This is a genomic window from Pelomonas baiyunensis (assembly GCF_043555935.1).
Lineage (GTDB): Bacteria > Pseudomonadota > Gammaproteobacteria > Burkholderiales > Burkholderiaceae_C > Pelomonas > Pelomonas baiyunensis.
Genome location: NZ_JBIGIB010000001.1, coordinates 1 through 230,686, shown reverse-complemented (window position 1 = coordinate 230,686; position 230,686 = coordinate 1). Strand labels below are relative to the sequence as shown.

The window sequence follows — 230,686 nt, the reverse complement described above, 5'->3', positions numbered from 1 at the left end:
CTCGCAGATGAGCGATGCGCAGCAGCCCGTGGCCCGCGAGCCCGGCGACCTCGCGGCCATCCTGTACACCAGCGGCACCACCGGCCGCAGCAAGGGCGCCATGCTCAGCCACGGCAACCTGCTGAGCAACGCCCGGACGCTGAAGGACTACTGGGACTGGCGGCGCTCTGAGCCCCCAAACCTGGCGCCTCGGGAGCGGCCCAGCGCCGGTTCCGACGACGTGCTGCTGCATGCCCTGCCCATCTTCCACGTGCACGGGCTGTTCATCGCCTCGCACGGCGCGCTGCTCAACGGCAGCAAGATGATCTGGTTCAACAAGTTCGACGCCGCCGCCGTGGCGCGCCGCCTGCCGGAGGCCACGGTGTTCATGGGCGTGCCCACGCTGTACGTGCGGCTGCTGCAGGAAAAGACGCTGGACACCGGCTGCATGCGGCTGTTCATCAGCGGGTCGGCCCCGCTGCTGACCGAGACCTGGCACGCCTGGCAGGCCCGCACCGGCCACGCCATCCTGGAGCGCTACGGCATGAGCGAGACGCTGATGCTCACCTCCAACCCCTGCAAGCCCAGTGACGGCGAACGCCTGCCCGGCACCGTGGGTCCGGCCCTGCCGGGCGTGGGCCTGCGCATCGTGGCGGACGACGGCACGCCCTGCGGGCCCGACGAAATCGGCCACGTGCAGGTGCGCGGCCCCAACGTGTTCAGCGGTTATTGGCAGATGCCCGAAAAAACGGCCGAGGAGTTCACCGCCGATGGCTGGTTCAAAACCGGCGATGTGGGCCGCATCGGCCCCAACGGCTACCTCACGCTCATCGGCCGCAGCAAGGACCTGATCATCAGCGGCGGCTTCAACGTCTACCCCGCCGAGGTGGAAGGCTTTTTGAACGAGCTGCCGGGCGTGGATGAATCCGCCGTCATCGGCGTACCGCACCCGGACTTCGGCGAAGCGGTGGTGGCCGTCGTCACGGCCCGCGCCGGCGCGCAGGTGGACGGCGACGCCTGCATCCAGGCCCTCAAGACCCGCATCGCCGGCTTCAAGGTGCCCAAGCGCGTGCTGACGGTGGCGGCCCTGCCCCGCAACGCCATGGGCAAGGTGCAGAAGAACCTGCTGCGCGCCGAACACGCGGGCTTGTTCACGGCGGGCTGACCGGCACACGCCCCACCGCGGGTAAACCAGAACCCCTCGGCGGGCGGCGCGCACCATCATTCGGCCACCCCTGCCGAGGAGCGCCGCCATCGCCACCGACGACGACCTGCCGCCCCCCGCCGCTGCCCCGGCCGCGCCACGTGCGCGCCCCTGGCGGGTGCGCGCCGTGCTGTGGGCGCCCACGCTGGCCTTCGGCGCGGTGCTGACCATGCTGTGGATGCTGGTGGCGGCCTATGTTCTGCAAGCCCCACACGCACTGCTGCAACGCCAGCGCGACGACCTGGCCACCGGCGTGCGTGCCGTCGCCATGCAGACCGAGCCGGTGCTGCACCAGGCCGAGAGCGCCCTGCGCGGCCTGGACCTGTGGCTGCTGAACCGCCCCACCGAAAACGAACTGCCGCTGGCCGCCCTGCAAACCTTCGCCGGCACGGTGCGCGACGGCTCGCACCAGTTGGTGGACGTGATGCTGCTCAGCGCCACCGGCCAGTTGCGCCGCCTCGGCACTGAGGCGTCCACCGCCACGCCTGCCCCCACCGCCAGCCTCTCAGGCACCCCCGCGTTCGATGAAGCCAGCCAGCGCCGCGAGGGCATCACCCTGGGCCTGCCGGTGCGGGTGCCTGGCGCGGCGGGCGACCTGCGCAGCGCCCTGCCCCTGCTGCTGCGCCTGACCCGCCCGCGCGGCGACGACACCTTCGCCGTCGCGCTGATCGACCTGCAGCGCCTGCACGACGCGCAGAGCCTGCTCGTGCCACCGCCGCCCACCTCGCTGGTGATGCTGCGCAATGACGGCCTGGCACTCACGCGCCGGCCCGACGCGCCGGGCTTCGTCGGCCGCAACCTGTTCGACCAGTTCCCCACCACGCGCCAGGCCCTGGCGGGGGCTGAAGGCTTCTTTGCCAGCACCGGCGCGGCCACCGATGGCCAGCCCCGCATCGGCGCGTTCGTGACGCTGGACGACGTGGGCGTGAAGCTGGTGCTGTCCGCCACCGAAGACGCCGCCCTGGACGCCCACCGCCAGCAGCGCAGCCTGGTGCTGCTGGCGGCTCTGGCTGCCACCGTGCTGCTGCTGGCCGTGGCCCGCGGCTGGCACCGCCAGCAGCGCGCCGACCGCCTGCGCGAAGCCACGCTGCAGGCCACCAGCAACGCCATGCCGCTGGGCCTGTTCCGCACCGACGCCACCGGCCGCATCGTCTACGTGAACGACAGCTACCTGCAGGTGCACGGCCTGCGCCGCGATCAGGTGGAATGGGGCTGGACCACCCTGGTGCAGCCCGAGCAGCGCGACATGCTCATCCAGCGCTGGAAGCACCACATGGCCACCGGCGAGCCCATCGACATGGTGCGCAAGATGAAGCGCGGCGACGACGGGCGCATCCGCTGGATCTCGGTGCGCACCGCCCCGCTGTGGCTGGATGGCCGCGTGGCCGGCCAGGCCGGCACCGTGGAGGACGTGACCGAGCGGGGCGAGCAGCACAAAGCCCACCGCACGCTGGCCGCGGTGTTCGACATGACGCCCGACTTCGTCTGCCAGGCCAACGAGCGCGGCGACGTCACCTACCTGAACCCGGCTGCGCGCGAACACCTGGGCATGGCCCCGGATGCCGCCCTGGCCGGCGCCCACATCGACGACTACTTCACCGCCGAGCAGCTGGACCTGTACCGAAGCCGGGTGCTGCCCCAGGCCATGCAGGCGGGCCACTGGCGCGGCCGCATCACGCTGCAGCGCCAGCAAAGCCCCGCGCCCATGGACTGCCTGGTGATCGTGCACCGCGATGTGCGCGGCCGCATCGAGACGGTGTCGGTCATCTTGCGCGACCTGTCCGAGCAGTTGAAGGCCCAGCGCGAGCGTGAGCGCAGCGAAGCCATGCTGCTGGCCGTGGCCCACACCGCGCGGGCGCAGTTCCTGGTGGGCGACCTGGCCGGGCGCGTGGTGTTCTTCAATGCCGCGTTCGAGCAGCACCACCGCGTGGAGCTGCGCGCCTGGGCCGGCCGGCCCATCGCCGAACTGTTCGACGACGCGGCCTACGCCGCCCGCGCGCCGCTCATTGCCAGCGCCTTGGCCGGCGAAACCCGCCGCGCCCAGGTCAGCGAGGGCAGCCTCCGCGACGCGCGCAGCCTGGATGTGCAGTACGCCCCGCTTCGCGTGCAAAGCGGCAAGATCGACGGCGTGATCGCCATCGAGGTGGACGTGACCGATGCGCGGCGCGAAGAGGCCCGGCTGCGTGCGGCCTCGCAGACCGACCCGCTGACCCAACTGCTCAACCGCACCGGCTTCGAGGAAGGCGCCCGCCAGCTGCTGACCGCCGGCGCCGGCCAGCGCGTGGGCCTGCTCTACCTGGACCTGGACCGCTTCAAGCCCGTGAACGACCAGCACGGCCACCCCACCGGCGACGCCCTGCTCAAGGCCGTGGCGCTGCGCCTGCGCCATGCGCTGCGGCCGGCCGACCTGGTAGCCCGGCTGGGCGGCGACGAGTTCGCTGTGCTGCTGCCCCAACTGCACGGAGCCCAAGACGCCGACACCGTGGCCCACAAGCTGCTGCAGGCGCTGTCCACGCCCTATCACATCGGTGAGCTGGAACTGGAGATCGGTGTGAGCGTGGGCTTCTGCGTGGCCACCACCGGCAGCGTGGCGCTGGAAGCGCTGATCGCCAGCGCCGATGCGCACCTGTACGAGGCCAAACGCGCGGGCCGGGGCTGCGTGCGCGGCGCCGCCCTGTGAGCCGCGGCAACAGGGGCAATGTCAGTGGCAGTGGCAGCCGACGTCAGGCCGCCACGCCGGCCTTCACCTCGGCCAGCGCCAGCTGCAGCACGCGGGCATCGCTGCTGGCGCGGTGGCGGTTCAGGCGCTGACGCTGGCGCACCATGTCCACCACGCCGCGCCAGCGCAGGGCTTCGTCCTCGGTCAGCAGCTTGCGCAGGTCGTCGAGCCGAAACGCCAGCCGCAAACCGGCCACGTCGTAGAGCCGGGACAGCCAGGGGTAATCCTGCCCCCAACCGTCGCAATACACCGTCTCGCCCCGCAGCCGGGCGTTGAGTTGCTCGGCCATCCAGCGCGCGGGCCGGCCGTGGCGGCGCAGCAGGTCGCGGGTGATGCCGTGCAGCGACTCGGCGGCCGGGTCCCAGTGCAGCCAATCGGGCTCCGGCGCGATCAGGCCGCAGAACAGCGACCCGTTGGACGCGCAAAAGCCCACCTCGATCGGGTAACTGCCTCGGCCGAATCCCGAGGCCTCGATGTCCAGAATGGCCGGCGCTTGCATCCGGGGGAGTATGGCGCGGCGGCGCGCCGGCTCACACCGGGTTGTCGATGACCTGCTCGGCCGCAAACAGCGCCAACGCCGCACGGCCCACCTGCCGCGTGTCCCACCAGGCGTAGGCCCCCACGCCCGCCGCGCCGGCCAACGGCACCCAGCGCGAGAGGGCCCGGCTGGCGGCACGCTGGCCCAGCTGAACGCCCACCGCCTGGGCGGCGCGCTGCAGCAGCGCCTGGGCGGCCGGGCGCACCACCACCCGCTCGCCCACCCGCACCGCCACATCCCGCAGCGCCTGGGCCGCGGTGTGGCGGAACAGGCACCACATCATCTGCGTGGGGCCCAGCTCGGCACTGCGGCCGTACAGCGCGGCGATGTCGGCCACCAGCTGGCGCTGGATGTGCCACACCGCCAGCATCTCCGGCGCGATGGTGAGCCACCCCAGCGGGCCGGGAGGCAGCGCCAGCGACCCCGCCGCCAGCGCGGCCTTGGTGGCGGCGTGCTCGATGGCGCGGTCTGCCGCCCGGCGCGGGGCGTCGTCCGTGGGTTGCACCTGAGGCTCGGGGGGCAGCGCCACCAGGGCCAGCACGCGCTCGCTGAGGGTCGGTTCGTCAGACATGGCGGCATTCTGAACCCGCCCCGGATTGAGCGAACATGCCCCCCACCCCTTGCAGGAGCCCAGCGATGCAATCTCTCCCCTGGCGCGGCGTGTTTCCCGCCGTCACCACCAAGTTCCACGCCGACGAAAGCCTCGACTTCGAAGGCACGGCGCGGCACATCGATTTCCAGATCCGCAACGGCATCCACGGCGTGGTGTGCTGCGGCTCGCTGGGCGAGGCCAGCACCCTGCGGCTGGAAGAGAAGCTGGACGTGGCGCGCTGCGCGCTGGAGGTGGCGGCCGGGCGCGTGCCGGTGCTGGCCACGGTGTCGGAAACCAGCACGCGTGAGGCGCTGCGCTTCATCGACGGCGCCAACGCGTTGGGCGTGGCGGGCTACATGGTCATGCCCTCGGTCATCTACGTGGCCGATGCGCGCGAGGCCATGGCCAACGTGCGCGCCTTTGCCCAGGCCGCCCAGCGCCCGCTGATGGTCTACAACAACCCGGTGGCCTACCGGGTGGACCTGAAGCCCGAGCACTTTGCCGAACTCGCGGACGGCCCGCACAGCGAGCACATCGCCGCCATCAAGGAAAGCAGCGGCGACGTGACCCGCATCACCGACCTGCGCAACCTGCTGGGCGATCGCTACCGCCTCTTCATGGGCGTGGACGATCTGGCCTTCGAGGGCCTGGCGCTGGGCTGCGACGGCCTGCTGGCCGGTGTGGGCTGCGCTTTCCCGCGCGAAACCGTGACGATGTTCAACCTGATGCAGGAAGGCCGCTGGGACGAAGCCCGCGCCCTCTACCGCTGGATGACGCCGCTGCTGCACCTGGATGTGTCCACCAAGCTGGTGCAGAACCTCAAGCTCATCGATGCCCTGGTGGGTGTGGGCACCGAGCAAATGCGCCGCCCGCGCCTGCCGCTGGTGGGCGCCGAGCGCGCCCGGGTGGAAGCCCTGGTGGCTCACGCGCTGGCCACCCGGCCGGCGCACTGCCAATCTCAGCCATGACCTCACCCATGACGGTCATCATGCAGCGCATCCAAGTCATCGACTCCCACACCGGCGGCGAGCCCACCCGCGTGGTGGTGGGCGGCTTCCCCGCGCTGGGCACCGGCCCCATGGCCGACCGGCTGCAGCACCTGCGCGACCACCACGACGCCTGGCGTCGCGCCACGCTGCTGGAGCCGCGCGGCAGCGACGTGCTGGTGGGCGCCCTGCTCTGCCCGCCGCAGAACCCGGCGCACACCGCCGGGGTGATCTTCTTCAACAATGCCGGCTACCTGGGCATGTGCGGACACGGCACCATCGGGCTGGTGGCCACGCTGGCGCACCTGGGGCGCATCGGCCCCGGCGCGCACGTGGTTGAAACCCCGGTCGGCCCGGTCACGGCCACGCTGCACGACGACGGCCGCGTCAGCGTGCGCAACGTGCCGGCCCACCGGCTGGCGGCCGAGGTGGCCGTGACCCTGCCCGACGGTCAGGTCGTCACCGGCGACATCGCCTGGGGCGGCAACTGGTTCTTCCTGTGCGCCGACCATGGCCAGCGCATCGCGCCCGACCGCGTGCGCGCCCTCACCGACTACGCCGACACGCTGGCCCAGGCCCTGCACGCACAAGGCCACCGGGGCACGGGCGGCGCGGTGATCGACCACATCGAACTGTTTACTGACGCCGACCCGGCGCTGGCTGACAGCCAGAGCTTCGTGCTGTGCCCGGGGCGCGAATACGACCGCTCGCCCTGCGGCACCGGCACCAGCGCCAAGCTGGCCTGCCTGGTGGCGCGCGGCGAACTGGCGCCCGGCCAAGTGTGGCGCCAGGCGAGCGTGATCGGCAGCGTGTTCGAGGGCTGGGTGGAGCGCGACGGCGAGGCGCTGGTGCCCACCATCCGCGGGCAGGCCTTCATCAGCGCCGAGGCCACGCTGCTCATCGACCCGGCCGACCCCTTCGGCTGGGGCCTGCCGGGCCGCTGAGCCGCGGGGTCAGACCGGCTTCCAGAGGATGTAGTCGGCCTGGTACTTCACGATTTCGCGGCGGCCGGCGGTGCCGGCATCGCAGGCGCTGGCCGGCGCCACACCGCCGCGGGTGGCCACCCGCTGGATGTAGGCCACGCCCACCAGCGCACCGGCGCCGGTGGCGGGGTTGGCCTTCACCAGCTGAAGCGGCAGGTTGCCTGCGGACGCAGGCGCCACGGCCAGCTGCGCACCGGTCACGCGGGAGCCGTCGTCCGCCGCCCAGGTGGCCGGCGGGCCAAAGTAGGTGCCCACCTTGGCGCCGGCGCGGTTTTGCAGGTCGGCCTTGGGGCCGACGAACGCCCATTCGAAACTGCCCGCGGCCTGGGCCTTGGCCCGGCATTCGTAGGTGATCTCGCCCACGCCCACGGTTTCCATCGCCACGCGATGGCCGGCCGGCACCTTGACCGCGTCGGGCAGCGCGTCCTGGCTGAACACAGGCGCGGGCGGCGTGGTGGCACAGGCGGCCAGGGTCAGGGCGGCCACCAGGGGCACGGCGCGGGCGACGAAAGCTTGCATGGAGGGTCTCCGAAGTTGGAACAGGCTGCGGGCACACGCCCACGCCCGACCTACGCCAGCGGCTGCGGACTGGATGCAGACCGATGCAAAAAATCTTTTCGGCCGCCCCCACCGAGGCTCCCCCGCGGGATGACACCCAGAGCCGCGCCCCGCCCCCGCCCGGACAATCCCGCCCCCATGACATCTCTCCAACAACGACTGGCACGCGTCCCCGAGGGGTCGGCCGTGCTGTTCATGATCCAGGTCTTCGCCACACTGGGCTTTGCGGTGTTGCAGTCCACGCTGGTGCTGTACGCCACCCGGCGCCTGGGCTTCAGCAACGACCAGGCCGCGCTGATGATGGGCCTGTTCGGCGCCTTCAACTACGGGTTGCACCTGTTCGGCGGCTACCTGGGCGGGCGCTTCCTGAGCAACCGCAACCTGTTCGTGGGCGGCATGCTGCTGCAGGTGCTGGGCTGCGGCGCGATTGCTGGCGGCTCGCTGGCCGGGCTGTACTGGGGCCTGTCGCTGTTCCTGACCGGCAGCGGCCTGAACGTGACCTGCATCAACATGATGCTGACCCAGCGCTTCGCGCCGGACGACGACCGCCGCGAAAGCGCCTTCCTGTGGAACTACGCCGGCATGAACGTCGGCTTTTTCATCGGCTTCACAGTGGCAGGCCACTACCAGCTGAAAGAAATCTACGACCGCATCTTCTGGTTCGCCACCTTGGGCAACGCCATGGCCATCGTGCTGGCCCTGGTGTTCTGGCGCACGCTGGCGGACCGCGACACCCCGTTGAGCCAGCGCCAGGGCCTGGCCTTCTGGGGCCGCTTCGCCGTGGGCCTGGCGGTGCTGGCCGGCCTGGTGCCGCTGCTGGCCCGGCTGCTGCAAAACCCCACGGACACGGCCTTGGGCCTGAAGGCGCTGTGCGCTGGCGTGGCCGTGGTGCTGGTGGTGCTGACCCTGCGCCACCCCGTGCCTGCCGAGAAGCGGCGCATGCAGGCCTACCTGGTGCTCACGCTCGGGTCGCTGGTGTTTTGGTCGCTGTACCAGATGTCGCCCAACGGCCTGCAGATGTTTGCGGTCAGCAATGTCTGGATGAACGTGTGGGGTGTGCCGGTGGCGCCGCAGTGGGTGCAGAACATCAACACGGTGGTCATCGTCATCGGCGGCCCCTGGCTGGCGGCGTTGTTCGCGCGCTGGCGCGCCCGCGGCTGGCCGGTGGACATCCCGGCGCAGTTCGCAGCGTCGCTGGTGTTGATGGGGTTGGGTTTCCTCGCCCTGCCGCTGGGCATCCACTTCGCCGACCCGGCCACTGGCCGCAGCGATTTCGTCTGGCTGTTCCTCAACTACGTGCTGCAAAGCGTGGGCGAGCTGCTGATCTCGCCGGTGGGCTACGCCATGATCGGCCGCCTGGCGCCCAAGCAGTACCAGGGCGTGATGATGGGCAGCTGGATGCTGGTGACGGGCCTGGCCTCGCTGTTCGCCGGCGACTTCTCGGGCATGGTGGCCCAGCCGGTGGACGGCTCGGCCCTGAGCACCAACGGCGCCTATGCCACGCTGTTCACGCAGCTGGCCGTGGGCAGCCTGGTGATGGGCGCGGCCCTGTTCACGCTGCGGCCGTGGCTGCGCCGGCTGATCGACGGCGAAGCCCCGGCGCAGGCCTGAAGCCCTGAACGGCGCGGGCGCGGCCCCTCACTCGGGGAAGGCCCGGCGCAGCGCCTGCAGTTGCTCGGCCGTGAGGGCCATCATGAAGCCGTGGCGCAGCGTGGCCGGCATCTCGAAGCGGTTCCACTCCTTCACGCCCGAGTTGCCCCACACCTCCACCCACGGCCCTTCCAGCCGTGGTGCCATGGACAGGCCGTAGCTGGTGCCGGCGTACTGCTCGTAGTACAGGTACCAGTCCTGCCCGTTGGGCGCGCGGATCAGCGTGGGCGCCTCGCGGAAGGCGGGGCTCAGCGGCGGGCCGGGCTCCGGGTAGGGGCCCAGCAGCTGGGCCGCGCAGCTCATGCGGATGGTTTTGCCGGTGGTCCAGTTGTAGGACGGGTAGCGCTCGTCCTTCACCACCGCGCAGTAACCGCCGGCCGGGTTCGGCACGAGGAAAGTGTCGATGGTGGCCATGTCCCAATCGAACAGGCGCTTGGGCGCCGCAGGGAAGTGGCGCAGGTCTTTCGACGTGACATACATCGTGCGCTGGCTGGCCCAGTAGCGCTCGGGGTCGTCGGGCGAGCCGGGCACATTGGGCGTGTGCCACATCAGCACGAACTGCTGGCTGGGGGCGTCAAAGAACAGCTTGGGCGCGCCCATTGCTTGCAGCGGGTGCGGCTGGCCCTGGAAGCTGGCGAGGTCGGGTTTGTAGGTGCCGAACTTCGTCCACTTGACCAAGTCGTCCGACACCCAGAAGCGGATCTCCGGGTCTTCGTCGCTCTGGTTGCCCACCAGGTAGTAGCGGCCATCGCCGCCGCGCACGATGGACGGGTGGCCGTGGTACTCCTCGTTCACGGCCTTGCCGCGGTTCAGGCGCGTCCAGTGCAGGCCGTCGGTGCTGACGGCGTAGTGCAGCACGCCGTAACGGGCGTGCGTCATGTGGGCGAACAGGTAGCCGCCAGGGGCTGCGTCGGCGGCACGGGCCAGGCCCGTGACCGCGAGCAGCAACCCGGCGAGCCAGGTGTGCAACTTCATCGTTATCTCCTGTTGAATATCGGGCCGAGCGCCGGGCCGCTCCCAAGCCGGCCCGTCATGGCGATGTGCTCGCGGCTTGATGCCGCGGGCATCGCCGTCCCCTCGGGGGCTGAGGCCGGACACATGGCGCCCGGTGGGCGGCATGTGCCTGCCGAAGGGCTGCGGCACTGCCGCTGTGCGGTCTGCAAGACCCGGCTGGGCGCGCCCGCGTTCAGCGCGGCGGGAGCAGACGAGGGGCTCACGGCGCAGCCATCTGCCAGCGCTGGCAGTCGCCGCCCAGCCATTCCCATTGCGCCACGTTGGCGCCGTTGGCGGTGGAGCAGCCGGCCACATCCAGCACGCGGCCGCTGTGCTTGTTGACGATGCGCACATAGCCCGCACCGACGTTCTCGATGCCCCAGCGCTGGGCGGGCGCGCTGTTGCCCGTCCACTGCCGCACGTTGGCCCCCATCTGCAGCGAGGCGTCCTGCAGGTCCATCTTCAAGCTGCTGTTGACCGAGGTGAACTCGTAGAAGCCGTCGCTCGTCTGCGCCACGGCCCAGCGCTGGCAGTTGGCGCCGCTGTAGGGCCACTGCTGGATGTTGCCGCCCGCTGCGGTGGAGCACGCGTTGACGTCCAGCGCCTGGGCGCTGTGTTTCGCGATGACCTTGTAGGTGCCGTTGGCCACCGCGTTGGGGCTGACACGCTCGAAGCGCCAGCGCTGGCAGTCGCCGCCCAGCCACGTCCACTGCTGCACATTGGCGCCGGCCGCGGTCGAGCAGGCGTTCACGTCCAGCACGAGGTTGCTGTTCTGGTTGATGACGCGGTAGTAGCCGTCGCCCACCGGCTCGATGCGCCACTTCTGGCAGTTCAGGTTGTTGGCGGTGTACTGCTGCACGTTGCCGCCGGCGGCCGTCGAGCAACCGTTCACATCGAGCGCCTGCCCGCTGTGCTGGGCGGTGATGGTGTAGACGCCGTTGGCCACGTTGGCCACCTTCCAGCGCTGGCAGTCGCCGCCCACCCAGCCGTACTGCTGCACGTTGGCGCCCGGCGTCGTCGAGCAGCCGGCCACGTCCAGCACCTGGCCGCTGTGCTTGGCGACGAGGCGGTAGACGCCGTCGGCCACCGGGTGGTTGAGTGGCGCGCTGGCGAACTGCATGCGGCAGCCCATGCCGGCGAGCTGCAGCACGCGCTGGTTGTCGGCCGAGGGCAGCAGCTGGGTGCTGTAGTTGGTGCAGGCGTCGCCGCCAGTGAACACGGGCGTGGCCAGCGGCGTGGCGGCTTCGGTCCAGGCGCCCGCGCCGCCGTTGGTGTTGAACATGTAGACGCGGCCGGTCGCGTCTTCGTTGGTGCTGCCGTTGCTGTTGCGCCGCAGCAGCTGAGCCGTGAGCAACAGACGGCCCTGGGGGCTGCCGTCGTTCATCCACGTGATGGTGGGCGTGTGGCTGAAATGATGGCCGGCCGTGGACTCCACGCGAGTGCCCATGTTGCTGGCCGTGCCCCAGGCACTGCCGTTGCTGGAGGTGCGCAGATAGACGTCGCAGTTGCGGGAGCCACAGATCTCGTAGCTCATCACGTAGCTGCCGTTGGGCAGCCGGCGCACGATGGGCATGCCGGGGCGCAGGTCGCCGCCGTCGCTGATGCCGACGTCGATCACGTCGGAGCCCCAGGTCAGCCCGCCGTCGGTGGAGACCTTGTGGGCGATCAGCTGGTTGAAGCCGCCGGACTTGTACTCCTCGCTGGAATAGAACATCAGCAGGCGGCCCGCGCTGTCCACCGCGAACTCCGGTTCCCAGATGCCGGTGTTGCCGACGGCGGCCACCGCGTGTTGCGTCCAGGTGCGGCCCTGGTTGGTGCTGCGGTAGATGCGGAGGGTGTGGGTCGTGCCGTTGCGGCCGGTGGTGGCCCAGAACAGCGTGCCCGCGGCGGTGCTGCCGAGTTGCTGCGGCACCTCCCACAGGCCGCTGCAGCAGTGCCAGGTCTCGGGCACCGTAATGCTGCCGACCTGGGCCCAGCTGGCGCCTTGGTTGGTGCTCTCGTAGATCAGCGACTGGCTGCCGCCGAGGTCGTGCGAGGCGATCAGCCGCCCGTTGGCCGCGCCGCTGGCGGCGAGGCGGATCATGCGCGGGTAGAAACTGTCCTGCGTGGTGTTCAGCACCACCTCGGCCGCGCGGGCCGGGGTGCCGAACAGCAGCGCGCACAGCGCGAACGTCAAAGCGAGCAACGCTCTCATGCCTGTCTCCTTCGTGGTGGAAGAGGCGGCTCTGACGGCCGCTCCGCGGGGGCCTCCCCCTGGTCGATCAGCGGCCGAACTGGATCAGCGCGCGGTTGGCCTTCTTGACCTGCGCGAAGTCCAGCTTCTGCACCTGGCGGTCGTAGGTGAAGAAGCCGTTGAGCTCTTCCTCCACGTCCGTCGTCTCGGTGTAGACGGCCGCGCTCAGGCCCTGGGTGGCGGCGTACTCGCGCAGGCGGGCGGCCTGCTCCACATACACCTTGGTCACGGCTTCCTTGCTCTCGTAGAGCAGGTAGCAGCACTTGCTGTCGGGCCGGTACATGTGGCCGGGCACGCGCAGGCTGTTGCCGCCGTACTCGCCCAGCACCGCCACGCGGCCCGGCTGCCAGTTCACCCAGGCGGGGCCGGGGTAGTCGTGCAGGTCGATGAGGTCGCCCTTGCCCTGGTCGGCCGGCTCGAAGTTGATGCCGGAGTGGGTGTTGACGAGGCGGCTAGCGTCCAGCGCCTTGAAGGCGTCGGCCATGCGGCGGTGCTCGAAGTCGCCCCAGCTCTCGTTGAAGATGACCCAGGTGACGATGGACGGCACCGAGCGAAGCTGATCGACGATTTCGCGCATCTGGCCTTCGGTGCGGGCGCGCACGGTCAGGTTGGTCTCGGCGTCCCAGGCCTGGGGCATGTCCTGCCACACCAGCAGGCCCAGCTTGTCGGCCCAATAGAACCAGCGCGCCGGCTCCACCTTGATGTGCTTGCGCACCATGTTGAAGCCCAGGTCCTTGGTGGCCTGCAGGTCGAACTTCAGCGCTTCATCCGTCGGCGCGGTGTAGAGGCCGTCGGGCCAGAAGCCTTGGTCCAGTGGGCCGAACTGGAAGACGAACTTGCCATTGAGCAGCGGGCGCGGCACGCCGGCAACAACGCCCACGGCGATGCTGCGCATGCCGAAGTAGCTGTCCACCTGGTCGACGACCTTGTCACCGCGCTTGAGCGTGACCTTGAGGTCGTACAGGAAGGGGTCGTCCGGTGACCACAGGCGGGGCTTGGGCACGGCCAGCGTCAGCTCGGTGCCCGGGCGGCCGGTGACGCGGCCCACGGGCTTGCCGTCGCGCAGGGCCACGGCTTCCACCTCGGCGTCGGCATCGGCGCGCACGATGAGTTGCAGCTGCTGCTTGGCCACGTCGGGCGTCAGGTCCAGCCGGGCCACGTGGGCAGCGCCCACCGGCTCCAGCCACACCGTCTGCCAGATGCCGGAGCTGGGCGTGTAGAAGATGCCGCCGGGTTTGAGCGACTGCTTGCCCACCATGCCGTCGCCGGTGCTGGGGTCGAACACGGCCACCACCAGCTCGTTGGCGCCGGGCTTGAGCTGGTCGGTGATGTCGAAGCTGAAGGCCGTGTAGCCGCCGTCATGGAAGCCCACGCGGGTGCCGTTGACGTAGACCGTGGCCACGCGGTCCACCGCGCCGAAGTTGATGCGCACGCGCTGGCCGGCCCAGTTCGCGGGGATCTCGAAGCTGCGGCGGTACCAGAGGTTCACTTCGCCCAGGCGCTCGATGCCCGAGAGGCGCGACTCCACCGGGTAGGGCACGCGCACCTTCTGCACCACGGCCGGAAAGGCCGGCGGGTTGGCGGGCACGTGCAGCGCATCGGGCGCGCCCTTGCCGCCCCAGTAATCCCAGGGGCCGTTGAGGTTGAGCCACTCCTTTCGGACCAGCTGCGGGCGCGGGTACTCGGGCAGCGGCACGGCGGCCTTCTCGGCGGCGTCGGTCCAGGGTGTGGTCAGCCGCACGCCGGGGACGAAAGGTTTTTCGGGTTCCTGCGCGTGGGCGGCGGTGCCAGCCAGCGCGAGAACGAGGGCGGAAATCAGCAGTCTCATGACAAACCTCGTGGAAAGATTCAGTGCGGCGCGCGGCGGCGCCCGGACAGCAGCACCAGCGCGCGCTGCAGCCCGCAGAACAAGCCCAGCAGCGCGCCGATGACGATGCGCGTCCACCAGGAACTCAAAGTGCCGTCGAACAGGATCAGCGTCTGGATCAGGCCCAGCATCAGCACGCCGGTCAGCGCGCCCAGCAGGTGGCCGGTGCCGCCACTGAGCAGCGCGCCGCCGATGACCACGGCCGCAATCGCATCCAGCTCCAGCCCCTGCGCATGCAGGCCGTAGCCCGACAGCGTGTAGATGCCGAAGAGCACGCCACCCAAAGCCGCGCAGCCGCCGCTGACGGCGTAGACGCCGATGCGCGTGGCGGCCACCGGCAGGCCCATCAGGCGCGCCGACGTCTCCTGCCCACCCAGTGCGTAGACCGCACGGCCGAAGCCGGTGGAGCGAGCCACCCACACAGCCAAGGCCAGCACCAGCAGCGCCGCGACCGCACCGGGCGTGATCTCACCCAACGCGCCCACCGACCAGCGCGCCTGGGACCACGCGGCCAGCGTGGCGTCGGTGATGGGGATGGAGTCCACGCTCAGCAGGTAGCACAGGCCGCGCGCCAGAAAGAGCCCGGCCAGCGTGACGATGAAAGGCGGCACCTCGAAGGCCTGGATGACCCAGCCCATCACCGCCCCGAAGGCCGCGCCGCCCAGCACCAGGCCAGGGATGAGCAGGGCCGGCGGCAGGTGGGCGCGCTCCACGCCCAGGGCCAGCAGCATGGTGGTGAGCGCCACGACCGAGCCCACGGACAGGTCGATGCCGCCGGACAGGATCACGAAGCTCATGCCCACCGCCACCACGAGCAGGAAGGCGTTGTCGATCAACAGGTTCAGCAGCACCTGGCCGGCCAGCAGGCCGGGGTAGGCCCACGCGCCCGCCAGCGTGGCGAGCACCAGCAGCACCACCGAGGCCCAGCTCGGCAGGTCTTGGGTGTTGAATTTCATGCCTTGCGCCCTCCCCGCGTCCACACGGGCGACTGGCTGATGGACACGACGAACACCACCCCGGCCTTGACCACCAGCGTGACCTCCGGCGCGATGCCCAGCGCGTAGATGCTGGTGGTGAGCGTCTGGATGATGAGTGCGCCGAGCAGGCTGCCGCGCAGGCTGAAGCGTCCGCCCAGCAGCGAGGTGCCGCCCAGCGTGACGGCGAGGATGGCGTCCAGCTCCAGCATCAGGCCGGCGTTGTTGGCGTCGGCGCTCTGGATGTTGGCGCTGATCATCAGCCCCGCCACGCCCGCGCACAGGCCGCAGGCCACGTACACCGCCAGCAGCAGCGCCGCCGCATGGATGCCCGCCAGGCGTGCGGCCGCCGGGTTGGCCCCGGCCGCCTGCAGGAACAGGCCCAACGCCGTGCGGTGCTTGAGCACACCCAGCAGCGCCGCCAAGGCCAGCGCCAGCCAGGGCGCGAACGGCAGGCCCAGCAGGAAGCCGTTGCCCATGAAGGCGTAGCCCGGGTGGCTGAGGGTCAGGATCTGCCCGTCGGTGATCAGCTGCGCGATGCCGCGTCCGGCCGTCATCAGGATGAGCGTGGCGATGATGGGCTGGATGCCACCGGCCACGACGAGCAGGCCGTTGAACAGACCGCACAGCGCCGCGGCGCCCAGGCCAGCGGCAAGGGCCAGCAGCAATGAGCCGCCATCGTTCAGCAGCGCCGCCGCCACCGTGGCCGTGATGGCCACGACCGCGCCCACCGAGATGTCGATGCCGCGCACCGCGATCACCAGCGTCATGCCCATGGCCACCACCATCAGCGGCGCGGCGCGGTTGACGATGTCGATCAGCGGGCCGAAGGCGTGGCCGTCCTGCCAGCGCAGGCTGACGAAGCCGGGGTTGAGCCCGGCATTCAGCACCCAGAGCGCCAGCAACACCCAGCCGGCGTGTTTCACGGAACCCTTCATGCGCCCGCCCCCGCCATCACACGCAGCAGTTGCGCTTCGCTCAGGCCGCGGGCGCTCAGTGCGGCGACCTGGCGGCGCTCGCGCAGCACAGCCACGCGGTGGCTCACGCGCAGCACCTCGGGCAGCTCGGAGGAAATGAACACCAGCGCCAGGCCTTCGCGGCACAGCTGCAGCACCTGGTCCATCAGGTCCTGCTTGGCGGCGATGTCGATGCCGCGCGTGGGTTCGTCCAGGATGAGCAGGCGCGGCTCGGTGGCCAGCCACCGGGCCAGGATGGCCTTCTGCTGGTTGCCGCCGGAGAGCAGGCCGATGGGCGTCTCGGCATCGGCTGTCTTGATGCCCAGCTGGCGGATGAAGCGCTCGGCCAGCTGGCGCTGCGCCGCGCGCGGCAGCAGGCGAAGCACGCCGCGCCGGGCCTGCAGCGCGAGCAGGATGTTCTCGCGCACGCTGAGTTCGGCCACGATGCCGTCCACCTTGCGCTCCTCGGGGCAGAAGGCGATGCCGGCGCGAATGGCGTCGCGCGGGCCGCGCAGTGTGAGCGGGCGGCCGTCGATTTGGAGGGTGCCACGGTCGGCCCGGTCCGCGCCGAACAGCAGCCGCGCGGCCTCGGTGCGGCCGGCGCCCAGCAGCCCGGCCAGGCCCAGCACTTCGCCGGGGGCGACGGTGAGGTCCAGCCCTTCCACGGCGTTGCGGCGGCCCAGTGCGGCGGTTTGCAGCAGCGGGGCGGCGTGTGGCGCCACGTCATCGACGGCAGTCGTCGTGGTGGTGGACAGCTCGCGGCCGATCATCAGCTGCACCAGCTGCATGCGCGGCAGGTCTGCCGCGTACTGACCGACGAACTCGCCGTTGCGCATCACGGTGAAACGGTCGGCCACCGCGTAGGCCTGGTCCAGGAAGTGGGTGACCAGCAAGAGGGCCACGCCCTCGCCGCGCAGCTGGCGCAGCAGCGCGAGCAGGCGGGCGGTCTCGGCCTCGTCCAGGCTGGAGGTGGGCTCGTCCAGGATGAGCACGCGGGCGCGCTGGTGCAGTGAGCGGGCAATGGCCACCATCTGCTGCAGCGCCACGGGCAGTTCGCCCAAGGTTTGGCGCACGTCCAGCGTCAGCCCCAGGCGGGCCAGAGCGCCCTCGGCCTCGCGGCGGGCGGCGCGCCAGTCCACGCCCCACCAGCGCCGGGGCAGGCGCCCGGCCAGCAGGTTCTCGGCCACGCTGAGGTTGGGGCAGAGCTGCACCTCCTGGTGCACGACGGCGATGCCGGCGTGTTGCGACTGCAGCGGCGTGCGCGCGTCAAACGCGCGGCCGTCGAGCTGGATGTCGCCCGCGTCGCGGCCCTGCACGCCGGCCAAGATCTTGATCAGCGTGGACTTGCCCGCGCCGTTCTGACCCATCAGCACCTGGACCTCGCCCGCGCGCAGCGTCAGCGCCGCGCTGACGAGCGCCGGCACGCCGCCAAAGGCCTTGGCCACGTTGCGGGCCTGAAGCACCACCTCCCCCATGGCCGATCAGTACTTGCGCTTGGGCAGTTCTTTGGCGGCAACCTCGGCGGGGAACACGCCTTCTTCGGTCACCATGCGGCGCGGCAGGGTCTTGCCGGCCTTGAGGTCTTTCACGGCCTGCATCAGCTGCGGGCCCAGCAGCGGGCTGCACTCCACCGTCACGTTCAGCTTGCCGGCCACCATGGCCTGGAAGGCGCCCTTCACGCCGTCGATGGAAACGATGAGGATGTCCACGCCGGGCTTGAGGCCGGCCTCTTCGATGGCCTGGATGGCGCCGAGCGCCATGTCGTCGTTGTGGGCGTAGAGCGCGTGCACCTTCTTGCCGGCCTCGGCCTTCAGAAAGGCTTCCATCACCTCCTTGCCCTTGGCGCGGCTGAAGTCGCCGGTCTGCGAGCGCGCGATCTTCAGGCGCGGGTCGGCCTTGATGGCCTCCTCGAAGCCCTTCTTGCGGTCTTGCGCGGGCGCAGCACCCACGGTGCCCTGCAGCTCCAGGATGCGCACTTCCTCCTTGCCGCCCTTGGTCTTGTCCAGCAGCCAGCGGCCGGCGCGGCGGCCTTCTTCGACGAAGTCCGAGCCCATGAAGCTGACCCACAGGCTCTCGTCGGCTTCCTTCACCAGGCGGTCGGTGAGGATGACCGGGATGCCCGCGGCCTTGGCCTCGCGCAGCACCGTGCCCCAGCCGGTTTCCACCACGGGCGACAGCGCGATCACGTCCACCTTCTGCGCGATGAAGGCACGCAGGGCCTTGATCTGGTTCTCCTGCTTCTGCTGCGCGTCGGCGAACTTGAGCTCGATGCCGGCATCCTTGGCGGCCTGCTTGATGGACGCGGTGTTGGCGGTGCGCCATTCGCTCTCGGCGCCGATCTGAGAGAAGCCCAGCACCAGCTTCTTGTCGGCGGCCCCGGCAGGCCCGCACAGCGTGGCCCCGGTGGCCAGAACGGCCAAGGCGGCGAGCAGGCGGCGGCGTGGACGGATGTTCATGGCATGACTCCTGAAGGTGAACGGCTTGCGGGCGGGCTCGCTTCGGGCCGGGAACCCGCGCGCAAACAGTCGGGTGGGGAATCGTTCGGAAAAAGGCCGCCCCGACACGCGCTCCAGCGAGCGCGTGCACGAGGTCGGCAAAAGAGCGGCGCCGAACCACGCCGCACGGAGATCGTTGAGGGGCGCCCGGCATTTCGGGCCGAGCGCCGGGCCGCCCCAAGCCGGCCCGCCTGGCGATGTGTGAGCGGCTCAACGCCGCGAACATCGCCATCCCCCTCGGGGGATCGACCAGCCCGCCTGTGTTCAACAGGGCGGGTTGGGCGAGGGGCCAACAGTCACAACTTGAAGTTGAAGCTCAACCCATAGAACTTGTCGTCCGACCGGATGTCGTGTGGGAAGCTCGTGTTCTGGAAGTAGCTGTAGTACTTCGCGCCCGTCAGGTTGTTGGCGTTGAAGCTCACGCTGAGGTTCTCGGTGAACTGGTAGCCGATCGCAAAGTCCAAGCGCCCGTAGGCCTTCACGCGGTTGTAGTACGGCGCGTTGTTGTTGCCGCAGACGCCCGTGGACAAACCGTTCTCCGCCGGCGATGCGACCAGGCAATCGATCTGACCCTCGTTGAATTTGTCGCGCCAGGTGTAGGTCAGGCGGCTGGTGATGCCGTACTTTTCGTACAGCACGCCGGCGTTGTAGCTGTGCTTGGACACGCCCAGCAGGGGCTTGCCAAAGAGCTTGTCACCCACGGTGTCGACCTTGCTGTCGGCCATCGTGTAGTTGCCGAACACGCCCAGGCCGCTGGCCGCGCCGGGCAGCATGTCCAGGAAGTACTGCGCGCTCAGCTCCAGGCCCTGCAGCGTGGCCTTGCCCAGGTTGCGCGGGCGGCTCATGTCGTACGTGACGCCACCGATGACCTCTCGCGCCACCGAACGCACAACGCGGTCCTTCAACACGCGGTGGTACACGGCCGCCTGCAAGTAGCTGCCTTTGCCGAAGTACTTCTCCACCGACAGGTCGTACGCCGTGCTCATCTGGTCTTTGAGCTCGGGGTTGCCGCCGCTGCCGCCAGGAATGACGTTGGCATTCAGCGGTACCGCGTAGTTCAGGGTCGGGTTCAAGTCGCCCAGACCCGGGCGCGACATCGTGACCCCAGCCGTCGCCCGCACCAGCAGGTCCGGCATCACTTCCAGCTTGGCACTGGCGTTCGGCAGGAAGTGGTTAGTGGTGGACGAAGCAGTCTGCGGCGTGACCACGCCGCTGATGCGGCCCGCGCCGGAGATGGTGCGCTCCGAACGGACGAAACGGCCTCCAAAAACGCCGTCCAAGCGCATGCCCGCCACCGTCGTCTCGTAGTGCGGCTGCACATAAAGGGCGTAGGTCTTCTCGGCCGCGTCGTAGTTGTTGACGGGCGCGTAGGCCGGGTCCCCTGGCTGGCTGCCGTACAGCACGCGCAGCACATCGGTGTTGTTGCGCAGGTAGTCGGGGTTGGGCGTCATCCACGGCTGGCAGCCGTTGATCTGCGGGATGCAGTTGGGCGACTGGATCAGGAAGTCGGCCGGCAACTGGGTGGCCGAGCTGACCAGGGTGACGCGGTTGCCGCCCGGGGCGCCAGGGCCGCCGGCTTCGTTGGCACGCCACTGCGAATCGCGGTCCGCCGCGCGGGCACCGAAGTCGATGGAGGTGATGAAGCCGTTGAGGTCGTAGCTGCCCTTCAGCGCCACGGCGTTCTGCGTGCTCTTGGCCCAGTTCAGGTCTTGGAAGAGGCCATTGGCGAAGCGGAAGTCGGTCTTGCTGCCCAACGGGTTGCCAGGCATGTTGGTGGTGCCGTTGCCCCCGTCGTTGACGACGATGTCCACCGCGCTGATCTGCTTGCCGATGTCGACAATGATGTTGCGATTGCGGTTGTCCGACGCCATGTGCGAGACGTCCACATTCATCGACAACGGGCCGCTGTTGTACTTCCAGCCGCCGGCCAGCACGCGCTGGTCGGTGGCGCCAAGCTTGGCCTGCGTGCTGGTCAGGCCCGGCACGTTGTTGAACGTGGCCGAGATGCCGTTGCACAGACTCTGCACCCCGTCGGTGGGCGAGCCCAGGAAGCCGGCGCCGTTGATGTTGGCCTTGAAGCAGTCGGTGCTGGCCTTGGCGTTGGTGATGTTCTGGGCCGCGAAGATGTCCGAGAAGATGAAGTAGGTGCCGAACTTGCCGCGGTAGCCGGCGTAGAGGGCGTCAGCGTAGAACTCGTTTTCCTTGTTGGGGCGCCACTGGATGGAGGCGTTGGCCTGCGGGCGCTGGTAGCCGCCGGTGTCGGTCAGGCCACCCACGCAGGTGGGCAGCACGATGCCGGGCGCGCCGGCCGGGCCGTTGGTGCCCGAGCGCGGGTCGCAGTTGAAGGAGATGGGGCGGTTGAACTTGTGGTCGGCGTAGGACACGTCCACCAACAGGCCGATTTCGCCGGCGTCGGTCTGGGTGCGGTAGGAGCCCAGCACGCCCAGCTTGGTGCTGGGCTTGGTGGCGAAGTCGCCCACGCTGGCGCGGCCGTTGACGACCAGCGTCAGCCCCTTGCGGAACTCCATGGGCTTGCGCAGCTTCAGGTCGATGGCACCGGCCACACCGCCTTCGAGCAGGCTCGCGCCGGCGGACTTGTAGACATCGGCGCGCGAGATGGCTTCGGCCGGCAGGTCCTGGAACGCGAAGCCGCGGCCCACGCCGGTGAACATCTCACGGCCGTCCACCGTGGTGATGATGTCGCCAATGCCGCGGATCAGCGGGTTCACGATTTCGTTGTTGAACCCCACCACGGTTTGCACACCCGGCACGCGCTGCAGGGCCTCGGCCACCGTGTTGTCGGGGAACTTGCCGATGTCGTCGGCCACGATGGACTCGACCACCTGGTCGGCGTCGCGCTTGGACTGCACGGCCGCATTGCGGCTGGCGCGCTGGCCAATGATGACGACCTGATCGAGCTTGTTGGCGTCCGCCGACTTGGCGGCGTCCTGGGCCAGCGCCTCGGGGCCGGTGATGGCCAGCGCGAGCAGCGCGGCGGCGGGAATGGGCGAGAGGGCGAAACGTTTCATTGTTGTCTCCTGAGGCTTGCGTGCAGCGCTGCGAGTGGCACTGACCTGGGCCGGTTATGAACGAAATCCGGGGCGCCTTTCAGCGCCGGAGTCCTCGAAGTCCGGAGCCGCTGCGGTCGGACAGGGCTTCTGACGTCATTACAAACAACTTTTGTCGTGACTTTGGGCGCAGCAACGCGCCGGGTAGGCGCCTGCCACGACCTGTCACCCAGGGTGCGCCTGGGTGACGTTCGTCACACGTAGCTCAAGGTGCCGTGCTTCAGTGCTTGCCAGCGTCCAGGCGCCGGGTCAAGACCGCACGGTCTATTTTGTTGAGTTCACTCATTATTCACCAATAATTTCGTTATAAACCTATGGCAAACCATGAGTGGTGTTCTTGCATCACTGGCCGAGGAAGCGGGCCTCGCGTTCCAGCAGCCGGTTGATGCGCTGCTGGCCCTTGGCCAGCGTGGCCTCCAGCGGCTCGCCAGACACGACGATGGCAGCCACGGTTTCCCCCAGCAGCGCCATCACCCGCGCCTGGCGGGCCACGGTGGGCGGCAGGCCGGTGCCGAACTCGGCCACCGGCCCCAGCGCCGCCCGCATGGGCAAGGCGCGGAAGGCGTCGCTGTCCAGCGCCGCCTGGCGCGCGGGCAGCTGGCCGGTGCGCGCCCAGGCCAGGCTTTCGTCGTTGAGAAACCGCAGGAAGGCATGCGCCGCGTCCCGCTGCTGCGGCGTTTGCCGCGGGTTGCGCAGCATGACCCACACATGGCTGTCGGCCCAGGTGGCCGGCTGGGCGTACAGGCGCGGCTCGGGCACGGCCTCGTAGGCCTGGCTCAACGGGTTGCCAGGGCGCGCGGCGCGGTCGGTCAGCTCGCCCAGCAGCCAGGTGCCGTTGGGCATCACACCGCCGCCGCCGGCCATGAACGCCTGCAGCGCGGCGCTGTAGTCCATGTGGCGGCTGCACAGGCCTTCGGCGTAGATGGTGCGCATCAGGCCCACCGCCGTGCGCACCTCGGACGAACCCAGGTCGATGCGCTGATCCGACTGCGGGAACAAGCGCCCGCCCTGCTGGTTCACCAGCCCCAACACGCTGCGCGCGAAGAAGCTGGGGTCGTTCAGCGTCAGCCACAGGAAGTACGGCTTGCCGGTGGCCTGCTTGAACGCCCGGGCCTGGGCCAGCAGCTCCTGCGGCGACCCCGGCTGGCGGGCGTGGCCCTGGGCGTCCAGCAACCCGGCCTGCTTCATCAGCCCCAGGTTGATGTGCCACAGCACCGCATGGCTGTCGTACGGCAGGGCCAGCACATGGCCGCCCAGCACCACACCGCGCCGGGCATGCGGCGTGAAGCCGGCGGGGTCCAGCACCGCGTCCAGCGGCTGCAGCAGGCCGCGCTTGGCGAAGTCGCCCAGCACCGAGCTGTGCATGATGGCAATGGTGGGCAGGTCACCCCCCACGATGCGGGCGCCCAGCTGCTGGTAGTAGGCCGCGTGCTCCACCACCTGCGTCTGCACATGGATGCGCCCGGCCTGCTGGGCGTTAAAGCGGTTGGTGAGCACGGTCACGATGCCGCACTCGCTGCTGACCTGGCTGGGGTCGGTCTGCTGGCCGTAGGCCGACTCGCAGCTGCCGAAGAACCGGGCCAGTGTGATGTCCACCGGCGCGGCAGCCGCGAGGCCACTGGACAGGGCCACGGCCCAGGCGATGAGCGTGCGCTTCATGCGGGTCGCCCCCCGGCCACGGCGGCCACGATGTGACGTTGGAAGAAGGCGTACAGCACCAGCACCGGCAGCGCGGCGAACACGGCCTGCGCCATCAGGAAGCCCAGCCCCTCGGACTGCGCAAAGTTGGTTTGCGTGGCCGCCAGGCCCAGGGTCAGCGTGTACATCTCGGGGCGGGTGGCCGAGATCAGCGGCCACAGGTAGTCGTTCCAGGCACCCAGGAAGCTGAAGATGCCCAGCGTGGCCTGCGCCGGCAGCGTCAGCGGCAGGATGACCCGCCAGAAGATGCGCCAGCGCGAGGCGTTGTCCATCAGCGCAGCCTCTTCCAGCTCGCGCGGAATGGCCTTGAAGAACTGCGTCATCAAGAACACGCCGAAGGGCGCGGCCAGGCGCGGCAGGATCAGGCCGGCGTAGCTGTTGTGCAGGCCCAGCTCGGCAAAGAAGCGGTGCAGCGGAATCACCACCGCCGGCTCCGGCACGGCCAGGCCGGCCAGCACCGCCGCAAACACCCACCGCTGCCCGCGGAACTGGCAGCGCGCAAAGCCGTAGCCCGCCAGCGACGACAGGAACAACACCAACAGCGTCTGTACGCCCGCCACCACACAGCTGTTCAGCACCCAGCGGAACACGGCGGGGTTGGCCAGGATGTCGGCGTAGTTGGCCACGGTGAACGGCGTGGACAGCAGCGCATCGGTGCGCTCCATCAGCACCGCGTTGGACTTGAGCGACAACACGAACACCCACGCCAGCGGCAACACCCACAGCACCGCCAGCAGCACGGCGCCGGCCAGCAGCAGGCGGTCGAACCAGGAGGTTTTCATGCGCGGGCCTCCTGTGCGGCTTCGCGCCGCTCGGCCCAGCGTTGCACCGACACACCCAGCACCAGCAGCACGAACAGCAGCTGCGCCGCGGCGGCCGAATAGCCCAGGGCCCATTGGTCGAACAGGGCTTCGTAGATGAACATCACCATCGTGCGGGTGCTGTTGTTGGGGCCGCCGGAAGTGAGCAGCTGCGCCTGGCCGAACACCTGCAATTGCCCGAGCAGTTGCACGATGGCCACCAGCACCAGCGTGCGCCGCAGCGCCGGCAGCGTGATGAAGCGGAAGGACCGCCAGCGGCTGGTGTGGTCCAGCGCCGCAGCTTCGTAGAGGTCGCGCGGCACCTGCTGCAACGCGGCCAGGATGAGCGTCATCGGCAAGCCGATGCCCCACCACAGCGTGACCAGTGCGATGCAGGTCAGCGCCAGGCGCTCGTCCGACAGCGGCGCCAGGTCGGGCAGGCCGAGCGCCGCCAGGCCCTGGCTCAACAGGCCACGGTCCGGCAGCAGCACCAGGCGCCAGATCAGCGTCACCACCGTCACCGACAGCACGTTGGACGCGAAGAAGGTGCCGCGCAGCCACGCGCCCAGCCGGCCCGGCCGGTTCAGCACCAGCGCCAGCGCCAGCCCCAGGCCCACGAACAGCGGCGTGCACAGCGCAGCAAACATCACGGTGTTGGCCGCGCAGCGCAGGAAGACTTCGTCACGGAACAGGTCCAGAAAGTTGGCCAGCCCCACGAACTGGCCGCGGCCGGTGAGCAGGTCCACCGCGTGGAACGACAGCCAGAAGCCCTCCAGCACCGGGGCCACCAACAGGCCCCCGTAGCACAGCAGGAAGGGGGCCACGAAAGCCCAGCCCACCCAGGCGGGCGTGGTCATGCCGGAGCGGCCGGGTGCGAGCGCGCTCATGCCGCCAGCACCGCGTCGGCCTGCACCGCCACCGCGTGGTGCGCCAGGCCCGCGGCGTCGAACACGTGCACTTGTGCGGCGTCGGGCTGCAGCCGCACGGCCTCGCCCAAGGCCAGGTCCCGCTGCACCGGCACCTCGGCCACCACCACGGTGCCGTCGGCCAGGCCCACGTGGGCCAGGCTGCGCTCGCCCAGGCGCTCGATCAGCTCCACCCGGCCGACCAGTGGGCCGTCGGCCGACAGGCGCAGCGCCTCGGGCCGCACGCCCACCTGCAACTCGCCCACCAGCGCCGCGGGCACGGGCACCTGGGTGTGCAGCACGCCATCGCCCGGCAGGGCCACCACCAGGCGGCCTTGTGCGTCCGGCAGGCGGCGTGCCGGCAGGAAGTTCATGGCCGGGCTGCCCACGAAGCCCGCCACGAAGCGGGTGCGCGGGCGCTGGTAAATCTCCATCGGCGCGCCCAGCTGCTCGATGCGGCCGCCGTTCATCACCACGATGCGGTCGGCCAGCGTCATGGCCTCCACCTGGTCGTGCGTGACGAACACCATGGTGGCCCCCAGCCGCTTGTGCAGCCGGGCGATCTCGATGCGGGTGCGGTTGCGCAGCTTGGCGTCGAGGTTGGACAGCGGCTCGTCGAACAGGAAGGCTTTGGGCTCCTTCACCACCGCGCGGCCGATGGCCACGCGCTGGCGCTGGCCGCCCGACAGCTGGCCCGGCAGGCGCTGCAGCAGGCCGTCCAGCTCCAGCATGGCGGCGGCCGCCTGCACCCGGCGGTGCACCTCGGCCTCGGGCACGCCGAGGTTGCGCAGGCCAAAGGCCATGTTGTCGAACACGGTCATGTGCGGGTACAGCGCGTACTGCTGGAACACCATGGCCAGGCCGCGGCGGCCGGGGGGCAGCTCGGTCACGTCTTGCCCGCCGAGTGCGATGCGCCCGCCCGACACGCTCTCCAGGCCCGCCAGCATGCGCAGCAGGGTGCTCTTGCCGCAGCCCGAGGGGCCCAGCAGCACGATGAACTCGCCGGCGGCGATGTGCAGGGAAAAGTCCGGAATGATCTCGACCGATCCGTAGCGTTTGGCCACGGTGGCGAATTCGATGCTGGCGGTCACTGGTGTCTCCGTTGTGGGCGCCGTTCGTCGCGGCGCCTCTGTCGATTCTTATCGGGCCGAGCGCCGGGCCGCCCCAAGCCGGCCCGCGCTGGCGCCGTCAGCCCCGCACGCGTTCGGCGCGGGCGCGCTGGGCCTCGGCACTGCCGTGCAAGCGCAGCAGCTCAGCCTCGCGCTGGCGGTAGGGCGTGCCGTCGGTGTGCAGCACGTCGTGGAACCACACCAACGGCGGGTCGATGGTGTAGGGCTTCTTCCAGGAGTCCCAGGGCATCTTGGTCTGGCTCTTGCCGTCCACAAAGCCCCAGTTGATCATGCCCACGTCCTCGCGCACGGCGATGGGCAGCGCGATGTCGAAGGTGGAGCCCAGGCTGCGGGCCATGTACTCGGTGCAGATCAGCGGGCGGCCGTACTGCTGCAGCTGCTGGATGCGCGACTCGAATTTCTCGGGCCAGTTGTAGTCGTGGAAGCTGATGACGTCGGAACACGCCAGCTGGCAGGTCTGCACGGCGTTGAGCTCGCTGGAGCCCGGCGCCCAGTGGTCGCCCAGCCACAGGCCGCTGGTGAGCGGCTGGCTGGGGTTCTGCGCGCGGGCCCAGGCAAAGGCTTGCGGAATCAGCTCGGCCACCAGCGCGATCTTGTCTTTGGCCTCGCGCGGCAGGTAGTAGCCCATGCCGCCGCCCTGGTTGTCGGGCTCGTTCCAGATGTCCCAGTAGGTGACGCGCGGGTCCTGGCCGAAGGTCTTGACGATGTCTTCCACGTACGCGCGCAGCTGCGGCCAGGTGCTGCGGTCGGCCAGCTGCGTGGCCGAGGGGCTTTGCACCCAGCCGGAGTTGTGCACGCCGGGAATGGGCTCACGCTGCGGGCCCAGCTGGGGGTGCGGGTCCCAGCAGCTGTCGAACAGCACGAACATCGTGAAGATGCCGTGGCGCTCGGCAATGTCCAGGTACTGGCAGATGCGCTGCTTGAAGCCGGCCGCGTCTTGCGCCCACAGCAGGTCGTGCAGGAACACGCGCATGGTGTTCATGCCCAGGCCGCGGGCCCAGCCGAGTTCGAGGTCGATGCGCTCGGGGTCGAAGCTGTCGGCTTGCCACATGGCCAGCTGATTGATGGCCGAGGCGGGCAGGAAGTTGGCGCCCAGGGCCCAGGGCTGGGCCTTGAACCAGGCGTGGGCGCGCTCGGGCGTCCAGCGGTCGGGGGTGGAGGTGGTGTTGCTCATGGCGTGAAGGCTCAGGCCGACGGGGCGGCGTTGAAACGGTAGGTCAGGTGGTGGCGGTAGACCTGGCCGGGCCGCAGCACGGCGCCGGGTTGCGGCCACTCGGGGTGGTGGGGGCTGTCGGGCAGGGCCTGGGGTTCCAGGGCCAGGCCTGCATGCGCGGGGTACGGGCGGCCCTGCCGGTCGGGCGTGCGGGGCAGGAACTCGCCGGCATAGAACTGCAAGCCGGGTTGGGCGCTGTCCAGCGTCAGGCACAGGGCGCCGTCGCTGGACACCAGCTGCGCACTGCCGGCCAGCCAGCAGTGGTCATGGCTGCGGGGCTGGGCGTCGGTGGCCTGCAGGGCCTGCAGGGCGTCACCGATGCGGCGCGGCTCGCGGAAGTCGAACGGCGTGCCGGCCACGGCGGCTTGCTCGCCGGTGGGAATCAGGTCTGGCCGCACCGGCAGGTAGTGCGACGCCGGGATGTGCAAGCGGTGGGCGCGGATGTCTTGCGCATCGCCGTCGAGGTTGAAGTAGGCGTGGCTGCTGAGGTTGCACAGCGTGGGCGCGCTGGTGGTGGCCTCCAGCGTGAGGCGCACGGTCAGGCGCGGCAGCAGCTCGTACGCCGCGCGCACCTTCAACTCGCCCGGGAAGCCCTGGTCCCCGTCCGGCGAGGTGTGCGAGAGCACCAGCCGGTCCGGCGCCTCGGACACCACCTGCCACACCTGGCGGTGAAAACCGGCCGGGCCGCCGTGCAACTGGTGCGGGCCTTCATTGGGCAGCAGCGCATGGGTCTGGCCGTCCAGCTCGAAACCCGACTGCGCGATGCGGTTGGCATAACGGCCCACGATGGCGCCGAGGTAGCCGGGTTGGGTGAGGTAGTCCGCCGCGCGGGCGTAGCCCAGCAGCACCTCGCGCGGCTGGCCCTGCACCGGCACCTGGCATGACATCCATGCCGCACCGGCCGTGGTCACCGCGATGCTCAGCCCGTCGGCCGCGCGCAGCTCATGCACGGTGGGTTGCGTCACGCCAGGCTCCCGGCGCCGTGGGACGCGGCACACACATGCACCTCGGCCTCGCGGCCTTGCGGCGAGCGGTAGCCGGCCGCCACCGCCGCGCGGATCTCGTCCACCTGCCCCACCGGGGCCAGTGCGATCACGCAGCCGCCGAAGCCGCCGCCGGTCATGCGGGCGCCGCCCGCGTCGCCGATCACGCCCTGCACCAGTGCGGCCAGCGCGTCGATGGCGGGCACGGTGATCTCGAAGTCGTCGCGCATGGACCAGTGCGACTCGCGCATCAGCCGGCCGATGGCGGGCAGGTCGCCCTGGCGCATCGCGTCGGCCATCAGCTCGCAGCGGCGGCTGTCCGTGATGATGTGGCGCGCCCGGCGGCGCACCACCAGGTCCAGCGTGCCGCCGCGGCGCGACCAGAGGTCGTCGTCCACATCGCGCAAGGCCTTCACGCCCAGCCCGGCGGCGGCGGCTTCGCACTGCTGGCGGCGCAGGTTGTATTCGCTGTCCACCAGGCCGCGCTGGATCTTGGAGTCGATCACCAGCACGGCGGTGTTGGCTGGCAGCGGGATGGGCTGCACGTCCAGGCTGCGGCAGTCCAGCAGCAGCGCGTGGCCGGCCACGCCGAGGGCGGAGCTCATCTGGTCCAGCACGCCGCACTGGCAGCCGGCGTACGCGTTCTCGGCCCGCTGGCCGGCCAGCGCCATCGCACGCGGCGCCAGCTGCCAGCCGTTCAGCGAGGCCAGCGCCTGGCCCACGGCCAGCTCCAGCGAGGCCGACGAACTCAGACCCGCGCCCTGCGGCACGTTGCCGGCAATCGCCAGCTGCGCGCCGCGCACCGGCAGGCCGCGCTCACGCAGCACGGCCACCATGCCTTGCACATAACGCACCCACTGCGGGCTGCCGGCCACGTCGCTGGCGTCGTCGACACGAAAGCGGGCGGAGGCGCCGTCCAGGTCGCAAGCCAGCACCTCCACCACGTCGTCGTCGCGCGGCGCGGCGGCCACCACGGTGTCGCGGTCGATGGCGCAGGGCATGGCGTAGCCCTCGTTGTAGTCGGTGTGCTCGCCGATCAGGTTGACGCGGGCCGGCGCCCGGCTGAGTTGCTGGGGCTGCACGCCAAAGGCGCGCGCGAACCCCTGCACCGCGCGCTCGCGCGGCGGGGTGGTGGTGGTCTGGCTCATGCGGCCCTCGGGGCGTGGCGGTAGTGAACGGTGTCGCTGACGGCGCGCAGGCGCTGCGCCGCGGCCTCGGGGGTCAGATCGCGCTGGGCCTCGCCCAGCATCTCGAAGCCCACCATGAACTTGCGCACCGTGGCCGAGCGCAGCAGCGGCGGGTAGAAGTGCGCGTGCAACTGCCAGTGGCGCAGCTGGGCGTCATCCGCGCGGCCGGCCTCGTGCGGCGCGCCATGCCAACCCATGGAGTACGGGAAGGAGCACTGAAAGAGGTTGTCATACCGGGTGGTGAGGCGGCGCACCGCCTCGGCCAGGTCCGCGGCTTGCGCGGCGCTCAGCGACTCCAGCCGCAGGCTGTGGGCCTTGGGCAGCAACAGGGTTTCGTAGGGCCACGCGGCCCAGTAGGGCACGACGGCCAGCCAGTGCTCGGTCTCCACCACCACGCGTTCGCCGGCAGCCTGCTCGGCGCGGGCGTAGCGCACCAGCATCGGCTCGCCTTCATCGGCAAGGAAGGCGCGTTGGTGCTGGTCTTCCAGCGCGGCCTCGTCGGGCCATTGGTCCAGGCCCCAGACCTGGCCGTGCGGGTGCGGGTTGGAGCAGCCCATGGCGGCACCCTTGTTCTCGAACACCTGCACCCAGCGGTGGCGCTGGCCCAGTTCGGCCGACTGCGCCTGCCAGGCCGCCACCACGGCGCGCAGGGCCTCGGGCGACAGCTCCGGCAGGCTCTTGCCGTGGTCCGGCGAGAAGCACAGCACCCGGCACTCGCCCGCCACGGGGCGGGCCTGCATCAGGCTGTCGCCCTCGGCCTGGAAGCCGGACTGCGGCTGCAACGCCGCGAAATCATTCGTGAAAACAAAGGTGCCGTCGTAGGCCGGGTTGTGCTCGCCGTTGGCGCGCACGTTGCCGGCGCAGAGGTAGCAGCTCGGGTCGTGCGCCGGCAGCGCTTCGGTGTCCACCGCCTCTTGGGCGCCCTGCCAGGGGCGCTGCGTGCGGTGCGGCGAGACGAGCACGTGGCGCCCCGTCAGGGGGTTGCGGCGACGGTGCACCTGCTCGCGGGAGTCGGGAGAAGTCATGGCGACGATTGTCACCATTTTGATTGTTAGTAACGATCAGTCTTTACCCTAGTGGACCGCCGTTTCCCAGGGAAAGCGCCGCTGCGCCCGCCGCGAAGCCCCGCATAAACTCGCAAGTTCTTTGGGCTCAAACGCGAACGAGGGGCAAAACATGGAGGTTCCAGGCAGCCGCATCCTGATGGTGGAGGGCAATGCCGCCCTGGCCGTGGCCAAGGCGCTGGCGTCCGACACGCGGCAGGCCATGCTGGGCATGCTCACGCACCAGGTGCTGAACGTGTCGGAACTGGCCACCGCCATGGACCTGCCGCACTCCACGGTGAGCTTCAACATCAACCAGCTGCAGGCCGTGGGCCTGGTGTCCGTGGAAGTGGAGCCGGGCACGCGCGGCCAGCAAAAGCTCTGCTCCAAGCGCTACGACGAAGTGCGCCTGCGCCTGCCCGGCGCGGCGGTGGAGAGCAAACCCAACGTCATCTCCATCAACATGCCCATCGGCAGCTACCGGCATGTGGAGGCCAAGCCCACCTGCGGCCTGGTCAGCGAGACCAAGATCATCGGCATGCTGGACGACCCGCGCTCCTTCTTCGAGCCCGAGCACGTGTACGCCCAGTTGCTGTGGTTCGGTGGCGATGGCTATGTGGAATACGCCTTCCCGAACAACCTGCCCTACGGCGCGGTGCCCACGCACCTGGAGCTGTCCATGGAGATCTGCTCCGAGGCACCGCAGTTCAACGAAGACTGGCCGTCGGACCTCACGCTGTGGATCAACGAGGTCGAGATCGGCACCTGGACCTGCCCGGGCGACTACGGCGGCAAGCCCTCGTTGCTGATGCCCTCCTGGTGGCAGACCGACCGCACCACGCACGGGCTGCTCAAGCAGTGGAGCGTCGGCCCCAAGGCCTCGATGATCGACGGCGTGGAGCTGAGCGCCGTGGGCATCGAGCAGCTGACCCTGCCGCAGACCAACCACATCAAGGTGCGCCTGGGCGTCAAACCCGATGCCCGCAACCGCGGCGGCATGAACCTCTTCGGCCGCAAGTTCGGCAACTACCCGCAAGACATCGTGATGCGGGTGACGTTCGACTTCCCGCGCGGCACCGGCCCCGGGCTCTGAAGCCCCTCACCCGGCCTTGCCCCGCTGAACGCGGTCAAGTCCAGTTGGTCCCCCGAGGGGACGGCGATGCCCGCGGCGTTGAGCCGCGTGCACATCGCCTGACGGGCCGGCTCGGGAGCGGCCCAGCGCTCGGCCCAACGCAAAACACCCGCCGCGAGCTACTGAGCCTCAGGCTGCGACCTCGTAGCCGTTCGGGTTCTGCGACTGCCAACGCCAGCTGTCTTCGCACATCTGCGCCAGACTCAACTTCGCCTGCCAACCGAGCACCGCCTCGGCCCGTGCCGGGTCGGCCCAGTTCTGCGCCACGTCGCCATCACGGCGCGGCACGAACTCGTGCGGCAGCGGCTGGCCGCAGGCGGCCTCGTAGGCGCGCAGCACTTCCAGCACCGAGTTGCCCCGGCCGGTGCCCAGGTTGAACACATGCCAGCCCGGGCGGTCATGCACATGCCCCAGCGCCGCCAGGTGGCCGGCGGCCAGGTCTTGCACGTGGATGTAGTCGCGCACGCCGGTGCCGTCCCCCGTGGGGTAGTCGCGGCCGAAGATCTGCAGCGCCGGCCGGCGCCCCACCGCCACTTGCGCAATGAAGGGCATCAGGTTGTTGGGTATGCCCTGCGGGTCTTCGCCCAAGCGCCCGCTGGGGTGGGCGCCCACCGGGTTGAAGTAGCGCAGCGCGCACAACGACCAGCTCGGGTCCGCCGCCACCAGGTCTTGCAGGATGTGCTCCACCATCAGCTTGCTGCGGCCGTAGGGGTTGGTGGTGCCGGTGGGCGCGTCTTCGCGCAGCGGCATGGTCTCGGCCACGCCGTACACGGTGGCGGAGCTGCTGAACACCAGCGTGCGCACGCCGGTGTCGCGCAGCGCGGCCAGCAGGCTCAGCGTGCCCTGCACGTTGTTGTCGAAGTACTCCAGCGGCTTGCGCACCGACTCGCCCACGGCCTTCAACCCCGCGAAGTGCAGCACCGCCTCAGTGCCGTGCTCGGCCAGCACGCGGCGCAGCAAGGCGCCGTCGCGGATGTCGCCCTCCACCACCGCCGGCGCCCGCCCGGCCAGCGCCTCGATGCGACCCAGCACCGCCGGCTTGGCGTTGCTGAAGTTGTCCAGCACCAGCACCTCATGGCCAGCTTCCAGCAGTTGCAGCGTGGTGATGCTGCCGATGTAGCCGGCGCCGCCGGTCACGAGTACGCGCATACGGGTCTTTCAGTTGCGTTCACTTCATTATTAACCGATTTACTTGTTATAAACAAGAAAGCCAACTAGCATCGCGCCGCCCCAGGCCCTCGGCCCCGGGGGCGAGGAGACACACCATGCACAACAACGACGACACGCCGGGCCCGGCGCTGCGCCGCCGCGGCCTGCTGGGCTGGGCCGCCGCGGTGGGCCTGGGCGCGCCAGGAGCCGCCATGACCGCGCCCACCACTTTCACCAACCCCGTGCTGCCCGGCGTGGAAGCCGGCGACCCCTTCGTCGTGCAGCACGAGGGCCGCTACTACCTCACCGCCACCTTCGACCCCGAGGGCGGCCTGTGGGTCTACAGCTCCAGCACCTTGAGCGACTGGCGGCAGGCCGAGCGCCGCAAGGTCTGGACCCCCGAGCCCGGCGGGCCGCGCAGCCAGATGATCTGGGCGCCGGAACTGCATCAGCTGGACGGCCGCTGGTACCTCTACTTCACCGCCGCCGACGGCGTGGACGCCAACCACCGCCACTACGTGCTGGAAGCCGAGCACCCCATGGGCCCCTACGTGGACCGCGGCCGGGTGCACGCCGCGCACGAGCGCTACGCCATCGACGGCTCGGTGCTGCGCCTGGCCGATGGCCGGCTGTACTGGATGTACGCCGACAGCGGCCTGTGGATCGCCCCCATGAGCAGCCCCACCCGCGCCAGCGGCCCAGGCGTGCGCATCGTCACCGGCGAACACGACTGGGAGCGCGGCTGGCACCAGGTCAACGGCCGCTGGCAGAAGCAGACCGACGCGTTCTGGATCGAGGCCCCGCAGGCCCTGCAACCGGTGCACCGCGGCAGCAGCCGCACCTTCGTCGTCTACTCCGCCGGCCACACCGCCGCGGTGTACTACCTGGGCCTGCTGGAGTTGACCGGCAGCGACCCGCTGAACCCCAAGAGCTGGACCAAGCACCCCCACCCGGTGTTCAGCCCGACGGAGCGCGTGTTCGCCCCCGGCCACAACAGCTTCACCCGCTCGCCCGACGGCACCGAAGACTGGCTGGTCTACCACGCCAAAGACCAGAACGCGGGGGACGCGAGCGGCCGCACCATGCGCATCCAGCGCTTCGGCTGGACGCCCGACGGCCGGCCGGACTTCGGCCCGGCCATCGCCAGTGGCGTGCCCCAGCGCAAGCCCGCCGGCGAGGCCTGACGCCCGCGCGCCTAGCCCTTCCCCTTCGCCAACCCGACCGCTGACTTCCACACCCGCCGCAGCACCCGCTGCGTGCGGCGGGGCGGGCGCGTGCCTTGGATATGCCGCTGTTCGTCCTTCCGTCCTTCCGTCTTCCCCTCTGACCGGAGCGCAACAATGACCCTGCTCATGAAGATCTGGCAAAAACTCCTGCTCGCCGCCGGCCTGGTGCCGGCGCTGCTGCTCATTGGCGCCTGCGCCAGCTGCGGCGGCGGAGGCGGCACCACGTCCACCACCACGCCCAGCGTGCCCGCCCCGGCGCCCGTGCGCACCGGCACGCTGCTGAGCGAAGCCTCGGTGTTTTACCCGCGCCTGGTGCGGCTGGCCCACCAGTCCGATGCCTCGCTCAACGGCGCTGTGATTGCCAGCGCCATGGGCTTTGAAGGCAGCCAGGGCCAGGGCCGCCTTTTCATCAGCCGCGACGACGGCGCCAGCTACGCGCCGCTGGGCACCGTCAGTGACAGCCGCTGGCCCAAGGGCCTGTGCTGCGGCTCCATCTTCGAGCTGCGCAGCCCCGTGGGTGCCCTGCCCGCCGGCACGCTGCTGTGGTCCGCGTCCATCGGGCAGGACACCCCGGGCACCGCCATGACCCACCCCATCTACCGCAGCGGCGACGGTGGCAAAACCTGGACTGCCCTGGGCGCCACCTGCGGCGTGGGCCGCAAGCCCCGCAACGGCGACGGCACCGGCATCTGGGAGCCCGAGTTCCAGCAGGCCAAAGACGGCACGCTGGTCTGCATGTACTCCGACGAGACCGACGACGGCGCTTCGCAGGTGCTCAAGATCACCACCACCGCCGACGGCGTGAGCTGGACGGCCCCGCGCCTGCTGGTGGCCGCCGTGAAAGCCAGCGACCGCCCCGGCATGGCCGTGACCACCCGGCTGGGCGACGGCAGCTACCTGATGAGCTACGAGTTCTGCAGCACCGCCGGGCTGGACTGCCGCGTGTACCTCAAGCGCTCGGCCGACGGGCTGGACTGGGGTTCGCCCACCGACCGCGGCTTCGAGCCCAAGACGGCCGACGGCCGCTGGTTCCGCCACGCGCCCACCGTGGTGTGGCTGCCAGCCAGCCAGCGCCTGGCCCTGGTGGGCCAGATCCTGAACACCAGCGCCGGCAGCGTGGATGCCACCGGCAACGGCGCCACCGTCTTCCTCAGCAGCACGGCCGATGGCAGCGGCACCTGGACCACGGTGCCCGCGCCGGTCGTTCCGCTGTCGCCCCCGACGCAAACCAACTGGTGCCAGAACTACTCGTCACCCCTGCTGCCCTCGGCCGACGGCAAGCAGTTGCTGATGCTGGGCAGCGACTTCGAGATGCTCAACGGCGCGCAGGTGTGCCGCACGCGCTTCGGCCGCGGCGCCCTGCCGGGCTGACGCCTCGGCCCCGCGGCGCCCGCGCAACGTTGCGGCAAGTCCTGCCCCCGGGGCTGCACCGTGCTGGCTAGCATGGGGCATGGCTTTCGCACCGCTGCCGACCCGCGCCGTGCCACCCTGCGCCGTGCCCACCCGTCGCGGGCGCACCGGGGCTGCGACGGCAGCGCGCATGGCGGCGTGGGCCGGCCTGGCCACGCTGGCCCTGGCGGGCGCCGACGTCGCTCGGGCGCAAGCGCACGCCGGCCCCTGGGGCATCACCTGGGGCGGCTACGGCAGCCTCTCGGCCTACCGGGCCGACCTCACAGGTGCTCGACTGCGGCCGGACACCCAGTTCGCCGGCAGCGCCACCGGCGGTGAATGGCGGGCCGACGCCGACAGCCGCCTGGCCCTGCAAGCCCGCAAGGCGGGCGTGGCCGACACCGACTGGGTGCTGCAACTCTCCACCAGCAACACCGAGAGCCAGCACTACCGCCCCCATGTGGACTGGGCCTACGTGAACCTGCCGCTGGGCGAGCGCAGCACCGTGCGACTGGGCCGGCAGACGCTGCCGTTTTTGCGCCACTCCGAAACCCGCTACGTCGGCTACGCCCAAGCCGCCGTGCGCCCCAACGTCACCGTCTACGGCCTGAGCACCGGCTCGCCGGTGGACGGCGCCAACCTGACCTGGGAAGGCGAAGCCCAGGGCGGCACCGTGCGGGCCGACCTGGGCGTGGGCCGCGCCAGTGCACGCGTGGGCGGCGGCCCGGTGCATGTGCGCCACAGCGTGGTGGCTGGCCTGCAATGGCAGCGCGGCGACTGGACCGGGCGGCTCGCAGCGTCTGACTTCGAGCTCGACCTCAGCCCCCAGAACCTGCTGCCCGCCGCCTGGCAAGCCGACTGCACGAATTGCGCGACGGTGCTGCCGGCGCGCGCGCCCACATCGGCCATTCACGGCCGCATTGCCAGTGCGCAGCTGGTGTGGAGCGGCCACCCCTGGGAAGTGACCGCCGAGGCCCTGTGGCGCAGTGACAGCACCTCGGCGTTCATCCCACGCGCCCGCGGCGCCTATGTGCAGGTCTCGCGCCGGTGGGAGGCCTGGCAAGCCCAAGTGGCCGCCGGCCGCATGCAGTACCGCGAGCCCCCGCTGGGCTTGGCCGCACGCGACGGCGCCCCGGCCACGGTGCGTGCCGGGCTGGACGCGCTGGACCGGTTCCTTCAGTCCCCCAACGACCTGGCCCAGTGGCAGCTGGGCCTGCGCTGGGACTTCGGCGCCCACACCGCACTCAAACTGCAGCAGGAGTTCTGGCGCGCGCTGCGCGACACCACCACCGGCCGCCGCGGCCTAGTGCGGCTGGACAGCCCGCCCCTGGCCGCCACCCCATCCCTGTGGAACGGGCGCGCGCAGCTGACCACGGTGCAGCTGGACTTTTTGTTCTGACCATGCGCCCCCTCCCCTGGCACCACCGCACAGGCACCCTGGGGGCCTTGCACAGGCGGAGCCGGCCCCGCTGGGCGGCATGGCTGATGGGCTCGGCATTCGTCCTAGGCCTGGGCCTGAGCACGGCACGCGTTCATGCGCAAACGTCCGCAGCGCCCCCGTCAAGCGCACGCCCGGCGGCGCTGCGAGTGGCCGTGCCGGTGAGCCTGGGCGCCCCGCTGGCCGAGTGGGATGAGCAACAGCAGCTGCGCGGCGGGCTGGTGGTGCAGCTGGCCCGCCATGTGGCCAGCAGCCGGGGCCTGGCGCTGGAACTGCTGCCTCTGCCGCCGGCCCGGCTGCGCAACGAAGCCGCAGCCGGCAACTTCGACGCCGTGTGCCTGCCCGAAGCGCAACGCGGCCCCGAGCGCGACCTGCTGGACTGGGCGCCGCCGGCGTTCGAGTTGAACGCGTTGCTGCTGGCCCACGTGACCAGCCCGCGGCTGGAGCGCATGGCCGACCTGCCCGCCGACGCCGTGGTGGGGCACGTGCAAGGCACGAACCTGGCAGCACTGGACCCGGGCCTGGCCGACCCGCGCGTGCGCCACGAAGACGCCCTCAGCGAAGACCGGTTGGCGCGCAAGCTGCTGTCGCGCCGCCACCCCTACGCCGTCATGAGCCAGCCCGCGGCCTCGCACTGGCGCGCGCAAAGCCCCGATGTGGCCGCCTGGGCCCTGCCGCTGGAGAAAACTGCGCTGGTGTGCGGCCTGGCCCGGCGCGGCCCGCTCTCAGCCGGGCAGTGGGCCGAAGCGCAAGACCAGGCGCGCCGGCAAGGCCTGCTGCCGCAGTGGATGCACGACGCCCGCATGCCGGGTTTTGCGATGGTGGTGTCACGCCAGCACGAAGCCGCGCCGCTGACCGAGCAGCAGCTGAACGACCTGTTCCTGGCCCGCCGTGGCGGCACCGCCAATGGCGGCCCCTTGCGCTTGCTGATGCTGGGCGGCGCGTGGCGGGCCGACGCCATACGCCAACTGTTGCAACGCGAACCCGGCGAGTACACCGCGCAATGGAGCGGTCAGCAGTTTGGCGGCCGGCGCCGTGCACCGGAGGAGTTCGACGACCCCGTGCAGCTGCGCGCCGCCCTGCGGCAAGACCCCCGTGCGCTGGGCGTGCTGCCCTGGTGGGCCGTGGACGCCAGCGTGCGGGTGCTCAACTTCCGCTGACCCTGGGCTGCAGCAGAAGCCGTCGCTTCTGCCGCTTCAGCTTCAGCTTCAGCGTCAGCTTCTGCTTCTTCAGATTCAGCCTCAGCCGCACTGCCCCACGTAGCCACAGGCGGTGCAGAAGTCGCAGCCGTCCTTGTGGATCATGGTGGCGTTGCCGCATTCCGGGCAGGGCTTGCCCGCCTGCACCTGCAGCGCCCCGGCCGGCGCGCCGAGCTTGGGCGCCGGGGTTTGCAGCAGGCCCATGTCGTTCAGCGGTTGGCCTTCCTCGTCCAGGATGCCCAGCATCGCGTAGCGGTGAATCACCAACCGCGCCACATAGGCCACGGTGGAAGGCCAGATCTGCTGGCGGCGCTCGCCGCTGAGCGACGGCACCGGCGCCATGAAGTGCCCCAGCGGCTCGCCCACGTTCAGCAGCTTGCGCAACTTCATCGCAATCCAGCCGGGGTCCATCACGCGCATGTCCAGGCTCAGCAGGCGGGCCAGCCCGTCCAGCGCCTTGGGGTAGTTGCCCGAGAAGCCCATGGCGCAGGGGCGCGTGACCGTGCCGCCGTCCGGCGTGGGCAGCACCACTTCCTTCAACGTGAGCGTGAACTGCTCGTTGGTGGCGGGGTTGTCCACGTCCACCGCCCAGGCCAGCGTGCCGCTCACGCTGGTGCGCGGCTCGTTGCGGCTGAACATGGCGTCCACCACCGGTGTGGCGCCGCCCTCGGTCAACGCACCGAGTTGTTCGCAACGCCAGCGGATGACGGCAGCCGTGGCCGCCACCACGCCCGGGAACAGCCGCTTCTCGCCGCTGGGCGGCATGGCCATCTCGAAGGCGCGCTCCTCGGCCACCGTGGCCAGCGCGTCGAGCTTCAAGCGCAGCCAGGCCGCGTCATTCGTGCGCAGGTCGGTGGACAGCGTCTTGGCCAGCGCCGACAGGCCGCGCGGCTGCTCGGCCCCGTTCACCCACACCTCGAACGGCAGGTTGCGGCCGAACAGGCCACCGTCCGGCCCGTCCAGCGGCAGCTCGCCGATGAAGAGCGCGAAGTCGCCGTGCGGATGCTGGATGAGGTAGCTCCAGGCCGGGTTGCCACCGGGCATTTCGGGGCGGCTGGGCCAGCGCAGCGAGGCCACCACCGCCTGCGGCAGGCGCTCCACCTTCAGGCGCTGGTTGGTGCCGTCCACATCGGGCTTGAGCGGCTCGGGCTGTTTGACCTCAGGCGTCACGCTCAGCACCGAACCCAGCACGCTGTTGGGCCGGTAGGTGGCCAGGCCCTTGAGCTTGCTTTGCCAGGCCTGCACGTACAGGTTCTGGAAGTCTTCGTACGGGTAGTCGGCCGGCACATTGACCGTCTTGCTGATGGACGTGTCGATGTACGGCGCCACCGCAGCCACCATGCTGGCGTGGTCGGCCGCGCTCAGCTCCAGCGCCGTCACGAAGGCGTCGCTCAACGGCGCATCGGCGCCGAACAGGTGGCGGTACAGGCGCCAGGCGTGGTCCTCCACCTGGTACTCCTTGAAGCCACCGCCCTCGGCCTGCGACAGCCGCTTCTTGCGCGTGTAAGCCCACGAGAACGCGGGCTCGATGCCGTTGCTCGCGTTGTCGGCAAACGCCAGGCTGATGGTGCCCGTGGGCGCGATGGACAGCAGGTGCGAGTTGCGCAGGCCCTGGGCGCGGATCGTGTCTTTCAGCGCCTGCGGCAGGCGTGACGCGAAGCTGCCGCCGGAGAGGTACAGGTCGGCATTGAAAAGCGGGAAGCTGCCCCGCTCCACCGCAAGCTGGCTGGACGCCGCGTAGGCGGCATCGCGCATCAACTCGCTGATGCGGCTGGCCATGTCGCGCGCCGCCTGCGTGTCGTAGCGCAGGTTGAGCATCACCAGCGCATCACCCAGCCCAGTGAAGCCCAGGCCCACGCGGCGCTTGTTGGCCGCCTCCTGCGCCTGCGCCGGCAGCGGCCAGGGCGTCACGTCCAGCACGTTGTCCAGCATGCGCGTGGCCACGGCCACCACCTCGGTGAAGCCGGCTTCATCGAACACCGGCTGGGCACTGAACGGGTCGCGCACGAAGCGGGTCAGGTCGATGGAGCCCAGGCAGCAGCAGCCGTAGGGCGGCAAGGGCTGCTCTGCGCAGTTGTGCACGTACAGGCCGTTCGCGTCGAAGGCATGCACGTGCTCCACGGTCACGTCGTACACCGCCTCGACGCCATCGGGCGTGATGGCATCCACCGTGGCCGTGAAGCGTTCGCGGTTCAGCTCGCGGCGGTAGGCACCGAGCAGTTCATCCAGGCGCTGGCGCTTGGCGCTGTCTTCAAAGCCCACCTGCTCCGCAAACCGGCGCAGGTTGTCACCGCTGATGACCAGCTCGTGCACGGCGCGGCGCTCGTAGTCCCGCTCGCCGCCCCGGCCATCGGGCATGCGCTGCAGGCCGGCGGGGTGGCGGTCTCGGTAGATGGAAGAGGCGATGCCCAGCCGCGCCAGCATGCGCTGCGCGGCTTGCAGCTGGGCCAGGTCCGCCTGGGTCAGCCGCACACTGACGCCCTTGTCCTGCGCGCCCTGCACCGAGCCGTCGGCATCGAACAGGCCACGCAGCAGCCCCCGGTGGAAGTCGGAGGACGCGGCCTCCATCGCCGGCGTGATGCGCTTGTGGCCGGGGCTGGCGCCCAGGGCCATGGCCAGATCGCGCAGCCCGGCCGAGGCCATGCGGAACTCACCCCGGCCCTCGATGGGGCGCTGCCAACCCTGGAAGTCGGCACGCGAAACGACGCTGGAACGCAGGGCCGTCTCGGCGGCGCGCATCACGCTGTCCACGCTGGCAGGCCGGTGGCTCACATCGCTGCCCACGGCCTTCAGTTCGGGCGCCCAGACGGACAGCACGGCCTTGTCCGCCTTGAGCGTGCCATCACCGATCAGCAGGCCCAACAGGTAGCCCTCCGCCTCGGTGCGCGGCCCGTCCCACCCGGCGAGCGCCCGGTGGTCGTGCAGCATGAGTTCGTCGCCCGGCCGAACCTCGGCCGCAGGCACCCATTCGGCTTCCACGAGGTAGCGTGTCTTGCGGGTCACGCGGCGCACTGGGTGGTCGCCGGTCAGGCGCAGGCCGTGGCCTTCGCGCGTGCTCAGGCGCAGCACCGGCTTCACCCCGGTGGCGAAGAAGCCGGCCGATTCGGTGGCGTAGGCCTTGCCGTCGACGATGGCGTGGAAGGGGCGGCCAATCAGGTCTGCCACCTGACGCGGCCCCTCGCTGGTCATGGTCCAGGTGTCGGCCGTCACGCAGGGGTTGGTCGCCGCGATGGTTTCGCAGTAGTGGAGGTTGTTGTCGGTGTTGATGCGGTCCAGGAAGAGCACGCCGGGTTCGGCGTGGTCGTAGGTGGAGCGCATGACCTGGTCCCACAGCGCGCGGGCGCGCACCTTGCGGTAGACCCACTGGCCGTCGCCGCGCTGGTAGGCCCCGGCTTCGATCTGCTCGGCGCTGGGCTGGGCGCGGTGCGCGAGTTCGACCTCGCCGTCGGCTTGCACGGCTTCCATGAAGGCGTCGGTCACGCCGATGGAGATGTTGAAGTTGCGCAGGTCGCCCTGGTCTTTGGCGTGGATGAACTGCTCGATGTCCGGGTGGTCGCAGCGCAGCACGCCCATCTGCGCGCCACGGCGGCTGCCGGCGCTTTCCACCGTTTCACAGCTGCGGTCGAACACGCGCATGTAGCTGATGGGGCCGGAGGCGTGGCTGCGGGTGGAGCCCACCCAAGCCCCCGCCGGGCGGATGCGGCTGAAGTCGTAGCCCACGCCGCCGCCGCGGCGCATGGTTTCAGCGGCTTCGGTCAGTGCGGTGTAGATGCCGGGCACGCCGTCTTCAGCGGTGGCGATGGAGTCGCCCACCGGTTGCACGAAGCAGTTGATGAGCGTGGCCGACAGCTCGGTGCCCGCGGCGGACATGATGCGCCCGGCCGGCACGAAGCCGCGCTGCTGCGCCTCCAGAAAGGCCGCCGCCCAGCGCGCACGCTCGGCCGGCTTCTCGGCCTGGGCCAGCGCCCGGGCCACGCGTTCGCGCAGCTCGTCGGGCGACTGCTCGCCGCCTTTGGCGTACTTTTCGATCAGGACTTCGCTGGAGATGTCCTGCACGGGCAGGTCGGTGGTGCTGCTCACGGGATGGCCTCGACTACTGGATGAAAAAACAGTCTACGCCGCCGGGCGCCGGGCTGTTTTTGATTTTTTCGATGGGTGGCGGACGCCGGGCGCAAGCCTGCCACCGCCGCGCTGACAACACCTTGACGCCCCTCAGAAAGCGGGCGGTTCAGTGCCGGTCAGAATGGATTGATGCTTTTCTCGCGGCGGTAGTGGATGTAGCCCACGCTGGCCCCGGCACGCAGCCCCACCCCCAGCCGGATGGGCGCCAGCGTGATGCCGTTCAAGCGCTGGTAGTTGATGCCCGCCCCGCCGATGTAGTACAGGCTGCCGTCCACGCCAGGAAAGCGTTGGTAGATGGCCGACGTTTTGGGTAGGTGGTAGACCAGCGTGAACACCTTGGAGGCATTGGCGCCCACGTCAAACCCGATGGACGGCCCGGCCCAGTAGACCTTGGCGCTGCCGCCGCCTTTCATCATCAGGTCGCCATTGCCGTAGCGCACACCCACGGTCAGGGCGGCGCCGGCTTCCTCGCCCTTGATGTAGGCGTTGGGCCGGCCCTGCTCCTTGAAGGCTTTTTCAATCACCTTGGCCAGGCCTTCGGTGGTTTGGCCGAAGAAGTCGGTGGCGGCCTTGAGGATGGAGTCCTCGTCGTAGGTGCTGTCCTTGTCGTCGCCGGCCCAGGCGGGCAGCGTGGCGCCGGCGGCCAGCGCGGCAAGGTGGTGCAAATGGCGGCGTCGGTCGTTCATCGCAAAGGGGTCCTTGGGACATTCCTGAATCAACCCAGCATAGCCAACGCGGCGTGAACTTTGGCCGCTCTTTGCGTGTCGACACACCCTAGACTGGTTTGCTATGTCCAACCCAGACCTGCAGCGGCTGTCGGCTGCACTCGAATACGTCGACCTGGCCGCCGGCCTGTACCTTGCCGGTGGGGCCGACCAGGCGGCGCGCCTGCTGGCGGCCGCGGCCGAGCAGCAACTGGGCGACCTGGTGCAGCTGATCGACGCGCCCAGTGCCACGGTGGACACCCGCGAATTGCTGGCCCGCATCGCCCGCGCGCACCGGCCCGCCGTGGTGGCGCCGCGCCAGGCCCCGGATCGCATGGCCGGGGCCGACCCGGTCGAGACCGACGCCACCCGGGAGGAAATCATTGCCTTCCTGCGGGCCTCGTGGTTCATGCTGGAAGCCATGGGCCTGGCCGCGCTGGCGCCCGACCGCCTGCAGCAAGCCGTGGAGCACAGCACCGTGTTCGGCGGCACCGACACGCTGGAACCTTTTGTTTAGGGGCCGCCCCTGCCCGCCCCACCCGCCCGGAGACGCCCATGACCCTCGAACGCCGCCAATTCGCCCGCGTGGCTTTCGCCTCCGGCGCTGAACTCATCACCACCCAAGACCGCCTGCACTGCCAGGTGGTGGACATCTCGCTCAAGGGCGTGCTGCTGCAACTGCCCGCTGGCGTCAGCCCGCAACCCGGCATGCCCTGCCTGGTGAGCCTGCCGCTGGGCCACGCCACCGAGGGCGCGGCCGTCATCGCGATGGCCGGTGAGCTGGCGCATGTGGAGCAGGACCACGCCGGCATCATCTGCCGCAGCATCGACCTGGAATCCATCACCCACCTGCGCCGGCTCATCGAGGTGAACCTGGGCGACCCGAACGCCTCGGAGCGGGAACTCAAGGCGCTGATCGCCGCCGCCAGCCTCGGCTGACCGCAGATAGCCGGGTTCGCGCCGGCCACGGGCCGTTTCGTCGCATGCCGGCCCGGCCTGGCGCCCGCGACTGACAATCGCGCCGATGGAGGACCTGAGCCCGCTGCAAGCCTTTCGGCGCGTCTGCAACCTGCGCATGCTGGCGGGGGTTTTCTACTTCTGCCTGCTGTACGCCATCTCGCGGGCGCTGATCTGGTTCGGCGAGAGCGATGCGCCCGCGTTCGACCTCATCTTCGACCTCGCCCGCTTCACGCGGCAGTGCCTGCTGACCGGCGTGTCGCTGCTGTTCACCGTGGCGCTGGCCGAGGCCGTGCTGGCCCGCCGCCGCTGGCCGCTGGCTGCCGCGCTGGCGCTGCAAGCCGGCGCCGTGGGCTTGGGGGCCGGGCTGGGCACTTTCCTGCGTTACGCCGTGGCGGCGCTGGACGACCCCGCCCTGCGCGTGCGGCCGGCCTGGGTGGTGTCCACCGTCGGGCTGTGGGTGCTGCTGGGGGGCATTGGCTACACCTTGATGCGCGTGAGCCGGGCCCAACGCGAAGGCCGCGACGAACTGGCCCGCCTCTTCCGCGAACGCGAGGCCCTGCGCACGCAGCAGACCGAGGCCCAGCTGTCGGCCCTGAACGCGCAGATCGAGCCGCACTTCCTGTTCAACACGCTGGCCAACGTGAAGCGCCTGTACGAAACGCGCCCCACGCAGGGCCGCGACATGCTGGCCGCACTGATTGCCTACCTGCGCGCGGCGCTGCCGGGCATGCGCCGGCACGAGTCCACGCTGGCCGACGAGCTGGAGCTGGTGCGGCACTACCTGGCCATCCTGCAAATGCGCATGGGCGAGCGGCTGAGCTTTGACATCCAGGCCCCGGCCGACCTGCTGAGCGCGCGGCTGCCCACGCTGGTGCTGCCCACGCTGGTGGAGAACGCGATCAAGCACGGCCTGTCGCCGCTGCCCGAGGGCGGGCGCATCGAGATTCGCGCGGCCCGCACCGCCAGCGACGGCCTGCAGGTCGAAGTGACCGACAACGGCCAGGGCTTTGGCAGCGCCAGCGGCGGCGCGGGCGTGGGCCTGGCTAACACCCGCGCGCGGCTGGCCGCCCGCTTTGGCGACGGTGCCGCGCTGGAACTTGAAGCCGCCCAGCCGCGCGGCGTGGTGGCCCGCGTGCGGCTGCCGGCGGAGGCTTTGGCATGAGGCGCCCCCTCGCCCCGACTTGCACCGCGGCGCTCGGTGCACCCACACAGCAGGCGTGCGCCACATGATCCGGCACGTGTGGCAATCATGGCGCTCGGTGCGGCCGGGCGAGGCGCTGGTGTTCATCGGCGCGGCGTTGCTGTTCAGCGCGATCGACCTCACCTCGCTGCTGGAGTTGCGCGTGGGCGACCAGCTGCCCCAGGTGCTGGCGCGGCACCTGAGCCTGTCGCTCGTCAGCTGCACCCTGCTGATGCTGTGCTGGCTGCCGGCGGCGCGCAGCAGCCCCATCCACCCGCTGCGCAAGCACCGGCTGGTGGCCGCCACGCTGCTGGGCGCGGTGCTGAGCATGGCCGTCATCTACCCGCTGGCCGCGGCGCTGCCGTGGCCCTCGCTGTGCGAGGTGTACGCCCAGACCCACCCCAACACCCGCTGCTCCATGTTCCGCGCCACCGCGATTGCCGGCGACGCGCTGTGGCTCTTCATGCCGGCGCTGATGATCGTGGGCGTGATGGAGTTCCACACCGTGCGGCGCCGCCAGGAGCAGGCCGCGCAAGACCTGCTGCGCGAGCACAGCCAGTTGCGCCGCCACGCGCTGGCCGCCCAACTGGCGGCCCTGCAAGCCCAGGTGGACCCGGCGCTGCTGTTCGATGCGCTGGTGTCGGTGGAGCATGCGTACGAACAGCAATCGCCCGACGCCAGCGCGCGGCTGGAGCGGCTGATCCGCCACCTGCGCGTGGCCCTGCCCCGCCTGCCGCGCCCGGGCACCAGCACGCCCGGGCCGCAAGCGGGGGCCACGCTTGGCGGCGAGGCAGAACTCATCGCCAGCTACCTGGACCTGATGGCCGACCTGGGCCGCACGCCGCCCACGCTGGACTGCGACCTCGGGCCGCATGCCGGCCTGCCGCTGCCGCCCATGCTGCTGCTGCCCCTGGTGCAGCACGTGATGCAGCACGCCGAGCCCAGCCGCTGCTGGCTGCGCGCGGACCCGCACCTGACGCTCGGTTTTGACCGCCCGGGCCTGGCCGGCGACGATGCCGCACTGGCCGCGTTGGCCGCACTGCGCGAACGGCTGGCCGTGCTGGACGTGCGGCTGGCGGCGCACAGCGAGCCGGACCGCACCGAATTCACCTTCACCTTTGCCCCATGAGCTTGATTGCCCCCACCGCCGTCGTTGCCGAGGACGAAGCCGCCCTGCGCGGCGAGTTGGTGGAGCAGCTTGGCAAGCTCTGGCCCGAACTGAGCATCGTGGGCGAGGCGGCTGACGGCCTGGAAGCCCTGCGCCTGCTCGACCAGCACCGCCCGGACATCCTGTTCCTGGACATCGAAATGCCCGGCGCCACCGGCATCGACGTGGCCCGGCAGGTGGGCGGGCGGGCGCATGTGGTGTTCGTGACCGCGTACGACCAATACGCCGTGGCCGCCTTCGACCAGGGCGCGGTGGACTACCTGCTCAAGCCCCTGGCCGGCGCCCGGCTGTTCACCGCCATCAGCCGCCTCAAGGCCCGGCTGGGCCAGGCACCCGCGCCGCTCGGGCCCGTGCTGGATCAGCTCGATTCCCGCAACCCGCACGCCGCTCCCGCTCCGTCCGCCGCCCGCGCGCCGCTGCGCTGGATCAACGCCTCGGTGGGGCAGACGCTGCGCCTCATCACCGTGGACGAGGTGATGTTCTTCCAGAGCGACAACAAGTACACCCGGCTCGGCCTGAAAGACGGCGAGGCGCTGATCCGCAAGCCGCTGAAGGAACTCATCGACGAGCTGGACCCGCAGCAGTTCTGGCAGATCCACCGCTCCACGCTGGTGAACGTCAATGCGATTGCCAGCGTGAGCCGCGACTTCCGCGGCCGCATGCAGATCAAGCTCAAGCACGGCACTGAGACCCTGCTGGTGGCCGAAAGCTGCGCGCATCTGTTCCGGCAGATGTGACCCTCCCGCCCGGTGGGCGCATGATGGGGGCATGAGCCCACTGCAACGGCTGCGCGGCGCGAGCCGACTCGCCATCGACGCCACCACCGGCCTGACCGACCTCGTGGAGGCCATGCACGCCGAGATCGCGCGGCTGCCCTTCACCCCCGCACGCGAGCGCACCGGGGGCCTCACCGGGCAGGTGTACCGCAGCGTGCGCGGCGTGACCCGGCTTGTTGGCGCCGGGCTGGACGGCGCGCTCGCCACGCTGGCGCCGCTGCTGCAGCAAACGCAAGCCGATCAGGCCAACGCCGTGCAAGCAGCCCTCAACGGCGTGCTGGGCGACCACCTGGACGCCACCGGCAACCCGCTTGCCATGCCGATGGGCCTGCACCCGCTGGTGCCCGACGCGAAAGGGCCGGCCGTGGTGCTGCTGCACGGGTTGTGCATGCACGAGGGCCAGTGGCAGCGCGACGGTGCCGACCTGCCCGCCGCGCTGGCCGCCTGGGGCTACCAGCCGCTGGGCCTGCGCTACAACTCCGGCCGCCCCATCTGGCGCAACGGCCAGGAGCTGGCGGCGCTGCTGGACACCGTGCCCGGGCCGCTGACGCTGCTGGGCCACAGCATGGGCGGGTTGGTGGCCCGCAGCGCGATTGCGCAAGCCGATCCGTCAGGCTGGCCCTCGCGGCTGCGCACCCTCATCACCCTGGGCACGCCACACCTGGGCGCACCGCTGGAGCGCGGTGGCCAACAACTGCAGCAGTTGCTGGCGCTGAGCGCGTACGCGCGACCGCTGGCGCTGCTGGCCGGCCGGCGCAGTGCGGGCATTCGCGACCTGCGCCACGCCAGCCTGCTGCCGGGCGACGAAGGCCGGGCCAGCGTGCTGCCGCTGCCGGACGGTGTGGCCTGCTTTGCCGTGGCCGCCACCACGGCGCACGAGACCTCGGGGTCGCCGGCCCGCTGGCTGGGCGATGGCCTGGTGCCCGTGGCCAGCGCGCTGGGTCAGCACCGGATGCAGTCGCGCCGGCTCGCGTTCACCGACACGGCCCTGCTGCCCGACCTGGGCCACCTGGCACTGCAAACCGACGCGCGAGTGCAGCAGCGCCTGCACGCCTGGTTGGCCTTGCGCTGAAGCTGGGCCCGAGCCCGTCGCCTGCGCGACGGAGACGCCCCCGGGTGCGCCGCTAAGCTGGCCGGCTGACCTCAATAACACCCACGGAGACACGCCATGCCCGAAAGCCACTACCGCATCTGCCCGCTGTGCGAAGCCTGCTGCGGGCTGGAGGTCAAGACCGACGGCGCCAAGGTCATCGCCATCCGCGGTGCCGAGCATGATGTGTTCAGCCACGGCTACCTGTGCCCCAAGGGCGTGAGCCTGAAAGACCTGCACGAAGACCCCGACCGCCTGCGCACGCCGCGCATCAAGCGCGATGGCGTGTTCGTGGAAGCCACTTGGGACGAAGCCTTTGCCGAGATCGAGCGCCGCCTGCTGCCGCTGCGCGAACAGCACGGCGCCGATGCCGTGGCGCTGACCATCGGCAACCCGGCCGCGCACAAGGTCAGCCTGCTGGCCTACACCCCGCGCCTGGTGAAGGCCCTGGCCACGCGCAATGTGATGAGCGCGTCGACGCTGGACCAAATGCCCAAGCAGCTGAGCGCCGGGCTGATGTTCGGCCACTGGCTCAGCATCCCGCTGCCGGACATCGAGCGCTGCGACTACCTGCTCATCCTGGGCGGCAACCCCATGGTCAGCAACGGCAGCCTGTGGACCGTGCCCGACTACCGCGGCAAGGCCAAGGCCATGCGCGCACGCGGCGGGCGCATCGTGGTGGTGGACCCGCGCCGCAGCGAAACCGCGGCCGCGGCCGACGAGCACCTGCCCATCCGCCCCGGCGGCGATGCGCTGCTGCTGGCCGGCATCGCCCACACGCTGTTCGCCGAGAACCTGGTGCAGCTGGGCCGCCTGGCCGAACACGTCCACGGTCTGGACGACGCCCGCGCCGCCGTGGCGCCGTTCGCGCCCGAGGTGACCGCGGCCGGCTGCGGCATCCCGGCCGAGACGCAGCGCCGCATCGCCCGTGAGCTGGCCGCCGCACCGCGCGCGGCGGTGTACGGCCGCATCGGCACCTGCGTCACGCGCTTCGGCACGGTGAACTCCTGGCTGGTGGACCTGATCAACGTGCTCACCGGCAACCTGGACCGCGAGGGCGGCGCCATGTTCGCCAAGGCCGCAGCCTTCGCGCCCAACACGCAAGGCAAGCCCGGCAGTGGCAAGGGCGTGACGACCGGCCGGCGCCACAGCCGCGTGTCCGGCGCACCCGAGGTGTACGGCGAGCTGCCCATCACCGTGCTGGCCGAGGAGATGGAAACGCCGGGCGCCGGCCAGGTGAAGGCGCTCATCACCATCGCGAGCAACCCGGTGCTGTCCGCCCCCGGCGGCCCGCGGCTGGCGAAAGCGCTGGAAGGGCTGGACTTCATGCTCAGCCTGGACATCTACATCAACGAAACCACGCGCCATGCCGACGTCATCCTGCCCGGCCTGTCGCCGCTGGAAGACCTGCATTTCGACGTCGCCTTCCCGCAGCTCAGCCACCGCAACCACGCCCGCTTCAGCGGCCCGGTGTTCGACGCCGCACCGGCCACGCCGCAGGAATGGCAAACCATCCTGCGCCTGTGCGCCCTGCTGGAAGGCCGCGGCCTGGGCGTGGACGTGCAGCAGCTGGACGACGAAGCCATCGAGGCCGATGTGAAGCGCTTCGCGGGCGACCAGACCCCCGCCGTGCTGGCGGCGCTGCAGCCCTGGCGCGGCCCGGAGCGGCTGATCGACCTGCAGCTGCGCGTGGGCCCGTATGGCGACCAGTTCGGCCGCAAGCCCGATGGCCTCAACCTCGCCAAGGTCAAGGCCGCCAGCACGGTGGCGGGCGGCGGCGTGGACCTGGGCGCGCTCACCCCGCGCATCCCTGAAGTGCTGCGCACGCCCAGCGGCAAGATCGAACTCGCCCCGCCCAGCGTGCTGGCCGACCTGGCCCAGGTGACGACGGAACCCGCGCCCGAATTCACGCTCATCGGCCGGCGCGACACCCGCTCCGGCAACAGCTGGATGCACAACCTGCCGGTGCTGGCGAAGGGGCCGGACCGCTGCACCCTGCTGGTGAACCCGGCTGATGCCGACCGCCTGGGCCTGGCCGAGTTCGCCCAGGTGAAAAGCGCCGTGGGCGCGCTGATTGCCCGTGTGGAGCGCAGCGCCGACATGAGCCCCGGCGTGGTGAGCCTGCCGCACGGCTGGGGCCACGACCTGGACGGCGTGCAACTGGCCGTGGCGCGCGAGCGGCCGGGCGTGAACCTGAACGCCTTGCTGGACGACGGTGCCCGCGACCCGCTCAGCGGCAACGCCGTGCTGGCCGGCGTGGCGGTGGAGATTGCGGCCGTGTGAGCCGATGTATCCGCCGTGACATCCAGCAAAAACACGGCGGACACACACCCGGCGCAGACTGCGTCTCGCTAGAGTCCACGCCCAGTCGCGCGGCAGAGTTCACGGCCCAACCCCTCAGGGTTTCCCAGAACTCCGCTGCCCGACCTAGACTTCTCCTGTTTCACCAACCCAGAGGGCAAACCCGTCGAAAGGCGGGGACGCAAAGCCACCGGCCTACCGCGTGCTGCACCCGCAGCGCGCCACGGCAGCGGGGCCGCCAAGACCTCCACCGTCTTGTTTGGCGTGGCCCTCTCCACTTCACGAGATCCCGGCCATGCGCAGTTCCGCTCTCACCTGCACCCTCAGCCTCCTCACCGCCGCGGCCCTGACCGCCTGTGGTGGGGGTCAAGGCGACACCCCCCTGGTGCAGACCACCGCGGCGCCCGATGCGGTCTCGCTGCAGGTTGACCTGGACACCCCCAACGCGGCCGCTGCCGGCGTGGTGGCGCAACCCACCTTCCACGCAGCCGCCGTGGAGCTGGACGAGCCGGACAACGGCGAGCAGCCCCACCGCAGCCTGGCCCCGGCCGGCGTGAACACCCAAGGCCTGACCCGCGAACGCCTGGGCGAGGCTCTGCGCGTGCGCGCCGCCGCCAGCGGCACCGGGGAAGCCGCCCCCATGGCCACCTCCACGGCCGTCACCACCTACACGCCCGCGCAGATCCGCGCGGCCTACGGCTGGCCGGCCCTGCCCGCCAGCACCACGGGCCTCACGGCCACCCAAGCCGCCCAGCTGGGTGCCGGCCAGACGATCTACATCGTCAACGCCAAGCACAACCCCAACACCGCCGCCGAGCTGGCCGCGTTCAACGCCAAGTTCGGCCTGCCCACGTGCAGCACCCGCACGCTGGCAGCGAGCACCACCCTGCCCTTGGCCGCGGCCTCCAAGACGGCGTGCGAACTGGTCATCGCGTACAGCACCACCGCGGGCGCGCTCACCGCCACGGCGCCGGCGTACGACAGCGGCTGGGCCACGGAAATTGCGCTCGACGTGCAGTGGGCGCACGCCACCGCCCCGCTGGCGCGCCTGGTGCTGATCGAAGCGCCGGACGCCAGCGTCACGAGCCTGAGCAACGCGGTGTCGCTGGCCAACCGCATGGGCAGCGGCGTCGTGTCCATGAGCTTTGGCGCCAACGAGGGCAGCTGGACGAGCTCGTACGACAGCGTCTTCTCGGGCAGCGGCATGAGCTACCTGGCCGCCACGGGCGACAACGGCGCCGCCGTGTCCTGGCCGTCGGTCTCCACCAAGGTGCTGGCCGTGGGCGGCACCACGCTGACCTACAGCGGCTCCGGCACGCGCAGCGAAGTGACCTGGACCGGCACCGGCGGCGGCACCAGCGCCTACGTGGCGCTGCCCAGCTACCAAAGCGGCACCATCGGCGGCTACGCCCGCCGCGCCGTGGCCGATGTGGCCCTCAATGCCAACCCGAACAGCGGCCAGTACGTGGCCACCATCCCGTCGGGCTCCACCACCGTGGGCTGGATCAGCGCCGGCGGCACCAGCCTGTCCACCCCGCAATGGGCCGGCCTGCTGGCCGTGGCCAACGCGCTGCGCGTGGCCGGCGGCAAGACCGTGCTGGGCCAGCCGCATGCCGTGCTGTACCAGCAGATCGGCGCCGTGCCCACGCAGTACAGCAGCACCTTCAAGGACGTGGCCAGCGGCAGCAACGGCACCTGCACCACCTGCACGGCCAAGGCCGGCTACGACACCCCCACCGGCTGGGGCACGCCCAACGCCAGCGCGCTGCTCACCGCCTTGACCGGCGCCACCGTCAGCACCACCACCGGCACCACCACCGGCACCAGCACGGGCACCGGCACCACCACCAGCGGCCTGTCGCTCACCACCACCAGCCTCAGCGGCACGGCGGGCAAGGCACTGTCCGGCAACATCGCCTACAACGCCGCGGGGGCCAGCTCGCTGTCCATCAGCATCAGCGGCGCACCCACGGGCATGAGCTTCTCGGGCACGTCGGCCGGTGTCAGCGTGAGCTGGGCCAGCCCGGTCACCGGCACCTACAGGCTCGTCATCACCCTGAAGGACAACCTGGGCCGCAGCGCCAGCGGCAACGTGACGGTGACGATCAAGGCGAGCTGAGCACCGGCCTAGCATCGGGGCTCCACACCCTGGAGCCCCGCATGCAACGCTTGCTGATTGCCACCCTGCTGGCGGCTGCCTTCGCAGCCCAGGCCGACACCACCACGGCCGGCCACACCTACTCACCGCCCGAGGCCTTCACGGCCAGCAGCTCGGGCACGCTGACCCGGTTCACCGCCCCCGAAGGCGATGCCAGCGTGACGCTGGTGGACATCGCCCGCGCCAAGGATGCGGCTGACGCCGTGGCCCAAGCCTGGGCCCAGGCGCAACCGGGCTTCAAACGCACGCTGCGCCTGGCCACGCCGCGCCCGGCGCGCAATGGCTGGGTCGACCAGCAGGTCTTCGACTACGAGACCTCCCCCAACGAAAAGCTGGCGCTGCAGGCCATCGCCCGGCGCGCCAGCACCGGCGACGGCACGGCCTGGGTCGTGCTGCTGCTGCAGGCCTCCGAGGCGACGCTGGAAAAGCGCAGCGCCCCCATCGGCAAATTCTTCGGCAGCCTGCGACCGCAGGGCTATGCGCGCGAGAGCTTTGCCGGCAAAACCGCCCAGCCGCTGACGCCGGAACGCGTCGAAGCGCTGAAGGCCTTCGTCGCCCAGGGCATGAAGGCGCTGGACGTGCCCGGCGTGGGCCTGAGCTTCATCGACGGCGGCAAGGTCGTCTGGGCCGGCGGCCTGGGCGTGCGCGAGCTGGGCAAGCCCGAGCCCGTGAATGCCGACACCCTCTTCATGGCCGCCAGCAACACCAAGGCCATGACCACCGCGCTGCTCGCTCGCGCCGTGGACGCCGGCAAGCTGCGCTGGGACCAGCCCGCGGCCGAGGCCTTCCCGGCGTTCAAGCTGGCCGACCCCGACGTGACCCAGAGCGTGCAGATCAAGCACCTGGTGTGCGCCTGCACCGGCATGCCGCGGCAGGACCTGGAATGGCTGTTCGGCAACGGCGCAGCGCCGGCCAAGACGACCTTCGACCAGTTGGGTGCCATGAAGCCCACCAGCAAGTTCGGCGAGGTCTTCCAGTACAGCAACCTCATGGTGGGCGCAGGCGGCTACATCGCCGCGGCTGCGCTCAAGCCCGGCAAGGAGGTGGGCGTGGCCTACGACCAAGCCATGCAAGAGCTGCTGTTCGGCCCGCTGGGCATGAAGAACACCACCTTCGACTACAGCCGGGCGCTGCGCGGCAACCGCGCCTGGCCGCACGGCGACGCGTTGGATGGCAGCACGCAGCGCGCCAGCATGGACTTGAACCGCACCATCATCCCGGCACGCCCCGCCGGCGCGGTGTGGACCTCGCCGAACGACTTCAGCCGCTGGGTGCTGATGGAGCTGAACAAGGGCAAGACGCCCGAGGGCCAGCCGCTCATCGGCGAAGCCAACTGGGCCGAGCGCTACAAGCCGCAGGTGATGGTGGGCGAAGACGTCTACTACGGCATGGGCCTGTTCGTGGACAAGCAATACGGCATCACGGTCGCCTCGCACGGCGGCGACATGCTGGGCTTTCACTCCAACATGATCTGGCTGCCCGAGTACAACGCGGGCGTCACCATCCTGACCAACTCCGACGCCGGCGTGCTGCTGCGCGGACCGCTGCAGCGCAAGCTGCTGGAGGTGCTGTTCGACGGCCGGCCCGAGGCCGACGAGCGGCTGAAGGTGGCGATTGCCAACCGCAAGGCCGAGGCCGACAAGATGCGCCAGCTGCTCACGCTGCCGGTGCCGGCCGACGCGATGAAAGGGCTGGCCGCGAAGTACACCAGCCCCGAGCTGGGCTCACTGCGCGTGGAGCGCAAGGCCGGCAAGCTGCGCTTCCACTTCGCGCACTGGAACAGCGAGGTCGCGCTGCGCAAGAACGAAGACGGCACGCAGAGCTACTGGACCATCGATCCGGGCATCGGCGGCATCGAACTGGTGCGGGACGACAAGGCCCCCCAGCCGACGCTCGTCCTGCGCGACGCGCAGCACGAGTACCGCTTCGTCGCAACCCGCTGAGCGCCCCGCCTGGGCAGCCGCCGCCGGTGGTGACGCCACCCCACCCACGGGTCACACGACGTGGGTGGGACGGCGTTGGGTTGAGCGGCGCGGGTGAAGCGCTGGGGGTGAAACGGTGGGGGCCGTCGGGCGCGGTCAGGCCTCGAAGGCCGCGCAGGCCTCGCGCTCAGTGCAGAGCGGCGCGGTCGGTCTCGAAGGCCACGCGGTCCACCGAGCCGTCGCCGTTGCGGAACAGGCGCACACGACGCGTGCCGTCCGGGCTGACCAGCAGCTCCGAACCTTCCGCACGCCAGGTTTCCAGCGGGCGCTCGTCCAGCGCCACGGCCAGGCGGCGCACGCCCACGTGCACGCGCAGCGTGCGGCCGTCGTCCAGCAGGTATTCGCCTTGCGCACTGCGCAGCATGGCGCGCTCGGCGGCGGGCATGGCGGTGTCCTGGGCGCTCGCGGGCGCGGTCAGCGTCAGGGTGGCGAGCAAAGCGGCCGTCAGGGTGAGGGGTCGCAGGGGGTTCCAGGTCTTCATGGGGGTACTCCTTGGGTTCCCGAGGCCAGTCGCCTCGGCACAACCCTCAGTGCAAACCCCATGCCAGCTTTTCACTGCGCATTTCGTCACGCCCAACGGGGTCGGGCACCGCCCGCTGCCCCAGGGCTGGGCTTGCATGCCCCGCATCGCGTCACGGCGCCTCGCGATGGCGCAGGCGCAGGCCTCACACGCCGGGCGGCGGTGGGAGGTCGTGCAAAGCCGCGTGCAGCAGGTCGTCCAGCACGGCGAGCACGCGGGTCCGCTCCGCTTGAACAGCCGGTTCGGGCCGCGCATCCAGCAGCAACTCGTGCAGCGGCAAGCCCAGCGGCACCCCGGCCATGACACCGCGCTCGCCCTGCGGCAAGCCGGGCGCGGGCGTGCAGGGCCGGTCGGTCAGGTCCATCATCACGCCCACCATGCGCAGCACGCGGCCCTCGGCATTGCGCTCCAACACCCGGCCGCGCGAGCGCAACAGCCGGTAGCCGGAGCCATTGCTGCGCAGGCGGAACTGCGCTTCGTAGGTGGGCAACAGGCCGCGGCTGTGGTCACGCATGGCCACCAGCATCGCGTCCAGGTCCAGCGGGTGCACGCGACACCGCCAGAAGTGCGTGCTGTCCGCGCGGTGCGGCTCCGGGAAGCCCAGCCGCAGCTTCCAGGCGGGTGAGTACTGCACGGTCTCGTGCTCGGGGCGCAAGTCCCACACCCCCACATCCCCCTGCGCCACCGCACGCTGCCAGGCCGGCACGGCGTCTTGCGTTTGCCCATCCATGCACAGCATTGTTATGCAGTCAGGCCCTCGGCGGCCAGGGCTTGATAGACCAGCAGCGACGCATGGGCGTCATTGGCCGCATATTGAAGCTGCTGCGGCGTGAGCGTGGCCTGCGCCCAGTTGGAGGTGGTGGCCTTGCGCGACTTGCTCATGCGCTGACCGAGCACCACGGCCACGGCCATCTTCAGGCCCACGGCGTCTTTGAAGCCCAGGCGCCGCACGGCGTGAGACAGGTCCACCGAGCGCCCGAGCGTCAGGCCCAGGCTGCGCTGCAACTGCGGCCGGTCGGACGCCAGCCCGAAGCCCACCTTCACCACCGCGTCGCCCTCCACCATGGCGCGCAAAAACTCGGCCACGCCAGGCGTGCGCGTTTGCACGATGAAGGCTTCGGTGGCCGTGGCGAACTGGATGACGTGCGGGCCGGTCTGCGGCGCGCCGGCCACGAACACCGGTTTGCTTTCGGTGTCGAAGCCCACCGGCCCGGCGGCCCGCAGCCGGGCTTCGGCGTGGGCGAGATGCTCCGGCGTGCTGAGCACATGGATGCGGGAAGGCGGCAAGCCGGGGTAAGGCGGCAGGGCCGCGATCTGCTCGGGCGTGGGCCGCGCGCGCGGGGGCGGTCTGGACATGGCGGTCAGTATGCCCGCCAGGCCGCGGCCGAGCGCCGGGTCAGCGCCCGCGGCGGGCGACCGGCTCGGCCGGGCGGGTCTCCTGCGCGGCCCACGAGGGCTGGCGGGCCAGTTCGGCAGCGGTGGCGTCATCGGCCGTGACGGCGTATTCGAGCGCACTGCGCTCCACGAAGGTCGCGGCGCGGAAGCGCTGCAACAAGGCGCCCAGGGCCTTGCGGGCGTCAGGGGCGGGGCCGGTAAAGGTGAGGGTCAGCGTGGTCATGAAGGGCTTTGAGCTGGGCACGTGATCGGTGCCCGCCGCCGTTCAACGGCCCGCGCTTGGGGGCGGTTGACGCCTCAGCGCGCGGCCAGCAGCGTGGCCACCTCGGCGGCCGAGCGCACGCCCAGCTTGGCGAACACGCGCGCCCGGTGCACTTCCACCGTGCGCACCGACACGTTCAGCTCGTCGGCAATCACCTTGTTGAGCTTGCCGGCGGCCACGCGGGTCATCACCTCATGCTCCCGCTCGGTCAGGCTGGCCAGACGCGCACTGCGCTCGGCGGCCTGTGCGCCCTCGGCCTGCATGGCGGCGTCCACGGCCAGGGCCTGCTCGATGCGGTCGGCCAGCGCGTTGTCGCTGTAGGGCTTTTCCAGGAAGTCGAACGCGCCTTTCTTCAGGGCCTCCACCACCATCGGGATGTCGCCATGGCCGGTCAGGAAGAGCACCGGGTTGCGCAGCTGACGCGCCAGCAACTCGTCATGCAGGCGCGTGCCGGTCATGGGCTCCATGCGCACGTCCAGCAAAAAGATGCCCTTGGGCGGGGCGCTGGTGTCCAGCAGAGCCAACAGGTCCACGCCGCTGGCGAAGGCGCGCACATCCAGGCCGCGCGAGCGCATCAGGAAGGTCAGCGCGTCGCGCACGCCGGGGTCGTCGTCAACGAGGTGGACGGTGCCCGTGATGGGCTCAGACATGGTGGGCCTCCGGATGCGGCTCGCGGTTCAAGGGCAGGCTGAACGAGAACAGGGCGCCGCCGCTGGCCACGTCGCTGGCGTCCAGCACACCCTGGTGGGCTTCGATGATGGAGCGGCAAATGGCCAAGCCCATGCCCATGCCCTCGGCCTTGGTGGAATAGAACGGCGCGCACAGCTGCTCGATGCGCCGGCCCTGCAGGCCCGGGCCGTTGTCCTGCACGTCCACCCGCACGAACTCACCCGCCACGCGGCTGCTGACGGTGATGCGCCGCCCCCCGGCCGGGGCCGGCAGGGGCTGCAAGGCGTCGGCCGCATTGCGGGCGAGGTTGATGACGACCTGCTCGATCAGCACCGCGTCGGCCAGCACCGCCGGCACGCCGGGCGCGAGCGCCACGTCCAGCGACACACCGCGGCGCTGGCAGTCGCGCTTGAGCAGCTCCACCGCCGCGGTGATCACCTCGTGCAGGTCACAGGTCTCGTGCCGGGGCTCGCGCCGGGTCAAGAACTCGCGGATGCGCGCCACGATGCGGCCCGCATGCGCCGCCTGCTGGCCCAGCCGCTGCAGGGCACCCAGCACCAGCTCGTCCTGCACGCCCAGCTTGGCCAGCGAGTTGGTCACGCCCGCGCCGTAGCTGGCAATCGCGGTGAGCGGCTGGTTCAGCTCGTGCGCCAGCGTGGACGCGACCTCGCCCAGCATGGTCAGCCGGGCGTTGTGGGCCAGGGTCTCGACCTGGCGGCGCTCGCGGTCTTCCAGGCGCTTGCGCTCAGTGATGTCGATGATGCTGCCCATCCAGCCGATCTGCCGGCCACCGGCGTCCACCAGCGGCGACTCGAACACCATCACCTCCAGCATGCGGCCGCTGGCGTGCTGCCAGCGGGCCTCGTAGCCCTCGCGCGGGGCGTGGCCCGCCAGGTTGCGGCGGTTGCGCTCGGTCATTTCCTCATGCGCGTCGGTGGGCCAGTAGGGCATGGGGGGCAGTTGGCCCACCAGGCGCTCGGCCGGCAGGCCCACCATGTCGCAGAAGGTCCGGTTCACGTACAGCAGCCGGCCGTCGAAGTCGCGCGCGCGCAGCGCCACCAGCGCCGAGTCTTCCATCGCCCGCCGCCAGGCGGCCTCGGTGCGCCAGGCCTCCTCGGCGCGCTGCACCTGGCGCATCTGCCGCCGCGTGAGCCAGCTGGCCGCCGCCACCAACGGCAAAAAGCCCGCCACCAGCACCCAGGCCAGCGGCCGCACGGCGTTGATGCCGGGGTCGCGCAGGGTCAGTTCGAGGGCTGCATCGGTCAGCGCCGCCTCGGCCAGCGGGCTGGCGCGCAGCGGGCCGGTCAGGGCCACGCGGTAGCTGGGCCGCGGGCCTTGCGCCGCGCGCAGCGGGGACTCGGTGCTGGAGGCGATCACCTGGTCGGCGCTGTCCACCAATTGCACGTCGTACTTGCGCGCCAGCCACCACGGCACGCCCCGTTTGAGCAGCAGGGCCGGCGGGTAGCGCACCACCAGCGTGCCGTCCGACCCGACGGGGGCCGTCAGGTGCAACGACAACCCATCGTCCAGGCGCGCGCCTTCTCCGCGCCCCGACACCTCGGCCAGCACCCGGTTGCGCGTGTCCAGCCAGGTGACCGACTGCCACAACCGGCGCAGCCCCGCGCCCACCGCGGGTTGGTGCTCCAGTGCGGCTTCGCTGGGCGACTGCCCCACCAACCCTTGCGCCAGTTGCCGCAGATGCCCTTGCTCCTCGGCAATGCGATCCCGCAACTGCGCCTCGGTGCTGAGCGCGTCGGAGATCAAGGTCTGTCGCTGCTGCTCGCGCTCGTCGGCTTCGTTGGCGCGCACCCAAGCCAGCACCCCCATCACAAAAATCAGGGATAACCCGAGGGGCGCCAGCCACAAGCTGCGGGCGAGAAGGGGGCGGGGCGTCATGCCGGCAGTCTAAGAACAGCGGGCGCGCCACGAAATGTGGAACTCCACAACTACCCCGGTCGCAGGCGCGCCGGAAGAATTCACCGCATACCAACCATTCGGAGACTTCCCATGGCCCTGCGCCGTCTCATCCTCGCTTCCGCCGCCGCCCTGGCCACCGTCGCCAGCTTCTCGGTGCAGGCCCAAGCGCCCATCGTCATCAAGTTCAGCCACGTCGTGGCCCCGGACACGCCCAAGGGCAAGGGCGCGCAGCGTTTCAAGGAACTCGCCGAGCAGCGCACCGGCGGCCGCGTGAAGGTGGAGGTCTACCCCAACAGCCAGCTCTACAAGGACAAGGAAGAGCTGGAAGCCCTGCAACTGGGTTCGGTGCAGATGCTGGCCCCGTCGCTGGCCAAGTTCGGCCCGCTGGGCGTGAAGGAATTCGAGGTCTTTGACCTGCCCTTCCTGTTCAAGGACACCGACGCCTTCCGCGCCGTGACCGATGGCGCCCTGGGCGCCGACCTGTTCAAGAAGCTCGAGCCCAAGGGCATCAAGGGCCTGGCCTACTGGGACAACGGTTTCCACATCATGAGCGCCAACAAGCCGCTCAAGAACGTGGCCGACTTCAAGGGCATGAAGATGCGCATCCAGTCCAGCAAGGTGCTGGACGCCCAGATGCGTGCCCTGGGTGCGATCCCGCAAGTCATGGCCTTCTCCGAGCTGTACCAGGCCCTGCAGTCGGGCGTGGTGGACGGCACCGAAGGCGTGCCCAGCAACTTCTACACGCAAAAGATCTTTGAAGTGCAGAAGCACATGACCCTGTCCAACCACGGTCACCTGGCGTACGCCCTCATCGTGAACAAGAAGTTCTGGGACGGCCTGCCGGCCGATATCCGCACGCAGCTGGAAAGCGCCGTGAAGGACTCGGCCGTGTACGCCAACGCCATCGCCAACACCGAGAACGCCACCGCGCTGCAAGCCATCAAGGCCAGCGGCAAGACTGCCGTCTACACCCCCACGCCGGCCGAAACGCTGGAGTGGAAGAAGGCGCTGATGCCGGTGCACAAGGAGATGGAATCGCGCGTGGGCAAGGCCACCGTTGAAGCCGCCTACAAGGCCACCGGCTTCGTCGCACCGAAGTAATCCTGTCGTGCCTCGCGCCCCGGATCGGGGCGCACTGGCCAAGCCGTCCCCGCGGGCGTGACGGTTCAGGCCCCGTCATTCGCGCCGGCCGTTCTGGCCGGCGCAACCACCGTCCCTTCTCGGGGAGCTTCCATGATCAATCGAGTACTCAACCATCTCGAGGAGTGGCTCATCGCCTTCCTCATTGGTGCTGCCACGCTGGTGATTTTTGTCGCCGTGGTGCACCGCTTCCTGTCCGGCATTCCGGTCATCCAGGACTACACCGTGCAGCTGAACCTGTCGTGGGCGCAAGAGCTGTGCATCTTCATGTTCGTGTGGATGGCCAAGTTCGGCGCCGCGTACGGTGTGCGCACCGGCATCCACGTGGGCGTGGACGTCATCCTGCGCAAGCTCAACGGCGGCGCCTACCGCGGCCTGGTGGTGTTCGGCCTGCTGGCGGGTGCCGTGTTCACCGGCACGGTGGCGGCGCTGGGCGGCAACTTCGTCTGGCACATCGCCCAGACCGACCAAACCTCCGCCGACCTGGAAGTGCCGATGTGGTGGGTGTACAGCTGCGTGCCGCTGGGCTCCAGCCTGATGTGCTACCGCTTCCTTCAAGTGGCATGGAGCTTCCTGAAGACCGGTGAGCTGCCTCACCACGACCACGGCCACGTTGACGGCCTCGAAGAAGAAGGGAAGCCGGCATGAACGCCTCCATCATCTTTGTCCTGCTGATCCTGCTCATGCTGACCGGCATGCCGATCAGCATTTCGCTGGGCCTGACCGTGTTGACCTTCCTCTTCACGATGACGCAGGTGCCCATCGAGTCGGTGGCGCTCAAGCTGTTCACCGGCATCGAGAAGTTCGAGATCATGGCGATCCCGTTCTTCATCCTGGCGGGCAACTTCCTGACCCACGGCGGCGTGGCGCGGCGAATGATTCGCTTCGCCTCCAGCATGGTGGGCCACTGGCACGGCGGCCTCGGCCTGGCGGGCGTGATGGCCTGCGCGCTGTTCGCGGCGGTGTCGGGCTCGTCGCCCGCCACGGTGGTGGCCATCGGCTCGGTCATCCTGCCGGCGATGGTGAAGCAAGGCTTCCCGAACAAGTTCGGCGCCGGCATCATCACCACCTCGGGGTCGCTCGGCATCCTGATCCCGCCGTCCATCGCGATGGTGATGTATTCGGTGTCCACCAACGTGTCGGTGGGCGCCATGTTCATCGCCGGCATCGTGCCGGGCCTGGTGCTGGCCTTCCTGCTGGGCCTGACCACCTGGAACATCGCCCGCAAGAACAACTACCCGCGCCTGCCCAAGGCCACGTTCAAGGAACGCCTGGTCGCCTTCAAGGAAAGCGTGTGGGGCCTGCTGCTGATCGTCGTCGTCATGGGCGGCATCTACAGCGGCATGTTCACGCCGACCGAAGCGGCCGCCATGGCTGCGGTGTACGCCTTCATCATTGCGGTGTTCGTCTACAAGGACCTGCCGCTCAAGCGCCTGCCCAAGGTGCTGCTGGACTCCGCCAGCATGAGCGCCATGCTGCTGTACATCATCACCAACGCGGTGCTGTTCAGCTTCCTGATGACCAGCGAGAACATCCCGCAGGCCATGGCCGACTGGATGATTGCCCAAGGCTTCGGCCCGATTGCCTTCCTGCTGGTGGTCAACATCCTGCTGCTGCTGGCCGGCAACGTGATGGAACCCAGCTCGATCATCCTGATCCTGGCGCCCATCCTGTTCCCCGTCGCCATCAAGCTGGGCATCGACCCGATCCACTTCGGCATCCTGATCGTCGTGAACATGGAAGTGGGCATGTGCCACCCGCCGGTGGGCCTGAACCTGTACGTGGCCTCGGGCATCACCAAGATGGGCATCAGCGAACTGACCATGGCCGTCATGCCGTGGCTGCTGACCATGCTGGGCTTCCTGCTGGTGGTGACCTACTGGCCCGGCCTGACGCTGTGGCTGCCGCACCTGCTGATGAAGTAAACCGGCCTGCGCCGACGACAGGGAGCCCGAAGGGGCTCCCTTTTTTTTGCCCCGGGCCCACCCGGCACGGGAGTTGCGTGGCGTGGGGGGAGCATGACCACGCCCCCGTTCCCCCTGCCCGGCCTGCGGGTGCTGCTGGCCGACGCCGGCCAGCGCCGCAGCCCCGTCATCCGCCTGGAGCTGATCCGGCTGCGCTGCCAGCTGGTGGATGTCATCGACCTGATGACCGAACCCGCCGCCCTGCCTGCCGCACTGGACCGCCTGGGCCCGGAGCTGCTGTTGGTGGACTGCGACCAACCCAGCGCCACCCTGCTGGCCCAGCTGGGCGACGCCCTGCAGCGCAGCCCCCGCCCCGTGCTGCTGGTGGCCGAGCAGATGACGCCCGAACAGATGCGTGACGCCCTGGCAGCGGGCGTCAGCGCTCTGCAGCTGGCCGGCCTGCCGCCTCAGCGCCTGGGCGCGCTGCTGCAGCTGGCGCTGGCCCGCTTCGAGCACGACCAGACCCTGCAGCGCGACCTGCGCCAAACCCAAACCCAGCTGGCCGAGCGCAAGCTGGTGGAGCGCGCCCGCGGCATCCTGATGCGCGAACAGGCGCTGGACGAAGAGGCGGCCTTCCAGCGGCTGCGCCAGATCGCCATGGACAGCGGCCAGACCCTGGCAGCCGTGGCCCAGCGCCTGATCGAGGCCGATCAGCTGCTGCGTGCACGCTGAACCCTGAACTGGGGCGGCGCGCACCAAAGCGCATCACCCCGGGGCGCACCAGTCGGGCGCAAGCCGCCCCCGGCAGCCGCCGGCGTGCGCCAAGCGCGTGCAAAACCACCCGCCAGCCGCACCAAGCCGCCCCCAGCGGCCCGCCAACAAGCTGGCACGCAAGCTGCAATGAGGAGTGCGAGGCCTGCAAAGGCGCAGGCCTCTCGGGCCAGTCGGCACTTCACCCGGCTGGCACTTCGGGACAACGGCGTCCGACCTCTCCTATTGCGTCCTCGCTGCAGCAGTGCGGCGCGGGCAGAGCGTGGCTGCGACGCCGTTGCGCCCTGCATGACCCCCAGGAGCCCGTGATGACCGCCAGCCAGAACTCGACCGCCACGCCCCACCTCTCCCGCCGCAGCCTGCTTGCGGCCGCAGCCGCCCTGCCCACCCTCGGCGTGGCCGGCGGTGCCTGGGCCCAGGGCTCGGACAAGCCCGAGAAAGAGGAAGTGCGCATCGGCTTCATCCCGCTGACCGACTGCGCCAGCGTCGTGATGGCCTCGGTGCTGGGCTTCGACAAGAAGTACGGCATCAAGATCATTCCCACCAAGGAAGCCTCCTGGGCCGGTGTGCGCGACAAGCTCGTCAACGGCGAACTGGACATGGCCCACGTGCTGTACGGCCTGATCTACGGCGTGCACCTGGGCGTGTCCGGCCCCAAGAAGGACATGGCCGTGCTGATGACGCTGAACCGCAACGGCCAGGCCATCACGCTGTCCAAGAAACTGGCCGACGCCGGCGCGGTGGACGGCGCGTCGCTGGCCAAGGTGATGGCCAAGGACAAGCGCGACTACACCTTCGCGCAGACCTTCCCCACCGGCACGCACGCCATGTGGCTGAACTACTGGCTGGCCGCACACGGCATCAACCCGCAGAAGGACAGCAAGGTCATCACCGTGCCGCCGCCGCAGATGGTGGCCAACATGCGCGTGGGCAACATGGACGGCTACTGCGTGGGCGAGCCCTGGGGCCACCGCGCCATCATCGACGGCATCGGCATCACCGCCACCACCACGCAAGACATCTGGCCCGACCACCCCGAGAAGGTGCTCGGCACCACCGGCGACTTCGTCAAGAAGTACCCCAACACCGCGCGCGCCGTGATCATGGCCGTGCTGGAAGCCAGCCGCTGGATCGACGCCGGCCTCATCAACAAGAACAAGATGGCCGAGACGATTGCCGACAAGGCCTACGTCAACACCGGCGTGGACGCCATCAACCAGCGCATCCTGGGCCGCTACCAGAACGGCCTGGGCAAGACCTGGGACGACCCTCGCCACATGAAGTTCTTCGACGACGGCGCGGTCAACTTCCCATACCTCTCGGACGGCATGTGGTTCCTGACCCAGCACAAGCGCTGGGGCTTGCTGAAGGACCACCCCGACTACCTCGGCACGGCCAAGGCCATCAACCAGACCAAGCTCTACAGCGAGGCGGCCAGCGCGCTCAAGATCAGCGTGCCCAAGGACGCCATGCGCAGCTCCAAGCTGCTGGACGGGGTGGTGTGGGACGGCAAAGACCCCGCCAAGTACGCCGACAGTTTCAAGGTGAAGGCTTAAATCATGGTGTCCGCAGTGTTCCATTCCCCGCGTGACGCGGCCGCCTCGCCGGCACCGCTGCCCAGCACGGCTGCCACCGCACAGCCAGCCACGCGCCCGGCCGCGCTCGCAGCCACCACCCAGCCCGAGGCGCCAGCGCCCAAGCGCACGCGCCCGCCGTTCGACGGCCGCGGCCTGGCCCTGCGGGTGCTGCCGCCGGTCATCAGCGTCGCGTTGCTGATCGGCCTGTGGGCCCTGGCCACGATGAAAGGCGGCGCCTTCCCCACGCCGGCCGCCACGTTCGATGCCGCCGTGCAGCTGTTCTCGGACCCGTTCTACCGCAAGGGCCCGAACGACCAAGGCATCGGCTGGAACATCCTGAACTCGCTGTCCCGCGTGGGCATGGGCTTCGGCCTGGCGGCGCTGGTGGGCATTCCGCTCGGCTTCATCATCGGCCGCTTCGAGTTCGCCAACCGCATGGTCTCGCCGCTGATCGCGCTGCTCAAGCCGGTGTCGCCGCTGGCCTGGCTGCCCATCGGGCTGCTGGCCTTCAAGAGCGCCAACCCGGCCGCCATCTGGACCATCTTCATCTGCTCCATCTGGCCCATGGTGGTGAACACCGCCGTGGGCGTGCAGCGGGTGCCGACCGACTACCTCAACGTGGCCCGCGTGCTGCGCCTGAGCGAGTGGAAGGTCATCACACGCATCCTGCTGCCCGCCGTGCTGCCCTACGTGCTGACCGGCGTGCGCCTGTCGGTAGGCACGGCCTGGCTGGTGATCGTGGCCGCCGAGATGCTGACCGGCGGCGTGGGCATCGGCTTCTGGGTGTGGGACGAGTGGAACAACCTCAACGTCGCCCACATCCTGATCGCCATCTTCGTCATCGGCACCGTCGGGCTGCTGCTCGAGTGGGCGCTGATCGCCATTGCCAAGCACTTCACCTTTGAAGAGGACTGATGCCATGAAGCCGTTCATCCAAGTGCAAGACGCCGAGATGGTGTTCCACACCCGCAAGGGGCGCTTTCATGCGCTGCAAAACGTCAACCTCGACGTGAACCGCGGCGAGTTCATCACGCTCATCGGCCACTCGGGCTGCGGCAAGTCCACGCTGCTGAACCTGATCGCCGGGCTGCTGGTGCCCAGCTCGGGCGCCCTGATCTGCGACGGCCGCGAGATCGCCGCGCCCGGGCCCGAGCGGGCGGTGGTGTTCCAGAACCACTCGCTGCTGCCCTGGCTCTCGTGCCTGGACAACGTGCTGCTGGCGGTGGAGTCGGTCTTCGGCGGCAAGGAAAGCGCCGCCCAGCTCAAGGTGCGCGCCCGCGCCGCGCTGGAGCTGGTGGGCATGAGCCACGCGCTGCACAAGCGCCCGCATGAAATCTCCGGCGGCATGAAGCAGCGCGTGGGCATCGCCCGGGCGCTGGCCATGGAGCCCAAGGTGCTGCTGATGGACGAGCCTTTCGGCGCGCTGGACGCACTCACCCGGGCCAAGCTGCAGGACGAGCTGCTCAAGATCGTGGCCCGCACGCAAAGCACGGTCATCATGGTCACGCACGACGTGGACGAAGCCGTGCTGCTGAGCGACCGCATCGTGATGATGACCAACGGCCCGGCCGCCACCATCGGCGAGATCCTGGACGTCGGCATCCCGCGCCCGCGCGTGCGGGTGGAGCTGGCGGAGGACGAGCGCTACATCGCCGCCCGCAAGGCCGTGATCGATTTCCTGTACACGCGGCACGCCCACGTCGAACAGGCCGCCTGACGGCCGCCCGGCGCCCCGGGCGGGCTGCCGGGATAGCGGTCGGATTTGGCGCGAAAGCGCCTCCCGTGTGGCTTTTGGCAGGGGGGTGCTGGCCGAGGCGGCAGGCTTCGGCCTAGCATCGGAGCCCTCTGCGCAAGGAGTTCCGCATGGCCGACGCGTCCCCGTTCGAACACCCCACCCTCAGCCGCTGGCAAGCGCTGCAGGGGCTGGCAGAGCGCCTGGAACTGCTGCTGATGGCCCCGCAGGCCACCGGCAACTTCCCCGCCTCGGTGGAGGCGATGACGCGCGAGCTGGACAACCTCATGGTCGACGACGTCGACCTCGGCGTGTTCGAGGTGGTGCGCATCGGGCCGGAGAAGCTGTCGCGCTACGGCTCACTGCACTCGCTGCACACCGCCTGCGTGGTGTGGCTGGTGGCCCACCGCAAGGAATGGACGGCCGCCAAGCGGCTGAGCGCACTGAGCGCCGCGCTGACCATGAACATCGCAGTGACCGACCTGCAAACCACGCTGGCCCTGCAGAGCAGCCCGCTCACCGACGCCCAGCGCCAGCGCATGCGCGAGCACCCGCTGGACAGCGAACGCCTGCTGCGCGGCCTGGGCGTGCTGGACGAAGACTGGCTGTCCGCCGTGGCCCAGCACCATGAACAACCCGACGGCCAGGGCTACCCGCAGGGCCTGACCCGCATGACCGACCTGGCCGACGTGCTGCGCACCTGTGACGTCTTCTGCGCCAAGATGAGCCCGCGCAACGGCCGGCCCGCCATGCTCAGCCCGACGGCGGCGATGTCCATCTTCCACCAGCGCAGCGCCAACAAGTTCGGCGCCTCGGTGGTGACGACCATCGGCGTGTTCCCGCCCGGCGCCTTAGTGGCGCTGAACACCGGCGAGCAAGCCATCGTGACCGCCCGCACCACCGACCCGCTGCGCCCCATGGTGGCCCTGCTGACCGACGAGCGAGGCCAGCCGCTGGACGCCCCCGTGGGCGCGGCCACCGGCAAAGACGCCGGCCGCCCCGTGGCCGGCGCCGCCCGCGACGCCAGCCTGGCCGAGCTGTTCACCCCCACTGACGTGCTGCGCACCCGCGGCAGCAACTGAGCCCCGCCGGCGTTAGAACACCACCTCGGCCCGCAGGCCGCCCTCGGGCCGGTTGCTCAGCGCCAGCACCGCGCCCTGGCGCCGTACCAGCTGCTGCGCGATGTACAGGCCCAGCCCGGTGCCGCCCGTCTCGCGGTTGCGCGAGCCCTCCACGCGCCGGAACGGTTGGCGCACCCGCTCCAGTTCGGCCTCGGGAATGCCGGGGCCGTGGTCGTCCACCACCAGCCGCGTGACGCCAGCGCTCAGGTCCACCCGCACCCGGGCGTGGCCTGCATAGCGCAGCGCATTGCCCACCAGGTTGTCCACCACGCGGCGGAGGGCCACGGGGTCGGCGCTCACCACGGCGGCCGGGCCTTCGAACTGCACATCGGCGCCGGTTTCGGCCAGGTCGTCCACGGCCGATTGCGCCAGCGCCGACACATCCACCCGCTGCAGCGCCACCGCCTCGGCCGGGCGGAACACCTCGATCACGCTTTCCACCAGCCGGTTCATCTCGCGCAGGTCGTCGATGCAGCGCTCGCGCACCTTGGCCTCCACCTCGCCGGTTTCCAGCCGCAGCCGCATGCGGGTCAGCGGCGTGCGCAGGTCGTGCGAGATGGCGGCCATCATCAGCCCGCGCTCCTCGAACTGCCCGCTCAACTCCGCCGCCATGCGGTTGAACACGGCCGCGGCCTCGCGCACCTCGCGCGTGCCTTGGTCCTCGGCCAGCACCGGCGCCGCGCGGCCCTGGGCCAGGGCGGGCGTCAGGGCCTGCGCCGCGCTCACCAGCCGGCGCACCGGGGCCGCCAGCCAGCGCGAACCCCACCACGCCGCCAGCGCAATCACCAGCAGGCGCACGCCGTAGTCCAGCAGGCTGGACGTCCACGGCAGGCTGGGCGGCAGCGAGGGGAAGGTGGGCAGCCGGCCCGGGCCCAACACGGGCACGGGCCCCTGCGGCCCCGGCCCGCCCGCATCCGCACCCGGCGGGGGCCCGAACGGGGGCGGCATCGGCCCGGCATCGGGGCGCTGGTTCGGGCGGTCGCCCCGTGCCCCCGGCCCTCCCCGCTCATGCGGCGGGCGGGGCGGCGGGCCGTTGGCCGCGTCGCCCATCGGCCCTGAGGCCAGCGTCGGCACCGGCCCGGGCTTGGGGCTGAAGGTCTGCACCACCAGGCTCCACGCCACGAAATGGCTCAGCGCCAGCGCCACCCACATCAGCAGGAACAGGCGCAGCCCCAGGCCATCCCAGCGGCGCCAGCGGCTCAGCACGGCGTGACCTCGGCGTCGAACAGGTAGCCCTCGCCACGCACGGTGCGAATCAGCGCGGGCTCGCGCGCCGTGTCGCCCAGCTTGGCCCGCAGGCGCGACACCGCCAGGTCCACGCTGCGGTCGTTCACCTCCACGCCCGGGGCGCGGGTCAGGTCGATGAGCTGCTCGCGGCTCAGCACCCGGCCGGGGCGCTGCACAAACGCCGCCAGCAGCCGGAACTCCGCGGCCGACAACGCAATGCCCACGTCCTCGGCGTTGACGAGCTGGCGCGTCATGCGGTCAAAGCGCCAGCGGCCAAAGCGCAGCAGCCGGGTGTCGTCATCCACCGGCCCGCCCTGCCCCTTGGCCGCACGCCGCACCAGCGCCTGCAGCCGGGCCACCAGCTCGCGCGGCTCAAAGGGCTTGGCCAGGTAGTCGTCCGCACCCAGCTCCAGGCCCACCACGCGGCTCAGCGTGTCGCCACGGGCGGTGAGCATCAGCACCGGCGGCGCGTCTGCCTGGGTTTGCAGCCAGCGCAGCAGCGCCAGGCCGTCTTCGCCGGGCAGCATCAGGTCCAGCACGATCACGTCGGGCCGTTGCAGGGCCAGTGCCTGGCGCATCGCACGGCCGTCGGCCGCCGCGTTCACCCGCCAGCCAAACCCTTGCAGGTAGGTGGTCAGGCTGGTTCGAATCTCGGCGTCGTCGTCGACCACCAGGCACAGTCCATTCATGCGGCGATACCTACTTTCAATCGGGCCACGTAGCCGGCGCTGACCGAGCCGGTGACGGTGGCGAGTTGGGTGCTGTAGCCATCGCTGAAGATGCCATCGGTGGCCAGGCTGATGGCATTGTTGTTCGCCGCGCTGTTGCCGTAGCCGCTGGTGGCGTAGACGGCGGCGTTGGAGTCCGACGGGAAGCACAGCTGCGAGGTGCGCAGCTTGTTGTTCCAGTTGGTGGCGGTGGTGGTGCTGCGGTACACCTCGAAGTGGATGTGCGGCACGCGGCCCGAGTAGCAGCCGGGGTAGATGGTCTGGAACGTGGCCGTGCCGTCGGTGCCGGTGGCCTGCACGCCGCGCAGGTAGTTCTCGCCGGTCACGCCGCTGGAGTACATGGAGTAGCGGCCCAGCGCGTCGCAGTGCCACAGGTAGATGGCGTACCCGGAGAGGTCGGCGCACGAGGCGTTGGTGTTCACGAGTTCGATGATCACCTGCAAGGGCACGCCCGCGGCCACGCCACTGGCGCCGGCGATGCTGCTGCGGATGTCGCTGCGCACCACGCCCGACAGCGCCAGCACGTTGGCCACGCTGCCGTTGGCGGTGTTCGAGCCGTCGCCCGGGTAGGGGCCTTCGGTCTCGCTCGGGATGACGGAGCAGCCGGTGGTGGTGGTTGTGCCCCCCGAGCTGCTGCTGCCGCCGGAGCTGGACGAACCGGAGGAGCTGGATGCGCTGCTGCTGTCACTGCTGCCGCCGCCCCCACAGCCCACCAGCGCCATGGCGCCCGCCCCGGCAATGGCCCCGGCGCCGGCGCCGAACAGCCAGCGCAGGGCGGTGCGGCGTTCCAGAGCTTGTTGCTGCAAGCGGCTCAGGTCATGGGCCAGGCCGAGGTCGTGGTCGTGTTGCATGGAGGTCCTTCAGTCACTTGAGGTGGGGAGTGAAGGCATTGCACCGCCTGGATGTATCGGGAGCTTGGGCAGATTGTGTCGGCGTGGATACGGACAGGGGCCGTTTGGGTTTGGCGATTTCTTGACGTTGCTTTTGCGTGGAGCCTTTTCGGTTCGGTGCACCGTGCCGGGAGTCCCGCCCGGCGGCGAGGTAACTTTCTTCTGCTGCGCCAGAAGAAAGTCACCAAAGAAGAGGCGCTGAACCGCACACGGGCACTGGCCTGCGACGCACATCGCGCGAGAACGTCCTTCCGGCTGCGGGCACGAAGCGAGCCGCTGCGCTCTCGCTGCTGTCCTTATCCCCAACCCGACTCATCCACCGCTCGTGCGCTTAACGTCGGCTGAACGCCGAACTCACGAGCGGAAGGCAAGCGCCGTCGACGGCGCGCCACAGCATGTGGTGCATTCACTGATGAGCCCGGCGTGCAGCCGGCGTTGAACGTGGCGCAGGTTCGATGGATGGCTGCGGTGACAAGTGGGCGGCGAGAGCGAAGCGGGTCGCTTCTACGCACCAGCCGAGCGACAGTTCTCGCGCGCGAGCTTCACCCGAGGCCCGATGGCGTGCGGTTAGTGCCTCTCTTTTGGTGACTTTTCTCTGGCAAGACAGAGAAAAGTTACTCGCCCGCCGGGGCGAACTCCCGGCTCGGTGCACCGAACAGAACAGGCTCCCCACAAAAGCCCCCATTCAGCCGAATAACGATCACCCCAAGATCAACTGCAACGACCCCTGCATTGCCTGAATCAACCCCTCCAACGCCTGCAACAGCCGCTCACTGCCCTGATGCATGCGCTGCACCGCATCCCCCTGCTCCACCCGCAACCCGCGCAACAACAAGCGCCAGGCCTCGTCCACCTCGGCAAAGGCCGGCTGCAAGCCCGGGCCGGCCAAGGGGGCGGCGCGCACCTCGTCGTAGGCGCGGTTGAACTCGTCCAGGCCCTCGGCCAGGCCGCGCACGTCCTGCCCCGGCAGCACCTGGGCCAGCAAGCCCTGCTTGGCCAGCCGCTGGCTGAGCAGCCGCAGCCGCGTCACCCGGGCCAGCAGCGCCACCGGGCGCGGGCCGGCGCGTTGGCTCAGGCGGGCCACCAGCAGCTCGCTCGCGTCCAGCAGGCTTTGCGCGGCGCGGTCGCTGCGGGCGAGGTCGGGCACGCGGGCGTGCAGGGCGGCGTCCAGTTGCTGCCAGGCCGCCGCCACGGCCGACAGCTCGGCCGACAAGTCCTGCCGCAGCAACTCACGCAGGCGCACCAGGTTGGCCGCCACCCGCTCCACCGAGCCGTCAAGCACCGCCTGCGCCTCGCGTCGCTCGGCCAGCGACAGCCCCGGCCACTGGCGCAGCGCCTGCAGCTTCACCAAACGCTGGCTCAACATGCGCTGCGCGCCGGCGCGCTCCAGCGCCTCGGCCAGCTCGCTGGTGTGCACCACGCCGCGCGCCACTTCGGGCAGCTTGGCCTGGGTTTGCATGGCGGTGTTGCGCAGCAGCGCAAACGCGGCCGCCTCGTCAATGCCGCGCGCCTGCATCAGCAAGCCCTTGGCGCGCTCGGTCCACTTGCGTTCGTCCAGCCGGGCCTGGGCGGCCTGCTCTCGCGCGTGCAGTTGTGCGGCCAGGCCGGCAGCCCAGCGCAGGGTCTGGTCCAGCAAGGCGGCGTCCACCTCCGGCGGCAGGCCGTGCAGCACGCCGCGCTGCAACCAGGCCTGGCGCTCGGCCGCCCCAGGTGGGGGCGCCAGCAGCACCAGCGGCAGGCCCGCATCCCGCTCGGGGTGCGCGCCGTGCGCCAACTCGGTGCCTTGGGGCGCATAGATCAAGCCCAAGGCTGGGGCATCGGGCAGGGGCTGAAGCGCCGACACGGTGCGCAGCGTCCAGCCCAGGGCTTGCAGCGCGGCCGCCTGCGGGGGCGCTGCCGGGGTGCACAGCAGCAGCGGCAGGGTGGGGTCGCCCCGGGAGGCGGCAGCATGGGAGGGGTGGAGTTCAAGGTTCACGCCCCAAAACGGCGCAAGAACCAGGCCAGCGCCCCGCGCTGGCGCTGCGACGGGCAGGCATGGTGCTTGCAGAGCCTGGGGCGAAGTGGCTGCAAGGGTGCGGCCACCGTCCACCGCGATGCCCGAGCCGCTGCAGGCCCGCTTCCGGTGGCGTGCCGGGCGCTCGTCGTCGGTTTTGTACGAGCCCCAAGATGTCCGCCCTGCCCTCCTTCCGCCGCGCCGGCCACAGCCCCACGCTGGTGGCTGCCTTCCTGTACTTCGCGTTCTCCTGCTGCATCTGGGTGCTGAACGGCGCCCTGGCGCCCTTCATCAGCGAGGCCTACGGCCTCACGCCCGCGCAGAAGGGGCTGATGCTGTCCATTCCCATCATGGCCGGCGCGCTGATGCGCTTTCCGTTGGGCCTCCTGTCGCAGTACATCGGCCGCAAGAACGCCACGCTGGTGGAGATGGGCATGATCGCCGTGGCCATGCTGTACGGCTTCTTCATGGTGAAGAGCTACAACGACCTGCTGGCCATGGGCGTGCTGCTGGGCATTGCCGGCGCCAGCTTTGGCGTGGCGCTGAGCCTGGGTTCGGGCTGGTACCCGCCGCAATACAAGGGCCTGGCCATGGGCCTGGTGGGCGCGGGCAATGTGGGCACGGCCGTGTCGGTGCTGGTGGCGCCCCCGTTGGCGCAGGCCTACGGCTGGCAAACCGTTTACGCGTTTGCGGCCGCGGCCATCGTGCTGCCCATGGTGGTGATGATCGTGTTCGCCAAAGAGCCGCCCGACGTGGACGCCCACGCCTCGCTGCGCGAGCACGCGGCCTGCCTCTTTGAGAAAGACGGCTGGGCCTTCAGCCTGATCTACGGCGTGACGTTTGGCGGCTTCATCGGCCTCACCACCTTCCTGCCCACCTACTACTACGACCAGTTCGGCGTGTCCAAGGTGCAGGCCGGGCAGCTGACCATGCTGGCCGCCTTCATGGGCGCGGCCGTGCGCGTGGTGGGCGGCGCGCTGTCGGACCGCTGGGGCGGCGTGAACGTGCTGACCGGCGTGCTGGTGGCCGTGGCCGTCACGCTGACCGGCGTGGGCCTGGCCGGCGGGTCGCTGGTGCTGACCACGCTGCTGCTCATCGCCTGCTTCGCGGCGCTGGGCGCGGGCAACGGCGCGCTGTTCCAGCTGGTGCCGCTGCGCTGGCCCGCGGCCACGGCGGTGGCGGGCTCGATGATTGGCGAGGTGGGCGCGCTGGGCGGTGGCCTGGTGCCCAACCTGATGGGCCTGTCCAAGCAACACGCCGGCACCTATGCCTGGGGCTTTGTGGTGTTTGCGGTGCTGGCCGTGCTGATGCTGGGCGTGATGCGCGTGATGCAGATCCGCTGGACGCGCACCTGGGCTGAAAAGGGCGGCCGCGCCCGCCGGGCCCCGGCTGCGGTGGAGGCCGAGCCGGTGCACTTCCAACGCGTTTGAGCGGTGACCTGCCGTAGTTGACCTGCCGCAGATGAGCTGTCGCAACGGACAGGTCGGCGACGGCCTGACCGCACCGGAAGCAGCCCCACAATCGCGCCGCCGCCAGCCCCGCAGTTCTGTTCAACGCTGGCGCGATGAGGGAGCGTCATGAGCAGCATCAACGGTTTCGGCACCCTGTACTACGGCTGGCGCCACGCGCCGGACGGCACCGCCACCGCCACGCAGTGGGCCTGCGCCTTCTGGGTGCCCTTGCTGCCGCTGCGCCGACAGCGCCTGCGCATTGCGTCCAACCTGGCGCAGCCCACGCTGCGCAGCCACCTGGGCGGGCTGGTGGTCAGCCAGACGGACACCTACGAGCTGCTGGACACCACGCCGCTGCAGCTGCCGGAAATTGCCGCCACCCTCACCAAAACCTACCTGGGCCTGCCGGCGCTGCTGATCGGCCCGGTGCTGCTGGCGGGCGTGGCCCTGCTGGCCGCACGGCAGCTGGGGCTGGACACCACGCCCGGCTCGCCCGCGTTCACGGTGTACGTGGGGCTGGGCTTCGTGGGGATCGTCAACTTTCTGTACCAGGCGGTGCGCGCCATCCGCCGCGCCCGGGGCTGGCAGCCACGGGTGCGCACGCCGCACCAGCCCTGACGCCGAGGGGCCAAGGGCCGCGTCAGCCGTCAGAGGTTCAGCCCTCAGCGCTTCAGGGCCTAGCGCGGCAGGAACACCAGCCAGGCCACCAGCAGCAGGTTCAGCAGCACCGACACCGCCAGCGCCACTTGCCAGGGCGACCACGGCTCCGCGCTCGCTTTCGCGGGCCGGGCCGGCACGGCCTGGTCGCGTGCGGCCAAGCGCTCCAGCGCCAGCAGCAACTCCTCCGCCGTCTCGAAGCGCGCGCGCGCATCCCGGGCCACGGCACGCATGACGATGCGGTCCAGCGGCATGGGCACGCTGGGCTGCAGCCGGCTCACGCTGGCGGGCTCGCGCCGGTAGCGGGCCAGCTGGTAGGGCTCGATCTCGCCATAGGGCAGCCGGCCGGTCAGGGCTTGGTACAGCGTCACGCCCAGGGCGAACAGGTCGGAGCCCGCATCGGGCGGCAGCGGCGGGTCTTGCCACTGCTCGGGGTTGATGTAGCTGGGCGTGCCGGCGTGCAGTTCGCGTGCGGCCGCGGGTGAGCGCGGGCTCAGCGCCACGCCCAGGTCCAGCACGCGCCACTGGCCGTCGTCCCCACGGTGCAGGTTGCCGGGCTTGATGTCCCGGTGCACCACACCGGCCGCATGCAGCAGGCTCAGCGACCGGGCCACAGCCGTGGCCAGCGGCAGCACCTGCGCCGCGTCCAGCGGGCCGGCGGCCAGCAATTGCTCCAGCGTCTGGCCGGCGTGCCAGTCGAACACGGCATAGAAGTGCGTCGCCCCGTCCGCCGGCGGGTGCACGCGCACAAAGCCGCTGGAGGAGCCGTCACGCCCGGCCCAGCGGCGCTGGCGCGGGGCTTCGGCCAGGCGCAGGCCCAGCCAGATCTCATGCGCCAGCATGGCCCGCTCCTCCGGGTCGTCCGAACGCCCCGGGTGCAGCATCTTCAGCGCCACCAGCCGGCCGCTGTGCGGCTCGCGCGCCTGCAGCAGGCGGTGCACGCCGTTGTCGGCCACGCGGGCGGTGATGGCATATCCGTCCAGCACCGCGCCCACCGGCAGCGGGCCGGGGCTGGGCAGGCTGCGGCCCAGTGCGGCCAGGTCGTCCAGGCCCGGGTCGGCCAGGTCGTTCACATCCAGCACCAGGGCGGTGGCGTTGTCGTGGCTGCCGGCGGCCAGGGCGGCGGCTGTCAGGGCATCGGCCGCCGCCTGGGCGCCGGGCGTGGCGCGCAGCAGGTCGGCAATCTGCCGGGCCCGCAGGGCGCCGTGCACGCCGTCGCTGGTCAGCAGCAGGCGGTCGCCCACCTTGAGCTCGCCGGCGCTGTGGTCCAGCCGCAGGGCGTCGTCCAGGCCCATGGCGCGGGTGAGCCCGGCAAAGTCGCGCCGCTCGCGCCGGTGGTCTTGCGTCAGTTGCAGGCAGGCGCCGTCGCGCAGCAGCCAGGCGCGGCTGTCGCCCACATGGGCCAGCGCGTAGCGGCGGCCGCGCAGGGCCACGGCGGTCAGCGTGGTCAGGGCCTCGCGTGCATGGCCCTCGGGCCCGGGGCGCTGGTTGTGGGCGGCCAGCCAGGCGTTCTGGTGGCCCAGCAGCCGGTCCAGCGCCACGCTGGTGTCCCAGTCGGCGGGCACGGCGTGGAAGTCGCGCAGCAGGCTCATCACCGAGGTCTGCGCGGCCATCAGGCCCTCGCCGTGCTCGCCACCGCTCACGCCGTCGGCCAGCGCGGCCACCCAGCCGCGGTCGGCCTCGTGCGCCGCCGGGGCCTGCACGCCAGCGAAGTCTTCATTGCGGGGCCGCCGGCCTTGGAGGCTGGACAGGCCCATGTCGAGTTCAAAACGCATGGGGGTCGGGGAACACGGCGCACACGGTGCGCGCTCGTTGCTGGTGCATTTTTGGGGTGAGTGCACCCGCACCGGGCCCAAATGCGCTTCGGTGTGGGGCGCCGCTATGCGCAAAACACGCTGCGGCCGGGAAAAAGGCCAGCCTCATCGCTGGCACATCGCTTGCGATGCAAGGGTCAGGCCAGGAGGGCGCATGAAGAAGTTGAAGCTGGTGATGGTGGGCAACGGCATGGCCGGCGTGAAAACGCTGGAGGAGCTGCTGCGCACCGCGCCCGGCCTCTACGACATCACCGTGTTCGGCGCCGAGCTGCACCCCAACTACAACCGGGTGCTGCTGTCGCCGGTGCTGGCCGGCGAGCAAACCCCGGACGAGATCGTGCTGAACCCGCTGAGCTGGTATGCCGAGCACGGCATCACCCTGCACCTGGGCGACACCGTCACCGCCATCGACCGCGCCGCCCGCGTGGTGCACACGGCCAACGGCCGCAGCGCGCCGTACAACCGCCTGCTGCTGGCCACCGGCTCGCGCCCCTTCGTGCCGCCGGTGCCCGGCCACACCCTGACCGGCGTGATGGCCTACCGCGACCTGGCCGACACGCACGCCATGATCGACGCCGCCGCACGCCACCGGCATGCGGTGGTGATTGGCGGCGGCCTGCTGGGGCTGGAGGCGGCCAACGGCCTGCTGCAACGCGGCATGGCCGTGACCGTGGTGCACCTGGGCACCCACCTGCTGGACCGCCAGCTGGACGACACCGCCGCCACGCTGCTGCGCCAGACGCTGGAAGCCCGCGGCCTGCGCTTTGCGCTGGGCGCCCAAACCGAAGCCCTGCTGCCCGACGCCGCCGGCCGCGTGCGCGCCGTGCTGCTGCGCGACGGCACCGAGCTACCGGCCGAACTGGTGGTGATGGCTGCCGGCATTCGCCCCCGCACCGAACTGGCCGAGCAGGCCGGCCTGCACTGCGAGCGCGGCATTGTGGTGAACGACACCCTGCAAACCGTGACCGACCCGCGCGTGTACGCCGTGGGCGAATGCGCCGCCCACCGCGGCGTGGCCTACGGGTTGGTGGCACCGCTGTACGAACAGGCCCAGGTGTGCGCCACGCACCTGGCGCAGCACGGCGTGGGCCGCTACCAGGGCTCGTCGGTCAGCGCCAAGCTCAAGGTCACGGGCATCGACCTCTTCAGTGCGGGCGACTTCCGCGGCGAGGCGGGCACCGAATCCATCGTGCTGCACGACCCGCAGACCGGCGTCTACAAAAAGCTGGTGCTGCAAGGCGACCGGCTGGTGGGCGCCTGCCTGTATGGCGACACCGAAGACGGCAGCTGGTACTTCCGGCTGCTGCGCGAAGGGCACAGCGTGGGCGCCCTGCGCGACCAGCTCATGTTCGGCCCGCCGGCGACCTGGAACGAACCGTGCATGGCGAAGGAGGCCCCGGCCGCGTGAACCCCATGCGGCACGGTGCACCCGCAGTCCTCACGCCATACCCGGAGCGCCTGAATGCAGTCCTCGCGTCGCCATTTGTTCACCCTTCCCCTGGCCGCAACCGCGGCCGTGTCGCTGGCCACCCTGCCCGCTGCGGGGTGGTGCCAATCCCCTGCGGCGTGCACCACGCCCAGCCTCGGTGCACTGACCCAGCGCATGGGCAAGGCCTGGCTGTGCACCAACGAAGGGGCGCTGGCCCAGAGCGCCCGCCAGGTGCTGGACGCGAGCCAGACCGCCTTCACGCAACAACTGGTGCAGCTGCACCAACAAGCCACCAGCCCCGAACAAGCCGGCGGCCTGCGCGCCCTGGCGCGCCGCTACGAGGACTACCAAGCCCTGCTGGCCGGCACCCCCACGGCCGACGCCCACCGCCAGCTGCTGGGCACCGCCAATGAAATGCTGACCCTGGCGCAACTGGCCACCGGCTCGCGCGCCGGCCTGCCCTGGCAAGCGCGCCTGGCCGCCCGCCAGCGCCTGCTGTCGCAGCGCATCGCCCTGCTGGGCCTGGCCAACCCGGCGGCCGAGCCGATTCGCCGCGAGCGCCAGAGCGCCATCTATGAATTCGAAGCCGGCCAGCAAGCCCTGCACGGCGGCGCCGACACCGCGCTGCGCCAGCGCCTGCAAGCCGCCGACGCGGCCTGGACCCCGCTGCGCGCCGCCGCCGGCGCCGGGCTGGCCGCGCCCCTTTTCCTGTCCAGCGAACGCCTGCTGACCGCGATGGACACCGTCGCGGAGCACTGCGCCCGCATCACCTGAGACCCTGCCATGCCCCGCCCCTGCCCCCTTCCCTCGCATGAACTTGCATGGGCCGTGCACTGCACGGCGGGGGCGCGGTGATGGCCGAGACCCGCTCCACCTGCCCCTACTGCGGCGTGGGCTGCGGCGTGCTGATTGCGCACGAGGGCGGCCAGATCACCGGCGTGCGGGGCGACCCCGACCACCCCGCCAACCACGGCCGGCTGTGCACCAAGGGTAGCAACCTGCACCTCACCGCCACGCCGGTGGTGCTGCAGCACCAGCGCCTGCGCGACCCCCAGCGCCGCGCCACCCGCGGCGCCACGCCCGAGCCGCTGAGCTGGGACACCGCCCAGCGCGAGATTGCCGAGCGCCTGCTGGCCATTCGCGCCGCCCACGGGCCGCAGGCCATCGGCGTGTACGTGTCGGGCCAGCTGCTGACCGAGGACTACCAGGCCTTCAACCAGCTCGCCCGCGCCGTGATCGGCACGCCGCACATCGACTCCAACTCGCGGCTGTGCATGAGTTCGGCCGTGGTGGGCTACAAGCAGACGCTGGGTGTCGACGCCCCGCCCTGCAGCTACGAAGACATCGAGCTCGCCGACTGCGTGCTCATCAGCGGTGCCAACCCCGCCTGGGCCCACCCCATCCTGTTCCGCCGGCTGGAAGCCGCCCGCGCCGCGCGGCCCGGGCACCGGCTCATCGTCATCGACCCGCGCCGCACCGAAACCGCCGAGCTGGCCGACCTGCACCTGCAGCTGCGCCCGGGCACCGACGTGGCGCTGTGCCACGGCTTGCTGCACGCCATGCTGCAGCGCGGCTGGACGAATGCCAGCTTCATGGCCGAGCACACCGAAGGCTTCGAGGCCCTGCGCGCCGAAGTCATGGCCTGGCCGCCGGCCCGCGCCGCCGAGGTGTGCGGCGTGCCCGAGGCCGACCTGTGGCAGGCCGCCGAATGGTTCGCCACCGCGCCGGCCTCGCTCAGCCTGTACTGCCAGGGCCTGAACCAAAGCCGCAACGGCACGGCCAACAACGCCGCGCTCATTCACCTGCACCTGGCCACCGGGCAGATCGGCCGGCCCGGCGCCGGGCCCTTCTCGCTGACCGGCCAACCCAACGCCATGGGCGGCCGCGAAACCGGCACCATGGCCAGCCTGCTGCCCGGCCACCGCGACCCCGCCAACGCCGAGCACCGCGCCGAAATCGCCCAGCTGTGGGGCGTGCCTGAGCTGCCCACCGCGCGCGGCTACACGGCGGTGGAGATGTTCGACGCCGCCGCCCGCGGCGAGATCCGCGCGCTGTGGATCGTGTGCACCAACCCAGCCCAGTCGCTGCCCGACCAGGCCCGCGTGCGCGAGGCCCTGCAGCGCTGCGAGCTGGTCATCGTGCAAGAGGCCTTTGCCCACACCGCCACCGCCCGGTTTGCCGACTACTTGCTGCCCGCCGCCACCTGGGGCGAGAAGGAAGGCACCGTCACCAACAGCGAGCGGCGCATCAGCCGCGTGCGCGCCGCCGTGCCGCCCGCGGGTGAGGCCCGCCCCGACTGGCGCATTGCCTGCGACGTGGCCGCCCTCATCGACGCCGGCCTGGGCCGCGCGCCCCGGCTGGTGGCCGACGGCCCCGAGGCCCTGTGGCGCACCCACCGCGACGCCACCCGTGGCCGCGACCTGGACATCAGCGGCCTGAGCTGGGACGTGCTGGACCGCGACGGCCCGCAGCAATGGCCCTACGTGGAGGCCGCCACGCCGCGCCTGTACACCCAGCACCGCTTTGCCACGCCCAGCGGCCGCGCCCGCTTCCAGCCCGTGCCCGCGCTGCCGCCGGCCGACGCCCTGGGGCCGGACTACCCCGTGGCCCTGACCACCAGCCGCCTGCGCGACCAATGGCACGGCATGAGCCGCAGCGGCACCGTGCCCGGGCTGTTCGCGCACGAAGGCCAGCCCTGGCTGCGCCTGAACCCCGCCGACGCGCCCCGCTACGCGCTGGCTGATGGCGCGCTGGCTGGTGGCACGCTGGCTGGTGGCACGCTGACCGATGGCGCGCTGGTGCGCGTGCAATCGCGCCGCGGCGAGGCCGTGCTGCCCCTGCGGCTGGACGCGCAGGTGCTACCCGGCAGCGCCGACATCGCCATGCACTGGGGCGATGAATTCCTGGGCGCGCAACTGGGCGTGAACGGCCTGACCCAACCCGCCGCCTGCCCCGACTCCCGCCAGCCCGAACTGAAGTTCAGCGCCGTGCGCCTGAGCGCGGCCGACCTGCCCTGGCGGCTGACCGCCTGCGCCTGGCTGCCGCCCGCCGAAGCCGCCGCCCTGCGTGACGCCCTGCGCGCGCTGATGCCCGCCTTCGGCTACGCCCACTGCCTGCCCGCGCCCGCCCCGCACGGCAGCCCCGAGGTGGGCTGGGTGTTCGAGGCCGCCCACGCCACACCGCCCACCGAAGCGCAGCTGGACGCCCTCACCGCACTGCTGGGCCTGAACCACCCCAGCACCCTGCACTACGCCGACCCGCAACGCCACCGGGTGCGCCGCCTGCGCCGCGCCGACGCCGGTTCAGGCGCCAACGCCGACGCCCCGCTGCAAGCCGTGCTGCGCGTGGGCCGGCACGACGAAGGCGCCTGGCTGGCCGACCTGTGGCGTGCCCGCACGCCCACCGCCGCCGCCGGCCGCGCGCTGCTGGCTCCGCAAGCCCCAGCCGCGCAAGCGGCACCCGCCAGCCCGCAGGTGTGCAACTGCTTCGACGTGCGCGAAAACGTCATCCGCTTCACGCTCGCCCGCTGCAGCGGCAGCCCGGCCGAGCGCCTGGCCCAGCTGCAGGCCGAGAAGAAATGCGGCACCCAATGCGGCTCCTGCCTGCCCACGCTGCGGCGGCTGGTGGCCACCACGCCCGAGGAGGTTCCGGCATGAACACCCCATTCGTCTCCCTCGTTGGCGCCGGCCCTGGCGACCCGGACCTGCTGACCGTGCGCGCGCTCAAGCGCATCGAGGCTGCCGACGTCGTGCTGGCCGACGACCTGATCGACCCACGCGTGCTGGCCCTGGTGCGCGGCCGCCTGCTGCGCGTGGGCAAACGCGGCGGCTGCATCAGCACCGACCAGCACTTCATCCACGCGCTGATGATCAAAGAAGCCCGCGCCGGCCACCGCGTGGTGCGCCTCAAGGGCGGCGACCCCTTCGTCTTCGGCCGCGGGGGCGAGGAGGTGGATGCGCTGCGCGAGGCCGGCATCGAGGTCGAGGTGGTGAGCGGCCTGACCAGCGGCATCGCCGGCCCGGCGGCCGTGGGCATCCCGGTCACCGACCGCCGCGCCTCGCCCGGCGTCATCCTGGTCACCGGCCATCCCGGTGAAGGCCGCACCGAACCCGACTGGGCCGCGCTCGCCCGCACCGGGCTGACGCTCGTCATCTACATGGGCGTGGCCCGCGCAGCCCACATCACCGCCCAACTGCTCGCCGCCGGCCTGCGCGCCGACCTGCCCGCCGCCATCGTCAGCGCCGCCCACACGGCGCAGCAGCGCCACGCGGTGACCACGCTGGCCGACCTGCCGGCCTGCATCGCCCGCGAGGGCCTCAAGAGCCCGTCGTTGTTGGTGGTTGGGGAGGTGGCGGCGATGGCGGCGATCGAGGGACTGTCGGTGGGGGTGCAGCAGTCAGCGTAAGGTGCCGGCCCTCGAGCGCCAGGAATCCCCGGGCCTAGAGTAAGTCACTATCCGCGGCACCTACCGCGGCCAATCTCGTATGACCCGCATTGCGCCGGCAGCTAATGATTTACACGAGGCCGAATTGGCCGCACGATGCTGAACGTTCGCATCCGACAAATCGACACATGGAGTCCTACGCCGATCGACTGAATCAAGCGCTTGCAGCCTCGGGGTTGACAAAGTCACAGTTCACAACGGCTATGGGACTTTCCTACCAAGCCATTGCCAAGGCTCTAGAAGGGAAATCCAAGGCATTCAGTGCCAGCAATCACCTGAAGGCAGCGTCGCTACTGGGCGTGAGTGCAACCTGGCTAGCCAACGGTCTAGGAGAAAAGCATGACGCGATCGCCACGTTGGGACGGTTAAACCCAACAGAAGTTCGCCTGGTGGCTTTGCTACGAATGCTTCCGGAAGAAGTTCGCAACGAAGCTATCGCCGCCTTCCAGCGCGTTGCAAGCCTCCGTTTGGAAACTGCCCAAGCAGTTTTAAATGCGAGCAATTCAATCGACTGAACGGACGGCCTATTCCGGACGCCATAGGGGCCAAACAGGCGAACCTCGACTGACCTGAAGCAACGCCGACGTCGTTTGCAAGAGCACCACGGTTAGTGACACCAGCCTCACAGGCATTGCCGCAGACGTGCTTGCAGCGCCGCTCCTGCCTCAACTCAGCTTGAAGCTGCTCACCAACCCCGCCAGCCGCACGGCCTGCTCCTTGAGGGACTGAGCAGCCGCGGCAGACTCTTCCACCAGGGCGGCGTTTTGCTGGGTCATCTGGTCCAGCTCGGACACGGTGCCGTTGACCTGCGCGATGCCCTGGCTTTGCTCCATGGCGGCGGCGCTGATCTCGCCAATGATGTCGGTCACGCGCTGCACCGAGCCAACGATGTCGGTCATGGTGCTGCCGGCGTCGTTCACCAGCGTGGTGCCGGCTTCCACCCGCTCGACGCTGGCGCCGATCAGGGTCTTGATCTCGCGGGCGGCCTCGGCGCTGCGCTGGGCGAGCGAGCGCACCTCGCCAGCCACCACCGCAAAGCCGCGGCCTTGCTCGCCGGCGCGGGCGGCTTCCACCGCGGCGTTCAGCGCCAGGATGTTGGTTTGGAAGGCAATGCCGTCGATGGTGCCGATGATGTCGTTGATCTTGCGGCTGGCGGTGTTGATCTCGCCCATGGTGCTGACCACGCGCGACACCACATCGCCCCCGCGGGCGGCGGTTTCGGCGGCGGCGCCGGCCAGCTGCTTGGCCGTCATGGCGGAGTCGGCGCTCTGGCTCACGGTGCCGGTGAGTTCGGTCATGGAACTGGAGGCCTGTTGCAGGTTGGAGGCGGTTTGCTCGGTGCGCTGGCTCAGGTCCATGTTGCCGCTGGCCACTTCGGTGGACGCGACCTGGATGCTCTCGGCCGACTCGCGCACCTGCCCGACGATCTCGGACAGCGAGCGCTGCATGGCGGCCAGGGCCTGCATCATTTCGGCGGATTCGTCGGTGCCGGTGGCGTCAGGCGCGCGGGAGAGGTCGCCGTCGGCCATGCGTTCGGCAAAGCGCTTGGCGGCCACCAGCGGGCCGATGATGGAACGCGAGATGCCGATGGCCAGCAGCGCGCCCGCCACCATGCACACCGCAAACGCCACGATGAACGCCACGAACACGCCGCTGACGAGGCCGTCGACCTTGTTGAACACCTCATCGCCGCGCTTTTTCAGGTCGCCTTCGATGTTGATGAGCATGGCCAGCGCCGGGTCGTACGCAGCGTCGGCCGCCTTCATGTCTTCAAAGGCGGAGGGCGCGTCGGGGTAGCCGTCGCCGATCACTTTGTCGGCCACCGGCTTCACGGCTTTGCGGTAGTCGGCCATCAGGCCGCGGAACTTGGCCAGCGCCTCGCGGCTTTTGTCTTCGGTGGCAATGGCGGCGAAGTCTTCCATCGCCTTGTCCAGCCCGGCCTGGGCGGCGTCCCACTCCTTCTTGGCGCGGGCGGTGCCTTCCTTGTTAAACAGCGAGGCCACCAGCGTGGAGGTGGCCGTCTTGCTTTGCTGCAGGTGGCTGCGCGCCGCCACCGTGATGTTGGACGACGGGATGAGCTTTTGCGTAATGCCCTGGATGGCCTTCTGCGACACGTTGAGCCCGAAGCCGCCCAGCGCCACCAGCAGGGCCGTCATGCCCAGGATGAGACCGAAGGCCAACCAAAGGCGCGCTTGAATACGCAGGCGTCGCAGCATGGAGTTCTCCTTGCAGAGTCAGGCAGACAGGTTTCCGGCCGATTGAAGCAGAAAGCCACGCAATCGGGCCCCGTGGCGCTGGTAGGCTCGCGCCATCCTTCACGTCTTTGCCCCCGCCACGGCGCCCACCATGAGCTTTTTGGCCATCGACATCGGCAACACCCGCCTCAAGTGGGCCGTCTACGCCCAAGGCGCCGAGCCCGGCACGGCGCCGCTGCAGCACGGCGCGGTGTTCCTGGAGAACATCGACCGCCTGGCTGACGAAGACTGGCAACACCTGCCCCCACCGGCCCGCATCCTGGGCAGCAACGTGGCGGGTGACGCGGTGCGCCGGCGGGTGGAAGAGCAGATGGAGCAGTGGGACCTGACGCCCCGCTGGGTGGTGCCGGACCTGGAAGCGGCCGGCGTGCGCAACGGCTACGACCACCCCACCCGCCTGGGCGCCGACCGCTGGGTGGCCGTGATCGGCGCCCACGCCCACGCGCGGCGCCGCGGCTTCACTGGCCCGGTGCTGACCGTGATGGTGGGCACGGCCGTGACGGTGGATGCACTGTCCAGCGACGGGCAGTTCCTGGGCGGGCTCATCCTGCCCGGCCACGGCATCATGCTGCGCGCCCTGGAAGGCGGCACGGCCGGCCTGCGCGTGCCCACCGGCGAGGTGCGCGACTTCCCCACCAACACCAGCGACGCGCTCACCACCGGCGGCACCTTCGCCATCACCGGCGCCATCGAACGCATGCACCGACTGCTGACGCAGCGCGAAGGCCGCCCGCCCCTGCTGCTGATGACCGGCGGCGCCGGCTGGAAGGTGGCCCCGGCGCTGGACGCGCCGCACGAGCTGATCGAGGGCCTGATCTTTGACGGCCTGCTGGCGCTGAACGCCGCCCGCGGCTGACATCCGCATCCCCGGCCCCCCGCACCCCGGGGGCCCGTCGGCCAAATGGCCGATACCCCGCAGCGCAGGGCGTGGCCACACTGGCGGCCATCAGACGGTGCTCACACCGCACACGCTCAGGGGTCGTCTTTGCTGAACTTACTCACCACCGCCGCCACGGCAGCGCGCGATCACCGGCCGGGCAAGCCCTGCGAGGTGCTAGCCGACCTGCCGCAAGCCTTGCTGGTGCTGGACACGAACCGGCACCTGCTGTTTGCCAACACGGCCGCGCTGCCCGTGGTGCAAGCCAGCGCCCGCCTGCTGGAGGGCTGCCTGCACCGGCTGGGCCAGCTGGACGCCACGCAGCTGGACCGGCTGCTGGCCATGGCCGCGTCGGGCACGGCCAGCCGTTGCAGCCTGTGGTTCAGCCCCAGCCTGAACACCGGGTGGCTGCATGCGGCGCCCCTGTCGCCCGCCATTGCGCAGGCCGAAGGCTGGCCCGCCGGCTGCGTGCTGCTGGCCGTGCACGTGGACCAGCCCGAACTGACGCACGCCGCCCGCATCGAAGCCATGACGCTGCGCTTCGGCCTCAGCCCGGCCGAGCGCCACGTGCTGCTGCTGCTGGCCGATGGCGAGCCGGTGGACGCCGTGTCCCGCCTGCTGGGTTTGCGCGTGAGCACGGTGCGCAGCCATGTGCGGCAGCTGCTGACCAAGTGCCAGGCCCCGTCGCTGATGCAGCTGATGCGCTGGACGGGCAGCGCGCGGGCCCTGCCGCACTGACGAGGCCACACGGACGCAGCCGCCACGGCGGGCCCGCGGGCGGCCGGTTCAGCCGGCAGGCTTCTTGGCAGGCGGCGCAGGGTTCGGCGCGGTGGGCGGGGTGGCCAGGTTGGGCGGGGTGGGCCCATCGCCCTGCACCCGCAGCGCGGCCACCTCGGCCCGCAGGGCGCTCACCTCCAGGTGCAGCTCGCGCAGGATGTCGTGCTCGATGCGCCGCTCGGTGGTTTCCACCCACATGGCCGCAATCGCCGCCGTCACCAGTGACAGCACGGCATAGCCCAGCAGCACCACGAACACCGCAAAGATCTTGGCCGCCGGCGTGCTGGGCACGATGTCGCCATAGCCCACCGTGGCCGCCGTGGTGAAGGCCAGCCACAGGCCGTCGCCCAGCGTCTGCACGCGCGGCTCCAGCGCCCAGAAGCCCACGCCGCAAAAGCACAGCACTGCGCAGGCCAGCATCAAGAGGTAACCCAGCCCGCCGCGGGTGATCCACGGCCGCAGCGTCCACACCATGCGCACCAGGCTGAGCAAGGCCACCGCCAGCCGCACCGCCAGGCTGGCGGGCGACTCCACACTGGCCGGCAGCAGCGCCGCGAGCGCAAAGCCGCCGATGAGCGCCAGGTCCAGCACGTTGCGGCGCAGGTACTGGCGGGGGTGGTCCAGCCGCCGCGCCACGCGCCACAAGGCGCCGCCCAGCACGGCCGCCGCCATCAGGTACAGCGCGGTGGCCAGCGGCGTGGGCAGTTGCTCCAGCAGCTCGATGTAGAACGCCGGAATGGTGGCCAGCAGCGACACCAACACCGGCCAGCGCCACCGGCTGCGCTCGCGCGCCGCGCCGGGGCTGTTGGCCGGCGGTTGGGCCAGGCCCCAGGTTCTCGACGGCGCATGTTTGGACATGGGGCCAGCCTACCCAAAGCCGGCCCTGCACCGCTTGCTTCAGCGCAAGGAATGCGCCGAAGGCCCGCGCGACCAGCTGACCCGCCGTTCGTCTTAGAGGATGAACCGGCTCAGGTCGTCGTTGGCCGCCAGCGCGCCGAGCTTGGCGTCCACCGCGGCCGCATCCAGCGACACGGTCTGGCCGGCGTGGCGCGGGGCGTCGAAGCTGATTTCGTCCAGCAGCCGCTCCATCACCGTGGCAAGGCGGCGGGCGCCGATGTTCTCGGTGCGCTCGTTCACCTCGAACGCGATCTGCGCCAGGCGGCGGATGGCCTCAGGCTGCAGGTCGAGCGTGACGCCTTCGGTGGCCAGCAGCGCCTGGTACTGCTTGACGAGGCTGGCGTGCGTGCTGGTGAGGATGGCTTCAAAGTCCGCCACCGACAACGAGTCCAGCTCCACGCGGATGGGCAGGCGGCCCTGCAGCTCCGGGATCAGGTCGCTGGGCTTGCTGAGGTGAAACGCGCCGCTGGCGATGAAGAGGATGTGGTCGGTTTTGACGAGGCCGTACTTGGTGGATACGGTCGTGCCCTCCACCAGCGGCAGCAGGTCGCGCTGCACGCCCTGGCGCGACACCTCGGCCCCGCCGTGATCGCTGCGCGAGGCCACCTTGTCGATCTCGTCGATGAACACGATGCCCATCTCCTGCGCGTTGGCCAGGGCCGTGGCGCGGATCTCTTCTTCGTTGACGAGCTTGGCCGCTTCTTCGTCCACCAGCAGCTTCAGCGCCTCGGCGATCTTGAGCTTGCGGGTCTTCTTTTGCTGCGCGCCGAACTGGCTGAACATGCCCTTGAGCTGCTCGGCCATGTCTTCCATGCCCGGCTGGTTGCCGAAGGGCGTCAGCACCTCCACGCTGGGCTTGGGGGCAGCGAGGTCGAGCTCAATGTCCTTGTCGTTCAGCTGGCCCTCACGCAGCCGCTTGCGAAAGCCCTGGCGCGTGGCGTTGTCGGCATCGCTGCCGGGCAGCAGCACGTCGAGGATGCGGTCTTCGGCGGCGTCTTCAGCGCGGGCCTGGCAGCGGCGCATGGCGCCCTCGCGCTCCTGCTTCACGGCCACTTCGATCAGGTCGCGGATGATGGAATCCACGTCCTTGCCCACGTAGCCCACCTCGGTGAACTTGGTGGCCTCCACCTTGATGAAGGGTGCACCGGCCAGGCGCGCCAGGCGGCGGGCGATCTCGGTCTTGCCCACACCGGTGGGGCCGATCATCAAAATGTTCTTGGGCGTGATCTCGCCGCGCAGCTTCTCGTCCACCTGCTGGCGGCGCCAGCGGTTGCGCATGGCAATGGCCACCGCGCGCTTGGCGGCGTTTTGGCCGACGATGTGGCGGTCGAGTTCGGAGACGATCTCCGCCGGGGTCATCGAACTCATTCGAGCACCTCCAGCGTGTGGTTCTGGTTGGTGTAGATGCAGATCTCGCCGGCAATCTCCAGCGACTTCTTGACGATGTCGGCCGCGCTCAGCTCGGTGTTGGCCAGCAGCGCCTTGGCCGCGGCCTGCGCGTAGGCGCCGCCCGACCCGATGGCCACGATGCCCTGCTCGGGCTCCAGCACGTCGCCATTGCCGGTGATGATGAGCGAGGCCGATTTGTCGGCCACCGCCAGCATGGCTTCCAGGCGGCGCAGCACGCGGTCGGTGCGCCAGTCGCGCGTCAGCTCGACGGCCGCGCGCACGAGGTGGCCCTGGTGCTTTTCCAGCTTGGCCTCGAAGCGCTCGAACAAGGTGAAGGCATCGGCCGTGGCGCCGGCGAAGCCCGCCAGCACTTGATCCCGATACAGCTTGCGCACCTTGCGCGCACTGGCCTTGACGACGGTGTGGCCCAGCGTGACCTGGCCATCACCCCCGATGGCCACCTGCCAGCCGGTGGGCGTCTGGCGCCGCACCGAGACGATGGTGGTGCCGTGATACACGGCAGCAGAAGAATCAGAAGACATAGATCGCCCAGATGAGGTCGATCCACAGTTTCGCAAGATTCGGGCGCCCCACCCCGCGCCTGTACAGGACGGACCGATGCCAACACGTTGCCCCCCCCGACACGGAGCGGCCCCGCCGCGACCGATCCAGCAACTGCCACGGAACCGGCTCCGCCGGGCCGTCGGCAGTGCCCCCTTGAGGGGGCCGGCGAAGCCGGTAGGGGGTGGGCTAATTCACCCGGATCTTGACCTTCGCGTGCTCGTTGATGCCCATGGCACCAAAGAACAGCGCCACCAGACGGTGGGCATCCGAGAACACGACCGCGCGGTTTTCGCTGCGGCGCTGCAGCACCCAGTTCAGCAGGTCGCCCGCGGCCATGAAGTCCAGGCGGATCAGCTTGGTGCAGTTGATGTTCACCAAGGAGGCATCGGCCACCTCGGCCGACATGCTGCGCAGCTGGTCGGAGATGTCTCCGCTGAGCTGGCCCATCAACTCCACCTGCGCCACGCTCGCCTCGGCCACGCTGGTGTCCATGAAGGTGGACTGCGCCTCGGTCTGCATCGTGGTGGTGGGCATGCTGTGCGTGGACGCACCCTCACCGCCAATGCGCACGCGGCACTTGCAGCGCTCCCACGACGGGGGTGAGACCTCGTAGGTCACGCAGTAGTCGATGGCGGCTTCGTCGAACTGGTCCGGCCGGTTGGCCAGGCGCAGGGCTTCGAGCCGCAGCATCCAGAGCGCGGGGTCGGTGTCACGCTCCCCCACCGGCGCGAGTTCGCGCAGCTGGTTCAGGAAGTGGTCACCGCCCAGCCAGCGCTGGTCGATGGGTTGCTCGGCCCACTGGCGCAGCAACTCACGCAGCTGGATGGCCGCGTCGATCTCGATCTGGTCCAGCGAGCCCCAATCGAACACCCAGGGCATGGGCAGGGTCTCGCTGCGCTTGCGCAGCACGGCCACATCGTCGGCCGTCATGGCGGCGGGCGCCGTCCAGCTGACCGCCGCGCCCTTTCCCATGGGCGAGCGGCTGGCTTGCCGCGAGGTTTCGGCCACCAACTTGGGCATGGAGAACCACTGCGGCGCCGAGAGGCCGAACTGTTGCGCGTACTCAACCGCCAGCGCCTCGAACTTGCCCTGCGAGCCGGTGGCGCGATAGTGATCGAACAACACCAGCCAAGTTTCGCCGTGCAGGTTGCGACTGCCGCCCGGGTGCACCAAGTCGGTCAGCGCACGCTCGCTGGTCTCGTAGTCGGCATTCGCGAACGCGATGACGGCCTCGTCGAGTTCGGGGTCGTGCACGACCTCCTGCACTTCAACGTCGGGGGTGGATTCCGCCAACGTGAACGACAGCGGCATGTCCAGCGGCGGCAAATCCGGCAGCCGGCTGGGCGGCGACTCGGACAGCGGCGGAATGGCGGCCCCCATGGTGACGGAGGCCGGCGGCGTGGGCGCCTGCAGGCGCTCGACCTCACGCGGGGTCGAGAACTCGCTCACGCGCCCGCCCGCGGGCTCCGCCAGCGGCGTGGCCGGCATGGTGGGCGCGAAAGCGCCGGGGCGTGTGGGGGTTTCGAACAGCCCCGGCTGTGCCTTGGGCACGGCCTGCGTGGTGGCAAAGCTCTCGCCCACCATCTGCTGTTCGATCTCGTCGATCTTGGCTTTCACGCCCAGATCGATCTTGGAATTCGGCTCGCTCAGCCGCTCGTCGTCGCCCAAGCGGGACGGCGACGAGGCCAGTGCAGCGAGTTGCTCGGGCGTCAGGCCTTCGCGGCGGATGCGACGCAGCATGTCGAGCTCGCGCTTGCGCACGAAGTCGTTGCGTCGCTTGCGCTCCACCATGGCGCGCAATTCCGCTTTCGCCAGGTCGCCCTCGGGGTCGTCCTGACGGGAGTTGATCTCCGCCCAGTCCGTCGTGGGATTGGCCACGAAGCGCGCAACCTTGCGGAAGAAGCTGTCGCCTTCCTTGGGGTCTGCGGGCTTGGATTCGGACATGGTCAAAGCTTAATCACCAAACATTTTTTGCTTGAGCTCGCGGCGCTGCTGGGCTTCCAGCGACAGCGTCGCCGTCGGACGCGCGATCAAACGGCCCAAACCAATAGGTTCGCCGGTTTCGTCGCAGTAGCCGTAGTCGCCGCTGTCCAGACGTGCGATGGATTGCACGATCTTCTTGAGAAGCTTGCGTTCACGGTCGCGCGTACGCAACTCCAGGGCGTGTTCTTCTTCGATGGTGGCGCGGTCGGCCGGGTCCGGCACGATGGTGGTGTCTTCGCGCAGGTGCTCGGTGGTTTCACCCGCGTTGGACAGCACGCCCTCCTTGAGCTCGTTGAGCTTGGCGCGGAAGAACTCCACCTGCTTGGCGTTCATGTACTCCGAGTCGGGCATGGCCAGCACTTCGGCATCGGTCAGCTCGGCGCCGGACTTGGTCTTCCAGGCATTGGCCAGCTTGGGGTCGGCCTTGGCGGGTGTACGGGGCATATCAGCTTCGACGTGAGAGGCGCCGCGCGCGGGCGGCTTGGGAGGGGCAAATCGATCAGAGAAGCGGTTGGCAGGTGCCGGCGCCTCGAGGGTGGCGACGTCGGTGCCGGCGTCATGCTTGGCGCCTGCCTTGGCACCCTTGGCAGGTGCGGCGGCGGATTTGGGGGCCGGGGTCTTGCTCACAGTCTTCTCCTCACTCGGGGCTGCATGGACACGGCATCAGACCGTAAAGCCACGGCCTTTCAGCCGGCAGCCCGATTTTTGAGCGCGGCGGATTGTAGCCACGCCCAAACACCGGTCTCGCGCCCCTCGTCCCGCGGGTTTCCGAGGGGCGCTGAGCTCATGCGAGACAGCCTTCCAAACCTTGCATCAGCACGTCCTTGGGCAAGTCGATGCCGATGAACACCATCTTGCTCTGCTTTTTCTCGCCCGGCATCCATTTCGGGCCCAAATCGGACCCCATCATCTGGTGAACACCCTGGAAGATCACCTTCTTGTCGGTGCCTTTCATGAACAGCACGCCCTTGTAGCGCAGCATCTTGGGGCCGTAGACCTGCACGATGGCGCCCAGGAAGTCTTCGAGCTTGGCGGGGTTGAACGCTTTTTCAGACCGGAAGACGAAGCTCTTCACGTCGTCGTCGTGCGCATGGTGGTGGTGCGGGTGGTCGCAGTGCTCGCCGTGCGCGTGGTCGTGATCGTGGTGATGGTGGTGGTGATGTCCGTGCTCGTCCCCCTTCAGGAAGTCGGGGTCGATTTCCAGCTTGGCATTCAGGTTGAAGCCCCGCAGATCGAACACCTTGGCAAGCGCCACCTCGCCGAAATGCGCCGTCTGGATGGGGGCGCGCGGGTTCATGTGCTTGATGCGGTGGATCAAGGCCTCCACCGCCGCCGGCTCCACCAGGTCGCTCTTGCTGATGAAGATTTGGTCAGCAAAGCCGACCTGCATGCGCGCTTCCTGGCGGGTGTTGAGCTGCTCGTCGGCGTGCTTGGCGTCCACCAGCGTCAGCACCGAGTCCAGCAGGTAGGCCTCGGCGATTTCGTCATCCATGAAGAAGGTCTGCGCCACCGGGCCAGGGTCGGCGAGGCCGGTGGTTTCAATGACAACGCGCTCGAAATCCAGTTCGCCCTTGCGGCGCTTGGCCGCCAGATCGGCCAGCGTGGAGCGCAGGTCTTCACGGATGGTGCAGCAGACGCAGCCGTTGCTCATCTGGATGATCTGCTCGTTCGTGTCCGACACCAGGATGTCGTTGTCGATGTTCTCTTCGCCGAACTCGTTCTCGATGACGGCGATCTTCTGGCCGTGGGCCTCGGTCAGCACGCGCTTGAGCAGCGTGGTTTTGCCCGAGCCGAGGAAGCCGGTGAGGATGGTCGCGGGGATGAGGGACGGCGCGGAGGACATGGCAGGGCCTGCGAAATTTCTAAAAGCCGCTATTTTGGGTCCGCCGCCGCATTCACAAGCGCCAGCCCGCCGCAAAGCCGGCTGCCCCCAAGGCCATGGCCTGTCACGACCATCCGCTATCCTGTGCGTCCCTTGTTCTCTTCGGGGTTCTGAGCAACCCCGGACCCCATGTCCGACCCTGCGTCGAGTCGGCCCGCACGTGCGGGCGACCCCAAGGAGCCGCGCGGCCTGCTGGAGCGCGTGCTCGAGTTCCTGCACCCCGGCCCTGATTCCAAGACTGAGCTGATCGAAACGCTGGCCGATGCCGAGCAGCGGGAGCTGATCGAGCCGGAATCGCGCCAGATGCTCGAAGGCGTGCTGCGCATGGCGGAGCTGTCGGCCGGCGACGCGATGGTGGCCGCGCCCCGCATGGACCTGCTGGACATCGACGCGCCCTACGACGAATTGCTGGGGCTGGTCATCGACAGCGGCCACTCGCGCTTCCCGGTGTACGAGGGCTCGCGGGACAACATCATCGGCATCCTGCTGGCCAAAGACCTGCTCAAGATGCAGCGCGCACCCGAGTTGAACCTGCGCGCGCTGCTGCGCCCCACGGTGTTCGTGCCGGAAAGCAAAGGGCTCAACGAGTTGCTGCGCGACTTCCGCTCCAACCGCAGCCACCTGGCCATCGTCATCGACGAGTTCGGCAACACGGCCGGCTTGATCACCATTGAAGACGTGCTGGAAGAAATCGTCGGCGAGATCGAAGACGAGTTCGACGAGCAAAGCTCCGATACCGGCATCTACACGCTGGCCGACGGCACGCAGCGTGTGGCGGGCGACGCCACCATCGCGGCCGTGAACGGCAGCTTCGGCCTGAGCCTGCCGGACACGGATTTCGACACCATCGGCGGCCTGGTGGCCCATGAGCACGGGCGTGTGCCGCGCCGGGGCGAAGCGGTGCAGGTGGGCGGGCTGAACTTCGCCGTCATGCTGACGCGCGGCGGCGCGGTGCGCTGGTTCAAGGTGACCCGCGTGCCCGACGACGCGCTCGACGCGTGAGCGCCGAACGCCCGGTGACGGCCGCACGCGCGGTGGGCCTGGCGCTGGCGGCCGGCGTGCTGCACACCGCCGCTTTCGCCCCGACGGACGCCTGGTTCCTGCAACCGCTGGCGCTGGCGCTGCTGTTCGGCGCCGTGCAGCACGAAAAGCCGCGGCGCGCGGCGTTGCTGGGCGGCGCGTTCGGGTTCAGCTGGCTGGCGTCGGGCCTGTGGTGGCTGCACATCAGCATGCACCAGTTCGGTGGCATTCCCTGGCTGGCGGCGGCGGGCGCCGTGGCGCTGCTGGCGGCGTTCCTGAGCGGCTACTACGCCTTGGCCCTGGGGCTCACCGCCCGCGCCATCGCGCCCGGCCCGCACCGGCTGTGGGCGCTGGTGCCGGCCTGGCTGCTGGGGGAGTTGGCCCGGGCCTCGTGGTTCAGCGGCTTCCCGTGGCTGGCGTCCGGCTATGCGCACACCACCGGCCCGCTGGCCGGCTGGGCACCCTGGGTGGGCATTTACGGCATTGCCGCGTTGGGTGCACTGGCCGCGGCCGGCTTGGTGATGTTGCGCGCCCGGGCCTGGGTGGGCGCGGCCGTGGCGCTGGTGGTGCCGCTGGCGGGCGGGGTGCTGCCGCAGCAGTTCACGCGCAGCACGGGCACGATGGCGGTGTCGCTGGTGCAGCCCAGCATCCCGCAAGACCAGAAGTTCGACCCCGCGCGCTTCCAGGCCAACCTGGAAGGGCTGGCCGCGCAGATCGAGTCTGCGCGGGGGCAGGTGGTGATCACCCCGGAATCGGTGGTGCCATTGCCCATGAGCGAGCTGCCCCCCGAAACCCTGGCCCGCCTGGCTCGCCCGCAACAGCCCGCGCTGTTGGGCACCTTCCTGGGGAATGCGGAAGAAGGCTATGTGAACTCGGTGGTGGCGCTGGGCGCAAGCTACCACTACGGCAAGCGCCACCTGCTGCCGTTCGGCGAGTTCATTCCGCCGGGCTTCGGCTGGTTTGTGCGCGCGATGAACATCCCGCTGGACGACCAGGCCCGCGGCCAGCACCAAGACGCCTGGCCCGTGGCCGGACAGCGCCTGCGGCCGCTGATCTGCTACGAAGACTTGTTCGGCGAAGACGTGGTGCGCAGCGCCGTGGGGGCCGACGCGGCCACGGTGTTCGTCAACGTCAGCAACCTGGCCTGGTTCGGCACCGTGATGATCCAGGACCAGCACCTGCAGTTCTCGCGCATGCGGGCGCTCGAATTCCAGCGGCCGGTCGTGCGCTCCACCAACACCGGCGCCACCGCCGTGGTCAGCCACGAAGGCGCGGTGACCGCCCGGCTGCCCGCGCTGGCGCGCGGCGTGCTGGAGGCCACGGTGGAAGGCCGCACCGGCACCACGCCCTACGCCACCTGGCTGGCCGCCGCGGGCCTGGCGCCCCTGTGGCTGGCCGGCGCGCTGGTCTGGCTGGGCCTGCAACGCACAGCCCGCCGCCGGGCTGCGCCCTGACCCGCTCGGCGCGCCTGAAACGGCCCGGGAGCGCCCAATAGAATCGGCCATCCCCTCTCGATCGAGTCTCATGCTGACCTTCCAGCAAATCATCCTGACGCTTCAGGACTATTGGTCCAAACAGGGCTGCGCCCTGCTCCAGCCCTACGACATGGAAGTGGGCGCCGGCACCAGCCACACCGCCACCTTCTTGCGCGCGCTGGGCCCCGAGCCCTGGAAGGCCGCCTACGTGCAGCCCAGCCGCCGCCCCAAGGACGGCCGCTACGGCGACAACCCCAACCGCCTGCAGCACTACTACCAGTACCAGGTCGTGCTCAAGCCCGCACCGGCCAACATCCTGGAGCTGTACCTGGGCTCGCTGGAAGCGCTGGGCTTCGATCTGAAAAAGAACGACGTGCGCTTCGTCGAGGACGACTGGGAGAACCCCACGCTCGGCTGCTGGGGCCTGGGCTGGGAGGTCTGGCTCAACGGCATGGAAGTCACGCAGTTCACCTACTTCCAGCAGGTGGGTGGCATCGACTGCAAGCCCATCACCGGCGAAATCACCTACGGCCTGGAGCGCCTGGCCATGTACCTGCAGGGCAAGGAATCGGTGTACGACCTGGTCTACACCGACGGCCTGACCTACGGCGACGTGTTCCACCAGAACGAGGTGGAGCAGAGCACCTACAACTTCGAGCACAGCGATGTGGACTTCCTGCTGACGGCGTTCGCCGCGCACGAGAAGAAGAGCCAGGAGCTGATGGTCGAGAAGCTGGCTCTGCCCGCGTACGAGCAGCTGCTCAAGGCCGGCCACACCTTCAACCTGCTGGACGCCCGCGGCGCCATCTCGGTGACCGAGCGCGCCGCCTACATCGGCCGCATCCGCAACCTGGCCCGCGCCGTGGCGCAAAGCTACGTGGACAGCCGTGCGCGCCTGGGCTTCCCGATGGCCCCCAAGGCCTGGGCGGATGAAGTGATCGCGCAGATCGAACTGAAGAACAAGAAGGCGGCCGCGTGATGACGAAGAACCTGCTCGTTGAACTGTTTGTTGAAGAGCTGCCCCCGAAGGCGCTGAAGAAGCTGGGCGAGTCGTTCGCCAGCGTGCTGGCGGACAGCCTCAAGGCCCAGGGCCTGGCGGGCGCGGACGCCGCGGCCACCTCCTTCGCGTCGCCGCGCCGCCTGGGTCTGCACCTCACCGGCGTGGCCGACAAGGCCGCCGACAAAGCCGTGCAGCAAAAGCTCATGCCCGTGGCCGTGGCGCTGACCGCCGACGGCCAGGCCACGCCCGCGCTGCTGAAGAAGCTGGCCGCCGTGGGCGCCGGCCCCGAGGTGGTGCCGCAGCTCAAGCGCGCCCCCGACGGCAAGGCCGAGGCCCTGTTCTGGGACAGCATCCAGCCCGGCGCCACGCTGGCGCAAGGTCTTCAAAAGGCGCTGGACGAGGCGCTGGCCAAGCTGCCAATCCCGAAGGTGATGACCTACCAGCTGGCTGACGGCTGGAGCGACGTGAAGTTCGTGCGCCCGGCGCATGGCCTGGTGGCCCTGCACGGCGCCGACGTCGTGCCCGTCCAGGCCCTGGGTCTGACCTCGGGCCGCACCACCCAAGGCCACCGCTTCGAGGCGGCGCAGGCGACCGTGAGTGTGGAGTCGGCCGACAGCTACGCCACCCAGCTGCGTGAGCAAGGCGCCGTCATCGCCGGTTTCGCCGAGCGCCGGGCGGAAATCGCCCGCCAACTGCAGGCCGCCGCCGACGCGCTGAGCCTCAAGCCCATCGACGACGACGCCCTGCTGGACGAAGTGACGGCGCTGGTCGAACGCCCGAACGTGCTGACCTGCGCCTTCGAGCCGGAGTTCCTGACCGTGCCGCAGGAATGCCTCATCCTCACGATGAAGGCCAACCAGAAGTACTTTCCGCTGCTGGACGCTGCGGGCAAGCTGACCCGCCACTTCCTGGTCGTCAGCAACATCGCACCGGCCGACGCCTCGGCCGTGACCGGCGGCAACGAGCGCGTGGTGCGCCCGCGCCTGGCCGACGCGAAGTTCTTCTTCGACCAGGACCGCAAGAAGACGCTGGAATCGCGCCTGCCCGGCCTGGCCAAGGTGGTGTACCACGGCAAGCTGGGCAGCCAGGGCGAACGCACCGAGCGCGTGCGCGCCATCGGCCACGCCATCGTGCAGCAGCTCAGCATGGCCACGCTGCCCTACACGGTGGAGGCTGACGACGAGTTCAAGGTGCTGGACAGCAAGGTCAAGCAAGCGGCCTTGCTGGCCAAGTGCGACCTGCTGACCGACATGGTGGGCGAGTTCCCCGAGCTGCAGGGCATCATGGGCGGCTACTACGCCCGCCACGAGGGCCTGCGCGACGGCGTCGCCATCGCCATCGAAGACCACTACAAGCCCCGCTTCGCCGGCGACGCGCTGCCGCGCAACCACACCGGCACCGTGGTGGCCCTGGCCGACAAGCTCGAAACCCTGGTGGGCCTGTTCGGCATCGGCCAGTTGCCCACCGGCGACAAGGACCCGTTTGCGCTGCGCCGACACGCGCTGGGCATCGTGCGCATCCTGGTCGAGAAGAACCTGCCGCTGGAGTTGCCCGCGCTGATCGACGCCGCCGTGCCGGCCTTCGGCGAGCTCATCACCAACCCGCGCGACGCGCTGCTGTCGTTCTTCGCTGACCGCCTGGCCGTTTCCCTGCGGGACCAAGGCTACAGCGCCCAGGAAGTGGACGCCGTGCTGGCCCTGAACCCCACCCGCCTAGGCGACATCCCCAAGCGCCTGCTGGCCGTACGCGCCTTTGCCGCCCTGCCGGAAGCGGCCTCGCTGGCCGCTGCCAACAAGCGCGTGGGCAACATCCTGAAGAAGGTCGAGGGCGAACTGCCCACGGCCGTCAACGCCGAGCTGCTGAAGGAAGCCGCCGAGCAGGCCCTGGCGACGGCGATTGCCGACGTGCAGCCGCAGGCCGACACCCTCTTCGAGCAGCACGACTACACCGGCTCGCTGCAGCGCCTGGCAGCGCTCAAGGCCCCGGTGGATGCCTTCTTCGACGACGTGATGGTGAATGCCGAAGACCCGGCGCTGCGGGCCAACCGCCTGGCGCTGCTGGGGCGCCTGCACGCGGCGATGAACCGCGTGGCCGACCTTTCACGCCTGGCCTGAGCCCCCGATGCGCGCCGACCACGCCCATGGCATGAAGCTCGTCATCCTCGGGCGTGACGGCACGCTCAACCGCTACCGCGACGACCACGTCAAGGCGCCGGAAGAGCTGGACCCACTGCCCGGCGCCATGGAGGCCGTGGCCCGCCTGAACCACGCGGGCTGGCACACCGTGCTGGCCACCAACCAGGCCGGCATCGGCCGCGGGCTGCTGGACATGGCTTCGCTCAACGGCGTACACCTGCGGCTGAACCAGTTGCTCGCTGAAAAGGGCGGGCGGCTGGACGCAGCCTTCTTCTGCCCGCACACGCCTGAGGAAGGCTGCGACTGCCGCAAGCCGCTGCCCGGCCTGGTGCGCCAGATCGGCGAGCGCTTCGACGTGGAACTCGGCGCGGTGCACATGGTGGGCGCCTCGCTGACCGACCTGCTCACGGCGCAAAACGCCGGCTGCGTGCCGCACCTCGTGCTCACCGGGCCGCTGGGCGCGCTGGGCAGCGAGGCCGTGGCCCACCTGCTGGTGCAGGTGCCCACTGCACGGGTGCACGACGACCTGGCGAGCTTCGCCGAAACCCTCATCCAGGAGGAGCGACGCCGGCTGGCCGAACAGCGCGGCCAGGCCCTCCCCCCTGTCACCCAGGCCGGAGGCCTTGCCTGATGTCCAGTTTGCTGAGCGCCGTGCGCTCGCTGATCTTCGTTCTCGTCCTCATCGTCACCGTGATCCCCTGGGCGCTGGGGGTGCTGCTCCTGTCGGTGTTCCGCCGGGGTGACCCGGTCTACTGGGCCTGCGCCGGCTGGCTGAAGGTGGCCATCTGGAGCGCGCGCTTCATCTGCGGCGTGCGCTGGCGCATCCAGGGCATGGACAACCTGCCCCCCGCGTCCGACCGCAAGGCCGGTGTGGTGCTGCTGTCCAAGCACCAAAGCACCTGGGAAACCTTTGCCTACCCCGCGCTGCTGAGCCACCCGCTGGCCTACGTGTTCAAGCGCGAACTGCTGTACGTGCCGTTCTTCGGCTGGGCCATGGCGCGCATGGACATGATCCACATCGATCGCGGCCGCCGCACCGAAGCCTGGAACAAGGTGCTGAACCAGGGCAAGCGCCTGGGCGCCATGGGCAACTGGGTCATCATGTTCCCCGAGGGCACGCGCATCGCCCGCGGCGAGGTGGGCGAGTACAAGACAGGCGGCACCCGCCTGGCCATCGAAGCCGGCCTGCCGGTGGTGCCCATCGCGGCCACCGCAGCGCGCTGCTGGCCGCGCAAGAGCTTCTTGCTGCGCCCGGGCGTGGTGGACATCTCCATCGGCCGCCCTATCCGCCCGGAAGGCCGGGACCCCGCCGAGATGATGCGCGAGGTGAAAGACTGGATCGAAGGCGAGATGCGCCGGCTGGACCCGGACGCCTACGCCCCCCCTCCCGCGGCCGGCGTCGCCGGCCAGCCCGCTCCGACGCAACGCTAAACCCCATGCCCGGCAAGCGCCCCGCCCCGCTGCTGCAGGACAACCAGTTGTCACTGTTCGACGTGGCGGCGGAGATTGCGCCGGCCGAGCCCGGCGCGCCCCGCACCGTGCGGGAAATGATGCTGGGCCAGCACCGCATTGGCTACGAACTCAAGCGCGCCCGTCGGCGCAGCATCGGCTTCGTCGTGGGCCCGCAAGGCCTGCGGGTCAGCGCGCCGCGCTGGGTGCCGGTGCAGGAAATTGAACGCGCCCTGCACCACAAGGGCGAGTGGATCCTGCGCAAGCTCGTCGAGCAGCGCGAGCGCCAGCAACGCATCCAGGCCGCCCGCATCGACTGGGTGGACGGCGGCACCCTGCCCTACCTGGGCGCACCGCTGACCCTGGTGATCGCACCGCAGGTGCGCGAGGTGCTGTGGGACGACGCGCGCCGGCAACTGCACCTGCCGCTGCCCCACGGCGCCAGCGCCGAGCAGATCCGCGACCTCACGCAGGCCTGGCTGCAAGCCCGCGCGCGGGAAGACTTCCTGCCCCGCTGCCGCCACTTTGCCGACCGACTGGGCGTGACCATGACGTCGCTGCGGCTGTCGTCCGCCCAGACCCGCTGGGGCAGCGCCAGCGCCAACGGCAGCATCCGGCTGAACTGGCGGCTCATCCACTTCGCGCCGGCCATCATCGATTACGTGGTGGCCCACGAACTGGCCCACCTGCGGGAGATGAACCACAGCCCGGCGTTCTGGGACACGGTGCGCTCGGTGCTGCCCGACTTTGAACGCTCGCGCGACGCGCTGCGCGAAGAATCCATCGTCCTGCAGTGAGCCTGGGGCGCCTCAGCCGGGGGCTGACGCGCCTTGAAATGGATTGTTTGTGAATATTCCCGACTCGGGTTCACCTTCCTGCCTTGACGTTCAGGAACACTCCGCCCCGATGCTGTCATCACAGGCGCCCAGAGGAACCGGTTCCATCCGGTCAGAGTGAAGGTGCCGGGCCCCAGGCCGCCGCCGCACGATCTCCGATCGGCGGCGGCGTTTCTTTTTCTGGCGAGGCGCCATCGGCGCCCGGTCGCTGGGCTCGCCCGGGCAACCCCGAGCGCCCAGGCCACCCCGCTCGCTCAGGCGGGCCGGAAGCGGTAAACGCCGTCGTCGCCCTGCTCTCGCACCAAATCGCCCTCCAGCCACAGCGCATTCAGGTGGGCAATGGCCTCGCCCATGGCGAAGGTGGTTTGGTGCAGGTCCAGCTTGCGCTTGAACAGCACGCCCAGCAGGCCGGCGGCGTGCGTGGGCTCGGCGGTGCAGGCCGCCATCACCTCGGACAGGCGCTCGTCGTGGTGTTCGCGCAGTTGGTCGATGCGCTCATGCAGGCCGGTGAACGGCTTGCCGTGCGAGGGCAGCACCAGCGTGTCGCTCGGCAACGCCAGGTAGCGGGCCAGCGAGTTCAGGTACAGCGTCAGCGGGTCGGCCTCGGGCTCCACGTCCACCACCGAGACGTTGGTGGAAATGCGCGGCAGCACCATGTCACCCGAGATCAGCAGCGGCCCGCCCTCGGCATCGGGGCAGCACAGGCTGATGTGCTCCGGCGCGTGCCCGTAGCCGGCGATGCACAGCCAGGTGCGCCCCCCGATCTCGACTTCCATGCCGTCCATCAGGCGGCGGTAGCTGTTCGGCACCACCGGCACCATCTTGGGGTAGTAGTCCGCCCGGGCGCGGATCTTCTCCAGCGAGTCGGGGTCGGTCAGCCCATGGCTGCCGAAGAACGCCGCAGCGGTGGCGCCGCCCATGCCCACCGTGGAACTGCTGGCCAGGCGGGCGAGGTTGAAGTCGGTGGCGCTCATCCACAGCCGGCAGTCCCACTTTTCGGTCAGCCAGTGGGCCAGGCCGAGGTGGTCCGGGTGGAAGTGCGTGGCCATGACGCGCAGCACGGGCAGGCCGTCCAGGCGTTCGGCAAACACGCGTTCCCAGTTGGCGCGGGTGTCGTCGCTGGCAATGCCGCAGTCGACGATGGTCCAGCCTTCGCAGCCATCGATGCGGTCACGCAGCAGCCACAGGTTGATGTGGTCCAGCGCGAAGGGCAGGCCCATGCGCACCCAGCGCACGCCCGGGGCCAGGTCCAGCGCCTCGCCGGGCTGGGGGAGGGTTTCGCCGAGGGGGTAGTGAAGTTCCGATTCGCGTGCGTTGGCCATGACGGACTTAGACTGACGTTTACGTCAATTGAGTGTAGCCATGCCCCCTCGCAAGTCTGTCCCGCCCGCGACCGAAGCCCCGCAACAGACCTTCACCATCACCGAACTGGCTGCCGAGTTCGACATCACGCCACGCGCCATCCGGTTCTACGAGGACATGGGCCTGCTGGAGCCCGGCCGCAAGGGCCGCAACCGCGTCTACACCCCGCGTGACCGCACACGCCTGAAGCTCACCCTGCGCGGCAAGCGCCTGGGTCTGGCGTTGCAGGACATCAAGCAACTCGTGGACATGTACGACAGCCAGGCCAGCGCGGCGCCCCAATTGCGGGCGTTCCTGGCGCTGCTGGCGCAGCACCGGCAGCAGCTGGAGCAGCAGCGTCACGACATCGAAGTGACGCTTGCGGAAATCCAGCAGCACGAGAAGCGCTGCCGGGCCCTGCTGGCGGGCTGAATCACCCGCCCCGGCGGACCGTGACGCTTTTTGCGGGCGTGTCCCCTAATTTGTCGGTCAGGCGGGGCAAACCCCGCTGACGCCATCCTCAACTCTGACTAGAGTCTGACGCTCGACCGGCGCCTGTGCGCGCCCTGGATCGGACCGTTCACGTGGAGTTGTCATGACCGTTGGACCGCGCCCCGCTCTGGCGCTCGCCCTGCCCGCGATTGCGGGCGCCTTGCTCGCGCTGACCCAAGCCGCCAGCGCCCAGGAAGCGCCGCCGGCGCAGAACCTGGAGCGCGCACAGAAAGCCGCCGACGCGGTGTTCCATTGGATCAAGCTGAACGCTGACAAGGGCGCCAACCGACAGCAGCCGGCGCCCGCTCCCGCGCCGGCGCCCGCCCAGGCGGCCAAGAAGCCCGCCGCCGCACCTGTGGCTGCTGCACCCAAGCCCGCAGCACCGGTGACCAACACGGCGGCCAACTCTGCCGCCAACCCGGCTGCAGGCACGGCCAGCCCCACGCCAGCACCCGCGCCCGTGACCACCGCGGCCGCGCCGGCCCCAGAACCCGACCGCGCCCCGGTGGTGGTGGCCGTGGCCGAACCCAGCCCGCCGCCAGCCGCCCCGCTGGCCGTGGCCGCCAAGGCCGCCGAGCCGCCGGCGCCAGCCCAGGAAGAAGCCGAAGAACCCCTGCGCCTGATGGCCAAGGTGGAGCCCGTCATTCCGCGTCAACTGGCGCAAACCGCGTTCCGCAACGGCTTTGCGCAGGTGCAGTTCGTGGTGGCGCCGGATGGCAGCGTGCAGCAGGCCAGCGTCATCAAGGCCAGCCACAACCGCCTGGGCGCCGCCGCCGTCGAGGCGGTCAAGCAATGGAAGTTCGCCCCCATCCGCAAGGCCCGTGAGGCGGCGGTGGAAGTGGCGTTCAACAACGAAGCCGAGTGAGCGCCTGACGGGCTGGCGCCGCCACGGCGCGGCCTGCGTCAGTCCGTCACCGTCGGGCAGGCGGCCATCAGGGCCGCCAGCGCCTCCAGAAACACCCGCGTTCTCAGCGGCATGAGCCGCCGCTCCGGGAACACCGCCCATGCGGTGTCGCCCGGCAGGTGCCACTGCGGCAGCACCCGTTGCAGCCGGCCGGTGGCCAGCGCGTCGGCCACCATGAGCCGGTCCAGCCCCGCAATGCCCACCCCGGCCAGCGCCATCTGCGCCAGCAGGTTGGGGGAATTCGCCACCGTGCGCTGGCTGGGTCGCAGCACGACCGGCGCTTCGTCCGCCTGGCTCAGCCGCCAGGGCACCGGTTCGCCATTGCGCCCGAGCAGCAGCAGCCCGTGCAACGAGGCCAATGCCTCGGGCAGCAGTGGCTCGCCCATGCGGGCGAGGTAGTCCGGCGCGGCGTACAGGCCCCAGTGCGTGGTGGCCAGGCGCCGGGCGGCGAGTTGGCTGTCGGGGTCCAGTTCGCCCATGCGAATGGCGAGGTCGAAGCCGTCGCCCACCACGTCCACCCGGCGGGGCGTGAGGTCCAGTTCCAGCTGCACCTCGGGGTACTGCTGCGCGAAGCGCGACAGCATCGTGGCCGCCACGCTCTGGGCAAAGTCGGCCGGCATGCTCACCCGCAGCCGCCCGCTGGGCCGGCTCTGGCGGTGCAGGGCCAGCGCCAAGGCGCCGTCCACCTCGGCCGCCACCGCCCGCGCGTGTTCCAGCACGCCCGCGCCGAAGTCGGTCAGCGCCAGGCGACGGGTGCTGCGGTGCAACAGCTTCTCGCCCAGGCGGGCCTCCAGCGCGGCAATGCGGCGCGACACGGTGCTCTTGGGCCAGCGCACCCGCTCGGCCGCACGGCTGAAGCTGCCCGCGTCCATCACCCGCGCGAACAGCAGCAAATCATCGGCATCCGATTCCACGACCACCCTTTCGTTCCATGAGCGGAACAATCTTATGCAAAGTGACAACTTCTGTGACTTCGGGAGCAACCATACAGTGAATGCCATCCCATCCACCCTTCGCTCACGGAGCCCTTCATGCACATCCTGCAAATCAATTCCAGCGCCCGTCGCCTGCAAGACGATCAGGGCTCGGTGTCCACCCGCCTGGCCCGCGAACTGACGGCCGGCCTCCAGGCCCGCCACCCGGACGCCCGCGTCACCGTGCGCGACCTGGCGGCCGAGCCGCTGCCGGTGCTGGACGAAGCCACGCTGGGCGCGCTGTTCACCCCGGCGGACGCCCGCACCGCCGACCAAGCCGCCCGCGTGGCGTTGAACGACGGCGTGATCGCCGAGCTGCTGTCGGCCGACGTGGTGGTGATCGGTGCGCCGATGATCAACTTCAACATCAGCGCCCAGCTCAAGAACTGGATCGACGCGGTGGCGCGCGCCGGGGTCACGTTCAAGTACGGCCCGCAGGGCGCCGAAGGCCTGGTCACGGGCAAGAAGGTCTACGTCGTCAGCAGCCGCGGCGGAGTGCACCGCAACCAGCCGACCGACCAGATCACGCCCTACCTGCGCACGGTGCTCGGCTTCCTGGGCATGACGGACGTGTCCTTCGTCTACGCTGAAGGCCTGAACATGGGGCCCGAGGCCGCCGAGCGCGGCGTGACCGAAGCCCGCGCTCAGATCACCGAACTGCTGACGGCCTGAGCGGCCACCCCCGCCCTTTTTTGAACTGAAAGCCCTCCATGAGCCCCGCCCCCACCGCTGCCCTGACCCGCCCCCGCGAGGTCGAACGCCTCGTGGCCGGCCAGCCCACCAGCGACGGGGCCGGCGTGCGCCTGCAACGCGTGTTGACGCAAGACCTGCAACGCCGGCTGGACCCGTTCCTGATGCTGGACCACTTCGGCTCGGAGAACCCGGACGACTACGTCGCCGGCTTCCCCGACCACCCGCACCGCGGCTTCGAGACCGTGACCTACATGCTGCACGGCCGCATCCGCCACCGCGACTCGGCCGGGCATGAAGGCCTGGTGTCGGACGGCGGCGTGCAATGGATGACGGCCGGCCGCGGCGTCATCCACAGCGAACTGCCCGAGCAGCGCGAAGGCCGCATGGCCGGCTTTCAGCTGTGGCTGAACCTGCCCGCCAAGGACAAGCTCTGCCCGCCGGCCTACCAGGACGTGCAGGGGCCGGACGTGCCGACGTTCGAGCACCAGGGCGCCACGGTGCGTGTGATTGCCGGCCAGAGCCACGGCGTGGCCGGCGCAGTGCAGCGGCCCGTCACCGAGCCGTTGTACCTGGACGTGCACCTGCCCGCAGGCGGCGTGTTCGAGCAGCCGCTGCCGGCCACACACAACGCGTTCGTGTACGTGTACGAAGGTGCGCTGGCCTGGAGCAATGGCTGCCGCGTGCCGGCCGGGCGCATGGCCGTGCTGGCCAACACCGCCGGCAGTGACGGCGTGCGCCTGCAGGCCGGCGACGCCCCCACCCGTGCCCTGCTAGTGGCGGGCCAGCCGCTGGGCGAGCCCATCGCGCAGTACGGCCCGTTCGTGATGAACACCGAGGCCGAACTGGTGCAGGCGGTGCGTGACTTCCAGGCCGGCCGGCTGGCCTGAAGCGCGCCCTGCGGCCGGTGCGTGAGCCGGCCGCCAGGCCCGGCGCACCCCGCTCGTGCAGGAATGCCTGCAATCGTTATCAAAACCAGGCGTTCGTGCACCATTGCCGTGACAGTTTCAGGCGCCGACGGCAGACTTCTGCCCCAAGCTGACCCCGCCACGGTGGCGGGGCGCGCTTGTCACACGGAGGCGACATGAACCCCATGCAATGGAAGATCGGCCCGCGGCTCGCAGCGGCGATGGGGTTGATGCTGCTGCTGCTGATCGTGATCTCGGCGGCAGCGCTGGTGCAGATGCAGCGCATGCGTTTCGAAACGAACGAGATCACCACCAACTGGCTGCCCAGCGTGGCCACCGTGAACCAGATCAACAACAACGCGGCCGACTACCGCCTTGCCGAGTACGGCCACGTGCTGGCCACCGATGACGCCGACATGGCCGTCAAAGAAAAGGCCATGGCCGCCGCGCTGGCCGAGTTCCAGAAGAACAACGCCGCCTACAGCAAGCTCATCAGCTCGCCCGAGGAGCAAAAGCTCTACAACGACTTCCTCTCGGAGTGGAAGCTGTTCATGGCGGTGCACGAGAAGATCTACGCCCACTCGCGCAAGAACGAAACCGACCAGGCGCGGGCGCTGCTGGAAGGCGAGTCCCGCAAGCACTTTGCGACGGCATCCGACATCCTGGACCAGCTGGTGGCCTTGAACACCCAAGGCTCCGAGAAGGCGGGCGGCGAAGCCGAAACCGCGTACAAGACCGCGCGCAACGTGGTGATCGGCATCGCCGTGGCGGCCGCCCTGCTGGCCTTGCTGGCCTCTCGGCTGCTGATCAGCTCCATCACCGGGCCGCTGGGCCGGGCGGTGGCAGTGGCCGATGCGGTGGCCGGTGGGGACCTGCGCCAGGAAATCGACGCCCGCGGCACCGATGAGCCTGCGCTGCTGATGGCCGCCCTGGAACGCATGCGCCAGGGCCTCATGCAAACCGTGGGCCGGGTGCGGGCGAACGCCGAGTCGGTGTCCACCGCCAGCAGCCAGATCGCGCAAGGCAACACCGACCTGAGCCAGCGCACCGAAGAACAGGCCTCGGCCCTGCAGCAAACCGCCGCCACCATGGCCGAACTGGCCACCACCGTGCGCAGCAATGCCGACAACGCCCGCCAGGCCGACCAACTCGCCCGCAGCGCCTCCGAAGCCGCGCGCCAGGGCGGCAGCGCGGTGGGCGATGTGGTGAGCACCATGCGGGGCATCAGCGAATCCAGCCGCCGCATCAGCGACATCATCGGCACCATCGACGGCATTGCCTTCCAGACCAACATCCTCGCCCTGAACGCCGCGGTGGAAGCCGCGCGGGCCGGCGAGCAAGGCCGCGGCTTTGCCGTGGTGGCCGGCGAAGTGCGCCTGCTGGCGCAGCGCAGCGCCGAGGCGGCCAAGGAAATCAAGAGCCTCATCACCCACAGCGTGGAGCAGGTGGAGCGCGGCAGCCAGCAGGTGGACACGGCCGGCCAATCCATGCAGTCGCTGGAGCAGGCCATCCAGCGCGTGACCGACATCGTGGGCGAGATCAGCACCGCCAGCGCCGAGCAGGCCGATGGCGTGAACCAGATGGAGCAGGCCGTCTCGCAGATGGACCAGGCCACGCAGCAAAACGCCGCGCTGGTGGAAGAGTCCGCCGCGGCGGCCGAGAGCCTGCGCCAGCAGGCGGTGCAGATGGTGGAAATCGTCGGCGCGTTCCGCACGACCGATGGGGCGAGCCACGCGGTCCGGGCGCCACACGCAGCGCCCACCGCGCACCGCGCGCCCGCCCGTGCGCCCAGCATGCGCCCCGCCGCCGCCCCGCGCGCCCCGGCCAAAGCCCCGGCGCCCGCGCCCGTGGCCACCGCATCCCCGTCGCCCCGCGCGGCCGCTGCAACCCCAGCGGCTCCGGCGGCCGGGGGCGACGACGACTGGACCAGCTTCTGACCCTGCGGGGTGGTAGCGCCCCGGCGCCGTCCTACGTGAGGGCTGGCCGGGCGCCCACCCGCAAGCCCCGCGCGCCCAGCCACAGTGGCGGCATCCCCGCCGCCGGAGCTGACGCGCCATGGACCCCACCGCACTTGCCGAACCACCCCTGCCCTGCGCAGCGCCCGCCCGCGTGCGGGTGTGCGTGATCGGCACCGCCGACGCCCTGCAAGCCTCGGCCAGCGACTTGACCGTGCTGGCCGCCGACGACCGCGTTCGCCGGCTGGACTGGCGGCTGGACGACGGCTTTGGCGAGCCCCCGGTCGAGGCCGACTGGGCCGACGGGCTCATCGTGCTGAACTCCGACGCCTGGGCCGCGCCGCGGGCGTGTGCGCGCCTGCAATCGCTGCTGAAAATGGCCTGGCGCTGCGGCCGCACCGTGGCCCTGTGCGGCGAGGCCTTGCAGTCGCTCGGCACTCTGGGCTTCCCAGCGGATGTGCCGGCGGAAGCCGAAGGCTTGTTCCTGTGCCCGCAACGGCCCTGTGCCGGCACGCTGCGCGAGTTCCTGGACGCCGTGCAGGACCAACCCCACACCCGCCGCTGAAACGACTCGCGCCCGACCCGGCGCGAAGCACACGCGAACGTTCCATCAGGGGCCTGCGAGGCCCCTCGTTTCACGCCCTGCGCGCCGCCCGGCAGCCCGGACGGCGCGCGGGCGCCGGGGTGCGCCTATCGGCGCACCAGCCCCACCACCAGGCTCACGAGGGCCAGGATGACGAAGCCGTAGAACAGCAGCTGGGCAATGCCGGCCGCACTGGCGGCAATGCCGCCGAAGCCGAACAGCGCCGCCACGAGGGCGATGACGAAAAAGATGATGGCGTAGCGCAACATGGAAGGTCTCCTTCAAGGGGGTGTGTGGACCTGCCCAATCTAGGTTTCCGCTCGTGGCCGCGGTGCCGGCACCGGCCGTGCCGGGGAGTAGGAGGGCGCCGACGCCGATGCCGCCGATGCCGCCGATGCCGCAGACGCTGCAGACGCCGCAGAAGACGACACCGCCGCCGTGCTGCCGCAGCGAACGGGTGGCAGGTCTTCGCCGGGGTCCACAAAGGCCAGCAGGGCCGCGGGTGGCGCCAGCGCACCCAGGGCGATGGCGGCAACAGCCTTGCCGCCCAGAGCCCGGCCTTCCAGCGCCACGCGCGGGTCGGCCAGCGTGCCCTGCACGCGCAGCGGCGAGCGCAACGTCAGCAACGAAAAGTCCTTGGGGTGGGCCACGAGGCGCAGGTCCAGCGTCTCGTCCGCCAGGCTGATGCGGCCGTCGATGTCGAAGCGGCTGTCGCGGTTGTCCACCACGGCCGTGCGCGGGCGCAGCACCCCGGCCTGAAACCGCCCCTCCAGCCGCGCGCAGTTCAGCGTGAGCATGCGGTCGCCGCGCAGCCACACGGCCAGGCCCTGGGCGAGGTCCAGGCCCAGCCCTTCAGTCAGCAGGTGCGACAGGCGGCCCTGGTCGATCTGCAGCCGCACCGGCCCGGTCAGGCTGCCCAGCAACTCGGCGGTGCTGCGGCCCCGGCCCTGCACGTCGAGCTCGGCCCGCAGCCGGCCAGTGACTGGGTCCTGGGCCAGCGCGCGGGGCTGAAGCCGCAGCCATTGCTCCAGGGCCATGCCCTGCACGCCCAGGGTCACGTGCCACAGGGGCGGGCTGGGGCGGCTGTCGAGCCGCGCCGAACCCGCCACCTCGCCGCCGCCCATGCCGGCGTTGAGGTAGGACAGGCTCAGCACACCGCCTTCCAGCACCAGACTGGCGTTCACCGGCGCCAGCGGGGCCAGGCGGGCGGTGCCGAGGTCGAGCTGACTCAGGGCAATGGCCACGCGGGCGTCCATCAGGTTCAGCGCGGGCAGGTCCAGCGGCCGGTCGGGCAGCACGCGCCCGGGGCGGCTGGGCCGGGTGTCGGTGCCCACCGCGGGGCCGAGGTCGGCCAGGCGCAACGGCCCGCCACGCAACAGCCCGCTGAGCTGAGGCCGCCCGCCGGCGGCGGCTGGGCGCGTATCGAAGGCGAAGTCCCCCGCCAGCTGGCTCTGGCCCACGCGGGCCTGCGCGCCGTTCAGCTGCCACACCCCCGAAGCGTGCAGCAACCGACCGGCCAGGGTGACGGGCGGCGTGCGCGGCAGCGCGAGGCCGAAGGGTCGGCCGATGTCCGCCAGGGAGTTGCCGCGCACCTGCAGCGCGCCGTCGAGCGCGCGGGCGTCGAGCAACGACGCGGCGGTGCCGGCAAAGGCAAGGCGGCCGTGGCGCTGCGTCAGCTCGGCGCGCAGCTGCACGGGGGGCAGGCCGGCGTCGGCCGGGGCGAACAGCGCCACGCCCGCGTCGGCTTCGGCAGACAAGGCGAGTTGCTGGCCGCGCAGCTCGCCCTGCAGCGCCGCCGTCCACCGGCCGTCAGCCTGGGTGGCGAAGCGGGCATCGCCCCGGAGCTGCAACGGGGCGTCATCCAGGCGGGCCTGCCCCTCGCGGATGACGAGATGGTCGATCTGCGGCAGCGCGGCGGGCTCCTGGCGTTGGCCGCTGGGCTGCACGGGCCAGGCCGTGCGGCCGGCGGCGTCGCGCTGCCAGTTCAAGGTCAACGCGTCGGCCTGCACCAGCCGCAATCGCAGCGGGGCGCCACGCCGCCAAGCCCAGAGGTCGCCCCACTGCCAGTGCAGCAGCAGGCCACGGGCGTCGGCCAGGGGCTCGCCGCCGGAGCCGCTCACGCGCAGCCGCGAGGCTTGCAGACGCGGGCGCAGCAGCAGGTGCACGCGGGCGCCGGCGTCCAGGTCCATTCCTCGCTCGGCACGGGCGGCCAAGCCGGGGGCAAGGCCGGGCCAGCCGGCCCACTCCATGCCGGCTGCAGCGGCGATGACGGCAAGCACCGCGGCGCCGACGGCTTTGAAAGCGAACTTCATGCCCCCATGCTGCCGGCCGGGCGGCGCCGCCGGCGTGGGACGCCAGCGACCTGCCGTGTAGGCGCAGGCGACGGCCGCCGGCCCCGTCCAGCAGGTCTATCTGTCCCGGCGCTGGCGAAGGCGCCCTCGGCCTTGAGCGGCGCGGCGTGCCGTCCGACAACGGCGCGCTGCGCCGCTGACTAGCCTTGCTCACACCACTCCACGCTCGTCCCATGGCCGCAACTCCTTCCGCGCTGCAGCGCTTCATCACCGTGGCCCAGCCCTACTGGCGAGGCGACCGGCGGGCATGGGCCTGGGCCTTTCTGGCCGGCCTGGTGCTGCTGATGCTGGCCGACACCCAACTGGCCGTGCGGTTGAACACGCAGACCGGGGAGCTGACCTCGGCGCTGGCCGCCCGCGACGCCGATCGCTTCTGGGCTGCCGTGCGCCAGATGCTGCAGGTGCTGGGTCTGGCGGTGCCGGTGTTCGCGCTGTACTACTACGCCCGCGACGCCTACGCCAACGACTGGCGGCGCTGGCTGACCCAGCGCTACCTGGACGGCTACCTGCGCGAGCGCCGGTACTTCCACCTCGCCAGCGACGTGATCGACAACCCCGACCAGCGCATCGCCGAAGACGTGAACACCTTCACCGGCCGCTCGCTGCACTTCCTGCTGATCCTGCTGGGCTCGCTGATGCAGCTGGTGGCGTTCAGCGCGGTGCTGTGGGGCCTGTCGCACACGCTGGTGGGTTTTCTGGTGGCGTATGCGGTGGCGGGCACGGTGCTGTCGCTGGGCCTGTTCGGCCGGCCGTTGATCCGGCTCAACCACTGGCAACTCAAGCGCGAAGCCGACCTGCGCTTTCGCCTGATGCGGGTGCGCGAGAACGCCGAGTCCATCGCGTTCTACGGCGGTGAAGCGCAGGAGCGCCACCAACTGCAACAGCGCCTGCGCGCCACGCTGCTGAACACGCAGCGGCTGATCCGCGCGCAGTTCGGGCTGAACCTGTTCCAGCGCGGCTTCAGCCAGCTGAGCCTGCTGGTGCCCAGCGTGGTGCTGGCGCACGACGTGCTGTCGGGCCGGCTGGAGGTGGGCCAGGCGGTGCAAGCGGGCGGCGCGTTCGCGGCAGTGCTGGGCGCGATTTCGCTGATCGTGGACAACTTCGAGAGCCTGTCGCGCTTCGTGGCCGGCATCGACCGCCTGCACGACCTGGCCCAGGTGCTGGAGTCACCGCCCGCAACACCCGGCATCGCTCGCGAGGCCGGGCATGACCTGCACTTGCAGAACCTCACCGTGCAGGCCCCCGACAGCGACCGTGTGTTGGTGGAGAAGCTGAACTTGAGCGTTCCCGAAGGCGGCTCGCTGCTCATCACCGGCGCCAGCGGGTGCGGCAAGAGTTCGCTGCTGCGCGCCATCGCCGGGCTGTGGACGCAGGGCAGCGGCCAGGTGTCGCACCCGCCGCGCGAGCAGGTGTTCTTTCTGCCGCAGCGGCCCTACCTGCAAAGCGGCAGCCTGCGCAGCCAGCTCATCTACCCCAGCACGCAGACGGCACTGGACGATGCAGCCTTGCTGCGCATCCTCGACGAGGTGCAACTGCGCCACCTCGCCGAGGCCGACGGCGGCCTGGATCGCAGCAGGGACTGGGAGAAAGTGCTCAGCGGCGGCGAGCAGCAGCGCCTGGCCTTTGCCCGGCTGCTGGTGCACGCACCGCGTCTGGCCATCCTGGACGAAGCCACCAGCGCGCTGGACGACGCCAACCAGCAACGCCTGTACGAACGCCTTCGCGCCCGCGGCACCACCCTCATCAGCATCGCCCACCGCGCGGCGGTGGCGGGCTTTCACAAGCAGGTGCTGCAACTCACTGGCGGTGGCCGCTGGCGCCTGGCACGCACCACGCCGGCGGCGCACACGCCCCCGCCCGCCCCGAGCCCGACCGCGCCGCCTCGGTGAACTCCCGACCGATCGGTCGAGCAATCGCCGATAGGATGGCTGCCGCCTTCACGACGCGCTGCCATGGACTTCACGATTGCCGCCATCCTCGGGCTCGACGGCCTCACCAACGGGGCCATCTACGCCCTGGTCGCCCTGGCCCTGGTGCTGGTGTTTTCCGTCACCCGCATCATCTTCATTCCCCAGGGCGAGTTCGTCGCCTTCGGGGCCCTCACGCTGGCTTCGCTGCAAATGGGCAAGGTGCCCGGCACGGTGTGGCTGCTGCTGCTGCTGGCCGTGGCCGCCGCGGTGCTGGACGTGGCGCAGGCCCTGCGGGAGCGGCGCCCGGCCGGCACGGTGGCCTGGGGCCTGGTTCAAACGCTGAGCTTTCCGATCGGCATGGCCCTGGCCCTGCCCGAGGTGGCCGCACGCCAGCCGGCGCTGTGGATGCAGGTGCTGATCACGCTGAGCCTCGTCACCGCCATGGGCCCGCTGCTGTACCGGCTGGCCTACCGCGCGCTGTCGGGCGCCAGTGTGCTGACGCTGCTCATCGTGTCGGTGGGCGTGCACTTCGCGCTGACGGGCATCGGCCTCGTGTTCTTCGGCGCCGAGGGCTACCGCACGCCGGCCTTCTGGGAGGCGCGCTTTGACGTCGGCCCGCTGAGCCTGACCGGGCAGACGCTGATCATCTTCGGCGCCTCGGTGGCGCTGCTGGTGGCGATGTACCTGTTCTTCGAGCGCACGCTCACCGGCAAGGCCCTGCGCGCCACCTCGGTCAACCGAACCGGCGCACGGCTGATGGGCATCTCGGGCGACGCCGCTGGCAGCCAGACCTTCACCATGGCCGCCTTCATCGGCGCGCTGTCGGGCCTGCTGATCGCACCGTCCACCACCATCTATTACGACACCGGCTTCCTGATCGGCCTGAAAGGCTTCGTGGCCGCGGTGTTCGGCGGGCTGGCGAGCTTTCCGATGGCCTTGTCTGGCGCGATTGGCGTGGGCCTGATCGAGAGCTTCGGCTCCTTCTGGGCCAGCGCTTTCAAAGAGGTCATCGTGTTCACGGTGATCCTGCCGGTGCTGCTCTGGCGGTCCTTCGTGGACCCACACCATGAGGAGCATTGACATGCAGCGCTCTCACCTTGCGGCCGCGTCCGCCGTCGCCCTGCTCGCCCTGCCCTTCGCGCCGGTGCCGGACTTCTGGATCACGCAGCTCAACTACATCGGCCTGTTTTCGCTGGTCGTGCTGGGCCTGGTGCTGCTCACCGGCGTGGGTGGGCTCACCTCGTTCGGTCAGGCTGCGTTCGCCGGGGTGGGCGCGTACGCCACCGGCTACCTCACCACCGTGATGGGCCTGTCGCCTTGGCTGGGCCTGGTGGCGGGGCTGGCCATCACGCTGGTGCTGGCGCTGGCCATTGGGGCGCTCACGCTGCGCATGTCGGGCCACTACCTGCCGCTGGCCACCATCTGCTGGTGCCTGGCGCTGTACTACCTCATCGGCAACCTGGAGGCCCTGGGCAAGTACGACGGGCTGCTGGGCCTGCCGGCGCTGACGGTGGGCGACTTCAGCTTCCAGAGCGAGCGGCGCATCTACGGGCTGATCTGGGTGGCCGCGCTGCTGGCCGCCGTGGGCGTGACGCGGCTGCTGGACTCGCGGCCGGGCCGCATCATGCGGGCGCTCAACACCAACCGGGGCGGCGGCAGCACCATGCCCGAGGCCATGGGCGCCAGCACCTTCCGCCACAAGCTGACGATGTTCGTGGTGGCCGCGTTGCTGGCCTGTGTGTCGGGTTGGCTGTACGCCCACATGCAGCGCAGCGTGAACCCGTCGCCGTTCGGCATCAAGTTCGGCATCGAGTACCTGTTCATGGCGGTGCTGGGCGGCATCGGCACCGTGGGCGGCGCCTTCACGGGCGCGGCGCTGGTGAAGCTGGCAGAAGACCAACTCAAGGTGGTGCTGCCGCTGGTGTTCGGCGGCTCGGGCAACTACGAGATCATCGTGTTCGGCGTGGTGTTGGTGCTGGTGCTGCGCTTTGCACCCGAGGGCCTGTGGCCGCTGATCTCGCGGCTCATCGCCCGCTGGCTGCCCGCACGCGGCAGCCGGGCGGTGGACGAACACGCGCCCCGCCTCAGCGCCCGCAGCCACCCGCCGCGCGGCGCGGCGCTGCTGGAGGTGCGGCAGATTCGCAAGCAGTTCGGCGGACTCACGGCCGTCAACGACATCAGCTTCAGCATCCAGGCCGGCGACATCGTGGGCCTGATCGGCCCCAACGGCGCGGGCAAGAGCACCACCTTCAACCTGATCTCCGGCGTGCTGCCGCTCACCTCCGGCGAGGTGCGCCTGCTGGGCCAGCGGGTGGACGGCCGCGGCAGCCGGGAGATCGCCCGTGCGGGCCTGTCGCGCACCTTCCAGCACGTGAAGCTGGTGCCCGACATGACAGTGCTGGAGAACGTGGCCCTGGGCTGCTACCTGCGCACCCAAAGCGGCACCGCCGCCGCCATGCTCGGGCTGGACCGGGCCGAAGAAATGCAGGCCCGCGCCGAAGCGCTGCGCCAGCTGCGCCGCATCGGGCTGGAAGCCCAGGCGCACGAGCTGGCCGGCAACCTGGCCCTGGGGCCGCAGCGCCTGGTGGAAATCGCCCGCGCGCTGGCCAGCGACCCCTCGCTGCTGCTGCTGGACGAACCCGCCGCCGGCCTGCGCCACAAGGAAAAGCAAGCCCTGGCCGAGGTGCTGAAGCAGCTCAAGGCCGAGGGCCTGTCGCTGCTGCTGGTGGAGCACGACATGGACTTCGTCATGAAGCTGACCGACCGCATCGTCGTCATGGAATTCGGCCGCTGGCTGATGGAGGGAACGCCCGCCGAAGTGCAGGCCAGCCCCGCCGTACGCGCCGCCTACCTGGGAGCCGATGACTTGCCGGACGAGCGCCGGGCCGCTCCCAAGCCGGCCGGCATCTCCTCGGGGGATCGGTCGATGGACTCATCGAACGAGGGGCAGGCATGAGCGCGCTGCTGCAAGTGCAAGACCTGCACGCCGGCTACGGCCGCGCGGAAGTGCTGCAGGGGCTGAGCTTCTCGGCCGCTGAGAAGAGCGTGGTCACCGTGATTGGCCCCAACGGCGCAGGCAAGAGCACGCTGCTGGGCGCGCTGATGGGCCTGATCCCGTCGCGCAGCACCACGCTGCGCTTTGCCGGTGAAGACATCTCGCGCCTGACGCTGGAAGAGCGTGTGCTCGCCGGCCTGGCCCTGGTGCCCGAGAAGCGCGAGCTGTTCGGCACCATGAGCGTGGAAGACAACCTGCTGCTGGGCGGCTGGCGCCCCAAGGCGCTAGGCGACAAGCGCTGGCGCGACGGGCTGGAGGGCGTGTATGCCCGCTTCCCGCGGCTGAAGGAACGCCGCGCCCAGGCGGCCGGCACCCTGTCGGGCGGCGAGCGGCAAATGCTGGCCCTGGGCCGGGCGCTGATGGGGCAGCCCAAACTGCTGATGCTGGACGAACCCAGCCTGGGCCTGGCGCCGCTGATCGTGCGCGAGATCTTCACCATCGTCGACGCGCTGCGCGCCACCGGCGTGAGCATCCTGCTGGTGGAGCAGAACGCCCGCGCCGCCCTGCGCGTGGCCGACCACGGCCATGTGCTGGAGACCGGCGAGCTGGTGCTGAGCGGCCCGGCCGACCAACTCGCCGCCGACCCGCGGGTGATCGAAACCTACCTGGGCGCCGGGCACAAGGGCTGAGGGCTGAGCGCCCGGGCACCCGGCTGCCCGGCTGGCGTGTCCTTCCCGTGCCGATTCAGTGCTGATTCAGTGCTGATGCACGGCGGCGTCAGCGCCGCTTCTGCGGCAGCACCGCCGTGTTCAGCACCACCGCCGTGCCGGCGGCCGGCACCTGGGCCAGCAGCGGCGCCGCATCCATCAATTGGTCGGCGTGCCACACCCGCACGTTGGCGGGCCCCACGGGCACGCCGGTCAGGGTGACGCGGCCGTCAGCGTCCGTGGCCTGCGCCCAGGGCGTGTCGGCCACGTACAAGAACCCTCGCATGGAGCTGTGCAGGTGGCAGCCCAGCAAATAGCCGCCTGGCTTGGCCAGGACCCGGGTGTCTTGCGCCACGGTCTCGCCCACCTTGCCCGCCAGACGCAGCTGCTGGTTTTGCGCCGTGTCCAGGTAGAAGCCCCCGGGCCCCATCAAGCCAAAGATGACGTGGTGGTCCCAGGCGTCCTGGTTGGTGAACGTGACGCGCGCACCGGGGTGCACCACCGTGAGGGCGGGCTTGAAGCGCAGCTTTTCTTGCTTGATGGTGGCTTCCATCAACGGGGCCGGGTGCGCACCCACACCGGCACTGGTGACCAGCACCACCGCGTCCGGCAGGGGCTGGCCGTTTTTGTCCAGCACGCGCACGGTCAAATCAGCCGCCCGAGCCGCCGGGGCGAGCAGCACCAGGCAGGCGGCCATCCACCCGGCCATGCACCCGGCCAGTCGGACGGCGTTGAAGGGGGAGCGGGCCCCAGCGGCGGGGTTCGTGATGGCGTTCATGTCGGCACTCCAGGCAGTCAAGATGCCCCACCTACGCAGCGCACCGCGCTTTGGATGCACGCCCCGACCCGGGCGCCTTAAATAGACCCGACCGACACCACCGGCCCGGTGGGCGCCCCGGTGGGCGAACCGCCGGTGGGCTCCACGCTGACCGCCAGCGCCTGCGCGCCGCGCACCACGTCGGACCGCAGCACCGTGGTGGCCGCCCGAGCCGACACCAGGCCCAGCGAACGCGGCGCGGCCCCCGGCGGCACGGCCCAGAGCTCCAGGGCCTGCCCTGCGGTCAGCCGCGCCTCGCCCAGCGGCTTGAGCACCAGCGCCCGGCCGTCACCGCTGACGCTGGCGACAAACCCGGCGGGCACCAGCGCGGCACCATCGGGCGTGCCTTGCAGCACCACCACCAGGGGCGGCTGTACGGGCACGGGCTGCAACACCCACACCCCGAGCGCCAGCACCGCGGTGAGCGCCAGGCCCGACACCCCGCGCCACAGCGCGAGCTGCTGCCACCAGCGCAGCGGCGCCTGGGCAGGCCCGAACAGGCGGGCCTGCAGCTGCTGCCACACGCGCGGGCTGGGAGGCAGGTCCGGCACCGGCGCCGCCAGGGTGTTCACGCGCGCCTCCCAGGCCCGCACGGCCGCGGCCAGCGTGGGGTGGGCGGGCAGCAGTTGCTGCAGGCGGCGGCGCGCGCCCCCACGCAGGGTGCCCAGCGCGTACTCGGCGGCGAGTTGATCGGCCAATCGGCGGTTGCTGTAGTCCATTCACTTCGCTCCTGAGGGCTGGGTGGTGCCTCTGGGGCCGCGCGCGGCGCGGTCCAGGCAATCGCGCAGGCTTTGCAGGCCCCGGCGAATCCAGCTCTTGATGGTGCCCAGCGGCTGGGCCAGTTCTTCGGCCACCTCGGCGTGCGACAGGCCGTCGTAGTAGGCCAGGGCGAGGCTCGCGCGTTGACGCTCGGCCAAGCCCTCCATGCAGTGCTCCAGCGCCAGTTGCGAGCGGGCCTGCTCCAGCAGCGCCATCGGGCCGGCGGCCGTGTCGGGCAATTGCTCCAGCAGGTCCACCTCGGTCTCGCCGTCGTCTGCCACCGCGTGGCGGCTGACGGTGTCGGGGGTCCGGCTGCGCCGGCGCATGCTGTCGATGGCGCGGTTGCGGGCCATGCTCATCAGCCAGGTCATGGGGCGCCCCAGCGCGGGGTTGTAGCCCGAGGCCGAACGCCAGACCGTGACGTAGACCTCCTGCAGCACCTCTTCAGCCTGGGCGCGGTCGCCCACCACGCGAGCGATCACGGCCAGCAGCGCGCCGCTGGTGGCGCGGTACAGCGCCTCGAAGGCGGTGCGGTCGCTCAGCGCGACGCGGGCCATCAACGCGGCCAGGCCGCCGGGGTCGTCGACGTCGGCGGCAGGGGCCGGGGTGGGGGCAGCAGCGGGTGCAACAGCGGGCATGGCGTCTCGCAAGTGAGGCCGGCGATCCAAAAGCCGCGCGGCCCCCCAATTGTTGACACAAGCCACGGGGGACGCAGTGAACAACCTGGACATGCACCAACTACGCTGGCCCCCGGCGGCCGGATGCACGAACCTGCCCGAAAAATTTTTTTCATCGCGGGCTGCATCCAAACCGTGCCAGCCGGCGTAGCTAGGCCGGTTCACCCTTCAACGACTGGAGCCCTCCATGACATTGCGTGTTTCCCTCGCAGCCACCGCCGCCCTGGCGGTGGGCCTCGCCGGCGCCGCCCACGCGGGCGACGGCAAATTGCTGCTGACCGGCGGCGTCAGTTCCATCGACGGCGCGGCCGGCGGGGGTCTCACCCCCTGGGCCGTGACCGGCAGCTACGCCACCGCCGGCGAGTGGGGCGGCACCGCCTTCCTGACCGGCGTGAAAACCGGCGACTACGCCCTGAAAACCTACGGCGTGGCCGCGAGCTGGAACGACCGGCTGGAGGTGTCCCTGGCCCGGCAAGACCTGGACACGCGCGACAACCTGGCGCCGCTGGGCCTGAGCGGCCTGCACCTGAAGCAAGACATCCTGGGCGTGAAGCTGCGCGTGGCCGGCGACGCCGTGCTGGACAGCGACACCTGGATGCCGCAAGTGGCCGTGGGGCTGGAGCACAAGACCGCCCACGTCGGCGCGCTGGGCCCCACGCTGTTCGGCCCGCTGGGCGCCAAGCGTTCGGGCACGGATGTGTACGTGAGCGCCACCAAACTGTTCCTGGCGCCGGGCGTGCTGGTGAACCTGACGCTGCGCGCCACGCAGGCCAACCAGAACGGCCTGTTGGGCTTTGGCGGTGCGCAAGGGCGCAGCCACCAGATCAAGCCGGAGCTGTCGGTGGCCAAGCTGCTGGCCAAGAACGTGGCCGTGGGGGCGGAGTTCCGCGCCAAGCCCGACAACCTCAACCGCTCGGTGCTGGGCGAAGGCGCACTCAAAGAGAACGCCTGGTACGACGTGTTCGTGGCCTGGGCCCCGAGCAAGCAGGTGTCGCTCACCGCCGCGTACGTGGACCTGGGTCGCATCGCCCCGGTCGTGCAGCCCAAGCGCCAGACGGGGGCCTACCTGTCGGCCCAGTTCGCGTTCTGAACACGCCCCTTTTGGAGATTGCCATGAAGCACCCCTTGCGCGCCCTGCTGGCGCTGACCGCCGCGGGCCTGATCGGCGCCGCCCACGCCCAAACCGCTGACGACAGCCTCTACCGTGCCTGGGGCCAGAAGGCCGGCATCCAGGCCGTGATGCAGGACTTCGTCACCCGCCTGGTGGCGGATGCCCGCATGGCGCCGTTCTTCAAGAACACCAACCGCGACAACCTGGTCACCCAGCTCACCGAGCAGCTGTGCCAGCAGGCCGGCGGCCCCTGCGTCTACAAAGGCGTGCCCATGAAGGAGGCCCACGCCGACATGGCCATCGGCCGGCGCGACTTCAACGCCCTGGTGGAGGTGCTGCAGCAGAGCATGGACGCACGCGGCATTCCGTTCGACGCGCAGAACGCCATGCTGGCCCGGCTGGCGCCCATGCACCGCGACGTGATCACGCGCGACTGAGCCTGTGACGCCAGGCGGCGCTGAGACGCGCTGAGACGCGCTGCGTGGCGCTGGAAAGCGCCGCTCAAAAAAATGAGGGCCCCGCAGGGATGCGGGGGCCCTCATCGAAAGTCCGTCGGCGTCCCACACCCGGGCCGCCGTCGGAGACACAGCCGTCAGCGGATCAGAAGCTGGCGCGCAAACCCACCTGGTAGGTGCGGCCCGGCTCGTAGATGGCGTAAGGCGCGTTGGCGAACTGGAAGTTGGTGCGCTGCGAGGCGCGCGTCACGTTGAACACGTCGAACGTGGCTTGCAGGTCCTTCTTCCAGCCGAAGGTCGAGCCCAGGATCTCGCCCAGGTTCAGGCGCGAGGTGAAGTCCACCTGCGCATAGTCGGTGCCGAAGAATGCCGCCGCGGTGATGCCGTTCTGGCCCGCGCCAGAGCTTTGCGAGCCCTTGGTGAAGTTCTTGGTCACGCGCATGCCACCCCAGCGGCCTTCGTAGTACGCGGCCAGGTTGTAGGTGTGCGGCGGCACGCCGTAGGCCTGGTTGGCGCCCGACTGCTTCACGCGGGTGTAGTTGGCGCTGACGCCAAAGCCCTTCAGGTAGCTGGTCAGCACGTCCAGCGGCTGCTGCACGGTGAACTCCAGGCCCTTGATGTGCAGCACGTCCGACGAGTTCTGCGTTTGCGACAGCGTGATGGGCAGGTTGTTGATGTCCACCAGCGCCTGGCCCGTGGGCAGTGCGTCCAGGTCAGCCGGCGGGTTGGCGTAGCCGGCGCGGATGTACAGCGCACGGCGCTGGTCACGGCTCAGGCCGTTGGTCCAGTTGATGCCGTACTGGTTGAGCGCGCTGAACGGCACGCTGAAGTTGGCGGTGCCGGTGAAGCCCTTGATGTCCTTCTTGAACCAGGCCAGCGCCACGTAGCCTTCACGGCCGGTGTACCACTCCAGGCCCAGGTCGGTGTTCTTGGACTCGTAGGGCTTGAGGTCCGGGTTGGTGAGCGTGCCGTTCTGGGCCGAGGGGTCGGTGAAGCTGGCCGACAGCGCGCGCAGCGAGGTGGGGTCGGCGCGCGTAATGGTCTTGGACATCGAGCCCCGCGCCAGCACGTTGGAGCGCAGGTTGTAGGCCACGCTCGCCGAGGGCAGGAAGTTGGCGTAGGTGGTGCTGGTGTAGCTCTCCACCACCGGCGTGGCGTAGCGGCCGCCGTCCAGCAGCGTGGCGTTGCGCGGGTCGGCCGGGGCGCTGAGCGTGGCGAAGGTCTGCTCCGTCGTCGCGTAGCGCATGCCGGCGTTGTAGCGCAGGTTGTTGCCCAGCAGCTGGGTCTCGCCGTTCAGCTCGGTGAACACCGAGGTCACCTTCTCCTGGATGTAGCCGGGGTTCACGCCGGTGTTGGTGCCGCCGGTGCCGGGCACCGCGGTTTCATGCGCGGCAGCGTAGTTGGCGTCCTTGGCAAAGCGGGCCCAGTCCAGCGCGACGAAGCCGCGCGCGTTGGGCGTCAGGTAGCCCGGAATCGCTGCGTTCGGAATCGCCGAACCCAGGTACTGCAGCGGCGTGGTGGCGCCGGCCGTGGCGCCGGTGCCGTAGCCGGGGTAGTCCGCCGCGGCGGAGCCGGCCACGCCGGTGCCGTTGCAGCCGTTCTTGTTGGTGGTGTTGGGGGCCGGCAGGTAGACGTTGAGGTTGCGGCCACAGACGATGTTGGACCAGTACGCATCGTTGTTGAGCGAGCTGATGCGGCGCGACACGTTGTCAAACGCGCCGCCGAACTTGATGTCCACCAGGTCGGCGTCGATGTCCACCGCGGCGCGCAGGCCCGAGGTGCGCACCTGGCGCTTTTCTTCCTGCACGTTCACGCGGCCGCCGTTCCAGCCGAAGGAGCTGGGCGTGTTGAGGATGTCCTTCGCGCCGGTCAGCGTGTTGGTGGCCGTGATGAGGGGTGTGCCGCTGGTGTTGTCGTACTGGGTGGTGATGCCCGAGCCCAGCACGGTCTGGAACAGCGCCGTGGGCGACTGGCGATGGAAGTCGCTGCGCGTGGCGTTGGCCTGCACGTCCACCGAGATGGCGTCGGTGATCTTGAGCTTGGCGCCGGGGTTGATGCTCTGGAACTTGGTGTCTTCGGTGTACGGGCGGTACTCCAGGAAGTACTGCGAGTTGGCGAAGGTGCCCTTGGTCACCACGCAGCCGTTCGTGCAGTCGCTGCGGTCCACTTGCAGGTTCAGCGGAATGGACGAGCCGTTGCGGCCCACCCAGTTGATGTCGGTGCGCTCGAAGGTGTTCTTCTTGTGGCCGTAGATGGTGTCCAGGAACAGCTGCGCCTGCGGCGTGGGGCGGAACTCCACCGACAGGATGGCGTTCTGACGGTCACGGTTGCCCTCGGCCACCATGGCGCGGCCCAGGCGCGGAATGATCGCGTTGTCCAGCTGCGTGATGGTGAGGCCGGGGTTGTTGGCTAGCAGGAAGGCTTCGTTGATGGGGGCGCCGGTGGTCAGCCCGTTGCCGGCGTTGGCGGGCACGGTGCCAGGAATCGTCCAGTTGCCGCCGCCGGTGTTGTTGCGCGTGGCGCTGCTGCTTTGCGAGGCCAGCAGGTTGGCGTTCGTCCAGCCGATGGATTCGAAGCCGGTGGTCTTGACCTTGTTGGTGGACCAGGCCACGCCGGCCAGCACGCCCAGGGTCTCGCCCCACGTGTTGCTGACCAGGGCCGACCCGCGGTTGCCCCAGTGGTCGGCCTGCTGGTTCTTGGTGCCCGTGACGGTGAAGGCGCTGCGCAGGCCCTTCTTGTCGAACGGCCGGGCGCTGCGCATGTCCACGATGCCGGCGGCGCCGCCTTCGAGCATGGAGGCGGTCGGGCTCTTGACCACGGTCACCCGGCTGAACAGCTCGCCGGGCAGGAAGTCCATGTCCACCTCGCGGTTGGCGCTGCCGGAGTCGGTGCGGCCGGTGGAGGCGGAGGCGACGGGGGCGCCGTTGAGCAGGATGCGCGTGAAGTTGGTGCCCAGGCCGCGGATCTGGATCTGCAGGCCCTCACCGGTGATTTCACGCGTGAGCGTGACGCCGGGGATGCGCGAGATGGACTCGGCGATGTTGCTGTCCGGGAACTTGCCCATGTCCTCGGCGGAGATGGCGTCGATGAAGCCGACCGAATTGCGCTTGGCGTTGGCCGAGCTTTCCAGCGACGCGCGAATGCCGGTCACCACCACCGCGTCCAGTTGGGCGGGTTGGGCCGGGCTGGCGGCCGGCGGGGTCTGGGCGTAGGCCTGCGCAATCAGGCCGGCCAGCAAGGTGGTGCCCAGGCTCAGGCGAGCCGGCAAGCGGCGCGAGCGCCGGACGGAGGTGGGGGTCATCGAAGTCTCCTTGGTGTTCTGTGAACTCGCGCAGCACCCTGGAATCTGATGCCATTCCCACACAAATGGTAGCGCGAACATTTTTAATTTACGACCCACCAACCCAAGCGTCAACGAGGGTGTGTACTAATGTATTAGTTGGAAATCCGACTCATTGTGGATGGAAAGATGAAGGATTGACGGACATCAGATACCGCTATCAACCCGCAAGACTCCCCGGTGGCAGACACCGCCCAGCCCCGCCCGCACACACCGCACAATGCGCCCGGTCCGCGTGAACGCGCGGGCGCCCCGGACCCCGATGAACTTCACGCTCGACCCCACCCGCCACGCCGCACCCCAGGTGCTGGAAGCCCTGCGCACGGCCATCGTGTCGCTGGAACTGGCGCCCGGCCAGTTGCTGGACCGGGCCGAGTTGGCGCAGTCTTTCGGCGTGAGCCAGACCCCGGTGCGCGACGCCCTCATCCGCCTGGGCGAAGAGGGCCTGGTGCTGATTCGCGCCCAGGCCACCACACAGGTCAGCCGCATCGACGTGCCGGCCGCCCGCGAGGCGCACGTGCTGCGCCGTGCGGTGGAACTGGAGATCGCCCGGCTGCTGGCCGCCGCGCCGGACCCGGCCGTGCTGCAAGCCCTGCGCGCCCAACTGGCGGTGCAGAACACCCTGGCCGCGGCCAAGAACTACCCCGCCTTCATCGCGGCCGACAAGGAGTTCCACCGCCTCATGTACGTGGCCGCCGGCCTGCCGCGGCTGTGGACGGTGGTGACACGCATGAGTGGCCATGTGGACCGGCTGCGCCTGCTGCACGTGCCGGCTGACGGCAAGGCCGCCTCCATCATGGGCGGCCACGAGGCCATCGTGCAGGCCATTGAAGCCGGCGACGCGGCGGCCGCCGAGCAGGCCGTGCGCGAGCACCTGACCGGCACGCTGGCCTCGGTGGACGAGATCCACCGCCGCCACCCGGAATTCCTCATCATGGCCTGACGCCGCGCCCACACACCGCGCGCCCCCTTCACCACTGCCGACTCACCATGCGCCCTGCCCCCGTCCTTCGTTTGCTGAGCCTGTGCGTGGCCGCGCTGGGCACCGCCGCCCACGCCCAAGACCGCCTGGTGCAAGTGCCCACGCGGGGCTCGGAGTCCATCAGCTACTGGTGGATGCCCAAGGACGGCGCCACCGCCACGGTGCTGCTGTTTTCAGGCGGCGGCGGTGGCATCGGCTACCGCGACGGTCAGCCGCAATCCAACAACTTCCTGATCCGCAGCCGCGAGCTCTTCCGCGGCGAGAACCTCAACGTGGCGCTGGTGGGCAACCCGTCAGACAAGCGCCAGATGGACGACGCCTGGCGCACTTCGGCGGCGCACGCGGCGGACGTCACGGCCATTCTGGCCAGCGTGCAGCAGCAGGCCGCGCAGCCGGTGTGGCTGGTGGGCACCAGCCGAGGCACGGTGTCGGCCGCCGCGCTGGGCATTGCGCTGCAAGCACAGTTGGCCGGCGTGGTGCTCACGGCCTCCATCACCAGCTTTCGCCAGCCGGCGGCCGTGCCACAGCAGGCCATCGACCGCATCCGGTTGCCGGTGCTGGTCTACCACCACCAGCAAGACGCCTGCCCCATCACCCAGTCACACGAAACCGACTGGATCCTGCGCAAGCTGACCGCCGCACCGGTCAAGCGGCAGATGCTCGTGACCGGCGGCGCCAACCCCAGCGGCGACCCGTGCGAGGCGTTGCACTGGCACGGCTTCATCGGCATGGAAGCCCAAGTGGCCAAGGACATCGCCGCCTGGATGCGAAACCCGCAGCCCTGACGCTGAAGCGCCCGCGGGCGGCGGGCGGGGCGCACCGCTCAGCTCAGCTCAACGAGGTTCAGCGCACCGCGCCGCGCGTGTTCACATACAACGCGTACACCGAGTGCGTGCTGGCCATGAACAAGCGATTGCCCTTGGCGCCACCGAAGCACAGGTTGGCGCAGCGCTCGGGCAGGTGGATGTGGGCCAGCAAGGTGCCCGCCGGGCTGTACACCCGCACGCCGTCCAGCTGCGCGGGGTCGGCGCCCCGGCTGCCGTCGCCGCCGAAGCCGCACCAGAGGTTGCCCTGCACGTCCACCGCCATGCCGTCGAAGGCGCCGGGGCCACCGGCGTCGATGAGCAGGCGCTGGTTGGACAGCTGCGCACCGGCCACGTCGTAGGCCCAGATCAGCCGGTGCGGCTTGGCACGGCTTTCAATGACGTACAGCGTCTGCCCGTCCGGGCTGAAGGCCAGGCCGTTGGGGCCGTTCAGGTCGTCCAGCTGCAGCGAGAGTTCACCGGTCGCGCCGTCGATGCGGTACACGCCGTGCGGCAGCTCCTGCTCGGCGCGCTCGCCCTCGAAATCGCTGGCAATGCCGAAGCTCGGGTCGCTGAACCACAGGCTGCCGTCGGCGGCGCAGGTGATGTCGTTGGGCGAGTTCAGGCGCTTGCCGTCATAACGGTCGGCCAGCACGGTGATGCGGCCGTCGTACTCGGTGCGGGTGATGCGGCGGGTGAGGTGCTCGCAGCTCACCAGGCGCCCTTGCGCGTCGCGCACGTGGCCGTTGGCGTTGTGGCTGGGGTTGCGGAAGTCGCTGACCGCGCCCGTCGTTTCGTCCCAGCGCAGGATGCGGTTGTTGGGGATGTCGGACACCAGCAGGTAGCGCCCGTCGCCAAACCACACCGGCCCCTCGGCCCAGGCCAGGCCGGTGAACAGCTGCTCCACGCCGGCGGCGAACAGGCGCAGCGGCAGGAAGGCGTCGTCGAACACCTCGATGGCGGGGTCCGGCCGGCGGGCGTTGGGGGTGAAAGCGATGTTCATTCCGGGGCTTTCTCGAAGGGGCCGAGCACCACGAAGCCGCCGCCCTGGCAGCGCACGTCGGGCCGGCTCGGGTCCTCGTAGGGCTGGGCCGCTTCCACCTCGGCGCGCCAGGGCTCCGAGCTGTCCTGCGGGCGGTAGCCGATGTGACTCGCCGTGCGGTTGTCCCACCAGGTCGAGCGGTTGTCGCTCACGCCGTAGATGACGCTGTGGCCCACCACCGGCGCGCTGAGCGCGGCCACGATGAGGCGCTCCAGGTCGTCGTAGCTCAGCCAGCTGGACAGCATGCGCCGGTCCGTGGGCACCGGCCAGCTGGAGCCGATGCGCAGCGTGACCGTCTCCAGCCCGTAGCGGTCGAAGTAGAACTGCGCCAGGTTCTCGCCAAAGGCCTTGGACAAGCCGTAGTAGCTGTCCGGCCGCGGCGTGGCCTGGGGCGTGATCGTTTCGCCCTGGCTGTAAAAGCCCGTCACGTGGTTGGAGCTGGCGAACACGATGCGGCGCACACCGCGCTGGCGGGCCGCCTCGTACACGTTGTAGGCCCCGACGATGTTGGCCGGCAGCACCACGTCGAACGGCTTTTCCACCGACACGCCGCCGAAGTGCAGCACGGCGTCCACGTCCTGCAGCAGCGACTGCATCGCGGCCAGGTCTTCCAGCGGGGCCTGCACCACCTCCTCGCCCTCACCGGCCGGGTCCATGGGGCTGAGGTCGGACAGGCGCAGCACCTCGCAATACGCCTTCAGGCGCGGGCGCAACACGCGGCCCAGGTTGCCGGCAGCGCCGGTCAGCAGCAGGCGCTTGAAGCGCGGAGCAGAAAGTCGTTCCATGTCGTCGCTCATCGAGATCGCGGGTTTCACCGTTGGCTGAGCGCCGGGCCGCCCCAAGCCTGCCGGCAGGCGATGTGCTTGCGGCTCCATGCCTCAAGCATTGCCGTCCCCTCGGGGGACCGACCAGACTCGACCGTGTTCAGCGGCGCGTCTGGGCGAGGGGCTTCGGTCTCAGCCGCGGTGCGGCGTCGGACTGGCGTCGGACCAGTTCGAAATCCATGAGCTCATGCTCGCAGGGCAGAGGCTCTCCGGTGCGGCGCGCCTTGATGTGGCGCACCAGCAGGTCCACCGCCGCGCCGGCCATTTCCATGATGGGCTGACGCACAGTGGTGAGTTCGGGCCAGATGGTGGTGGCCAGGGGGGCATCGTCGAAGCCGACGACGGTGAGGTCGCTCGGCACGTCCAGACCCAGGCGGTGGGCAATGGCCACGGTGGCGGCCGCCATGTCGTCGTTGCTGGCGAAGATGGCTGTGGGGCGGCGCTCCTGCGACAGCAGCTGCTCGGCCGCGTCCAGGCCCGAGCGGTAGGTGAACATGCCCTGGGCCACAACTTCTTCTTCGGCGATGTTCAGGCCGGCATCGGCCATCGCGGCGTGGAAGCCCGCCAGGCGCCGCGCGCTGCTGCTTTGGTAGGGGTCGCCAATGATGAAACCCAGGCGGTGGTGGCCCAGCGTCAGCAGGTGGCGCGTCATCTCGTACGCGGCCTGGTAGTCGTCAATGCCCACGGCGCACACCGACTCCGGCGGCACGCCGCTGGACACGGCCACGGCGGGCGTGTCGGTCTCGGCCACGAGCTTGAGCAGGGGCTGCGAATCGCAGAACGGCGGCGGCAGGATGAGGCCGTCGATGCCGTTGGCAATCATCTCGGCCACCGGCTTTTCCTCGCCCTCGCGCGCCGCCTCGCAGCGCTGCACCACCAGCTGCACGTGGCGCAGGCTGGCCTTGTTGAGCAGGCCGATCAGGAACTCGTTGAGGTAGCCGGCGCTCGGGTCGATGTAGAGCATGCCGATGCGGATGGGCTCGGAGCCGGCCAGGTGGCGCGCCGCCTGGTTGGGCATGTAGTTGAGCTCGGCCACGGCGGCCTGCACCTTTTCGCGGGTGCCGGGGCGCACGTTCTGTTCCCCGTTGATGACCCGCGACACCGTCATCGGCGACACCCCGGCGAGCTTGGCGACGTCGGCGATGGTGGCGACCTTGGTGCTGCGACCGGCTCGAGCGCTTGGCTTCAAAGGAATCCCTCGGATGGTGTGGCGGTTGTTTGCGCAATCATATTTGGAGCCGACTCACCCGCCCCGGCCGGGAGCGAAATTGAAGCGCAGGGCTTTGTACGCCTGCAACGTGCGCTCGGGCGGCCGCGTGCCGGCCGGCAGCGGCAGGCCCGACACCGACTGGAAGTACGCCACGCAGGCGTCGCGCCACCAGCGCGCCTCGGCGGCTTGCACCGCCAGGTACGCGGCCACCTCGGCATGGCGGGCGGGGTCGATGTCGGCCCGCACCGCGGCCCACTGCGCGCGCATCTCGGCCACGCGGGCTTCGCCCCGGTCGTAGCGGGCGATGAGCTCGGCCCACAGCGTGCGGCCCGAAGCCATGCGGTGGTCCCACGGCAGGTGGTGGAACCACAGCAGCCAGTCCTCGGGCGTGCTCTCGGGCCGGCTCAAGCGCGCCGCCCACTCGGGCGCGTACTGCGCCACGGCGTTGCTGCCCGTGGGCGTGCGGTCGAAGCCGATGCCGTCGCGCCCGGCGCGGTGGAAGTAGGTGGGGTTCCAGTCGGCCCGCTCCAGGTCGTTCACCCAGGGCGCGGGGCCGTGGTGGTGGCCGGTGCCCATCAGGTGGTGCAAGCCGAGCGGGGTCATGTAGTCCACCACCGCCTCGCGCGAGGTGGCCATCAGCGCGGTGAGGGTGCGCACCGCACCGGGCGCGGTGGTGAAGGTCTGCTGCACCCACTCGCGCGCCACGGCCTCCGCGCTCAGGTCGGCATCCCACGCCAGGCGGCCAAAGGCGTACCAGTTGGCGCAGTCGAACTGCGAGCCGCACCAGCTGCGGTCGGTGCCGATGTTGGCCACGCCGGCGATGGCCGTGACCTGCTGCGCCACGGTGGCCCCCTGCGGCTGACGGCGCGTGTCGGCGCGCAGCACCTCCTCGAACAGCGGCCCCAGGTACACAAGATGGGTAGAGAAGCCCAGGTACTCCTTGGTGATCTGCAACTCCAGCGCGAGCGGCGTTTTCGGCATGGCGCCGAACAGCGGGTGGAAGGGCTCGCGGGGCTGGAAGTCGACGGCGCCGTTCTTCACCTGCACGATGACGTTGGGCGCGAACCGCCCGTCCAGCGGCTGGAACTCGGCGTAGCCCTGCATGGCGCGGTCGCCGGTGTCGGGCGCGTACACAAAGGCCCGCCACATGACCTGGCCGCCATGGGGGCGCAGCGCCTCGGCCAGCAGGTTGGCGCCGTCGGCATGCGTGCGGCCGTAGTCCTGCGGGCCGGGCTGCCCCTCGGAATTGGCTTTCACCAGAAAGCCCCCGAAGTCCGGTATTGCGCGGTAGATCTCGTCGGCCTTGGCCTTCCACCAGGCGCGCACCGCCGGGTCCAGCGGGTCGGCCGTGGGCAGGCCACCCAGGTCCTTGGGCGCGGAGAAGCGGGCCGACAGCCACACCTTGATGCCGTAGGGCCGCAGCACGTTCGCCACCGCCGCCGCCTTGGCCAGGAAGGGCGCGGTCAGCGACTCGGCCTTGGCGTTCACGTTGTTCAGCACCGTGCCGTTGACGCCCAGCGAGGCGTTGGCGCGGGCGTAGTCGGTGTAGCGCGCGTCGACGAGGTCGGGCAGCTTCCACCAGTCCCAAATGGACGCGCCGGCGTAGCCGCGCTCGACCGTGCGGTCCAGGTTGTCCCAGTGGTTGAGCAGGCGCAAGGCCACTTTCGGCGTGGACTGTTGGTTCAGCGCCGCCAGGTCGGCCCCGGTCTGCGCCGCGCGCAGCCAGGCAAAGCTGCCGTACAGCAGGCCCCGGTCGGTGCAGGCGGCAATCAGCGTCACCGCGCGGCCCTGCAGCGTCAGGCTGCGCAGCGCGTAGCCCTCAGCACCGAGCTCGCCCCACGGCAGCGCCACGCCGGCCGGCGCAGTGGCCGGCGTGACCAGCATCAGCGCCCCCGCCGTCGGCTGGCGGGCCACCTTGGGCTCATGGCCGGTGAGCCCCGCCACGCCGCGCTTCAACTCCGCCACGGCGGCCTGCAGCGTGGGCGACGCCGGCTCGGCATGCACCAGGCTGCGGGCCTGCGCCCACACGCGCGCTTGGGCGGCCGCAGGCAGTGGGCGGTAGCGCAGCCACACGTCGTAGCCGTCTTCGGTGGTTCCGTGCGCCGGCAGCAGCGCCAGGGCGAGGCACAACGCCGCGCACCGCGCCCTCAGGCCTTGGGCCCAGTTCTTCATCGTGTCTCCTCGCGGGGCCACCCCGGGATTCCCCCGAAAGCCGGCAAATGTTAGAGATTTCGTGCTTGCACAAAGCAAAATGGTAGCGCTACATTTCAGTCCATCGCAAGTCTGAAAAGCAGCCCCCACGCGAGCTGCGCCCCGGGAGACCTCACGTTGACGCTCGATCTCGCCACCCTGGCTTCGGCCACCTGCCCCGGCGCCTGTGCGCCCCGCAGGGCCGTGCTGAAAGCCGCGTGATGACCGGGCCGGCCGCCGCACCGCTGGGCCGCCAGCGCTGGGTCATCTGTGCGCTGCTGTTCGCGGCCACCACCATCAACTACATCGACCGCAACGCGCTGTCGGTGCTCAAAACCCGCCTGCAGCAGCCGCTGGAGGCCGGCGGCCTGGCGCTGACCGATGCCGACTACGGCTGGATCACCTTCGCCTTCACGACCGCCTACGCCGCCTTCCCGCCGCTGATCGGCGTGGGCATCGACCGCTTCGGCGTGAAGCGCAGCCTGGCGGTGGCGCTGCTGCTGTGGTCGGCCGCCGCGGCCGCGCACGGGTTGGTGGCCGGCGTGCTGGGGCTCGTCGCCGTGCGATTCCTGCTGGGCATGGCCGAGGCCGCGCATTTCCCGTCGGCCATCAAGGCGGTGGCGATGTGGTTCCCACAGCAGGAGCGCGCGCTGGCCACCGGCCTGTTCAACGCGGGCACGGCGCTGGGCGTCATCGCCTCGCCGCTGACGGTGTGGCTGGCCGTCACCTTCGGCTGGCCGGCGGCGTTTGTCGCCATCGGCGTGGCAGGTCTGGCGTGGCTGGTGTTCTGGCAGCGCAGCTTCCATGCGCCGGCCCAGCACCCGCGCCTGTCGCCGGCCGAGCTCGCCCACATCCAGGCCGGCCAGCCGCCGGCCGTGGCCGCGGTGAAGCTGCCGTGGACGGCGCTGCTGCGCGTGCGGGCCATCTGGCCCTTCCTGTTGGCCAAGCTGCTGACCGACCCGGTGTGGTGGTTCTTCCTGTTCTGGCTGCCCTCGTACCTGGAGCGTGAACGCGGCCAGAACCCGCTGGCCAGCGCGGGGTTGGTGGCCGTCATTTATCTCGGGTCGAGTGTGGGCTCCATCGCGGGCGGCTGGCTGTCGGGCGCGCTGGTGAAGCGCGGCTGGCCGGTGGGCCGCGCCCGCATGACGGCCATGGGCCTGGCCGCCGCCTGCATGCCCGGCGCGATCGCCGCGTACTACAGCGAGAGCTTTGCACTGTGCGTGGGCCTCATCACGCTGGCCACGGCCTGCCACCAGGCTTGGTCGGCCAACCTGCTGACCTCGGCCACCGACCTCTTTCCCACGCAGGTGTCAGGCGCCGTCATCGGCCTGGGCTCCACCGCCGGCGGCATTGGCGGCATGTTCATCGCGCTGCTGGCCGCGCTGGCCGTGCAGTGGACGGGCACGCAGCAAGGCGTGTTCGTGTTCGCCGGGCTCATGCACCTGACCAGCCTGGGCGTGCTCTGGCTGGCCTTCCGCGGCCGTTTCGAGCGCGTGGACATGGCCGCAGCGCTGGACCTGCACGCCGCCCACCGGCCGCTCATCAGCGCCGGCGCCGCGCTGGTGTTCATCGGCACGCTGCTCGCCGGGCTGATTGCCGGCCACTGGGACGCCTGCGTGGCCGCGGCCAAGTTCGCCGGCGCCGCCCAAGCCTTCACCGCCGCCACGGGCCTGGCCTTGATCGGCCTGGCCCTGCTGCACGCCGGCCGGCCCCGTGCCACCGCTCGGCTTCAACCGGTGTGAGCATGCAAGTCACCGCCGATCAGCACCTGCTCAAAGACCTCAACCGCATGGCCATCGTGCGGCAGCTGAGTGCCTGGCCGGGCCAGTCCCGCGCGGGTTTGGCCGAGGTGCTGCAACTCACCAAGTCCACCGTCAGCGGCCTGGTGAAAGAGCTCATCGCCGAAGGCTGGCTGCTGGAGCGCGAGGTGGTGGCCACGGGTGAACTGGGCCGCCGCCCCACCCCGCTGTTCGTGGACCCGGGCCGCCTGGTGCTGCTGGGCGCCGAGTTGAGCGCCGACGGCGTGAGCGTGGTGGCCACCTCACTCACCGGCGACGTGCTGGCCCGCGCCCGCTCTCCGCTGGAGGCCGACCTGGCCCCCGAGCCCGCCCTGCGCCGCACGGCCAAACTGCTGCAGCAGGTGCACGCGCGGCTGGACGTGCCCGGCCAGCGCGTCATCGGCATCGGCGTGGGCCTGCCCGGCGCGGTGGACGAAGCCCGCGGCCACCTGCACTTCGCGCACAACCTCGGCTGGCACGACCTGGCCGTGGGCCCGCAGCTGACCGAGCACCTGCGCGGCACGGCCCTGCAAGCCGCGCCGCTGTTCGTGCAGAACGAAGCGGACGTGGCGGCCCTGGGCGAGCTGGAATTCGGGCTGGACAGCGCGCCCGACCCGCTCATCTACCTGAGCCTGGGCCTGGGCGTGGGGGCCGGCGTGGTGGTGGAAGACCGCCTGCTGACCGGCGCCCGCGGCCTGGCCGGCGAGGTGGGCCACATGACGCTGGCCATCGACGGTCCGCGCTGCAGCTGCGGCCGCCGGGGCTGCGCCGAAGCCCTGATCGGCCTGCGTGCCTTGCACGGCCAAAGCGCCGACGCCGTGGCCACCGCCGGCCGCTACCTCGGCATGCTGCTGAGCAACCTCGCCTCGGCCTACGACCCCGGCCGCATCGTGCTGGGCGGCCCGGCCATCGAACGCGGCGCCTCGTTCCTGGACCCGGCCCTGCGCACGCTGGACCAATTCGCTGCCGCAGCCGGCGTGGCGCCACCGGCCGTGACCCTTTCGCGCTTCGGCGCCGATGCCGTGCCCGTGGGCGCGGCCGCGCTGGCCCGCTACCGACTCACCCGTCCCCTGATCACCGCCCGCCGCCTGGCTGCGGCGGCCTGAACCCCTGACCCTCCGATGATCACCAACCCCATCCTGCCCGGCTTCCATGCCGACCCCTCCATCTGCCGCGTGCCGGGTGCCGACGGTGCGGACGACTACTACATCGCCACCTCGACCTTCGAGTGGTGGCCGGGCGTGCGCATCCACCATTCGCGCGACCTGAAGCACTGGCGGCACCACAGCTACGCCTGCACCCGCAAGAGCCAGCTGGACCTCACCGGCCACCCTGACTCGGCCGGCGTGTGGGCACCGTGCCTGAGCTACGCGGGCGGCCAGTTCTGGCTGATCTACACCGACGTGCGCTCCACCATCGGCGCGTTCAAGGACACGCACAACTACCTCATCACCGCGCCCAGCATCGACGGCCCGTGGAGCGAGCCCATCTACCTGAACAGCTCGGGCTTCGACCCCAGCCTGTTCCACGATGAAGACGGTCGCCACTGGCTCGTGAACCAGCAATGGATTCACCAGCCGAACAAACACAACTTCAACGGCATCCTGCTGCAGGAGTACAGCCACGAGGCCAAGAAGCTGGTGGGCCCAGTGAAGAACATCTACGCCGGCACCGAGCTGCAGGTGGTGGAAGGCCCGCACCTGTACCGCCGCAAGGGCTGGTACTACCTGCTCACGGCCGAGGGCGGCACCTTCTACGAACACGCCGTGACGTTCGCTCGGTCGCGGAACATCGATGGGCCCTACGAGACCCTGCCCGGCAACCCGCTGCTGACCGCCTGGAAGCAGCCCACCGACGGCCTGCAACGCAGCGGCCACGCCAGCCTGGTGGAAACCGCCCATGGCGACTGGTACCTGGCCCACCTCTGCGGCCGGCCGCTGGAGTGGAGCGGCCCGAACGCCGCACAGCAGAACGGCGTGTACGAGAACCTGCACTGCCCGCTGGGCCGCGAGACGGGCCTGCAGCGCATCGTCTGGCGTGACGACGACTGGCCCGAGATCGAAGGCGGCGGCAACGCACCGCGCCTGCAGGTGGCCGACAGCGGCCTGCCCGAGCACGTGTTCCCGGCCGAAGCCGCGCGGGACGATTTCGACACCCCCACGCTCAACCCGCACCTGAACTCGCTGCGCGTGCCGTTCAGCGAGAGCTGGATCTCACTCACCGAGCGCCCGGGCTGGCTGCGCCTGAAGGGCCGCGAGTCGCTGATGAGCCTGTTCGACCAGAGCCTGGTGGCCCGCCGCCAGCAGCACTTCAACTGCCGCGTGGACACGCGCCTGGACTTCGAGCCCGAGCTCTTCCAGCAGATGGCCGGCCTGGTGGCGTACTACAACACCAGCAACCACGCCTACCTGCACGTGAGCCGCGACGTGGACAGCGGCGCGCGCGTGCTGCGCCTGACCGTGAACCGCGACGGCAAGCTGAGCGAACCGGCCACGCCCGTGGCGCTGGCCGCCGGCCCGGTGGACCTGGCCGTGAACTTCCGCCACGCGCACTACCAGTTCCAGTTCCGCCAGGGTGACGCCGATTGGCAGGACTTCGGCCCCGCGCTGGACACCGCCATGCTCAGCGACGAAGCCGTCACCCGCTTTGAAGACGGCTTCGCCCGCAGCTTCGGCTTCACCGGCAACTTCATCGGCATCGCCTGTCAGGACCTGGCCGGCACGCGCCTGGCGGCGGACTTCGACCACCTGAGCTACGAACCGCAAGACTGAGCGGCATCAGACCGCACCGCACAACAACGACACGAGACAAACCCATGGCCACCACCCACCCACCGCTGTCCTTCATGGAGAAGGCCGGGTACAGCTGCGGCGACGCCGCCGCCAACTTCGTCTTCATGACGATGGTGCTGTTCCAGCTGAACTTCTACACCGACGTGTTCGGCCTGTCGGCCAACACGGCCGCGGCCATCCTGCTGTGGCCGCGGCTGTGGGATGCCATCTTCGACCCCGTCATGGGAGTGCTGGCGGACCGCACCAACACCCGCTGGGGCAAGTTCCGTCCGTGGGTGCTGTGGACGACCCTCCCGTGGTGCATCGTCATGGTCGCGGCCTACACGGCGCCGGACCCGAGCTGGGGCTGGAGCACGGGCATGGTCATCGCGTACGCCGGCATCACCAACACGCTGCTGATGACGCTGTACTCGATGAACAACATGCCCTACTCGGCCCTGGGTGGTGTCATGACGGGTGACCTGAACGAGCGCACCAAGCTCAACTCGTTCCGTTTCGTGTCGGTCAACGTGGCGCAGTTCATCGTCGGCGGCTTCACGCTGCCGCTGGTGGCCAAATTCGCACAAGGCCATGACCGCGCCCACGGCTGGCAAGTCACCATGACCCTCTGGGCGGCTGTGTGCCTGGTGCTGTTCCTCGTCACCTTCTTCACGACGAAAGAACGCATCAAGCCCATCGTCGAGACCCACACCTCGCCCAAGCAGGACTTCGTTGACCTGCTGAAAAACGGCCCCTGGATCGCGCTGGTGGCCTACACGGTCTTCAACTTCGGCATGCTGTCACTGCGGGGTGGCGCGCACTACAGCTACTACCACCACTACGTCGACAAGGCGGCCATGTTCGACTTTGTCGCCGCACTGGGCCTGACGACGCCGGACCCCGCCGGCACCGGCAGCCTCGCCGACACCTTGGGCTACATCGTCCACGGCACGCGCGACAGCCTGGCCCAGTCCAACGTGGCCGACGTCTACAACAGCATCCTGAACATGGCCGGCTTCGGCACGACCATCGTCGTCATCATGCTGACCGCCGGCCTGTCGGCGCGCTTCGGCAAGCGCACGGTCGCCCTCTGGGGCTTCAGCCTGGCGACGCTGCAGGCCTGCGCGCTGTACTTCATGCCGCCCACCGCCGTCTGGGGCATGCTGGGCCTGCACATGCTCGGCTCGCTGTTCTACGCCCCCACCATCGCCGTCATGTGGGCCATGTACGCCGACGCGGCCGACTACTCCGAGTGGCAGACCGGCCGCCGGTTCACCGGCATGGTCTTCGCCACCATCGGCTTCTCGCTGAAGTCGGGCCTGGCCCTGGGCTCCGCCAGCCTGCTGTGGTGCCTGGCCGGCTTCTTCGGCTACGACACCCAGCAGCCCACGGCGCCCAACGCCATCGAGGGCTATCGCGTGATGTCCAGCTTCGGCGTTGGCGCACTGTTCGCGGCCTGCACGTTCTGCATGCTGTTCAACAAGCTGAACAAGCAGACCACGCTGCAAATGTCCGACGAACTCGCCCAGCGCCGCCAAGCCGCCGGCCTGGCCGCCGCCTGATTTGCTTTCACCCCCATCCCGTTCCCGCTGTAAGGACCTTGCCATGAGCTCCGCCCCCTCCGTGTATTCCGATCTCCCCGTCGTCGCCTACGAAGGCCCGCAATCCACCAACCCGCTGGCCTACCGCTGGTACGACGCCAACCGCGTCGTGCTGGGCAAGACGCTGGCCGAGCACCTGCGCCCGGCCGTCTGCTACTGGCACAACTTCTGCTGGAAGGGCGAAGACGTCTTCGGTCTGGGCAACACCGTGTTCCAGCGCCCCTGGTTCAACGAGGCTGACCCGGTCAAGGCCGCTTACCTGAAGCTCGACGCTGCGTTCGACTTCTTCGGCAAGCTGGGCCTGCCCTACTGGTGCTTCCATGACCGCGACGTGGCCCCCGAGGGCGCGACACTGGCCGAGTCCAACCGCATCCTCGACGGCCTGCTGGAAGCCGCCGCCAAGAAGATGCAAGACGGCAAGGTGCAGCTGCTGTGGGGCACGGCCAACCTGTTCTCGCACGGCCGCTTCATGAGCGGCGCGGCCACCAACCCCGACCCCGAGGTGTATGCCTACGCCGCCGCGCAAGTGAAGCACGTGCTGGAGTGGACGAACCGCCTGGGCGGCGCCAACTACGTGCTGTGGGGCGGCCGTGAAGGCTACGAAACCCTGCTGAACACCAACCTCAAGCGCGAGATGGCCAACTACGGCCGCTTCCTGACGAGCGTCGTCGAGCACAAGCACAAGATCGGCTTCAAGGGCACCATCCTGATCGAGCCCAAGCCGCAAGAGCCCACCAAGCACCAGTACGACTACGACAGCGCCACGGTCTACGGCTTCCTGAAGACCTACGGCCTGGAGAACGAGGTCAAGGTCAACATCGAGGTGAACCACGCCACGCTCGCCGGCCACAGCTTCGAGCACGAAGTGGCCACCGCCTGCGCGCTAGGCATCTTCGGCTCGCTCGACGCCAACCGCGGCGACGAGCAGCTGGGCTGGGACACCGACCAGTTCCCCAACAACCACGTGCAACTGGTGCCCGCCATGCTGGAGCTGATCCGCGCGGGCGGCTACACCACCGGCGGCACCAACTTCGACGCCAAGGTGCGCCGCCAGTCCATCGACCCCATCGACCAGCTCGAAGGCCACATCGGCGGCATGGACACCATGGCCCGCGCCTTCCTGGCCGCCGCCGCGCTGTACGAGAGCGGCCAGCTGGAGAAGGTGGTGGCCGACCGCTATGCCGGTTGGGAAAGTGACCTGGGCAAGAAGATTGCCGGCGGCGCCAGCCTCGACGATCTGGCTTCGCTCGTGCACGCGCAAGGCATCTCGCCCGCTCCGCGTTCCGGCCGCCAAGAGCGCCTGGAAAACATCGTCAACAACTTCGTCTAAGCACTGTTGACCCCTCGCCCAGCTCGCCCCGCTGAACGCGGTCGAGCTGAGCGGTCCCCCGAGGGGACGGCGATGCTTGCGGCATTGAGCCGCAAGCACATCGCCACAACGGGCCGGCTTGGGAACTGAGCCCGGACAGAGGCAGTCCCTGCGGACTACCTCTGCCTGGCGAAGGCCGAGGGCCTCTGGCCCTCGGCCCCGGCGCTCGGCCCGCAAAGGCACCACGGCCACCACCAACCAGACCTGAATCACCATGTTCCTCGGCATCGACCTCGGCACCTCCGAGATCAAGCTGCTGCTCCTGAACGAGCAGCACCAGATCGTCGCCACCACCGGCGTGGCGCTCACCGTGCAACGGCCGCAGCCGCTGTGGAGTGAGCAACACCCCGCCGACTGGTGGGCCGCGCTCGATGCCGGCATGGCCCAACTCAAAGTCGACCACGGCGCCGCTCTCGCGCAGGTGCGCGGCATCGGCCTCTCGGGCCAGATGCACGGCGCCGTGACGCTGGACGCAGCCCACCAGGTGCTGCGCCCGGCCATCCTGTGGAACGACGGCCGCAGCGGCCCGCAGTGCGCCGAAATGATGGCCGCCTGCCCCGAGCTTCCGGCCATCACCGGCAACCTCGCGATGCCGGGCTTCACGGCCCCCAAGTTGGCGTGGATGCGCCAGCATGAGCCCGAGCTGTTCGCTCGCGTCGCCAAGGTGCTGCTGCCCAAGGACTGGCTGCGCTTCGAGCTCAGCGGCGAGTTCGTCAGCGAAATGAGCGACGCCGCCGGCACGCTGTGGCTGGACGTGGCCCAGCGCCGCTGGTCGCCCGTCGCGCTGACGCTGACGGGCCTGAACGAATCCCACATGCCCCGCCTCGTCGAAGGCAGCGAAGCCAGCGCCACGCTGAAGCCCGCGCTGGCCCAGCGCTGGGGCCTGCCCGCCGGCGTGGTCATCGCCGGGGGTGGGGGCGACAACGCGGCGAGTGCCGTCGGCATGGGCGTGGTGAAGCCGGGCGACGGTTTCCTGTCGCTGGGCACCTCCGGCGTCATCTTCCTGTGCAACGAGGCCTTCAGCCCCAACCCGGCCCGCGCGGTGCATGCCTTCTGCCATGCGCTGCCCGACACCTGGCACCAGATGAGCGTCATCCTCAGTGCCGCCAGCGCCTTGCGCTGGGCCACGCTGATGCTGGGCATGCCCGGCGGCGAGGCCGACCTCATCGCCAAAGCCGCCGCGCTGACCGACACGCAGCGCGCGCAGGCGCCCATCTTCCTGCCCTACCTCAGCGGCGAGCGCACGCCGCACAACAACGCCAACGCGCAAGGCGTGTTCTTCGGCCTCACGCACGAGCATGGCGCTGCCGAGATGGGCTACGCCGTGCTGGAAGGCGTGGGCTTTGCGCTGCTGGACGGCTGGCGTGCGCTGCAAGCTGGCGGCGGCCGGGCCGAACAGCTGTGGCTGGTGGGCGGTGGCGCGCGCAGCGAATGGTGGGCCCAGTTGCTCGCGTCGCTCTTGAACGTGCGCCTGGTTAACGGTGTGGGTGCCGAAGCCGGCGGCGCGCTGGGCGCTGCGCGCCTGGCCTGGCTGGCCTGCGGCGGCACGGTGGACGCGGTCTGCCGCACACCCGACATCGCCCGTGTGGCCGAGCCCGACCCCGCACTGGCCGCTGCGCTGCAGCCACGCCACGAGCGCTTCCAGCGCCTGTACGCCGCGCTGCGCGCCGAGTTCGCCTAAGCCGCCCCAACCGTCCCTGTGGTCATGCCGCGCCCCGCGGCAGGGCTGCGCTTTGCCTGAAAGTTCACCATGCATGACCTGACCCTCGCTGCCAACGCCCTGCGCCTGCTGGCCATCGACGCCGTGCAGCAAGCCAACTCCGGCCACCCCGGCATGCCCATGGGCATGGCCGACATCGCCGCCGTGTTGTGGGCCCGCCACCTGCGCCACAACCCGGCCGACCCGGCCTGGCCCGACCGCGACCGCTTCGTGCTCTCCAACGGCCACGGCTCCATGCTGCTGTACGGCCTGCTGCACCTGAGCGGCTACGACCTCTCCATGGACGAGCTGCGGCGCTTCCGCCAACTGCACAGCCAAACCCCCGGCCACCCCGAGTTCGGCATCACGCCCGGCGTGGAAACCAGCACCGGCCCGCTGGGCCAGGGCCTGGCCAACGCCGTGGGCATGGCGCTGGCCGAGCAGCTGCTGGCGGCCGAGTTCAACACGCCTGAGCACACCGTCATCAGCCACCGCACCTTCGCGTTTGTGGGCGATGGCTGCCTGATGGAAGGCCTCTCGCACGAAGCCTGTTCGCTGGCCGGCACCTGGGGCTTGGGCAAGCTCGTCGTCATCTACGACGACAACGGCATCTCCATCGACGGCGATGTGAAAGGCTGGTTCGGCGACGACACCCCGGCGCGCTTCGAGGCCTACGGCTGGCGCGTGATCCGCCATGTGGACGGGCACAACCTGGCCGCCATCGACGCCGCCCTGCAGGCGGCCACGCAAGACTGCGGTCGCCCCACGCTCATTTGCGCACGCACCGTCATCGGCCAAGGCGCGCCCAACAAGGCCGGCGGCCACGACGTGCACGGCGCGCCGCTGGGCGCGGCCGAAGTGGCCGCCGTGCGTGCTGCGCTGCACTGGCCGCACCCGCCCTTCGAGGTGCCCGACGCCGCCCGCGCGCCGCTCGACGCCCGCTCGCGCGGCGCGGCCGCGCAAGCCGCCTGGCAGGCCCGGTTCGATGCCTTCCGCCAAGCCCAGCCCGAGCGCGCCGCCGAGTTGCAGCGGCGCCTGCAGGGCGAGCTGCCCCCTGGGTTCGAGGCCCAGTGCGCCGCGCAATTGGCGGCGGTGGACCAGCGCGCCGAGACCATCGCTTCGCGCAAAGCCTCGCAGAACAGCCTCACCGCGCTGGCCGGCGCACTGCCCGAGCTGCTGGGCGGCTCGGCCGACCTGGCCCCCTCCAACCTCACGCAATGGAAGGGCTGCCGCTCGGTGGTGCGGGCGGCCGAAGGCGGCAACTACCTGCACTACGGCGTGCGTGAGTTTGCGATGGTGGCCATCCAGACCGGCCTCACGCTGCACGGGGGCGTGAGGCCGTTTGCCGGCACCTTCCTGATGTTCTCGGAGTACGCCCGCAACGCCATCCGCATGGCGGCGCTGATGCGCATCAACCCCATCTACGTGTTCACGCACGACTCCATCGGCCTGGGCGAGGACGGCCCCACCCACCAGCCGGTAGAGCAAACCGCCACGCTGCGCCTGGTGCCCAACCTGGACGTCTGGCGCCCCGGCGATGCGGTGGAAACCGAAGTGGCCTGGCAGACCGCGGTGCGCCACCGCCGCACGCCCACGGCGCTGATCCTGTCGCGCCAGAACCTGCCGCACCAGCGGCGCGACGCGACCACGCGCGCCGCCATCGAGAAAGGTGGTTATGTGCTGGTGCAGGAGCGAACCGACCGGCCGCTGCAACTCGTGCTCATCGCCACCGGCTCCGAGCTGGACCTGGCCGTGCAGGCGCAGGCGCAACTGGCCGCGCTGGGGGTGAACACCCGCGTGGTGTCCATGCCCTCGTGCTTCATGTTCGAGCAACAAGAGGCGGCGTGGCGCCGTGCGGTGCTGCCCCCGGGCGTGCCGCGGGTGGCGGTGGAAGCCGGCGTGACGGCCGGCTGGCGGCAGTACGTGGGGCTGGAGGGCGCCGTCGTGGGCATCGACACCTTCGGCGAGTCCGCCCCGGCGGGCGATCTGGCCCGGCACTTCGGCATGACCGTGGCCGCCGTCGTGGACGCCGCCCAGCGCTGCGTGCAGTCTGCTGCGGGCCAGGTGCGGTGAAGCGACGGCGCGTGCTGGCGCCGCCGCATCAAGCCCGGCCGCACAGGCCGGGCGGGGGACGCATCAGCGCTGGCGCCGTGCGCGCGACGCACCTGCTGCGCCCACCAAGGCCAGAGCCACGAGGGCAACGGACGCCGGCTCCGGCACGGTGCCCTGGGGCAGCAGTTGATTCTGGTAACTGGTCTGGATGCCCGATTCGCCATTGAAGCCGGAGTAGGCGAAGTCGTTCGCCGAGGCGCCTGGCTTGCCCACGCGGATCCACCACAGCGACCAGCCCGCATTGATCGAGCAACCACCGCCGCTGCAGTTGTTGCCGAAGGCCGCATCGAGCAGATCACCCGTGGCATCGAACCTCAGCCAGCCGCTGTTGGCCGTCAGCTCATCAAAGCTGAACCCGCCGAAGGAAACCTGCAGGTCCTTGAACAGGTTCGGGGCGGCCACGAGCCCCCCCGCCGCGGGCACGACGGCATCGTCGTACGTGAATGAGCCCACCTGGGGCCCGAACTGCAGCGCGCCGGCCGTGGAACTGAACAGGAACTGGCGGGTCACCAGACCGGCCTCGGCGGTCAAGGGCAGGAACGCGGCGGCCGACAAGGCCAGGGCGCTGAACACAGCGGACAACTTGTGGGTACGGGTCATGTCATCTCCCAGGAGGTGGAAACCACCCTCTGCAAGATTTGCACCACGCCTGACACATCAATCACTTGCGCCTAACGCACCCATGGACTGTCAAAACCATCGACAGTGCCGGCCGCCGTGCCGAGACCGTCATGCGCGTGCGCGGCCCAACAGGCGTGGCGGCTCTCGGCCGGCGGCTGCGCCCCCTGCGGGGCATTGAACATGCGCAGCAAGGCGGCCAGCGGGTTGGCGGCGGTCGGGGCGCGCGGGTCCAGCGCGCGCTCGATGCTGTCGGCCAGGTCGTGCCAGTGGGCGCGCTGGCTGGCGTCACCCTGCCCGGCCCGCGCGGCGGCCAGGAGCTTGAGCGCCCGCAGTTCGGCCCGCACCTGAGCCTGCCCGTCTTCCAGGCTGGACAGGCTGGCCAGGCTCAGGCGGGCGATCAGCGTGTCCACGTACAGGCGCTGCAGGCTGCGCCGTGCTGAGGGTACTGGGGCAGGCACCGGGGCGGCAGCGTCCGGGCCGATCACGGCGTGGCGCAGGTCGGCCAGCAGGTCGTCCACGCGGTAGGCCTGGCCGCCCAGCTGCGCTTGCTGCGCCACCAGGCGCTGGCCGCGGACCGGGTCCAGCAGCTGGCGCAGCACCGTGCGCTGCGCGCTGGCCAGCAGCCGTGTGGGCTCGGAAGTGCGCAGGCGCTGCGTGACGGCCGGGTCCAACAGCCATTGCGGCGTGGCCAGCGCGTGCTCGGCCAGGAACTTCACGGCCCGGGCCTGCTGCGCGCGGGGCAGCGGCGCGGCAATGGCGCCGGGCTGGTCGTTGTGCTTGTTCTGCACCTCGTAGCTGCCCACCACGGCCACCACGTGGCCCAGTTCACGCAGCCACTGCGCCCAGGTGGCGCGGTAGAGGTATTCCAGCGTCTTGTCGTCGTCGCCCGCGGCCCCGGTCCAGCCGGGCAGCATCTTCATCACGCGCTGCAGGTTGCGCTGGCCCAACGCGGTGGCGGTCACGGCGTCGGCGTCGCCCACGGCCTCGGTGTTGTCGCCCACATCGCCGCCTTCGGCCTTGGGCGCGCTGAAGCGCAGCCAGGGCTTGCTGTCCTGCTCACGGGCCCAGAGGTTGAGCTGCTGGCGCTCCTCTTCCGGCGTGTTGGCGCTGGGAATGGGTGCGTAGCCCCAATGGGTGGCGAAGAAGTCATACGGCCCCAGTTTGGGGATGAGCAAGGCCGGGTCGACCTTGTCTTCGGGCTGCACCAGGTAGTTGAAGCGGCTGTAGTCCATCAGCGTGGGCACATGGCCCATGGTGCGCAGCCAGGTGGGGTCGCGCAGCTTGTCCACCGGGTAGAGCGAGCTGGCCTTCATGTTGTGCGGAAACCCGAGCGAGTGCCCGACCTCGTGCGTCACCACAAACGCCACGAGCTCGCCCATCAGGTCGTCCGGCAAGGGCAGCTTGCGGGCCCGTGGGTCCAGCGGGCCGACCTGCGTGAGGTACCAGTCGCGCTGCAGCTGCACGATGTTGTGGAACATCACGATGTTGGCGTTCAGGATCTCGCCGCTGCGCGGGTCGGCCAGGTGCGGGCCGTAGGCATTGGGCGTGGGCGACGGCACCCAGCGGATCACGCTGTAGCGCACGTCTTCGGGGTCGAACTCGGGGTCTTCCTCGGCGGTGGGGAAGGGCCGGGCCTGCACCGCGTTCTTGAAGCCGGCGTGCTCGAAGGCCGCGTTCCACGCCTCCACGCCGCGCTTCACGTAGGGCACCAGCGCGGTTGGCGTGGCCTTGTCGATGTACCAGACGATGGGTTTCACCGGTTCACTCACCGCAACGGCCGGGTCTTTCTTCTCCAGCCGCCAGCGGGTGATGAGGCGCTCGCGGCGCACCTCGCGCACGCCGCTGCCGAAGTCGGTGCGGCCAATGCTGAAGAAGCCCACCCGGTCGTCCATCAGCCGCGGGCGCATGGGCTCGGCCGGCAGCTGCACCAGGCTGTAGGCCACGTTCAGCGACACGCTGCGGGCGGGCTGCATCTGCGGCAGCGCCGGCACGCCAGGCACGGCCATCACGGGCATGGGCGACACGGTGTAGGTTTGCACCGCGTCCACCCGCACGCTGCCGGGGAAGGCCTTGGTCTGCTCCACGTAGCTGCGGCTGCTGTCCAGCCCGCCGCGCACCATGGCGCGTGCGCTGAAGTCACCCACCTCGCTGTTGAACAGCCGCGTGACCTCGATCACCGGCGCGCCGTCCTTGGCAAACGCCTCGACCGGGAACACGGCCAGGATGGCGTCGCGCTGCGACAGCCGCACCGCCTCGGCCATGGGACTGCCCGGTGCGGTCACGGCGTCGTGCGAGATGAGTTGCAGCATCACGCGGTTTTGCTTGAGCACGAAGCGCAGCACGTCCTGGTTCAGCGTGCGGCCCACGTGCTCCAGGCCCGAGGGCACGGCGGTGGCGTTGGCCACCATCAGCAGCGGCTGGTCCAGCACCGCCTTCGGGATCTCGAAGTACAGCTTGGACTTGAGCTGGTGCACCCGCAGCAGGCCGCTTTGCGTCTTGGCCTCGGCGGTGATGACCTTGTCGTACGGTTTGGGGTCGCTCGGGTCGGGCACCACGGGTGCAGACGCGGCGCGCGCCGGCGCAGCGGCAGAAGCCGCAGAAGCGGGCGGACTGGGCGGCGTGGGCGAGGTTTGGGCCGCAGCGAGGGCCGTGGCCATCGTCAGTGCAGCGGCGACGGTGCGGGTGCGCGCGCGTTCAGCCCAGCCTTGCAGGAGGTGCGTCATGAAGTCTCTCTTCGGGGCGCAGCCTGCCTGCGCATGCGACCCATGATAGGCAGCGCCAGCGCGGCCGACGGGCCTTGGGCGAGGTGCATCTTGACGTCACCGCGCCGCCCTTCATGCGCCCCTCGGCGCCGGGCTACCAGTTGCCGTAGCGCGCGACGATGCCGCGCAGCAGGGCGTCGCGCTCGGCCCCCAGGTGGTGGCCGCTCGCGTCGCCCGAGGCGTCTTTGCCCACGGCGGTGTGCACCACCACCAGCTTCAGTTCCGGGTCCACCAGGATGGCCTGGCCGTGGATGCCCTGCAGCACAAACCGCCGATGGCTGCCCGGCATTAACCACACCTGGAAGCCATAGCCCAAGTAGCTTTTGCCGTGATGCTCCATGCGGCCCGGGCGGAAGGCCTCGGGCTGGCGGCTGGCGTCGGTCATGGCCAGCAAGGTGTCGCGCTTCAGCACCTCGCCCTGCGGGCCGCGGCCGTCCTGCGCCAGCAGCCAGCCCAGGCGTGCGTAGTCCCGCACCGTGGCGTTGAAGCCGCCCTGGGCCAGCGGCTGCTGGTCCACCGGGTTGAGCAGCCAGGTCGCCATCGCCTCGGCACCAAGCGGGCGCCACAGCTTCTCGGCCACGTAGTCGCACAGCGAGCGGCCGGTGGCGCCTTGCAGCACCTGGCCCAGCACCTCGGTCTGCGGCCCCGCGTAGTTGAAGCGTTCGCCCGGCGGGTCGGCCCGCTCGGTGATGCTCTTCAACGCCGCCAGCGTGCCCTGCCGGCGGGCCACGCCCAGGAACACCGCGCGGTCGTCGTCCGGCGTGTAGTTCTCGACGTACCGCGCGCCGGAGGCCATGCGCATCAAGTCCACCAGCCGCGTCTGGCCGTAGAGGCTGCCTTCCAGCGCCGGCACGTAGGCCTGGGCCCGGTCGTCCAGTGAGCGGATGGCGCCCTCTTCCACCGCCTTCATCACCGCCAGCGCGGTGATCGTCTTGGCCATGGAGTTGGACAGCATGCGCATGGCCGGCGTGCGCTCGTAGTTGTAGCGCTCGGCCACGATCTCGCCGTCCTTCAGCACCAGCAGGCCGGTGACGCGCTGGCGCTGCAGGTAGTCGTCCAGCGTCAGCGAGCGGCCGGCGAAGCGGTACCGAAAGGTCGGCTCCGAAGCTGCCTTCTTCAAGGCCAGCGGCTCGGCGGCCGGCGCCAACGTGCAGGACGGCAAAAAACTGTCCATGCCGCTGAACGAGCCCACGAGGTAGGGCTCGCGAAAGGCATCGGCGCGGGTCTTGGCCGCCGGGTAGCCGGCGGCCTTGCCCAGCGCCTCTTCGTCGGGCGCGGCGACGGCGAGGCCGGTGGTGATGAGCAAAAGGAGCGCGGGCAGGCTGCGGGCGATGGGCGTCATGGCGTGCAGCCTACATGCGGCGGGTCACCCCGCCTGGAGCCGGCCGTTGAAGCGCAGCAGCGGCATGGACGGCGTGTGCCGGTCGAATCCGCCACGGATCCCGGGACGAATCGGCCGCCAGGTCTGTGCCCCGCCAAGCCTGGGCATTGACTGCGTTCGGCCAGGAGCGGTCGGCTGCGGAGGTCCGCTTTCGCGTAGATCGGGATGGCCGTGGGCCGCGGGGTGACGCAATTGCTACGTGTCCCCCGGCCCGCTACGCGGTCCTCCTCCTTTACCTTCGCAATTGCGTCACCCCGCATCCCACTGCAGCACCTTTGGGCATCCTCGACGAAGAAGCCGGACATCGCGCAAGCGGGCAGTGGGGCGGGTCTGATGCGCAAGTAAAGGAGGAGGACCGCGTAGCGGGCCGGGGGACATGGAGCAGCAGGCCCGCCCTGCTGCCTGCGCCCATCCCGCCCTACAGCGTCCTCGGCATCAAGCCGTTGAGCGACCGCTTTCCTGCCAAGAGTTCGATGGACCGAAAGACCGCAACGGGTCGATCTCTGACGTCCAACTGCCCCGTGTCGGTTCGTCCCCTGTGGTCACAGGGAGCCGGCCTCAGTGGCGGCGTCGATCGCCACAGGCACGGCCGCACACGGCTGCCGCGAACCTGTTGCAGGCTGTGAGGCCGATGGCGGGCTTGCCGTTCAACGGCTGGCCGTGCCGCTTGCAGCGCTGGGCGGCGACACGGTGATGCGCGACAGCGGCGCCAGCTCTAGCCGCTGCAGCACCGCGTTGTCATCCAGCCGCCACACCTTCACCACATGCCGGCCCGGCTGCACCGCCTGGAACTCCGCGCGCAGCACGGCGAGGTTGTCTTTCACGGCCTGGGCCCAGGCCTTTTCGCCACGGCTCAGTTCGGGGCCGGCGGTGGGCGTGAGCGCCAGGGTCAGCAGCTGCGGCGAGCCGTCGTCCAGCGCCACGGCCAGGCGAATGCCGCCGGCTGCGCGCGTGTCCAGCGTGGGCGCGAGGTGCAGACTGAGCTGCAGGTCGCCCCGGTGCGTGATGTCCACGTCGTACTCCAGCCGCACGCCGTCCGCCACGGTGGTGGCTGCGCGCCCTTGTGGCAGGGCCGTGACCGCCCCCAGGCCGTGGCCCAGGTTGGGGATGGCTGTCCACGTGAGGCCTGCGCCGTGAACGGCGCGGCTGAAGCGAGGCGCCTCCAGGCTGATGGCCGCCGTGGGTGCCGGCCCGGCGCGGCTCGCTGCATCCAGCTGTCGCTGCACGTCGGCGCCGTCTGCCGTGCCGGGCAGCCGTTGCACCGCGGGCATGAGGTTGCGCTCGGGCTGCTGCCAGGTGGTGTAGCCGATGTGGGTCTGCAGCATCATGCCGGCCCACTTGCCGCCAGCCATGGCGTGGTACTGGTCGGCAATGGCTTGGTCGCGCGCAAAGGCGGCTTCGGCCTGATCGGCAAACACGTTGGCGCGAGCGTCGCCGGCCGCGGCCAGCTTTCGGTTCCAGGCCACGGCGTAGTAGAGGCGGTAAAGGTTGGCCAGCGCGCGTACCGGGTGCTCCACCAGCTGGAAAAACGCATCGCCCTGATCCGCCCGCAGCGTGGCCTTCACCGCAGCCACCCGGGCCTCCAGCGCGTCCCACTCCGCCACGCGGCGGCCGAAGTCGCCGCCGTCCAGCGCCTCGGGTGTGGCGCGGCCGAGCGGGAAGCTCGTGGCGTCGATCAGCTCGGGTTTGCGGCGCGCCACGTACTGGCTGTAGCGGGTGACGATCTCGCCAATCTCGGCCGCGTGCGCGGCGCCAAAGGTCTGCGCCGCCCAGTCACGCGGGTAGGCGGCCAGCGCCTGCGGGGTCATGCGGCCCGGTGACCACGCCATGTCCAGGAAGAACTGCAGCGGGAACTCCATGGGCTTGATGTCGCCCACGTTGACGATCCACAGCGCGTCGGCCCCGCGCTCGTGGGCGAGGTTCATCTGCTGCCACGTCTTTTCGATCTGGTTGGTGTTGAGCCACTTGTAGTTGCGCGGCCCGCCCACGTAGTCGAAGTGGTAGTACACGCCGTAGCCGCCGCGGCGTGCCGTGCCCGGCTCGGGCAGGCGGCGGATCTGGCCCCAGTTGTCGTCGCAGAACAGCAGCAACACGTCGTCGGGCACCTTCAGCCCCGCGTCGTAGTAGTCCTGCACTTCCTTGTAGAGCGCCCACATCTGCGGCGTCTGGTCGGCCGGCTTGCGGGTCACGTCAGCCAGGATCTGGCGCTGGTCGCGCACGATGCGTTCCAGCAGCGCCGTGGCCGTGCCCTCGCTCATGGGCTCGTCACCATCGCCACGCATGCCGATGGTGACCAGGCTGTCGAACGCGCCACCGTCCGGCCGGCCCATCATGCGCTGCACGCCGCCCCGCCAGAACTCGCGCAACTTGGCACCGTTCTTGGTGTAGTCCCACGCGCCGCCCTGGGCACGGGCCCATTCGTCGTGGGCGCGGCTCATGGGCTCGTGGTGCGAGGTGCCCATCACCACGCCCATCGCATCGGCCAAGGCCATGTTTTTCGGATCGTCCGCACCAAAGGCGCGCGGCTGCCACATGGCGGGCCACAGGTAGTTGCCGCGCAGGCGCAGCAGCAGCTCGAACACATGGCCGTAGAAGGCTGCATTCGCGCCGCCGAACTTGGCGTTCGCCCAGGTGCTGAGGGCCGGCGCTTCGTCGTTGATGAAGAAGCCCCGGTACTTCACCTCGGGCTGCGCCTCGCGCTGGCCCGGCGTGACGAACAGCTGCGCCTGCCGGGCCACCGGCACGTCGGCCCACCACACCCAGGGGCTCACGCCCATGCGGGCCGAGAGGTCGTAGGTGCCGAACACCGCGCCGCGCCGGTCGGCCCCGGCAATCACCAGCGCGCGGGGCACGCCCGGCCAGGGCTGCTCCACCACCACCTGGCGGTAGGCCTCCCAGCGGCTGGCCCAAGTGGCGCCCCAGTCCCCGGGCAGCTTGCCGCGGGCGGCCAGGTCGGCCAGCGCGGGGCTGCGGCCCCATTGCGCAACCAACACCAGCTCGCCTGACGCCTGCGCCGGGCTGCGCACCAGGGCGGCGCCGCTGCCCGCCACGCGGCCCAGGTCGGCCACCAGGCTTTGGCCTGCGTGCTGCAGGGCCGAATCTGCGGCCTCTTCAACCCACACCGCAGCCGGGCGGCCGGCTTTCACCAAGGCCAGGCCCCGGCCCGGGTCGCGCGGGCACACCGACACCGGCGTTTCGCAGGCCCAGGCGGCACCGCTGGCCATCACCCAGAGCAGGCCCAGGGCCAGCGCTTGCAGAACTCGTTTCAACACCGTCTCCAGTTCCGCCCGTGCGCAGCACGCCGAACGGTTGAATGTTTACGCAATCACGACCGCAATCACAGCGGGCACGCCAGCCGTGCCAATGCGCTCTTTTTGCTCCCGCTGCCATGGATGAACGCACCTGATACGCCACGGCACGGGCCTGACATCGGGCAATCCCAAGGGCGAGATTTCGATCTTTATGGTAGCGTAACCTTTTCTTGTTCACCGCCTCCGAAACCCGGCCCCACCGCCTCGCCGCCCGGCCGCGCACCTCACGCCCCATGACCGCTGCCGACGTCTTCACCCTGGGCTCGCCCGATGGCCTGCAGATCCAGGTCAGCAACTACGGCGCGCGCTGGCTGTCGTGCCAGGTGCCGCTGGCCGACGGCAGCCTGCGCGAAGCCATCCTGGGCCACGCCACGCTGGACGACCACGCCCGCGAACCCGGCTTCTTCGGCGCGGTGGTGGGCCGCTTTGCCAACCGCATGGGCGGCAGCCGCTTCACGCTGGACGGCCACACCCACACCGTGCAGCCCAACGAAGGGGCCAACCAGCTGCACGGCGGGCCTGACGGCTTTGACCGCCGCGTGTGGCAGGTGCGCGCACTGGGCCCGCTGCACCTGCGGCTGGCACTGCATTCGCCGGCGGGCGACCAGGGCTACCCCGGCGCGGTGGACGCCGAAGTCACCTACCGGCTGGACCCGGCCCGCCACCAGCTGCACCTGCACTTCACCGCGCACAGCGACGCGCCCTGCCCGGTCAACCTCACCAGCCACCCGTACTTCAACCTCGACGGCGGCACCGCACCGGTGCTGGGCCACCGCTTGCAGGTGGCAGCAGCGCACTACCTGCCGGTGCGGCCCGACATGATCCCCACCGGCGAGCTGGCCGCAGTAGGCGGCACGCCGTTCGACCTGCGCGCGCCGCGCCCCGTGGGTGAGGGCCTGGGCCAGGGCGAGCAACAGCGGCACGGCCAGGGCTACGACCACTGCTTCGCGCTGGACGCCGAGGCCGCCACGGGCGACGTGCCCGCCGCCACACTCACCGCCAGCGACGGCCGGCTGGCCCTGCGCCTGTTCACCAACTACCCGGGCCTGCAGGTGTGCAGCGGCAACTTCGTGCACCAGTCACGCGGGCGAGACGGCCTGCCCTTTGCCCGGCACGCCGGCATCGCGCTGGAACCGCAGTTCTTTCCCGACGCCCCCAACCACCCGCAGTGGCAGCACCAGGGCTGCATCGTGCGGCCCGGCCAGCCGCTGTCGCGCTGGATGCGGCTGGACTTCCTGCCCGACTGAACCACGCGGCCCCATCACCGCCCCTGCCCCGATCCGAACGCACCCCATGCTGCCCGACACCCCCTGCATCGACCTGAACGCGGCCTGCACCGCGGCAGCCCTGGCCGCCGGCCCCTACGCGGCATTGCCACCCGCCCGCCGCGCCGCCTGGCTGCGCGCCTTGGCCGACGCGCTGCTGGGCGCGCGCGACACCCTGGTGCCGCTGGCCGACGCTGAGACCCGCCTCGGCACCGCGCGCCTGAACGGCGAGCTGGACCGCACCGCCTTCCAACTGCGCGGGTTTGCCACGCAGCTGGAGCAAGACGCCGCACACCCGGTGCAGGACGACGCCGCCATTCCCGGCGCGCCGCCGCTGGGCCGCCCGCGCCTCACGCGGGTGGCCGTGCCGCTGGGGCCGGTGGCGGTGTTTGCCGCCAGCAACTTTCCGTTCGCGTTCAGCGTGCTGGGCGGCGACACGGCCTCGGCCCTGGCCGCCGGCTGCCCGGTGGTGGTGAAGGCCCACCCGGGCCACCCGGGCCTGTCGCAAGCGGTGTTCAGCCTGGCACGCCAGTGCGCGGCCGAGCTGGGCCTGCCGCCCGGCGTGCTGCAGCTGGTGCAGGGCGCCGGCACCGAGGTGGGCGTGGCGCTGGTGCGGCACCCGGCCATTGCCGCCGTGGCCTTCACCGGCAGCCTGCGGGGTGGCCACGCGCTGTGGCAAGAGGCGAACGCCCGCCCGCGGCCGATTCCGTTCTACGGCGAGCTGGGCTCGCTCAACCCTGTGGTGGCCCTGCCCGCCGCGCTGCAGGCCCAAGGCCCGGCCCTTGCGGCTGCGCTGGCGGCCAGCCTCACGCTGGGCTGCGGGCAGTTCTGCACCCGACCGGGCCTGCTGCTGGTGCGCCCGGACGACGCCAGCCAGGCTTTCGTTCGCCAACTGGCCGAGCACCTCGCGGCCGCCGCGCCACACCCCATGCTGCACGCCGGCATCCGCGCCGGCTTCAACGCTCGCGTGGCGCGGCTGCACGGCCATGCCGCCGTGAAGACCCTGGTGGCCGCGCCGGCCGGCGGCGACGCACCGGGCGCCCACCTCTTTGCCACCGATGCCGCTCGCTTCATCGCCGACGCCACGCTGCGCGACGAGGTGTTCGGCCCCAGCTGCCTGGTGGTGACGGTGAACGACCTGGACGACACCCTGGCCGTGCTGGCCGCCGTGCAAGGCAGCCTGACCGTCACGCTCTGGGGTGCCGATGACGACACGCCCGAGCACCGCCGCCTCATCACCGCCGCGCAACAGCTGGCCGGCCGCGTGCTGTTCAGCGGCGTGCCCACCGGCGTTGCCGTGACGGGGGCGCAGCAACACGGCGGGCCCTGGCCGTCGTCCACGCACGCGGCCAGCACCAGCGTGGGCTATGCCGCCCTGGACCGCTTCCTGCGGCCCGTGGCCCTGCAAGACGCGCCGGCCTGGTTGATCGACGCACGGGGGCAGGCATGACGAACACCAAGAGGGCCGCAGACCTGCGCAGCGCGCGCTGGTTCGCCAAGGACGACTTCCGCAGCTTCGGCCACCGCAGCCGCGTGCTGCAGATGGGCTATTCGCACGAGGACTTCACGGCCAAACCGGTGATCGCCATCGTCAACACCTGGAGCGATGCCAACCAGTGCCACACCCACTTCAAGCAGCGGGTGGAGGACGTGAAGCGCGGCATCTTGCAGGCTGGCGGCTGGCCGCTGGAGCTGCCGGCCATCTCGCTGAGCGAGAGCATGGTCAAGCCCACCTCCATGCTCTACCGCAACTTCCTGGCGATGGAGACGGAAGAGCTGCTGCGCAGCCACCCGGTAGACGGCGCAGTGCTGATGGGCGGCTGCGACAAGACCACGCCGGGCCTCTTGATGGGCGCGCTGAGCATGGGCCTGCCCTGCATCTACCTGCCTGCCGGCCCCATGCTGCGCGGCAACTGGCGCGGCCAGGCGCTGGGCAGCGGCAGCGACGCCTTCAAGTACTGGGACGAACGTCGCGCCGGGCGCCTGAGTGACCGCGCCTGGGCCGAGATGGAAGCCGGCATCGCCCGCAGCCACGGCACCTGCATGACCATGGGCACCGCCGCCACCATGATGGGCATTGCCGAGGCGCTGGGCTTCACGCTGCCCGGGGCCAGCAGCATTCCGGCACCGGACGCCAACCACATCCGCATGTCGGCCGAGTGCGGCCGGCGCATCGTGCAGATGGTGTGGGACGACCTCACGCCCGCGCGCCTGCTCAGCCCGGGCAGCTTCCAGAACGCGATTGCCGTGGCCATGGCCATGGGCTGCAGCACCAACGCCATCATTCACCTGGTGGCCATCAGCCGCCGCGCGGGGCTGCCGGTCACGCTGGACGACTTCGACGCGGCCAGCCGGCACGTGGGCGTCATCGCCAACATCCGGCCCAGCGGCGACCGCTACCTGATGGAAGACTTCTTCTACGCCGGCGGCCTGCCCGCACTGATGCACGTGATGCGGGACAAGCTCGACGTCTCGGCCCTCACCGTCAACGGCAAGACGGTGGCCGAGAACATCGCCGGTGCCGAGGTGTTCAACGACGACGTCATCCGCCCCGTGAACAATCCCATCTACGCCGAAGGGGCGCTGGCCGTGCTGCGCGGCAACCTGGCGCCGGACGGCGTGGTCATCAAGCCCAGCGCGGTGGCGCCGCACCTGCTGCGCCACACCGGCCGCGCGATCGTCTTTGACGACTACCCCAGCCTCAAGGCCGCCGTGGACGACCCGGACCTCGACGTGACGGGCGACGACATCCTCGTGCTGCGCAACGCCGGCCCCAAGGGCGCGGGCATGCCCGAGTGGGGCATGCTGCCCATCCCGACCAAGCTGCTCAAACAAGGCGTGACCGACATGCTGCGCCTGTCCGACGCGCGCATGAGCGGCACCAGCTACGGCGGCTGCCTGCTGCACTGCTCGCCCGAGGCTTTCATCGGCGGGCCGCTGGCCCTGGTGAAGACGGGCGACCGCATCACCGTGGACGTGCCGGCCCGCAGCATCCACCTCGAAGTCAGCGACGAGGAACTCGCCGCCCGCCGCGCCGCCTGGACGCCCCCTCCGCCGCGCTACGAGCGCGGCTACGGCTGGATGTTCGGCCGCCACATCCTGCAGGCCCACGAGGGCTGCGACTTCGACTTCCTCGAAACCCAGTTCGGCGCTCCGGTGCCCGAGCCCGTCATCTATTGACCATGAACCCCACCACCCGCACGAAGCTGATGGGCGTCAGCACCGCCACGCTGTGCACCGCCCTGTTCAAACGCGGCCTGCACCACCAGTTCATCCAGGGCGTGCTGCCGCTCAACCCTGGCCTGCCCAACATGGTGGGCCCGGCCTACACGCTGCGCTACATCCCGGCGCGGGAGGACCTCAACGGCATCGCCGTGTTCAAGGACCGCAGCCACCCGCAGCGCGTGGCGGTGGAGGAATGCCCGGCCGGCGCGGTGCTCGTCATCGACAGCCGCAAGGACGCGCGCGCGGCGTCAGCCGGCGGCATCCTCGTCGCGCGACTGATGGTGCGCGGCGTGGCCGGCGTGGTGACGGACGGCGGCTTTCGCGACAGCCCGGACATCGCCAAGTACACGATGCCCGCCTACCACTCGCGCCCGAGCGCCCCCACCAACCTCACGCTGCACCAGGCCATCGCGATCAACGAGCCCATCGGGTGCGGTGACGCACCGGTGTTCCCGGGCGACGTGATCGTGGGCGACGCCGAGGGCGTGATCGTCATCCCCGCGCACCTGGCCGACGAGATTGCGAACGAAGCGGTGGAAATGACCGTGTTCGAGGACTACGTGCAGGAGCAGGTGCTGGCCGGCCGCAGCGTGCTGGGCCTGTACCCACCGACCGACGCCGACGTGGCCGACAGCTTCGCGGCATGGCGCCAGCTCAAGGGGCGCTGACCTTGCTGCAGCGCCGCTCCAGCACCTCCACCGGGAAGGCCTCGGCCATCACGCGGTAGCCGGCCAGCGACGGGTGCAGGCCGTCGTTGTCCACCTCGGCGCGCAGGTAGGCCGGCCGCGCCGGGTCGCGCATCAAGGCGTCGAAGTCCACCAAGGCATCGAAGCGCCCGGCCTCGCGCAACCAGGCGTTCAGCGCCTGCCGGTCGGCCTCGTTCTCGGCCTGGGGCGCGTAGTAGCCACTGCCCGAATAGGGCATGACGGTCGCGCCGATCAGGCACACGCCGCGCTCGCGGGCCCGGGTGGCCAGGTCGGTGAAGCCGGCTTTCAGTTCGGCCAGCAGCGCGGCGCGGGACTCGGCCGTGGTGGCCTTGCCGCGGTGGCTCACGCCCAGGTCGTTCACGCCGATCAGCACCACGGCGTGCGTCACACCGCTGCGGGCCAGCACATCGCGCTCGAAGCGCGACACGAGGTTCGGGCCCAGGCCATCGCGCAGCAGCCGCCCGCCGCCGATGCCGGTGTTCACCACGGCCACGTCACGGCCCTGGGCCGCAAGCCGGCGCGACAGTTGATCCGTCCAGCGCTGGTAGCTGCCCGAGGGCACGCCGTATCCGTCGGTGATGGAGTCGCCCGTGGCCACCAGCACGGGCAGCGGCTGGGGCGCCTGCACGTCCACCGCCGCCAAGTGCCACCAGCCCTCCTGCGCCACGGCCTCGGGCCAATCGGTTGCGTCCACCCGGTTGCCGGCTACCGCCCAGCTGCGCATGCGCGAGCCTGGGTGCACCGTGGCCTGGGCCGGGCCGGCGCGCACGTGCACCTGCACGGCCAGGTCGGCCTGCCGGGCCACCGCCAACGGCAGCGGGTCGCTCCACACCTCGGCATGGGCCGGCACCAGCACCTCCACCCGCCCACCAAAGCGCAGTGCGCGCACCGACGCAGCCACCGGCGCTTCGCCGTCGGCCCGGGCCACGGTTACCGCGCCCAAGCTCAGCGGCTGGTCACCGAACAGGTTGCTGATGCGCACGCGCAGCGCCGTGCCGGCTGCGTCCACCCGCACGATCTGGCGCAGGCTCACGTCGCGCATCGGCGGCTGCCACACGGCGGCCGCAGCTGCAGCAGCTGACGGCGCTGCAGGCGCTGCGGGCGCTGCGGGCGCTTGCGCCAGCTGCGCGCTGGCCCAGGCGGCCGTCCAAGGTGCTGGCGCCTCGGGCCGCTGCGGGGCGTGGCCGCACCCCGCCAGCAGCCCGGCGGCCAGCGCCCAGGCCGAGAGGGTCAACGAAGAAAGACCGGTACGTGCGCGCATCGACGGGCGACTCCATCCGCAAGAAAGTCGCCAAATGATAGCGCAACCATTTGCACAAGAAGGCACGCGCGGGCAGGCCTCAGGGCGGTCGAAAAGCGCCGCTCCTCGCCCGCCCCACGCACCGATTCAGCGGCGGCACGAAGCGGCTGAACCGACCGCCCGAAGGCCTCAGCCGACGGCTTGGCGGGCCAAGGCCGGATCGTCCGCAAAGAAGCCGTCCACGCCAGCCGCGATGAAGCTGCGCGCCTCGGCAATGGCGCCGGCTTCGTGGCGGGCGTTCTCGCCGGCGTCGCTGCGGAAGTTGGCCGCCATGAAGCGGTTCTCGGGGCGCAGCGTCCAGGTGTGCACCTGCAGGCCGGCCGCGTGGGCATCGGCGATCAGGCGCGTGGGCGGCAGCTGGCGCTGGGCGGCGTCCCACGGAATGAGCGCACGCGTGGGCGGGGCCAGCACATCCACATGGCCGGCCAGGGCCTTCAGGCCTTGCGGCGTCAGCACCGTCTCGAACAGCTGCGGCTTGCCGGCGGCCACGCTGTCGGCCGTGGGCATGTTGGGCGCGCCCACCAGTTGCATCAGCCGCAGGCCCTCGCGGCGGCCCAGCTTCTCGCGCAGCACTTTGAGGTTGGCCAGCTCGAAGGACTGCACGATGAGCGGCTGCGTGCGCGTGTGGTGGTGCGCCTGCACGGTGTGCACGAAGCGGTCTTCCAGCGCGAGGCCCAGAGCCGCGTGGTAGCTGGAATGCTTGAGCTCCGGCACCAGCCCGATGACGCGGCCGACCGTGGCCGACTGGGCGGCCACGAACTCGATGATTTCCTCGAACGTGGGCACCTGGAACTGGCCGTCGTACGCGGTGTTGCCCGGGCGGATCTGCGGAATGCGCTCGATGGCGCGCAGGCGCTTGAGCTCGGCCAGCGTGAAGTCTTCGACGAACCAGCCGTCTTCCACGTTGCCGTCGATGGTCTTGCGCGTGCGCCGTGACGCGAACGCGGCGTGGCGGACCACGTCGGTGGTCTCGCTGAGGTTGTTCTCGTGGCGCGCCACCAGCACGCCGTCCTTCGTGCACACCAGGTCAGGCTCAACGAAGTCCGCACCGTCGCGGATCGCCTGGGCATACGACGCCAGCGTGTGCTCGGGCCGCAGTGCGCAGGCGCCGCGGTGGCCCAGCACCTCGACCTTGCGGGCACGCGCGGGGCGGGGTTCGGTCTGCGCGCCGGCCCAGGGCTGGGCCAGGCTGCCGGCCAGGGCCAGGCCCACTTGCAGGGCGGTGCGACGGGCGGGGTGTTGGAGCGGGGCGTGAGCAGTCATGGTCATCCCGTTCAGAACGCCGTGCTGAACGTCAGGTAAGCCTGCCGCGGCGGGATGGGATAGGTGTTGAACGTGTTCGTGGCCGAGCCCACCACCACGTTCAGGTCACCCTGCTTGTTGGCCACGTTGCTGACGGTCAGGCGCAGCTTGGCGTCCTTCAGCAGCTCGCCGGTCAGCATCGGCAGGCGTGCGGTCAGCGACAGGCTGGTGAGGAAGTAGCTGGACACCTGCTTGTCGTTCGTGAACGTGGCGTAGCGCTTGCCCACGTAGTCGCCAATCAGCTGGGCCTCCACGCCGCCCACCGGCAGGGTCAGCACGAACTTCTCCAGCAGCTGCGGGCTGCCCGGCACCTGCTTGCCCTGCGTGGCCACCGTGGCGCCAGAAGCACCGGTTTGGTAGTCGTTGTTGTAGACCGACCGGTTGTACGACACCGCGTTGTAGAACGACACGCCGCCCGCAAAGCGCAACGTGCCGCTGATGTCCACCCCGTTGGTGCTGACACCGCCCACGTTGGCCAGGATGGGGTTGCCCGGGTTGATGGAGCTGATGACCGGCGTGGACGCGATCTGCAGCAGGCGGTTGTGGAAGTCGACGTGGTAGACGCTGAACTGCGCGTCCAGCTCGGTCAGCACGCCGCTGTCCACGCGGCGCTTGATGCGGTAGCCCGCGTCGTAGGTGACCGAGGTTTCGGGCTTGGCCGTCGCCTTGAACAGGTCAAAGCCCGCCTGGCTGCTCAGGCTCCAGGGCGACAGGCCGCCGGCGCCGTAGGTCACGAACTGGCGCAGGTTCTGCTGCACGTTGGCGTAGAGCTGGTCCCGCGCGGTCACGTCCCACACGGCGCCGATCTGCGGCAGGAACCAGCGCCGCGTGTCGATCTTGCCCTCGGGCAGCGCAGGCGAGTTGCCGGTGATGGAGCCGGCCTTTTGCTGCACCGGGAAGCGGCCCTGCGCGAACTGCAGGCTGCTCTTGAAGCCGGCCTGCAGCGTGAGGCCGGGCTGCACGGTCCACGCGTCTTGCAGGTAGAGCTGCACCACCTTGTTGTCGATCTCGCTGCCGTACTGGGTGATCAGCGGATGGCCGGTGGGCTTGTCGTAGGGCGAGGTGGGGTTGTTGATGTCGAACGCATACCAGCGGCGGTAGGCCGACGAGCGGTTTTGCTCCACCCACAGGCCGGCCTGCAGGTGGTGGTCGTCCAGCTCGGCGTCCAGGCGCGACAGCACGCCGCCGCGGTGGATGGCGTACTCGGTGGTGCGCAGCGCAATGCCGGAGTTGCCGAACACCTGCTTGAGGTTCTGGTTGGGAAAGTACACGCCGAACAGCCCCGGCAGCCCGGCCACGCCGATGGGGCCGGCCACCAGACCCGCGCCTTGGTCGCGGTGGTAGTAGGCCTGGTTCGTCCACACCATGCGCTCGCTCAGGCGCGCGTCGTACTTGGCGTAGCCCAGCCAGTCGGTGCGCTGGGCGGCGCTGTAGTAGTTGCGGTAGTTGTTGCCCTCGGCCGCCGGCGTGGCGCTGGTGGTGGGGTTCAGGTAGGCCAGGTAGCCGGCCAGGTCCGGGTAGAAGAACGGCCGCGTGGCAGGCTGGTAGGCCTCGGTGCTGGAGCGGACGATGGAGTCCTCGTTGGGCTCGATCTTGTCGTTGTAGTTGAAGTAAAGCGTCAGCTTGTCGTCGCCCGTGGCGCGCACGAACTTGCCGTTGACCTGTTTGCCACCTTGCTCCCCGTTGAAGTCCCAGGCGCGGGCGTCTTGCCGCAGGAAGGACACGTAGGCCGAGTTGCCCTCGCCGAACGCGCCGGTGTCCACACGCACGAAGGTACGAGAGGCGGCATAGCTGCCCAAGGTCTGCTCCAGCGACACGCGGCGCTGGGCCAGCGGGTCGCTGCTGAAGGTTTCGATGGTGCCGCCGAGGTTGCTGGTGGAGGCCGTGGCCAGGTCACCCGCGCCCGACGACAGCAGCACGCCGCGCACGTTTTCGCTGCTGATGGCGCGCTGGGGCGACAGGCCGTTGTAGTTGCCGTACTGCTGGTCGCCCAGCGGAACGCCGTCGAGCGTGTAGCCCAGCTGCTGCGTGCTGAAGCCGTGGATGAACAGCGACGCGTTCTGCTCGTTGTTGCCCCAGGGGTCGGCGGTTTGGTAGCTCACGCCGGGCAGCGTTTGCAGGGCCTTGATGGGGTTGGTGCCGGGCAGCAGCGCCTGCACGTCTTGCGCGGTCAGGCGGGTGGACGACCGCGTGCGCTTCACGCTCACCTCCACTGCCTTCAGCACGTTGCCGCCCTCCGGCGCCACGGCGGCGTCGGGCAAGGCATCTGGCGCGGTGTCAGCCGCTTGCAGGGGCGCAGGCGCCTGGGCCCAGGCCGACGGCGCCAGGCCGAAGGACGCGGCCGCTGCGGCGCAGATCGTCAAGGCCCAAAAGGGAGCGCCGGGGCGGGCAGCGGGGGTGCGGAGGGAGAGGTGGGTTCGCATCGCAGAGGGTTCCAGACGGCCGAACCGGGCCGCGCCAGATGGCGCGACACGGGTGGCCCGCCTCGCGCGGCATGCGCGGGCTTGCTGACCTCACTGTCGGTGGAGACGATGAATTTGGTGTGAAGGCACGCGTGAAGGCACGGGCACCTTGGCGTGCACAGCCGGCACGCCGGTGTGCGCGCAACCCCGGCGTCAGCCCCGCGGCGCCGCGCACTGCGCGCGGATGAATTCTTCGTGCGGCGGCATCAGCTCCACGCAGCGGCGCAGCAGCTGCTCGATGCCATTCGCCATCGCTTGCAGCTGGGGTGCGGGCATGGCATCGGCCATGGGGTGGTAGCCGCGCGGCGCCACGCGCTGGCCGATCAGCACCTGCAGCCAGCTTTGCTCGGCGAACAGCTCGTCGCCATCACGGAAGAGCCGGCCGTTGCTGCGGAACAGTGCCAGCTTGCGCTGCAGTGAATCCGGAATCTCCATCGTGCGGCAGTGGTTCCAGAACGGGGAGTCGCTGCGCTCGGTGGCGTGGTAATGCAGGATGACGAAATCGCGGATGCGTTCGTACTCGAACCGCGTCTGCGCGTTGTATTCGGCAATGTCTGCCTCGTCCATGCCGGCGCGCGGGAACAGCGACACGATGCGCATCAGCGCCGTCTGGATGAGGTGGATGTTGGTGCTTTCGATGGGCTCGAAAAAGCCCGCCGCCAGGCCCAGCGCCACGCAGTTCTTCACCCAGAAGCGCTGGCGCTGGCCAGGCACGAAGGGGATGGTGCGCGGCGCGGCCAGGGCCTCGCCGTCGAGGTGGGCCAACAGCAGCGCGGTGGCCTCGTCCTCGCTCATGAAGCGGCTGGAGAACACATGCCCGTTGCCGATGCGGTGCTGCAGCGGAATGCGCCACTGCCAGCCCGCGGGCCGCGCCGTGGCCCGCGTGTAGGGCAGCAGCGGCTGCACGGCTGCGCAGGGCACGGCCACGGCGCGGTCGCAGGGCAGCCAGTGGCGCCAGTCGTCGTAGCCGGCCTTCAGCGTCTGCTCGATCAGCAGGCCACGCAGGCCCGAGCAATCGATGAAGAGGTCGCCCGCCACCACCTCGCCGCGCTCCAGCCGCACAGCCGCCAGGCCGCCGTCTTCGCGCTGCTGCACCTCCACCACCTTGCCCTCCACGCGCTGCACGCCGCGTTGCTCGGCATGGCGGCGCAGGAAGCGCGCGTACAGGCCCGCGTCGAAGTGGAAGGCGTGCGCAATCGCGCCCAGCGGTGAATTGGGCAGGTCTTGCCGCGAGCGCATGAACTTGCATTGCTGCGCCGCCAGCGTGTTGAGCGAGTACGCGCCCAGCGGCCGCGTGTCGCCCTGGGCGCGCAGCCGCAGCCAGTAGTGGTGAAAGGGCAGCGCGCCGATGTCTTGCGCCACCTGCCCGAAGGCGTGCATGTAGCGGTCGCCCAGGCGCGCCCAGTCCACGAACTCGATGCCCAGCTTGAACGTGCCCTGCGTGAAGCGCAGGAACTCGTTCTCGTCGATGCCCAGCGCCTCGTTGAACTCGGTGATGTAGGGCACCGTGGCCTCGCCCACGCCCACGGTGCCGATCTCGTCGGACTCCACCAGCCGGATCTCATAGCCAGGCCCCAGCAGGCTGGACAAGGCCGCCGCGGCCATCCAGCCCGCGGTGCCGCCGCCCACGATGACGATGCGACGGAGGAGAGGAGAAGTCATGAGCGCGCGATTCCAACAAGCCGCTGCAGCCAAGTGCTAGGTACCAGGTACCAGGTTCACCGAACCACAGGCCCTGCAGCGCGCCTGCGCGCGGGATTATGTCGACGCTCACGGTGCGCCGCGCCACGGGGTGAGCCCCCGGGGCGGCACGGCAGCGGCCGATCAGAGCTTGTAGGTCAGCCCGATGTTGAAGCGACGCCCGAACTGGAAGTTTTCCTGGCGGTAGGGGTCGTTGGAGTAGGTGTAGACGACCTTCTGGTTGGTGGCGTTCTCGATGCCGAAGCGCACCGACACATGCTCGCCCAGCTTCTGCGACAGGTTCACCGACACCCAGGTCTCGGCGCCGTTTTGCTGGATCAGCGTGCTGTCCCAGGTCGGGGCGCGGTTGTAGGCGGTGTGGCGGTTGGCCGACACGCGGGCCTCGAAGCCGTTGTGCTCGTACCAGGCCGTCACGCCCCCGTTGCCGCGCATCAGGCCGTTGGCCGTGATGGGCGCGAAGGTCTTGCCGCTTTGGTCGCCGTTCTCCTGGATGTTGCCGGCGCTGTAGGTGTAGTTGGCCATCAGCCCCAGGCCGTTGGCGAAGGACTGCTGATAGACCAGCTCCAGCCCGTGCACGTTGCCGCCGTCGCGGTTGACCTGCTGCGTGCAGTACGCAGCCTTGCCGGCATAGCTGCAGGCCACCGAGGCCAGGCCGATGTAGTCGCTCACCTGCTTGTAGAACAGGCCGGCCGAGAAGAAGTTGCCCTTGCCGAAGTAGTGCTGCCAGGCCAGGTCGAGCTGGTCGGCCATCATGGGCTTCAGGCGTGGGTTGCCGCCCGACACCACGGCCGGGTTCACGCCGTTGGGGTCGATGGTGACGGTCTGCGCCGAGGTCATCACATCCAGCGGGGCACGCGACATCGCCCGGGCCAGGCCGAAGCGGATCTGGTTCTCGTCGTTCTCGTCCAGGCTCAGCACGAGGTTCATGCTGGGCAGCGCGCGGGTGTAGGCAATGCCGTCCTGCGTGGGCGTCACCACGTTGTTGATCAGCGAGTTGCCGTAGCCGGTCTGGCGCGTGTGCACCATGCGCAAGCCCACGTTGCCGCGGTAGTTCAGGCTGCCCAGGCGGCCGTTCAGGTCGCCCTGCACGTACGCCGCAGCGCCGCGCTCCTGGGCGCGCCAGTCTTTGGTGACGAGGTCGCTCGTGGTGGGCGTGCGGCCGGCGGCGCTCAGCGTGGCGGCGCCGAACAGCCGGGTGATGGCGTCTTCCACGTTGGGGAAGGCGACGAAGTCCGGCCGGCCGGCGACGGACACGCGGCGCAGGTCGCTGGTGTTGAACTGCACCCAGTTGTAGTCCCACGAGGTCTGCTCGTAGTGCTTCTCGCGCTGGGTCACGCGCAGGCCGAACTTCAGCTGGGTCAGGTCACCCCAGTTCAGCTTGCGCGTGGCGGTCAGTTGCTGCGAGTCCAGCTTGTCATGCAGCGTGCCGGCGGTGGTCGGGCCCCAGGTCTGGCCGGTCCAGTTGTTGAAGTTGGCCGGGTTGCCGCTGTCCGCGCTGAAGGCGTAGGTGCTCCAGCCGTCTTTCGGGAAGCTCCAGGTCAGGGTGCCCGTGGCGGGCTGGTTCATGTCCAGCTCCACCGCGGTCCAGAGCGTGTCGCGGTCGGCGGTGGAGTGGGCCAGGTCAGCGTCCAGTTGCCAGCCGTCGAGCTTCCACTTGGCGTTCAAGCCGGTGGCGAAGTCCTTCATGTCCTGCTTCCACAGGCCGTTGATGGTCTTGAGCGCCACGTTGGGCAGCGTGCCCCCGGTCACGTAGCCGCCGCTCACGGTGGGCGTGCCGGTGTAGGCCGCGGCGCAGCCGTTGTTGGCCCACTGGCAGGTGTCGGCGGTGTGGATGTACTGCTGCTCGCGGATGTTGGAGCGCGCGGCGTACACGTCGCCCGTCAGCGAGAACTCGGCGCTGGGCTTGTATTCCACCTTGCCCAGCACGCTGGAGCGCTGGTTGATGCCGTTCTTCACCGCGTTCTGGAAGCCCCAGGACTCCATGGCCGCGTTCTTGTTGCCGTTGCCGCTGTCAAAGCCCCAGTTCTGCACGCCGTCTTGCAGCACCGGCTGGTCGTAATAGCTGAAGGCCAGGGCCACGCCCAGCGTGCGGTTGGCGAACTGGTCCACATAGATGCCGCCCAGGCGCGGGGCCCAGGTCTTGGCGCCATCGATCTTGCTGCCGAGCTGGTAATGGTTGGCGTCGGCCTTCAGCGACAACTCGCGGTTCTTGTAGTTCAGCGGGCTGACGGTCTGCAGGTCGATGGTGGTGGCAATGCCGCCCTCGGCGATGTCGGCCTGCTGCGTCTTGTAGACCGTAGCACCCGACACCGACTCGGCCGGGAACATCTCGAAGCGCACCGCACGGTCGGGCTCGGACGACGCGAACTCGCGGCCGTTCAACGTGGCACCCACGAAGCGCGGGCCCAGGCCGCGCGCCACGATCTGGCTGGCGTTGCCCCGGTCCACCCCGGCCGACAGGCTGGGCAGGCGGGCCAGCGACTCGGCAATCGTCGTGTCCGGCAGCTTGCCGATGTCTTCCGACGCAATCACCTCCACCAGGCTGTTGGACGCCTCCTTGATGTCCAGCGCCTTGCGCACCGACGCGCGAATGCCGCTGACGACCACCGTCTCCAGCGTCTTGGCGGCGTCGTCGCTGGCGCTGGTTTGCGCGCCGGCGGGCAGCAGCACCAGCGCTTGCAGCAGCAGGCACAGGCGGGTCGGGGTGAAGGGGGTCTTGGGCATCATGTCTCCGCGTTATTGCTTGTTGAAGCTTGTAGAAACGGCCCTCCCGGGGCCGCGTGAAAACATGGTACGGAGCGGTTACATGACCCAGATATGCCTTATTTGCACGCTCGTATGTCAGTTTCAGATGCGTCGACCTCCCGCCCGCAGCTATCTGCAAATCGGATAGCTGGCGGCAAACAAGGCATATTTCCGAACTAGCCCTGCCACCTAAGCTGACGGCCGTTACTGCTGCAACGGCCATGAAGATCACCAAGCTCACGACCTACCGTCTGGCGCCCCGCTGGATGTTCCTGAAGATCGATACCGACGCTGGCATCAGCGGCTGGGGCGAACCGGTCATCGAAGGCAAAGCCCGCAGCGTCGAGGCGGCCGTGCATGAATTCGAGCCCTACCTCGTGGGCCAGGACCCCGCCCGTATCAACGACCTGTGGCAGGTCATGTACCGCGGCGGCTTCTACCGGGGCGGGGCCATCTTGATGAGCGCCATTGCCGGCATCGACCAGGCCCTGTGGGACATCAAGGGCAAGGTGCTGGGCGCGCCGGTGTACGAGCTGCTGGGCGGCCTGGTGCGCGACCGCATGAAGGTGTATTCCTGGGTCGGCGGCGACCGCCCGGCCGACGTGATTCGCGACATCCAGCGCCTGCGCGAAGGCGGCTTCGACACCTTCAAGATGAACGGCACCGAGGAGCTCGGCATCGTCGACAGCGCCCGCAAGGTGGACGAGGCCGTGGCCCGCATCGCCGAGATCCGCGAGGCCTTCGGCCACGACATCGAATTCGGCATCGACTTCCACGGCCGCGTGGCCGCACCCATGGCCAAGCCGCTGCTGCGCGCGCTGGAGCCCTACCGCCCGCTGTTCGTGGAAGAGCCCGTGCTGGCCGAGCAGGACGAGCAATACGCCCGCCTGGCCGAGCACACCAGCATCCCGCTGGCCGCGGGGGAGCGCATGTACTCGCGCTTCGAGTTCAAGCGCGTGTTCGCGGCCGGCGGCCTGTCCATCGTGCAGCCCGACCTCTCGCACGCCGGCGGCATCACCGAGTGCCTCAAGATCGCTTCCATGGCCGAGGCCTACGACGTGGCCCTGGCCCCGCACTGCCCGCTGGGCCCGATTGCGCTGGCGGCCTGCCTGCAGGTGGACTTCGTGTCGCACAACGCCGTGCTGCAGGAGCAAAGCATGGGCATCCACTACAACCAGGGCGCCGAGCTGCTGGACTACATCGTCAACAAAGACGACTTCCGCATCGAAGACGGCTACATGCGCCCCCTGCCCAAGCCCGGCCTGGGCGTGGTGGTGGACGAAGACAAGGTGATGGCCGCCAGCCAGCGCGCGCCCGACTGGCGCAACCCGCTGTGGCGCCACGCCGACGGCTCGGTGGCGGAGTGGTGATGCCCCTGATCGGCCTGGACTGGGGCAGCACCCGCCTGCGCGCCATGCGCCTGGGCGCGGGCGGCGAGGTGCTGGAGCTGCGCGAGTCGGGCGCCGGGGCGTCCACGCTGCATGGCCGCGCCGATGAATTCGTGGCCGCGCTGGACGCGCTGGTGGCCGACTGGCACGCCCTGCCCGGCCCCGTGCTGGCCTGCGGCATGGTCGGCAGCCAGCACGGTTGGCGCGAGCTGCCCTACGCCGACTGCCCGGCCGACGCGAGCACGCTGATGCGCCTGTCGCTGAATGTGGACTGGCGCGGCCGCCCGGTGCGCCTGCTGCCCGGCCTGCGCTGCACCACCGCCGCAGGCGCCCCCGACCTGATGCGCGGTGAGGAAACCCAGGTGCTGGGCGCCCTGCAGCAGGCGCCCGCGCTGGCCGAGCAGGCCTGCCTGGTGCTGCCCGGCACGCACAGCAAATGGGCCCGGGTGCAGGGCGGCCGTGTGACCGGCTTCACCACGCAGATGACCGGCGAGCTGTTCGCCGTGCTGCGCCAGCACTCGGTGCTCGGGCGCCTGATGCCGGCACCAACCCAAGATGCACGCGAAACACGCGATGCCCACGAAGCTTTCAACGAGGGCGTGGCCGCTGCGCGCGACCATGGCGACGCCGGCCTGCCGCATCAGCTCTTCAGCGTGCGCAGCCTGGGCCTGGCCGGCCGCATCGCGCCGCCGGACCTGGCCGAGTACCTGTCGGGCCTGCTGATCGGGCACGAGCTGCGCGCGGGCCTGGCCTGGCGCGCGCAAAGCGGGCTGGGTGCCGCGCCGCTGCGCCTGATCGGCGAGCCGGCGCTGTGCGCCCGCTACGCCCAAGGCCTGGCCCTGTTCGGCGCGGCCGACACGCCGGTTTTGTCCAACACCGCACCGGCCGGCCTCTGGCGCCTGGCCCAGGAAGGAGGCCTGTGATGCGCCCCGCCACCCCCAGCCGTTTCGATGCGGCGTTCGACGCCCTGCCCCTGGTGGCCATCTTGCGCGGCGTGAAGCCAGCCGAGGTGCTGCCCATCGGGCAGGCGCTGCACGACGCGGGCTTTCGCCTGATCGAGGTGCCGCTGAACTCGCCCGACCCGTTGGACAGCATCGCCCGCCTGGCGCAAGGCCTGCCGGCCGATGCGGTGATCGGCGCCGGCACGGTGCTGGACACCGAGGCCGTGGCCCGCGTGCAGCAGGCCGGCGGCCAGCTCATCGTGATGCCGCACGCCGACACCCGCATCGTGGCGCTGGCCAAGGCGCGCGGCCTGTTCTGCGTGCCGGGTGCGGCCACGCCCACCGAGGCCTTCGCCTGCGTGAACGCCGGCGCCGACGCCGTGAAGCTGTTCCCGGCGGAGCTGGTCACGCCGCCGGTGGTGAAAGCCCTGCGGGCGGTGCTGCCCAAGGCGCTGCGGCTGCTGCCCGTGGGCGGCATCACGCCAGCCGGCATGGCCGTGTACCGGCAAGCCGGCGCCCAAGGGTTCGGCCTGGGCTCAGCGCTGTACGCGCCGGGCATGGACGCGGCCGAGGTGGGCCAACGGGCCCGCGCCTTCGTGCACGCCTGGCAGGCGCACTGACCCGCGCCTCACGCCCCACAGCACCAAGAACACCAAAAACACCCGGAGACCTCCATGAACCGCCTCCTGACGCTGTGCGCCGGGCTGACGCTGGCCGCCACTGGCTCCACGGCCGGGGCCGACACGCTGCTGCGCCTGGACGCCCGCGCCCCTGCGGCCGCGCCCACCACCGGCCACGTGCAGCTCGGCACCGCGCGCAGCCCGCAAGGCCACACGCTGGCCATCAACAGCCAGTACCTGCTGAAAGACGGCCAACCCTGGCTGCCGGTCATGGGCGAGTACCACTTCAGCCGCGCGCCGGCCGCACAGTGGGCCCACCAGCTGCGGCTGATGAAGGCCTCGGGCGTGGATGTGGTGGCCAGCTACGTGTTCTGGAACCACCACCAGCCGCACGCCGGCGCGTTTGATTGGCGCGGCAACCGCGACCTGCGCCGCTTCGTGCAACTGGCCCAGGCCGCCGGCCTGCACGTGGTGGTGCGCCTGGGCCCCTGGGCGCACGGCGAGGCGCGCTACGGCGGCATCCCCGACTGGGTGGTGGACGCCATGCCCACCCGCAGCAACGACGCCGAGTACCTCGGCCACGTGGAGCGGCTCTACGCCGAGATCGGCGCGCAGCTGAAGGGCCTGCTGTGGAAGCAGGGCGGCCCGGTGATCGGCGTGCAGCTGGAGAACGAATACAACCTGCGCGGCCCGGGCCGCGGCGAGGCGCACATCAGCACGCTCAAGGCCCTGGCGCTGAAGGCCGGCCTCGACGTGCCGCTCTACACCGTGACCGGCTGGGACGGCACGGTCTACCCCTCCGGCGCCGTGACGCCGGTGTTCGGCGGCTACCCCGACGAGCCCTGGGCCACCAGCACCCAGGAGCTGCCCCCGAAGGAAACCCACGCCTTCCGCTTTGACACCCGCGTCAGCGGCGACCTCGGCGCCCAGACCCAGGCCCACGCCCCGGGCACCGCCGAGACCGACAAAGACCACGTGCCCTTCCTCGGCGCGGAGTACGGCCCCGGCCTGCCCGCCATGTACCGCCGCCGCACGCTGGTGTCGCCCGACGACATCGCCGCCATGCTGCCGGTGCAACTGGGCTCGGGCGTGAACCTGTTCGGCTATTACATGTTCCACGGCGGCCGCAACCCGGTCACTGCGGCCGGCACGGGGCTGGAAGAAAGCACGCTCAGCGGCGGCTACAACGACACGCCCCGCATCAGCTACGACTTCCAGGCCCCGCTGGGCCCGGACGGCCAGCAGCGCCCGGTGCTCACCAAGCTGCGGCCCTTCCACTACTTCCTGCAAACCCACGGCGCCCAACTCGCCACCATGACGGTGCGCGCGCCCGAGCGCACCCCGGCCAACCCCGCCGACCTGCACACGCCGCGTTGGGCCGTGCGCAGCCAGGGCGACCGCGGGTTCCTGTTCTTCAACAACCACGTGCGCCAGTACCCGATGCCGACGCACCCGGCCGTGCGCTTCGAGGTTCAACTGCCGGGCGGCACGGTCACGCTGCCCAGCCAGCCGGTCGACCTCCCGAACGGCGCGTACTTCATCTGGCCGCTGAACCTGGACCTGGACGGCGTGCCGCTGCACTACGCCACCGCGCAGCCGGTCACGCGTGTCGATGCGGGCGATCAGGGCATCGTCCATGTGTTCGCGTCCACACCGGGCGTGCCGACCGAGTTTTCGGTGCCCGACGGCCTGCGGCATCTGCCGCCCGAAGGGGGGCTGGTGGGCCTGGGCAGCGCGCACGGCCGCAAGGTCCGCGTGCTGGTACTGCCGCCCGAGCAACTGGCCCAATTGCAGGTGCTGGACCTGGCCGGCAAGCGCCGCCTGGTGTTCAGCGAACAACAAGCCTGGGTGGCGAATGGCCAATTGCAGCTGCGCGGCCCGGCCACGCAGCCGCTGCGCGCCTCGGTGTTTCCGGCCCTGCCCCACCCCAAGGCCGCTGGCCTGCAGGTTCGCCAAGACATGTTGATGCAGCACCTGGAGCTGCCCGCCACCCGCACCGCCGACCCGGTGCTGCAGGTGCAGGCCACCCGGGCGGCGGGCACGGCGCCGCCGGTGCTCAAGGGCGGCCTGGCCGGTGCCGCGGTGCAGCCCGTGCCCGAGGCCTTTGCCACGGCGGCCACCTGGGCGCTGCGGCTGCCGCGCACCGCGCCCGCCCGCACCGAAGATGTGCTGCTGGAACTGGACTTCGTGGGCGACATCGGCCGCTTGTTCGCCGGCACGCGCCTGCTGGACGACTGGTACTACAACGGACAAACCTGGCAGATCGGCCTGAAGCAGTTCGCCCTCAAGCCCGGGGCCACCTTGAGCCTGAGCGTGCTGCCGCTGCGCGCCGACGCGCCCATCTACATCGACGCCGCCCACCGCCCAGCGTTTGCCGCCGGCCAAACCCAGGTGGCCGACCTGCGCAGCGCCCGCCTGCGGGCCGTGCGCCAAGGGGCCATCACGCCATGAGCCTGGCCCTCTTCAGCACCTCCTCGCTGGGCCTGGCCCTGCCGCAGGGCGCCACGCTGGGCGAAGGCCTGCTGTGGCACGCCGGCCGCTGGTGGTGGACGGACATCGAAGCGGCCACGCTGCATGCCTGGCGCGTGGGCGACGAAGCCCCCCGGGCCTGCCGCCTGCCCGACCGGCTGGGCAGCTTTGCGCACTGCCGGTCGGGCCGCGTGCTGCTGGGCCTGGCCAAGCGCCTGGCCCTGGCCACGCTGGACGACGGGCTGCAACTGAGCCAGCTGCACACCCTGGCCCCGGTGGACGCCGCCGAAACCCGCACGCGGGTGAACGACGGCCGCACCGACCGCCACGGCCACTTCGTCTTCGGCACGCTGAACGAGGCCCCCGAGCGCCGTGCCATCGGCAGCTTCTACCAATACTCCACCGCACACGGCCTGCGCCGGCTGGCCCTGCCGGCCGTGGCCATTGCCAACAGCATCTGCTTCAGCCTGGACGGCCGCACCATGTACTTCTGCGACACGCTGACCCAGCGCATCCAGCAGTGCGACTACGACGCCGACACCGCCCAGGTGGCGCACATCCGCCCCTTCACGGCGATGGACCGCGCCGATGCCTGGCCCGACGGCTCGGTGATCGACGCCGAGGGCTGCCTGTGGAATGCCCAGTGGGGCGCCGGCCGTGTGGCACGCTACGACCCGCAAGGCCGGCTGATGGGCGTGCTGAACGCACCGGCCGCCCACGCCACCTGCCCCGCCATCGGCGGCGAGCGCATGGACTGCCTGATGCTGACCACGGCGCGCGCTGAACTGGGGCGCGACGCGCTGGCCGCGCAACCCTTGTCCGGCAGCCTGTTTGCGCTGACCCTGCCCGAGGCGCTGGGCGTGCCCGACACCCTGTTCCAAGACCAAGAAGGAGACACCCCATGAACCTGCCACGACGCACCGCCCTGGCCCTGACCCTGCTGGCCGCCTCCTGGAGCCTGCACGCGGCCGAGCCCGTGAAGATCGGCTTCCTGGTCAAGCAGGCCGAGGAACCCTGGTTCCAGGACGAATGGCGCTTTGCCGAGCAAGCCGCCAAGGACAAGGGCTTCACCCTCGTGAAGATCGGCATCCCCAACGGCGAAAAGATGATGGCCGCCATCGACAACCTCGCCGCGCAGAAGGCGGTGGGCTTCGTCATCTGCGCGCCCGACGTGAAGCTGGGCGTGGCGGTGAACCGCGCGGCCAAGCGCCACAACCTCAAGGTGATGTCGGTGGACGACCAGCTGGTGGACGGCGCCGGCAAGCCGGTGGCCGACATTCCGCACATGGGCATCTCGGGCTACGAGATCGGCAAGCAAGTGGGCGCCGGCCTGTTGGCCGAGATGAAGGCCCGCGGCTGGAAGCTGGACGAGGTGGGCGTGCTGCGCGTGGCGTTCGATCAACTGCCCACCGCCAAAGACCGCACCCTGGGCGCGGCAGATGCACTGAAGGCGGCTGGCGTGCCGGCGGCCAACATCGTGGACGCGCCGCAGGCCAAGACCGACACCGAGAGCGCCTTCAACGCGGCCAACATCGCCTTCACCAAGAACGGCAAGTTCAAGCGCTGGGTGGCCTTCGGCCTGAACGATGAAGCCGCGCTGGGCGCGGTGCGCGCGGCCGAGGGCCGTGGCATCAAGGCCGACGCGATGCTGGCCATCGGCATCGGCGGCAGCCAAACCGCAATGAACGAGTTCACCAAGGCCACGCCCACCGCGCTGTTCGGCACCGTGCTCATCAGCCCCAAGCGCCACGGCTACGAAACCGCCGCTGCCGTGTACGACTGGGCCACCACGGGCAAGGCCCCGGCACCGCTGACGCTGACCAGCGGCGTGCTGATGACCCGCCAGAACCAGGTCGAGCTGCGGCGCCAGATGGGTTTGTGACATGGCCGCCCTGCAGTTCGATCAGATCACCAAGACCTTTCCCGGCGTCAAGGCGCTGAACGGGGTCAGCTTCGAGGCCCGGCCGGGGCAGGTCATGGGCTTGCTGGGCGAAAACGGCGCCGGCAAAAGCACGCTGCTGAAGATCCTCGGCGGGCAATACAAGCCCGACGGCGGCCGCCTGCTGCTGGACGGGCGGGAGCACCGCTTCAGCTCCGCAGCCGATGCCATCGCCGCCGGCGTGGCCATCATTCACCAAGAGCTGCAGTACGTGGCCGAACTGACCGTGGCCGAGAACGTGCTGCTGGGGCGACTGCCCACGCGCTTCGGCCTGGTGGACCACGCGGCCGCGCGCCGGCAGGTGGCCGAGCAGTTGGCGCGCATCGGCGTGGACCTGGACCCCGCCGCGCGGCTGAGCGAGCTGTCCATCGCGCAGCGCCAGATGGTGGAGATCTGCAAGGCCGTGATGCAGGACGCCAAGGTCATTGCCTTCGACGAGCCCACCAGCAGCCTCTCGCACCGCGAAACGGACATCCTGTTCCGCCTCGTCAAGCGCCTGCGGGCCGAAGGGCGCACGCTGATCTACATCTCGCACCGCCTGGAAGAGCTGTACGAACTGTGCGACGCCTGCACCATCTTCCGCGACGGCCGCAAGATCGTGACGCACGACGTGATGGCCCAGGTGCCCCGCGAGCGGCTGATTGCCGACATGGTGGGCCGCGAGCTGCAAGACATCTACGACTACCGCCCCCGCGCCCACGGCCCCGTGCGGCTGGAGGCCCGCGGCCTGCACAGCGCGCGGCTGCCTGCGCCGTTGAGCTTTGCGGTGCGCGGTGGCGAAGTGCTGGGCTTCTTCGGCCTGGTGGGCGCGGGCCGCAGCGAGCTGATGCGCCTGCTGTACGGCGCCGATGCACGCCGGGGCGGCGAGGTGCTGCTGGACGGGCACGCGGTGCCCAGCGCCGGGCCTTCCGCGGCGATTGCTGCGGGCATCGTGCTGTGCCCGGAAGACCGCAAGGAGCAGGGCATCCTGGCGCACGCGTCAGTCGCCGAGAACATCAACATCAGCTGCCGCCGCCACGGGCTGGCCGGTGGCATCTTCCTGCGCCATGGCCAGGAGGCGCAGCGGGCGGATGCCTTCATCCAGAAGCTGCGCATCAAGACCCCGAACCGCGAGCAGGAGATTCGCCTGCTGTCGGGCGGCAACCAGCAGAAGGTCATCCTGGCCCGCTGGCTGGCCGAGCCCGGGCTGAAGGTGCTCATCCTGGACGAACCGACCCGCGGCATCGACGTGGGCGCCAAGAACGAGATCTACAAGATCATCCACGACGTGGCCGCCGCGGGCTGCTGCGTCATCGTCATCTCCAGCGAGTTGCCCGAAGTGCTGGGCATCGCCGACCGGCTCATCGTCATGCGCGACGGCCGCATCAGCGGTGAACTGCCGCGCGACCAGGCGAACGAAACCGCCGCGCTCGCCCTGGCCCTGCCGGACGGCGCCCCGGCCGCCGCCGCCGCCGTTCACTGAGCCCCGCCATGCACGACGCTCACACGCCCACCCATCCTGCGGCAACGCTGCCCGGGATTCCCTCGCCGCCTCCCATGACCCCGACCCCTCTCACCCAACGCCCCGCCATGAACGCACCCGCCCGAGCCCTGCTCAAGGAACACAGCATGACGCTGGGCTATGCCCTGCTGTTCGGGGTGCTGGCGGCCACGGTGGAGAACTTCTTCTCCGGCGCCAACATCGTGGGTCTGCTGCTGTCGGTCGCGCAGATCGGCATGGTGGCCTGCACCATGATGCTGTGCCTGGCCTCGCGCGACTTCGACCTCTCGGTGGGCTCCACCATCGCCTTCGCGGGCGTGCTGGGCGCCATGGTGCTGGAGCGCACCGGCAGCGTGGCGCTGGCCGTGGGCAGCGGGCTGCTGGCCGGCGCGCTCATCGGGGCGTTCAACGGCGTGCTGATTGCCTACCTGCGCGTGAACGCACTGATCGCCACGCTGGCCACCATGCTCATGGTGCGCGGGCTGGCGTTCATCGCGTCTCAGGGCCAGGCCGTGGGCATTGCCGATGAAGGCTTCATCAGCTTCGGCGATACCCCCTGGCTGAACCTGCCCCTGCCCATCTGGCTGACGGTGGGCTGCTTCCTGGTGTTCGGCGTGCTGCTGAACCACACCGTGTTCGGCCGCAACACGCTGGCCATCGGCGGCAACCCCGAAGCCGCGCGACTGGCCGGCGTGAAGGTGGAGCAACTGCGCGTCTGGATCTTCCTGCTGCAGGGCATCGTGACCGCCCTGGCCGGGCTGGTGCTGGCCTCGCGCATCACCAGCGGCCAGCCGAATGCGGCCACCGGGTTCGAGCTGGATGTGATCTCGGCCTGCGTGCTGGGCGGCGTGTCGCTTCAGGGCGGCAAGGCGCGCATCTTCGGCGTCGTCATCGGCGTGCTGATCATGGGCACGGTTGAGAACGTGATGAACCTGCTCAACGTGGACGCGTTCTACCAGTACCTCGTGCGCGGCGTCATCCTGCTGGCGGCGGTGCTGCTGGACCAACTGAAGACCCGTGGTGAACGCCGCGCATGACGCAGGGCCCCTCGCCCCAGGCAAGCCTTGGGCGGCCCCCCCGAGCGGACGGCGCTCGACCCGCGAAAACCACTGAGATGCCTATGCAACGTCGTACCTTGCTGGCTGCCGCGCTGGCCAGCGCGCTGCCCGCCCACGCAGCCAAGGCCCCGCTGCTGGCCGGCGGAGACATCTCGGCGCTGAGCTGGATGGAGCGCGCCGGCGCGGTCTACCGCGACCGGGACGGCACGCCGGGCGACTGCCTGGCCCTGCTCAAGCGCTACGGTCACAACATCGTGCGCATCCGCATGTACGACCGCACGGGCCCCGGCACCGGCCAAGACGGCTGGTACTGGCCCGAGGGCTCGATGGACCTCGCCGACGTGCTGCGCCTGGCGCGCCGGGCCAAGGCGCAGGGCATGCAGATCCAGTTCACGCTGCACTACAGCGACTTCTGGACCAATGCCAAGACGCAAGAGCTGCCCGGCACCTGGCGCAAGTCCCTGGCGGACCTGCCCGACGACGCGGCCCGCTTCGAGCGCCTGGTGGCCCTGGTGGAGGCCCGCAGCCGGCGCGTGGTGAAGGCATTGGTGGACCAAGGCACGCCGCCCGAGTTCGTGTCGCTGGGCAACGAGATCGAGGCCGGCCTGCTCTACCCCTGGGGCCGCACGAGCGACTGGCCGCGCCTGGGTGCCTTGCTGAAAGCCGGCTACGCCGGCGTGAAGGCCGCGCACCCGCAAGCGCAGGTGGTGCTGCACCTGGACGACGGCGGCAACGAGGCCAAGTACATCGACTGGTTCGACCACGCCCGCGCGCAAGGCGTGAGGTGGGATGTCATCGGCGCGTCGTACTACCCGTTCTGGACACAGAAAAACGTCAGCCAGCTGATGCGCTTCTGCGACACCCTCTCGGCCCGCTATGACAGCGACCTCCTCATCATGGAGGCCGGCTTCAACTTCGCGCCCCTGCGCCAAGACGGCTGGCCCGGCCAGCTGGAACACAACGGCCCCTACCCGGCCCACATGAGCAGCCCCGAGGGCCAGCGCGACTTCATGGCCGAGCTGCTCGGGGCCTGCAAGGCCCACCCACGGGTGCTGGGCGTCCTGTATTGGGACCCGATCTTCATTGCCAATCGCAACGTCGGCTGGGCGCTGAAGGAAGGCACCGGCGAGCCCGGCCCCAACGTCGTCTCCAACACCACCTTGTTCGACTTCAAGGGCCGGGCGCTGCCCGTGCTCGACATCTGGAAGCAGTACACGCAATGAGTTCACGTCTGCAGGGCAAGGTCGCCCTCGTCACCGGCTCCACCCAAGGCATCGGCAAGGCCATCGCGCGCCTGTTCGTGGCCGAAGGGGCCAAGGTCATCCTGAACGGGCTGGGCGCCGCCGCCGAAGCCGATGGCGCCGCCCTGGCGGAAGAGCTCGGCGAGGCCCACGCGCTGTTCATTCCCACCGACATCGCCGACGAAGCGGCCGTGCGCGCCATGGTGGCCCGCGGCACCGAGCGCTTCGGCACCATCCACGTGCTCATCAACAACGCCGGCATGAACGTGTTCACCGAGCCGCTGGCCATGACCACCGCCGACTGGCAGCGCTGCTTCGCGGTGGACCTGGACGGGGCGATGCACTGCAGCCGCGCCGTGCTGCCCGGCATGCTGGACCACGGCGGCGGCAGCATCGTGAACATCGCTTCGGTGCACGGCCACCGCATCATCCCGGACGCGTTTCCGTACCCGATCGCCAAGCACGCACTCATCGGCATGACCAAGGCGCTGGGCATCCAGTACGCCGCCCGGGGCGTGCGGGTGAACTCCATCTCGCCGGGGTTGATCTTGTCCGAGCGCGTGGTGGAGTGGCTGGAGAGCCTGCCCCCCGAGGAGGCCCGCCGCCAGACGGAACTGCTACCCTGCAAGCGCATTGGCGAGCCCATCGAAGTGGCCTACACCGCCCTCTTCCTGGCCAGCGACGAAGCCCGCTTCATCAACGCGACCGACATCCTCATCGACGGCGGCCGCTCCCAGCTGTACCACGAGTAACCCCGAACCCGCGGCATGTCCGACCCCCGAGCCAACCGCTTCGTCCGCTCCCACCTCAAGACGCGCCACCTGGTGCTGCTGGTGGAGCTGGGCCGGCACGGCTCCATCCTGCATGCCGCGCAGGCCGCCCACCTGACACAGCCCGCCGCGTCCAAGCTGCTGGGCGAGTTGGAGCACGCCCTGGGCGTGCCCCTGTTCGAGCGCCTGCCCCGCGGCGTGCAGCCCACGCGTTATGGCGAGGTCATGATCCGCCGCGCCGGGGCCGCGCTGGCAGAAATGGATGCGGCGCACCAGGAGCTGATGGAACTGCAGTCGGGCCTGTCAGGCCGCGTGGCCGTGGGTACGGTCATGACGCCCTCCACCAGCCTGTTGCCCGAGGCCATACGCCGCCTCAAGCAAACCCATTCACGCGTGCAAGTTGCCATCACGGTGGACACCAGCAAGCTGCTGATCCAGAGCCTGCGCAAGGGCGAGCTGGACCTGGTCATCGGCCGCATCCTGGACGCCGAATCCGCCGCCGAGCTGAACTTTGAGCCGCTGACCGACGAGCCGCACAGCCTGATCGTGCGCGCCGACCACCCGCTGATGCAGCGCAAGCACCTGCGACTGGAAGACCTGGCCGCCGAGGCCTGGATCATGCCGCCGCACGGCAGCATCCTGCGCGACCGCCTGACCGCGCTGTTCCTGTCGCACGGGCTGGACCAACCCGTTGAAACGGTGGAAACGCTGGCCCTGCCCGTCATCACCCACCTGCTGATGGGCAGCGACATGCTCGTGGCGCTGCCCGAAGAACTCGTCCAGCCCTACCTGGACGCCGGCCAACTGGCCGCGCTGCGCTTCGACCTCGGCCTGCGCATGGACGCCTACGGCATCGTCACCCGCCGCAACCACCAACTCTCCCCCGGCGCCGAAGCCACGCTGGACACCTTGCGGCAGGTGGCGCACGAACGCTACCGGGCGCCGGGTCGGCGCTGAGGCCTCCGAAGCCGGGCCGCCGGGTTGCGGGGCGCTTGGCCTGCCGTCACGCACCAACGCCGTGGACCGGCAGCTGCATTCGGTGGTTTGGGTGCCCTGGCGTCTCAGTGAGGATGAGACGAATCAGTCGTCGCAACCGGGGCCGCGGACTTCCTTGATGGAATCCAGCTTGAAGGCCAGCAAGCCGCCATTACCAGTGCCGTCAGTCTGAACCCACCCGTAGTTCGAATTCGGTGCGCTGAGGCGCTTGATATTGAATTGGTGCGGGATAGCCGTGCCCTTGAAGACGCGCTTGCCGGCAGGCGACGCAAGTGTGAAACCCAAGCTTCCGACAGGGAACGTGGTGCCGTCCAAGACGATAGGTGCTCCATAGAGGCTGATGCTCGCGCCATCGCTGCCACCGAGGTTGGTGACATCGGCGTAAAGCTTTTCGGCGACTACGGTGTGGCGATTGACGCTGAGCTTGACGCGAGACGCAAACACGTAGTTGGCAACGCCATAGGCCGACCCGTCCGTGGCACCAATCGACACGGCGGGGCTCTGCGCGTCATCGAACGAGAACTCAACCCTAACGCTGGCGTTCAATGGCGCCATGGGCAGGGCTTCGGTGACATGACCTACGGCCACGTAGTGGCGCCATTCGGCATGGGCGCTCGCAGACAGCGCCATAAGGACCACCGCCAGCGGGGCAAGAACTTGTTTCATTGAATCTCTCTGGACTGTTGATAGGCCGGCACCCTCGTTCGAGTACGGCTCGGCGGCCGCTAGTGTCTCTGCGGCTCGATGCGCGAGCAACGCACGAACCGGGGGCATGGTTGATGGTGATGTGCGGGCTGAATCAGAACGGCCATCCCAACTGTCCGGCCTTCGTGGCGTTTCGGAAGCAAGCCGAATGGCCCCTGTCTGAAGCTCGGCGTTGCCCCACAAAGTCCGGATCAGCCGTGGTGGCGCAATACGCAGCCCCTTGGACGCCCTATGCGTCACTGAACCGCTGCAAAGCAGTCGATGGTGAATGTGCGCAACGCGTATGAAGCTGTCAGTGCGACCTGATGGCGGACCCGCATCGGATACAGCGCCAAAGCCGCACGCTGCAGGCGAGTGGGCCTTCAACGACGGGGCACGACCAGGGGCTTGTGTGTGGCGTCGCTGCGCGCCACGACCAAACCGAGAGCAACGCGCGAAGCGCGATGCCGATCAGCGCAAGCGCTGATCGAACTGTTCTGACCAAAAATAGTCGTAAACACCACCCCGCACAAAACCTAGCGATCCCATGTGGCGATTTACGCACATGACCCTGCGAAGTCGAAAACAACGATGCCCGTCTAGGCTCTCGAAGCCCCCTGCTCATCAAACTAAGTCGTAAACGCTTCGCTCGCTGGGTAAACCCGGGCCAGCCGATCTAGCATCGGTGTGGGCCGTTGGGTCATGCTGTGAAACGCACAGCCGGCGCCAGGCAAGCTGGGGAGTAATCGATTCGTTTTTTGTCGCGGCAAGCCGCTGCGACAGGTTGAAGCCCGGAAAGTTATCGGATTTCCGTAACTTTCCGTAAGTCGGGGGTCAGATGCTGTCTTGGAACATTGGCCTGGAAGGGCGAAGGTGGACTTCCGAAGAGGTCCGCGTGAGAGCAGAGCTCATTCCGCCGCGCATCGAGGTGATCGATGGACTGATGCTCTGGTCCGACGAGGAGCGCATGCAGCTGCTAGCAATGCTCCTCGAGAACGTCGGCACGCGGGCAGCAGTCAGGCTGGGCAGTCCGGAGGTCTGGAGGCAGGCACTAGATCAGCGCGATCCGTCTTAGGCACCGTCCGCGACGGCAGCCGACGTGTACGAGTGGAAAGGCGGGCAGGACGCTGGCGTTCGAGTGAGGTAAAGCGTGGCCGGAAAGCTCCGAAGAGGCTACAGGCGCAAGCGCATTATTGAGCAGCGGTCCCTTACGTCCTTCACGCCGTCAACGAGCGGCAGGTTCTGCCTCGCCAGACTCTAAGCTCATCAGTCTCAAGTCCGTCAGCATCTCGCGGTGAACGCCCAGCGGCGCTTGCTCAAGCGTCTGAATGAGGGGCATGAGTCAGGAGCTGGCAATCAATGCCCGCTCTTGACCGGCAACAACAGTGCGAACTGGCGGCCCTTGCAGCCTGGGATCTCAAGCCGTGACGGAACCATCGGGTACGGCGAAGAACAAGTGTTCACAGCAATTGCTTACGTTAGGGCGGTCAGGCTTGCAGATGGAACCGTGTGGGAGGTCGCGCCCACTCAACCCCTTCGACCAGACCTCATCGTTCGCTGGATTTGCCTTCAACAGCTGGTTGATGCGGCTGAGCAACTTGGCCGGCACGTCGTTGCGCCTGGCGTTGGTTCGCAGGGGGTGCGCAAACATGTCGTGGAGGTAGAACCGCTCACCGGTGCGCCGGACGGGCTCGATGCGGCCACCCATCAAAAGCCACAGTCGGTCCGCGCGCAGCGGGTCGGAGGTGTGCAGGGGTTGATGCTTCACTTGGAGCTCCTTCGCGCTGTGCGCTTGGCGTCGACTTGGGGTTCATCGGAGAAGATGGCCAGGAACTCGGCCTCCTCCTTCAGGCGCCGGCGGTTGGCCGGCGTGTTGGGGACTTGGTCATCCGGCAGATAGCACGCCGCCCAGTCCGCCGACGATGGCAGCGGCGCGCGGTAGATGCCGCAGCCGTGGACGTCCTCGACGTGGGCGCGAACGTAGAACAGCGGGTCGTCGCGGACTGCTTCCATGGCGCCCAGCGGGCTTGTGGGCATGTCTTCGAGCGAACTGCCGATTCCGCGCCGCTGCACAGTCAGCGGGACCTCCAGATACCGCAGGAGCGAGTCGGTGCTGCGCAAGAAGATGACCAACCGGCTCATGAAGGCATCTCGCCCCATGTTGTGGGCTGCCGTCGCCTCGCGCAGAGCGTCGGCCGTCTCGGGCTGAACCTCGATGTTGACGCTGGTCAGGTCCTGGCGCTTGAGCACGCCGGCGACGTGCCGCTTCGCTCGGGTTGACTGCTTGAGGCCCTTCAGTTCCTCGCGCAGGTTGGCGAGCTCGCGCCTGACCATGTAGTCGAGGAACGGCGCTCGAGACAGGAAGAGGCTATCGGTCTGGCCCTTGAACGCGTCCCACAGTCGGGTGGGAATCCGGAAGCTGATTGCTGACTTCGGCATGGTGTCTTCGGCTGGTGGAATGCCGAGACTGTGCCGTAGAGGGTTTCCTCTGTGAAGCCGTCGTTTTTAGAGGTTTGGCCCCGGAAATCGCTCGGGGCCGGTTATGCCCTCAGCGTGGCTACCCGCGCCGGCAACGTCTGCAGTACCTCGCATTGCGGTCGCACAGGCCCGCCCTGGCAGCCGCACCGACGGTCGGCCTGAGAGCGCTTACCTTGAGTTCACAGGTTGACCGCGAACGGCCGCACCCGCCACAGACCTTCCAGCCACCATGGGAAGGTTAGGAACAGGCTGGGTAGACTCGTTCGGGATGGTGGCCCGAGTGACTGCTGCGATCATCACCGGACGATCCGCGGTCGGCGTCACGGTCGCCCTGGCCGCGCCCGGTGTCGCCGTGGTTTCGACGATTTTTGACGATCGGTGGGGGGTAATGAGCGGAACCTCGACGGCGACGCCGATCGACACCGGCGTGCTGGCTCGGCGCCTGGCGGCCGACGCGGCCGTGCTCGGCATTCCACGCGATAGTGCACGCGCTGGAGCAATTTAGGGCTGCCGCCCAGTATGCAAGGCACCGGTCTGGCGCGATGATCACCCCATGGCTCGCTACGTCTTCTCCTTCGCTACCGCCGCGATCGGCGCGGTACCGCTCGCTTCGGCGAGGAGGACGGCGAACTCGCATGGCGCGACCGTGCTTCGTGCGATTGCTGGCACGATGCTGCTCGAAGCTCCGCCAGCCACGGCAGCCGCGGTCGCGAAGGCGCTGCCGGGCTGGCGATACACTCCGGAACGGAAAACCTCCCGTGTGCCGGAGCGGACACAGCTCCAACGTGCCCGCCAGTTGGCCAAAGCGCCTTGATCGTAAGTTTGATGACGATGATGGTGAATGGTCGCGGTGCTGAAGCCTGCAACGGTGACAACGAATTCGCTGAGCGCGACCCGGTGGCAGGCCAACTCATCTGATCGATACGGCGCCGGGCACGCTCAAAGTGGAGGTTCAGCCGCGGGCAGGTCCAGGGGCCAGAAAGGCCAGCAACGGCCTACCGGTTCGTGAGGTCAAGTGAGCCAAACTAGTTCGCGTCGGGCAACAAGAGCAAGTCATTGATGCGAAACAATTTTCGCTCGGTTCGCTCGGTTCGCGAACTTCGCCCCGCGCCGCGCGGCGGCGCCGGCATCACAGTTCGGCAACCTGACGATTTTTTCATTGGCGGGAGGCGTCTTTGCAGTGATCCCGAACATTGCGGGGCGCCCGTCGGCCGGCCAATCATGAGCCAGCACCGGTCATCCAGGTGCTCCCCGACTCAGGCTCCGGGAGACCAGTCCGACGGCAAGAGCAGCCGTTCGATGCTGCCGGCTGCGGTCACGGTGTCCGAGTGGCGGCTTCGGGGTTCGGCGACCGTCGCAGATCGACCCATTGCTGAAGTACGGTGGCTTGAAGAGCGGTCATCCACAGCAGATGGAACGAGCCTCGACAATGTTTATGTCAACTAGACAGGCGATTGAACGGCTGCGACTCGCCACTGACTCGCCCTCCATGAGGACCGTTCGGTCGGCGCTGGACGGCCAGGATCGGACGGCCTCCACGGGCTGCTTATGGCAGGGCGACCGCCAAGCCTAGCCGCCAAAGCGCTTACGGCACCTCAGGCGGGGGACTGACCAGCTGCCTTGTGCAAGTGCTCGCTCAGAAGCCTGTAGAACCAGAACGCCTCGTGGTTTTCCATCAGTTTGCCTAGACGTCCAGGGGAAAGCCCGGTGACCCTGCGCACCTCGCGCCCCAGGTGGGACTGGTCGGCAAAGCCCGCTTCAGCAGCCACCGAAGCCAGGTCTGGGGCCGCACCCTGGGCCTGCGCCTGCGCTGTAGCGCGAACCATGGCCTGCTCTGTGCGCACATACAACTGCAAGTCCCGATGGCTCTGGCCGGTCCAATCCTTGAATCGACGCTGCGTGCGGCGCAAGCTGGCGCCCGGTCTGGAGAAGGCGGCCCGCACCGCCATGGATTGCACCCAGCCGCGCAACGTCGGCAGCACTTGACCTTCGTGCATGCCCTGCCAAAGGTGCAGCAATCCGGCTTCAAGGCGATGAAGCGGATCGCGGGCGTCGACCTTCGCGATGTCGAGCAGCGCGTCCAGCACGGCACCGGTGGCAACCGCCTGCAGCGGCACGATCTTGTCGAGGAAGGGCTCAACGCCAATGCCCAGCAATCTGGACAAGGCTTCCGGATAGAAGGCCACGGAAAGCGCATACACCGGGCCGGGCGACCAGCTGGCCGATGGCTTTCGGTGCGGGCCGGAGAACACGACACGCGGCAGCGCCGGGGCCAACACCGGAGGCACCGATGCCGAATGCCGTTCGACCACCATGTGCAACTCACCCTCGAAGATCCAGGAGACCATGGGCAGCGGCGTGGCTGGGTAGTGGTTGAAGCGCTGCGCATCCGTCAAAGACCGGCCCCGGGTGTCGCGTTCAACGGCCATGTAGACGCAGGCGCCGAGTGCGGGACGCGGAAGGTACAGGCGGGCGCTGGTGGGCAGTGTCACGGGTGCTGTCGGCTCCGTTCTAGACCCGCTGATTGGGGCCAAGGACACTGGGCAATGCCTCTCTCTCCGAACCGCGATGCCCAAGACTATCATGCAGGGACGCCCATCCCACCAGCTGCGCAGCCTGGCCACCCTGCTGGCTACCACGGTCGCCGTGCTGGACAGCCGTTGCATTGGCAAGCCCCTGGTGCCGCAGTGGAGCGCCGGCTTCGAAATCGGAACCCTGTTCTTTCGACGCCAGTTCATCCACGCCCTGGCACTGCGCGACATCGCAGAAGGTCGGGCCTACTTCGACAGCCTGTATTCGGTGGTTGTCGATAAACCTGAGGTGGATCAGAAGCCCAGCGCCGCGGGCGAACCGCGCGGCGACTGGTTCATCCCACGGGGCCACCAAAGCCCGCTGACCCTTCTTTACTTCCACGGTGGTGGCTATGCGTTCTATGGCGCGGTGTCTCGGCACTTCATTGCCATGCTGGCGCAGATGCTTCAGGTGCCGATCTTCGCGCCCGACTATCGGCTGACACCCGAGCACCCCCACCCTGCGCAACTCGAAGATGGTCTGGTGGCCTACCGGCACCTGCTGGGTGCCGGCGCCGACCCGAAGCACGTGGTCGTCGGTGGCGACTCGGCGGGTGGGCACCTGGCCTTGATGCTCTTGGCGAAGCTGCGTGCCGCCGGCCTTCCCCAGCCCGCGCTGGCCATCGGACTCAGCCCGTGGACCGACATCGGCAGGCGCGGCGAGAGCCAGTTCGGCAATGACCGGTACGACATGGTCCAGGGCTGCCAGACGCTGCAATACGCAGCCTGGCTGAAAGGTGACACGGGTGCCAGTGACGCCGACCTGTCCCCGATCCATCAGAGCTACCGTGACGCGGCCCCGGTCTACCTTCAGGCGGGCGGCAAGGAGATCCTCGTCGACATGATCCGCGACTTTGCGAGGAGCCTTCAGTTGCAGGGCGCACGCGTGCGCTTGGACGTCTGGGAGCACATGACGCATGAGTTCCATGCCTACGGCGACACCTTGGTGCAGAGCCGGCAAGCCATCGCCGGCATCCGTGAGGCCATGGCGTGGGCCACAGGCGCCGATGCCGGCACACTTGCGGTCGGTCCGCAAACCGAACTCGACGGTCTTCGGTTCGTCGGCAATCGGATCTGAGGCGCTGCGACGTCGAATGCGTCGAGCGAAGGCGCCGCCGCGCACTCGAGTGTGGCAGGCCGCCGAGCCAGCGGTACTGGGGGCAGGCCCGCATCAACTCCGCAGCTTCGAGACCCAAATGCGGATCCAACGCCGCGCCGACATGGTCGAGCAGGATGTCGGGACGCGATGACAGCATCCGCGCCGCTTCAAAGTACGTCCCAGGCGACTTCTCCGCGCGCAGGTGGCCGACCATGACCGCGCGCAGGTGTTTCGATGTCTTGTCGAGCCGCCGCCAGGCTGAGCACGACTGCAGGACCGCCCGCGCCTTTGCCTGAAGGGCGTGCGGCAAGGATCGGATGCCCAGTTCGTCCAGGACGATCAGCCGGTCAGCGCCGGTCAGCGCCACGATCATCGTACGGCGGGCGTGCAGCGCGATCATGAGCGCCTCGTCGCCGCCCTGCCAGTCCGACGCCAGGCGAACGTTGTATGAACCGCGCAGCATGCCGGCCCAGCGCCGGGCCGTCTGCCAATTGCCGTTGTTCGCGTCAGCCAGCGCGGGCGTGACGATGACGATGCCCTTGGGCTGCGCCGGCCGAGGTTACCGCGACAGTTCCAATCGAATCCGAGCGGCGGTGAGCGCCTTAGACCGCCAACGAGGATCCGCCGCCCAGGGCTTCGCAGACTCGGCGCAGCCGGCCTTCCGCATCGTCCGCGACCGTCTTCACACCCGGCTTGCCGACCAGACCGACCATGGTCTGGGGATCCAGGAAGCCGACCACGACGCGGCCGGGAACTTCCTCGCGGACGATCACGTTGCAAGGCAGCAGCAGACCGATGTCCGGTTCGGCCTGCAAGGCCTTGTGCGCCAGCGGCGGATTGCAGGCGCCCAGGATGCGATAGGGCGGCATGTCGGCACCCAGCTTCTCCTTCATAGCGCGCTGGACATCGATGTCGCTCAGCACGCCGAACCCTTCGGCCTTGAGTGCCGCCGTGGTCTTGGCCAGGGCGTCGTCAAAGGACAGTCCCGTGAGCGTGGTGGTGAATCCGTACATATCAGACCTCTCGTTTCATTGAGGCCGAATTGGCCGGGAAGACGGGGCCGCCTGCCGCACCGACAGGTGCATGCCGCCAGTGTCGCGCAGCGGCGATCGACGTGCATTTCTCGATACATAGTTGGGTATGTCGCAATCGGAGTATAGTGGTAAGTATCTGATGACTTACCGAATGCGCATACCAGCATGCAGACTCGCCTCCCCACCGAAGAACGCCAAGCCGAGATCGTCGAGGCCGCGCTGCGTCTGGCGAGTGAATCGAGCCCTGCGCTGATCACCACTGGCGACATCGCCGCGGCGATCGGCGTCACGCAGGGCGCGGTGTTCAAGCACTTCCCCACCAAGGATGCCATCTGGCTGGCCGCCATGCGCTGGGTGCGCGAAACCTTGCTGCTGCAGAACCTTCAGGCCGCGGCGGACCAGTCCGCCACACCTCTGGACGCACTGGCCGCGATGTTTCGGGCGCATGTCGAATTCGTCATCGCGCATCCGGGCGTGCCCAGGTTCATCTTCCACGAACTCCAGCAACCCGCCGACTCGGCGGCCAAGCTCGAGGTGCGTGGCGTGCTCCAGGGCTACCGCAAGCTGCTGCTCGGCCAACTGGCCCAATCGATCGAACAGCGACAGGTCAGCGCGGACCTGGACCCCGAGGCTGCCGCCACCAGCTTCATCGGCCTGATCCAGGGTCTTGTCATGCAATCGATGCTGACCGGCAAACCCGCGGCCATGCGCCAGCAGGCCAACGCCATCTTCACCCTCTACCGGCGCGGTCTCGGGGAGGCGCGATGAATGCCTCATCGATCGGAACGCGCCGGCTCGCGCTGATCGGGCTCGGCATCTTGCTGGTTGCAGCGATGAGCTACGTGGTCATGCGCTCCGGGCCGTTGGCGCCGACCCGCGTCACGGTCGTCCAGGCGGCCGAGGGCCAGATTACCCCACAACTGTTCGGCATCGGCACGGTCGAGGCCCGGCGCAGCTACCTGATCGGGCCGACCACGGCCGGCCGGGTGCGTTCGGTGACCGTCGATGTGGGCGACACGGTCAAAACCGGCCAGCCGGTGGCCGAAATGGACCCGGTGGACCTGGACGAACGCACCGCCGCACTCGACGCGTCGGTGGCCCGCGCGGGCAGCGCCATGGCCGCCGCCGAGGCGCAGCGCCGCGACGCCCAGGCGCGCAGGGAACTCGCGGCTGTCAACGCGCGCCGGTACGTCGAGCTCGGCCGGCAGAACTTCATCAGCACCGGCGCGGTCGACGCCCGGTTGCAGGAGCAGGCGTCGGCCGACGCCCTCCTCACCGCTGCCGAAGCCAACCTGGTTGCAGCCCGGCAGGACCAGCAGCGCCTGGTCGCCGAACGCGCCGGCCTTCGCCAGCAGCGGGCCAACGTTCGCCTGCTGGCCCCTGCCGACGGTGTCGTCACCAGCCGCGATGCCGAGCCCGGCTCGACCGTTGTCGCCGGACAGGCCGTGCTGCGCGTGATCGAGCCCTCGTCGTTGTGGGTCAAGGTGCGCCTGGACCAGGCGCGCTCGGGTGGCCTGACGGTGGGCCTGCCTGCCCAGATCGTGCTGCGTTCGAGCCAGGGCCGCCCCCTCCCCGGCAAGGTCGCCCGTGTCGAGGCCCTCAGTGACAGCGTGACCGAGGAACGCGTGGCGCAGATCGGCTTCGACCAGGTGCCCGCCGGCCTGTCGGTGGGCGAACTGGCGGAGGTGACCCTGTCGCTTCCGCCGACCTCGAAGGCGGTGCTGCTGCCCAATGCCGCCATCAAGCGCCGGAATGCGCAGACCGGTGTCTGGGTGATCGACGCAGGCGCCTTGCGCTTCGCGCCCGTGCGAACAGGCCAGGCGAGCCTGGACGGCCAAGTCCAGGTGCTTGGCGGTGTCAAGCCCGGCATGACCGTCGTTGTCCACAGCGAAAAGGAAATCGGCGAGCGCGGCCGCATCGCCGTGGTCGATGCGCTCGCGGGGCGACAGCCGTGATCAGCCTGGCCGGCAGGGACATCCTGCACTCCTGGAGCAAGTTCGTGCTGACCGGCATCGGCCTGGGCCTGCTGATCGGCGTGACCCTGACCATGGCGGGGGTGTACCGCGGCATGGTGGACGACGCGCGGGCGCTGCTCAACAACAGCGGCGCCGACCTCTGGGTGGTACAGCAGGATACGCAGGGGCCCTACGCCGAATCGTCGAGCCTTCGCGACGATGCAGTGCGCAGTGTGCTCGGACTGCCCGGCTTGGCGCGCGCCGCCAACGTGACCTACCTGACGATGCAGGTGCGGCGGGCCTGGGCCAGCGGCGCGGCGCCGGCCGGCAGCGGCGATGACGACGTGCGCGCAATGGTGGTTGGCTTCGAGCCCGGCCAGCCGGGCGAACCGGGCTATTTGGTGGCCGGCCGGCAGATCACACGCAGCCACTACGAGGCTGTCGCCGACGTACGTACGGGCTTCAACCTGGGCGAACGCATCCGCATCCGCCGCCACGACTACACGGTGGTCGGGCTGACGCGGCGAATGGTGTCGTCGGGTGGCGACCCGATGGTCTTCATCCCGCTGAAAGACGCTCAGGAAGCGCAATTCCTGAAGGACAACGACGCCATTGTCAACGAGCGCGCCCGCACCGCGGCCAACCCGAGCCTCAACCGCCCGGGCGTGCCGGGACTGCTGGAGGCGATCCAGGCGTCGCAGGCCAACAACCGCAATGTGAACGCCATCCTCGTGCAGGTGCAGTCTGGCACCGACGCCGAGGTGGTGGCCGAACCGGTGCGCCGGTGGAAGCACCTGGAACCCTTCACGCGCGAGCAAATGGAAGAGATTCTCGTGGCCAAGCTGATCGCCACGTCGGCCAAGCAGATCGGCATGTTCCTCGTGATCCTGGCGATCGTCAGCGCAGCCATCGTCGCCTTCATCATCTACACGATGACGCTGGGCAAGATCCGCGAGATCGCGGTGCTCAAGCTGATCGGCACGCGCAACCGCACCATCGCCGGCATGATCCTCCAGCAGGCGCTGGGCCTGGGCCTGATCGGCTTCGTCGTCGGCAAGGTGGCGGCGACCTTCTGGGCGCCGATCTTCCCGAAATACGTGCTGCTGGAGCCGGGCGACGCGGTGCGCGGGCTGGTGGCGGTGGTGATGATCTGCGCGCTGGCCAGCACGCTGGCGATCCGGGTCGCGCTGAAGGTCGACCCGGCCGCGGCGATCGGAGGCTGAGGTGGGCGAACTCGGCATCCGCATCGAACACCTGCGCAAGCGCTACGGCGAGGGTGACACGGCCGTCGACGCCTTGAAGGACGTGAACATGACCGTGGCCCCGGGCGAGGTGGTGGGCCTAATCGGCCCATCCGGCTCGGGCAAGAGCACGCTGCTGAAGTGCCTGGGCGCGGTCATCGAGCCAAGTGGTGGCCGGATGGTGCTCGGCGGCGAAGCTATCTACGACGACGGCTGGAAGATCCCCGACTTGCGCGCCCTGCGGCGCGACAGCATCGGCTTCGTGTTCCAGGCACCCTACTTGATCCCCTTCCTCGATGTCACCGACAACGTCGCCTTGCTACCGATGCTGGCCGGGCGCCCCAATGGCGAGGCGCGCGCGCGTGCGCTCGAACTGCTGGCCGCACTGGACGTGGGGCACCGCGCTGCGGCGCAGCCGTCCGAGCTGTCGGGCGGTGAACAGCAGCGCGTGTCTATCGCGCGCGCCCTGGCGAACCGGCCGCCGGTCATCCTGGCCGACGAGCCCACGGCGCCGCTGGACAGCGAACGGGCCTTGGCCGTCGTGCGCATCCTCAACCAGATGGCCACGCAGTACCACACGGCCATCATCGTGGTAACCCATGACGAGAAGATCATCCCGACCTTCAAGCGGATCTATCACATCCGCGACGGCCGGACCGAAGAAGAGGCGGGGCAAGGCTTGAGCCACTGACCCGATCCAGTCCGGTTGCAGCAGCCGTCAACAAGGAGCAAGAGTGTGAGCACATCCAAGGCGGATTGGCTGGTGAAGTCACTGGCAGGGGTCGCTGTGCTCTTCGGACTGCTGACGGTCCTGTCCGGCGGTCGCCCACTGTTCGGCGGCGAAGCGGCGCGGCTGGCCGCCGGGGCCATAGTGCCCTTCGTGCTCTGGTTCAACTTCGTCGCCGGGTTCGCCTACGTGGCCTGCGGTCTGGGGCTTTGGCAGCGGCGGCGCTGGTCGGTACCGCTGGCCGTCTTCATCGCCGCCGCAACCGGCCTGGTGTTCGCCGCCTTCGGCGTCCATGCATGGAGTGGTGGTGCGTACGAGACGCGAACCGTCGGCGCGATGGCGCTGCGCACGTTACTGTGGGCGGGGATTGCAGCAACCGCCCACCGCGTGCTCCTGCAACGCATCTGACTGAACGGCCGGCACAAGGTGGCTATCGAAGGTGACCAAGCCGGGCCCGTCGGCTGGTCTATCAACACCGAGCGAACCCAGTCCTGGCAATCCTCGGCGAACGAATCGCGCACTACCGCGTCCGCGCAGCTGCGCCGCGCGTTCTCGTAACAGTCTGGGCCCCCGCAGTTCAACGGGGGATGAAGAACGTCGACTTCTCGAACTGGATGGCCGATCGGTCTGCGCTGGTGCCGGAGGTGGGCTCCACGCGCGTGACCGCAAACATCACGGGCACCGACCGGCCTGCGAGCCCTTGCGCCACGACGAAAGGTAGGCGCAAGCTCACCGACGTCGACGTCACGGCAGCCGGGCCGGCGCTGGTCGGCGTTGCCACGACCTCCAACCCGTCGATCCCGGAGGCGTCAACCCGGTAGATCTGCGGAGCCTCCGTGCGATTCATGATCTGGATGCGGTAGACGTTCTCAACCACGCCCTCCTCCACCACACGGGCCAACGCGCCACGGTCCTTGACCACATCGAACTTGAACGGGCTGCGCATCGCCACGCTGGCTGCGAAGGTGACGCTGGCCGCCGAAAGCACTGCACCGTAGATCAGCACACGCGGACGCAGCGCGCGCTTGAGCATCTGCAGCCGTGACCAGCCGTTCACCACGCCGTTCTCCGTGGAGTAGCGGATGAGCCCTTTGGCATAGCCCATCTTGTCCATCACGTCGTTGCAGACGTCGATGCAGGCCGCGCAGCCGATGCATTCGTTCTGCAGCCCGTTGCGGATGTCGATGCCAGTAGGACACACCTGCACACACAGCGTGCAGTCGATGCAATCACCAAGTCCGTGAGCGGCCGAGTCCGCCTTGCGCGAGCGCGATCCGCGCGGGTCGCCTCGCTTCGCATCGTAGGTGATGATCAGCGAGTCCTTGTCGATCAAGGCGCTCTGAAAGCGTGCGTAAGGGCACATGTACTTGCACATCTGCTCGCGCAGGAAGCCCGCGTTACCGTAGGTGGCAGCGCCGTAGAACAGGACCCAGAACGCGTTCCATCCCGACAGGTTCCAACTCGCCAGGTCCATTGCGAGCTCGCGGATCGGCGTGAAGTAGCCGACGAAGCTGAACCCCGTGAACAAGGCGATCGACAGCCACGCCGAGTGCTTGGCGCCCTTGCGCCAAATCTTGTGCCACCGCCACGGTTGCTGGTCCAGGCGCATGCGGGCGACCCGGTCGCCCTCGATCTTCCGCTCGGCCCACATGAAGATCTCGGTGTAGACCGTCTGCGGACAGGTGTAGCCGCACCACAGGCGACCCGCCACGGCGGTGAAGAAAAATAGCGCCAATGCAGACAGCACCAGGAGCGCCGCCAAAAAGATCAGGTCCTGCGGATAGAGCAGCAGACCGAAGATGTAGAAGCGCTGGGCCTCGAGGTCGAACAGCACGGCTTGCCGGCCACTCCACTGCAGCCAAGGCAACCCATAGAACAGCAGTTGCGTCAGCCACACGAATACCCAGCGCCAGTTCGCGAACCAACCCTTGACCGCCCGCGGGTAGATCGTCGGCTGCTTCTGGTACATCGAGACGAACTGAGCGCTGTCCTCCACCTTGGCGCTCGCCGCGACGATGGGGATGACCTTTGCCGGCTTGGACATGCTCAGCGCCCGTGGGGAAGCCGGAAGATGAGGGTCGTGCGTCGAGTCATCGCTTCAGCTGGTCGAGCTTGCGCTCGATCCGGCTCCACTCCTCAGCGTCCGGTAGCGCCAGCTTGGTCTTCGTGATGGGCTTCCACTCCCTGGAAAGCTCGGCGTTCAGCGCCGTGAAGTGCTGTTGATCCGCGGGTACGTCTTCCTCGCCGTAGATCGCATTCACGGGGCACTCGGGCACGCACACCGCGCAGTCGATGCACTCGTCCGGGTCGATGACCAGGAAGTTCGGCCCCTCCCGAAACGCATCGACTGGACAGACGTCGACGCAGTCGGTGTACTTGCACCGGATGCAGGCCTCGGTGACGACGAAGGTCATCGTGCACGGCGCCCGAGGTCAGCCGCAGCAGGCGCCGCCCGAGCAGCAGGAATCGCCGCGCGCAGCGGGTTGCGCGGTGGCGGCGTTCGCGGTGCGGGCGATCTGGATGCGCCAGACCGACGGGCCGGCCTCCAGCACCGTCCACTCGAACTGCCCGTACGAACGGTCATCGAACTGGTAGTGCAAGGGTTGGGGGTTGTGGTCATTGACCAACTGCAGCGCCTGCCCGACGGCCAAGCCGTCGAAGCGGCCGAAGATCAGCGGGTGGCGCTCGCGGGGCGGGATGGTCCGCAGATCGAGCACGTGGGTCGGTTGGATCAGGGTGGCAGTCATGGGGACCTTTCAGGGGGCGTTGGGCATCACCGCGAGCGCAGCCGCGCCTTGGTGATGCGTTGAAAAACTTCAGGCTGAGATCGGCTTGTAGAAGAGCCCGAGCGCTGCGTCGCGTCAACCATCCTTGCCGTCCAGCCGGCTGGCCACCAGCCAGGGGCCGAACCGCCAAAGGTAGAGGGTGAACGCCAGCGCCCAAGCGACTGCCGCCGCGATCAGCGCGTCGGCAGTGAGTGCCGGTGCGAGCATCGGCAGGGCCACGCGGACCACTGCCGCAGCCAGCACCAGCAGATAGGCCGTCACTTCAAGGCGCGACGCCTTGAGTGGACGGCCGGTATGGCCGCGCGCGGTCCGGGTGATCATGCCGACGATGAGTCCAGCCGTGGCGCCGACGGCAAGGGCATGGATGCCGGCAGATGTCGACACGAAACGCATTTGAGCGGCTGCGAGCAACGCGAAGCCCAGGGGCAGCCAGGCGTAGGCCATATGCAGCACCCACAGGATGGGCCGCGCCTTCGTGCGCCAGGGCTGCCAGTGCCACAGCCGCGATGTGTGCAGCAGCGCAGCCAAGCTGAAGCCTGCAGCCGTGATCGGGTTCACGGGCAACAGCACCCAGGCCGCCAACGACAACGCGGTCGTGGCCAGCGCGGCACGCTCAAGCCACGGCGGCGTCTGGAGTTTCAGACCCGGCAATGCCGACATCGTGAAGGCCGGGATGACGCGCCCGGCGATCACGCACTCGATCATCACGATCAAAGCGAGGCCAGCGTACAGCGCACGCAGGGGGTCGATGCTCAACCATCCCAGCGCCGCCGCATGAAACGCGAGGTTGGAGGACGCCAGCAGCACGACCACAGCACCCAGCGGAAGATTGCGGCGGTTCCCCGACTTCCAGAGCACCCGCAGCAACACCCCGGCCACCCAAGGCAGCAACAGGGCATCGAGCAACGCGTACATGGCGTACGGCGCACCAAGCGCTGCCAGCCGCGCCGCCAGCCAGATTGTCGCCATCACGGCCAGGGTGGCGCCGCGCGGCGTGGACAAGCCGGTCCAGGCCTTTCCGGCCGTCAGCAGGAAACCCACGATCACCGCGACCGCAAAGCCGAACAGCATCTCGTGGGCGTGCCACAACAGCGGGGGCATCGTCGCCGGCAGCGCCGCCACGCCCAGAAGGGCTGCGACCCAGTACGGCACCGCGAGCGCCGCGAAGGCCGCCGCGCCGAGGTAGAACGGACGGAAGCCCAGCCGGAACAGCGGCCAGCCAGGCAGCGGGAACTCCATGCTCGGCGCCCTGGCGTCAGCGCTCGGCACGCCGGCCTGCGGGACGAGAGGAATGGCGCTTGACGGGCTTTTCATGATGGAGACCTGGCTTCGGGGAAGCGACGAAGCCGAATCTAAAGCTGTACGGTGTGTGCATGTTAATGACAACCGATCCTTAAAGCAATACACTGCATGCATCTTTAAGAGGTCCCATGCGCCTTTCTGAATACACGGACTACACGTTGCGGGTGCTGATGTACTGCGCCGCACATCGGGACCGCCTAGTCACGATCGGTGAACTGGCCGAGCAGCACGGGCTGTCCCGGAATCACCTGATGAAAGTGGTCAACGACCTGGCGCACCGTGGCCTGCTCGAGACCACGCGCGGACGCGGCGGCGGGCTGCGGCTGCGGGCCGAGCCCGATCAGATCCGCATCGGCGATGTGGTGCGGGCCACCGAGACCGACTTTCGCCTGGTGGAGTGCTTCGACGCCACGACCAACGCGTGCTCGCTATCACCGGCCTGCCGACTGAAGCACCTTTTCGACGATGCCCTGGCCGGCTACTTCAAGGCCCTGGACGGCGCCACGCTGGCGGATATGACACAGGGCCCCACCCTACCCCGAAGCCGGACGATCGCGCCACCGGCCAGCCGCCGGCGCGCACTGGGGGCAGGACCGACCGAGGCCCGACGCGTCGCCCGACCCCGAAGCGGCGCGTGAAGACCGAACACCGATCGGAGACCCCAATCGATGACCAACGCCATCCCAGGCCACAGCGCACCCGCTGTTGGCTTCGAAGTGCCGCTGGAGATGCTGGCAGCCTGTCACGGTCGCGTCCAGCACCAGTGCGCCACCCTGCAGCGCCTGTTGCCCCACCTTCAGCATCACGGCGCCGACCGGGACGCGCAGGAAGCAGCCAGAGCCATCATGCGCTACTTCGATTCAGCGGCACGTCACCACCATGAAGACGAGGAACACGATCTGTTCCCGGCGCTGTTGGAATCGATGGCAGGGTCGGACGCAGTGTGTCTTCGGGAACTCACCGCGTCACTTTGCGGCGACCACCGCAAGCTCGAGCAACTCTGGGGCGCACTGCGCCCTCAACTCTTGAGCGTCAGCGAGACGACGGGCCACATCGTCGACGCCGCACTGGTCTCGTCCTTCGCCAATCTCTACGAGACGCACATTCGACGTGAAGAAGCCGAATTGCTGCCGATGGCCGCGCGTTTGCTGAGCGAAATCGAGCTGGACCGCATCGGCGTGGCGATGCGCGCCCGGCGCGGCATCGCGTCCACGGAAGCCCATCAGGGCTGAGTCGGGCGCCAGGTCTCCAGGGCGGGGACCACGGGCTCAGACTGCCGGGGTTGGGCTGGCTGCCGCGGTCGCCCGGCAACGATCCAGCAGGCCAGACTCTCATCCGCGCCGCAGAAGGCGGCCTTGATCGCTTCATCCGACACCGAGAGGCCGCTGAGGGACTTCGCCGCGAAGCCCATTCCATGGAGGGCGTTCAAGAAGTTCATCAGTCCAGCGCCCACGCACATCCACTGTTCGTGCACCGGCACGTCGGGAACATCGGGGCAGATGCGGGCCACGAGAGCGGCCAGCCCAGGGCCGTTGAAGGCCCGTGCCCTGGCCCTCTCGACGTCGTCGGGCGGCTGGCCACGTTCCAGGGCACCTTGCGCGAACAACTCCGATAGCGCAGGCCGCTGGTCGTCGCGGACGACGACGAACCGAAACGGCCGAAGCGCGCCGTGGTCTGGCGCCCGCTCCGCGAGCCGGGCCGCGCGCGTCCATTCCTCGATGGTCGGTCCCGGCGCTGCGAGGTACTTCGGGCTAGTCGAGTAGCGCTGACCGAGCAGGTGCAACAGATCCTGCCCAGCAGACGCGGGCAGCGGATTCGAGCCCGGAGGCACAGTCTCCACCGTCATCCGGACCGCCCGGCCAGGTACACCGCAGCCTGAACGCGCGAGCTGAGGTTCAGCTTGCGCAGGATGTGCTGGACATGGATCTTCACGGTCGCCTCGGCGATGCTCAGTTCGCGCGCCACTTCCTTGTTGCTGGCCCCCTTGGCGATGAGTGCCAGGATCTCGCGCTCGCGCGGCGACAGGCTGTGGATCGGATCCTGATCGAGCGCAGGCGGCGGCATCGCCTCGCCCTGCCCGGCCTGGAAAGCGCTGACCAGCTTGCTGGTCATCTCGGGGCTCACCACCGATTCCCCGGCCATCGTGCGCTGGATGACCGACGCCAGCATCTCGCTGTCCATCGTCTTGAGCAGGTAGCCTCGGGCGCCGCCTCGGAGTGCCGCGGCCAGGTCGCGCTCGTCTTCGCTAACCGTCAGCATCAGCACCCGCGCCTGCGGCGCCGCGGCCTTGAACCCCGGCAACGCGTCCACACCGTTGACGCCAGGCATGTGGTTGTCCAGCAGGATCACATCAGGCTGGGTCGCGAGGGCCCTTTGGTGCGCCTCGTTGGCGTCACCCGCTTCACCGACCACCTCGAAGCGCGCGTCTCCCGACAACAACGAGATCAAACCTCGACGGAACAGCGTGTGATCGTCGACGACCAGCACCCGGATGGCTGCAGGCTGCGTCACGCCGCCATCCCCAGCCGCTCCGGCAGCTTCAGGACCACGCAGGTGCCCGAACCCGGCACCGAGGCCACTTCCACCGACGCGCCAATGTTCTGCGCGCGTTCACGCATGATCCGCAGTCCGACGTGCGTCTCGTCGAGCCCGGTGCCGTCGGCCTCGAAACCGCAGCCGTCGTCGCGAACCTCGACGCGCCACTGCGGCGACTGCTGCACTTCCACCCACACTTCACGTGCGCGGGCATGCTTGCGCACGTTCGACAACGCCTCTTGCACCACGTGCAGGACCTGCACCTGAACGTCCGCCGGCAGCGGCATGCCCTCGCCTTCGATGTCGAGGTGGGTGGTCAGCCCTGTCTGGTGCTCGAACTTCTGCAGTGTGGTCTTCAGCGCGGGTGCAATGTCTTCCGCGTTGGTGCGGGTGCGGAAGTGAACCAGCAGCTCGCGCACGTCGCCCAGGCTCTCGTGCACGCCCGCATCGAGCTCGGCCAGCGTCTTCTCGATGCGGGCCTGATCGGCGCTGCGGATGTCGCTGCGCAGCAGGCCCAGTTGGATCTTCAGGAACGCCAGGCTCTGGGCGATGGAATCGTGCAGTTCTCGGGCGATGAAGCTGCGTTCCTCGGCCACGGCGGTCTCCCGCTGCAGGGCCGCTGCCCGAAGACTCTCGATGGCGCCGGCCAGGTGGCTGGCGATCGTCTCCAGCAAGACGCGGTCTTCGTCGGCCAGCGGTCGGGTATCGCGGTAGAAGAGGTTGATCTCGCCGACCAGGCGCTCGTGCAGGCGGACGGGCACGCTGACAACGGACTCGAAGCCCTCGCGCGCGCAATGCGCCAGACGCGAAGGGGTGCCTTCAGGATGGATCGGGATCACCCGTGTCATCGCACCCGACTGGGGTTGGCCGCACAGGCAGTCACCGGTCGGGATGCAGTGCTCCTCATCGATGACCGACTGAGGCAGGCAGTCGGACGCGAGCAGCAGGTACTTGCGATTGGCTTCGTCCGACCAGCGCACGGCTGAGGCGTCGGCCCGCGCCACCCGCCGGACCTGCCGGGCGATCCCCTTCGCCAGCGCCTCCAGCGTGTCGGCACGGGCAACAAACGCTGCCGACTCGTACAGCGCCTCGAGCCGCGCGCGCTGGGCTTCGAGGCGCTCGGTCTTTTCCTGGACCTTCCCCTCTAGATTCTGGTACAGCCCCTGAAGCGTCTCGGCCATGCGATTGAAGCCTCTGGCCAACGATCCGAACTCGTCGTCCGCACCGGGTGCGACGCGCGCCGCAAGATCCCCCTTTTCCACGCTTGAGAGCCCGGCCTGCAGCCGGGACAGTGGATTGAAGATGAACAGGTAGGCGGAGTACAGCAAGGCGATTGCGCTACCGATGGTGAGCGCCACCATCACGAACTGCACGGCGTTGAGGATCGTCGTCAGGCCGGACAGGTGCTTCTCGATCGCGGAGACGAAGGCATCGATACGGCTCACGAAAGCGTCGGCCTGCTCCGCGACGCGCTCCGCACCCGGGGCCGGTGGCGTGCGCCAGGCCGCCTTCAGCACATCCCACTCGCGCTGCACCACGGCGAAGGCCTCCTGGGACGCGTGATCATGGGGAACGAAAAGAGGTCGGGCCGGGTCGCCCGTGCGAAGCACGCCGATGCTGCGGTCGAACTGTTCGAACAGCGCATTCCTCTGCCGCTCGTCGACGCGTTCCAGTGTCTGGGCCAGGCGCCAGGTCTGCATGCGCATCCGGCCGGCTTCGTTGACCGCGGCCGCACCGCCTTCGAGCTGCCAGGTCACCCACAGCGTGAGGCCGATCGAAGCGAAGGCCATCAGCAGCAACGCGGCGCCGATCGCCCCGAGCTTGGCGGAAAGACTCCATGACCTTGGCATGGCATCACTGTACTGGAGACCCGACTCGGCGCTGACGCCTCCAGGCCATGTCAGGGTCTCAGCCGCCATGCGATACCCAGGGCAAGAGCAGACCCAGCGGATCGTGCATGTAGGCAACGGATGCCATGAAACCATAGACTGCCAGGGCGGCCACGAGGCAGGTCTGCTGGACGAGGCGCGTCCGCGCGCGCTTGAGCGCCATCGAGCCGAGCACCACGTAAACAAGCAAGAGGCAGAGCTTGGTTCCCAGCCAGAGATGCATCAATGGATTCAGTGAGAGTGTGGCCCACAGCGTGGCACCCGCGGCCAGCAAACCCGTGTCGATGACATAGCTGAACATCCGCCAGTGCCGACCCATGACCCAGGTGCGCCCCGCCAGGACCATCGCGCCACGCCAGGCGAACAACATGCCGCTGGCCACGACCAGCGAGATGTGGGCCATCTTGATCTGTGGGTACCAAGGCAGCAGTTCAGGCACGGTCCGGGAAGGGAATAAGCTCGCGACCATGGACATCAGCCATTTCAACGACTTGCTGGCCGCAGCGCGGCATCAGCCCGACACACAGCGATTGCTGCTGGTGTTTGCCGGGGCCAGCCTTCCGGCGGACGCCACCCCAGACCAACGCCGGAGCTTCGAGGCCGGCGAGTCCGGGGAACTGTCGCCGTTGATGTGCGTGGACAAGGATCCCGCCGCATTGGCGGACTTCGCCGCCCTTTGCGACGAGGCCGCCGCGATGGGTCAACCGTGGGTGCTGGTCTTCGCGGCAGCGCTGTCCGGCGCAGGACAGCATCCGCTTGCCAGCAGCCAGATCGACAGCGCCCTGCAGCGCATGGTCGAATCCGTGAAGGCCGGTAGCCTGGGCGGGATGATTCCCTTCGATCGCCAGGGCCGCGCGGTGCAGCTGGGGTGAAGGCACTGCCGGACTGCCCCTTACGGCGCCACCAGGCAGATCGTCAGAAGCGCGGACGCATTCGTCACCGCACACACGGCGTGCGGCTCGCCGGCGCCCAGGTGAATGAGCTGGCCTGCGGCCAGCCGCAGGGCGCTGCCCTGGACCAGGATGTCGATCACCCCTTCCACGCAGAGCACGGTGATCTCCCCTGCAACACGGTGCTCGCGAAGGGCCTTGCCGGCGGGGAGCACGAGCCTGACCAGCTCCAGCTGAGCGGACTTGATCAGCGCGTGGGTGACGTTCTTCTCCAGCGCATCGCCCAGCGCCTTCAGCTCGACGATCTCTCCCGAGGATGCATGCCGGTGCGCCATGCTCGGTCCTCTGGCTACTGCACCAGCGGCGACGTGGCGGCGTCCAGGTCGACACCCACGAGCGTCGCCCCGGCCGCGAGCAGTTGCAGGTACTGGCGAAGCGCGGTCGCGAAGGCCTGCTGACGCAAGGTCTGAGCCACTGCGGACTTCACCACCTCGAACGGGGGCTCGACGCCGGGTTCGCGCGCCAGCACCTCGACGACATGCAACCCGAAGCGGCTGTGCACCAGCCGCGGCAGCACACCGATCTCGGGCTTGCCGAAGATCTCGCCGGCCAGCTCGGGCGCGCAGTCGGGGCTGGTCAGCCAGCCCAGATTGCCGCCTTCGGCCCCACTGGGGCAGTTGGAGGTGGCCCTCGCGGCCGTCGCAAAGCGATCCTGGCTGTCGGGCGCCGCGCAGCGCACGTCCAGCAGGCAAGCCTCGGCGCGCTGCCGCAGGGCATTCACATCCACGCCCGGCGTGACAGCGAACAGGATGTGGCGCATCAGCACTCGCTCCCCGACCGCGTAGCGCCCCCGCTGCGCCGCGTGGTGGCGGCGCAGGGCTTCTTCCGTCGGGTCGGGCAGCTGAAGCTCACGCTCCAGCAACTGCTCGATGGCCGCGCTGGCCGTTTCAGTCATCGCACCGCCCAGCGGCAGCGGATCGTCCTCGGCCAGCAACCCGGCGCGAATGGCGGCCTGCCGCAGCAGTTCAGCGCATGCGCGCTGACGCAGCGCCTCGGTGCCCAACTGCTCGCTGGGATACGCGAGTACGACGCCATTGACCTGCGCGAGGCTGGAGACCGGTGCATCCATGACGAACTCCTGGTTAGGTGGGCCGGAGACTCAACTGGCGCGGCGCGGAAGGTTCTGGCGCGCCGGGACATTGAGCCGGCGCGAACGCACCATCTGGTACGGGCGGAACAGATAGGCGACGGTGCCAAAGCCGCTCCACACGTGCACCAGCCGGCTGAAGGGGAACAGCAGGAAGATCGTCATGCCCAGCAGCATGTGGAGCTGGAAGTGCCACTCGATCCCCGCCACCAGCGCCGCGTTGGGCTGCAGCAGTACGATGCCCTGCAGGTACTCCGCCAGGCGCAGCATGGTGGTGGGTTCGCCCACGTGGTGCAGCGAGGATGGCAGCGTCGACAGGCCGATGGCCAGTTGCACCCACAGGATCACCAGGATCGCGATGTCGGTGCGGTGGCTGGTGAGCCGGATGCGCGGGTCGAACAGCCGGCGGTGCAACAGCATCGTCAGCCCGATGAAGCACAGGCCGCCGGCCACGCCGCCGGCGATCACGGCCAGCAACTGCTTCTGCGAGGACGTCATGACCAGGCCGTACACCGCGTGCGGGGTCAGCTGGCCGAACAGGTGGCCGAAGAACAGGAACAGGATGCCGCCGTGGAACAGGTTGCTGCCCCAGCGCAGCTGTCCCGCGCGCAGCAGCTGCGAGCTGTCGCTCTTCCACGTGTACTGGTCGCGGTCGAAGCGGGCCAGGCTGCCCATCAGGAAGAACGCCAGACAGACGTAGGGGTAGACGGTGAAGGCGATGGTGTGGAGGGTGTTCATGCCGATGCTCCCGGCTGGTTGGACGCCTGGCGCGCGGCGGCGCGCACGATCTGGATCGGTTGCGGCTGGCCCGGACTGGCCTGGCCCTGGGTGGAGCAGCCACCGAAGGCCGCAGGCTCCTCCCAGGATTCATCGAGGGTGGGCTCGTCGGGGATCTTCACCGCCTGGGCCTTCTCCCCGGCCAGTTCGAGCACCGCTGCCAGCACGCTGGCATAGGGGCTCTCGCGGCGCAGCAGCGCGCTGAAGATTGCCTGCAGGATATGCGTCAGCTCGCGCAGGAAGGCCCGGGCCTGTGCGGGCGGCTGCGTGGACGCGTACTCCAGCACCACCGTCAGGTGATCGGGCAGTTCGCCCGGCGCGAGGTACAGCCCGGCCTGCTCGTAGGTCTGCAGCAGGTCGATCATGGCCGGCCCGCGGTCGCGACTGTCGCCGTGCACATGCTCGAACAGGTGCAGCGCCGTGCCACGGCCACGGTCGAAGGTCTCGACGTAGTGCGCCTCGACGTCCATCGCGCGCGCGCCACGCAGGTGCTGCATCAAGGCCGACAGTTCTTCCAGGCGATCAGCGCCGAGCGCCCGTTCGCGTTGCAGCGCTGCCGTCATCTCGGCCATGTGATCGCGCAACGAAGTGTCCGGATAGCTCAGCAGGTGCGCCAGCACCCGCAGCGTCAAGGGAAAGGGCTTGCTCATACGGTGGCCTTGATGGGAATGGTGCGCTTCTTCTCGCTGCCGAACAGGCTGGTCTCGGTGACCCCTTCGCTGCAGCCATTGCCGAAGCTGAAGCCGCAGCCGCCGCGCACGTTGAAGGCGTTCTCGGCGTACTCGCGATGCGTCGTGGGGATGACGAAACGGTCCTCGTAGTTGGCGATGGCCATCACGCGGTACATCTCCTCGACCTGGTTCACGCTGAGCTTCACCTGTTCGATGGCGGCCTGGTTGGCGCTGCCGTCGACATGTTTGGCCCGCTGGTAGGCGCGCATCGCCAGCATCCGCTCGAGCGCCCGCACCACCGGCGCGGTGTCGCCCGCGGTCAGCAGGTTGGCGAGGTACTTGACCGGGATGCGAAGCTGATTGACGTCGGGGATCTCCCCATTGGTGCCGACCTGGCCGGCGTTGGCCGCGGCGGTGATGGGACTGAGCGGCGGCACGTACCACACCATCGGCAGCGTGCGGTATTCGGGGTGCAGCGGCAGCGCCACCTTCCAGTCCACCGCCATCTTGTAGACCGGGCTGTTCTTCGCCGCTTCCAGCCAGTTGTCGGGGATGCCGTCGGCCCGCGCCTGCGCGATGACTTTCGGGTCGTTCGGGTCCAGGAAGATGTCGAGCTGTGCCTGGTACAGGTCCTTGTCGTGCTCGACGCTGGCCGCCTCCTGGATGCGGTCGGCGTCATAGAGCAGCACACCCAGGTAGCGGATGCGGCCGACGCAGGTCTCGCTGCACACCGTGGGCTGGCCGGCCTCGATGCGCGGGTAGCAGAAGATGCACTTCTCGGCCTTGCCGCTCTTCCAGTTGTAGTAGATCTTCTTGTACGGGCAGCCGCTCACGCACATTCGCCAGCCGCGGCACTTGTCCTGGTCGATCAGGACGATGCCGTCTTCCTCGCGCTTGTAGATCGAGCCAGAAGGACATGAAGCCACACACGCCGGGTTCAGGCAGTGCTCGCACAGCCTGGGCAGGTACATCATGAAGGTGTTCTCGAACTGGCCGTAGATGTCCTTCTGGATCGCGTCGAAGTTCTTGTCCTTCGAACGCTTGGCGAACTCGCCGCCCAGGATCTCTTCCCAGTTCGGACCCCACTCGATCTTCTCCATGCGCTTGCCGGTGATGAGGCTGCGCGGCCGGGCGGTCGGCGCGTGCTGCATCTCGGGTGCCGACTGCAGGTGGTCGTAGTCGAAGGTGAAGGGCTCGTAGTAGTCGTCGATCTGCGGCAGGTTCGGGTTCGCGAAAATCTTCATCAGCAGCTGCCACTTGCCACCCTGGCGCGGCACGATGGAACCATCGGCCTTTCGCACCCAACCGCCATTCCAGCGGTCCTGGTTCTCCCACTCCTTCGGGTAGCCGATGCCAGGCTTGGTCTCGACATTGTTGAACCAGGCGTACTCGACGCCGGGGCGGCTGGTCCAGACGTTCTTGCAGGTCACGCTGCAGGTGTGGCAGCCAATGCACTTGTCCAGGTTCAGCACCATGCCGATCTGTGCGCGTACTTTCATTGCGATGCTCCTTGTCTGATCGGCCGGTTCAGGGGTTCTCGCCCTGGCCCTGGTAGGCGGCGGCGAGGTGGTCGTCGGCGGGTGTGTCCAGCCAGTCGACCTTGGCCATCTTGCGCACCACGACGAACTCGTCGCGGTTGGTGCCGATGGTCCCGTAGTAGTTGAAGCCGTAGCTGAACTGCGCGTAGCCACCGATCATGTGCGTGGGCTTGAGCACGATGCGCGTCACGCTGTTGTGGATGCCGCCGCGCACGCCGGTGATCTGCGATCCCGGGGTGTTCACGATCTTCTCCTGCGCGTGATACATCAGCAGCATCCCGGGATTGACGCGCTGGCTGACCACCGCACGCGCCGCGATGGCGCCATTGATGTTGAAGACCTCGACCCAGTCGTTGTCCTCGATGCCCGAGCGCTTGGCGTCGTCCTCGCTCAGCCACACCACCGGGCCGCCACGGTTGAGGGTCAGCATCAGCAGGTTGTCGCTGTAGGTGCTGTGGATGCCCCACTTCTGGTGCGGCGTGATGAAGTTGAGCAGGATCTCCTGGTTGCCGTTCGGCTTGATGTTGTGGATGCCGGACGTCGTCTTCAGGTCCACCGGCGGGCGGTAGCTGCTCAAGGCCTCGCCGAACGCGATCACCCACGGGTGATCGAGGTAGAACTGCTGGCGCCCGGTGAGCGTGCGCCAGGGGATCAGCTCGTGCACGTTGGTGTAGCCGGCGTTGTAGCTGACGGTCTCGCTCTCGATGCCGCTCCAGGTCGGACTGCTGATGATCTTGCGCGGCTGGGCCTGCACGTCGCGGTAGCGGATCTTCTCGTCCTCGCGGTACAGCGCCAGGTGGGTGTGGTCGCGGCCGGTCTGCTTGCCCAGGGCTTCCCAGGCCTTCACCGCGACATGGCCGTTGGTCTCGGGCGCGAGCTGCAGGATGACCTCGCAGGCGTCGATGTCGGTCACGATCCTCGGCATGCCCTGCGTCGCTCCTTCGGCCAGCGTCGTGCCGTTGAGCTGCCCCAACTGCTCGACCTCGGTGCTGGTCTTCCAGCCGATGCCCTTGCCCCCGTTGCCCAGCTTGTCCATCAAGGGGCCCAGTGCCGTGAATCGCTTGAAGACGTTCGGGTAGTCGCGCTCGACGACCGTGACCTGCGGCGCGGTCTTGCCGGGAATCAGCTCGCACTGGCCCTTCTTCCACTCCTTCACGTCGAACGGCTGCGCCAGCTCACCGGCCGTGTCGTGCATCAGAGGGGTCAGCACCACCTCGCGTTCGACGCCCAGGTGACCGACGCAGACTTCGCTGAAGCTCTTCGCGAAGCCCTTGTAGATCTCCCAATCGCTGCGGCTTTGCCACACCGGGTCCACCGCGGCACTCAGCGGATGGATGAAGGGGTGCATGTCGCTGGTGTTGAGGTCGTTCTTCTCGTACCAGCTGGCGGTGGGCAGCACGATGTCGCTGTACAGGCAGGTGGTGCTCATGCGGAAGTCCAGCGTCACCACCAGGTCGAGCTTGCCGACCGGCGCCTCGGCGTGCCACTTCACTTCCGACGGCTTGGCGTCGTCGGCTCCCAGGTCCTTGCCCTGGATGCCGTTCTCCGTGCCCAGCAGGTGCTTGCAGAAGTACTCGTGGCCCTTGCCGGACGAGCCCAGCAGGTTGCTGCGCCAGACGAACATCACGCGCGGCCAGTTCTGCGGCGCGTCCGGGTCCTCGCAGCTCATCTCGACCGTGCCGTCCTTCAGCGCCCGCACGACGTAGTCCTTCGGATCCAGACCGGCGGCGGTGGCGTCCTTCACCACCTGCATCGGGTTGGTCTTGAGCTGCGGCGCGCTGGGCAGCCAGCCCATGCGCTCGGCGCGCACGTTGTAGTCGATCATGCTGCCGCCGAATGCCTTGCGGTCGGCCAGCGGCGAGACGATCTCCTCCATGCCGAGCTTCTCGTAGCGCCATTGGTCGGTGTGCGCATAGAAGAAGCTGGTGCTGTTCATCTGGCGCGGCGGGCGGATCCAGTCCAACGCGAAGGCCAGCGCCGTCCAGCCGGTCTGCGGGCGCAGCTTCTCCTGGCCCACGTAGTGTGACCAGCCGCCGCCGCTCTGGCCGATGCAGCCGCACATCATCAACAGGTTGATGACGCCACGGTAGTTCATGTCGCAGTGGTACCAGTGGTTCATCGCCGCGCCGATGATCACCATGCTCTTGCCATGCGTCTTGTGCGCGTTCTCGGCAAACTGCCGCGCCACGGTGATGATCTGGTCGCGCGGCGTGCCGGTCACGCTCTCGGCCCAGGCCGGCGTGTAGGCCGCATCGTCGTCGTAGCTCTTCGCTCCGCTGCCCAGCCCACGGTCGATGCCGTATTGCGCCGCCTGCAGGTCGAACACGGTGGCCACCAGCGCCTCGCGGTGATCGCCTTCCTTGCCCAGGCGCAGGCGCACGGCCGGCACCTTGACGAAGTTGACCTCGCCGTTCTGCGCATTGGTCTTGAAGTGCGGGTTGCTGACGCCACCAAAGTACGGCAGGCCGATGTCCACCACTTCGTGCGACTGCTCGCCGTCTTCCAGCACAGACAGCTTCAGCTTGACCTCGGTGCCGTGGCGAGCCTCCTTGTTCTCGAGGTTCCACTTGCCCTGGTCGGGGCCGCCCTCGGGCGTCCAGCGGAAGCCAATGCTGCCGTTGGGCAGCACCGCGCGGCCTCCGGTGTCGAAGGCCACGGTCTTCCACTCGGGGTTGTTCTGCTGGCCGAGTTTGCCGTTGAAGTCGGAGGCGCGCAGGTAGCGGTCGGGCACCAGCGTCTTGCGGCCGTCGGGCAGCGTGTGCTCCTTCAGCATCACCAGCAGCGGCAAGTCGGTGTAGCGGCGCGCGTAGTCGTCGAAGTACGGGCTGCGTTGCTTGAAGTAGAACTCGTTGAGCGCCACGTGGCCCATCGCCATCGCCAGCGCGGCATCGGTGCCCTGCTTCGGGTGCAGCCAGATGTCGGCGAGCTTGGCCACTTCGCTGTAGTCGGGCGTGACGGCCACCGTCTTCGCACCCTTGTAGCGCACCTCGGTGAAGAAGTGCGCGTCGGGCGTGCGCGTCTGCGGCACATTGCTGCCCCAGGCGATGATGTAGGTGCTGTTGTACCAGTCGGCCGATTCGGGCACGTCGGTCTGCTCGCCCCACACCTGCGGGCTGCTGGGCGGCAGGTCGCAGTACCAGTCGTAGAAGCTCATGCACACGCCGCCGATCAGGCTGAGGTAGCGGCTGCCGGCGGCGTAGCTGACCATGCTCATCGCCGGGATCGGGCTGAAGCCAATGACGCGGTCGGGGCCGTGCTTCTTGATCGTGTAGACGTTGGACGCGGCGATGATCTGATTCACCTCGTCCCAGCTGCTGCGCACAAAGCCACCCATGCCGCGCACCTTCTGGTAGTCGCGCCGCGCCTCGGCGTTCTCGACGATGGTGGCCCAGGCGTCCACCGGCGTCTTGGCGGTCTTCATCGCCGCGCGCCAGCGCTCGAGCAGGCGGCCGCGTACCATCGGGTACTTGACGCGGTTGGCGCTGTACAGGTACCAGCTGTAGCTGGCGCCGCGTGCGCAGCCGCGCGGCTCGTGGTTGGGCATGTCCCAGCGCGTGCGCGGGTAGTCGGTCTGCTGGGTTTCCCAGGTGACGATGCCACCCTTGACGTAGATCTTCCACGAGCAAGAGCCGGTGCAGTTCACGCCATGCGTGCTGCGCACGATCTTGTCGTGGGCCCAGCGGTTGCGGTAGGCGTCCTCCCAGGTGCGGTCCTCACCGGTGGTCAGGCCATGGTCGCCGGCGAACGTCTCCTTGGGCAGCGAGAAGTGGGTGAGGCGGTCCAGAAAGTGGCTCATGTCGTCGTCCTTGAAGGCTTGGAATGGGTCTTCCGCGTGCGGGATCCAGCAGATGCACTAGCAGGGGTAGGGGGCGTTGCGGCGGCTGTAGGCCCACCAGGTCAACGCGATACAGGAAAGGTAGAAGCCGATGAACATCACCAGCGCGGCAGACGCGCTGCCGGTGATCGCCAGCGACGAGCCCACGCTCTTGGGGATGAAGAAACCCCCGTAGGCGCCGATGGCGCTGGCGAAGCCGAGCGCGGCAGCGGCCTCCACAGCACCTTCGCGCGCGGCCTGCGCACGCGCCGAGGGCAGCTCGTCGGCCTTCTTCATTCGCTCGGCGACGAACAGGCTGGAGATCATCCGGAAGGTGCTGCCGTTGCCGAGGCCGGACGCCGCGAACAGGAGGCCGAAGGCAGCGAGGAATCCGGTGTAGCCGCTGCTCGCCACAGCCCTGCCCGAGACGCTCGCGGTCGGCAGACACAGCAGAGCCGCGGCGGCGGCCAGCGCCATCAGCACGAAGACCCAGAAGGTGACGCGCGCGCCGCCCCAACGATCGGCCATCCAGCCCCCCAACGGGCGCAGCACGGCGCCGATCAGCGGCCCCAGCCAGACCAGGTGCATCGCATCGGCGCGCTGGTACTGGCTCTGGGCCAGCATCGGCAGGCTGGCCGAGAAGCCGATGAAACTGCCGAAGGTGCCGAGGTAGAGCCAGCACATCAGCCAGTTGTGCCGGCGGGTGAAGACCACCGCCTGCTCGGCCATGCCGGCGTGCCGGTCGGCGAGGTCGTCCATGCCGAACCAGGCTGCTGCCGTGCTGGCCAGGATGAGCGGCACCCAGATGAAGCCCGCGTTCTGCAGCCACATCGGACCCTGTGCCGTCGACTGCGGAGGGCCGTCGAAGACCCCGAAGACACCAGCGCTGATGACCAGCGGCACCAGCAGCTGCATGCCGGCCACGCCGAGGTGACCGAGCCCCGCGTTCAGGCCGAGCGCGTAGCCCTGGCGGGTGCTGGGGAAGAAGTAGCTGATGTTCGCCATTGAGCCGGCGAAGTTGCCGCCCCCCAGGCCGCACAGCAGCGCCAGCACCACCATCCACTCGAAGGGCGTGGACGGATCCTGCACCGCCAGGCCGATGCCGACGGCCGGCAGCAGCAGGCTCGCGGTGGCCAGCGTGGTGAAGCGGCGACCGCCGATCACCGGCACGGCGAAGGCGTAGAAGATGCGCAGCGTGGCGCCGCACAGGGCCGGCAGCGCGGTCAGCCAGAACAGCTGGTTGGTGCTGTAGCGGAACCCGGCTGCGGGCAGATGGACCACCACCACCGACCAGAGCATCCACACCGCGAACGACAGGGCCAGCGCCGGGATCGAAACCCACAGGTTGCGGCGCGCGACGACCTCGCCCTGGCGCTTCCAGAAGACCGGGTCTTCGGGATTCCACTGCCGGATGATCGAGGCGGACATGGCGATTCGAGATGAACGCTGGCCGTGGGTCGCTCAGGGGTTCTTCACGTACGCGTTGCCGCGCAGGTAGAACCACCAGTTCAGCACCAGGCACAGCGCGTAGAACACCGCGAATCCGTAGAACGCCAGCTGCGGGGCACCTGCCTTGATGTACTGGCCGATCAGCACCGGCGCGATGAAGGCGCCGTAGGCCGCGACGGCCGACGTCCAGCCCAGCACCGGGCCCGCCTGGGCGCGGTCGAAGATGACGCCGATGGTGCGGAAGGTGGAACCGTTGCCGATGCCGCTGGCGAAGAACAGCACCATGAAGAGCCCGAGGAACATCGGGAAGTACTGCTCCGGTGTGGCCGATCCGTAGGCCAGCATCATCACGTAGCCGACCGCGACGGCAGCCAAGGCCATCACCGCGGTGATCACCTGCGTGACGATCGAGCCGCCCACCTTGTCGGATATCCAGCCGCCGATGGGCCGCGTGGCCGCGCCGACGAAGGGGCCGATCCAGGCATAGGCCAGGATGGTCGGCGCATTCGGGTTGTTCAGCGTGTGCTGCATCACACCGTTGGCATCGGGCACGTGGCTGACACCGAAGATGACCTTCATCGACAGCGGCAGCGCCATCGAGAAGCCGATGAACGAGCCGAAGGTGACGATGTACAGCGCGGTCAGCGACCAGGTGTGCTTGTCCTTGAAGATCGCGAACTGCTTCTTCACGCCCTCCTTCATCTCGCCGAAGGCCGCCAGGCGCATCACGGTGAGCGCCATCAGGATGTCCAGCGGAATCGCCACCCACATGTTCAGCAGCCCCAGCCCGGTGGGCTTGGGCAGGTAAAGCCATAGCATGAAGATGGTCGGCACGAAGGCCAGCGTGTACAGGTACGTGATCTTGGCGAACGCCACGATGGGCGAGCCGGAGTTCGGCGACACCGTCTTCAGGTTGTTCATGCCGAACCAGCACAGCGCGCCCAGCGGCACCAGCGAGAACACCCAGGCGAAGCCAGCGTTCTGCACCCAGGTGGGCGTGCCCGCGGCGATCTTCCCGAAGATCCAGCCGCTGTCCTTCAGCAGCGTCATCGGCTCGCCGCCGAAGGCTCCCAGCAGCGGCACCGTCATCACCAGCGGGATGACGATCTGCATCGTGGTGACGCCGAAATTACCCAGGCCCGCGTTCAAGCCCAGCGCCGTGCCCTGCAGTCGCTTCGGGAAGAAGCCGCTGATGTTGGACATTGAGCTGGCGAAGTTGCCGCCACCTACGCCCGACCACAGCGCCATCAGCTGGAAGGCCCACAGCGGCCAGTCCTTGTGCTGCAGCACGATGCCGGTGCCGATGGCCGGCGCCAGCAGCATCGAGGTGGTCAGGAAGATGGTGTTGCGCCCGCCGGCCAGACGGATCAGGAACGAGGCCGGGATGCGCATCGTCGCGCCGGCGATGCCGGCAATGGCCGTCAGCGTGAAGAGCTCGTCCTGGCTGAACGGAAAGCCCAGGTTGAGCATCTGCACGGCGATGATGCCCCACATGCCCCAGACTGCGAAGCCGCACAGCAGCGCGGGAATCGAGATCCACAGGTTGCGGTAGGCCACCTTCTTGCCGGTGCCCTCCCAGAAGGCGTTGTCCTCGGGGCGCCAGTCGGCGATGTCGGCCGCCGAGCTGCCATGCATGGCCTTCCTCTGCGTGGCCGTGGTGGTGGCGTTCATGGGAGTTTCTCCTTGCCCTCAGCGCGCGAAGCTGCGCGACAGAGGCGAAAGCGGTGCGTTGCGGCCCATCATCTCGGTCTTGCGAACCTCGGTCCAGTACATCCAGATCAGAGAGACCCAGACCACTCCGTACAGCAGCATGAAGGCGCTCGACCGGATGCCGGTCAGGTCCATCAACGCGCCGAACAGGATCGGCAGCACGAAGCCGCCCAACCCGCCGGCGAGGCCGACGATGCCGCTGACCGTGCCGATGTTGGTGGGGTAGTCGTCACCGATGTATTTGAAGACGCTGGCCTTGCCGAAGGCGAAGGCAACGCCCAGCACCAGCATCAGGATCGTGAAGGCATAGACATTCAGGCCGACGTGGAACGTGCGAGGCCCGTTGACGGTGGCGATGGTGAAGTCGGTCTGCGGATAGCTCAACAGGAACAGGCACACCCAGCTCACCCAGAGCACCCACCACGTGACCTGGTGCGCGCCGAACTTGTCGGACAGGATGCCACCAACGGCACGCAGAACGCCACCCGGCAGGCTGAAGCAGGCCGCCAGCAGCGCGGCGGTCTGGATCGACAGGCCGAACTCGCCCACGTAGTACTGCACCATCCACAGCGCCAGCGCCACGTAGCCGCCGAACACGATGCTGTAGTACTGGCAGTACTTCAGCACCTTCGGGTCCTTCAGCATCTTCAGCTGGTCGCTGAACTTCACGCTCGATGGCACCAGGTGCTTCGGGTCGCTGCTGCTGCCGAGCCAGAACACAATCACCGTGCCCAGCATGATCGCGGCATAGACCTGCGGCACCAGGGTCCAGCCGCCGATCGCCAACAAGGCCGGCGCGGCAAACTTGTTGACGGCCGAGCCCGAGTTACCGGCGCCGTACACGCCCATCGCCATGCCCTGGCGTGCCTTCGGGAACCAGCGCGCCACATAGGGCGTGCCCACCGAGAACGAGCCCCCAGCCAGACCCACGAACAGGCCGATGACCAGGAAGTGCCAGTAGGCGGTGGCATAGCTCATCAGCCAGATCGCCGGCACGGTGGCAGCCATCAGCAGCGCCATCACGATGCGGCCGCCATAGCGGTCGGTCCAGATGCCCAGAGGCACGCGGATCAGCGAGCCCGTGAGCACCGGGGTGGCGGTCAGCAGGCCGAACTCGGTGGCCGACAGGCCCAGACTCTTCTTCAGCGGGATCCCGATGACGCCGAACATCATCCAGACCATGAAGCAGACGGTGAACGCCAGCGTGCTCACGACGAGCACGGACCACGCCTGGCGTGGGATGACGGCTGGGATGGCGGTGGGGTTGGTATGGGAAGCCATGATGCTGACTCAACCGGGGTTGGCGAGACTGTCCGCCCGGCCTAGGTCCGTGACCATCCGACCGGTGGCTAGGCGAAGCACGGCAGAAGAACGATGGGGCCACGCCGGTACATAGTTCTGAAGAACTACTCCGGGCGGGTTTGCCCGGGCCGTTGACTTGCGTCAACGTCGCAACGTCGCTGGCTCGCCCAGACTGGCCCGGCCATGCCCGCTGAACACGCTTCTCGCATCGATCCTGCCGCCCAGGCGGCGACACTGATCGAGCACATCCAGACCCGCTACCACGACACCCATCGGCGATCGCTTGCGCAGTTGCTGCCCCTGGCCAGCCAAGCCGTCGCGCTCGGTCTCCATGTCGGCCTGGTCGAGCAACTGGCCTCGATCGGCAATGCGCTCGAGCAGCACATGTTCAAGGAGGAGATGCGGCTCTTCCCAATGATGGAACAGGGCGGCAACACGCTCATCGGGCGCCTGATCGAGGATCTGCATCGAGAGCACTGCGAGCATCTACCGGCCGTGCTGGAGTTGCAGAACCACCTTCGCGCGACCGATGCGACGGGCGCGGCGCAACAGACGCTGTTCCAGCTCATCCAAGGCGTCGACGACTTCGCCCGCGATCTGGCTGAACACATCCGCCTCGAGGACGAGGTGTTGTTTCCCCTGTTCTGCCACTCCGCTGCTGCGGGCGCGCGGACGGCCCTCATCCCCTAGACAGCGAGGTTCAGAAGTCATGGATCCACATTCACCGCTGGAGAATCAGCTCTCGCTCGATGAGACCGCTCGCGCCGAGTTGCTGGCTGCGCTCAACGAACTGCTCGAAGCCGAGCGCGCAGGCGCGCGCGTGGCCATGGAGACCGGCCGCGAGATCCACTCACAGGAGCTGGCCGCCCTGGTGGCCGACATTCACAAGGACGAAGTGCACTGGTGCGGCATGCTGATGCGGACGATCAAGTCCCTCGGCGCCACGCCTTCGAGCGCGACGGGCGCCTTCCATGGCAAGGCGATGGCGATCCCCGACGTCGAGGATCGGCTGAAGTTCCTCAATCGGGGTCAAGCCTGGGTCGTGCGCAAGCTCGAAGCCTTGATCCCCCGGCTGGATGTCCCGCAAGCACGCGCTGACCTGGAGGCGATGCTGCAGGCCCATCGCCAGAACATCGAGCGGGTCGAGTCGCGCTTCTCTGAAGGCGGCACTCCCGAACCCGGCGGCGCTGTCGGCGAACCACAACCCACAGAGCCATCGGCGCTGATCGAGTACATCCTCCAGCGCTTCCACGAGGTCCACCGTCAGCAGCTGCCCGAACTGATCGAGCTGGCAACCAAGGTGGAATCCGTCCATGCGGATCATCCGGACGTGCCGCGGGGTCTGGCCGTGCTTCTGCAGCAAATGCACTCGGAATTGCTGGATCACATGGCCAAGGAAGAAGGTGTGCTCTTCCCGATGCTGGCACGAGGAGGCAACTCCTTCGTGACCCACCCCATCTGCGTGATGATGTCGGAGCATGAGGAGCACGCCCGCCGGCTGACGCAGCTGATGGCACTGACGCGGCAAGCCACTCCGCCGGCGGGCGCCTGCACAACATGGGTTCGGCTCTGCACGGCAACGAAGACTTTTTCCGAAGACCTGCAGAAGCATATTCAACTGGAGAACACGGTGCTGTTCCCGCAGTTCGACAGCTCGCTTGCACGGCAAGGGTAGCGGACGCGCGATGAGCAAGCGGTTCCCCGTGACGCCTGCGCACCCTGAGCGGATCTGCTGGGGGTGCGACCGGTACTGTGCTGCCGATTCGATGATGTGCGGGAACGGGAGCGTGGCCACTCTTCATCCGTCCGAACTCTTCGGAGCGGACTGGGAGAGTTGGGGAACCAACCCGCAGCCGCCAGCAGGCGCTGGCGCCGAGACTGTCCCTGTGCAGGGTGCTGTGGCAAGGATCGAGCCCCCCCTCGAGCAATGAGCCGCCGCACAGACGAGCGCCTCGCGTCGGACCTGCCCCAGCATGCGTACGCACAGTCGGCCCATGCGGGCTGCGTTTTCGAGGTCAGGGCCAGAACCTTTGCCGATGGTTCTGGAAGCTACGTGCTTGTGGTGGTCCATGCACCCGCCAACGCCCCTCATGAACAGTCGGCGGAGTACGTGACCGACGACGCGACGGCTGCGGGCGGGTTGAGATCCGGCATCGCCATCGCGAAGTCAATGATCATGGATCGGGTCCAATGGGGGCCCGGACAACTTTCGCGGGATGGTCACGCGTCTGGACCATCCTGACTCCCTGCGCGACGATGAAGAATCTGCTGGAAAACAGCCGAGGGCTGCTGTGGCTGGGCTTCCAGCGGCAGACCGTCGATGCACGCGAACGAACGCGTGACGTCACCGGCGCCGCGCTCGGGCTGCTGCTCACAGGCGGCCTGAGCTGGTGGGCGTGGGGTGCCGACTCGGTCTGGCTCGGCGCGCCGATGGGCGCCTCGGCCGTGCTGCTGTTCGCCGTTCCCAGCAGCCCGCTGGCGCAGCCCTGGCCGGTGGTGGTGGGCAACCTCATGGCCGCGCTGGTGGGTGTGTTCATCTTTCGCACCTTGGGTGCCTCGCCCCTGTCCGCAGCGCTGGCCGGAGGCCTGGCACTGGCGCTGATGTTTCCCTTGCGCTGCGTGCATCCCCCCGCAGGCGCGGTGGCCATCACGGCGGTAGTCGGTGGCGCGACGGTGCACAACCTGGGTTACGGCTTTGCGCTGACGCCGATTGCGGTGAACTCGGTGGTGCTCGTCGCCTGTGCGCTGCTGTGGCGGCGTCTGACCCACAACCACGTGGCGCCGCATCCGGTGGTCCACGCCAACCGCCATCGCACGACAGACGCAGCGCCGCAGGACCGCATCGGCATGACCATCGAAGACCTGGACGCCGCGTTGCGCAGCTTCAACGAACTCTTCGACATCGACAGCCAGTCGCTGGAGCAGGTGTTGCGGCACGCCCAGGGGCTGGCCTGGGAGCGGCAGTTCGGCAAGGTGCGCTGCGCCGACATCATGTCGCGCGATCTGGTCACGGTGGAATTCGCCACTCCGCTTCAGGAGGCCTGGACCTTGCTCCACCGCCACCGCATCCGGGCGCTGCCCGTGGTGGACCGTGCCCGCCGGGTGATCGGCGTCGTCACACTGGTGGACTTCCTCAAGCACGCCCGGCTGGACCCGCGCGATCACCTGACCCTGGGGCAGCGTATCCGCAAGCTGCTGGCGCCCACGCCGGGGGACTACTCCGACAAGGCCGAGGTCGTCGGGCAGATCATGACCAGCCCCGTGCACACCGTGACAGAAGAAGACGCGGTGGTCGAGTTGGTGCCCAGGCTGTCCGACGAGGGCATGCACCACTTGCCCGTCGTCGACGCGGAGCGCCGGCTTTCTGGCATGGTGACCCAGTCGGACCTGATGGCCGCCTTGTACCGCTCGCAGTCCTCACTTCAGACGGTCAAGTCGACCTGAGCCGGCGTCGTTGAAACATGGCGAGTCACTCCCACGACACTTCACCACGGGCACGGGGCAGTGGTGCCATGCCTACCGACGCCTTCCGCTGCGCTGTGCACGCTCTACTGGGGCGTGGTGTTCCCGCTCAGCATGTACGCTGCGAGGACGAAGCGCATGATCGAGGTGATGGGGATCGGGTTTCTCGATGCCGTTCCGCGCATGTTCTTCGCGATCGCGGTAGCGGCCTGGTGAGCGGCGTTTTTTGGGCTGGTTTCGGAGTTTCTGGGCCGGACGCGGCGGGCGGCGGTGCCATGACGTTCTCAGCCCCCAGGCCTCAGGAGCCGGTTTCATCGTGACAAGCAGCCTCGCCATCCAGCACGTCGCATTCGAGGACCTCGGCACCCTCGCGCCCGTCTTGGACCACGCCGGCATGGCACCCCGCTATCTGGACGGCTGGAGCCCGGAGCTGGCCCACGTCGATCCCGCCGCCCCGGGCCTGGTCGTGGTGCTGGGCGGCCCCATCGGTGTCTACGAGGTCGCCGCCTACCCCTGGCTCGCGCACGAGATCGCGTGGCTGCGAACGCGCCTGCTGGCCGGTCGGCCCACGCTCGGCATCTGCCTGGGGGCCCAGCTGATCGCCGCCGCGCTGGGCGCTCACGTGTACCCCGGCCCGTCGAAGGAACTCGGCTGGACGCCGCTGCAGCTGAGCGCCGCAGGGCGCGCTTCGGCCCTGGCTCCGCTGGACGGCGAGTTGACCTCGATGCTGCACTGGCACGGCGACACCTTCGACCTGCCCGAAGGCGCTCAGCTGCTGGCCAGCACGGGCTCGTACCGCCATCAGGCCTACCGGTGGCAGCAGCATGTGCTGGGCCTGCAATGCCATCCCGAACTGGACGGTGCCACGTTCGAGCGCTGGCTGGTCGGCCACGCGCTGGAACTTGCCCAGACCGGCGTCGACGTGCCCGCGTTGCGCGCCGAGACGGCGGCCCGGTCCGGCACACTGGCTCGGCAGGCGGCTCTGGCCTGGCGGCGCTGGCTGGCCGAGGTGGGTCTGGCGTCTGCTGAATGAGTCTTCCGCCCCCTGAGGCCGCTGCAGCCGAGTCGACACGCGCGTCAAGCTGGCGTGCCCAACGGCTGCTCAGCTCGCCCCATCGGCTGTGCTTCTTCTGGGCCGGCGTGCAATGGGCGGTCAGCGCCGGCTGGTGGGCCGCCGAGTTGCTCGCTGGGCCACGCGCCGGCGATTCTCAGCACATGGTGCCCTCGGTGGCGTGGCACGGACTCTGGTTCAGCCTGGGCACCATGCCCTTGTTCGTGGCCGGCTTCGTGTTCACCGCAGGTCCGCGGTGGCTACATACCATCCCCATCGACACGCGCCAGCTTCGCGTGGGAGTGGGATTGTTTTCGGCAGGCTGGCTGCTTGCGCTGCCACTTGCCGGGGTGAACGCTCGAGCCGTTGCGGCCATGTTGCTCGCGGCTGCGATTGGCCAGTCGCTCCTGGTCGAACGGGTGCTGGCCCTGCTGCGAACGGGTCGCCCCGGAGAGCGCGTGCACGTCGCTCTGATCACCATTGCCATGGCAGCCATGACGCTGACACTCCTGGCCGCAGCGCTGGCCTTGGCCACCGGTTGCGTGGAGTGGCTGCAGCCTCTGGCACACGCCGGGTTGTGGTGCGGACCCGTCCTGGTCTTCGTGGCAGCCTCGCATCGCATGCTTCCATTCCTCGGCGACGGCCTGTGGCCGGCGCTGGATCGAGGTTGGCCCCATTGGCCGCTGTGGCTGCTGGTATCGCTCGTCCCTGTCCAGGCGGTCTGCGCGTTGTTGCCCAACATGGCCCCGCTGCCCCCGTGGCTGCGGTTCGTTGGCTTCGGCCATCTGGCCGTCGTGTGCGTCGCCAGTGCTGGCCTCACACTTCGCTGGGTGGGACACCCCGCGATGCGCACGCCCATGCTGAGGATGCTTTTCGGCGCGGCCTTGTGGTGGCTGCTGGCGTTGCTTCTGTTGACGGCTGCGGCGGTCCCTGCGTTGTCCGATGAGAGTGCCAGGCGGCTCGAACTCGCCGGCCTGCACGCCTTGGGCATGGGTTACCTAGGTGGCACATTGCTGACCATGGCGACACGCGTGAGCGCCGCGCACCAGGGAATCGCCCGCGCGATCGACGGTGTCGCCCGCGTGCTCTATGTGGTGCTTCAGACCGCCGTGCTCGCCCGACTTTGCGCCTTGCTCTGGCCGCAGGCCGCTTCGGTTTGGCTGCCTGCTGCCGCCGTGGCCTGGAGCTTCGTGACCGCGGTCTGGCTGCTGCGGCATGGCCGCTGGCTGGGCCAACCGCCCAGAGTCCGCTCGCGTTTGTCCCAATCACCGATCATTGCCGCAATCGAGAAGCGTTGACGGCCGAGAAGTGTCGGTCGACGTCGCAGGCCGTGTGCGGCCCGACGATCAACGGAGGCTGAGTTGCGGGACACGTGCCTTCAACGCCTCGCGCCATGACGCGGCGAGCGCCGCGGCCGGGCCGCCGCCGGGCGGGCGTCCCGCCTGCAACACCCAGCGCTGCACGCCGTGCGACGCTAGCCAATCGGCCAGCATCAGCAGCGCAGGCTCGGGCAGCCACCGCGGATGCCATGTGGTGCGCAGTTCGTACGCCACGCCTGACTGCTGCACCAGCTGCAGCGCCCGCGCGGTTTCCCGCACGCTGCCCGGCGCGCCCGTCAGCGCCGGCAGTTGGGGTGGCGCGGCCTTGATGTCCAGCGCCACCCAGTCCAGCAGCGGCAGCACGCGGCTCAAGTGCGCGGCCGACACGCCAGCCGTGTGCAGTGCCGTGGCCAAGCCTGCCTCACGCACTTCGGCCAGGGCCGAGGGCAGCGCCGGGTCGAGCGTAGGTTCACCGCCGCTGAACACCAGTCCGTCGAGCAGGCCGATGCGGTCCTGCCAGCGCGCACGCAGGTCAGCCCAGCGAAGCCCGGCCTGGGGCGCGCACTGGGACTGCAAACCCGGGTTGTGACAGTAGCTGCAGCGCCAGGGACAGCCTTGCACGAAGACGACGGCCGCCAAACGGCCCGGCCAGTCCTGCGTAGAGAAAGGCTCGAAGCCGCCCACCGACAAGGCATCGGCGACCACCATGGATGACACTTAGGCGCAGGCCGGAAGCTGCTGCGAGGCCTCGGCAAGATCCTCGGTCACCATGGCGCAGTCCGTGTCCACGAAGTTCAGGCGCTCGGCATGCTCGCCTTGCTTGCCGATGTTGAACGATGCCACCGGCCGGTGGTAGCCCATCACGCGGGTCCAGACCTCGCAGGGCTGGCGCTCGTGGATGGCGAGTTCCGGATGGTGGATGGGGGTCTGGCTGTGGCTCATGAAGTTTCTTTCAGGGGCTGGTTTGATGCATGGAGCGGGCCCCCGGCGCACCCTGCGCCGGGGGCCTGGACTCAGGTGACGGCCGCATCGGCTTGCGCGCTGCGCTTGCGCTGCAACGCCAGCTCGTCGCACTGCGGACAGAATTGGTGTTCGCCCGACAGGTAGCCGTGAACCGGGCAGATGGAGAACGTGGGCGTGACGGTGATGTAGGGCAGGCGGAAGTTCTCCAGCGCACGCCGCACCAGGCTGCGGCAGGCCTGGGCATCCGGCAAGCGCTCACCCAGGTAGAGGTGCAGCACCGTGCCGCCGGTGTACAGGCGCTGTAGCGGCTCCTGGCGAGCCAGTGCCTCGAACGGATCGCTGGTGAAGCCCACCGGCAGCTGGGTGGAGTTGGTGTAGTAGGGCTGCTGCTCGCTTCCGGCCTGCAGGATGCCAGGGTAGCGCCGCCGGTCCTCCTTGGCGAAGCGATAGGTCGTGCCCTCGGCCGGCGTGGCCTCCAGGTTGAAGAGGTGGCCGGTGCCCTCCTGGAACTCCGTCATACGCACGCGGATGTGCTGCAGCCAGCGCAGCGCGAACGCTTCGCCCCACGGCGTTGTGATGTTCTCGGTGCCGCCGCTGAAGTTGCGGATCATCTCGTTGACGCCGTTCACGCCGATGGTCGAGAAGTGATTGCGCAACGTGCCGAGGTAGCGCTTGGTGTAGGGGTACAGGCCACCGTCGATGTAGCCCTGGATCACCTTGCGCTTGGTCTCGAGGCTGTCGCGCGCCAGGTCCAGCAGCTCGTCGGTACGCGCCAGCAGCGCGGCCTCGTCGCCGGCATACAGGTAGCCCAGGCGGGCCCCGTTGAGCGTGACGACACCGACCGAGCCGGTCTGCTCGGCCGAGCCGAACAGGCCGTTGCCACGCTTGAGCAGTTCGCGCAGGTCGAGCTGCAGCCGGCAGCACATGCTGCGCACCATGTGCGGCTGCAGGTCGCTGTTGAGGAAGTTCTGGAAGTACGGCAGGCCGTAGCGCGCCGTCATCTCGAACAGCGCGTCGCAGTTGGGATGCTCCCAGTCGAAGTCGCGTGTGATGTTGTAGGTGGGGATGGGAAAGGTGAAGGCTCGGCCCTTGGCATCGCCGACGCACATCACGTCGATGTAGGCGCGGTTGATCAGGTCCATCTCGGCCTGCAGGTCGCCATAGGAAAAGGGCATCTCGCGCCCGGCGATCACAGGCACCTGCTCGCGCAGGTCTTCCGGGCACGTCCAGTCGAAGGTGAGATTGGTGAAGGGCGTCTGGGTCCCCCATCGCGAGGGCACGTTGAGGTTGTGCACCAGCTCCTGCAGGCACTGGCGCACCTGTTCGTAGCCCAGCGCGTCGACGCGTACGTAGGGCGCCAGGTAGGTGTCGAAGGAGCTGAAGGCCTGGGCGCCGGCCCATTCGTTCTGCAGCGTGCCCAGGAAGTTGACGATCTGCCCGATCGCGCTCGACAGGTGTTTGGGCGGCGCCGAGTCCACCTTGCCCGGGATCCCATTCAAGCCCTCGTGCAGCAGCGTTCGCAACGACCAGCCGGCGCAATAGCCCGAAAGCATGTCGAGGTCGTGGAGGTGAAGGTCGGCCTCGCGGTGGGCCTGCCCCACGGCCGGCGGGTACACATGCTCCAGCCAGTAGTTAGCCGTCACCTTGCCGGCCACGTTCAAGATCAGCCCGCCCAGCGAATAGCCCTGATTGGCGTTGGCGTTGACGCGCCAGTCCTCGCGGGCCAGATATTCGTTGACCGATCGACCCACATCGACCATGCAGCCGCGGTCGGCACGCAACAGGCGGTGCTGCTCGCGGTAGGCGATGTAGGCACGCGCCGTTTCGAGATGGCCGGACTCGATCAGCACGGCCTCGGCTTCGTCCTGGATGCGCTCGATGTGCGCCACGCGGCCGGCCAGCCGCGCGGTGACCTGTTGTGCCAGGTCCTGCGCACGCGCGGCGCCGAACTCGCCGGTGGCGACACCCGCGCGCGCCAGCGCGTCGGCGATCTTGCTGACTTGGAACGGCGCGCTCTGGCCTTCGCGCTTGATGACCGCCACGGGCGCGAACGGGTTCACCTGGAGTTGATGCTGCATGCGCTACCTATAGTGTTTGGTACTGGACAAAAACTCTATATGCAGTGTCCTTGGCGATCAGTCGAAGTGGATTTGATCCAGCACATGCTCTTGGGCGATCTCAGCCTGTGGACTCTGGATATCTCTTTGCGTTAGCGCAAGACCATACTTGCCGCGCGTTTCCAGACTCCTCCGTTTTGCCTGCCATTCCGAGGCCAGCGTCGCGCACCGGCCCCTTCTCCCATGCTGGCCACGCACACCAACCTGCCCTCAAGCCCCCAACTTGTCTGCCCAGCCGGCAGCCTGCGTGCCCTCACCGTGGCCGTGGATGCCGGCGCCAATGCCGTCTATCTGGGCCTGAAGGACGCGACCAACGCCCGCAACTTCGCCGGCCTGAACTTCGACGAGACACAGATCCGCGAAGGCATCGCCTACGCACATCGGCGTGGCGCGCAGGTGCTGATGGCGCTGAACACCTTTGCCGACGCGCGCAGCCCCGAGCCCTGGTTCGCCGCGGCCGACAAGGCCGCCGAGCTGGGTGCCGACGCGCTGATCGTGGCCGACACCGCGGTGATGGGCCACTGCGTGCGTCATCTGCCGAGCCTGCGCCTGCACCTATCGGTGCAGGCCTCGGCCACCAGCCATGCGGCCATTGAGTTCTACCGCCAGCGCTACGGTGTGCAGCGGGCCGTGCTGCCACGTGTTGTGGCAGCGGATCAGATCACCAAGATCATCGAACGAACCTCAGTGGAAATCGAGGTCTTCGCCTTCGGCAGCCTGTGCGTGATGGTCGAGGGCCGCTGCGCGCTGTCGTCCTATGCCACCGGACAGTCACCCAACACGGCCGGAGTTTGCTCGCCGGCGGCCGCCGTGCGATGGCAAGAGGGGGCCGACGGCGTGCGCGCCAGGCTGGGCGGTGTGCTGATCGACCACTACTCCCCGGATGAGCCGCGCGGCTACCCCACGTTGTGCAAGGGTCGATTCGATGTGGATGGCCAACGCTCGCATGCGCTGGAAGAACCCACGAGCCTCAACACCATGGCGATCCTGCCGCAGCTCATCGCCATGGGCGTGCGCGCTTTCAAGATCGAGGGCCGTCAGCGCAGCGCCGCCTATGTGGGCGATGTCACACGTACCTGGCGCGCGGCGATCGACGCTGCCTGCGCTGCCGCCGCGCAAAGCCAGACTTTCCAGCCCCAGCCGGCATGGACCCAGACGCTGTCGCGCCATGCGGAAGGGGCGCAGACCACGCTGGGTGCGTTCGAGCGCCCCTGGCGATAAAGGAACCGCCCATGGATGCCCCTCACCACGCTACTCGCGACACGTCCGTCGCTCAGGCCCCGGCGCTGCCCCTTCTATCCGAATCGAAGTCCAGACGCTTCGGCCTGACCGTAGGCCCCGTGCTGTACCTCTGGTCGCGTGCACGCCTGTTGGACTTCTACGCCGAGATCGCCGAATCGCCCGCCGACTGCGTGGTCCTGGGCGAAGTGGTGTGCGCGCGCCGCCGCGAGTTGCGCCTGGACGACTGGCTGGCGCTGGCGCGCGAGCTCACCCAGGCCGGCAAGCAGGTCATCCTGGCCACGCAGGCGCTGGTGGAAACCGAGGCCGATCTGCGCCTGATCGAGCGCCACGCCCATCTCGCCTGCCATGCCGTGGAGGCCGGCGATGCGTCGGCACTGGCCTTGCTGCACGGCCGCGTGCCGCTGGTGCTGGGTCCGCACGTCAACGTCTACAGCCAGGCCGCGCTGCGCGAACATGCCGATCTGGGCGTGCTGCGCTGGGTGCCGCCACTGGAGCTGTCGCTCGCTGCGGTCGCTCATATCAACCCGGCGGGACGGCCCGTGCGTGGACCCGACGGCGGTGCCATAGTCACCGAGGTGTGGGCATTTGGCCGATTGCCGCTGTCGTTCTCGGCGCGTTGCTTCACTGCGCGCCATGCCAGCGTTCCCAAGGATCAGTGCGGCTACCCCTGCATGGACGATCCTGATGGCCGCCTGGTCCGCAGTACCGAAGGCCAGTCATTCCTGGTGCTCAACGGCACCCAGATTCAATCGGCCGGCGTGCACAACCTGCTGGAGCATGACGCGGCGCTGGCATCCTGCGGGGCTACCCGCGTGCGGCTGTCGCCGCAGTCATCCGGCTTCACGAAAGTGATCGAGGACTTCGACGCTGTCTTGAACGGCGACCAGCCGGCCGAGGGACGACTGGCCGGCTGGGCCGAAGCCGGCGTCCCTCATCCACTCGTGACCGGGTACGCCTTCGGCGGCGCGGGCATGAACGCGGTCCAGGCGGAAGTGGCGGGAGTCGACGCATGATCTCCATTCGCCGACCACCGCGGTGGTTGTCCGCCCGGGTCGCTGCGGTCGCTGCCCACTTGGACCGCTTGGCACCACCGCCACCCTTGCTGGCGCGCGCGATCGCCAAGCTGGCCGGGGGCATCACCCAATTGCCCAGCGCGCCGCCATCGGCACTGGTGGCCGCGGCCATCAACGGGGCGTTGTGGCCGCGCTTCCCGCCCGAGTTGCGTGACGGGTTGGCGGGTCGCGTCGTGGCACTGGAAATCACCGACCTGGGCGTGCGCGTGAGGCTTTGCGCGGGCCCGTGGGGCTTCTCAGCAGCCGGCGAGCAGGCGGTGGCGGCGCTGCGCATCGCCTCCCGGACCTCAGGCTGGTGGCGGCTGGCTCGCGGCCTGGACGATCCTGATCGCTTGTTCTTCGATCGCGTGCTGATGATGGAGGGTGACACGGAGCTTGGCCTTCTGCTCAAGAACTCGCTGGACGCCCTCGGTCCGCTGTGGCCGGTGACCAGGGCCCAAGAGCAACGCTGATCGCCGCAGACCATTCACCCGGCGTTCAGTCGATCGGCGATTCCCGGCGCGAACTGGATCCAGATCCAGCGCCGGTGCAAGCGTCGTCTGCCTCTGGCGCTGCCGTTGTCCACCTCGCTGCAGACGGTGCGCGGCGATTTGGGCTGGCGTTCGGCCATCCAACACCTAGCAGTCGCCTTCACGCCGGTCGATGGGCAGCGCCAAGGATCCGAACGCCGTGCGACAGCCTCCCCGAGTGACCTCGAAGGCCCGCGTCACAATTTTCGGTTCACGAAATGACGTCCTGATAAGAACACTTTTCAGGACGTGGTGAAGGGTGCGCCGATGCCATGGAGACACGGCATCCCCTGGGCGACCGTCCGCTATGTGGCGGCGAGGCGACCGGCGGCTTGTGGCCGACAGCCGTCACAGGGCCGCAATCGACGAACGACCAGGATCAGCAGCCTAAAGCTGCCGCCCGTCTTGCCTAACGCCGTGATCCGCGCTCGGTACCAGGCACTACCCCCCGCGGTATACGATTGGCCGAACCCGCCAACATCGGCGAACGGTCTCAGCAACCACGCATACATCGAGCCCGAGGTCGGAGAGTATCCGTCTGTACCAGCGGCGTGCGCGGTGCAAGGTGTCAAGCGTCTCGTCGGTCCAGCTTGCACTGATGAGTTCGAGCGCTGCTACAAGGCCATCCCGGATAACGTCATCCGGCTCATCGGACAAGTAGAGCTGCTCCAACGCTCGCCAGAAGACTAGCTCCGGACTCACGCGGACGCCATGAGTTTCGTAGCGCTCAGTCCATGCCAGCGCATGCATCGCGAAAGCTGCACTTGCAAGATCCAGCGCCCAGGCCTGAAACCTGTCAGCCACCAAGAAATCACTATCTGTTGACAGCCCCAACAACAAGCGATGCACAAACCCTTCTGGCTCATCACCGGCGATCCCGGCAGCATCCCAACATGGGTACGGAACAGCCCGTCGATGAGCCTCGAACATGTTGGGCTGGAGCTGCCCATAGCGTCTGAGAATTCGCGCACGCTCGTCAGCGTCGGCCCAAGTCCATCTCAGCTCGAGGCTCGGGGTGAGCTCACGATAGATCGTGCCGTTCCTTGGTGACCAGCGTTGATGCAGCAGTTGCATTACGCGCTTGGCGCATATCGCTTTGACCTTCTCCCAGCCAACCTCACCGTTCCCCTCTGACATAGAAACGGCCTCAATGGCGTCGAAGTGCAGGTGAACTGCAGACTCGGGCTTGTACTCAAGTGCACGCTGCGCCAATGCGATCTCCGGCGCCTTCGCTTCGGTAGGCGCGAGGAGCCTGGATGCGAGGCCGTCCTCAAGCAGCGCCACGAAGAAGCGGCTTGTCGGCGAGGCCTCCGGAAATTGACTTCTACGAGGGTCCTGAACAGCATCGAGATATCGATCAAGGGCTACGACACCGTCTCTGCGGGCGCGACGAGGCCGAGGGTCACCGAACCAGCCCTTCCAGGTACGAACGTCCAGGACACCATCAAGTCCAGCTTTCGTCATGGCCTGCATCACCTCTTTCGCCTGATGCATGCCCGCAACATGCGCACCCTCCAGAACGCCAATCTTGAAGAGGTTGACCGTCGCGGGCTGACGCAGCCGGCGCAACGGAATTTCATACTGCTCGCTGTCGGCGCCGACTGTGGGCTGGCTGGCTTTCGATCCCATGCTACGCGTGCAATTCCCAAGGAGGAGTTTCCACCGGAATTGCCTCGCTGCGCAGCGAAGCCTTCTATACCTTCACAGGATGGCAGATCGACGCGAGCAACGTGACTCCTCTCAAGACCAGGCGCAGCGCCAGAGCGCGCCGAATTGCCGTGACGGCGCCCCGCGTTGCTTCGGGGAGGAAGTGTTCACGCGCAGGACTGAGCTTGGCCTCTCGCAGGCAGTTGTGGCGAGCGCCGCAAAGGTGGCAGCTGGCTACTTTTCCGAGATTGAGAACGGTCGGCGCTTGGCTCCACCACGCACCACAGCAATGCGAATCGCTGGTGCGCTAAAGCTCCGCGATGAGCAAGCACAGCAACTTGTCGCCCTTGCAGAGGCAGAGCGCGCAGCCTCGACCCACGATGCGCATCTGGCGCCTGGCGTCCGGAAGCTCCTGGCCGAGATCAGATCAGCGGCCCCTCAGTTGCCGCGAGAGGCCGTCGAGCACCTGCGGGCCCGGCTACGGGAGGTGTCCATGTGAGATCCAGAAGACAGCCCCTCACCAAAGGTTCTGTCCCCCGGAAGCCGAGGCGCTACCCCAACCGTCGCAAGTACAGCGTAGCACTTCGCAAACACAGATCAAGAAGGCCTTCACTCCCCAGCGAAGGCATCTGCTTGCCGCCCTGCACCCGGCGGGCTGGTCGTCCATACCTATAGCCACGACTGCACTGCGTTCAGCACTGGGCTGATCGCAATCACCAAGCCAGGAAGCGCGCCACCAGACGTTGGGGCCGGTCCTGCTCACGTCGTTGCCTAGCTAGTTTTCGCTTGAGTACATCTCAACTTGCGAAGTGATCTCTCGCAAGCCCGCGTCGCCAACAACCAACAGCAAGGAGATTCGCATGAACACGTCGTAGACCCAAAAGACAGCGGCGTCACAAGTACCAGTTGTGACGCCGCTTCCGCCGGGGGAATTGCCCAGGACTTTTTGCGAACGATTTTCAGTCTACGGACCTGGATGGGCGCCGTCAATTCCCCCTTCGCCTCGAACTTTTCATGGAGCGGTCGCCGCGCTGCCAAAGCCGCGACCGCCAGGGGAATTGCATGCGAAAGACCAAGTTGTTCACGCCAGACCTGCTGGACCGATTCCGTAAGGAGGGCCGCGGTCAGGGGACCTACATCCGATACCGCCCATGGCACTGCATTAGCCGGGGTGATCCTTCAAGTGATGGCCGCTCCCACTTGATGACGTGGGGCGGCCGGCAGCGGAACCTGCTGAGTGATGATGAGTGGGTGGCGAGCCTTTTCACGCCGCTCACGCCGGGCGCGGACGATTTGCGGGAGCAATTTCCGCTGAGCTTAGAGACGGGCTCTCACGAGTTGGGCGCGTACGACGTCAGGTTGGGTAAGCCCGGACTGCCCGGCACGCTGGAGATTGCTCGCCAGCTCGGATTCCGGCATCCGCGCGTGAACGGCAATGGGCGATCGGCACCATGGGTCATCACCACTGACCTGCTGTTCGCTCTGATGGACGAATCCGGCGGTCGCAAGCTACTCGCCGTGGCATGCAAGCCGAAGGCAGAGTTGGACGAACGCACGAAGAAGCTGCTCGCCATCGAGCAGGCGTACTGGATGGCGCGAGGCGTGGAGTGGCTCCTCATCACTCCCGCACAGTACGAAGAAGAGGTCGAGCTCACTCTGCGCTGTTCGTTCCAATGGTGGCAAAGAGAGCCGGTCTCGGACGAAACAAAGCTCGCCGCAGCCGACTTGGCTCGGGAGCTCGAGGGCTTTCCCTTGTCCTACGTGCTGGACCGCATAGACACGGCCTTGGGCCAGGGCTTCGAGTTCGCGCAAGGTGCGTTCTGGCAATCTGTCTGGACCCGCGTACTGCCGTTGGATCTGCGTCGCGGCTGGAGGCCGCACCTGCCCATCGAGCTTCTATCTCCATCCGATTTCCTTGCCTTCAACCCGATCGCATCAAGGAGGACAGCATGGAACTGATGCACAACGAGGTGATCCGCATCGCCGCTGGCGATCTCAAGGGGCTCTATCGAGTTGTGCTTGACGAGCCTACGATTGAGCGAGTCGTGGCCGTTCGTTTGGACGCGGATGCAGAGGTCGCGCGATCAAAGGGTGGACGCAAGAAGAAGGAGAAGACCAAGAGGCCACGCAAGAAGGCGCCTGCCCCTCTGATCGGCGAACTGCTTTGGCTGTCGCGGCGTGAGTTGGAGTCTCTAGACCGCGAGCGTCACCTGCTCCGCGTCGAGATCGATCTCGATCCCATCTTCTACCTCCCGACCACTGCTGCGGCTGACCAAGAGATCTTCGAGTCTCGCAAAGCGGTGATGAAGGACTTCCTGACCTTTCAGACGCTGCGTGACAGCATCCTCGTGCATACCGGCCTTGGTGGCCTGGTGAAGGCCGTCGTTGAGTCGGCCATCGCCAGCAGGGCGCTCGTCTACAAGCTCTGGTCTTCGCTCTGTCGTCACGGCTTCAGCGAAACGAGCCTGAGGCCGATGCGCGAGAACTGCGGTGCCCCGGGCGTGGCTCGACCCTGTGACCCCGGTGGGCGGGAGAAGGCTGGCAGGAAGACAGCCAAGCAGATGTTGGCTGCAAAGGCAGGAATCAAACTTCCGCCAGAGCAACCCGGCATGAGCACGGACTGGCGTAACCGAATCATGGCGGCCGATCTGTCGATTCCGGAGCCCAAACCGGAGATGCCAGCACGGTGCACGCTGATTCTCAACAGCCACTTCGTCAAGCGCTTCAAGTACGTCGACGGCAAGTTAGTCGCTGTGGAGCCTGAGAAAGCGTCCGAGCTTGCGAAGCACAAGAAGGAGGGAGGAAAGGTCGTCGAGGTCAAACCGGAGAAAGGGGAGTATCCGAACCGAGCGCAGATCCGCCGGGTGCTGGAAGTAGAGATCCCTCGCCTTGTGCGCCTTGCGCAGAAGACGACCGCTGGCCACTTCAAACGCAGTCTGCGCGGGCTGGTGGCAAGAAACTGGAAGGGCGTTGCCGGCCCCGGTCATACGTGGGCGATCGATTCAACCATCGGCGACATTTACCTTCGCTCGTCGATCAATGCGGCCTGGATCATCGGCCGTCCGGTGGTCTACATCGTCTGCGATGTATGGTCGACAGCCATCGTCGGCTTCTACGTTTGCCTGCAGGGTCCAAGCTGGGACATGGCCAAGTTGTCGCTGTTCAGCGCCGGCGCTGACCCGGAGCTGATTGGGGACCTGTGGGGCTATCACGCGCTGCAGACTCTCTCACCGGCGCCCACGCTGCCCGCGGTTCTCATGTGCGATCGCGGTGAGTACCTATCGCGTGCGGCTAGTCAGACCGGCGTCAAGCTGATTCCGGTGATGAGTTACGCGCCGCCGTACCGGCCTGACCTGAAGGGCATCGTCGAGGTGCTGCACCGGATCATGAAGGACCACCAGCGGTGCGACTTCATCCCTGGCGCTATCGACATGCGAAGGAAAGAGTTCGAGCTCCGCAAGTTCAATCCCAACGACGGAATCTTCACGACGCGCCAGTTCGTCCACTACCTCCACACGATCTTCACCAAGTACAACCTCACCGCGGACCGTGAGCATCGGCTTGATGCTCACATGAAGGCTGCCGGCGTCTTCCCCAGCCCGGCAGGCCTTTGGGCGTGGGGGCATCGCATGGGTGTGGGCTTCCGTCGTGCGGTCCCTAAGTCCGAGCTGATTACCTCGCTACTTTTCAGTGACACGGGCCGCGTGAGCCGCAACGGCGTGATGTACGCGGGCCGGCACTACAGCAATTCGGATGTCGACCAGCAGCAGTGGACTGCCTATGCTCGCAACTTTGGTGGCTGGGACATTCCTTGTCATCACTACCCAGGCTCGGTTTCCCGCATCTGGACGCCAAACGTCGCTGGGCGGGGTCTTCTCGACCTCAAGCTGTCGGACCAGTCGACCGCTTCAAGGGAGCTGACGTTCGACGAGGTTGCCGACTCGTTCGCGTTCGGTCAACTGAACCGCGCTGACGTGGCTCATGTCAAGGCCATGGAGGCTCTGAAGGCGCTGAGGCAGGTCCAGGAGTTGGTTGAGACCGCAAAGGCTCAGACGACTGCAGCAATCGCCCGGGACACCGGTGCCAAGCCGACCATCTCGGAGGCGAGAAAGCTCGAAGGTATGGCTGTACCAGCCGCCACGCCTCCGAGCACGGCCCCAGCAGCACAGTCTCATATGGACGAAGCGGCGCAGGCCCATCTCGACATGATGCGGGCCATCGCCGCGGCAGCGAACGAGGCGCAGCAATATGGCTAAGCTCAACCTCGTTGACCCCTATGAGGGGAACATCCTGACGCGGAACCTTGGCCCGATCCTGTCGCGAGAGCAGGCCCTAGCCAAGCTGCGCCTCGTTCCCGCTGTCCCCGGCGACATGTCTGGTGTTCCGAAGCATGTCCGGCTTCACATGCTGATGGTCGTCCGGGACCTGCACCTACCCTCGCTCGAAGGCGCACGCGTGCTCGAAACGACAGACCTGGTCATTCGGCAAGGCTATCGCTATCGGGACCCCGCGGCAGCGGCGACTTGGGCCGTTGTCAGCAACGACCCCCTTGCCGCGCTGCGCCCCCGAGCGCCAGCCATGGCGGCAGTCGTGGTGGGCCACTCTGGGGTGGGAAAGACGGTGGCCATTCACAAGGCGTTTGACTGCTACGGGTGCCAGGTGATCGTGCACGAGACCTTCCCGAGACTGAAGGGATCACACTATCAGATGGTCCACCTGTCGGTTGATGTACCGGCGAGCGGCCGTGCTGTGGATCTTGCTGCCAACTTGATGATCGCCTGGGACGACGCCGTTGCCCGGGTGCTCCCCGCCGAGGTTAGACGGTTCGCCGCATCGCTGGCCAAGGAGAGAAGGGACGGAGCCAAGATGATGGACGAGTGGCGACAAGTTGCTGTTGCCCACTTTCTCGGCGGGCTGCACTTGGATGAAGTCCAGAACTTTTTCAAGATCCCATCGCTCGAACGCCGGCGCAAGAGCACAGCAGGCAAAGGCGGGAAGTCCGATGCCAATGAGATGGCGCTGGAGCTCAGCATCATTGAAGATCAGGCGCTGAAGAATGTGCTCACGCTGGCCAACACTTGGCAGATCCCGCTGATTGCGTCGGGCACACCGGATGGAGTTGGCGCCCTCACGAAGCGTCTCAGCAACGTCCAACGCTTCGTGACCTCCGGTTACCACAAGATGTCGGAGTTCCTGAGCGCCACCGATCCGTTCTTCATCGCGTTCATGGACACGCTCGGTCAGTTTCAGTACGTGGTCAAGCGCTTGCCCATTGATGACGAGCTACGCGACCTTGTCTTCACATTGACGGCTGGTATCCAGCGGCTGATCGTGGCTCTATGGATTGCCGCGCACCGAGTTGCGTTTGAGCGCAAGGAAGACTCGCTGCGATTGGAAGACTTCAAGAAGGCTGCTGCCACCTACCTCGCCCCTGTCGCGGCCGCGGTGGCGGCGCTCCTCAGCAAGGATCCTCTTCGCATGCGAGCCTATGAGGACCTGATGCCACGGGATGACGGCTACTGGGTCACATTCTGGACCGGTGTCAGTTCGTTGTAGCTGCTGCCGATGTGAGGGCGCGCCGGCTCGGCGCGGGGGGGGGGGGGGGCGGGGCCCCCCCCCCGGGGGGGGGGGCGCCGCGGGGGGGGGGGGGGGGGGGGGGGGGGGGGGGGCCATGGTGGGCCTGGCCGGGGCCTTGGCCGCCGCACAGGCCCAGGCGCCGGTGCCGCGCAGCGTCACGCTGGCTGCCAGCGAGCGCGTGCCCTA

At 69.2% G+C, this 230,686-nt stretch carries 190 protein-coding genes and 1 riboswitch (1 of these 191 cut by a window edge); of the genes, 103 read left to right on the top strand and 87 right to left on the bottom strand.

Annotation, left to right across the window (positions count from 1 at the left end):
* A protein-coding gene (locus tag ACG01O_RS00950) for a malonate--CoA ligase (RefSeq protein WP_394380204.1) crosses the window boundary here: on the top strand, positions 1-1,144 show its 3' portion. 416 nt of this gene lie to the left of the window's left edge; only the last 1,144 of its 1,560 coding nucleotides appear in the window; its start codon lies off the left edge, out of view; it ends in the stop codon at positions 1,142-1,144.
* A gap of 166 nt (positions 1,145-1,310) precedes the next feature.
* The gene (locus ACG01O_RS00945; protein ID WP_394380201.1) at positions 1,311-3,863 is read left to right on the top strand and encodes a diguanylate cyclase domain-containing protein; all 2,553 of its coding nucleotides are present in this window, start codon (positions 1,311-1,313) and stop codon (positions 3,861-3,863) included.
* A gap of 43 nt (positions 3,864-3,906) precedes the next feature.
* Here ACG01O_RS00945 and ACG01O_RS00940 read toward each other — a convergent pair whose 3' ends face one another.
* Both ACG01O_RS00940 and ACG01O_RS00935 read right to left on the bottom strand, forming a co-directional pair.
* A complete protein-coding gene (locus ACG01O_RS00940) occupies positions 3,907-4,401 on the bottom strand; it encodes a 3'-5' exonuclease (protein ID WP_394380198.1) in 495 nt (164 codons plus the stop codon).
* 31 nt (positions 4,402-4,432) lie between these two features.
* Positions 4,433-5,011: a hypothetical protein gene (locus tag ACG01O_RS00935; RefSeq protein WP_394380195.1), complete on the bottom strand. Its 579-nt coding sequence runs from the start codon at positions 5,009-5,011 to the stop codon at positions 4,433-4,435.
* A 65-nt stretch (positions 5,012-5,076) separates the two neighbouring features.
* On the opposite strand from ACG01O_RS00935, the gene ACG01O_RS00930 reads away from it, so the two are divergent.
* Together ACG01O_RS00930 and ACG01O_RS00925 are read left to right on the top strand one after the other, a co-directional pair.
* Positions 5,077-6,000: a dihydrodipicolinate synthase family protein gene (locus ACG01O_RS00930; protein ID WP_394380193.1), complete on the top strand. Its 924-nt coding sequence runs from the start codon at positions 5,077-5,079 to the stop codon at positions 5,998-6,000.
* 20 nt (positions 6,001-6,020) lie between these two features.
* Entirely contained in the window at positions 6,021-6,962 is a 942-nt protein-coding gene (locus tag ACG01O_RS00925) for a 4-hydroxyproline epimerase (RefSeq protein WP_394382452.1), read from the top strand.
* Between the two features lie 9 nt (positions 6,963-6,971).
* On the opposite strand, the gene ACG01O_RS00920 is transcribed toward ACG01O_RS00925, so the two are convergent.
* A complete protein-coding gene (locus tag ACG01O_RS00920) occupies positions 6,972-7,520 on the bottom strand; it encodes a DUF3455 domain-containing protein (protein WP_394380189.1) in 549 nt (182 codons plus the stop codon).
* A gap of 177 nt (positions 7,521-7,697) precedes the next feature.
* Between ACG01O_RS00920 and ACG01O_RS00915 the strand changes: the two genes are divergently transcribed.
* Complete coding sequence (locus ACG01O_RS00915) at positions 7,698-9,170, top strand: peptide MFS transporter (RefSeq protein WP_394380187.1); 1,473 nt, start codon at positions 7,698-7,700, stop codon at positions 9,168-9,170.
* 27 nt (positions 9,171-9,197) lie between these two features.
* Here the strand turns inward: ACG01O_RS00915 and ACG01O_RS00910 are convergent, their stop codons facing one another.
* The 16 genes from ACG01O_RS00910 to ACG01O_RS00835 all read right to left on the bottom strand — a co-directional run bounded on the left by ACG01O_RS00910 (position 9,198) and on the right by ACG01O_RS00835 (position 30,736).
* A complete protein-coding gene (locus ACG01O_RS00910; RefSeq protein WP_394380184.1) occupies positions 9,198-10,184 on the bottom strand; it encodes a glycoside hydrolase family protein in 987 nt (328 codons plus the stop codon).
* 238 nt (positions 10,185-10,422) lie between these two features.
* Positions 10,423-12,396, bottom strand: coding sequence for an RICIN domain-containing protein (locus ACG01O_RS00905; RefSeq protein ID WP_394380181.1), 1,974 nt, complete (start codon positions 12,394-12,396; stop codon positions 10,423-10,425).
* Between the two features lie 67 nt (positions 12,397-12,463).
* Positions 12,464-14,263 carry a glycoside hydrolase family 2 protein gene (locus ACG01O_RS00900; RefSeq protein WP_394380178.1) on the bottom strand — a complete coding sequence of 600 codons (1,800 nt, stop codon included), beginning with the start codon at positions 14,261-14,263 and terminating at the stop codon, positions 12,464-12,466.
* 20 nt (positions 14,264-14,283) lie between these two features.
* Positions 14,284-15,258, bottom strand: a complete 975-nt coding sequence (gene yjfF, locus ACG01O_RS00895) for a galactofuranose ABC transporter, permease protein YjfF (protein ID WP_394380175.1) — start codon at positions 15,256-15,258, stop codon at positions 14,284-14,286.
* A complete protein-coding gene (locus ACG01O_RS00890) occupies positions 15,255-16,214 on the bottom strand; it encodes an ABC transporter permease (RefSeq protein ID WP_394380172.1) in 960 nt (319 codons plus the stop codon). Before ACG01O_RS00890 ends, yjfF begins: the two co-directional genes overlap by 4 nt.
* Positions 16,211-17,707, bottom strand: a complete 1,497-nt coding sequence (locus tag ACG01O_RS00885) for a sugar ABC transporter ATP-binding protein (protein WP_394380169.1) — start codon at positions 17,705-17,707, stop codon at positions 16,211-16,213. Before ACG01O_RS00885 ends, ACG01O_RS00890 begins: the two co-directional genes overlap by 4 nt.
* 6 nt (positions 17,708-17,713) lie before the next feature.
* The gene (locus ACG01O_RS00880; protein ID WP_394380166.1) at positions 17,714-18,688 is read right to left on the bottom strand and encodes an ABC transporter substrate-binding protein; all 975 of its coding nucleotides are present in this window, start codon (positions 18,686-18,688) and stop codon (positions 17,714-17,716) included.
* A gap of 335 nt (positions 18,689-19,023) precedes the next feature.
* On the bottom strand, positions 19,024-21,756 hold the full coding sequence (locus ACG01O_RS00875) for a TonB-dependent receptor (protein WP_394380163.1): 2,733 nt from the start codon (positions 21,754-21,756) through the stop codon (positions 19,024-19,026).
* 381 nt (positions 21,757-22,137) lie between these two features.
* Positions 22,138-23,454, bottom strand: a complete 1,317-nt coding sequence (locus tag ACG01O_RS00870) for an extracellular solute-binding protein (RefSeq protein WP_394380161.1) — start codon at positions 23,452-23,454, stop codon at positions 22,138-22,140.
* On the bottom strand, positions 23,451-24,275 hold the full coding sequence (locus ACG01O_RS00865) for a carbohydrate ABC transporter permease (RefSeq protein ID WP_394380158.1): 825 nt from the start codon (positions 24,273-24,275) through the stop codon (positions 23,451-23,453). Before ACG01O_RS00865 ends, ACG01O_RS00870 begins: the two co-directional genes overlap by 4 nt.
* Positions 24,272-25,180, bottom strand: coding sequence for a carbohydrate ABC transporter permease (locus ACG01O_RS00860; protein ID WP_394380155.1), 909 nt, complete (start codon positions 25,178-25,180; stop codon positions 24,272-24,274). The genes ACG01O_RS00865 and ACG01O_RS00860 overlap by 4 nt, the downstream gene beginning before the upstream one ends.
* The gene (locus ACG01O_RS00855) at positions 25,177-26,289 is read right to left on the bottom strand and encodes an ABC transporter ATP-binding protein (RefSeq protein ID WP_394380152.1); all 1,113 of its coding nucleotides are present in this window, start codon (positions 26,287-26,289) and stop codon (positions 25,177-25,179) included. Before ACG01O_RS00855 ends, ACG01O_RS00860 begins: the two co-directional genes overlap by 4 nt.
* A gap of 97 nt (positions 26,290-26,386) precedes the next feature.
* Positions 26,387-27,502: a glycoside hydrolase 5 family protein gene (locus tag ACG01O_RS00850; protein ID WP_394380149.1), complete on the bottom strand. Its 1,116-nt coding sequence runs from the start codon at positions 27,500-27,502 to the stop codon at positions 26,387-26,389.
* 11 nt (positions 27,503-27,513) lie between these two features.
* Positions 27,514-28,506 carry an aldose epimerase family protein gene (locus ACG01O_RS00845; protein ID WP_394380146.1) on the bottom strand — a complete coding sequence of 331 codons (993 nt, stop codon included), beginning with the start codon at positions 28,504-28,506 and terminating at the stop codon, positions 27,514-27,516.
* A complete protein-coding gene (gene galK, locus ACG01O_RS00840; protein ID WP_394380143.1) occupies positions 28,503-29,672 on the bottom strand; it encodes a galactokinase in 1,170 nt (389 codons plus the stop codon). The genes ACG01O_RS00845 and galK overlap by 4 nt, the downstream gene beginning before the upstream one ends.
* Entirely contained in the window at positions 29,669-30,736 is a 1,068-nt protein-coding gene (locus ACG01O_RS00835) for a UDP-glucose--hexose-1-phosphate uridylyltransferase (RefSeq protein WP_394380140.1), read from the bottom strand. The genes galK and ACG01O_RS00835 overlap by 4 nt, the downstream gene beginning before the upstream one ends.
* 151 nt (positions 30,737-30,887) lie before the next feature.
* Between ACG01O_RS00835 and ACG01O_RS00830 the strand changes: the two genes are divergently transcribed.
* Positions 30,888-31,847 carry an ArsR/SmtB family transcription factor gene (locus ACG01O_RS00830; RefSeq protein WP_394380137.1) on the top strand — a complete coding sequence of 320 codons (960 nt, stop codon included), beginning with the start codon at positions 30,888-30,890 and terminating at the stop codon, positions 31,845-31,847.
* Between the two features lie 168 nt (positions 31,848-32,015).
* Here ACG01O_RS00830 and galE read toward each other — a convergent pair whose 3' ends face one another.
* On the bottom strand, positions 32,016-33,035 hold the full coding sequence (gene galE, locus ACG01O_RS00825) for a UDP-glucose 4-epimerase GalE (protein ID WP_394380134.1): 1,020 nt from the start codon (positions 33,033-33,035) through the stop codon (positions 32,016-32,018).
* A gap of 116 nt (positions 33,036-33,151) precedes the next feature.
* Between galE and ACG01O_RS00820 the strand changes: the two genes are divergently transcribed.
* The 4 genes from ACG01O_RS00820 (at position 33,152) to ACG01O_RS00805 (ending at position 38,248) form a co-directional block, all read left to right on the top strand.
* Entirely contained in the window at positions 33,152-34,219 is a 1,068-nt protein-coding gene (locus ACG01O_RS00820) for a glycoside hydrolase family 43 protein (protein ID WP_394380131.1), read from the top strand.
* Positions 34,220-34,375: 156 nt separating this feature from the next.
* On the top strand, positions 34,376-35,632 hold the full coding sequence (locus tag ACG01O_RS00815; RefSeq protein WP_394380129.1) for a sialidase family protein: 1,257 nt from the start codon (positions 34,376-34,378) through the stop codon (positions 35,630-35,632).
* 79 nt (positions 35,633-35,711) lie between these two features.
* Complete coding sequence (locus tag ACG01O_RS00810) at positions 35,712-37,049, top strand: hypothetical protein (RefSeq protein ID WP_394380126.1); 1,338 nt, start codon at positions 35,712-35,714, stop codon at positions 37,047-37,049.
* A gap of 194 nt (positions 37,050-37,243) precedes the next feature.
* Complete coding sequence (locus ACG01O_RS00805; RefSeq protein ID WP_394380123.1) at positions 37,244-38,248, top strand: hypothetical protein; 1,005 nt, start codon at positions 37,244-37,246, stop codon at positions 38,246-38,248.
* Between the two features lie 81 nt (positions 38,249-38,329).
* Here ACG01O_RS00805 and ACG01O_RS00800 read toward each other — a convergent pair whose 3' ends face one another.
* Complete coding sequence (locus tag ACG01O_RS00800) at positions 38,330-42,367, bottom strand: LAGLIDADG family homing endonuclease (protein WP_394380121.1); 4,038 nt, start codon at positions 42,365-42,367, stop codon at positions 38,330-38,332.
* A 158-nt stretch (positions 42,368-42,525) separates the two neighbouring features.
* Positions 42,526-43,095, bottom strand: a complete 570-nt coding sequence (locus ACG01O_RS00795; RefSeq protein ID WP_394380118.1) for a DUF1134 domain-containing protein — start codon at positions 43,093-43,095, stop codon at positions 42,526-42,528.
* A 103-nt stretch (positions 43,096-43,198) separates the two neighbouring features.
* Here ACG01O_RS00795 and ACG01O_RS00790 point away from each other — a divergent pair, with 103 nt between their 5' ends.
* The 9 genes from ACG01O_RS00790 to ACG01O_RS00750 all read left to right on the top strand — a co-directional run bounded on the left by ACG01O_RS00790 (position 43,199) and on the right by ACG01O_RS00750 (position 54,689).
* The gene (locus ACG01O_RS00790; RefSeq protein WP_394380115.1) at positions 43,199-43,630 is read left to right on the top strand and encodes a hypothetical protein; all 432 of its coding nucleotides are present in this window, start codon (positions 43,199-43,201) and stop codon (positions 43,628-43,630) included.
* A gap of 38 nt (positions 43,631-43,668) precedes the next feature.
* Entirely contained in the window at positions 43,669-44,052 is a 384-nt protein-coding gene (locus ACG01O_RS00785; protein ID WP_394380112.1) for a PilZ domain-containing protein, read from the top strand.
* Positions 44,053-44,137: 85 nt separating this feature from the next.
* The gene (locus ACG01O_RS00780) at positions 44,138-45,235 is read left to right on the top strand and encodes a sensor histidine kinase (RefSeq protein WP_394380109.1); all 1,098 of its coding nucleotides are present in this window, start codon (positions 44,138-44,140) and stop codon (positions 45,233-45,235) included.
* A gap of 64 nt (positions 45,236-45,299) precedes the next feature.
* Positions 45,300-46,382 carry a histidine kinase gene (locus ACG01O_RS00775; RefSeq protein ID WP_394380106.1) on the top strand — a complete coding sequence of 361 codons (1,083 nt, stop codon included), beginning with the start codon at positions 45,300-45,302 and terminating at the stop codon, positions 46,380-46,382.
* Positions 46,379-47,158: a LytR/AlgR family response regulator transcription factor gene (locus ACG01O_RS00770; protein ID WP_394380103.1), complete on the top strand. Its 780-nt coding sequence runs from the start codon at positions 46,379-46,381 to the stop codon at positions 47,156-47,158. The genes ACG01O_RS00775 and ACG01O_RS00770 overlap by 4 nt, the downstream gene beginning before the upstream one ends.
* 31 nt (positions 47,159-47,189) lie before the next feature.
* On the top strand, positions 47,190-48,269 hold the full coding sequence (locus tag ACG01O_RS00765) for a lipase family alpha/beta hydrolase (RefSeq protein ID WP_394380100.1): 1,080 nt from the start codon (positions 47,190-47,192) through the stop codon (positions 48,267-48,269).
* A 96-nt stretch (positions 48,270-48,365) separates the two neighbouring features.
* Positions 48,366-50,570, top strand: coding sequence for a molybdopterin-dependent oxidoreductase (locus ACG01O_RS00760; protein WP_394380097.1), 2,205 nt, complete (start codon positions 48,366-48,368; stop codon positions 50,568-50,570).
* A 164-nt stretch (positions 50,571-50,734) separates the two neighbouring features.
* Positions 50,735-50,831: riboswitch (cyclic di-GMP riboswitch) on the top strand.
* A gap of 52 nt (positions 50,832-50,883) precedes the next feature.
* Positions 50,884-52,707: a S53 family peptidase gene (locus tag ACG01O_RS00755; protein WP_394380094.1), complete on the top strand. Its 1,824-nt coding sequence runs from the start codon at positions 50,884-50,886 to the stop codon at positions 52,705-52,707.
* 41 nt (positions 52,708-52,748) lie between these two features.
* Positions 52,749-54,689, top strand: coding sequence for a serine hydrolase domain-containing protein (locus tag ACG01O_RS00750; protein ID WP_394380091.1), 1,941 nt, complete (start codon positions 52,749-52,751; stop codon positions 54,687-54,689).
* Positions 54,690-54,855: 166 nt separating this feature from the next.
* Here ACG01O_RS00750 and ACG01O_RS00745 read toward each other — a convergent pair whose 3' ends face one another.
* The 6 genes from ACG01O_RS00745 to ACG01O_RS00720 all read right to left on the bottom strand — a co-directional run bounded on the left by ACG01O_RS00745 (position 54,856) and on the right by ACG01O_RS00720 (position 59,470).
* Complete coding sequence (locus ACG01O_RS00745; RefSeq protein ID WP_394380088.1) at positions 54,856-55,209, bottom strand: hypothetical protein; 354 nt, start codon at positions 55,207-55,209, stop codon at positions 54,856-54,858.
* Between the two features lie 184 nt (positions 55,210-55,393).
* Positions 55,394-55,978 carry a PAS domain-containing protein gene (locus tag ACG01O_RS00740; protein WP_394380085.1) on the bottom strand — a complete coding sequence of 195 codons (585 nt, stop codon included), beginning with the start codon at positions 55,976-55,978 and terminating at the stop codon, positions 55,394-55,396.
* An 11-nt stretch (positions 55,979-55,989) separates the two neighbouring features.
* On the bottom strand, positions 55,990-56,604 hold the full coding sequence (locus ACG01O_RS00735; protein WP_394380083.1) for a 3'-5' exonuclease: 615 nt from the start codon (positions 56,602-56,604) through the stop codon (positions 55,990-55,992).
* Positions 56,605-56,644: 40 nt separating this feature from the next.
* The gene (locus tag ACG01O_RS00730; protein ID WP_394380080.1) at positions 56,645-56,866 is read right to left on the bottom strand and encodes a hypothetical protein; all 222 of its coding nucleotides are present in this window, start codon (positions 56,864-56,866) and stop codon (positions 56,645-56,647) included.
* 74 nt (positions 56,867-56,940) lie between these two features.
* Positions 56,941-57,555: a response regulator transcription factor gene (locus tag ACG01O_RS00725; protein ID WP_394380077.1), complete on the bottom strand. Its 615-nt coding sequence runs from the start codon at positions 57,553-57,555 to the stop codon at positions 56,941-56,943.
* Positions 57,548-59,470, bottom strand: a complete 1,923-nt coding sequence (locus ACG01O_RS00720) for a sensor histidine kinase (RefSeq protein ID WP_394380074.1) — start codon at positions 59,468-59,470, stop codon at positions 57,548-57,550. Before ACG01O_RS00720 ends, ACG01O_RS00725 begins: the two co-directional genes overlap by 8 nt.
* A 111-nt stretch (positions 59,471-59,581) precedes the next feature.
* Here ACG01O_RS00720 and ACG01O_RS00715 point away from each other — a divergent pair, with 111 nt between their 5' ends.
* The 8 genes from ACG01O_RS00715 to ACG01O_RS00680 all read left to right on the top strand — a co-directional run bounded on the left by ACG01O_RS00715 (position 59,582) and on the right by ACG01O_RS00680 (position 67,697).
* Entirely contained in the window at positions 59,582-60,592 is a 1,011-nt protein-coding gene (locus ACG01O_RS00715; RefSeq protein WP_394380072.1) for a TRAP transporter substrate-binding protein, read from the top strand.
* Between the two features lie 132 nt (positions 60,593-60,724).
* Positions 60,725-61,279, top strand: coding sequence for a TRAP transporter small permease (locus ACG01O_RS00710; protein ID WP_394380070.1), 555 nt, complete (start codon positions 60,725-60,727; stop codon positions 61,277-61,279).
* A complete protein-coding gene (locus ACG01O_RS00705; protein ID WP_394380066.1) occupies positions 61,276-62,556 on the top strand; it encodes a TRAP transporter large permease in 1,281 nt (426 codons plus the stop codon). The genes ACG01O_RS00710 and ACG01O_RS00705 overlap by 4 nt, the downstream gene beginning before the upstream one ends.
* A 93-nt stretch (positions 62,557-62,649) precedes the next feature.
* Positions 62,650-63,267 carry an ANTAR domain-containing response regulator gene (locus ACG01O_RS00700; protein WP_394380064.1) on the top strand — a complete coding sequence of 206 codons (618 nt, stop codon included), beginning with the start codon at positions 62,650-62,652 and terminating at the stop codon, positions 63,265-63,267.
* A 347-nt stretch (positions 63,268-63,614) separates the two neighbouring features.
* Positions 63,615-64,862, top strand: a complete 1,248-nt coding sequence (locus tag ACG01O_RS00695) for a CmpA/NrtA family ABC transporter substrate-binding protein (protein ID WP_394380062.1) — start codon at positions 63,615-63,617, stop codon at positions 64,860-64,862.
* 3 nt (positions 64,863-64,865) lie between these two features.
* Entirely contained in the window at positions 64,866-65,798 is a 933-nt protein-coding gene (gene ntrB / locus ACG01O_RS00690) for a nitrate ABC transporter permease (RefSeq protein WP_394380060.1), read from the top strand.
* Positions 65,799-65,802: 4 nt separating this feature from the next.
* On the top strand, positions 65,803-66,600 hold the full coding sequence (locus ACG01O_RS00685; RefSeq protein WP_394380057.1) for an ABC transporter ATP-binding protein: 798 nt from the start codon (positions 65,803-65,805) through the stop codon (positions 66,598-66,600).
* 146 nt (positions 66,601-66,746) lie between these two features.
* On the top strand, positions 66,747-67,697 hold the full coding sequence (locus ACG01O_RS00680; RefSeq protein WP_394380055.1) for an HD-GYP domain-containing protein: 951 nt from the start codon (positions 66,747-66,749) through the stop codon (positions 67,695-67,697).
* Positions 67,698-67,709: 12 nt separating this feature from the next.
* Here ACG01O_RS00680 and ACG01O_RS00675 read toward each other — a convergent pair whose 3' ends face one another.
* The 4 genes from ACG01O_RS00675 to ACG01O_RS00660 all read right to left on the bottom strand — a co-directional run bounded on the left by ACG01O_RS00675 (position 67,710) and on the right by ACG01O_RS00660 (position 72,556).
* Positions 67,710-68,942 carry an ATP-binding protein gene (locus ACG01O_RS00675; RefSeq protein ID WP_394380052.1) on the bottom strand — a complete coding sequence of 411 codons (1,233 nt, stop codon included), beginning with the start codon at positions 68,940-68,942 and terminating at the stop codon, positions 67,710-67,712.
* On the bottom strand, positions 68,936-69,652 hold the full coding sequence (locus tag ACG01O_RS00670; protein WP_394380050.1) for a response regulator: 717 nt from the start codon (positions 69,650-69,652) through the stop codon (positions 68,936-68,938). Before ACG01O_RS00670 ends, ACG01O_RS00675 begins: the two co-directional genes overlap by 7 nt.
* The gene (locus tag ACG01O_RS00665; protein ID WP_394380049.1) at positions 69,649-70,542 is read right to left on the bottom strand and encodes a dioxygenase family protein; all 894 of its coding nucleotides are present in this window, start codon (positions 70,540-70,542) and stop codon (positions 69,649-69,651) included. The genes ACG01O_RS00670 and ACG01O_RS00665 overlap by 4 nt, the downstream gene beginning before the upstream one ends.
* 739 nt (positions 70,543-71,281) lie before the next feature.
* Positions 71,282-72,556, bottom strand: a complete 1,275-nt coding sequence (locus ACG01O_RS00660) for an ANTAR domain-containing response regulator (protein ID WP_394380047.1) — start codon at positions 72,554-72,556, stop codon at positions 71,282-71,284.
* A gap of 191 nt (positions 72,557-72,747) precedes the next feature.
* Between ACG01O_RS00660 and ACG01O_RS00655 the strand changes: the two genes are divergently transcribed.
* Both ACG01O_RS00655 and ACG01O_RS00650 read left to right on the top strand, forming a co-directional pair.
* Positions 72,748-74,004 (top strand): MFS transporter, encoded by a 1,257-nt coding sequence (locus ACG01O_RS00655; RefSeq protein WP_394380045.1) that lies wholly within the window; start codon positions 72,748-72,750, stop codon positions 74,002-74,004.
* 147 nt (positions 74,005-74,151) lie between these two features.
* Entirely contained in the window at positions 74,152-74,643 is a 492-nt protein-coding gene (locus tag ACG01O_RS00650; RefSeq protein WP_394380043.1) for a hypothetical protein, read from the top strand.
* A gap of 59 nt (positions 74,644-74,702) precedes the next feature.
* On the opposite strand, the gene ACG01O_RS00645 is transcribed toward ACG01O_RS00650, so the two are convergent.
* Complete coding sequence (locus tag ACG01O_RS00645; protein WP_394380042.1) at positions 74,703-76,457, bottom strand: bifunctional protein-serine/threonine kinase/phosphatase; 1,755 nt, start codon at positions 76,455-76,457, stop codon at positions 74,703-74,705.
* Positions 76,458-76,650: 193 nt separating this feature from the next.
* Between ACG01O_RS00645 and ACG01O_RS00640 the strand changes: the two genes are divergently transcribed.
* The 5 genes from ACG01O_RS00640 to ACG01O_RS00620 all read left to right on the top strand — a co-directional run bounded on the left by ACG01O_RS00640 (position 76,651) and on the right by ACG01O_RS00620 (position 82,884).
* Positions 76,651-77,904 (top strand): NAD(P)/FAD-dependent oxidoreductase, encoded by a 1,254-nt coding sequence (locus ACG01O_RS00640; protein WP_394380040.1) that lies wholly within the window; start codon positions 76,651-76,653, stop codon positions 77,902-77,904.
* 75 nt (positions 77,905-77,979) lie between these two features.
* Positions 77,980-78,699 carry a hypothetical protein gene (locus ACG01O_RS00635; protein ID WP_394380038.1) on the top strand — a complete coding sequence of 240 codons (720 nt, stop codon included), beginning with the start codon at positions 77,980-77,982 and terminating at the stop codon, positions 78,697-78,699.
* Between the two features lie 47 nt (positions 78,700-78,746).
* The gene (locus ACG01O_RS00630) at positions 78,747-81,581 is read left to right on the top strand and encodes a nitrate reductase (RefSeq protein WP_394380036.1); all 2,835 of its coding nucleotides are present in this window, start codon (positions 78,747-78,749) and stop codon (positions 81,579-81,581) included.
* Positions 81,578-82,330, top strand: coding sequence for a uroporphyrinogen-III C-methyltransferase (gene cobA, locus ACG01O_RS00625; RefSeq protein WP_394380033.1), 753 nt, complete (start codon positions 81,578-81,580; stop codon positions 82,328-82,330). The genes ACG01O_RS00630 and cobA overlap by 4 nt, the downstream gene beginning before the upstream one ends.
* A gap of 167 nt (positions 82,331-82,497) precedes the next feature.
* Entirely contained in the window at positions 82,498-82,884 is a 387-nt protein-coding gene (locus ACG01O_RS00620; protein ID WP_394380030.1) for a hypothetical protein, read from the top strand.
* Positions 82,885-83,034: 150 nt separating this feature from the next.
* Here ACG01O_RS00620 and ACG01O_RS00615 read toward each other — a convergent pair whose 3' ends face one another.
* On the bottom strand, positions 83,035-84,585 hold the full coding sequence (locus tag ACG01O_RS00615) for a methyl-accepting chemotaxis protein (protein ID WP_394380028.1): 1,551 nt from the start codon (positions 84,583-84,585) through the stop codon (positions 83,035-83,037).
* A gap of 130 nt (positions 84,586-84,715) precedes the next feature.
* On the opposite strand from ACG01O_RS00615, the gene ACG01O_RS00610 reads away from it, so the two are divergent.
* Both ACG01O_RS00610 and ACG01O_RS00605 read left to right on the top strand, forming a co-directional pair.
* On the top strand, positions 84,716-85,480 hold the full coding sequence (locus ACG01O_RS00610) for a type III pantothenate kinase (RefSeq protein ID WP_394380026.1): 765 nt from the start codon (positions 84,716-84,718) through the stop codon (positions 85,478-85,480).
* A gap of 129 nt (positions 85,481-85,609) precedes the next feature.
* Positions 85,610-86,239, top strand: a complete 630-nt coding sequence (locus tag ACG01O_RS00605) for a helix-turn-helix transcriptional regulator (RefSeq protein ID WP_394380024.1) — start codon at positions 85,610-85,612, stop codon at positions 86,237-86,239.
* Positions 86,240-86,287: 48 nt separating this feature from the next.
* Here the strand turns inward: ACG01O_RS00605 and ACG01O_RS00600 are convergent, their stop codons facing one another.
* From ACG01O_RS00600 to ACG01O_RS00575, 6 genes are all read right to left on the bottom strand, one after another.
* Complete coding sequence (locus tag ACG01O_RS00600) at positions 86,288-87,136, bottom strand: potassium channel family protein (RefSeq protein WP_394380021.1); 849 nt, start codon at positions 87,134-87,136, stop codon at positions 86,288-86,290.
* Between the two features lie 93 nt (positions 87,137-87,229).
* Complete coding sequence (gene hslU / locus ACG01O_RS00595; protein WP_394380019.1) at positions 87,230-88,543, bottom strand: ATP-dependent protease ATPase subunit HslU; 1,314 nt, start codon at positions 88,541-88,543, stop codon at positions 87,230-87,232.
* Positions 88,540-89,106, bottom strand: coding sequence for an ATP-dependent protease subunit HslV (gene hslV / locus ACG01O_RS00590; protein ID WP_394380016.1), 567 nt, complete (start codon positions 89,104-89,106; stop codon positions 88,540-88,542). The genes hslU and hslV overlap by 4 nt, the downstream gene beginning before the upstream one ends.
* A 208-nt stretch (positions 89,107-89,314) precedes the next feature.
* Complete coding sequence (locus ACG01O_RS00585; protein ID WP_394380013.1) at positions 89,315-91,072, bottom strand: hypothetical protein; 1,758 nt, start codon at positions 91,070-91,072, stop codon at positions 89,315-89,317.
* Positions 91,073-91,081: 9 nt separating this feature from the next.
* Positions 91,082-91,738, bottom strand: a complete 657-nt coding sequence (gene dksA / locus ACG01O_RS00580; RefSeq protein ID WP_394380010.1) for an RNA polymerase-binding protein DksA — start codon at positions 91,736-91,738, stop codon at positions 91,082-91,084.
* A 157-nt stretch (positions 91,739-91,895) separates the two neighbouring features.
* Positions 91,896-92,954, bottom strand: a complete 1,059-nt coding sequence (locus ACG01O_RS00575) for a CobW family GTP-binding protein (RefSeq protein WP_394380007.1) — start codon at positions 92,952-92,954, stop codon at positions 91,896-91,898.
* 168 nt (positions 92,955-93,122) lie between these two features.
* Here ACG01O_RS00575 and ACG01O_RS00570 point away from each other — a divergent pair, with 168 nt between their 5' ends.
* From ACG01O_RS00570 to ACG01O_RS00540, 7 genes are all read left to right on the top strand, one after another.
* Positions 93,123-93,995, top strand: a complete 873-nt coding sequence (locus tag ACG01O_RS00570; protein ID WP_394380005.1) for an HlyC/CorC family transporter — start codon at positions 93,123-93,125, stop codon at positions 93,993-93,995.
* Complete coding sequence (gene lnt, locus ACG01O_RS00565) at positions 93,992-95,467, top strand: apolipoprotein N-acyltransferase (protein ID WP_394380002.1); 1,476 nt, start codon at positions 93,992-93,994, stop codon at positions 95,465-95,467. The genes ACG01O_RS00570 and lnt overlap by 4 nt, the downstream gene beginning before the upstream one ends.
* Before the next feature lie 70 nt (positions 95,468-95,537).
* Positions 95,538-96,467 carry a glycine--tRNA ligase subunit alpha gene (gene glyQ, locus ACG01O_RS00560; protein WP_394379999.1) on the top strand — a complete coding sequence of 310 codons (930 nt, stop codon included), beginning with the start codon at positions 95,538-95,540 and terminating at the stop codon, positions 96,465-96,467.
* Positions 96,467-98,602: a glycine--tRNA ligase subunit beta gene (gene glyS / locus ACG01O_RS00555; RefSeq protein WP_394379997.1), complete on the top strand. Its 2,136-nt coding sequence runs from the start codon at positions 96,467-96,469 to the stop codon at positions 98,600-98,602. Before glyQ ends, glyS begins: the two co-directional genes overlap by 1 nt.
* Before the next feature lie 7 nt (positions 98,603-98,609).
* A complete protein-coding gene (gmhB, locus tag ACG01O_RS00550; RefSeq protein ID WP_394379994.1) occupies positions 98,610-99,254 on the top strand; it encodes a D-glycero-beta-D-manno-heptose 1,7-bisphosphate 7-phosphatase in 645 nt (214 codons plus the stop codon).
* Positions 99,254-100,054: a lysophospholipid acyltransferase family protein gene (locus ACG01O_RS00545; RefSeq protein WP_394379992.1), complete on the top strand. Its 801-nt coding sequence runs from the start codon at positions 99,254-99,256 to the stop codon at positions 100,052-100,054. Before gmhB ends, ACG01O_RS00545 begins: the two co-directional genes overlap by 1 nt.
* Before the next feature lie 5 nt (positions 100,055-100,059).
* The gene (locus ACG01O_RS00540) at positions 100,060-100,869 is read left to right on the top strand and encodes a M48 family metallopeptidase (RefSeq protein WP_394379989.1); all 810 of its coding nucleotides are present in this window, start codon (positions 100,060-100,062) and stop codon (positions 100,867-100,869) included.
* A gap of 293 nt (positions 100,870-101,162) precedes the next feature.
* Here the strand turns inward: ACG01O_RS00540 and ACG01O_RS00535 are convergent, their stop codons facing one another.
* On the bottom strand, positions 101,163-102,230 hold the full coding sequence (locus ACG01O_RS00535; RefSeq protein ID WP_394379986.1) for an MBL fold metallo-hydrolase: 1,068 nt from the start codon (positions 102,228-102,230) through the stop codon (positions 101,163-101,165).
* A gap of 40 nt (positions 102,231-102,270) precedes the next feature.
* Between ACG01O_RS00535 and ACG01O_RS00530 the strand changes: the two genes are divergently transcribed.
* The gene (locus ACG01O_RS00530; protein WP_394379983.1) at positions 102,271-102,681 is read left to right on the top strand and encodes a MerR family transcriptional regulator; all 411 of its coding nucleotides are present in this window, start codon (positions 102,271-102,273) and stop codon (positions 102,679-102,681) included.
* A 163-nt stretch (positions 102,682-102,844) separates the two neighbouring features.
* Positions 102,845-103,606 carry a TonB family protein gene (locus tag ACG01O_RS00525; protein ID WP_394379980.1) on the top strand — a complete coding sequence of 254 codons (762 nt, stop codon included), beginning with the start codon at positions 102,845-102,847 and terminating at the stop codon, positions 103,604-103,606.
* Between the two features lie 38 nt (positions 103,607-103,644).
* Here the strand turns inward: ACG01O_RS00525 and ACG01O_RS00520 are convergent, their stop codons facing one another.
* A complete protein-coding gene (locus tag ACG01O_RS00520) occupies positions 103,645-104,559 on the bottom strand; it encodes a LysR family transcriptional regulator (protein WP_394379977.1) in 915 nt (304 codons plus the stop codon).
* A gap of 117 nt (positions 104,560-104,676) precedes the next feature.
* Between ACG01O_RS00520 and ACG01O_RS00515 the strand changes: the two genes are divergently transcribed.
* From ACG01O_RS00515 to ACG01O_RS00500, 4 genes are all read left to right on the top strand, one after another.
* The gene (locus ACG01O_RS00515; RefSeq protein WP_394379974.1) at positions 104,677-105,291 is read left to right on the top strand and encodes an FMN-dependent NADH-azoreductase; all 615 of its coding nucleotides are present in this window, start codon (positions 104,677-104,679) and stop codon (positions 105,289-105,291) included.
* A 38-nt stretch (positions 105,292-105,329) separates the two neighbouring features.
* Positions 105,330-106,199 carry a pirin family protein gene (locus ACG01O_RS00510; protein WP_394379971.1) on the top strand — a complete coding sequence of 290 codons (870 nt, stop codon included), beginning with the start codon at positions 105,330-105,332 and terminating at the stop codon, positions 106,197-106,199.
* Between the two features lie 194 nt (positions 106,200-106,393).
* On the top strand, positions 106,394-108,154 hold the full coding sequence (locus ACG01O_RS00505) for a methyl-accepting chemotaxis protein (protein WP_394379968.1): 1,761 nt from the start codon (positions 106,394-106,396) through the stop codon (positions 108,152-108,154).
* A gap of 118 nt (positions 108,155-108,272) precedes the next feature.
* A complete protein-coding gene (locus ACG01O_RS00500; protein ID WP_394379965.1) occupies positions 108,273-108,737 on the top strand; it encodes a hypothetical protein in 465 nt (154 codons plus the stop codon).
* 125 nt (positions 108,738-108,862) lie between these two features.
* Here the strand turns inward: ACG01O_RS00500 and ACG01O_RS00495 are convergent, their stop codons facing one another.
* Both ACG01O_RS00495 and ACG01O_RS00490 read right to left on the bottom strand, forming a co-directional pair.
* Positions 108,863-109,024, bottom strand: coding sequence for a DUF1328 domain-containing protein (locus ACG01O_RS00495; protein ID WP_394379963.1), 162 nt, complete (start codon positions 109,022-109,024; stop codon positions 108,863-108,865).
* A gap of 39 nt (positions 109,025-109,063) precedes the next feature.
* The gene (locus tag ACG01O_RS00490) at positions 109,064-111,067 is read right to left on the bottom strand and encodes an AsmA family protein (protein WP_394379960.1); all 2,004 of its coding nucleotides are present in this window, start codon (positions 111,065-111,067) and stop codon (positions 109,064-109,066) included.
* Between the two features lie 212 nt (positions 111,068-111,279).
* Between ACG01O_RS00490 and ACG01O_RS00485 the strand changes: the two genes are divergently transcribed.
* The 4 genes from ACG01O_RS00485 (at position 111,280) to ACG01O_RS00470 (ending at position 116,700) form a co-directional block, all read left to right on the top strand.
* Positions 111,280-112,995 (top strand): ABC transporter ATP-binding protein/permease, encoded by a 1,716-nt coding sequence (locus ACG01O_RS00485; RefSeq protein WP_394379957.1) that lies wholly within the window; start codon positions 111,280-111,282, stop codon positions 112,993-112,995.
* A gap of 63 nt (positions 112,996-113,058) precedes the next feature.
* Positions 113,059-114,096: a branched-chain amino acid ABC transporter permease gene (locus ACG01O_RS00480; protein ID WP_394379954.1), complete on the top strand. Its 1,038-nt coding sequence runs from the start codon at positions 113,059-113,061 to the stop codon at positions 114,094-114,096.
* 1 nt (position 114,097) lies between these two features.
* On the top strand, positions 114,098-115,972 hold the full coding sequence (locus tag ACG01O_RS00475) for a branched-chain amino acid ABC transporter ATP-binding protein/permease (protein ID WP_394379951.1): 1,875 nt from the start codon (positions 114,098-114,100) through the stop codon (positions 115,970-115,972).
* Positions 115,969-116,700, top strand: coding sequence for an ABC transporter ATP-binding protein (locus ACG01O_RS00470; protein ID WP_394379949.1), 732 nt, complete (start codon positions 115,969-115,971; stop codon positions 116,698-116,700). Before ACG01O_RS00475 ends, ACG01O_RS00470 begins: the two co-directional genes overlap by 4 nt.
* A gap of 88 nt (positions 116,701-116,788) precedes the next feature.
* On the opposite strand, the gene ACG01O_RS00465 is transcribed toward ACG01O_RS00470, so the two are convergent.
* The 3 genes from ACG01O_RS00465 to ACG01O_RS00455 form a co-directional block, all read right to left on the bottom strand.
* A complete protein-coding gene (locus ACG01O_RS00465; RefSeq protein ID WP_394379946.1) occupies positions 116,789-117,496 on the bottom strand; it encodes a cupredoxin domain-containing protein in 708 nt (235 codons plus the stop codon).
* A gap of 77 nt (positions 117,497-117,573) precedes the next feature.
* Positions 117,574-118,254, bottom strand: a complete 681-nt coding sequence (locus ACG01O_RS00460) for an anti-sigma factor (RefSeq protein WP_394379943.1) — start codon at positions 118,252-118,254, stop codon at positions 117,574-117,576.
* Positions 118,255-118,932, bottom strand: coding sequence for a sigma-70 family RNA polymerase sigma factor (locus tag ACG01O_RS00455; protein WP_394379940.1), 678 nt, complete (start codon positions 118,930-118,932; stop codon positions 118,255-118,257).
* A 226-nt stretch (positions 118,933-119,158) separates the two neighbouring features.
* Here ACG01O_RS00455 and ACG01O_RS00450 point away from each other — a divergent pair, with 226 nt between their 5' ends.
* Together ACG01O_RS00450 and ACG01O_RS00445 are read left to right on the top strand one after the other, a co-directional pair.
* Entirely contained in the window at positions 119,159-120,061 is a 903-nt protein-coding gene (locus ACG01O_RS00450; protein ID WP_394379938.1) for a DUF3034 family protein, read from the top strand.
* Between the two features lie 23 nt (positions 120,062-120,084).
* Positions 120,085-120,519, top strand: a complete 435-nt coding sequence (locus ACG01O_RS00445) for a group I truncated hemoglobin (protein WP_394379935.1) — start codon at positions 120,085-120,087, stop codon at positions 120,517-120,519.
* A gap of 163 nt (positions 120,520-120,682) precedes the next feature.
* Here ACG01O_RS00445 and ACG01O_RS00440 read toward each other — a convergent pair whose 3' ends face one another.
* Positions 120,683-123,838 (bottom strand): TonB-dependent receptor, encoded by a 3,156-nt coding sequence (locus ACG01O_RS00440; RefSeq protein WP_394379933.1) that lies wholly within the window; start codon positions 123,836-123,838, stop codon positions 120,683-120,685.
* A gap of 301 nt (positions 123,839-124,139) precedes the next feature.
* On the opposite strand from ACG01O_RS00440, the gene ACG01O_RS00435 reads away from it, so the two are divergent.
* Positions 124,140-124,820, top strand: a complete 681-nt coding sequence (locus tag ACG01O_RS00435) for a GntR family transcriptional regulator (protein WP_394379930.1) — start codon at positions 124,140-124,142, stop codon at positions 124,818-124,820.
* A 47-nt stretch (positions 124,821-124,867) separates the two neighbouring features.
* Positions 124,868-125,644, top strand: a complete 777-nt coding sequence (locus ACG01O_RS00430) for an alpha/beta fold hydrolase (protein WP_394379928.1) — start codon at positions 124,868-124,870, stop codon at positions 125,642-125,644.
* A 58-nt stretch (positions 125,645-125,702) separates the two neighbouring features.
* Here the strand turns inward: ACG01O_RS00430 and ACG01O_RS00425 are convergent, their stop codons facing one another.
* The 4 genes from ACG01O_RS00425 to ACG01O_RS00410 form a co-directional block, all read right to left on the bottom strand.
* Positions 125,703-126,665: an SMP-30/gluconolactonase/LRE family protein gene (locus ACG01O_RS00425; protein ID WP_394379925.1), complete on the bottom strand. Its 963-nt coding sequence runs from the start codon at positions 126,663-126,665 to the stop codon at positions 125,703-125,705.
* The gene (locus ACG01O_RS00420) at positions 126,662-127,489 is read right to left on the bottom strand and encodes an NAD-dependent epimerase/dehydratase family protein (protein ID WP_394379922.1); all 828 of its coding nucleotides are present in this window, start codon (positions 127,487-127,489) and stop codon (positions 126,662-126,664) included. The genes ACG01O_RS00425 and ACG01O_RS00420 overlap by 4 nt, the downstream gene beginning before the upstream one ends.
* Positions 127,490-127,628: 139 nt before the next feature.
* Positions 127,629-128,717 (bottom strand): LacI family DNA-binding transcriptional regulator, encoded by a 1,089-nt coding sequence (locus tag ACG01O_RS00415; RefSeq protein ID WP_394379919.1) that lies wholly within the window; start codon positions 128,715-128,717, stop codon positions 127,629-127,631.
* A 54-nt stretch (positions 128,718-128,771) separates the two neighbouring features.
* Complete coding sequence (locus ACG01O_RS00410; RefSeq protein ID WP_394379916.1) at positions 128,772-130,910, bottom strand: alpha-glucuronidase family glycosyl hydrolase; 2,139 nt, start codon at positions 130,908-130,910, stop codon at positions 128,772-128,774.
* A 239-nt stretch (positions 130,911-131,149) separates the two neighbouring features.
* Between ACG01O_RS00410 and ACG01O_RS00405 the strand changes: the two genes are divergently transcribed.
* From ACG01O_RS00405 to tkt, 7 genes are all read left to right on the top strand, one after another.
* The gene (locus tag ACG01O_RS00405; protein WP_394379913.1) at positions 131,150-132,670 is read left to right on the top strand and encodes an MFS transporter; all 1,521 of its coding nucleotides are present in this window, start codon (positions 131,150-131,152) and stop codon (positions 132,668-132,670) included.
* Between the two features lie 2 nt (positions 132,671-132,672).
* Positions 132,673-133,812 (top strand): ROK family protein, encoded by a 1,140-nt coding sequence (locus ACG01O_RS00400; RefSeq protein WP_394379911.1) that lies wholly within the window; start codon positions 132,673-132,675, stop codon positions 133,810-133,812.
* A 15-nt stretch (positions 133,813-133,827) separates the two neighbouring features.
* Positions 133,828-135,477 (top strand): glycoside hydrolase family 43 protein, encoded by a 1,650-nt coding sequence (locus ACG01O_RS00395; protein WP_394379908.1) that lies wholly within the window; start codon positions 133,828-133,830, stop codon positions 135,475-135,477.
* Positions 135,478-135,521: 44 nt separating this feature from the next.
* Positions 135,522-137,039, top strand: a complete 1,518-nt coding sequence (locus ACG01O_RS00390; RefSeq protein ID WP_394379904.1) for an MFS transporter — start codon at positions 135,522-135,524, stop codon at positions 137,037-137,039.
* A gap of 43 nt (positions 137,040-137,082) precedes the next feature.
* Entirely contained in the window at positions 137,083-138,408 is a 1,326-nt protein-coding gene (xylA, locus tag ACG01O_RS00385; protein WP_394379901.1) for a xylose isomerase, read from the top strand.
* Positions 138,409-138,661: 253 nt separating this feature from the next.
* Positions 138,662-140,128: a xylulokinase gene (xylB, locus tag ACG01O_RS00380; RefSeq protein WP_394379898.1), complete on the top strand. Its 1,467-nt coding sequence runs from the start codon at positions 138,662-138,664 to the stop codon at positions 140,126-140,128.
* Positions 140,129-140,197: 69 nt separating this feature from the next.
* Entirely contained in the window at positions 140,198-142,219 is a 2,022-nt protein-coding gene (gene tkt, locus ACG01O_RS00375; protein ID WP_394379895.1) for a transketolase, read from the top strand.
* A 63-nt stretch (positions 142,220-142,282) separates the two neighbouring features.
* On the opposite strand, the gene ACG01O_RS00370 is transcribed toward tkt, so the two are convergent.
* The 4 genes from ACG01O_RS00370 to ACG01O_RS00355 all read right to left on the bottom strand — a co-directional run bounded on the left by ACG01O_RS00370 (position 142,283) and on the right by ACG01O_RS00355 (position 150,291).
* On the bottom strand, positions 142,283-142,858 hold the full coding sequence (locus ACG01O_RS00370; protein WP_394379892.1) for a PEP-CTERM sorting domain-containing protein: 576 nt from the start codon (positions 142,856-142,858) through the stop codon (positions 142,283-142,285).
* Positions 142,859-142,929: 71 nt separating this feature from the next.
* On the bottom strand, positions 142,930-145,602 hold the full coding sequence (locus ACG01O_RS00365) for a zinc-dependent metalloprotease (RefSeq protein ID WP_394379889.1): 2,673 nt from the start codon (positions 145,600-145,602) through the stop codon (positions 142,930-142,932).
* A gap of 133 nt (positions 145,603-145,735) precedes the next feature.
* A complete protein-coding gene (locus tag ACG01O_RS00360) occupies positions 145,736-146,983 on the bottom strand; it encodes a serine hydrolase domain-containing protein (RefSeq protein WP_394379886.1) in 1,248 nt (415 codons plus the stop codon).
* A gap of 686 nt (positions 146,984-147,669) precedes the next feature.
* Positions 147,670-150,291, bottom strand: coding sequence for a glycosyl hydrolase 115 family protein (locus tag ACG01O_RS00355; protein ID WP_394379883.1), 2,622 nt, complete (start codon positions 150,289-150,291; stop codon positions 147,670-147,672).
* 275 nt (positions 150,292-150,566) lie between these two features.
* Here ACG01O_RS00355 and ACG01O_RS00350 point away from each other — a divergent pair, with 275 nt between their 5' ends.
* The 4 genes from ACG01O_RS00350 to ACG01O_RS00335 are packed head-to-tail and all read left to right on the top strand — an operon-like array spanning position 150,567 to position 155,491.
* Positions 150,567-151,580: an aldose epimerase family protein gene (locus tag ACG01O_RS00350; protein ID WP_394379881.1), complete on the top strand. Its 1,014-nt coding sequence runs from the start codon at positions 150,567-150,569 to the stop codon at positions 151,578-151,580.
* A 46-nt stretch (positions 151,581-151,626) separates the two neighbouring features.
* Positions 151,627-153,048 (top strand): aldehyde dehydrogenase (NADP(+)), encoded by a 1,422-nt coding sequence (locus ACG01O_RS00345; RefSeq protein WP_394379879.1) that lies wholly within the window; start codon positions 151,627-151,629, stop codon positions 153,046-153,048.
* Complete coding sequence (gene araD / locus ACG01O_RS00340) at positions 153,045-154,778, top strand: L-arabinonate dehydratase (RefSeq protein WP_394379875.1); 1,734 nt, start codon at positions 153,045-153,047, stop codon at positions 154,776-154,778. Before ACG01O_RS00345 ends, araD begins: the two co-directional genes overlap by 4 nt.
* Before the next feature lie 2 nt (positions 154,779-154,780).
* Positions 154,781-155,491, top strand: coding sequence for a ribonuclease activity regulator RraA (locus ACG01O_RS00335; protein ID WP_394379872.1), 711 nt, complete (start codon positions 154,781-154,783; stop codon positions 155,489-155,491).
* On the opposite strand, the gene ACG01O_RS00330 is transcribed toward ACG01O_RS00335, so the two are convergent.
* From ACG01O_RS00330 to ACG01O_RS00310, 5 genes are all read right to left on the bottom strand, one after another.
* Positions 155,478-156,791 carry an SGNH/GDSL hydrolase family protein gene (locus ACG01O_RS00330; protein ID WP_394379870.1) on the bottom strand — a complete coding sequence of 438 codons (1,314 nt, stop codon included), beginning with the start codon at positions 156,789-156,791 and terminating at the stop codon, positions 155,478-155,480. The genes ACG01O_RS00335 and ACG01O_RS00330 overlap by 14 nt on opposite strands.
* 168 nt (positions 156,792-156,959) lie before the next feature.
* Complete coding sequence (locus ACG01O_RS00325; RefSeq protein ID WP_394379868.1) at positions 156,960-158,093, bottom strand: glycerophosphodiester phosphodiesterase family protein; 1,134 nt, start codon at positions 158,091-158,093, stop codon at positions 156,960-156,962.
* Positions 158,094-158,104: 11 nt separating this feature from the next.
* Positions 158,105-160,555 carry a TonB-dependent receptor gene (locus tag ACG01O_RS00320; RefSeq protein WP_394379865.1) on the bottom strand — a complete coding sequence of 817 codons (2,451 nt, stop codon included), beginning with the start codon at positions 160,553-160,555 and terminating at the stop codon, positions 158,105-158,107.
* Positions 160,556-160,747: 192 nt separating this feature from the next.
* Positions 160,748-162,256: a tryptophan halogenase family protein gene (locus ACG01O_RS00315; RefSeq protein WP_394379862.1), complete on the bottom strand. Its 1,509-nt coding sequence runs from the start codon at positions 162,254-162,256 to the stop codon at positions 160,748-160,750.
* Positions 162,257-162,418: 162 nt separating this feature from the next.
* A complete protein-coding gene (locus ACG01O_RS00310) occupies positions 162,419-165,019 on the bottom strand; it encodes a TonB-dependent receptor (protein WP_394379860.1) in 2,601 nt (866 codons plus the stop codon).
* 242 nt (positions 165,020-165,261) lie between these two features.
* On the opposite strand from ACG01O_RS00310, the gene dgoD reads away from it, so the two are divergent.
* The 11 genes from dgoD to ACG01O_RS00255 all read left to right on the top strand — a co-directional run bounded on the left by dgoD (position 165,262) and on the right by ACG01O_RS00255 (position 177,903).
* Entirely contained in the window at positions 165,262-166,410 is a 1,149-nt protein-coding gene (dgoD, locus tag ACG01O_RS00305; protein WP_394379858.1) for a galactonate dehydratase, read from the top strand.
* Positions 166,410-167,351, top strand: a complete 942-nt coding sequence (locus ACG01O_RS00300) for a 2-dehydro-3-deoxygalactonokinase (RefSeq protein WP_394379855.1) — start codon at positions 166,410-166,412, stop codon at positions 167,349-167,351. Before dgoD ends, ACG01O_RS00300 begins: the two co-directional genes overlap by 1 nt.
* Positions 167,351-167,989, top strand: coding sequence for a 2-dehydro-3-deoxy-6-phosphogalactonate aldolase (locus ACG01O_RS00295; protein ID WP_394379853.1), 639 nt, complete (start codon positions 167,351-167,353; stop codon positions 167,987-167,989). The genes ACG01O_RS00300 and ACG01O_RS00295 overlap by 1 nt, the downstream gene beginning before the upstream one ends.
* 54 nt (positions 167,990-168,043) lie before the next feature.
* Entirely contained in the window at positions 168,044-170,440 is a 2,397-nt protein-coding gene (locus tag ACG01O_RS00290; protein ID WP_394379851.1) for a beta-galactosidase, read from the top strand.
* Positions 170,437-171,363 carry an SMP-30/gluconolactonase/LRE family protein gene (locus ACG01O_RS00285; protein ID WP_394379849.1) on the top strand — a complete coding sequence of 309 codons (927 nt, stop codon included), beginning with the start codon at positions 170,437-170,439 and terminating at the stop codon, positions 171,361-171,363. The genes ACG01O_RS00290 and ACG01O_RS00285 overlap by 4 nt, the downstream gene beginning before the upstream one ends.
* 2 nt (positions 171,364-171,365) lie before the next feature.
* Entirely contained in the window at positions 171,366-172,340 is a 975-nt protein-coding gene (locus tag ACG01O_RS00280) for an arabinose ABC transporter substrate-binding protein (protein WP_394382449.1), read from the top strand.
* A gap of 1 nt (position 172,341) precedes the next feature.
* Positions 172,342-173,859 carry an L-arabinose ABC transporter ATP-binding protein AraG gene (gene araG / locus ACG01O_RS00275; protein WP_394379846.1) on the top strand — a complete coding sequence of 506 codons (1,518 nt, stop codon included), beginning with the start codon at positions 172,342-172,344 and terminating at the stop codon, positions 173,857-173,859.
* Between the two features lie 146 nt (positions 173,860-174,005).
* Positions 174,006-174,914, top strand: coding sequence for an L-arabinose ABC transporter permease AraH (gene araH / locus ACG01O_RS00270; protein WP_394382447.1), 909 nt, complete (start codon positions 174,006-174,008; stop codon positions 174,912-174,914).
* Between the two features lie 83 nt (positions 174,915-174,997).
* Positions 174,998-176,158 carry a glycosyl hydrolase 53 family protein gene (locus ACG01O_RS00265; protein WP_394379844.1) on the top strand — a complete coding sequence of 387 codons (1,161 nt, stop codon included), beginning with the start codon at positions 174,998-175,000 and terminating at the stop codon, positions 176,156-176,158.
* Positions 176,155-176,928: an SDR family oxidoreductase gene (locus ACG01O_RS00260; protein WP_394379842.1), complete on the top strand. Its 774-nt coding sequence runs from the start codon at positions 176,155-176,157 to the stop codon at positions 176,926-176,928. The genes ACG01O_RS00265 and ACG01O_RS00260 overlap by 4 nt, the downstream gene beginning before the upstream one ends.
* Positions 176,929-176,943: 15 nt before the next feature.
* Positions 176,944-177,903 carry a LysR substrate-binding domain-containing protein gene (locus ACG01O_RS00255; RefSeq protein WP_394379839.1) on the top strand — a complete coding sequence of 320 codons (960 nt, stop codon included), beginning with the start codon at positions 176,944-176,946 and terminating at the stop codon, positions 177,901-177,903.
* 123 nt (positions 177,904-178,026) lie between these two features.
* On the opposite strand, the gene ACG01O_RS00250 is transcribed toward ACG01O_RS00255, so the two are convergent.
* From ACG01O_RS00250 to ACG01O_RS00240, 3 genes are all read right to left on the bottom strand, one after another.
* A complete protein-coding gene (locus tag ACG01O_RS00250) occupies positions 178,027-178,608 on the bottom strand; it encodes a hypothetical protein (RefSeq protein WP_394379836.1) in 582 nt (193 codons plus the stop codon).
* A gap of 1,435 nt (positions 178,609-180,043) precedes the next feature.
* Positions 180,044-180,394 (bottom strand): hypothetical protein, encoded by a 351-nt coding sequence (locus ACG01O_RS00245; protein ID WP_394379833.1) that lies wholly within the window; start codon positions 180,392-180,394, stop codon positions 180,044-180,046.
* Positions 180,391-181,065 (bottom strand): hypothetical protein, encoded by a 675-nt coding sequence (locus ACG01O_RS00240; RefSeq protein ID WP_394379830.1) that lies wholly within the window; start codon positions 181,063-181,065, stop codon positions 180,391-180,393. Before ACG01O_RS00240 ends, ACG01O_RS00245 begins: the two co-directional genes overlap by 4 nt.
* A gap of 319 nt (positions 181,066-181,384) precedes the next feature.
* Here ACG01O_RS00240 and ACG01O_RS00235 point away from each other — a divergent pair, with 319 nt between their 5' ends.
* Together ACG01O_RS00235 and ACG01O_RS00230 are read left to right on the top strand one after the other, a co-directional pair.
* Complete coding sequence (locus tag ACG01O_RS00235; RefSeq protein ID WP_394379827.1) at positions 181,385-181,609, top strand: hypothetical protein; 225 nt, start codon at positions 181,385-181,387, stop codon at positions 181,607-181,609.
* A 48-nt stretch (positions 181,610-181,657) separates the two neighbouring features.
* Positions 181,658-181,918, top strand: coding sequence for a hypothetical protein (locus ACG01O_RS00230; RefSeq protein ID WP_394379825.1), 261 nt, complete (start codon positions 181,658-181,660; stop codon positions 181,916-181,918).
* A 781-nt stretch (positions 181,919-182,699) separates the two neighbouring features.
* Here the strand turns inward: ACG01O_RS00230 and ACG01O_RS00225 are convergent.
* Positions 182,700-183,596 carry an AraC family transcriptional regulator gene (locus ACG01O_RS00225; RefSeq protein ID WP_394379822.1) on the bottom strand — a complete coding sequence of 299 codons (897 nt, stop codon included), beginning with the start codon at positions 183,594-183,596 and terminating at the stop codon, positions 182,700-182,702.
* A gap of 76 nt (positions 183,597-183,672) precedes the next feature.
* Here ACG01O_RS00225 and ACG01O_RS00220 point away from each other — a divergent pair, with 76 nt between their 5' ends.
* A complete protein-coding gene (locus ACG01O_RS00220) occupies positions 183,673-184,752 on the top strand; it encodes an alpha/beta hydrolase (RefSeq protein ID WP_394379820.1) in 1,080 nt (359 codons plus the stop codon).
* A gap of 623 nt (positions 184,753-185,375) precedes the next feature.
* On the opposite strand, the gene ACG01O_RS00215 is transcribed toward ACG01O_RS00220, so the two are convergent.
* Positions 185,376-185,786 carry a DUF302 domain-containing protein gene (locus tag ACG01O_RS00215; protein ID WP_394379817.1) on the bottom strand — a complete coding sequence of 137 codons (411 nt, stop codon included), beginning with the start codon at positions 185,784-185,786 and terminating at the stop codon, positions 185,376-185,378.
* Positions 185,787-185,972: 186 nt separating this feature from the next.
* Here ACG01O_RS00215 and ACG01O_RS00210 point away from each other — a divergent pair, with 186 nt between their 5' ends.
* From ACG01O_RS00210 to ACG01O_RS00190, 5 genes are read left to right on the top strand one after another with little or no spacing between them, the layout of a single operon-like run.
* Positions 185,973-186,575, top strand: coding sequence for a TetR/AcrR family transcriptional regulator (locus ACG01O_RS00210; RefSeq protein WP_394379815.1), 603 nt, complete (start codon positions 185,973-185,975; stop codon positions 186,573-186,575).
* Positions 186,572-187,762: an efflux RND transporter periplasmic adaptor subunit gene (locus ACG01O_RS00205; protein ID WP_394379812.1), complete on the top strand. Its 1,191-nt coding sequence runs from the start codon at positions 186,572-186,574 to the stop codon at positions 187,760-187,762. Before ACG01O_RS00210 ends, ACG01O_RS00205 begins: the two co-directional genes overlap by 4 nt.
* The gene (locus ACG01O_RS00200) at positions 187,759-188,985 is read left to right on the top strand and encodes an ABC transporter permease (RefSeq protein WP_394379809.1); all 1,227 of its coding nucleotides are present in this window, start codon (positions 187,759-187,761) and stop codon (positions 188,983-188,985) included. Before ACG01O_RS00205 ends, ACG01O_RS00200 begins: the two co-directional genes overlap by 4 nt.
* 1 nt (position 188,986) lies before the next feature.
* Positions 188,987-189,694 carry an ABC transporter ATP-binding protein gene (locus tag ACG01O_RS00195; protein WP_394379806.1) on the top strand — a complete coding sequence of 236 codons (708 nt, stop codon included), beginning with the start codon at positions 188,987-188,989 and terminating at the stop codon, positions 189,692-189,694.
* A gap of 45 nt (positions 189,695-189,739) precedes the next feature.
* Positions 189,740-190,138, top strand: coding sequence for a hypothetical protein (locus ACG01O_RS00190; RefSeq protein WP_394379803.1), 399 nt, complete (start codon positions 189,740-189,742; stop codon positions 190,136-190,138).
* 169 nt (positions 190,139-190,307) lie between these two features.
* Here the strand turns inward: ACG01O_RS00190 and ccoG are convergent, their stop codons facing one another.
* The 4 genes from ccoG to ACG01O_RS00170 form a co-directional block, all read right to left on the bottom strand.
* Complete coding sequence (gene ccoG, locus ACG01O_RS00185; RefSeq protein ID WP_394379800.1) at positions 190,308-191,774, bottom strand: cytochrome c oxidase accessory protein CcoG; 1,467 nt, start codon at positions 191,772-191,774, stop codon at positions 190,308-190,310.
* 46 nt (positions 191,775-191,820) lie between these two features.
* A complete protein-coding gene (gene fdxA, locus ACG01O_RS00180; protein ID WP_128199345.1) occupies positions 191,821-192,144 on the bottom strand; it encodes a ferredoxin FdxA in 324 nt (107 codons plus the stop codon).
* An 18-nt stretch (positions 192,145-192,162) separates the two neighbouring features.
* Positions 192,163-192,477, bottom strand: coding sequence for a DUF2249 domain-containing protein (locus ACG01O_RS00175; protein ID WP_394379796.1), 315 nt, complete (start codon positions 192,475-192,477; stop codon positions 192,163-192,165).
* Between the two features lie 114 nt (positions 192,478-192,591).
* Positions 192,592-193,755, bottom strand: a complete 1,164-nt coding sequence (locus tag ACG01O_RS00170; RefSeq protein WP_394379794.1) for an NnrS family protein — start codon at positions 193,753-193,755, stop codon at positions 192,592-192,594.
* Positions 193,756-193,946: 191 nt separating this feature from the next.
* Here ACG01O_RS00170 and ACG01O_RS00165 point away from each other — a divergent pair, with 191 nt between their 5' ends.
* Entirely contained in the window at positions 193,947-194,456 is a 510-nt protein-coding gene (locus ACG01O_RS00165; RefSeq protein ID WP_128199348.1) for an RrF2 family transcriptional regulator, read from the top strand.
* Positions 194,457-194,486: 30 nt separating this feature from the next.
* Positions 194,487-195,050 carry a hemerythrin domain-containing protein gene (locus ACG01O_RS00160; protein WP_394379790.1) on the top strand — a complete coding sequence of 188 codons (564 nt, stop codon included), beginning with the start codon at positions 194,487-194,489 and terminating at the stop codon, positions 195,048-195,050.
* On the opposite strand, the gene ACG01O_RS00155 is transcribed toward ACG01O_RS00160, so the two are convergent.
* From ACG01O_RS00155 to ACG01O_RS00140, 4 genes are read right to left on the bottom strand one after another with little or no spacing between them, the layout of a single operon-like run.
* A complete protein-coding gene (locus ACG01O_RS00155; protein WP_394379786.1) occupies positions 195,041-195,664 on the bottom strand; it encodes a nitroreductase family protein in 624 nt (207 codons plus the stop codon). The genes ACG01O_RS00160 and ACG01O_RS00155 overlap by 10 nt on opposite strands.
* Positions 195,661-196,329, bottom strand: a complete 669-nt coding sequence (locus ACG01O_RS00150; protein WP_394379783.1) for a response regulator — start codon at positions 196,327-196,329, stop codon at positions 195,661-195,663. Before ACG01O_RS00150 ends, ACG01O_RS00155 begins: the two co-directional genes overlap by 4 nt.
* A complete protein-coding gene (locus ACG01O_RS00145) occupies positions 196,326-198,272 on the bottom strand; it encodes a type IV pili methyl-accepting chemotaxis transducer N-terminal domain-containing protein (protein ID WP_394379780.1) in 1,947 nt (648 codons plus the stop codon). Before ACG01O_RS00145 ends, ACG01O_RS00150 begins: the two co-directional genes overlap by 4 nt.
* The gene (locus ACG01O_RS00140; RefSeq protein WP_394379777.1) at positions 198,262-198,717 is read right to left on the bottom strand and encodes a SirB2 family protein; all 456 of its coding nucleotides are present in this window, start codon (positions 198,715-198,717) and stop codon (positions 198,262-198,264) included. The genes ACG01O_RS00145 and ACG01O_RS00140 overlap by 11 nt, the downstream gene beginning before the upstream one ends.
* On the opposite strand from ACG01O_RS00140, the gene ACG01O_RS00135 reads away from it, so the two are divergent.
* Complete coding sequence (locus ACG01O_RS00135; RefSeq protein ID WP_128199354.1) at positions 198,710-199,114, top strand: ribonucleotide reductase subunit alpha; 405 nt, start codon at positions 198,710-198,712, stop codon at positions 199,112-199,114. The two genes, ACG01O_RS00140 and ACG01O_RS00135, sit on opposite strands and share 8 nt — an antisense overlap.
* 20 nt (positions 199,115-199,134) lie before the next feature.
* Here ACG01O_RS00135 and ACG01O_RS00130 read toward each other — a convergent pair whose 3' ends face one another.
* Genes ACG01O_RS00130 through ACG01O_RS00090 form a run of 9 tightly spaced genes read right to left on the bottom strand, consistent with a single transcriptional unit; the run spans position 199,135 to position 211,519 of the window.
* Positions 199,135-199,467, bottom strand: a complete 333-nt coding sequence (locus ACG01O_RS00130) for a cupin domain-containing protein (protein ID WP_394379775.1) — start codon at positions 199,465-199,467, stop codon at positions 199,135-199,137.
* A 14-nt stretch (positions 199,468-199,481) separates the two neighbouring features.
* Positions 199,482-200,261 (bottom strand): peptidylprolyl isomerase, encoded by a 780-nt coding sequence (locus ACG01O_RS00125; RefSeq protein ID WP_394379772.1) that lies wholly within the window; start codon positions 200,259-200,261, stop codon positions 199,482-199,484.
* 30 nt (positions 200,262-200,291) lie between these two features.
* Positions 200,292-201,017, bottom strand: coding sequence for a respiratory nitrate reductase subunit gamma (gene narI, locus ACG01O_RS00120; RefSeq protein ID WP_394379769.1), 726 nt, complete (start codon positions 201,015-201,017; stop codon positions 200,292-200,294).
* Positions 201,014-201,706, bottom strand: coding sequence for a nitrate reductase molybdenum cofactor assembly chaperone (gene narJ / locus ACG01O_RS00115; RefSeq protein WP_394379766.1), 693 nt, complete (start codon positions 201,704-201,706; stop codon positions 201,014-201,016). The genes narI and narJ overlap by 4 nt, the downstream gene beginning before the upstream one ends.
* Positions 201,703-203,226 carry a nitrate reductase subunit beta gene (narH, locus tag ACG01O_RS00110; protein ID WP_394379763.1) on the bottom strand — a complete coding sequence of 508 codons (1,524 nt, stop codon included), beginning with the start codon at positions 203,224-203,226 and terminating at the stop codon, positions 201,703-201,705. Before narH ends, narJ begins: the two co-directional genes overlap by 4 nt.
* A gap of 28 nt (positions 203,227-203,254) precedes the next feature.
* Entirely contained in the window at positions 203,255-207,061 is a 3,807-nt protein-coding gene (locus ACG01O_RS00105; protein ID WP_394379761.1) for a nitrate reductase subunit alpha, read from the bottom strand.
* Positions 207,062-207,118: 57 nt separating this feature from the next.
* Entirely contained in the window at positions 207,119-208,507 is a 1,389-nt protein-coding gene (locus tag ACG01O_RS00100; protein ID WP_394379758.1) for an MFS transporter, read from the bottom strand.
* A gap of 33 nt (positions 208,508-208,540) precedes the next feature.
* Positions 208,541-210,199, bottom strand: coding sequence for an MFS transporter (locus ACG01O_RS00095; protein ID WP_394379755.1), 1,659 nt, complete (start codon positions 210,197-210,199; stop codon positions 208,541-208,543).
* 18 nt (positions 210,200-210,217) lie between these two features.
* Positions 210,218-211,519: an MFS transporter gene (locus ACG01O_RS00090; RefSeq protein WP_394379752.1), complete on the bottom strand. Its 1,302-nt coding sequence runs from the start codon at positions 211,517-211,519 to the stop codon at positions 210,218-210,220.
* Positions 211,520-211,723: 204 nt separating this feature from the next.
* Here ACG01O_RS00090 and ACG01O_RS00085 point away from each other — a divergent pair, with 204 nt between their 5' ends.
* From ACG01O_RS00085 to ACG01O_RS00060, 6 genes are all read left to right on the top strand, one after another.
* The gene (locus ACG01O_RS00085; protein WP_394379749.1) at positions 211,724-212,230 is read left to right on the top strand and encodes a hemerythrin domain-containing protein; all 507 of its coding nucleotides are present in this window, start codon (positions 211,724-211,726) and stop codon (positions 212,228-212,230) included.
* Positions 212,231-212,249: 19 nt separating this feature from the next.
* The gene (locus ACG01O_RS00080; RefSeq protein ID WP_394379746.1) at positions 212,250-213,215 is read left to right on the top strand and encodes a DUF6306 domain-containing protein; all 966 of its coding nucleotides are present in this window, start codon (positions 212,250-212,252) and stop codon (positions 213,213-213,215) included.
* 10 nt (positions 213,216-213,225) lie between these two features.
* Positions 213,226-213,471 carry a DUF3079 domain-containing protein gene (locus ACG01O_RS00075; RefSeq protein WP_394379744.1) on the top strand — a complete coding sequence of 82 codons (246 nt, stop codon included), beginning with the start codon at positions 213,226-213,228 and terminating at the stop codon, positions 213,469-213,471.
* 325 nt (positions 213,472-213,796) lie between these two features.
* A complete protein-coding gene (locus ACG01O_RS00070; protein ID WP_394379741.1) occupies positions 213,797-214,984 on the top strand; it encodes an HPP family protein in 1,188 nt (395 codons plus the stop codon).
* A gap of 331 nt (positions 214,985-215,315) precedes the next feature.
* Positions 215,316-216,035, top strand: coding sequence for a glutamine amidotransferase (locus ACG01O_RS00065; protein WP_474102193.1), 720 nt, complete (start codon positions 215,316-215,318; stop codon positions 216,033-216,035).
* Positions 216,032-217,351 carry an NnrS family protein gene (locus ACG01O_RS00060; RefSeq protein WP_394379735.1) on the top strand — a complete coding sequence of 440 codons (1,320 nt, stop codon included), beginning with the start codon at positions 216,032-216,034 and terminating at the stop codon, positions 217,349-217,351. The genes ACG01O_RS00065 and ACG01O_RS00060 overlap by 4 nt, the downstream gene beginning before the upstream one ends.
* A gap of 48 nt (positions 217,352-217,399) precedes the next feature.
* Here ACG01O_RS00060 and ACG01O_RS00055 read toward each other — a convergent pair whose 3' ends face one another.
* The 3 genes from ACG01O_RS00055 to ACG01O_RS00045 all read right to left on the bottom strand — a co-directional run bounded on the left by ACG01O_RS00055 (position 217,400) and on the right by ACG01O_RS00045 (position 220,413).
* On the bottom strand, positions 217,400-218,080 hold the full coding sequence (locus tag ACG01O_RS00055; RefSeq protein ID WP_394379732.1) for an anaerobic ribonucleoside-triphosphate reductase activating protein: 681 nt from the start codon (positions 218,078-218,080) through the stop codon (positions 217,400-217,402).
* 9 nt (positions 218,081-218,089) lie between these two features.
* Positions 218,090-218,314 carry an anaerobic ribonucleoside-triphosphate reductase gene (gene nrdD, locus ACG01O_RS00050; RefSeq protein WP_394379728.1) on the bottom strand — a complete coding sequence of 75 codons (225 nt, stop codon included), beginning with the start codon at positions 218,312-218,314 and terminating at the stop codon, positions 218,090-218,092.
* Positions 218,315-218,385: 71 nt separating this feature from the next.
* The gene (locus ACG01O_RS00045) at positions 218,386-220,413 is read right to left on the bottom strand and encodes a ribonucleoside triphosphate reductase (RefSeq protein WP_394379725.1); all 2,028 of its coding nucleotides are present in this window, start codon (positions 220,411-220,413) and stop codon (positions 218,386-218,388) included.
* Positions 220,414-220,635: 222 nt separating this feature from the next.
* On the opposite strand from ACG01O_RS00045, the gene ubiU reads away from it, so the two are divergent.
* Genes ubiU through ubiT form a run of 3 tightly spaced genes read left to right on the top strand, consistent with a single transcriptional unit; the run spans position 220,636 to position 223,219 of the window.
* Positions 220,636-221,673, top strand: coding sequence for a ubiquinone anaerobic biosynthesis protein UbiU (gene ubiU / locus ACG01O_RS00040; RefSeq protein WP_394379722.1), 1,038 nt, complete (start codon positions 220,636-220,638; stop codon positions 221,671-221,673).
* Between the two features lie 11 nt (positions 221,674-221,684).
* On the top strand, positions 221,685-222,707 hold the full coding sequence (locus tag ACG01O_RS00035) for a U32 family peptidase (RefSeq protein WP_128199371.1): 1,023 nt from the start codon (positions 221,685-221,687) through the stop codon (positions 222,705-222,707).
* Positions 222,704-223,219, top strand: coding sequence for a ubiquinone anaerobic biosynthesis accessory factor UbiT (gene ubiT / locus ACG01O_RS00030; RefSeq protein ID WP_128199372.1), 516 nt, complete (start codon positions 222,704-222,706; stop codon positions 223,217-223,219). Before ACG01O_RS00035 ends, ubiT begins: the two co-directional genes overlap by 4 nt.
* 498 nt (positions 223,220-223,717) lie before the next feature.
* On the opposite strand, the gene ACG01O_RS00025 is transcribed toward ubiT, so the two are convergent.
* Positions 223,718-224,905, bottom strand: a complete 1,188-nt coding sequence (locus ACG01O_RS00025) for a hypothetical protein (RefSeq protein ID WP_394379719.1) — start codon at positions 224,903-224,905, stop codon at positions 223,718-223,720.
* Between ACG01O_RS00025 and ACG01O_RS00020 the strand changes: the two genes are divergently transcribed.
* The 4 genes from ACG01O_RS00020 to ACG01O_RS00005 all read left to right on the top strand — a co-directional run bounded on the left by ACG01O_RS00020 (position 224,904) and on the right by ACG01O_RS00005 (position 230,479).
* Positions 224,904-225,422: a helix-turn-helix domain-containing protein gene (locus ACG01O_RS00020; RefSeq protein WP_394379717.1), complete on the top strand. Its 519-nt coding sequence runs from the start codon at positions 224,904-224,906 to the stop codon at positions 225,420-225,422. The genes ACG01O_RS00025 and ACG01O_RS00020 overlap by 2 nt on opposite strands.
* Before the next feature lie 563 nt (positions 225,423-225,985).
* Positions 225,986-226,882: a TnsA endonuclease N-terminal domain-containing protein gene (locus ACG01O_RS00015; RefSeq protein WP_394379714.1), complete on the top strand. Its 897-nt coding sequence runs from the start codon at positions 225,986-225,988 to the stop codon at positions 226,880-226,882.
* Positions 226,873-229,179, top strand: coding sequence for a transposase (locus ACG01O_RS00010; RefSeq protein WP_394379712.1), 2,307 nt, complete (start codon positions 226,873-226,875; stop codon positions 229,177-229,179). Before ACG01O_RS00015 ends, ACG01O_RS00010 begins: the two co-directional genes overlap by 10 nt.
* Complete coding sequence (locus ACG01O_RS00005; protein WP_394379709.1) at positions 229,172-230,479, top strand: AAA family ATPase; 1,308 nt, start codon at positions 229,172-229,174, stop codon at positions 230,477-230,479. Before ACG01O_RS00010 ends, ACG01O_RS00005 begins: the two co-directional genes overlap by 8 nt.
* Positions 230,480-230,686: the final 207 nt, after the last annotated feature.

Coding starts and splice junctions, on each gene's coding strand:
- ACG01O_RS00940 (WP_394380198.1), bottom strand. CDS start 4,401: ATGCAAGCGCCGGCCATTCTGGACATCGAGGCCTCGGGATTCGGCCGA.
- ACG01O_RS00935 (WP_394380195.1), bottom strand. CDS start 5,011: ATGTCTGACGAACCGACCCTCAGCGAGCGCGTGCTGGCCCTGGTGGCG.
- ACG01O_RS00930 (WP_394380193.1), top strand. CDS start 5,077: ATGCAATCTCTCCCCTGGCGCGGCGTGTTTCCCGCCGTCACCACCAAG.
- ACG01O_RS00925 (WP_394382452.1), top strand. CDS start 6,021: ATGCAGCGCATCCAAGTCATCGACTCCCACACCGGCGGCGAGCCCACC.
- ACG01O_RS00920 (WP_394380189.1), bottom strand. CDS start 7,520: ATGCAAGCTTTCGTCGCCCGCGCCGTGCCCCTGGTGGCCGCCCTGACC.
- ACG01O_RS00915 (WP_394380187.1), top strand. CDS start 7,698: ATGACATCTCTCCAACAACGACTGGCACGCGTCCCCGAGGGGTCGGCC.
- ACG01O_RS00910 (WP_394380184.1), bottom strand. CDS start 10,184: ATGAAGTTGCACACCTGGCTCGCCGGGTTGCTGCTCGCGGTCACGGGC.
- ACG01O_RS00905 (WP_394380181.1), bottom strand. CDS start 12,396: ATGAGAGCGTTGCTCGCTTTGACGTTCGCGCTGTGCGCGCTGCTGTTC.
- ACG01O_RS00900 (WP_394380178.1), bottom strand. CDS start 14,263: ATGAGACTGCTGATTTCCGCCCTCGTTCTCGCGCTGGCTGGCACCGCC.
- yjfF (WP_394380175.1), bottom strand. CDS start 15,258: ATGAAATTCAACACCCAAGACCTGCCGAGCTGGGCCTCGGTGGTGCTG.
- ACG01O_RS00890 (WP_394380172.1), bottom strand. CDS start 16,214: ATGAAGGGTTCCGTGAAACACGCCGGCTGGGTGTTGCTGGCGCTCTGG.
- ACG01O_RS00885 (WP_394380169.1), bottom strand. CDS start 17,707: ATGGGGGAGGTGGTGCTTCAGGCCCGCAACGTGGCCAAGGCCTTTGGC.
- ACG01O_RS00880 (WP_394380166.1), bottom strand. CDS start 18,688: ATGAACATCCGTCCACGCCGCCGCCTGCTCGCCGCCTTGGCCGTTCTG.
- ACG01O_RS00875 (WP_394380163.1), bottom strand. CDS start 21,756: ATGAAACGTTTCGCCCTCTCGCCCATTCCCGCCGCCGCGCTGCTCGCG.
- ACG01O_RS00870 (WP_394380161.1), bottom strand. CDS start 23,454: ATGAAGCGCACGCTCATCGCCTGGGCCGTGGCCCTGTCCAGTGGCCTC.
- ACG01O_RS00865 (WP_394380158.1), bottom strand. CDS start 24,275: ATGAAAACCTCCTGGTTCGACCGCCTGCTGCTGGCCGGCGCCGTGCTG.
- ACG01O_RS00860 (WP_394380155.1), bottom strand. CDS start 25,180: ATGAGCGCGCTCGCACCCGGCCGCTCCGGCATGACCACGCCCGCCTGG.
- ACG01O_RS00850 (WP_394380149.1), bottom strand. CDS start 27,502: ATGAGCAACACCACCTCCACCCCCGACCGCTGGACGCCCGAGCGCGCC.
- galK (WP_394380143.1), bottom strand. CDS start 29,672: ATGAGCCAGACCACCACCACCCCGCCGCGCGAGCGCGCGGTGCAGGGG.
- ACG01O_RS00835 (WP_394380140.1), bottom strand. CDS start 30,736: ATGACTTCTCCCGACTCCCGCGAGCAGGTGCACCGTCGCCGCAACCCC.
- ACG01O_RS00830 (WP_394380137.1), top strand. CDS start 30,888: ATGGAGGTTCCAGGCAGCCGCATCCTGATGGTGGAGGGCAATGCCGCC.
- galE (WP_394380134.1), bottom strand. CDS start 33,035: ATGCGCGTACTCGTGACCGGCGGCGCCGGCTACATCGGCAGCATCACC.
- ACG01O_RS00820 (WP_394380131.1), top strand. CDS start 33,152: ATGCACAACAACGACGACACGCCGGGCCCGGCGCTGCGCCGCCGCGGC.
- ACG01O_RS00815 (WP_394380129.1), top strand. CDS start 34,376: ATGACCCTGCTCATGAAGATCTGGCAAAAACTCCTGCTCGCCGCCGGC.
- ACG01O_RS00810 (WP_394380126.1), top strand. CDS start 35,712: ATGGCTTTCGCACCGCTGCCGACCCGCGCCGTGCCACCCTGCGCCGTG.
- ACG01O_RS00795 (WP_394380118.1), bottom strand. CDS start 43,095: ATGAACGACCGACGCCGCCATTTGCACCACCTTGCCGCGCTGGCCGCC.
- ACG01O_RS00790 (WP_394380115.1), top strand. CDS start 43,199: ATGTCCAACCCAGACCTGCAGCGGCTGTCGGCTGCACTCGAATACGTC.
- ACG01O_RS00785 (WP_394380112.1), top strand. CDS start 43,669: ATGACCCTCGAACGCCGCCAATTCGCCCGCGTGGCTTTCGCCTCCGGC.
- ACG01O_RS00780 (WP_394380109.1), top strand. CDS start 44,138: ATGGAGGACCTGAGCCCGCTGCAAGCCTTTCGGCGCGTCTGCAACCTG.
- ACG01O_RS00775 (WP_394380106.1), top strand. CDS start 45,300: ATGATCCGGCACGTGTGGCAATCATGGCGCTCGGTGCGGCCGGGCGAG.
- ACG01O_RS00770 (WP_394380103.1), top strand. CDS start 46,379: ATGAGCTTGATTGCCCCCACCGCCGTCGTTGCCGAGGACGAAGCCGCC.
- ACG01O_RS00765 (WP_394380100.1), top strand. CDS start 47,190: ATGAGCCCACTGCAACGGCTGCGCGGCGCGAGCCGACTCGCCATCGAC.
- ACG01O_RS00760 (WP_394380097.1), top strand. CDS start 48,366: ATGCCCGAAAGCCACTACCGCATCTGCCCGCTGTGCGAAGCCTGCTGC.
- ACG01O_RS00755 (WP_394380094.1), top strand. CDS start 50,884: ATGCGCAGTTCCGCTCTCACCTGCACCCTCAGCCTCCTCACCGCCGCG.
- ACG01O_RS00750 (WP_394380091.1), top strand. CDS start 52,749: ATGCAACGCTTGCTGATTGCCACCCTGCTGGCGGCTGCCTTCGCAGCC.
- ACG01O_RS00745 (WP_394380088.1), bottom strand. CDS start 55,209: ATGAAGACCTGGAACCCCCTGCGACCCCTCACCCTGACGGCCGCTTTG.
- ACG01O_RS00740 (WP_394380085.1), bottom strand. CDS start 55,978: ATGGATGGGCAAACGCAAGACGCCGTGCCGGCCTGGCAGCGTGCGGTG.
- ACG01O_RS00735 (WP_394380083.1), bottom strand. CDS start 56,604: ATGTCCAGACCGCCCCCGCGCGCGCGGCCCACGCCCGAGCAGATCGCG.
- ACG01O_RS00730 (WP_394380080.1), bottom strand. CDS start 56,866: ATGACCACGCTGACCCTCACCTTTACCGGCCCCGCCCCTGACGCCCGC.
- ACG01O_RS00725 (WP_394380077.1), bottom strand. CDS start 57,555: ATGTCTGAGCCCATCACGGGCACCGTCCACCTCGTTGACGACGACCCC.
- ACG01O_RS00720 (WP_394380074.1), bottom strand. CDS start 59,470: ATGACGCCCCGCCCCCTTCTCGCCCGCAGCTTGTGGCTGGCGCCCCTC.
- ACG01O_RS00715 (WP_394380072.1), top strand. CDS start 59,582: ATGGCCCTGCGCCGTCTCATCCTCGCTTCCGCCGCCGCCCTGGCCACC.
- ACG01O_RS00710 (WP_394380070.1), top strand. CDS start 60,725: ATGATCAATCGAGTACTCAACCATCTCGAGGAGTGGCTCATCGCCTTC.
- ACG01O_RS00705 (WP_394380066.1), top strand. CDS start 61,276: ATGAACGCCTCCATCATCTTTGTCCTGCTGATCCTGCTCATGCTGACC.
- ACG01O_RS00700 (WP_394380064.1), top strand. CDS start 62,650: ATGACCACGCCCCCGTTCCCCCTGCCCGGCCTGCGGGTGCTGCTGGCC.
- ACG01O_RS00695 (WP_394380062.1), top strand. CDS start 63,615: ATGACCGCCAGCCAGAACTCGACCGCCACGCCCCACCTCTCCCGCCGC.
- ntrB (WP_394380060.1), top strand. CDS start 64,866: ATGGTGTCCGCAGTGTTCCATTCCCCGCGTGACGCGGCCGCCTCGCCG.
- ACG01O_RS00685 (WP_394380057.1), top strand. CDS start 65,803: ATGAAGCCGTTCATCCAAGTGCAAGACGCCGAGATGGTGTTCCACACC.
- ACG01O_RS00680 (WP_394380055.1), top strand. CDS start 66,747: ATGGCCGACGCGTCCCCGTTCGAACACCCCACCCTCAGCCGCTGGCAA.
- ACG01O_RS00670 (WP_394380050.1), bottom strand. CDS start 69,652: ATGAATGGACTGTGCCTGGTGGTCGACGACGACGCCGAGATTCGAACC.
- ACG01O_RS00665 (WP_394380049.1), bottom strand. CDS start 70,542: ATGCAACACGACCACGACCTCGGCCTGGCCCATGACCTGAGCCGCTTG.
- ACG01O_RS00655 (WP_394380045.1), top strand. CDS start 72,748: ATGTCCGCCCTGCCCTCCTTCCGCCGCGCCGGCCACAGCCCCACGCTG.
- ACG01O_RS00650 (WP_394380043.1), top strand. CDS start 74,152: ATGAGCAGCATCAACGGTTTCGGCACCCTGTACTACGGCTGGCGCCAC.
- ACG01O_RS00645 (WP_394380042.1), bottom strand. CDS start 76,457: ATGCGTTTTGAACTCGACATGGGCCTGTCCAGCCTCCAAGGCCGGCGG.
- ACG01O_RS00640 (WP_394380040.1), top strand. CDS start 76,651: ATGAAGAAGTTGAAGCTGGTGATGGTGGGCAACGGCATGGCCGGCGTG.
- ACG01O_RS00630 (WP_394380036.1), top strand. CDS start 78,747: ATGGGCCGTGCACTGCACGGCGGGGGCGCGGTGATGGCCGAGACCCGC.
- cobA (WP_394380033.1), top strand. CDS start 81,578: ATGAACACCCCATTCGTCTCCCTCGTTGGCGCCGGCCCTGGCGACCCG.
- ACG01O_RS00620 (WP_394380030.1), top strand. CDS start 82,498: ATGGAGTCCTACGCCGATCGACTGAATCAAGCGCTTGCAGCCTCGGGG.
- ACG01O_RS00615 (WP_394380028.1), bottom strand. CDS start 84,585: ATGCTGCGACGCCTGCGTATTCAAGCGCGCCTTTGGTTGGCCTTCGGT.
- ACG01O_RS00610 (WP_394380026.1), top strand. CDS start 84,716: ATGAGCTTTTTGGCCATCGACATCGGCAACACCCGCCTCAAGTGGGCC.
- ACG01O_RS00600 (WP_394380021.1), bottom strand. CDS start 87,136: ATGTCCAAACATGCGCCGTCGAGAACCTGGGGCCTGGCCCAACCGCCG.
- hslU (WP_394380019.1), bottom strand. CDS start 88,543: ATGAGTTCGATGACCCCGGCGGAGATCGTCTCCGAACTCGACCGCCAC.
- hslV (WP_394380016.1), bottom strand. CDS start 89,106: ATGTCTTCTGATTCTTCTGCTGCCGTGTATCACGGCACCACCATCGTC.
- ACG01O_RS00585 (WP_394380013.1), bottom strand. CDS start 91,072: ATGTCCGAATCCAAGCCCGCAGACCCCAAGGAAGGCGACAGCTTCTTC.
- ACG01O_RS00575 (WP_394380007.1), bottom strand. CDS start 92,954: ATGTCCTCCGCGCCGTCCCTCATCCCCGCGACCATCCTCACCGGCTTC.
- ACG01O_RS00570 (WP_394380005.1), top strand. CDS start 93,123: ATGTCCGACCCTGCGTCGAGTCGGCCCGCACGTGCGGGCGACCCCAAG.
- glyQ (WP_394379999.1), top strand. CDS start 95,538: ATGCTGACCTTCCAGCAAATCATCCTGACGCTTCAGGACTATTGGTCC.
- glyS (WP_394379997.1), top strand. CDS start 96,467: ATGACGAAGAACCTGCTCGTTGAACTGTTTGTTGAAGAGCTGCCCCCG.
- gmhB (WP_394379994.1), top strand. CDS start 98,610: ATGCGCGCCGACCACGCCCATGGCATGAAGCTCGTCATCCTCGGGCGT.
- ACG01O_RS00545 (WP_394379992.1), top strand. CDS start 99,254: ATGTCCAGTTTGCTGAGCGCCGTGCGCTCGCTGATCTTCGTTCTCGTC.
- ACG01O_RS00540 (WP_394379989.1), top strand. CDS start 100,060: ATGCCCGGCAAGCGCCCCGCCCCGCTGCTGCAGGACAACCAGTTGTCA.
- ACG01O_RS00535 (WP_394379986.1), bottom strand. CDS start 102,230: ATGGCCAACGCACGCGAATCGGAACTTCACTACCCCCTCGGCGAAACC.
- ACG01O_RS00530 (WP_394379983.1), top strand. CDS start 102,271: ATGCCCCCTCGCAAGTCTGTCCCGCCCGCGACCGAAGCCCCGCAACAG.
- ACG01O_RS00525 (WP_394379980.1), top strand. CDS start 102,845: ATGACCGTTGGACCGCGCCCCGCTCTGGCGCTCGCCCTGCCCGCGATT.
- ACG01O_RS00515 (WP_394379974.1), top strand. CDS start 104,677: ATGCACATCCTGCAAATCAATTCCAGCGCCCGTCGCCTGCAAGACGAT.
- ACG01O_RS00510 (WP_394379971.1), top strand. CDS start 105,330: ATGAGCCCCGCCCCCACCGCTGCCCTGACCCGCCCCCGCGAGGTCGAA.
- ACG01O_RS00505 (WP_394379968.1), top strand. CDS start 106,394: ATGAACCCCATGCAATGGAAGATCGGCCCGCGGCTCGCAGCGGCGATG.
- ACG01O_RS00500 (WP_394379965.1), top strand. CDS start 108,273: ATGGACCCCACCGCACTTGCCGAACCACCCCTGCCCTGCGCAGCGCCC.
- ACG01O_RS00495 (WP_394379963.1), bottom strand. CDS start 109,024: ATGTTGCGCTACGCCATCATCTTTTTCGTCATCGCCCTCGTGGCGGCG.
- ACG01O_RS00490 (WP_394379960.1), bottom strand. CDS start 111,067: ATGAAGTTCGCTTTCAAAGCCGTCGGCGCCGCGGTGCTTGCCGTCATC.
- ACG01O_RS00485 (WP_394379957.1), top strand. CDS start 111,280: ATGGCCGCAACTCCTTCCGCGCTGCAGCGCTTCATCACCGTGGCCCAG.
- ACG01O_RS00480 (WP_394379954.1), top strand. CDS start 113,059: ATGGACTTCACGATTGCCGCCATCCTCGGGCTCGACGGCCTCACCAAC.
- ACG01O_RS00475 (WP_394379951.1), top strand. CDS start 114,098: ATGCAGCGCTCTCACCTTGCGGCCGCGTCCGCCGTCGCCCTGCTCGCC.
- ACG01O_RS00470 (WP_394379949.1), top strand. CDS start 115,969: ATGAGCGCGCTGCTGCAAGTGCAAGACCTGCACGCCGGCTACGGCCGC.
- ACG01O_RS00465 (WP_394379946.1), bottom strand. CDS start 117,496: ATGAACGCCATCACGAACCCCGCCGCTGGGGCCCGCTCCCCCTTCAAC.
- ACG01O_RS00460 (WP_394379943.1), bottom strand. CDS start 118,254: ATGGACTACAGCAACCGCCGATTGGCCGATCAACTCGCCGCCGAGTAC.
- ACG01O_RS00455 (WP_394379940.1), bottom strand. CDS start 118,932: ATGCCCGCTGTTGCACCCGCTGCTGCCCCCACCCCGGCCCCTGCCGCC.
- ACG01O_RS00450 (WP_394379938.1), top strand. CDS start 119,159: ATGACATTGCGTGTTTCCCTCGCAGCCACCGCCGCCCTGGCGGTGGGC.
- ACG01O_RS00445 (WP_394379935.1), top strand. CDS start 120,085: ATGAAGCACCCCTTGCGCGCCCTGCTGGCGCTGACCGCCGCGGGCCTG.
- ACG01O_RS00440 (WP_394379933.1), bottom strand. CDS start 123,838: ATGACCCCCACCTCCGTCCGGCGCTCGCGCCGCTTGCCGGCTCGCCTG.
- ACG01O_RS00435 (WP_394379930.1), top strand. CDS start 124,140: ATGAACTTCACGCTCGACCCCACCCGCCACGCCGCACCCCAGGTGCTG.
- ACG01O_RS00430 (WP_394379928.1), top strand. CDS start 124,868: ATGCGCCCTGCCCCCGTCCTTCGTTTGCTGAGCCTGTGCGTGGCCGCG.
- ACG01O_RS00425 (WP_394379925.1), bottom strand. CDS start 126,665: ATGAACATCGCTTTCACCCCCAACGCCCGCCGGCCGGACCCCGCCATC.
- ACG01O_RS00420 (WP_394379922.1), bottom strand. CDS start 127,489: ATGGAACGACTTTCTGCTCCGCGCTTCAAGCGCCTGCTGCTGACCGGC.
- ACG01O_RS00410 (WP_394379916.1), bottom strand. CDS start 130,910: ATGAAGAACTGGGCCCAAGGCCTGAGGGCGCGGTGCGCGGCGTTGTGC.
- ACG01O_RS00405 (WP_394379913.1), top strand. CDS start 131,150: ATGACCGGGCCGGCCGCCGCACCGCTGGGCCGCCAGCGCTGGGTCATC.
- ACG01O_RS00400 (WP_394379911.1), top strand. CDS start 132,673: ATGCAAGTCACCGCCGATCAGCACCTGCTCAAAGACCTCAACCGCATG.
- ACG01O_RS00395 (WP_394379908.1), top strand. CDS start 133,828: ATGATCACCAACCCCATCCTGCCCGGCTTCCATGCCGACCCCTCCATC.
- ACG01O_RS00390 (WP_394379904.1), top strand. CDS start 135,522: ATGGCCACCACCCACCCACCGCTGTCCTTCATGGAGAAGGCCGGGTAC.
- xylA (WP_394379901.1), top strand. CDS start 137,083: ATGAGCTCCGCCCCCTCCGTGTATTCCGATCTCCCCGTCGTCGCCTAC.
- xylB (WP_394379898.1), top strand. CDS start 138,662: ATGTTCCTCGGCATCGACCTCGGCACCTCCGAGATCAAGCTGCTGCTC.
- tkt (WP_394379895.1), top strand. CDS start 140,198: ATGCATGACCTGACCCTCGCTGCCAACGCCCTGCGCCTGCTGGCCATC.
- ACG01O_RS00370 (WP_394379892.1), bottom strand. CDS start 142,858: ATGACCCGTACCCACAAGTTGTCCGCTGTGTTCAGCGCCCTGGCCTTG.
- ACG01O_RS00365 (WP_394379889.1), bottom strand. CDS start 145,602: ATGACGCACCTCCTGCAAGGCTGGGCTGAACGCGCGCGCACCCGCACC.
- ACG01O_RS00360 (WP_394379886.1), bottom strand. CDS start 146,983: ATGACGCCCATCGCCCGCAGCCTGCCCGCGCTCCTTTTGCTCATCACC.
- ACG01O_RS00350 (WP_394379881.1), top strand. CDS start 150,567: ATGACCGCTGCCGACGTCTTCACCCTGGGCTCGCCCGATGGCCTGCAG.
- ACG01O_RS00345 (WP_394379879.1), top strand. CDS start 151,627: ATGCTGCCCGACACCCCCTGCATCGACCTGAACGCGGCCTGCACCGCG.
- araD (WP_394379875.1), top strand. CDS start 153,045: ATGACGAACACCAAGAGGGCCGCAGACCTGCGCAGCGCGCGCTGGTTC.
- ACG01O_RS00335 (WP_394379872.1), top strand. CDS start 154,781: ATGAACCCCACCACCCGCACGAAGCTGATGGGCGTCAGCACCGCCACG.
- ACG01O_RS00330 (WP_394379870.1), bottom strand. CDS start 156,791: ATGCGCGCACGTACCGGTCTTTCTTCGTTGACCCTCTCGGCCTGGGCG.
- ACG01O_RS00325 (WP_394379868.1), bottom strand. CDS start 158,093: ATGACTGCTCACGCCCCGCTCCAACACCCCGCCCGTCGCACCGCCCTG.
- ACG01O_RS00320 (WP_394379865.1), bottom strand. CDS start 160,555: ATGCGAACCCACCTCTCCCTCCGCACCCCCGCTGCCCGCCCCGGCGCT.
- ACG01O_RS00315 (WP_394379862.1), bottom strand. CDS start 162,256: ATGACTTCTCCTCTCCTCCGTCGCATCGTCATCGTGGGCGGCGGCACC.
- ACG01O_RS00310 (WP_394379860.1), bottom strand. CDS start 165,019: ATGCCCAAGACCCCCTTCACCCCGACCCGCCTGTGCCTGCTGCTGCAA.
- dgoD (WP_394379858.1), top strand. CDS start 165,262: ATGAAGATCACCAAGCTCACGACCTACCGTCTGGCGCCCCGCTGGATG.
- ACG01O_RS00300 (WP_394379855.1), top strand. CDS start 166,410: ATGCCCCTGATCGGCCTGGACTGGGGCAGCACCCGCCTGCGCGCCATG.
- ACG01O_RS00295 (WP_394379853.1), top strand. CDS start 167,351: ATGCGCCCCGCCACCCCCAGCCGTTTCGATGCGGCGTTCGACGCCCTG.
- ACG01O_RS00290 (WP_394379851.1), top strand. CDS start 168,044: ATGAACCGCCTCCTGACGCTGTGCGCCGGGCTGACGCTGGCCGCCACT.
- ACG01O_RS00285 (WP_394379849.1), top strand. CDS start 170,437: ATGAGCCTGGCCCTCTTCAGCACCTCCTCGCTGGGCCTGGCCCTGCCG.
- araG (WP_394379846.1), top strand. CDS start 172,342: ATGGCCGCCCTGCAGTTCGATCAGATCACCAAGACCTTTCCCGGCGTC.
- araH (WP_394382447.1), top strand. CDS start 174,006: ATGACGCTGGGCTATGCCCTGCTGTTCGGGGTGCTGGCGGCCACGGTG.
- ACG01O_RS00265 (WP_394379844.1), top strand. CDS start 174,998: ATGCAACGTCGTACCTTGCTGGCTGCCGCGCTGGCCAGCGCGCTGCCC.
- ACG01O_RS00260 (WP_394379842.1), top strand. CDS start 176,155: ATGAGTTCACGTCTGCAGGGCAAGGTCGCCCTCGTCACCGGCTCCACC.
- ACG01O_RS00255 (WP_394379839.1), top strand. CDS start 176,944: ATGTCCGACCCCCGAGCCAACCGCTTCGTCCGCTCCCACCTCAAGACG.
- ACG01O_RS00250 (WP_394379836.1), bottom strand. CDS start 178,608: ATGAAACAAGTTCTTGCCCCGCTGGCGGTGGTCCTTATGGCGCTGTCT.
- ACG01O_RS00240 (WP_394379830.1), bottom strand. CDS start 181,065: ATGCCGAAGTCAGCAATCAGCTTCCGGATTCCCACCCGACTGTGGGAC.
- ACG01O_RS00230 (WP_394379825.1), top strand. CDS start 181,658: ATGGCTCGCTACGTCTTCTCCTTCGCTACCGCCGCGATCGGCGCGGTA.
- ACG01O_RS00220 (WP_394379820.1), top strand. CDS start 183,673: ATGCCCAAGACTATCATGCAGGGACGCCCATCCCACCAGCTGCGCAGC.
- ACG01O_RS00215 (WP_394379817.1), bottom strand. CDS start 185,786: ATGTACGGATTCACCACCACGCTCACGGGACTGTCCTTTGACGACGCC.
- ACG01O_RS00210 (WP_394379815.1), top strand. CDS start 185,973: ATGCAGACTCGCCTCCCCACCGAAGAACGCCAAGCCGAGATCGTCGAG.
- ACG01O_RS00205 (WP_394379812.1), top strand. CDS start 186,572: ATGAATGCCTCATCGATCGGAACGCGCCGGCTCGCGCTGATCGGGCTC.
- ccoG (WP_394379800.1), bottom strand. CDS start 191,774: ATGTCCAAGCCGGCAAAGGTCATCCCCATCGTCGCGGCGAGCGCCAAG.
- fdxA (WP_128199345.1), bottom strand. CDS start 192,144: ATGACCTTCGTCGTCACCGAGGCCTGCATCCGGTGCAAGTACACCGAC.
- ACG01O_RS00175 (WP_394379796.1), bottom strand. CDS start 192,477: ATGACTGCCACCCTGATCCAACCGACCCACGTGCTCGATCTGCGGACC.
- ACG01O_RS00170 (WP_394379794.1), bottom strand. CDS start 193,755: ATGGAGTTCCCGCTGCCTGGCTGGCCGCTGTTCCGGCTGGGCTTCCGT.
- ACG01O_RS00165 (WP_128199348.1), top strand. CDS start 193,947: ATGCGCCTTTCTGAATACACGGACTACACGTTGCGGGTGCTGATGTAC.
- ACG01O_RS00160 (WP_394379790.1), top strand. CDS start 194,487: ATGACCAACGCCATCCCAGGCCACAGCGCACCCGCTGTTGGCTTCGAA.
- ACG01O_RS00155 (WP_394379786.1), bottom strand. CDS start 195,664: ATGACGGTGGAGACTGTGCCTCCGGGCTCGAATCCGCTGCCCGCGTCT.
- ACG01O_RS00145 (WP_394379780.1), bottom strand. CDS start 198,272: ATGGCGGCTGAGACCCTGACATGGCCTGGAGGCGTCAGCGCCGAGTCG.
- ACG01O_RS00135 (WP_128199354.1), top strand. CDS start 198,710: ATGGACATCAGCCATTTCAACGACTTGCTGGCCGCAGCGCGGCATCAG.
- ACG01O_RS00140 (WP_394379777.1), bottom strand. CDS start 198,717: ATGTCCATGGTCGCGAGCTTATTCCCTTCCCGGACCGTGCCTGAACTG.
- ACG01O_RS00130 (WP_394379775.1), bottom strand. CDS start 199,467: ATGGCGCACCGGCATGCATCCTCGGGAGAGATCGTCGAGCTGAAGGCG.
- ACG01O_RS00125 (WP_394379772.1), bottom strand. CDS start 200,261: ATGGATGCACCGGTCTCCAGCCTCGCGCAGGTCAATGGCGTCGTACTC.
- narI (WP_394379769.1), bottom strand. CDS start 201,017: ATGAACACCCTCCACACCATCGCCTTCACCGTCTACCCCTACGTCTGT.
- narJ (WP_394379766.1), bottom strand. CDS start 201,706: ATGAGCAAGCCCTTTCCCTTGACGCTGCGGGTGCTGGCGCACCTGCTG.
- narH (WP_394379763.1), bottom strand. CDS start 203,226: ATGAAAGTACGCGCACAGATCGGCATGGTGCTGAACCTGGACAAGTGC.
- ACG01O_RS00105 (WP_394379761.1), bottom strand. CDS start 207,061: ATGAGCCACTTTCTGGACCGCCTCACCCACTTCTCGCTGCCCAAGGAG.
- ACG01O_RS00100 (WP_394379758.1), bottom strand. CDS start 208,507: ATGTCCGCCTCGATCATCCGGCAGTGGAATCCCGAAGACCCGGTCTTC.
- ACG01O_RS00095 (WP_394379755.1), bottom strand. CDS start 210,199: ATGAACGCCACCACCACGGCCACGCAGAGGAAGGCCATGCATGGCAGC.
- ACG01O_RS00090 (WP_394379752.1), bottom strand. CDS start 211,519: ATGGCTTCCCATACCAACCCCACCGCCATCCCAGCCGTCATCCCACGC.
- ACG01O_RS00085 (WP_394379749.1), top strand. CDS start 211,724: ATGCCCGCTGAACACGCTTCTCGCATCGATCCTGCCGCCCAGGCGGCG.
- ACG01O_RS00080 (WP_394379746.1), top strand. CDS start 212,250: ATGGATCCACATTCACCGCTGGAGAATCAGCTCTCGCTCGATGAGACC.
- ACG01O_RS00075 (WP_394379744.1), top strand. CDS start 213,226: ATGAGCAAGCGGTTCCCCGTGACGCCTGCGCACCCTGAGCGGATCTGC.
- ACG01O_RS00070 (WP_394379741.1), top strand. CDS start 213,797: ATGAAGAATCTGCTGGAAAACAGCCGAGGGCTGCTGTGGCTGGGCTTC.
- ACG01O_RS00060 (WP_394379735.1), top strand. CDS start 216,032: ATGAGTCTTCCGCCCCCTGAGGCCGCTGCAGCCGAGTCGACACGCGCG.
- ACG01O_RS00055 (WP_394379732.1), bottom strand. CDS start 218,080: ATGGTGGTCGCCGATGCCTTGTCGGTGGGCGGCTTCGAGCCTTTCTCT.
- nrdD (WP_394379728.1), bottom strand. CDS start 218,314: ATGAGCCACAGCCAGACCCCCATCCACCATCCGGAACTCGCCATCCAC.
- ACG01O_RS00045 (WP_394379725.1), bottom strand. CDS start 220,413: ATGCAGCATCAACTCCAGGTGAACCCGTTCGCGCCCGTGGCGGTCATC.
- ubiU (WP_394379722.1), top strand. CDS start 220,636: ATGCTGGCCACGCACACCAACCTGCCCTCAAGCCCCCAACTTGTCTGC.
- ACG01O_RS00035 (WP_128199371.1), top strand. CDS start 221,685: ATGGATGCCCCTCACCACGCTACTCGCGACACGTCCGTCGCTCAGGCC.
- ubiT (WP_128199372.1), top strand. CDS start 222,704: ATGATCTCCATTCGCCGACCACCGCGGTGGTTGTCCGCCCGGGTCGCT.
- ACG01O_RS00020 (WP_394379717.1), top strand. CDS start 224,904: ATGCTACGCGTGCAATTCCCAAGGAGGAGTTTCCACCGGAATTGCCTC.
- ACG01O_RS00025 (WP_394379719.1), bottom strand. CDS start 224,905: ATGGGATCGAAAGCCAGCCAGCCCACAGTCGGCGCCGACAGCGAGCAG.
- ACG01O_RS00015 (WP_394379714.1), top strand. CDS start 225,986: ATGCGAAAGACCAAGTTGTTCACGCCAGACCTGCTGGACCGATTCCGT.
- ACG01O_RS00010 (WP_394379712.1), top strand. CDS start 226,873: ATGGAACTGATGCACAACGAGGTGATCCGCATCGCCGCTGGCGATCTC.
- ACG01O_RS00005 (WP_394379709.1), top strand. CDS start 229,172: ATGGCTAAGCTCAACCTCGTTGACCCCTATGAGGGGAACATCCTGACG.